Origin of the sequence: Flavobacterium fluviale, assembly GCF_003312915.1 — a bacterium.
GTDB lineage: Bacteria > Bacteroidota > Bacteroidia > Flavobacteriales > Flavobacteriaceae > Flavobacterium > Flavobacterium fluviale.
On sequence record NZ_CP030261.1, the window covers coordinates 2,998,915 to 3,229,600 of the forward strand.

The 230,686-nt window shown below is 34.7% G+C and carries 188 protein-coding genes and 1 pseudogene (1 of these 189 cut by a window edge); 85 read left to right on the forward strand and 104 right to left on the reverse strand.

Annotated features, from left to right (window positions below; translation table 11 throughout):
- The 3 genes from HYN86_RS13225 to HYN86_RS13235 form a co-directional block, all read left to right on the forward strand.
- Positions 1–32, forward strand: the end of a protein-coding gene (locus HYN86_RS13225; protein WP_113678454.1) for a TolC family protein. The gene continues 1,216 nt to the left of window position 1, outside the view; 32 of the gene's 1,248 nt are visible here — the last part of the coding sequence; its start codon lies beyond the left edge, outside the window; its stop codon occupies positions 30–32.
- 1 nt (position 33) lies between these two features.
- Positions 34–1,299, forward strand: a complete 1,266-nt coding sequence (locus HYN86_RS13230; protein ID WP_113678455.1) for an efflux RND transporter periplasmic adaptor subunit — start codon at positions 34–36, stop codon at positions 1,297–1,299.
- A gap of 285 nt (positions 1,300–1,584) precedes the next feature.
- Positions 1,585–3,585, forward strand: coding sequence for a heavy metal translocating P-type ATPase (locus tag HYN86_RS13235; protein ID WP_113678456.1), 2,001 nt, complete (start codon positions 1,585–1,587; stop codon positions 3,583–3,585).
- Positions 3,586–3,641: 56 nt separating this feature from the next.
- Here HYN86_RS13235 and HYN86_RS13240 read toward each other — a convergent pair whose 3' ends face one another.
- The 3 genes from HYN86_RS13240 to HYN86_RS13250 all read right to left on the reverse strand — a co-directional run bounded on the left by HYN86_RS13240 (position 3,642) and on the right by HYN86_RS13250 (position 6,470).
- Positions 3,642–4,040 (reverse strand): tautomerase family protein, encoded by a 399-nt coding sequence (locus HYN86_RS13240; RefSeq protein ID WP_113678457.1) that lies wholly within the window; start codon positions 4,038–4,040, stop codon positions 3,642–3,644.
- 113 nt (positions 4,041–4,153) lie between these two features.
- Positions 4,154–5,650: a DUF1254 domain-containing protein gene (locus HYN86_RS13245; RefSeq protein ID WP_113678458.1), complete on the reverse strand. Its 1,497-nt coding sequence runs from the start codon at positions 5,648–5,650 to the stop codon at positions 4,154–4,156.
- 166 nt (positions 5,651–5,816) lie between these two features.
- Positions 5,817–6,470, reverse strand: a complete 654-nt coding sequence (locus tag HYN86_RS13250; RefSeq protein ID WP_113679940.1) for a VOC family protein — start codon at positions 6,468–6,470, stop codon at positions 5,817–5,819.
- A gap of 246 nt (positions 6,471–6,716) precedes the next feature.
- On the opposite strand from HYN86_RS13250, the gene HYN86_RS13255 reads away from it, so the two are divergent.
- From HYN86_RS13255 to HYN86_RS13265, 3 genes are all read left to right on the forward strand, one after another.
- Positions 6,717–7,178, forward strand: a complete 462-nt coding sequence (locus HYN86_RS13255; protein WP_113678459.1) for a hypothetical protein — start codon at positions 6,717–6,719, stop codon at positions 7,176–7,178.
- A gap of 13 nt (positions 7,179–7,191) precedes the next feature.
- The gene (locus HYN86_RS13260; RefSeq protein ID WP_162789373.1) at positions 7,192–7,401 is read left to right on the forward strand and encodes a hypothetical protein; all 210 of its coding nucleotides are present in this window, start codon (positions 7,192–7,194) and stop codon (positions 7,399–7,401) included.
- 186 nt (positions 7,402–7,587) lie between these two features.
- On the forward strand, positions 7,588–8,109 hold the full coding sequence (locus tag HYN86_RS13265; RefSeq protein ID WP_113678461.1) for a hypothetical protein: 522 nt from the start codon (positions 7,588–7,590) through the stop codon (positions 8,107–8,109).
- A 71-nt stretch (positions 8,110–8,180) separates the two neighbouring features.
- On the opposite strand, the gene HYN86_RS13270 is transcribed toward HYN86_RS13265, so the two are convergent.
- From HYN86_RS13270 to HYN86_RS13335, 13 genes are all read right to left on the reverse strand, one after another.
- A complete protein-coding gene (locus HYN86_RS13270; protein WP_230406364.1) occupies positions 8,181–9,323 on the reverse strand; it encodes a cytochrome-c peroxidase in 1,143 nt (380 codons plus the stop codon).
- A 221-nt stretch (positions 9,324–9,544) separates the two neighbouring features.
- Positions 9,545–11,008, reverse strand: a complete 1,464-nt coding sequence (locus tag HYN86_RS13275) for a hypothetical protein (protein ID WP_113678462.1) — start codon at positions 11,006–11,008, stop codon at positions 9,545–9,547.
- Positions 10,995–12,455: a RagB/SusD family nutrient uptake outer membrane protein gene (locus tag HYN86_RS13280; RefSeq protein ID WP_230406365.1), complete on the reverse strand. Its 1,461-nt coding sequence runs from the start codon at positions 12,453–12,455 to the stop codon at positions 10,995–10,997. Before HYN86_RS13280 ends, HYN86_RS13275 begins: the two co-directional genes overlap by 14 nt.
- A gap of 4 nt (positions 12,456–12,459) precedes the next feature.
- Positions 12,460–15,816 carry a SusC/RagA family TonB-linked outer membrane protein gene (locus HYN86_RS13285; protein ID WP_113678464.1) on the reverse strand — a complete coding sequence of 1,119 codons (3,357 nt, stop codon included), beginning with the start codon at positions 15,814–15,816 and terminating at the stop codon, positions 12,460–12,462.
- 6 nt (positions 15,817–15,822) lie between these two features.
- Complete coding sequence (locus tag HYN86_RS13290; protein WP_113678465.1) at positions 15,823–16,932, reverse strand: FecR family protein; 1,110 nt, start codon at positions 16,930–16,932, stop codon at positions 15,823–15,825.
- Between the two features lie 67 nt (positions 16,933–16,999).
- Positions 17,000–17,599 carry an RNA polymerase sigma-70 factor gene (locus tag HYN86_RS13295; RefSeq protein ID WP_113678466.1) on the reverse strand — a complete coding sequence of 200 codons (600 nt, stop codon included), beginning with the start codon at positions 17,597–17,599 and terminating at the stop codon, positions 17,000–17,002.
- Positions 17,600–18,154: 555 nt separating this feature from the next.
- The gene (locus HYN86_RS13305; RefSeq protein ID WP_113678468.1) at positions 18,155–18,763 is read right to left on the reverse strand and encodes a hypothetical protein; all 609 of its coding nucleotides are present in this window, start codon (positions 18,761–18,763) and stop codon (positions 18,155–18,157) included.
- A gap of 235 nt (positions 18,764–18,998) precedes the next feature.
- A complete protein-coding gene (locus HYN86_RS13310; protein ID WP_113678469.1) occupies positions 18,999–20,345 on the reverse strand; it encodes a DUF3526 domain-containing protein in 1,347 nt (448 codons plus the stop codon).
- A 1-nt stretch (position 20,346) separates the two neighbouring features.
- Positions 20,347–21,798 (reverse strand): ABC transporter permease, encoded by a 1,452-nt coding sequence (locus HYN86_RS13315; RefSeq protein ID WP_113678470.1) that lies wholly within the window; start codon positions 21,796–21,798, stop codon positions 20,347–20,349.
- 5 nt (positions 21,799–21,803) lie between these two features.
- On the reverse strand, positions 21,804–24,164 hold the full coding sequence (locus HYN86_RS13320; protein WP_113678471.1) for a TonB-dependent siderophore receptor: 2,361 nt from the start codon (positions 24,162–24,164) through the stop codon (positions 21,804–21,806).
- Positions 24,130–24,825, reverse strand: a complete 696-nt coding sequence (locus tag HYN86_RS13325) for an ABC transporter ATP-binding protein (protein ID WP_113678472.1) — start codon at positions 24,823–24,825, stop codon at positions 24,130–24,132. The genes HYN86_RS13320 and HYN86_RS13325 overlap by 35 nt, the downstream gene beginning before the upstream one ends.
- 222 nt (positions 24,826–25,047) lie before the next feature.
- Positions 25,048–25,398, reverse strand: coding sequence for a hypothetical protein (locus tag HYN86_RS13330; protein ID WP_113678473.1), 351 nt, complete (start codon positions 25,396–25,398; stop codon positions 25,048–25,050).
- Positions 25,399–25,548: 150 nt separating this feature from the next.
- A complete protein-coding gene (locus HYN86_RS13335; RefSeq protein WP_113678474.1) occupies positions 25,549–25,983 on the reverse strand; it encodes a DUF1810 domain-containing protein in 435 nt (144 codons plus the stop codon).
- Positions 25,984–26,345: 362 nt separating this feature from the next.
- Here HYN86_RS13335 and HYN86_RS13340 point away from each other — a divergent pair, with 362 nt between their 5' ends.
- Positions 26,346–27,095, forward strand: a complete 750-nt coding sequence (locus HYN86_RS13340; RefSeq protein WP_113678475.1) for a 4-hydroxy-tetrahydrodipicolinate reductase — start codon at positions 26,346–26,348, stop codon at positions 27,093–27,095.
- Between the two features lie 56 nt (positions 27,096–27,151).
- Here HYN86_RS13340 and HYN86_RS13345 read toward each other — a convergent pair whose 3' ends face one another.
- Both HYN86_RS13345 and HYN86_RS13350 read right to left on the reverse strand, forming a co-directional pair.
- The gene (locus tag HYN86_RS13345) at positions 27,152–30,076 is read right to left on the reverse strand and encodes a PQQ-dependent sugar dehydrogenase (RefSeq protein ID WP_113678476.1); all 2,925 of its coding nucleotides are present in this window, start codon (positions 30,074–30,076) and stop codon (positions 27,152–27,154) included.
- A 180-nt stretch (positions 30,077–30,256) separates the two neighbouring features.
- Positions 30,257–31,534, reverse strand: a complete 1,278-nt coding sequence (locus HYN86_RS13350) for an acetyl-CoA C-acetyltransferase (RefSeq protein WP_113678477.1) — start codon at positions 31,532–31,534, stop codon at positions 30,257–30,259.
- Positions 31,535–31,772: 238 nt separating this feature from the next.
- On the opposite strand from HYN86_RS13350, the gene HYN86_RS13355 reads away from it, so the two are divergent.
- Positions 31,773–34,175, forward strand: coding sequence for a TonB-dependent receptor (locus HYN86_RS13355; protein WP_113679942.1), 2,403 nt, complete (start codon positions 31,773–31,775; stop codon positions 34,173–34,175).
- 246 nt (positions 34,176–34,421) lie between these two features.
- Here HYN86_RS13355 and HYN86_RS13360 read toward each other — a convergent pair whose 3' ends face one another.
- The 4 genes from HYN86_RS13360 to HYN86_RS13375 form a co-directional block, all read right to left on the reverse strand.
- The gene (locus HYN86_RS13360) at positions 34,422–35,444 is read right to left on the reverse strand and encodes an LLM class flavin-dependent oxidoreductase (RefSeq protein WP_113678478.1); all 1,023 of its coding nucleotides are present in this window, start codon (positions 35,442–35,444) and stop codon (positions 34,422–34,424) included.
- A gap of 157 nt (positions 35,445–35,601) precedes the next feature.
- Positions 35,602–36,009, reverse strand: coding sequence for a DUF1634 domain-containing protein (locus tag HYN86_RS13365; RefSeq protein ID WP_113678479.1), 408 nt, complete (start codon positions 36,007–36,009; stop codon positions 35,602–35,604).
- Entirely contained in the window at positions 35,996–36,832 is an 837-nt protein-coding gene (locus HYN86_RS13370) for a sulfite exporter TauE/SafE family protein (protein WP_113678480.1), read from the reverse strand. Before HYN86_RS13370 ends, HYN86_RS13365 begins: the two co-directional genes overlap by 14 nt.
- A gap of 111 nt (positions 36,833–36,943) precedes the next feature.
- Complete coding sequence (locus HYN86_RS13375) at positions 36,944–37,936, reverse strand: helix-turn-helix domain-containing protein (protein WP_113678481.1); 993 nt, start codon at positions 37,934–37,936, stop codon at positions 36,944–36,946.
- A gap of 114 nt (positions 37,937–38,050) precedes the next feature.
- Between HYN86_RS13375 and HYN86_RS13380 the strand changes: the two genes are divergently transcribed.
- Positions 38,051–40,426, forward strand: coding sequence for a TonB-dependent receptor plug domain-containing protein (locus HYN86_RS13380; protein ID WP_230406366.1), 2,376 nt, complete (start codon positions 38,051–38,053; stop codon positions 40,424–40,426).
- A 24-nt stretch (positions 40,427–40,450) separates the two neighbouring features.
- Positions 40,451–41,716 carry a hypothetical protein gene (locus HYN86_RS13385; RefSeq protein WP_113678483.1) on the forward strand — a complete coding sequence of 422 codons (1,266 nt, stop codon included), beginning with the start codon at positions 40,451–40,453 and terminating at the stop codon, positions 41,714–41,716.
- A 345-nt stretch (positions 41,717–42,061) separates the two neighbouring features.
- Here HYN86_RS13385 and HYN86_RS13390 read toward each other — a convergent pair whose 3' ends face one another.
- Both HYN86_RS13390 and HYN86_RS13395 read right to left on the reverse strand, forming a co-directional pair.
- Positions 42,062–42,496 (reverse strand): DoxX family protein, encoded by a 435-nt coding sequence (locus tag HYN86_RS13390; RefSeq protein WP_113678484.1) that lies wholly within the window; start codon positions 42,494–42,496, stop codon positions 42,062–42,064.
- Between the two features lie 156 nt (positions 42,497–42,652).
- A complete protein-coding gene (locus tag HYN86_RS13395) occupies positions 42,653–43,207 on the reverse strand; it encodes a GNAT family N-acetyltransferase (RefSeq protein ID WP_113679943.1) in 555 nt (184 codons plus the stop codon).
- Between the two features lie 239 nt (positions 43,208–43,446).
- Between HYN86_RS13395 and HYN86_RS13400 the strand changes: the two genes are divergently transcribed.
- From HYN86_RS13400 to HYN86_RS13425, 6 genes are all read left to right on the forward strand, one after another.
- On the forward strand, positions 43,447–44,460 hold the full coding sequence (locus HYN86_RS13400; RefSeq protein ID WP_113678485.1) for a zinc-binding alcohol dehydrogenase family protein: 1,014 nt from the start codon (positions 43,447–43,449) through the stop codon (positions 44,458–44,460).
- A gap of 138 nt (positions 44,461–44,598) precedes the next feature.
- Positions 44,599–44,985: a DoxX family protein gene (locus tag HYN86_RS13405; protein ID WP_113678486.1), complete on the forward strand. Its 387-nt coding sequence runs from the start codon at positions 44,599–44,601 to the stop codon at positions 44,983–44,985.
- A gap of 369 nt (positions 44,986–45,354) precedes the next feature.
- Entirely contained in the window at positions 45,355–46,092 is a 738-nt protein-coding gene (locus HYN86_RS13410; protein WP_113678487.1) for a CPBP family glutamic-type intramembrane protease, read from the forward strand.
- A gap of 35 nt (positions 46,093–46,127) precedes the next feature.
- Positions 46,128–47,294: a sensor histidine kinase gene (locus tag HYN86_RS13415; RefSeq protein WP_113678488.1), complete on the forward strand. Its 1,167-nt coding sequence runs from the start codon at positions 46,128–46,130 to the stop codon at positions 47,292–47,294.
- Positions 47,294–48,001 (forward strand): LytR/AlgR family response regulator transcription factor, encoded by a 708-nt coding sequence (locus tag HYN86_RS13420; protein WP_113678489.1) that lies wholly within the window; start codon positions 47,294–47,296, stop codon positions 47,999–48,001. Before HYN86_RS13415 ends, HYN86_RS13420 begins: the two co-directional genes overlap by 1 nt.
- 721 nt (positions 48,002–48,722) lie before the next feature.
- A complete protein-coding gene (locus HYN86_RS13425) occupies positions 48,723–49,136 on the forward strand; it encodes a 3-hydroxyacyl-ACP dehydratase FabZ family protein (protein WP_113679944.1) in 414 nt (137 codons plus the stop codon).
- A gap of 196 nt (positions 49,137–49,332) precedes the next feature.
- Here the strand turns inward: HYN86_RS13425 and HYN86_RS13430 are convergent, their stop codons facing one another.
- Positions 49,333–50,559 (reverse strand): FAD-dependent oxidoreductase, encoded by a 1,227-nt coding sequence (locus HYN86_RS13430; protein ID WP_113678490.1) that lies wholly within the window; start codon positions 50,557–50,559, stop codon positions 49,333–49,335.
- A gap of 31 nt (positions 50,560–50,590) precedes the next feature.
- Positions 50,591–51,349 (reverse strand): helix-turn-helix domain-containing protein, encoded by a 759-nt coding sequence (locus HYN86_RS13435; protein ID WP_113678491.1) that lies wholly within the window; start codon positions 51,347–51,349, stop codon positions 50,591–50,593.
- A 338-nt stretch (positions 51,350–51,687) separates the two neighbouring features.
- Between HYN86_RS13435 and HYN86_RS21070 the strand changes: the two genes are divergently transcribed.
- Entirely contained in the window at positions 51,688–52,236 is a 549-nt protein-coding gene (locus tag HYN86_RS21070) for a hypothetical protein (RefSeq protein WP_205334600.1), read from the forward strand.
- A 185-nt stretch (positions 52,237–52,421) separates the two neighbouring features.
- Here the strand turns inward: HYN86_RS21070 and HYN86_RS13445 are convergent.
- From HYN86_RS13445 to HYN86_RS13455, 3 genes and pseudogenes are all read right to left on the reverse strand, one after another.
- A pseudogene (locus HYN86_RS13445) lies at positions 52,422–52,883 on the reverse strand (transposase); the annotation flags it as partial.
- Positions 52,884–53,003: 120 nt separating this feature from the next.
- Positions 53,004–53,381: a hypothetical protein gene (locus HYN86_RS13450; protein WP_113678493.1), complete on the reverse strand. Its 378-nt coding sequence runs from the start codon at positions 53,379–53,381 to the stop codon at positions 53,004–53,006.
- A gap of 272 nt (positions 53,382–53,653) precedes the next feature.
- Positions 53,654–54,286, reverse strand: a complete 633-nt coding sequence (locus HYN86_RS13455; protein ID WP_113678494.1) for an NAD(P)H-dependent oxidoreductase — start codon at positions 54,284–54,286, stop codon at positions 53,654–53,656.
- A 108-nt stretch (positions 54,287–54,394) separates the two neighbouring features.
- Here HYN86_RS13455 and HYN86_RS13460 point away from each other — a divergent pair, with 108 nt between their 5' ends.
- Positions 54,395–54,751, forward strand: a complete 357-nt coding sequence (locus HYN86_RS13460; RefSeq protein WP_205334601.1) for a winged helix-turn-helix transcriptional regulator — start codon at positions 54,395–54,397, stop codon at positions 54,749–54,751.
- 2 nt (positions 54,752–54,753) lie between these two features.
- Here the strand turns inward: HYN86_RS13460 and HYN86_RS13465 are convergent, their stop codons facing one another.
- The 3 genes from HYN86_RS13465 to HYN86_RS13475 form a co-directional block, all read right to left on the reverse strand.
- The gene (locus tag HYN86_RS13465; protein WP_113678495.1) at positions 54,754–55,227 is read right to left on the reverse strand and encodes a MarR family winged helix-turn-helix transcriptional regulator; all 474 of its coding nucleotides are present in this window, start codon (positions 55,225–55,227) and stop codon (positions 54,754–54,756) included.
- A complete protein-coding gene (locus HYN86_RS13470) occupies positions 55,227–55,715 on the reverse strand; it encodes a GNAT family N-acetyltransferase (RefSeq protein ID WP_113678496.1) in 489 nt (162 codons plus the stop codon). Before HYN86_RS13470 ends, HYN86_RS13465 begins: the two co-directional genes overlap by 1 nt.
- Positions 55,716–55,840: 125 nt before the next feature.
- A complete protein-coding gene (locus HYN86_RS13475; RefSeq protein WP_113678497.1) occupies positions 55,841–56,434 on the reverse strand; it encodes a hypothetical protein in 594 nt (197 codons plus the stop codon).
- Positions 56,435–56,660: 226 nt separating this feature from the next.
- Between HYN86_RS13475 and HYN86_RS13480 the strand changes: the two genes are divergently transcribed.
- Complete coding sequence (locus HYN86_RS13480; protein ID WP_113679946.1) at positions 56,661–57,731, forward strand: NAD(P)H-dependent flavin oxidoreductase; 1,071 nt, start codon at positions 56,661–56,663, stop codon at positions 57,729–57,731.
- Between the two features lie 92 nt (positions 57,732–57,823).
- Positions 57,824–58,732, forward strand: coding sequence for a DUF4440 domain-containing protein (locus HYN86_RS13485; RefSeq protein WP_113678498.1), 909 nt, complete (start codon positions 57,824–57,826; stop codon positions 58,730–58,732).
- Positions 58,733–58,776: 44 nt separating this feature from the next.
- On the opposite strand, the gene HYN86_RS13490 is transcribed toward HYN86_RS13485, so the two are convergent.
- The 3 genes from HYN86_RS13490 to HYN86_RS13500 form a co-directional block, all read right to left on the reverse strand.
- A complete protein-coding gene (locus tag HYN86_RS13490; RefSeq protein ID WP_113678499.1) occupies positions 58,777–59,196 on the reverse strand; it encodes an arsenate reductase ArsC in 420 nt (139 codons plus the stop codon).
- Between the two features lie 130 nt (positions 59,197–59,326).
- Complete coding sequence (locus tag HYN86_RS13495) at positions 59,327–59,797, reverse strand: DUF6428 family protein (protein ID WP_113678500.1); 471 nt, start codon at positions 59,795–59,797, stop codon at positions 59,327–59,329.
- 58 nt (positions 59,798–59,855) lie between these two features.
- Positions 59,856–60,182, reverse strand: coding sequence for an ArsR/SmtB family transcription factor (locus HYN86_RS13500; protein WP_113678501.1), 327 nt, complete (start codon positions 60,180–60,182; stop codon positions 59,856–59,858).
- 133 nt (positions 60,183–60,315) lie between these two features.
- Between HYN86_RS13500 and HYN86_RS13505 the strand changes: the two genes are divergently transcribed.
- Both HYN86_RS13505 and HYN86_RS13510 read left to right on the forward strand, forming a co-directional pair.
- Positions 60,316–61,617 carry an alginate export family protein gene (locus HYN86_RS13505; protein WP_162789375.1) on the forward strand — a complete coding sequence of 434 codons (1,302 nt, stop codon included), beginning with the start codon at positions 60,316–60,318 and terminating at the stop codon, positions 61,615–61,617.
- A 153-nt stretch (positions 61,618–61,770) separates the two neighbouring features.
- Complete coding sequence (locus HYN86_RS13510) at positions 61,771–62,409, forward strand: NAD(P)H-binding protein (RefSeq protein WP_113678503.1); 639 nt, start codon at positions 61,771–61,773, stop codon at positions 62,407–62,409.
- Between the two features lie 62 nt (positions 62,410–62,471).
- Here HYN86_RS13510 and HYN86_RS13515 read toward each other — a convergent pair whose 3' ends face one another.
- Positions 62,472–64,754, reverse strand: a complete 2,283-nt coding sequence (locus HYN86_RS13515) for a cation:proton antiporter domain-containing protein (protein ID WP_113678504.1) — start codon at positions 64,752–64,754, stop codon at positions 62,472–62,474.
- Positions 64,755–65,020: 266 nt separating this feature from the next.
- On the opposite strand from HYN86_RS13515, the gene HYN86_RS13520 reads away from it, so the two are divergent.
- From HYN86_RS13520 to HYN86_RS13540, 5 genes are all read left to right on the forward strand, one after another.
- A complete protein-coding gene (locus HYN86_RS13520) occupies positions 65,021–67,006 on the forward strand; it encodes a GAF domain-containing hybrid sensor histidine kinase/response regulator (protein WP_113678505.1) in 1,986 nt (661 codons plus the stop codon).
- Between the two features lie 76 nt (positions 67,007–67,082).
- The gene (locus HYN86_RS13525) at positions 67,083–67,448 is read left to right on the forward strand and encodes a response regulator transcription factor (RefSeq protein ID WP_113678506.1); all 366 of its coding nucleotides are present in this window, start codon (positions 67,083–67,085) and stop codon (positions 67,446–67,448) included.
- Positions 67,448–68,662 (forward strand): YaiO family outer membrane beta-barrel protein, encoded by a 1,215-nt coding sequence (locus tag HYN86_RS13530; protein ID WP_113678507.1) that lies wholly within the window; start codon positions 67,448–67,450, stop codon positions 68,660–68,662. Before HYN86_RS13525 ends, HYN86_RS13530 begins: the two co-directional genes overlap by 1 nt.
- Before the next feature lies 1 nt (position 68,663).
- Positions 68,664–69,485 (forward strand): hypothetical protein, encoded by an 822-nt coding sequence (locus tag HYN86_RS13535; RefSeq protein WP_113678508.1) that lies wholly within the window; start codon positions 68,664–68,666, stop codon positions 69,483–69,485.
- An 11-nt stretch (positions 69,486–69,496) separates the two neighbouring features.
- Positions 69,497–70,927: a glycosyltransferase family 2 protein gene (locus tag HYN86_RS13540; RefSeq protein ID WP_113678509.1), complete on the forward strand. Its 1,431-nt coding sequence runs from the start codon at positions 69,497–69,499 to the stop codon at positions 70,925–70,927.
- Between the two features lie 180 nt (positions 70,928–71,107).
- On the opposite strand, the gene HYN86_RS13545 is transcribed toward HYN86_RS13540, so the two are convergent.
- Genes HYN86_RS13545 through HYN86_RS13555 form a run of 3 tightly spaced genes read right to left on the reverse strand, consistent with a single transcriptional unit; the run spans position 71,108 to position 76,683 of the window.
- Positions 71,108–73,531, reverse strand: coding sequence for an ABC transporter permease (locus tag HYN86_RS13545; RefSeq protein WP_113678510.1), 2,424 nt, complete (start codon positions 73,529–73,531; stop codon positions 71,108–71,110).
- A gap of 1 nt (position 73,532) precedes the next feature.
- Positions 73,533–75,968 (reverse strand): ABC transporter permease, encoded by a 2,436-nt coding sequence (locus HYN86_RS13550; RefSeq protein WP_113678511.1) that lies wholly within the window; start codon positions 75,966–75,968, stop codon positions 73,533–73,535.
- A 4-nt stretch (positions 75,969–75,972) separates the two neighbouring features.
- On the reverse strand, positions 75,973–76,683 hold the full coding sequence (locus tag HYN86_RS13555) for an ABC transporter ATP-binding protein (RefSeq protein WP_113678512.1): 711 nt from the start codon (positions 76,681–76,683) through the stop codon (positions 75,973–75,975).
- 285 nt (positions 76,684–76,968) lie between these two features.
- Here HYN86_RS13555 and HYN86_RS13560 point away from each other — a divergent pair, with 285 nt between their 5' ends.
- The 4 genes from HYN86_RS13560 (at position 76,969) to HYN86_RS13575 (ending at position 82,648) form a co-directional block, all read left to right on the forward strand.
- Complete coding sequence (locus HYN86_RS13560) at positions 76,969–78,318, forward strand: sigma-54-dependent transcriptional regulator (protein ID WP_113678513.1); 1,350 nt, start codon at positions 76,969–76,971, stop codon at positions 78,316–78,318.
- A gap of 1 nt (position 78,319) precedes the next feature.
- Positions 78,320–79,654, forward strand: coding sequence for a sensor histidine kinase (locus tag HYN86_RS13565; protein WP_113678514.1), 1,335 nt, complete (start codon positions 78,320–78,322; stop codon positions 79,652–79,654).
- A 117-nt stretch (positions 79,655–79,771) separates the two neighbouring features.
- The gene (locus tag HYN86_RS13570; protein WP_113678515.1) at positions 79,772–80,365 is read left to right on the forward strand and encodes a biliverdin-producing heme oxygenase; all 594 of its coding nucleotides are present in this window, start codon (positions 79,772–79,774) and stop codon (positions 80,363–80,365) included.
- A 6-nt stretch (positions 80,366–80,371) separates the two neighbouring features.
- On the forward strand, positions 80,372–82,648 hold the full coding sequence (locus HYN86_RS13575; protein WP_113678516.1) for an ATP-binding protein: 2,277 nt from the start codon (positions 80,372–80,374) through the stop codon (positions 82,646–82,648).
- A gap of 140 nt (positions 82,649–82,788) precedes the next feature.
- Here the strand turns inward: HYN86_RS13575 and HYN86_RS13580 are convergent, their stop codons facing one another.
- Both HYN86_RS13580 and HYN86_RS13585 read right to left on the reverse strand, forming a co-directional pair.
- Positions 82,789–83,676, reverse strand: coding sequence for a DMT family transporter (locus HYN86_RS13580; protein WP_113678517.1), 888 nt, complete (start codon positions 83,674–83,676; stop codon positions 82,789–82,791).
- 27 nt (positions 83,677–83,703) lie between these two features.
- Complete coding sequence (locus HYN86_RS13585; RefSeq protein WP_113678518.1) at positions 83,704–84,228, reverse strand: GNAT family N-acetyltransferase; 525 nt, start codon at positions 84,226–84,228, stop codon at positions 83,704–83,706.
- 65 nt (positions 84,229–84,293) lie between these two features.
- On the opposite strand from HYN86_RS13585, the gene HYN86_RS13590 reads away from it, so the two are divergent.
- On the forward strand, positions 84,294–85,157 hold the full coding sequence (locus HYN86_RS13590; RefSeq protein WP_057118293.1) for a LysR family transcriptional regulator: 864 nt from the start codon (positions 84,294–84,296) through the stop codon (positions 85,155–85,157).
- A gap of 4 nt (positions 85,158–85,161) precedes the next feature.
- Here HYN86_RS13590 and HYN86_RS13595 read toward each other — a convergent pair whose 3' ends face one another.
- The 7 genes from HYN86_RS13595 to HYN86_RS13625 form a co-directional block, all read right to left on the reverse strand.
- Entirely contained in the window at positions 85,162–85,608 is a 447-nt protein-coding gene (locus HYN86_RS13595) for a GNAT family N-acetyltransferase (RefSeq protein WP_113678519.1), read from the reverse strand.
- A 382-nt stretch (positions 85,609–85,990) separates the two neighbouring features.
- Complete coding sequence (locus HYN86_RS13600; RefSeq protein ID WP_113678520.1) at positions 85,991–86,317, reverse strand: DMT family transporter; 327 nt, start codon at positions 86,315–86,317, stop codon at positions 85,991–85,993.
- A 73-nt stretch (positions 86,318–86,390) separates the two neighbouring features.
- Positions 86,391–86,951, reverse strand: a complete 561-nt coding sequence (locus HYN86_RS13605) for a Crp/Fnr family transcriptional regulator (protein WP_113678521.1) — start codon at positions 86,949–86,951, stop codon at positions 86,391–86,393.
- Between the two features lie 152 nt (positions 86,952–87,103).
- A complete protein-coding gene (locus tag HYN86_RS13610; RefSeq protein ID WP_113678522.1) occupies positions 87,104–88,600 on the reverse strand; it encodes a TolC family protein in 1,497 nt (498 codons plus the stop codon).
- Between the two features lie 174 nt (positions 88,601–88,774).
- Positions 88,775–91,897: an efflux RND transporter permease subunit gene (locus HYN86_RS13615; protein ID WP_113678523.1), complete on the reverse strand. Its 3,123-nt coding sequence runs from the start codon at positions 91,895–91,897 to the stop codon at positions 88,775–88,777.
- A 50-nt stretch (positions 91,898–91,947) separates the two neighbouring features.
- A complete protein-coding gene (locus HYN86_RS13620) occupies positions 91,948–93,039 on the reverse strand; it encodes an efflux RND transporter periplasmic adaptor subunit (protein ID WP_057118288.1) in 1,092 nt (363 codons plus the stop codon).
- Between the two features lie 232 nt (positions 93,040–93,271).
- Positions 93,272–93,631 carry a hypothetical protein gene (locus tag HYN86_RS13625; protein WP_113678524.1) on the reverse strand — a complete coding sequence of 120 codons (360 nt, stop codon included), beginning with the start codon at positions 93,629–93,631 and terminating at the stop codon, positions 93,272–93,274.
- 231 nt (positions 93,632–93,862) lie between these two features.
- Between HYN86_RS13625 and HYN86_RS13630 the strand changes: the two genes are divergently transcribed.
- Complete coding sequence (locus HYN86_RS13630) at positions 93,863–94,225, forward strand: nuclear transport factor 2 family protein (RefSeq protein WP_113678525.1); 363 nt, start codon at positions 93,863–93,865, stop codon at positions 94,223–94,225.
- 474 nt (positions 94,226–94,699) lie between these two features.
- Here HYN86_RS13630 and pgl read toward each other — a convergent pair whose 3' ends face one another.
- The 10 genes from pgl to kaiC all read right to left on the reverse strand — a co-directional run bounded on the left by pgl (position 94,700) and on the right by kaiC (position 104,521).
- Positions 94,700–95,416, reverse strand: a complete 717-nt coding sequence (pgl, locus tag HYN86_RS13640) for a 6-phosphogluconolactonase (RefSeq protein WP_113678527.1) — start codon at positions 95,414–95,416, stop codon at positions 94,700–94,702.
- The gene (zwf, locus tag HYN86_RS13645) at positions 95,400–96,938 is read right to left on the reverse strand and encodes a glucose-6-phosphate dehydrogenase (RefSeq protein WP_113678528.1); all 1,539 of its coding nucleotides are present in this window, start codon (positions 96,936–96,938) and stop codon (positions 95,400–95,402) included. The genes pgl and zwf overlap by 17 nt, the downstream gene beginning before the upstream one ends.
- A gap of 27 nt (positions 96,939–96,965) precedes the next feature.
- Positions 96,966–98,375, reverse strand: a complete 1,410-nt coding sequence (gndA, locus tag HYN86_RS13650; protein WP_113678529.1) for an NADP-dependent phosphogluconate dehydrogenase — start codon at positions 98,373–98,375, stop codon at positions 96,966–96,968.
- 482 nt (positions 98,376–98,857) lie between these two features.
- Positions 98,858–99,931, reverse strand: a complete 1,074-nt coding sequence (locus HYN86_RS13655) for a calcium:proton antiporter (protein ID WP_113678530.1) — start codon at positions 99,929–99,931, stop codon at positions 98,858–98,860.
- A 198-nt stretch (positions 99,932–100,129) separates the two neighbouring features.
- Positions 100,130–100,465, reverse strand: a complete 336-nt coding sequence (locus tag HYN86_RS13660; RefSeq protein ID WP_113679947.1) for a winged helix-turn-helix transcriptional regulator — start codon at positions 100,463–100,465, stop codon at positions 100,130–100,132.
- A 117-nt stretch (positions 100,466–100,582) separates the two neighbouring features.
- On the reverse strand, positions 100,583–100,987 hold the full coding sequence (locus tag HYN86_RS13665) for a response regulator (protein WP_113678531.1): 405 nt from the start codon (positions 100,985–100,987) through the stop codon (positions 100,583–100,585).
- 2 nt (positions 100,988–100,989) lie between these two features.
- Complete coding sequence (locus tag HYN86_RS13670; RefSeq protein ID WP_113678532.1) at positions 100,990–102,246, reverse strand: sensor histidine kinase; 1,257 nt, start codon at positions 102,244–102,246, stop codon at positions 100,990–100,992.
- 1 nt (position 102,247) lies between these two features.
- Positions 102,248–102,547, reverse strand: coding sequence for a circadian clock KaiB family protein (locus HYN86_RS13675; protein WP_113678533.1), 300 nt, complete (start codon positions 102,545–102,547; stop codon positions 102,248–102,250).
- Positions 102,548–102,549: 2 nt separating this feature from the next.
- Positions 102,550–102,843 carry a circadian clock KaiB family protein gene (locus HYN86_RS13680; protein ID WP_113678534.1) on the reverse strand — a complete coding sequence of 98 codons (294 nt, stop codon included), beginning with the start codon at positions 102,841–102,843 and terminating at the stop codon, positions 102,550–102,552.
- Position 102,844: 1 nt separating this feature from the next.
- Complete coding sequence (gene kaiC, locus HYN86_RS13685; protein ID WP_113678535.1) at positions 102,845–104,521, reverse strand: circadian clock protein KaiC; 1,677 nt, start codon at positions 104,519–104,521, stop codon at positions 102,845–102,847.
- Positions 104,522–104,848: 327 nt separating this feature from the next.
- Here kaiC and HYN86_RS13690 point away from each other — a divergent pair, with 327 nt between their 5' ends.
- On the forward strand, positions 104,849–105,592 hold the full coding sequence (locus HYN86_RS13690; protein ID WP_113678536.1) for an SDR family oxidoreductase: 744 nt from the start codon (positions 104,849–104,851) through the stop codon (positions 105,590–105,592).
- 454 nt (positions 105,593–106,046) lie between these two features.
- On the opposite strand, the gene HYN86_RS13695 is transcribed toward HYN86_RS13690, so the two are convergent.
- Positions 106,047–106,931, reverse strand: coding sequence for a hypothetical protein (locus HYN86_RS13695; protein ID WP_113678537.1), 885 nt, complete (start codon positions 106,929–106,931; stop codon positions 106,047–106,049).
- Positions 106,918–109,584: a peptidoglycan-binding domain-containing protein gene (locus HYN86_RS13700; RefSeq protein WP_113678538.1), complete on the reverse strand. Its 2,667-nt coding sequence runs from the start codon at positions 109,582–109,584 to the stop codon at positions 106,918–106,920. Before HYN86_RS13700 ends, HYN86_RS13695 begins: the two co-directional genes overlap by 14 nt.
- 311 nt (positions 109,585–109,895) lie before the next feature.
- Between HYN86_RS13700 and HYN86_RS13705 the strand changes: the two genes are divergently transcribed.
- Genes HYN86_RS13705 through HYN86_RS13720 form a run of 4 tightly spaced genes read left to right on the forward strand, consistent with a single transcriptional unit; the run spans position 109,896 to position 113,716 of the window.
- Positions 109,896–110,729 carry a universal stress protein gene (locus HYN86_RS13705; protein ID WP_113678539.1) on the forward strand — a complete coding sequence of 278 codons (834 nt, stop codon included), beginning with the start codon at positions 109,896–109,898 and terminating at the stop codon, positions 110,727–110,729.
- Positions 110,730–110,763: 34 nt separating this feature from the next.
- Entirely contained in the window at positions 110,764–111,810 is a 1,047-nt protein-coding gene (locus HYN86_RS13710; RefSeq protein WP_113678540.1) for a beta-ketoacyl-ACP synthase III, read from the forward strand.
- Between the two features lie 39 nt (positions 111,811–111,849).
- Positions 111,850–112,944, forward strand: coding sequence for a sensor histidine kinase (locus HYN86_RS13715; protein ID WP_113678541.1), 1,095 nt, complete (start codon positions 111,850–111,852; stop codon positions 112,942–112,944).
- 16 nt (positions 112,945–112,960) lie between these two features.
- Positions 112,961–113,716 (forward strand): LytR/AlgR family response regulator transcription factor, encoded by a 756-nt coding sequence (locus HYN86_RS13720; protein WP_113678542.1) that lies wholly within the window; start codon positions 112,961–112,963, stop codon positions 113,714–113,716.
- A 79-nt stretch (positions 113,717–113,795) separates the two neighbouring features.
- Here the strand turns inward: HYN86_RS13720 and HYN86_RS13725 are convergent, their stop codons facing one another.
- Positions 113,796–114,299 (reverse strand): hypothetical protein, encoded by a 504-nt coding sequence (locus tag HYN86_RS13725; protein WP_113678543.1) that lies wholly within the window; start codon positions 114,297–114,299, stop codon positions 113,796–113,798.
- Between the two features lie 108 nt (positions 114,300–114,407).
- Positions 114,408–115,265 carry a helix-turn-helix domain-containing protein gene (locus tag HYN86_RS13730; protein ID WP_113678544.1) on the reverse strand — a complete coding sequence of 286 codons (858 nt, stop codon included), beginning with the start codon at positions 115,263–115,265 and terminating at the stop codon, positions 114,408–114,410.
- A gap of 471 nt (positions 115,266–115,736) precedes the next feature.
- On the opposite strand from HYN86_RS13730, the gene HYN86_RS13735 reads away from it, so the two are divergent.
- Together HYN86_RS13735 and HYN86_RS13740 are read left to right on the forward strand one after the other, a co-directional pair.
- Positions 115,737–118,733: a PAS domain-containing sensor histidine kinase gene (locus HYN86_RS13735; RefSeq protein ID WP_230406367.1), complete on the forward strand. Its 2,997-nt coding sequence runs from the start codon at positions 115,737–115,739 to the stop codon at positions 118,731–118,733.
- 2 nt (positions 118,734–118,735) lie between these two features.
- On the forward strand, positions 118,736–119,209 hold the full coding sequence (locus HYN86_RS13740; RefSeq protein WP_113678546.1) for a response regulator: 474 nt from the start codon (positions 118,736–118,738) through the stop codon (positions 119,207–119,209).
- A 55-nt stretch (positions 119,210–119,264) separates the two neighbouring features.
- On the opposite strand, the gene HYN86_RS13745 is transcribed toward HYN86_RS13740, so the two are convergent.
- Entirely contained in the window at positions 119,265–119,450 is a 186-nt protein-coding gene (locus HYN86_RS13745) for a hypothetical protein (RefSeq protein ID WP_113678547.1), read from the reverse strand.
- A 209-nt stretch (positions 119,451–119,659) separates the two neighbouring features.
- Between HYN86_RS13745 and HYN86_RS13750 the strand changes: the two genes are divergently transcribed.
- The 6 genes from HYN86_RS13750 (at position 119,660) to HYN86_RS13775 (ending at position 125,633) form a co-directional block, all read left to right on the forward strand.
- Entirely contained in the window at positions 119,660–120,028 is a 369-nt protein-coding gene (locus HYN86_RS13750) for a hypothetical protein (RefSeq protein WP_113678548.1), read from the forward strand.
- Between the two features lie 317 nt (positions 120,029–120,345).
- Positions 120,346–121,269, forward strand: a complete 924-nt coding sequence (locus tag HYN86_RS13755; RefSeq protein ID WP_113678549.1) for a hypothetical protein — start codon at positions 120,346–120,348, stop codon at positions 121,267–121,269.
- A 5-nt stretch (positions 121,270–121,274) separates the two neighbouring features.
- On the forward strand, positions 121,275–123,254 hold the full coding sequence (locus HYN86_RS13760) for a TonB-dependent receptor plug domain-containing protein (protein ID WP_113678550.1): 1,980 nt from the start codon (positions 121,275–121,277) through the stop codon (positions 123,252–123,254).
- A gap of 4 nt (positions 123,255–123,258) precedes the next feature.
- Positions 123,259–123,642 carry a hypothetical protein gene (locus HYN86_RS13765; RefSeq protein ID WP_113678551.1) on the forward strand — a complete coding sequence of 128 codons (384 nt, stop codon included), beginning with the start codon at positions 123,259–123,261 and terminating at the stop codon, positions 123,640–123,642.
- Between the two features lie 36 nt (positions 123,643–123,678).
- Positions 123,679–124,554 carry an MbnP family protein gene (locus HYN86_RS13770; protein WP_113678552.1) on the forward strand — a complete coding sequence of 292 codons (876 nt, stop codon included), beginning with the start codon at positions 123,679–123,681 and terminating at the stop codon, positions 124,552–124,554.
- Positions 124,555–124,616: 62 nt separating this feature from the next.
- Positions 124,617–125,633: a cytochrome-c peroxidase gene (locus HYN86_RS13775; protein ID WP_113678553.1), complete on the forward strand. Its 1,017-nt coding sequence runs from the start codon at positions 124,617–124,619 to the stop codon at positions 125,631–125,633.
- 98 nt (positions 125,634–125,731) lie between these two features.
- Here HYN86_RS13775 and HYN86_RS13780 read toward each other — a convergent pair whose 3' ends face one another.
- A complete protein-coding gene (locus HYN86_RS13780) occupies positions 125,732–128,347 on the reverse strand; it encodes a glycoside hydrolase family 3 C-terminal domain-containing protein (protein ID WP_113678554.1) in 2,616 nt (871 codons plus the stop codon).
- A 206-nt stretch (positions 128,348–128,553) separates the two neighbouring features.
- Here HYN86_RS13780 and HYN86_RS13785 point away from each other — a divergent pair, with 206 nt between their 5' ends.
- Both HYN86_RS13785 and HYN86_RS13790 read left to right on the forward strand, forming a co-directional pair.
- Complete coding sequence (locus tag HYN86_RS13785) at positions 128,554–128,916, forward strand: BlaI/MecI/CopY family transcriptional regulator (protein WP_113678555.1); 363 nt, start codon at positions 128,554–128,556, stop codon at positions 128,914–128,916.
- Positions 128,913–130,937: a M56 family metallopeptidase gene (locus HYN86_RS13790; RefSeq protein WP_113678556.1), complete on the forward strand. Its 2,025-nt coding sequence runs from the start codon at positions 128,913–128,915 to the stop codon at positions 130,935–130,937. Before HYN86_RS13785 ends, HYN86_RS13790 begins: the two co-directional genes overlap by 4 nt.
- An 81-nt stretch (positions 130,938–131,018) precedes the next feature.
- Here HYN86_RS13790 and HYN86_RS13795 read toward each other — a convergent pair whose 3' ends face one another.
- Entirely contained in the window at positions 131,019–132,488 is a 1,470-nt protein-coding gene (locus HYN86_RS13795; protein ID WP_205334602.1) for an FAD-dependent oxidoreductase, read from the reverse strand.
- A gap of 247 nt (positions 132,489–132,735) precedes the next feature.
- On the opposite strand from HYN86_RS13795, the gene HYN86_RS13800 reads away from it, so the two are divergent.
- The 3 genes from HYN86_RS13800 to HYN86_RS13810 all read left to right on the forward strand — a co-directional run bounded on the left by HYN86_RS13800 (position 132,736) and on the right by HYN86_RS13810 (position 134,377).
- On the forward strand, positions 132,736–132,939 hold the full coding sequence (locus tag HYN86_RS13800; RefSeq protein WP_113678558.1) for a hypothetical protein: 204 nt from the start codon (positions 132,736–132,738) through the stop codon (positions 132,937–132,939).
- Positions 132,940–133,129: 190 nt separating this feature from the next.
- Complete coding sequence (locus HYN86_RS13805; protein ID WP_113678559.1) at positions 133,130–133,807, forward strand: hypothetical protein; 678 nt, start codon at positions 133,130–133,132, stop codon at positions 133,805–133,807.
- 126 nt (positions 133,808–133,933) lie between these two features.
- Positions 133,934–134,377 carry a hypothetical protein gene (locus HYN86_RS13810; RefSeq protein ID WP_113678560.1) on the forward strand — a complete coding sequence of 148 codons (444 nt, stop codon included), beginning with the start codon at positions 133,934–133,936 and terminating at the stop codon, positions 134,375–134,377.
- A 90-nt stretch (positions 134,378–134,467) separates the two neighbouring features.
- Here HYN86_RS13810 and HYN86_RS13815 read toward each other — a convergent pair whose 3' ends face one another.
- The gene (locus tag HYN86_RS13815; protein ID WP_113678561.1) at positions 134,468–135,691 is read right to left on the reverse strand and encodes a DUF763 domain-containing protein; all 1,224 of its coding nucleotides are present in this window, start codon (positions 135,689–135,691) and stop codon (positions 134,468–134,470) included.
- Between the two features lie 543 nt (positions 135,692–136,234).
- On the opposite strand from HYN86_RS13815, the gene HYN86_RS13820 reads away from it, so the two are divergent.
- The 21 genes from HYN86_RS13820 to HYN86_RS20995 all read left to right on the forward strand — a co-directional run bounded on the left by HYN86_RS13820 (position 136,235) and on the right by HYN86_RS20995 (position 170,227).
- Positions 136,235–139,411 carry a SusC/RagA family TonB-linked outer membrane protein gene (locus HYN86_RS13820; protein ID WP_113678562.1) on the forward strand — a complete coding sequence of 1,059 codons (3,177 nt, stop codon included), beginning with the start codon at positions 136,235–136,237 and terminating at the stop codon, positions 139,409–139,411.
- A gap of 12 nt (positions 139,412–139,423) precedes the next feature.
- On the forward strand, positions 139,424–140,848 hold the full coding sequence (locus HYN86_RS13825) for a SusD/RagB family nutrient-binding outer membrane lipoprotein (RefSeq protein ID WP_113678563.1): 1,425 nt from the start codon (positions 139,424–139,426) through the stop codon (positions 140,846–140,848).
- A 283-nt stretch (positions 140,849–141,131) separates the two neighbouring features.
- Entirely contained in the window at positions 141,132–142,091 is a 960-nt protein-coding gene (locus HYN86_RS13830) for a YheT family hydrolase (protein WP_113678564.1), read from the forward strand.
- Between the two features lie 403 nt (positions 142,092–142,494).
- A complete protein-coding gene (locus tag HYN86_RS13835) occupies positions 142,495–144,660 on the forward strand; it encodes a TIM-barrel domain-containing protein (RefSeq protein WP_113678565.1) in 2,166 nt (721 codons plus the stop codon).
- Positions 144,661–144,666: 6 nt separating this feature from the next.
- The gene (locus HYN86_RS13840; protein WP_113678566.1) at positions 144,667–147,024 is read left to right on the forward strand and encodes a GH92 family glycosyl hydrolase; all 2,358 of its coding nucleotides are present in this window, start codon (positions 144,667–144,669) and stop codon (positions 147,022–147,024) included.
- Between the two features lie 12 nt (positions 147,025–147,036).
- Positions 147,037–148,020, forward strand: a complete 984-nt coding sequence (locus tag HYN86_RS13845; protein WP_113678567.1) for a glycoside hydrolase family 43 protein — start codon at positions 147,037–147,039, stop codon at positions 148,018–148,020.
- Between the two features lie 637 nt (positions 148,021–148,657).
- Positions 148,658–149,599, forward strand: coding sequence for an ROK family protein (locus tag HYN86_RS13850; protein WP_113678568.1), 942 nt, complete (start codon positions 148,658–148,660; stop codon positions 149,597–149,599).
- A gap of 60 nt (positions 149,600–149,659) precedes the next feature.
- The gene (locus HYN86_RS13855) at positions 149,660–150,691 is read left to right on the forward strand and encodes a LacI family DNA-binding transcriptional regulator (protein ID WP_113678569.1); all 1,032 of its coding nucleotides are present in this window, start codon (positions 149,660–149,662) and stop codon (positions 150,689–150,691) included.
- Positions 150,692–151,341: 650 nt separating this feature from the next.
- Positions 151,342–154,425 (forward strand): SusC/RagA family TonB-linked outer membrane protein, encoded by a 3,084-nt coding sequence (locus tag HYN86_RS13860; protein WP_205334603.1) that lies wholly within the window; start codon positions 151,342–151,344, stop codon positions 154,423–154,425.
- Positions 154,426–154,437: 12 nt separating this feature from the next.
- On the forward strand, positions 154,438–156,063 hold the full coding sequence (locus HYN86_RS13865; RefSeq protein WP_113678571.1) for a RagB/SusD family nutrient uptake outer membrane protein: 1,626 nt from the start codon (positions 154,438–154,440) through the stop codon (positions 156,061–156,063).
- A gap of 26 nt (positions 156,064–156,089) precedes the next feature.
- Positions 156,090–157,214, forward strand: a complete 1,125-nt coding sequence (locus tag HYN86_RS13870; protein ID WP_113678572.1) for a SusE domain-containing protein — start codon at positions 156,090–156,092, stop codon at positions 157,212–157,214.
- Between the two features lie 62 nt (positions 157,215–157,276).
- Positions 157,277–158,455 (forward strand): glycoside hydrolase family 76 protein, encoded by a 1,179-nt coding sequence (locus HYN86_RS13875; protein WP_113678573.1) that lies wholly within the window; start codon positions 157,277–157,279, stop codon positions 158,453–158,455.
- Between the two features lie 101 nt (positions 158,456–158,556).
- The gene (locus HYN86_RS13880) at positions 158,557–160,365 is read left to right on the forward strand and encodes a glycoside hydrolase family 2 protein (RefSeq protein ID WP_113678574.1); all 1,809 of its coding nucleotides are present in this window, start codon (positions 158,557–158,559) and stop codon (positions 160,363–160,365) included.
- A gap of 7 nt (positions 160,366–160,372) precedes the next feature.
- On the forward strand, positions 160,373–162,664 hold the full coding sequence (locus HYN86_RS13885; protein ID WP_205334649.1) for a GH92 family glycosyl hydrolase: 2,292 nt from the start codon (positions 160,373–160,375) through the stop codon (positions 162,662–162,664).
- A gap of 39 nt (positions 162,665–162,703) precedes the next feature.
- On the forward strand, positions 162,704–164,134 hold the full coding sequence (locus HYN86_RS13890; RefSeq protein WP_113678575.1) for a glycoside hydrolase family 125 protein: 1,431 nt from the start codon (positions 162,704–162,706) through the stop codon (positions 164,132–164,134).
- Positions 164,135–164,163: 29 nt separating this feature from the next.
- Entirely contained in the window at positions 164,164–166,341 is a 2,178-nt protein-coding gene (locus HYN86_RS13895) for a GH92 family glycosyl hydrolase (RefSeq protein WP_113678576.1), read from the forward strand.
- A gap of 114 nt (positions 166,342–166,455) precedes the next feature.
- Positions 166,456–167,790 carry a sugar porter family MFS transporter gene (locus HYN86_RS13900; RefSeq protein WP_113678577.1) on the forward strand — a complete coding sequence of 445 codons (1,335 nt, stop codon included), beginning with the start codon at positions 166,456–166,458 and terminating at the stop codon, positions 167,788–167,790.
- 29 nt (positions 167,791–167,819) lie between these two features.
- On the forward strand, positions 167,820–168,494 hold the full coding sequence (locus tag HYN86_RS13905) for a 3-keto-disaccharide hydrolase (RefSeq protein WP_113678578.1): 675 nt from the start codon (positions 167,820–167,822) through the stop codon (positions 168,492–168,494).
- Positions 168,495–168,684: 190 nt separating this feature from the next.
- Positions 168,685–169,383, forward strand: a complete 699-nt coding sequence (locus tag HYN86_RS13910; RefSeq protein WP_113678579.1) for a DUF1826 domain-containing protein — start codon at positions 168,685–168,687, stop codon at positions 169,381–169,383.
- A 223-nt stretch (positions 169,384–169,606) separates the two neighbouring features.
- A complete protein-coding gene (locus HYN86_RS13915) occupies positions 169,607–170,065 on the forward strand; it encodes a hypothetical protein (protein ID WP_113678580.1) in 459 nt (152 codons plus the stop codon).
- Between the two features lie 12 nt (positions 170,066–170,077).
- Entirely contained in the window at positions 170,078–170,227 is a 150-nt protein-coding gene (locus HYN86_RS20995; RefSeq protein WP_162789377.1) for a TlpA family protein disulfide reductase, read from the forward strand.
- Between the two features lie 99 nt (positions 170,228–170,326).
- On the opposite strand, the gene HYN86_RS13920 is transcribed toward HYN86_RS20995, so the two are convergent.
- Positions 170,327–170,518 carry a cold-shock protein gene (locus tag HYN86_RS13920; RefSeq protein WP_113678581.1) on the reverse strand — a complete coding sequence of 64 codons (192 nt, stop codon included), beginning with the start codon at positions 170,516–170,518 and terminating at the stop codon, positions 170,327–170,329.
- Between the two features lie 458 nt (positions 170,519–170,976).
- Between HYN86_RS13920 and HYN86_RS13925 the strand changes: the two genes are divergently transcribed.
- Entirely contained in the window at positions 170,977–171,762 is a 786-nt protein-coding gene (locus tag HYN86_RS13925; protein ID WP_113678582.1) for a polysaccharide lyase, read from the forward strand.
- 107 nt (positions 171,763–171,869) lie between these two features.
- Here HYN86_RS13925 and HYN86_RS13930 read toward each other — a convergent pair whose 3' ends face one another.
- From HYN86_RS13930 to HYN86_RS14040, 24 genes are all read right to left on the reverse strand, one after another.
- Positions 171,870–172,661: a glucose 1-dehydrogenase gene (locus tag HYN86_RS13930; protein ID WP_113678583.1), complete on the reverse strand. Its 792-nt coding sequence runs from the start codon at positions 172,659–172,661 to the stop codon at positions 171,870–171,872.
- A 52-nt stretch (positions 172,662–172,713) separates the two neighbouring features.
- A complete protein-coding gene (locus tag HYN86_RS13935) occupies positions 172,714–173,295 on the reverse strand; it encodes a TetR/AcrR family transcriptional regulator (RefSeq protein ID WP_113678584.1) in 582 nt (193 codons plus the stop codon).
- A gap of 153 nt (positions 173,296–173,448) precedes the next feature.
- On the reverse strand, positions 173,449–174,753 hold the full coding sequence (locus tag HYN86_RS13940; protein ID WP_113678585.1) for an ATP-binding protein: 1,305 nt from the start codon (positions 174,751–174,753) through the stop codon (positions 173,449–173,451).
- Between the two features lie 39 nt (positions 174,754–174,792).
- Entirely contained in the window at positions 174,793–178,689 is a 3,897-nt protein-coding gene (locus HYN86_RS13945; protein WP_230406368.1) for an eCIS core domain-containing protein, read from the reverse strand.
- A gap of 30 nt (positions 178,690–178,719) precedes the next feature.
- Positions 178,720–179,898: an eCIS core domain-containing protein gene (locus HYN86_RS13950; RefSeq protein WP_230406369.1), complete on the reverse strand. Its 1,179-nt coding sequence runs from the start codon at positions 179,896–179,898 to the stop codon at positions 178,720–178,722.
- 37 nt (positions 179,899–179,935) lie between these two features.
- Complete coding sequence (locus HYN86_RS13955) at positions 179,936–180,799, reverse strand: DUF6734 family protein (protein WP_113678586.1); 864 nt, start codon at positions 180,797–180,799, stop codon at positions 179,936–179,938.
- Between the two features lie 224 nt (positions 180,800–181,023).
- Positions 181,024–181,851 (reverse strand): DUF6734 family protein, encoded by an 828-nt coding sequence (locus HYN86_RS13960; RefSeq protein WP_113678587.1) that lies wholly within the window; start codon positions 181,849–181,851, stop codon positions 181,024–181,026.
- The gene (locus tag HYN86_RS13965; RefSeq protein WP_113679949.1) at positions 181,848–182,426 is read right to left on the reverse strand and encodes a hypothetical protein; all 579 of its coding nucleotides are present in this window, start codon (positions 182,424–182,426) and stop codon (positions 181,848–181,850) included. The genes HYN86_RS13960 and HYN86_RS13965 overlap by 4 nt, the downstream gene beginning before the upstream one ends.
- Positions 182,427–182,437: 11 nt before the next feature.
- Positions 182,438–184,024, reverse strand: coding sequence for a contractile injection system tape measure protein (locus HYN86_RS13970; RefSeq protein ID WP_230406370.1), 1,587 nt, complete (start codon positions 184,022–184,024; stop codon positions 182,438–182,440).
- Between the two features lie 10 nt (positions 184,025–184,034).
- Positions 184,035–187,466 (reverse strand): hypothetical protein, encoded by a 3,432-nt coding sequence (locus HYN86_RS13975; RefSeq protein ID WP_113678589.1) that lies wholly within the window; start codon positions 187,464–187,466, stop codon positions 184,035–184,037.
- 11 nt (positions 187,467–187,477) lie between these two features.
- On the reverse strand, positions 187,478–190,183 hold the full coding sequence (locus HYN86_RS13980; RefSeq protein ID WP_113678590.1) for a hypothetical protein: 2,706 nt from the start codon (positions 190,181–190,183) through the stop codon (positions 187,478–187,480).
- A complete protein-coding gene (locus HYN86_RS13985; RefSeq protein ID WP_113678591.1) occupies positions 190,159–193,554 on the reverse strand; it encodes a baseplate J/gp47 family protein in 3,396 nt (1,131 codons plus the stop codon). The genes HYN86_RS13980 and HYN86_RS13985 overlap by 25 nt, the downstream gene beginning before the upstream one ends.
- A gap of 10 nt (positions 193,555–193,564) precedes the next feature.
- Positions 193,565–193,975 carry a GPW/gp25 family protein gene (locus HYN86_RS13990; RefSeq protein WP_113678592.1) on the reverse strand — a complete coding sequence of 137 codons (411 nt, stop codon included), beginning with the start codon at positions 193,973–193,975 and terminating at the stop codon, positions 193,565–193,567.
- A 2-nt stretch (positions 193,976–193,977) separates the two neighbouring features.
- Positions 193,978–194,268: a PAAR domain-containing protein gene (locus HYN86_RS13995; protein ID WP_113679950.1), complete on the reverse strand. Its 291-nt coding sequence runs from the start codon at positions 194,266–194,268 to the stop codon at positions 193,978–193,980.
- Between the two features lie 207 nt (positions 194,269–194,475).
- Positions 194,476–196,221 (reverse strand): type VI secretion system tip protein VgrG, encoded by a 1,746-nt coding sequence (vgrG, locus tag HYN86_RS14000; protein WP_113678593.1) that lies wholly within the window; start codon positions 196,219–196,221, stop codon positions 194,476–194,478.
- Positions 196,222–196,914: a CIS tube protein gene (locus HYN86_RS14005; protein WP_113678594.1), complete on the reverse strand. Its 693-nt coding sequence runs from the start codon at positions 196,912–196,914 to the stop codon at positions 196,222–196,224.
- Between the two features lies 1 nt (position 196,915).
- The gene (locus HYN86_RS21075; RefSeq protein ID WP_205334604.1) at positions 196,916–197,074 is read right to left on the reverse strand and encodes a DUF5908 family protein; all 159 of its coding nucleotides are present in this window, start codon (positions 197,072–197,074) and stop codon (positions 196,916–196,918) included.
- A gap of 7 nt (positions 197,075–197,081) precedes the next feature.
- Positions 197,082–197,528 carry a phage tail protein gene (locus HYN86_RS14010; protein WP_113678595.1) on the reverse strand — a complete coding sequence of 149 codons (447 nt, stop codon included), beginning with the start codon at positions 197,526–197,528 and terminating at the stop codon, positions 197,082–197,084.
- A gap of 2 nt (positions 197,529–197,530) precedes the next feature.
- Positions 197,531–197,959: a phage tail protein gene (locus tag HYN86_RS14015; RefSeq protein WP_113678596.1), complete on the reverse strand. Its 429-nt coding sequence runs from the start codon at positions 197,957–197,959 to the stop codon at positions 197,531–197,533.
- Positions 197,960–197,986: 27 nt separating this feature from the next.
- Positions 197,987–200,086, reverse strand: coding sequence for a phage tail sheath family protein (locus HYN86_RS14020; protein WP_113678597.1), 2,100 nt, complete (start codon positions 200,084–200,086; stop codon positions 197,987–197,989).
- A gap of 21 nt (positions 200,087–200,107) precedes the next feature.
- Complete coding sequence (locus HYN86_RS14025; protein ID WP_113678598.1) at positions 200,108–200,950, reverse strand: hypothetical protein; 843 nt, start codon at positions 200,948–200,950, stop codon at positions 200,108–200,110.
- A complete protein-coding gene (locus HYN86_RS14030; RefSeq protein ID WP_113678599.1) occupies positions 200,947–201,546 on the reverse strand; it encodes a DUF4255 domain-containing protein in 600 nt (199 codons plus the stop codon). Before HYN86_RS14030 ends, HYN86_RS14025 begins: the two co-directional genes overlap by 4 nt.
- Before the next feature lie 298 nt (positions 201,547–201,844).
- On the reverse strand, positions 201,845–202,357 hold the full coding sequence (locus HYN86_RS14035) for a DUF421 domain-containing protein (RefSeq protein WP_113678600.1): 513 nt from the start codon (positions 202,355–202,357) through the stop codon (positions 201,845–201,847).
- A gap of 178 nt (positions 202,358–202,535) precedes the next feature.
- Complete coding sequence (locus tag HYN86_RS14040; protein ID WP_113678601.1) at positions 202,536–202,994, reverse strand: hypothetical protein; 459 nt, start codon at positions 202,992–202,994, stop codon at positions 202,536–202,538.
- A 390-nt stretch (positions 202,995–203,384) separates the two neighbouring features.
- Here HYN86_RS14040 and HYN86_RS14045 point away from each other — a divergent pair, with 390 nt between their 5' ends.
- A complete protein-coding gene (locus HYN86_RS14045; RefSeq protein ID WP_113678602.1) occupies positions 203,385–203,765 on the forward strand; it encodes a response regulator in 381 nt (126 codons plus the stop codon).
- 114 nt (positions 203,766–203,879) lie between these two features.
- Here HYN86_RS14045 and HYN86_RS14050 read toward each other — a convergent pair whose 3' ends face one another.
- From HYN86_RS14050 to HYN86_RS14070, 5 genes are all read right to left on the reverse strand, one after another.
- Positions 203,880–204,395, reverse strand: a complete 516-nt coding sequence (locus HYN86_RS14050) for a hypothetical protein (protein ID WP_113678603.1) — start codon at positions 204,393–204,395, stop codon at positions 203,880–203,882.
- 105 nt (positions 204,396–204,500) lie between these two features.
- Entirely contained in the window at positions 204,501–205,205 is a 705-nt protein-coding gene (locus tag HYN86_RS14055; RefSeq protein ID WP_113679951.1) for an SDR family oxidoreductase, read from the reverse strand.
- Positions 205,206–205,536: 331 nt separating this feature from the next.
- Positions 205,537–206,409, reverse strand: coding sequence for a helix-turn-helix domain-containing protein (locus HYN86_RS14060; RefSeq protein WP_113678604.1), 873 nt, complete (start codon positions 206,407–206,409; stop codon positions 205,537–205,539).
- A 106-nt stretch (positions 206,410–206,515) separates the two neighbouring features.
- Positions 206,516–207,424 carry an alpha/beta fold hydrolase gene (locus HYN86_RS14065; RefSeq protein ID WP_113678605.1) on the reverse strand — a complete coding sequence of 303 codons (909 nt, stop codon included), beginning with the start codon at positions 207,422–207,424 and terminating at the stop codon, positions 206,516–206,518.
- A gap of 357 nt (positions 207,425–207,781) precedes the next feature.
- A complete protein-coding gene (locus HYN86_RS14070; protein WP_113678606.1) occupies positions 207,782–208,996 on the reverse strand; it encodes a condensation domain-containing protein in 1,215 nt (404 codons plus the stop codon).
- Positions 208,997–209,429: 433 nt separating this feature from the next.
- On the opposite strand from HYN86_RS14070, the gene HYN86_RS14075 reads away from it, so the two are divergent.
- Positions 209,430–210,569, forward strand: a complete 1,140-nt coding sequence (locus tag HYN86_RS14075) for a Gfo/Idh/MocA family protein (RefSeq protein WP_113678607.1) — start codon at positions 209,430–209,432, stop codon at positions 210,567–210,569.
- 680 nt (positions 210,570–211,249) lie between these two features.
- Positions 211,250–215,278: a PAS domain S-box protein gene (locus HYN86_RS14085; protein WP_113678609.1), complete on the forward strand. Its 4,029-nt coding sequence runs from the start codon at positions 211,250–211,252 to the stop codon at positions 215,276–215,278.
- 415 nt (positions 215,279–215,693) lie between these two features.
- On the opposite strand, the gene HYN86_RS14090 is transcribed toward HYN86_RS14085, so the two are convergent.
- Entirely contained in the window at positions 215,694–215,969 is a 276-nt protein-coding gene (locus HYN86_RS14090; RefSeq protein ID WP_113678610.1) for a hypothetical protein, read from the reverse strand.
- Positions 215,970–216,189: 220 nt separating this feature from the next.
- On the opposite strand from HYN86_RS14090, the gene HYN86_RS14095 reads away from it, so the two are divergent.
- Positions 216,190–216,771 carry a Crp/Fnr family transcriptional regulator gene (locus HYN86_RS14095; protein WP_113678611.1) on the forward strand — a complete coding sequence of 194 codons (582 nt, stop codon included), beginning with the start codon at positions 216,190–216,192 and terminating at the stop codon, positions 216,769–216,771.
- Positions 216,772–216,859: 88 nt separating this feature from the next.
- Positions 216,860–217,960: an SDR family oxidoreductase gene (locus HYN86_RS14100; protein ID WP_113678612.1), complete on the forward strand. Its 1,101-nt coding sequence runs from the start codon at positions 216,860–216,862 to the stop codon at positions 217,958–217,960.
- Positions 217,961–218,221: 261 nt separating this feature from the next.
- Here HYN86_RS14100 and HYN86_RS14105 read toward each other — a convergent pair whose 3' ends face one another.
- Entirely contained in the window at positions 218,222–218,770 is a 549-nt protein-coding gene (locus HYN86_RS14105; RefSeq protein WP_113678613.1) for a TetR/AcrR family transcriptional regulator, read from the reverse strand.
- Positions 218,771–218,986: 216 nt separating this feature from the next.
- On the opposite strand from HYN86_RS14105, the gene HYN86_RS14110 reads away from it, so the two are divergent.
- The gene (locus tag HYN86_RS14110) at positions 218,987–220,045 is read left to right on the forward strand and encodes an NAD-dependent epimerase/dehydratase family protein (RefSeq protein ID WP_113678614.1); all 1,059 of its coding nucleotides are present in this window, start codon (positions 218,987–218,989) and stop codon (positions 220,043–220,045) included.
- A 19-nt stretch (positions 220,046–220,064) separates the two neighbouring features.
- On the forward strand, positions 220,065–220,490 hold the full coding sequence (locus tag HYN86_RS14115; RefSeq protein ID WP_113678615.1) for a DUF2141 domain-containing protein: 426 nt from the start codon (positions 220,065–220,067) through the stop codon (positions 220,488–220,490).
- A 223-nt stretch (positions 220,491–220,713) separates the two neighbouring features.
- Here the strand turns inward: HYN86_RS14115 and HYN86_RS14120 are convergent, their stop codons facing one another.
- Entirely contained in the window at positions 220,714–221,343 is a 630-nt protein-coding gene (locus tag HYN86_RS14120) for a nitroreductase family protein (protein ID WP_113678616.1), read from the reverse strand.
- A gap of 267 nt (positions 221,344–221,610) precedes the next feature.
- Here HYN86_RS14120 and HYN86_RS14125 point away from each other — a divergent pair, with 267 nt between their 5' ends.
- The 4 genes from HYN86_RS14125 to HYN86_RS14140 all read left to right on the forward strand — a co-directional run bounded on the left by HYN86_RS14125 (position 221,611) and on the right by HYN86_RS14140 (position 225,452).
- Entirely contained in the window at positions 221,611–222,663 is a 1,053-nt protein-coding gene (locus tag HYN86_RS14125; protein WP_113678617.1) for a DUF1852 domain-containing protein, read from the forward strand.
- Positions 222,664–222,693: 30 nt separating this feature from the next.
- Positions 222,694–223,725, forward strand: coding sequence for a methionine synthase (locus HYN86_RS14130; protein WP_113678618.1), 1,032 nt, complete (start codon positions 222,694–222,696; stop codon positions 223,723–223,725).
- 56 nt (positions 223,726–223,781) lie between these two features.
- On the forward strand, positions 223,782–224,774 hold the full coding sequence (locus HYN86_RS14135) for a bile acid:sodium symporter family protein (protein WP_113678619.1): 993 nt from the start codon (positions 223,782–223,784) through the stop codon (positions 224,772–224,774).
- Positions 224,775–224,999: 225 nt separating this feature from the next.
- Positions 225,000–225,452: an Lrp/AsnC family transcriptional regulator gene (locus tag HYN86_RS14140; protein WP_083694586.1), complete on the forward strand. Its 453-nt coding sequence runs from the start codon at positions 225,000–225,002 to the stop codon at positions 225,450–225,452.
- 369 nt (positions 225,453–225,821) lie between these two features.
- Here HYN86_RS14140 and HYN86_RS14145 read toward each other — a convergent pair whose 3' ends face one another.
- From HYN86_RS14145 to HYN86_RS14165, 5 genes are all read right to left on the reverse strand, one after another.
- The gene (locus HYN86_RS14145) at positions 225,822–226,418 is read right to left on the reverse strand and encodes a DUF4468 domain-containing protein (protein WP_113678620.1); all 597 of its coding nucleotides are present in this window, start codon (positions 226,416–226,418) and stop codon (positions 225,822–225,824) included.
- Between the two features lie 120 nt (positions 226,419–226,538).
- Entirely contained in the window at positions 226,539–227,138 is a 600-nt protein-coding gene (locus tag HYN86_RS14150) for a hypothetical protein (RefSeq protein WP_113678621.1), read from the reverse strand.
- Between the two features lie 218 nt (positions 227,139–227,356).
- Positions 227,357–227,581: a hypothetical protein gene (locus HYN86_RS14155; protein WP_162789379.1), complete on the reverse strand. Its 225-nt coding sequence runs from the start codon at positions 227,579–227,581 to the stop codon at positions 227,357–227,359.
- A 382-nt stretch (positions 227,582–227,963) separates the two neighbouring features.
- Positions 227,964–228,443 carry a hypothetical protein gene (locus HYN86_RS14160; RefSeq protein WP_113678623.1) on the reverse strand — a complete coding sequence of 160 codons (480 nt, stop codon included), beginning with the start codon at positions 228,441–228,443 and terminating at the stop codon, positions 227,964–227,966.
- 305 nt (positions 228,444–228,748) lie between these two features.
- Positions 228,749–229,114 (reverse strand): MerR family transcriptional regulator, encoded by a 366-nt coding sequence (locus HYN86_RS14165; RefSeq protein WP_113678624.1) that lies wholly within the window; start codon positions 229,112–229,114, stop codon positions 228,749–228,751.
- Between the two features lie 110 nt (positions 229,115–229,224).
- On the opposite strand from HYN86_RS14165, the gene HYN86_RS14170 reads away from it, so the two are divergent.
- Positions 229,225–230,100, forward strand: coding sequence for an alpha/beta fold hydrolase (locus HYN86_RS14170; protein WP_113678625.1), 876 nt, complete (start codon positions 229,225–229,227; stop codon positions 230,098–230,100).
- The last annotated feature ends 586 nt before the right edge of the window (positions 230,101–230,686 follow it).

The window sequence follows — 230,686 nt, forward strand, 5'->3', positions numbered from 1 at the left end:
AACTCCAATTTCCAACCATCAAAAACAATTAAAATGAAAATAAATTTAAAAACATGTTTAACCGCAAAGAGCGCTAAGATTTCGCAAGGAGCGCAATGTTTAATTTCCTTGCGTACTTTGCGCTTTGCCTTTGCGTGCTTTGCGTTTACCTTAGCCGCATGTAACGAAAAAAAGACAGAGGAAGTACAGGAAGAAGAAAAATCACCAACGGAAGTCGCTTTAACCGAATCTCAATATAAAACTGTTGGTATTGAAACAGGATTTGTAGAAAACAGAAACCTGAATAAAATTATCAAAGCCAATGGCTACACGACAGTTCCGCCGCAAAATTCCGCTGAAGTTTCAACCTTAATTGGCGGAACGGTAAAAGACATTTATGTTTTGGAAGGAACATTTGTCAATAAAGGAAAAGTTTTGGCAACCATTCAGAATTTGGAAGTAATTGAGATGCAGGAAAATTATCATTCCGCTTCCGCTAATGTCGAATATCTAGAGTTAGAATATAACCGCCAGAAAACCTTGAGTGATGAAAACGTAAATCCGAGAAAGGTATTTCAGGAAGTAAAAGCAAAATTAGCAGCCGAAAGAGCGCGTGCGCAGGCAGCAAAAAACAAATTAGAAGCTTTGCATGTTTCCACAAAAGGAAGTTCGTCTTTAGTTCCAATTGTAGCTCCGATAAATGGTTACGTTGGGAAAATCAATATTGCGAAAGGCGCTTTTGCCAATACTGGAGTTTCGCTTTTTGAAGTGGTTGACAACAGCCAGATGCATTTGGATTTGAATGTTTACGAGAAAGATTTGGGTTCTATTTCGGTTGGGCAGGTAATCGATTTTGTATTGACGAATCAGTCTAACAAATCCATTAAAGGAAAGATTTTCGGAATCAATAAATCTTTTTCTAACGAAAGTAAAACCGTTGCCGTTCACGCCAAAATCGATCCTGCCGATGCCAAAGGATTAATTCCTGGAATGTATGTTTCGGCTAATATCAATATTACAAATGCGACCGTTCCAGCTTTGCCAAAAGATGCTGTCGTTCGTAATGCAGATAAATATTTTGTTTTTATTCAAGAAGAAGCTGATTCCGAAGAAAAGCATAATCATACCGAAGGTGAAAAAGAAGAATCACACGAAAAAGAAATTCATTTTAAAGCAGTTGAAGTTATTCCAGGAACAACAGATTTAGGTTTTACAGAAGTGAAATTTGTAGACAAAATCGCGTCTGATGTTAAAATCGTTACCAAAGGTGCTTTTTATCTGCTGTCAGCAATGAAAGGGGGAGGCGAGCATGAGCATTGATTCTTTTAAGATTCTGAGGTGCTAAGGTTTTAAGGTTTTTTTGATGGTGAAAAGTTGCGCGCAAAGTCGCAGAGTCGCCAAGTTTTCTTTTAAATGCTAAAGTTTGACTAAATCCATTCAACTTAGAATTTAACTAACCTCCAGCTAAAGCCGGAGGCAATTCAAAATAAAAAACTTAGTGGCTCAGCGCCTTTGTGGCAACAAACAAAATGCTTAAATTTAGAACATTATTAAAACAAAGTTTCTCGATATCAAAACGTGAAACTTTAAACGTGAAACTTCAAAATGATACATCAAGATAAAGAAATAAAAATCACAAAAAATAAAGCCAAATCTTCCTGCTGCTGTTCGCATGATGAACCCGTGCACTCAGATAATGACGGACACAGTCACGACGGTCATGACCATGAACATAATGTAGAAGGCAGTTGGTTTAAATTGTTTCTGCCGGCTATAATTTCTTTTGTTTTATTATTAATCGGAATCACTTTTGATAATTACTTTCCGCAAAGCTGGTTTACAGGAGATGTGAGAACTATTTGGTATGCAATAGCTTATCTTCCGGTTGGACTTCCAGTTTTAAGAGAAGCTTATGAAAGCATTGTAAAAGGTGACGTTTTCTCAGAATTTTTCCTAATGTGTATTGCTACAATTGGTGCATTTGCCATTGGAGAATATCCAGAAGGTGTTGCCGTTATGCTATTTTATACCATTGGAGAAACTTTTCAGGGAATGGCGGTTAACAGAGCAAAATCGAGTATTAAAAGTCTGCTTGACCAGCGTCCAGATGAAGTTCACGTTTTAGAAAATAATGAGGCAGTAAAAGTTAAGGCAAAAGACGTTCAGATTGGCGCTGTTATTCAGCTTAAAGCAGGAGAAAAACTAGGATTAGACGGCGAATTATTATCAGATTCGGCTTCGTTCAATACAGCAGCTTTAACAGGAGAAAGCAAACCCGACACTAAAAAGAAAGGCGAAACCGTTCTGGCAGGAATGATAAACGGAAACACCATTGCAGAAGTAAAAGTAACAACTGCTTATAACGACAGCAAATTGTCTAAAATTCTTGAATTGGTGCAGAATGCTGCAACAAAGAAAGCTCCTGCAGAATTATTTATTAGAAAGTTTGCTAAAATCTATACTCCCATTGTGGTATATCTGGCAATCGCGATTTGTCTGCTTCCCATGCTTTTTGTAGATAATTATGTTTTTAGCGATTGGCTGTACAGAGCTTTGGTCTTTTTGGTAATTTCTTGTCCATGTGCGTTAGTAATCAGCATTCCACTAGGTTATTTTGGTGGAATCGGTGCGGCCAGTAAAAACGGAATTCTCTTTAAAGGCAGTAATTTTCTAGACAGTATTTCGACGATTCAGAATGTTGTTGTTGATAAAACAGGTACGATGACCGAAGGAGTTTTTAAAGTTCAGGAAGTCCTTATAAAACCAGAATTTGATAAAGAAGAAATCCTGAAATTGGTCAATGCTTTAGAAAGCCGAAGCACACATCCTGTGGCAACAGCAATTCATAATCATGTAGGGCAGATTGATGCTGCAGTTGAATTGAAAGATATTGAAGAGGTCTCGGGACATGGATTAAAAGGTTCATACAACGGAAAAGAGCTATATGTTGGGAATTTTAAACTTCTGGATAAGTTTTCAATAGCTTATGATATTGACCCCACTTCAATAGTATATACTACCATTGCAATTGCTTATGACGGAAAATTTGCAGGTTATTTAACAATTGCCGACGAAATAAAAGCCGATGCCCAAGAAACGGTTACAAAACTAAAATCTTTAGGCGTAAAACTAACTATGCTGAGCGGCGACAAAACAAATGTTGTTCAGTTTGTAGCTGATAAACTCGGAATTGTAAAAGCTTTTGGAGATTTGCTTCCAGAAGATAAAGTCAATAAAGTAAACGAAATTAAAGCCAAAAATGAAACGGTAGCTTTTGTCGGCGACGGTGTAAACGATGCACCCGTAATCGCTTTAAGCACAGTCGGAATTGCGATGGGAGGTTTGGGAAGTGACGCCGCAATTGAAACCGCAGACATTGTCATTCAGGACGATAAACCGAGTAAAATTGCAATGGCTATAAACATCGGCAAACAAACCAAAAAGATTGTCTGGCAGAATATCACTTTGGCTTTCGTAGTAAAAGCTTTTGTTTTAATTCTCGGTGCAGGCGGACTTGCTACAATGTGGGAAGCTGTTTTTGCTGATGTTGGAGTTGCGCTGTTAGCGATTCTAAATGCGGTTAGAATTCAGAAGATGAAGTTTTAATTTGTCGCAAAAAATAAAAGCCCAATTTATTGAATTGGGCTTTAGTATTTTTATTTTCACTTTCTTAAATGCTTGGGTTCCTGAATTTCGCCATTGCCAAAAGACCAATTTTCAAGTCCATTGTTTTCTAATAAAACAATGATCACATTATTGATTGTTATTTCTGTTGAAGCCGCAATTCTGGTTGCAATTTGACCGTACAACTTCTTTTTTTGTTCCAATGTTCTTCCTTGGCCTGCTGTAATTTGAACGTAAACAATATCTGCAGAATGCGAAATTCCCAGATAACTTTCAGGATATTTTATTTGGTGAGGTTCTAATTCTTCAATAACATGAAAATAATCATCCTGCGGAATATGAAATTCGGCAATTAAAGATTCATGAATGGATTGTGAAATAGTATTTTTTGTTTCTAATGAAAGTTTTTTCGGCAGATTGATTCGAACAAATGGCATTTTATGTTTTTTATATGTTACCACTACAAAGATAGAAGCTCTTTCTCAATATTAAGTAAGAGTGCAAAAAGAAACCCCGAAATTAGTTCGGGGTTTCTTTGTAAATAATTAGACTATTTCACTTCTTCAAAATCTCCAGGCTTCCAGCTTCCGTTAAAAGCAGGAGCTTCGGGACCGTAAATTCTAAAATAGGTGAACCAGCCTTTATCAGGAAGCGTCTGAATCCAGACATTTTCTTTTCCTGTTGGTGCTTTTGGACCAAAATACAATTCAACAGAAGAACCTTGTTTGTCTTTCAGTTCAAACATAGAACGCAAAGCAGCCTTATTTTGATTGGTCAAGATTTCACTTCGTGTTGCATTATCATAAATCGTAACCGACCAAAATAGTTTGGCGGGAACAGGCAGCGGAACGGTTAATTTGTATGTTTTGCTTCCGTCCAAATATTTTCCATTATTATCTTTCATTCCAAGCCAATACAATGAACCCGCTCCAGGAGCACGATTAAACATAGCCGGAGATTCTACCTGCGCTTGATAAAACCATTTTTCGCGCGCGTAGAGATCGGTATAATTTTCAGTATCAAAAGTACCATTGGCGTAGCGTAAAACTGCCCATTCCCATTGACGGTCTTTCCATACGATGCGGTCTGGTCTTCGGTCAGCAAAAGATTGTACACGCATTATGGCATTTCCTTTTTGAGCCGCTTTTTCTAATATGGCTTTCATTCGGGCATCTGGATTAAAAAGTTTTCCTTTTTCTATTCCCAGTTCAGCCAATTCTCCATACATAATGCGATACGCAGGATTAGCGGGTTCTTTTTGAATCAAATCATTCAGTTTTTCCCAGTATTTAATGTTGTTTTCCCACGAAAGTGGAGTGAAATCAGCGCCTTTTTTATTCAAGCTGACCCATGTCGGCTCTTTCCAGTCTGCTGGTTTATTGAGCGGATAGACTTTTACAGATTTCATTAAGGCTTCGGCAGTTTCTGCTTTTCCATCAAGTGGAAGTGCTCTTAACATTAATATTAATCGATTAGTTGTAGGTTTTCCAACAAAATATCCTGCAGGAATTTTGCCCGTATATCCAGGCGGTACAATAATATGTTTGCCGCCTTTTCCTTTGTCTGGACCAGGAAGGCCAATATCCATAATGTACAATTGATTTAAATCATTTGCCACAGACATTAACGGTCCAGGCGGAACATCAACAACCATTGGACCGTATTCTGAAAGGTCGAAAACAAGTCCTGCATATTTGGTGTCGGAGTTTGGCGTAAAAACGAGCTGGTTTGGCGTTCCGTCTAATATGGCAAACGTTTTATTGGGAACAACTCCATTATTTAAGTTTCCTTCCCAAGTGCCTACAAATGATACCGATGGATAAAAGAATCTGTACGTTTGAATGGCTCGGTTTAAATCCGCTTCATCGTAGGCATTTTTAATAGTAGAATCTGTTGGGTAACCTCCAACAAATTCAAATTCGGAATCAGATTTAGAGTTCGATTCTGAATTTGAATCTGAAGTTGTTGGATTTTCTATTTTCTTTTGAGTACAAGAAGCAAGTAAAAAGCAGACTAAAAGAGACGAAAGATAAATTTTGGCTTTCATGATTTTAAGTATTTGATTTGTAGTTGTATGTGTAATCAAAATTAGAGGTTCTATAAGAATATTTTTATAGAATTGAGATTAAAAATGGTTGCATATTACAATATGCAACATAAAAAAAGCCAAATCATGAAGGATTTGGCTTTGATTTTAAGTATTGCAACATTGTTTAATCAAATTGTAATGCAATTGACATTCCCTTATTTTCTAGTTTAATTTCTGTTTTATTGCTTTCAGATGGAGTTTGTGTTGGGTACCAGTTTCGATTTGGTTTAACCATAATCAATAAACCTTCGTCATCGCCAATTGCGGCAAAAAGTTCGCTGTTAGTATTTTTAGAAAAGAATTCCAGTCCGTGTTTTGCTGCTAATTGTTTTCCCAATTCTAACGGATTTTCATTTACAATTCCAATTTCGCTGATATTTAAAATTGCTTTAGAACTGAATTTTTCTGTTTGTGAGTTATCAAGATCATGTCTGGCTATGAATTCCAGTAAATTTCCGTTATTATCGTAAAAATACGATGCGTTGGCATTCCAGTTTTCAAAATTGGCAACAACGTTTTGATCTTCAATACTAATTAAATTTATTTTGTTTCTGCACCATTGTATTACTTCTTCCAGTTTGTTTTCAGGAATATTAAAAGCAAAATGATAAATTGATTTAAAATCTGCATTTTCAACAAATTCTAAAATGGAATTCCCAGCTTGAATGGAAATTGAGTTTGTCTTTTTTTCTATGATTGGAAGTTCTAAAACATCTTGATAAAATATTGCTGTCTGCTGAATATTATTGCTCTGAATTTGGATGTGTTCTAATTTCATATTGGTATTTTTTATTGAAGAAAAAAAAGCTTCCTCTGTTTCAAACAAATTTAAAGAATCGCTTGTGTTTTGTGGTTGGAGTGCTATTTTATACTTTGATGAAAGGATAAGAAATTAGTATTGAATGTATTTAAAAGGATATGATTTTATTTTTAATAATGTGTCTTATCGTGATAGATTTATGACTTATATGAGATATTTTAATTATTTGATTAAAATACATTTGTGTTGAATTTATCACAACAGATGACAAGTCAAATAGACATATACGAAACTAAATTTGGGCAATTAATTTTAAGTCATGGACCTGAGAATGATTTTGTTTGGTCAGGACAAATAAATGAATTCCCAATTTATATTTTTACCAAAGACAGAAACTTATCCAATAATACAATTGAATTTGTAGAAACAATAGTTTCTGATATTGAAGGATACATAGAAACGTCTATTTTATTCATGAAACAGACCATAATTAGAGAAAGAGAAAAATATAATATCAAAGAAAATGAGTATCTCATAATTTTGGATAAGAACTATTGTCCAGTAGATCAGCCAGAGTTTATCTTTTATGAGAATTCTTCTGAATGGTCAATTCGATTTGCAGAAGGGATATTTAGTATTTGTGATCCATTCGGAATTGCAGTTACCTTTAAATTTAAAACGCCTTTAGGTGTTGATAATCTTGAGGATAGTGAATATATCGATTAAAAAAAAATTAAATATGCAAATTAACTTTATAAAAAGTGGATACGGTACTTATGGAGGATCACTTACTGAGCCTTTTAGATACTTTGGAAGAATAATTTCAGATAGATTTAAAGAACAAGGAATAGAATTTCCTTTTAAAGAGATTGAAATTATATTAGCTCTTTTTTCAAACAAACCAAAAGGAAAAGATAAAGAAATTTATAATGATTGGTTTAATAAATAACCAAGATATTATAGAGGTAAAAATAGACTTACTATAACTTTACCTGTATTTGAAACTGAAAAAAGTTTAGAAGATATTTTTGAATTAATTTATCGTGGTTTTGAAATTATTTTTGCCAAGAAAAAGAAAGATGATCTTTATGATACTGAAAAGGTAAAACAAATATTATCCCTTTTAAAAACAGAATTGCAAAATACTGATCTTGTAAAATTAAGTGAACAATATGAATCACTTTTATATCAGGAAGAATTAAAACGAAGAATTGATGAAAGACAAGAAAGAGAAAATCGTACAATTGAAAATAAAAAATTAATACGTGATTTAAGATTTTATTATCATTTCACGAATATTGGTTACCGATATTTTACGCCTTATGACAATAATTTTTGTGATAAGATTTTAAATAAACTTCGTGATCGAAAATTCAAGCTTCCAGATTATACTCACTTATATATTAGGGTTTCGGATTCTTTTGAAAATGCTTTGTATCATACAACGAGATCAGAAAACTGGTTTGTTTGCGGTATTGCCGTTTTAAAAGATTATATGGATTATCCAAAGAAAAATGAAGCAGAAAAGAAAAAGATAGTTTTTGATTTGATAAGAGAAGGTTTGAATGATATTGCTAAAATTGATAATTTAGATATGCAAACTTTAAATCAGGTTTTGGATGAAGTTGAAAGTGAGATTAATGATGTGCCTAAATAAAAAAGCCCATTTCCAAAAGAAAACGGGCTGATTAGATTTGCAGATTTGGGGCAATTTACAAACTAACTAAATTATTTCGGCATTTCAGGAACCATAATTCTTCTCGTTGGCGTGCTTAAAGTTTCGATAAAAGCCAAAAGATTGCTTATTTCTTCTTTACTTAAATTCAGTTTTTTAAGTGCAGGATCTACTTTTGGAATTAGTGAATCTCTTGGAGTTCCCAGATATTTTTTCTGAACAGGAGATGGGTTTCCTAAATTGTATAATTCCACTACATCTAAAAGAGTTGGAAAATGTCCGTGATGCATCCACGGTTTTGTGTTTACAACTTCACGAAGGGTTGGCGTTCTGAATTTGCCAATATCTTTTACATCTTTGGTGACATTGTAACGCCCGAAATCTTCGTTTTTTGTTCCGAATAAAGTCTGACCGTCGTTATGAAACTGATTGTCGCTGAAATAAGGCGTATTATGGCAGTTGATGCATTGCGCTTTGGTTCTAAATAAATGCATTCCTTTAACCTGAGAATCGGTAAAAGCCTCTGATTTTCCGCTCACAAAATGATCAAATTTACTTTTCGGACTATTGATTGATCTTTCTAAAGTCGCAATCGCATATTGAATTCGCTCTAAAGTCACTTTTTTATCTCCAAAGGCAGCCGTAAATAAAGAATTATAACCTTTAATCTTCGCAATTTTATCAACGGCGATCGTCAGTTTTTCATTCATTTCCAAAGGATCCGAAACAGGAAACTGAGCCTGATCTTCTAAACTGGAAGCACGTCCGTCCCAAAATAGAGAAGTGGCATATGCGGAGTTTAAAATCGTCATCGAATTACGTTTTCCCGTTTGGCGATCATGCCCGAAAGAACGTGTCAAATTGTCCGTCCAGCCCAATTCTGGATTATGACAGGAAGCGCAGGCAATTTGTCCACTTCGAGATAATCTCGGATCAAAAAACAAGATCTTTCCCAAACTTTCTTTTTCCTTAGAATACGTATTATAAGCGGGATAAGGAACCGCAGGAAGTACTCCAATATCCTGAAATTTAGCTTTATCGACGCTTTCGTGCAATTCCGCAGCCGGCCATTTGGAAGCATCACCGCTGGAATAGATTTTTCGTAATTCCTGGACATCTATATAATCGGGTTCTTCAACGCTTTTATAAGCTGACAAACCCAGCAGGAATAGGAGAGGGAAGATTAGTTTTTTCAATTTTTTTTTATGTTTTGTTTTTTTGTTTTTTTTGTTTGAGGTTTCAGGTTTCACGTCTCAGTCTCAGTCTCAGTCTCAGTCTCAGTCTCAGTCTCAGTCTCAGTCTCAGTCTCAGTCTCAGTCTCAGTATTTCGTTAGGCTCCAAGCTTTGTCAAAGTTTTAAACTTTGACAAAGCTTCCTCATCGGAACTGAAAACTGAAAACTGAGACTGAGTACTATTCTAAAGCGTAACCTCTTTAGGACATGGAATGCTTAAAGGGCTTGGCTTCGTATAGACTCTGTTGTTGTACATTCTGTATTGTGTAGAAACTGTTCCTCCAAAAAGTTTATCGTTTGTTAGTTTTAATTCGAATGAAATTTCATATAAACCGTTGCTGATTTCTTTGTAAGTTCCATCTCCGGAAATAGCTATAACATGTGTATTTGTGGCACTGGATCCGATAGTAATATCCTGCGGAATTACTAGAACTGTTCCTTCTGTTTTGCTGTTTCCATTTGCAGGGAAAAATTCTAAAGCTGAGGTAATATTAAATCCAGGGGAAACGGCAGCCGAATTACTTTCATTTGAAAACCATCTTTTTAAACCAAAAGAATTAACTGTATTAGTCCCAGTTGAAACATTAAATCCAATTTTGAAAGCGTCGTGGTAAACATCGTCATTTGGATTTGTTGTTCCTTTGTCGCTGTACAAAATAGCATTTTCGTTGTCTTTTGTTACAATAACCGGAAAAGTTAAAGCGTTAAAAGTCTGCCATGTACAATTACCATTATTATTGAACCAATGCTCGCCGTAAGTCAGATAAAATGCATTTGCAGGATCTGTAAATTTTGATGCGGGATAGGCCTGAACATCTCTTGGCGATTTTATAGGTTTTACAATGGTTAAGTTGATGTTTCCTGTTGCAGTATAGTTTGGAATATTTACAAGTGTTAGTTTGGACTCGTATCGAACATCATCATTTTGAAGATCTTCTAAAAGAGTTAAATGATAGGTTACAGAAGTTCTGTTGTCGCCATAATCATCATGGGTTAAGGAATATTCGAATCCGTTTTGGAATTTAAAAATAGAGGCATTTTCAATTTCTTCTGGGAAAAAACCATTCGGATAATTTACTTTAAAATCGATTTTTTCGCCTACTTCACCTTTTATATTGTATTGCGTTACCGGAAAAGTGTAATTGGTTGCAATAGTTCCTAAATCAATATTAAAAGTATTGTTTGGATATTCTGTATTCAAGCTTCCAATATGAATATCAGGATCAGAAACTGTTTCTAATTTTAATGTAATATTCTGGCTTTGAGTCCATCTTTTATCAAACGATACAGAAATAGTATCTGTTAATTTACTGCCTTGAAAAGAAAGCTGATTTACAGGATTTACGCTAAAACTGTCGCTTGCCCCGTTTGTTTCAGCACTAAAATTTGCCGTAACAGTTCCTTTCAATTCGCGCGCTGTTAAGGCGACAGGAACTTTTAAGGTCTTTACAGATTTGTTTTCATAAGTAGCCTGCGGAACTAAATTTCCGCTTACGGTTGGGTATTCAAGAGGCGTGTTGTCACTTTTAACTAAAAAATTAAATCTTAAAAAAGGATCAATGTCTGAACCTAATTTGTAATCATCTTTAGAACATGAAATATATAATAGTGCTGTAAATAATATACTGAATATCTTAATACGAGTCATTTTGCTGCAAGTTTGGGTTAAGATTAGTGTTGAATGTTGGTATTGGCAGTACGTATTTTAAAGACGGATAAGTAAGACTGCAAACCGTAGCAATACAGCCATCATTTCTAGAAACATCTTTGTGCATTCTGGCAATATCAAAGAATAGGAAACCTTCAAAGCATAATTCTTTTCTTCGTTCTAAAAAGATATTTTCTTTAAGATTGTTTGTATTAGTCAATAGAGATGCATTGGCGCGGGCACGAATGATGTTAATATCTGCCATTGCCAAATCGGCTCTGTTGGTTTCTAGCGCTGCTTCGGCACGAATTAAATACATTTCGCTAAGTCTAGAGGCCACATAACCCGCATTATTCTGGAATTTTTTGGTAAAATTGTAACTCAGGTAGGTCTGAACTCCGCTTACAATTGTATAAAGTGATTTTGTTAAGAACAGTTGTTTTCTTAAATCTGTGCTTTCGTAAAGATCAACTAAATCATTTGAAGCAGTATATTTTTCAAAGTTTGTATCTGAAGTATAGCCATAAGTCTGAGTCATTGAGGAAGAAACGTTTCCTTCGGTATCTTTTGGAATAGAAAATTCCAACAAAATTTCCGACACCGGAAGATTTGGTTTTTCCCATTCTGCAATTAAAGTTTCTTTGCTGGTTAACACCACGCCAGAATTGGTAATTACATCATTTGCCATTTCGTAAGCATTAGCCCAATCTCCTTTTTGAAGATAAACTCTCGCCAATAATGCTTTTGTGTTTTTTTTGTTAAAGAAAGAATAAGCAGGACCAGAAAGGAGTGAAGAGTCTGAATAACTATCGATAGCCGTCTTTAAATCATCAATTATTAAACGATACGTTTCGGCAGCCGTTTTTCTTTCAGGATACTGTATGCCCGATTTAATAGATTCGGTGCTGTAAATTATCCCTAAATGTGATGCATCTGGAGTATATTTATAATCTTGGCTGTAAACAAGAGATAAAAGAAAATGCGCATACGCCCTTATTGCCAAAGCTTCTGCTTTTATTTGGTTTTTCTCTGCCTCAGTGGCGTCGGTTAGGGCAGGAGTAAATTCTAAAATTAAATTGGCCTGATTGATTATATCATAACTGCTATCATAAAATGATTTGAAATTACTGGTTAGCGCTACATCTTCAAAAGAATAAACTTGCTGCAGATTTATTGCTGGAGAAATTTGACCTCTAAGACCTCCCGTTGCAGCTGGTGCAAATTTTATATTACCGCCCTGTAAATCAGCATAAGCAGCATAACGATCTGGTCTTACATTAGCTTCTATTTCAGTATAAAGTCCTGTAAGTGCCTGTAAAACGCCTGTTTTGTTCTGCAAAAGTTCGTCTATAGAAGTTTGTGTTCCAGGTTCTTGTTCTAAAAAGTCACTACAGCTTTGTAATGAAAACATTAGAAAAAATATAGATACGTATTTTGAATATTTCATTTTCTTAAAATTTAGCATTTACTCCAAGCGAAATTGTTCTTGCCTGCGGATAGATATAACTGTACTCTCGAACTCCGTTCATTCCTTTCGGACTTTTTTCTTTGTACCAATACGCCACATTTGTAGCATCGGCAAAAACAGAAAGAGCGTCCAGAAAAGTATTTTTTAACGGCACATTATAACTTAAATTAATATTACTGATTCTGATGTAAGTTGCATCATAAACATACTTGCTTAAGTTGTTGAGAATTGGCGAAATTGTTACTGCTGATTGAGAAACGTTGTCGCCTGGATTTCTCCAATAATCGTATGCATTTACAGAAAGATTTCGGTTTGTTGTTACATTATATTGATCTATAAGTACGCTTGAGGCCAATAAGTCACCACCAATTTGATAATCTCCCCTAACAGATAAAGTAAGGTTGTTGTAGAAAGTAAAAGTGTTGTAAAAACCTCCGTAAGCATCTGCTTGTTTATCTCCAATTGGTTCCCAATCGGCAATAGTATGGAGTTCGTTATAGGTTTTTGCATCATAAATTTGACCATTTTTTTGAACAAGATCTCTTCCTGTTGCAGGATCTACACCAACCCAGTTGATTCCCCATAATGTTGTTGTGCTGTAGCCTATTTTTTGTGCCAATGCAATATTAGCTTCAGAATAATCACTTCCTAGACCTTTTAAGTCAGTTACTTTGCTGTCTATTGTAGAAATATTAAATGCTGTAGTCCATTTAAAAGCATCACTTTTTATCCATTTAATTCTTGTAGTAAGCTCAAAACCTTTATTGTACATACTTGCAGCATTTAATTGTACTGAACTATAACCATTTTCTGTCGGGATATCTCGTGCAGTAATTAAATTGCTTTTGTTATCATAATAATATTCTAACGTCAATTCGATTTTTTTGAAAATATTAAAATCAAATCCTGCATTGAATTTTGTGTTTTTTTCCCAGCTTAACCTTCCATTTGGGGCAGCACCTGTAGTTGCTCCAATCGAACCATTATATTCGTTTTGGCTGATATTGTACAAACCTTTTGATCGGTAAGACCCAATTTTAGAATTTCCGGTTGTACCGTAACTCGCTTTTAATTTCAAGAAATCAATCCAAGAATTAGAGTTTAAAAAGTTTTCATTGCTAATAATCCAACCAGCACCTAAACCTCCATTATGAGCCACATCGGTATCATCTCCAAAAACAGAACTCTGATCGCGGCGGTAATTTGCCAACAAAAAATAGCGTTTTTTGTAGTTGTAATTTACTTGCGAGAATAAAGAAACTCTCGAATTGTAACTGATTTCATTTTTGTAGGTTTGACCATCTTTAGACTCATCTTGAGGTGTGTTTGGATTGTCATCTCTTATAGCATCTGTCACAGCATTAATACGCTCTGGCTCTAAAAAACCTACACCAGATTTGTAATTGAAATCGGTTTTATCTTCAGCCAATTCAAAACCAACAACACCATCAATTTCATTGTTTTCATTCAGTTGTTTATTGAACAAAGCTTGTCCTTGCCAGTTCCATTTGGTCGAATTTCTTTCATTGATGAGACGACGCCCCCAAGCTGCATGCGTAGTTCCGTCCAAAATAAAAGTTCCGTTAAACTGACCGCTTTCATTTGCTGCAGAAAAATAGCGATCTTGTTCTTTATCGGTATAATCCATACCAAAAAGAGTAGAAAATCGAATGTTTTTATTGAGTTTATACGATAAATTGATACTTCCTAAAAGACCAAAAGTCTGTGCTTCATTTTTGTTTTGTTCAATTGCCGCCAACGGATTTCCTCTCGTAGCACCACTTAAACCTAAATTGGCATACGATCCGTCTGCGTTATAAACGGGAAGAGTAGGAAGGTAGGCAAAACTGTAAAAAATGTTAGGCGCATCTTTTTGAACAAAACTCGGATTCAGCATTAAATTGATATCCCATTTGCCAGAACTGTAGCCTAGATTAATTCCCGCATTTAATTGCTTACTTTCATTTCCAACCTGAGGTTCGTCTATTTTGGTGTAACTAACGTTGGTTCGGTACGAAAATTTAGAAGTAGACCCCGAAACATTAAAATTATATTTGTTATAAATGCCAGATCTGTTTAAAATGTTAAACCAATCTGTATTTACTCCATTATAAGCAACAGGAACATAACCAGTTGTGGTGTTTTTCATGAACTCATTTCGAAGTTCTGTGTATTGTTCTCCATTTAAATATTTAATTTGATTAATGGCAGAAGAAACTCCTAACTGATTTGAAAATCCAAATTGCGTTTTACCCTTTTTACCTTTTTTAGTTGTAATTAAAATTACCCCATTTGCTCCGTCGGCGCCATAAATACCTACAGCTGCGGCATCTTTTAAAACCGAAATGGTTTCAATATTTTCTGGAGCAATTTTCATTAGAGGATTAGCAATGTTTTCAGAAAAATCGCCGCCTCCGTTAAACAAGCTGCTGTCAATTGCATATTCTTCGCTCATTACAACACCATCAATAATAATAAGCGGTTGCGACGAAGTTCCGGTAATTGCACCGCTTAAAGAAGATAATGTGCCTTGTCCACGAATATTAATTTTTACAGGACCACCTATACCAGAAGTATTTTCTACCATAACTCCGGCAATTTGTCCCGTGATCATTTTATCAAAACTCTCAGAAGCTTGCTCAACGGCAATATCTTTGGCTTGTAAAGTCGAAATACTTCCAACAATTTCTTCTTTTAGCTTTGTAGTTCCGTAAGATGAAGTGATAACAACAGGATTTAATTCGTCTGTGGTTTCCTGCAGATAGAAAACAAAATCTTTATTATTTCCGGCTTGTCGTGACTGAGATTCCATTCCTAAAAATCCAACTTCAAGAATAAGATTTGGAATGTTATTTCCTTTTAACTGATAAACAAATTTTCCGTTAAAGTCGGTAATGGCGCCCATTCCAGTTCCTTTTATACGAATAGCTGCGCCTGGAAGCGGTTGTTTGTCTTTGGCATTATAAACCGTTCCGCTGATGAATCTTTCGGTTTCCTGTGCTGCGCCAGAATCATTTGTTGAACTTGCGCTGGTCAGTAAGACCTGCTTTTTCTGAATATAAAAAAAGATATTTTTTCCGTCAAATAACTTAGTCAAAGTGGTTTCCAATGACGCATTATCAACATTGATATCGGCTAATTGTTCTGCATCAATTTTTCGGGCATTGTAAATAATCCTATAATCAGTCTGCTGTTCAATCGATTTGATAATTAAGCTTATAGGTTTGTTTTTTACATGTAATGTAATGTTTTTATTTTGAGAAAAAGCTGAGAAACAGGATAATAGAAAGCCTAAGAAAAATAGAATTTTTCTTGAATTGGGATGTATCGTAAAAGTCATGTTTGTTTAGTTATGGAAAATTGGTGTAATAGTAATTGTGTTTTGTTTAATGGAATAATTAAAAGGCGTATCACGTTTTAGAAGTTCTAAAATATTGGCGACACTTGACTCACTAATTTTTATTGAACCTGTAAAACTCTGTCTGGCCAAAACAGTATTTTCGTTGATAATTTCAACGTCATAAGTACGTTCAATAATTTTTGCAATAGTAGAAAATGGGGTATTTTGAAATACAAGTTCGCCTTGAGTCCAAGCTTCATAAACAGCTGTATCAACTGTTTGTGTTACGATTTTTTTTGACTCATTCTGCCAGACTGCCATTTGGGACGGTTTAAGCAAAACGGCGTTTAAAGGATTGTCTTTTTCAGACATTTGGATACTTCCTTCAACCAAAACACTACTCACAGTTTTGTCTTCGGGATATGCAGTCACAGTAAATTTTGTTCCGAGAACTTCAATATCTATTTTATCAGAATGCACTATAAAGGGATGCTGTTTATCTTTGGCAACTTCAAAAAAGGCTTCACCAGTTAAATAAACATTCCTTTTTCCGTTTATTCCAAATTGCTCTGGATAGCGTAAAGTAGTTCCAGAATTTAAACTTACAAAGGTACCATCTGAAAGTGTAAGCTTAAATCTTTTTCCATACGGAACTGTCAGTGTATGATAGGAAACTTCTTTATCGACAACTTTTCCGAAATAAACAATTCGGTCTGAAAATTTTCGGGCGATCAATTCACCTTTATCATTGACCAAAGCATTCTCATTTTTATGCGTAAAATATTCAAAACTTCCATCGCTTAATTCCAGAACAATTTCTTTAGAATCTGTTGTTCTTTCATTAAAATAAAAAGCAAGTCTTGTTAAACCCAATAATACCACAAGAACGGCCGCGTATCTAAAATACTTTCTTGTGTTATTTTTTGGTTTCAATGCAATTACTGGAGAAGTATCACGTGAAATAGTTCCAGTAACTGCTGTTAAAGCCCAAGTCTTTTTTAAAGTTATAAAATGCTTTTTGTTTTCTTCTGAGGCATCAATCCAATCAAAAAGTTGTTGAACTTCTTGTTCTGAAGCTTCATTAGATAAGTATTTATAAATTAGTTCCGATGCCATAAATGCGTTTTTAAACTTCTCGCCATAGTTAGTACACTTCAGAAATAAAATACCCTACCTTTTATTCTTAATTATTATAAATAAGGATAAAGATTAGAAACAGATAGTCCGATAATTTGGTCTTTAAAATCTTCAAAGCCTTTGTCATATGGGCTTCTACAGCTTTTAAAGTTACTTCCATTTCTTCGGCTATTTCTGCATTTTTTTTATTCTCAAAGCGTTTTTTAATAAAAACTTCGCGGGTTTTGGGCGGTAATTCGTTAATTGATTCCTGAATAATACGCTCCAATTCTGTTAATTCTAATGTGTCGAACTGAATTGAATTTAAAACCTCAATATCCAATTCTCGTTCTTTGTGGTTAAGCAGGTCATTCTTAAATTTGTCCTTCACTTTATTGTGGCGGATTAAATTCAGACATTTTGATTTGGCATAAGTAAATAAGAAAGCTTGAATCCCGTTAATAGATTCTACGTTTTCTCTATTTTGCCATAAGTGTAGTAAGGCTTCTTGAGCAAGATTTTCAGCTTCGTCCTGATCATAAATAAACTGAACGCTGAAAGATTGGATTCGCCTAGAATATTTATCGTAAAAAAACTTAAATGCAGTTTCGTCTCCTTCTTTAAAGGATTTGAAGAGATTTAATTCGAAACTGGTATTGTGGTTCATTAAACGAAATTTACTTTGGAAAAGCAATATTAAGTAAATTTTAAAAACTACTCAGATTTGCTCAGAAAGCGGCAAATATAAAAGTTTATTTATATTAATTCTAAATAAAATAAAATTATTGATTGTTTGCAGAAATTTTATTCAGAATAGGTTTAGAAACATGAATCAGCTTGTGATTTTTTAATGCAAAGTTTTTTATTTGCTTTTTTTTACCGCAAAGGCTTTTTTGTACGCTATTTTTTTAACGCAAAGCACGCAGAGTTTTTTTGATGTGCGAAACTTTTTAAGACACAGAGTTCGCAAAGCTTTGTGTAAAAACTCTTCGAACGTATATTTTAGCCACAGATTAAAAGGATTAAAAAGATTAAAAGGATTAAAATTTCTGAATCTGTTTAATCTGTGAAATCTGTGGCTACATATTTAGACTCCAATTATTAGCAAAGCTTTGCGTAAAACTTTGCAAACTCTGTGTAGAACTCAGAGTTCTCTTTGGTTAAAAACGTTTATATTGAAACAAAAGCTAAAAAAAAACTTCGCAAACTTTGCGGTTAATCCCTAATTAAGAATCAAATCAATATTTTTAGATAAATTTGAGACCAATTCCGGCTTATCGGTGTTTCTTAAAAGCCACGGAACGAGTTTTCCCCTGTTTATGATTTCTTCTTTAGAATAAACCAAACTAAAATATTCCGGTGAGTTTGGAGCTGCTTTTACATCTTCGAAATAGTAACGTGACTTTTTTAGAGATGGATATTTCCCTAGTAAATAATCGTTTACAGTGTAAGAAGCACCTTCCTTGTATAAATCTGACGAAAGGATAGGAGTGATTGTAATTTTTTGAATGTTATTTTTTAAATCTCTGTAAGCTTGTTTTGTAGTAGAAAAATTAGATTGTTTTAATTGATCTTTTTCAGATAATTGTCTAATAACAGAAAGCCTGACAAAATCCCCATTTATTTCAATTACTTTAAAAATAAAATAATTCGTCTGCATACTCTGACTTCCGTTTGAACCTCTTTCTCTGCTGAAAATAAAACTGCCTAATTGCAATTTGTGTTCAAGTGTATTAATCGCTTTTTTCCACTTGTATGGATTGTAAACCAATTGTTTAAAGGCGTAAAGAATGATAATAATTAAAAGGCTTACTAAAAGTATTTTTTTCATTGAATGGAAATTTTATTAAAAATACTAAAACGGGAATGTTTTAACGCAAAGAACGCAAAGGTTTTTTGATCTGGGAAACTTTTTAAAACACAGAGTTCGCAAAGCTTTGTGTAAAAACTTTGCAAACTCTGTGTAAGCCTTTGTGTTCTCTGTGGTTAAACGTTTTACCTATCCAAAGCTAAAAACTTAGCGTCCCGAGGCTTCGGGATTGCGTAAACCTTTGCGTGCTTTGCGGTTAAATAGCGTTTCTATTTAAATTCCTCCATCCAAAACCAATCAAAACTAAATTGAAAAGCAGTAATGGTAAAAACGCTTTTGCAAAACTTATTTGTGTTGGGTCATTGAACGTTTCTACTTTAAACTTATCCCATTTTTCAGCATTTACGGGAGCTTCTGAGAATATTTTTGGGTAAAAATACAATCTCATTTTTTCATGAAAATGCTTCGTTTCTTTCAAAAATAAAAGCTGATTTCCTAAATCGGCGTGGGCGATTTCGTTTAGCTGCAACTGCGTATGAAGCGTGGGTATAAATTGTGCAATTCTCTGACTGGCAAGGTTTCGCTGCTGTAATTTGGTTTCCAATTCGCGGGATTCAGCTGCCGACTCATCGTCGCCCATTTGCTGCATCGCGTAATACCAAAGCCAGCTGAATTCTTTTTCTGGTAAAACATAACTTTTAAACTGCGGGTAATGTTTGTAAAATTTCTCCACAGTCTCATTTTTATCCATGTCCCATTTTTCGTGATACGCATTTCGCTGTTTCAAAGTCAGTTCTAAAGCTTCTGGAACTTTGTATTGATTAACGATGTAAGCATTAATTCCGGCAGGAACAATGATTATTAAAAACAACCAGACTGTCAATAATAAAACAGCATTAAAATTAGAATGTTTTTGAAGTGAAACAATAAAAAAGCATACCGAAAACCAAAACAAAATATACAGAATCCCTAGTCCGTAAAAGAGGATAAAAGTCTGATCCAGTGGAATATTCAAGAATAAAACAGCTGTCAAAAGTAAAATAGTAAATAATGCAATTAAACTCAAAATTCTAACGTAAAATAACTGTAGAATGTAAATGAAGGTATTCTGACTTTGCGTTGCTACAATTTTCCAAGTACCGCTTTCTTTTTCTTCTGAAATAAGATTGTACGAAAAGGAAATAATTAAAAGCGGAAAAAGATAAATCAGCACAAAACTGAAATCGATATTTCCTGCCAGAAGATTATTCGGGTTATTGAGTTCTGAATCGTATTTCTGACCTTCCAATCCGCGAATCGTAACACTTTGAATTGAAGGATTAACATCACGTTGTCCGATTGCTAAACTGTTTATAGGCAGTGTTTTATTGACTAAGGAAAATTTGATGTAATACAATAAAAGTCCGATTTCATCTTTGTGAAATGCGGCATTTCTGGCGATATGTTCTTTCTGGTAAACAGCAGCTTGTTCAATATTACTCTGCTGTTTGTCTTGAAATTGTTTTCCAATTAAAAGACTTATAAAACCAATGCACAACAAGAAAAGCAGCCCAATTTTGGTTCCTTTTGACCGAATGAAATTTTTATATAATAATGCTAACATATTAAATGGCTTTAAGTTTTTTGGATGCAATTCGAACTAAAATGAAAAGCAGTGAAATCCAGAGAATAATTGAAATAATCGAGATAATTTCGTTTTTAAGAACCGTTCCGATTTTTTTAGGTTCGTAGTGAAATTCTTCTACATCGGCCCAATGTTCTTTACCAATCGTAAGCGGCTTATCATTTGGTCCAGGTTTTTTATTGCTGATGTATTTAATCTGCAATCCATTCATTTTCTGCGCCATTGCATAACGATAATCTTCGGCTTGTTTTTGAAAATCTACATACGATTCGTAATCGGTATTGGATAAACCCATCGATAAGTTTTTCATCGCGATATACGGATTCAAAAAGGAAACTGTCTTTGAAAAGCTATTCTGCTTTTTGTAAATTTTTAAAAGCTCGGCTAAATGCTCATTGTAAATTCTGGAACTAATTTTTTCTCCTTCGGTCATAATATAACCAGAGTAATTAAAGGGAAGTTTTTGCACAGAATCGACTTTGTAAGCGCGAAGCAGTGAATCTTTTATGGCTTTATAATGCGGATCATTCGGATTATGGCTGTCTCCCTGCTTCAGAATATCTTTTTCGATATCGCTGTTAAATTGGATCTTAGAAGGCGCTTCGTAAATATATGCCCCAATTGCCTGCGTTGTCCTTGGCAGAATAATGGTAAAAAGAAGCCAAATTCCAATAAGTGTTATCAAAGCTTTTTTAGATGTTTTGCTTGCTGCCGAAATTAAAACCGCAATAACACAGAAGAATAGGAGATAAGCCAAATGAAAAAGAACAAATAAAAGCATTTTTACGGTCTCGTCTGTCGTAACGGCGAAGTCTTGTAGAAAAAGCCAGATCAAAACCAAAACAATAATAGTTGGAACAAAAAGCATCATAATTACACTTGCAATTCCTAACGTTTTTCCAATAAGTAGCTGTTTCCAACTGATTCCCTGTGTTAAAAGGATTTTTAAAGTTCCGTTTTCACGTTCGTATGCAACAGCATTAAATCCGAGGAAAAAAATAAGCAGCGGTAACAAAACCTGCAGCACCATTGCAATACTGATTTCGCCAAAACGAAGCATACTGTTCGAAAATCCAGCTTCAGAGAAATTGGCTGTATTTTGTTTGTGGGCTTCCAAGAAAATTGCATTTCCAAAAAAAGGTTCCATTCCAAATTCGAAAACGCTTAAAGGTGTACTTTTTCTAAAAGCAAAGTTTCCATAATGCGCCATTCTATGCGGATTCTTATCTGGATTTTTCAACCAGTCTTCTCGAGATTCATGCTGATATTTTTCGCTGGTTTCGTTTTGACTCTTATAATTGTCCCAGCCCGTGAATGCGGCATATAAGAGCAAAATTCCAATAAAAATGGTAATAATATAAACTGCCTGATTTTTAAAAATCGAGTTTTTAAAATGTCTGGCTATAAGGAGTTCTGTGTGAAGTAATTTCATATAAATTAAAATTTATAAGTTACGGTTAGGCTTACGTTTCTAGGACTTCCCGGAAACAAACGCAGGTAATTCTGCGCGCCCAGCCAATAGGTTTTATTCAAAAGATTGCCTGCGTTTACAGCAATCTGCATATTACTATTATTAGGTTTGTAATAAAGAGCAGCATCAAAAATGGTGAAATCTGGAAGAGTAAAATCTCTTGTAAACCAAGGCACTTTACTGCTTTGATACTGCATTCCAAAACCAATTCCGAAATCATCCAGAGCAGAGTCAGAAGCAAAATTATAGCGTGTCCAAAGATTGGCGCTGTTTTTTGGCGTATTCTGCTTTCGCTGTCCAATTAATGAGGCATTAGCATCATTTGTAATTTCGGCATCAATGTAACTGTATGATGCATTAATCTGCCAGTCTGGAGTAATATATCCAGCCAAATCACATTCAAAACCACGGCTTCTTTCAGAACCTCTCGTTATCAATAAATCTGGGTTTACAGGATCATTGGCGTTCATTAAAATATTGCGCTGATTAATTTCGTAAACAGCAGCATTAAAACTTACGCTATTATTGAAGAAAACAGCTTTTAGTCCAAACTCTTTTAAATCACTTTCCAAAGGTTTAAAGAGACTTCCGGCAGGTAAACTTCCTGTCTGAGGCATTAAGCTAGTTGTGTTAGATTGAGGCTGATAACCTTCCAAATAAGTGGTGTACAGATTGATAGCATTATTGATAGCGTACGTAACTCCAATTCTAGGCAGTAATGCAGATTTTTTAACTGTTATCTCGTTGCTGGTTTCATAATTGGTAATATCTTCGAACCATTCGTTTCTTAGTCCCAATAAAAAAGTAAATTTTTCCCATTGAATCTGATCTTGAATATAAATTGCGTTTGTTGTTGTAAGTGCAGACGGAAGCGCTGTACGAACATTCAAAACATAATCCTGCGTATTTCTTAAAGCATAAGAAGGATTGTTTAAATCAAAGAAATTGACGTTTGGTTTGGGTAAAACAACACCGTTTACAGTTACAGTTTGATAATTTGATGCATTTGCAGGAACAAAAGAACTCGCTACAGTTCCATCATTTAATAAATAACCTCTCGCAGCATTTTGCCCGCCGCCCATGTTCTTATTCCAGCTGCTTAAGTCATAACCTGTTAATAGCTTATGATTGAGTTTGCCTGTTTTAAAATCAAAATTAAAATAGGCGGTAAGATTATCAATATCCCAATATTGCTGGCGCTGCACAAACTGCATCATGGCAAGACTCGTAACAGGCTGATTGTTCATATCTACGGCAAAACCATTAGTGGTGCGGTGTTCCTGCAGGTTTTCTGTCCAGGTTTGTTTCATATACGAAGCATTGAAACCAACTTTTGATGTGAATTTATGAGCAAAATTGGTCATCAAAATCATTTCTTTCGATTTGAAAAAATCTCCTGAAGCGCCTAAATTGAGACTTATTGGCGTTTTATTTAAATCAGTTTTACCTGCAACAGCTCCAAAAATTGGCTGTCCACGGTCTAGAACTCCAGTCATATCGCTTAAAATCAGCTCCGTATTGACTGCTGTTTTTTCATTCGGAATATAACTGAAAGATGGAGAAATCAAAAAGGACTTATTATTTACTAAATCCCGAAATGATTTGGCTTCCTGATACGCTCCATTTACACGATACAATAGTGTTTTAGATTCGTTTAACGGACCTGTAAAATCAAGGGTTCCGCGTAAAGTGCTAAAACTGCCGACAGTTAAACTTACTTCCTTTCGGTCTACCGCCAAAGGTTTTTTGGTCACCATATTGATACTTCCGCCGGGATCAACAGAAGAAAACGAAGCACTCGACGGACCTTTGATGACTTCAACTCTTTCGATATTACTCGTTAGAGGCTGTAAAAAATAGTATTGTCTGGTCCGCATTCCGTTTATAATCTGTCCTTCTTCATTTTGACTAATACCGCGAATCGTATATTGATTGTAATAACTGGCAGGAATTACACCGCTTGCCATTTTCACTACATCAGCAAGATAAATTGCTCCTTTATCTGCAATTAATTCTTTGGTAATAGTCGAAATAGACTGCGGAATATCTTTATTTAATGCAGCAGTTTTGGTTGCCGAAAAAGAGTAATCACTGTTGTATTTTCGCGTTGATCGCCCAATAATTTCAACCGTTTGTAATTCATTTCTTTTGGTTTCCAGTTCCAAAGAATCCTTAGTGATACTGTCTCTTACTTTGCCGCTATTTTGTGCGTTTATAATAGAAAAAGTACTTACTATAAATAGTAAAGAAATTATATATTTCATTTTTGTATGAATAGAAATCAATGTTTCCTTAAACGGTTTGTAAATACAAATCTTCCAATTCATTTGCAGAAATTTTAGAAGCTTCAATTACAGTAACTAAATTTCCCTGCTTCATAATTCCAATGTGCGAAGCCACTTCACGCGCCCTGAAAATATCATGGGTTGCCATTAAAATTGCCGTTCCATCTGCAGAAAGTTCTTTCAAAATTTGAGAAAATTCATTAGAAGCTTTCGGGTCTAAACCACTTGTAGGTTCATCCAGCAAAAGAACTTTAGCTTTTTTAGCTATTGCGATGGCAATTCCAACTTTTTGACGCATACCTTTAGAGTAACCGCCGAGATTTTGTTCGTGCGCTTTGGTCTGAAGTCCAGCTTTGTTTAAAAAATATTCCAGTTCGCCTTTTGAATATTTAAAACCTGCCAGCGAGGAGAAAAATTTAAGGTTTTCTAGACCCGTTAAATTCGGATAAAGCATTACAGTTTCTGGAATATATGCTACAAATTCTTTAGTAGTTTTCGCGTTTAGGATTACGGGAGTATCATTTATAGTTAAAGTTCCCTCTGTAGGTTCAATAAAGCCTAGGAATAAATTGATTGTTGTTGTTTTTCCAGCACCATTCTGCCCTAAAAGAGCAAAAATTTCACCTTCTTTAATAGTTAAATTTAAAGCGTTTAAAGCAGTGTAATCACCATATTTTTTGGTAAGATTTTCAGCTGTAAGCATAATATATTGATTTGGATTAATGTTTTGATGAATAGATTCCTGAACTCAATCATAGGAGCCCCGAATGCTTTTTAATAGAAATGATGAACGTTTACATCGGTTTATTCGCGAAAGCGCAGGTAGAAATGAATGTGTAAATTTCATCCATTGCCAGGTTTAAGACAAACAGACTTTTTCCTTCATAAAAAAATGAAACTGTCGAGATAAAAATAAACTAGTAAACTATGATAGAGCAGGAGGTGCCCTTAAAGCAAATAAACTGCCTTTGAAGAATGTCGAAACAGATTTGGTATAAATAAATACCGGCTTTGTTTCTATTTGTATTTTTTGAAAGAATAGAATTTCAGATGTATTTGGAATAAATGTACTGAAGGAAAAATGACAAACATGGCATTTTGGGTCATCGGCATGTGCATGCGTAATTTCTTTTTGATTGGCACTTGTATGGTGTACACAAGGCTTTTCTGAAAGTTGCTTAAAAAGATGCTCGTAAGAGTGCACAGTCTGAAACAGCATTGCGCACAATACTGCAAAAGATGCTAAGAAATTTACAATTACAATTCTCTTTTTCATTCAGTGGTGTTTCTGTGCAAATTAACTATCTAATACTGAAATAGATAATTGCAACAGGGTTGCAAATATAGTTATCTTATTTTTTATATGCTGCAAATGCAATTACTTTTTTATAATAAATGAGTTATAAATCCTTTAAATACAACCAATTCACAGGTTATTGTATAAGAGCTGTAAGGTGTGAAAATCAGATGATCCGTCGAAATATTTATGCAGCACTTCTTGAAAAATAGGCTCATAATTCTGGACGCTGGCAAATAATGTCATGCAGGACTGCAGTTTTTCAACATCATTATTTCCAAATATATTACTAACCGCTTCTTCTTCTTTTTTGATTAATTCTGAGGTAATCTCAACTAAATGTTTTCCTAAAATAGGATGTTCTAAAAAAGCAATTGCTTCATCGGCGTTTTTAATTTCATAAAATTTGGAGGTATCGCTGGACCCCATTCCTTTAATCTGCGGAAAGATGAACCACATCCATGGCGATTCTTTTTTACCATTTTTAATTTCGTCTAAAGCTGTCAAATACAATTTATTCTGAGCATCTAGAAAACGAAGCAATTCATTGTTGTTGTAGGCCATTACTTACTGATATTTATTGGGGGTATCAGGCGATAAATCTACTGAAAATAAGTTTACTTCAATATTACCAAATTCTTTTTTTTCTGGTGTTTTTTAGCTTTAAATTCCATGTTTAGAATGTAAAAAAATAGACTCAAATTATTATAACGCAGAATTTAATTAGTAAATAAAAACGTATTAATAAGTTGGTTTTTGTTATAAAAATCAGTTTTAACTAAAATTTCTGTTATGATTTTCCTATTTTTACTTTTATGGCAGTTTTAAAACTGTCTAAAATGAATTAAAATTTGACTTGATATTTACCACTTTATAATATCATTTTTTCTAACGGGCACTTTTCGCTCACTTAAAAACAAATGCTTATGAAAATAGGATTAATCGGATTCGGAAAAACTGGAAAATCAGTAGCTTCAATATTATTAGACAATAAAAAATTCTGCTTAGAATGGGTTTTAAGACAAAGTACAGTGTTGGAACACAGATCGGTACCAGAATTTTTTGGAGTACAATCAGACGAACCCGGCTTAATCTATTCTAGTTCTAAAACTTCTATTGAAGAATTACTGGAAAACCATCCCGTAGATGTGATTATTGATTTTTCATCACATCAGGGAATCTATACTTATGGTGAAGCTGCAGCAAAAAAGAACATCAAAATAATTTCGGCAATTTCGCATTACAAAGACAAGGAATTACAGTTTCTAAAAAAGTTAGGGCAGAAAACAACTGTTTTTTGGTCGCCAAATATTACTCTAGGTGTTAACTATTTATTGTTTGCTGCTAAATTTTTGAAGAAAATCGCGCCGTGGGTTGATATTGAAGTAAATGAAGAACATTTTAAAGCAAAAGAAGGAACTTCTGGAACAGCCATAAAAATTGCAGAAGCGCTGGATGTTGACAAAGAAAATATTAATTCAGTTAGAGCTGGAGGTATTGTTGGAAAACACGAAGTTATATTTGGTTTTCCTTTTCAAACCGTTCGTATCATCCACGAATCTATTTCTAGGGAAGCTTTCGGAAACGGAGTAATTTTCGTTGCAGAAAACATCAAAGAAAAAGAAAATGGATTGTATAATTTTGAAGATATATTAACGCCGTACTTCGCTGTTTAAATACAAAAAAGACTCGCTGAAAATCAATTTAGCGAGTCTTTTTTTATGATATTGTACTATAACTTACTTAGTGGTATTGCTTTACTGCTTGCATTTGTTTTTAAGAAATAAATTCCAGAGGCAAGTTCAGAAATTGAAATTAGATTTCCTGAACCTTGTTTAATTTTACTTCCTCCGGTAGAATATAAAGTCCATTCCAGTTCTTTTGACAAATGAAATATTCCTTTTGAAGGATTTGGATAAACCATAATTTTGTTAGATTCTCCATTCGGATTTTCAACACCTAAATTACAGTTTTCAACCATAAAAGAAACATTTTTAGTGTTACTTCCGTTTGTATTGGTTACCGTTAATGAAATATCTCGTGTTCCTTCCGTAGAAAAAATTACCGAGTGCGGACCAATTCCTGCGGCGGTTGCGGGTTGTGCGCCAGTACCAAAATTCCACGAATAAGTATCAACAGTTCCGATAGAAACAGAGGTAAAGGTAACAGCATTATTCAAGCATCCCATTTGCGGTGTAAATTCAAAATCTGCAATAGGACTTGTTGTGCTTCCTGATAGTACAAATTCCATCTTATTTACATTTGTATCATTTTCGTCAAAATATAAAGTAATTACATGCGTGCCTTGTGTTAATACTATATTTGGAATTGTCACAGTCTGCCAGTTTTGAAAACCTCCTGTATTTGGAATATTAATAACTCCGGTCGCATTTACGCCATCTACTTCAAGATGTAGTTTTCGGGTATTATAAGGTGTAGCAACTCTAAGATTTATGGTATAGTTTCCTGTTGTATTCACTTTTGCGGTGTATTTGAGCCATTCATCTTTGGCTACATATGCAAGATTAAATCCGCCTTCATTACAAACCTCAGTTCCAACTCCATCGCCTGGTCTGTACGCAGTATCGCCGCCGCCATTTTTATCTAAAAAAGCTCCCGGGCCAATGTCATAATTTTCAGCTTCTATAATCCCTGGGATTTGAGCAATAATTCCTTGATAAGGTGCGTTTTGCAATGTTGTAGGAGTGTAAATTGCGGTATAAGTAATCGTTCCAGATGCGGGTGCTTTAAAAGTCTGGTTAGCAGTTCCGCCTTGGCTCCAATGATCAAAATCATAACGAATATTACCAGCATACTGAGGCGTTGGTGCATTTAAAGTTTGTAAAGCAGCATTGGCAACGACCTGTTTTGTTGAAGGCGCTGTAACTGGTTTTTGATTGAATTCTAAATTAAGAGGAACTGGCGAACTTGCAGCGGTTACATCAACCAAATTTGGTTTAATGTCAACAAAACTCGTTCCTGTTAACCCGTTGCTGTCGGTTACTTTTACAGTAAAACGATACCAAACATTTGGCGTTTTTTCACCCTGATTCGAAGCTGTAAAGTTCCCTGATTTTACACCTTGCGGACTTGCCCCTGGATGCGAGTGGCCGGCTCCAGGAACATCTTCATGAAAAAGATCAATACTCCACGCGAAGGCACTTGCGGGTAGTGTTCCATCCTCGATATCAGTGGCTGCGGCTTCAAAAGGCACAATATCATCAGCATTCCATTTTAATGCAGGTAACGGAGAAACAATAGTAACAGTTGGTGCGTTGCTAAAAGGTGTCACAGTTAATGTGGCAGGATTGCTGGTTACATTTCCAGCTGTATTTGAAACAATCACTCGGTAAGCACCAGCACTTACATTGGTTACATTTGGTATAGTAAAACTGGCACCTGTTGCACCATTGATATTTATGTTATTGAACTGCCATTGATAAGTTAGACCAGTACCGCTCGCAGAAACGGTAAAAGTGACAGGATTAGTCTGCATTATAGATTGAGAAACTGGATGATTGACAATTGTTGGTGCTGCAGTTTCAATATAATCGAGTTTGATTAAAGAACCGTTGTTTCCGTAAGCGCAATAATAGATATAACCATCATTTCCAAGCATCATTCCGAGAGCATATTGCTGCGCCTGCGGAACGGTAAAGAAAGTTGTAGAAACAGGATCAGCAATATTAGGATCAAAAGATCGAATTTCGGTTCTCACGTAATCTTTAATGATAAATTTTCCTTGAAGATTAGGATAACGAGAAATTGCTGGATTATAAAGAAGACCATTTGTTAATGCATTTCCAATACTCCCTGTAGCATAAGTAAATATCGGATTGGTAAATAAATTGGTTTCCGTTTGTTTTCCATCGCCTCCCTGCGGATGTCCCCAAGCATAATTGCGAATGGCAGGATTGCTGATTTCATTTACTTCTTCCCAAGATGTTCCCACATCCAGCACATATAACTTATTCGCAGCTTCATTTGGAACCAGTCTCCAAGGGTTTCTAAAACCGTAAACCCAGATGCTTTGTCTTTGCACGGAGCCGCTTCCATAATAAGGATTTCCTGGAGCAGGCTGTCCATCTTCTGTTAAACGAAGAATTTTCCCCTTATAGGTATCTAAATCTTGGGAGTTGGTGTTGAGCTGACTATCACCGACAGTAACATAAAGATATCCGTTGAAGAATTTTAAATCTCCTCCGTTATGAAATCCGCCGCCAATAGGTTCCAAAAGCAGAATTTCCTGTCTGCTGACTACCTGATTGGCGTTATCGATTTTAACTCTCTCAATTCGGTGACGTACTACGGTTCCATCATTAATAGCGTAAAAAACATAGATAAAACCATTTGCGGCGAAGTTTGGATGCAGGGTTAAACCAAGTAATCCCTGCTCACTGTCTGTTATGGTTGCAACTGTAAAAACGGTTGAAACGATATTGTTTTGAAACACTTTTACAATACCGCCTCTTTCTGCAATAAAAATTCTTCCATCAGGCGATTGTTCCAGTGCTAGTCCTTCTCTAATGACAGCTGTAGGAGCTAGGTTTTGGGTAATATACTGTGAGTAGGATTTCGATGAAATCAATAAAACAAATAGCAGCAGGAAGTGACTAAATAAAGGATTGAAAATGTTAAAAGGTAGAGTTTTTCTCATAATTATTCAGAATTTTTTAATGATTTGGGTGATCAAATTTAATCTTTTTCTGTATAATTATTTAGTTTCTAACGATTTCTTTTAGATTATTTAATCCCTAAAATTTACCATTTTCCTAAAGTCTATATTCCCTCAGATTTAGCAGATTTTTATAAAAATGAATGAATTCTAATTCATATATTATTTCTCAATTATCATAGTAACTCCCTGTCCGCCGGCTGCACAAATAGAGATAAAACCTTTTCCTGAACCTTTTTCGTTAAGTAATTTTGCCATTACGCCAATGATTCTGCCGCCCGTTGCGGCAAACGGGTGCGCCGCGGCAAGACTGCTTCCTTTTACGTTTAATTTATTTCGATCGATAGCTCCTAAAGCTTTTTTTAAACCAATTGATTCGCTGAGCTCTGGACTTTCCCAAATTTTTAAGGTGGCTAAAACCTGTGCGGCAAAAGCTTCGTGAATTTCATAATAATCAAAGTCCTGAAGATTTAATCCAGCTTTTTCGAGCATTCTAGAAGCAGCAAATAGGGGAGCTAACAAAAGATTCTGCTGATTTTTAACGTACTCAATTGCAGCAATTTCTGCAAAAGAAATGTACGCTAAAATAGGAAGTCCCTGCTCTTTTGCCCATTCTTCACTTGCAAGTAGAATACAAGAAGCTCCGTCTGTTAAAGGCGTAGAATTACCCGCTGTCAAAGTACCGTTTACTTTATCGAAGGCTGGATTTAGTTTGGCTAATTTTTCAATTGTACTGTCTTTTCTTAAATTGTTGTCTTTTTCCAATCCATTAAAAGGCGTAATCATATCATCAAAAAAGCCTTCATCATATGCTTTTGCCATATTCAAATGACTTTTTAAAGCAAATTGATCTTGATCTTCTCGAGATATTTTATAATGTTTGGCAGTAATTTCGGTATGTCCGCCCATTGAAAGTCCTGTCTGCGATTCTTCATTTTTAGGAACCAACGGACTCAAATCTTTGGGACGAAGTTTTAGAAATAATTTGATTTTTTCGCCTAATGATTTCGCTTTTCTAGCATCTAATAATATTTTTCTAAGCTTCTCACTTACAGCAATCGGCATATCACTGATAGAATCGACACCGCCGGCAATTCCAGATTCAATTTGTCCTAGGGCAATTTTATTGGCGATATAAATGGCACTTTCAATTCCAGTATCACAGGCCTGCTGTAGATCGCACGCAGGAGTTGCAGGATCAAGACTAGTCTGCATCACACATTCGCGGATCAAATTGTTATCGTAAGTATGTTTAATAACGGCTCCACCGGCAACTTCTCCTAGTAATTTTCCTTTCAGCTCGTATTTATCAATAAGACCATTTAATGCTGCGGTCATCATTTCTTTATTGCCAACATTAGAATACGCTGTATTGGCTCTTGCAAAAGGTATTCTGTTATAACCTACAATGGCTACTTTTCTTATTGTATCTGGCTTCATGTCAATATTTTATTAAGTGAATTTTTTTTGAATTTGCAATTATAAAGATAAAAAGAGAATCTGGTATAATACTTAACCTAGGTTAATTTATCAGGAAATAACTTAAAGAAAGCTTTTGAATCGAATTTTCGTGCTGATTGTCTGTAAATTGTTAGATTTATTTAGAATGAATAAAAATAATTTGGAAAACCGAATATTTGAAATTACTTTTGCCCAGCAATTTAAAATCAAAACCAAAATGAAAATAATATTTAATAAGGGAGTTTACGTTTTTGCGCTTCTATTATGTTCTATAACAATGATGGGACAGGAGTTCGGGAAAGTGGCTGGTAAAGTTTCTTTGAGTGGTAATACGGCTGCCGAAAATATAGCTGTAACTTTAAAAGGAACTAAATATTCTGACGTTACGACTGTCTCAGGACAATATGAAATTACGAGAGTAAAACCAGGAAATTATACTATTGTAGTTAGTGCACTAGGTATTGATCCCGTTGAAGCCAATATAGTAGTAACAGCAAAACAAACGACGACTAAAAACTTTTCGTTAAACGAAAGTCAAGAAGATCTTCAGGAAGTAGTAATTACTAAAAATAAATACAAGCAGGATAAACCATCTATGTCTCTGCGTTTGCAGACACCAGTTTTAGAGATTCCGCAAAACATACAAATTGTAAGTGCTCAAACCTTAAAAGATCAGCAGATTACAAGTATGAGTGATGGAGTAATCCGTAACGTGAGTGGTGCTGTACGTTTGGAGCATTGGGGAGATTTGTATACGAATATTACCATGAGAGGTTCGCAAATTCAGGCATTTAGAAACGGATTTAATGTAGTTTCATCTTTTTGGGGTCCGTTAACAGAAGATATGAGTTTTGTAGATCATATCGAATTTGTAAAAGGACCGGCTGGATTTATGCTTTCGAGCGGGGATCCAAGCGGACTTTATAATGTCGTGACTAAAAAACCAACAGGAGTTACAAAAGGTGAAGTTAGTGCGATCGTAGGGAGCTATGATTTCTACCGAGTAAGTGTAGACCTTGACGGAAAATTAGATAAAAAAGGAAAATTATTATACCGTTTTAACGGAGCTGCGCAAAAGAAAGGTTCATTCCGTCCATTTGAACATAATGACCGCTATGTAATTGCACCAGTAATTTCATATCAATTTGATGACAAAACAAAATTGACATTTGAGTACAACTTTCAATATGCAAATATGACAGAAGTTGGTTCTTATTATGTATTTGGACCAAAAGCGGGAGGATATGCCACTATGCCGCGTGATTTCACAATGACAGCACCAGGTTTACCTGATACCAATATTCAGGATCACAGTGGTTATTTACAATTTGAACATAAATTCGATGACAACTGGAAATTAACAGCTCAGACTTCTTATTTCAAATATCTACAGCAAGGATATAGTTCTTGGCCGTCTGCTGTAGGACCTGTAACAACACCAAATGGAGATATTGCAAACGGTGAAATTATTAGAAATGTGGGTATCTGGGATGCAGATAGTAATATGTTTTTAGGACAGATTTTCGTAAATGGTAAATTTAATACTGGAGCAGTAAGCCATAAAATTTTAGGAGGAATAGATTTAGGAGATAAAGATTATGCTGCAGATTGGGGACAATCTCATGATCTTGACACGGCTGATAACCCTTTTAATATTTATAACCCAAATTATGGAACTCCATCAAACGGGTTTCCTCAATTTGATCACGATACGCCGCTTAGTCAAAGAGCAGGGGGACTTTATGGTACAGAATATGCTGCGGCTTATGTTCAGGATGAACTTGGTTTCTTTCGTAACAGATTAAGATTAACCCTTGCAGCGAGGTATACATGGATTAGACAGACTAACAGTTATGAGGTTGATCCAACAGAGGACAGCCATATAACACCGCGTGCAGGTTTAAGTTATTCTATTACTGATGACTTCGCAGTTTACGGATTATATGATCAAGCTTTTATACCTCAATCAGGATTAGTTAGAGATGGTGAATTAAAACCATTAACGGGTAACAACGTCGAATTTGGTATCAAAAAAGATTGGTTCGATGGTTCATGGAATACGACCTTATCTGTATACAATATTTTGAAAAAAAATGAATTAACTAGCGATCCATTAAGTAATCCGCAAAAACCAACTAAAATTGTGTTAGGCGAAAAAAGAGCGCAAGGTTTTGAATTTGATTTAAGAGGAAAAATATTTGATGGTCTTAACTTGATTGCAAATTATGCCTTTACAGAATCTATTGTAACGGAATCTAATGTGCGCGGAATTAATGTAGGTGCGGTAGTTCCTGGATATTCAAAACATACTGCAAATGCATGGTTAAATTATACCGTTCAATCTGGTAAAGTAAAAGGACTAGGAGCTTCTATTGGAGGAACTTTCCTTGACGGACGCCAGACTGACACTTGGGGAGAAGGTCTTGAGAAACTACCGACTTATTTTAAACTAGACGGAGGTTTATCTTATGAAATTGGAAAAGTAAAAGTTACAGCAAACGTATTTAATATTTTAGATAAATACTTATACAGTGGTTCTTACTATGAGTGGCTGCAGGCATACTACTGGCAGGCTGAGGCAGGAAGAAACTTTAGAGTTGGCGTTACTTACAAATTCTAAATAGATTTGTTTTTTTAGGCTCAAAGGAATAGAGGTGCAAAGGTTCAAAGGTTTAATACCAGAGTTTGAATTTTTGAATTGTCTCCAGTTTTAACTGGTAAAAATTAAGATTGAAAAAGGCTTTAGCAAAACTATTATTTTGCTAAAGCCTTTTTGTTTTAATTGATAAAATTTTAAAGATTCTCTCATTTTCAGAAATCGAAGAAAGGAAATCCTTTTAATCTCTGAAATCTGTGGCATAAAAAACTATCCCTTTCTAATCAAAGGAATCAGTTTTGTTCCAATTAACTCTATGGCATTCATTAATTGTATGTGTGTTAATCCAGCGTTGTCCATTTGAAATGTAAATCGATCGACGTCGCCAAGTGCTTCACTGTGACGCAGGATTTTCTCTGCAGCTCTTTCAGGGCTTCCGACAATTAAAACACCTAAGTCATCAATTAATCCGTCAAATTTATCTTTTGTAACTGGCGGCCAGCCGCGTTCTCTTCCTAATTTTGTCCATAACTCCGCATAACCTGGATAATAATCAGCAATGGCATTTTCTGTTGTTTTACCAACGTATCCTGGAGAATGTATTCCTACTTTTAATTCTTCTGGTTTATATCCTGCAGTTTTTCCAGCCTGACGGTATAAATCAATTAAAGGCTTAAAACGATGAGTTTGTCCGCCAATAATGGCAACCATTAACGGAAGTCCAAGCGAACCTGCTCTGATAAAAGATTCAGGTGTTCCGCCAACTCCAAGCCAAATCGGTAATTTTTCTTGTATAGCTCGTGGATATACAGGAAGATTATGGATCGCTGGGCGAAATTTTCCTTCCCATGTCACAAATTCATTGTCACGAATATGCAAAAGTAAATCTAATTTTTCGCTGAAAAGGGCATTATAGTCATTTAGATTATAGCCGAAAAGGGGATAAGCTTCAATAGAAGAGCCACGCCCTACAACAATTTCTGCCCTTCCTTTTGAAACCAGATCCAAAGTCGCAAAACTCTGATACACACGTACAGGATCGGCCGCACTCAAAACCGAAACAGCACTCGCTAAACGTATATTTTTTGTTCTGCCCGCCGCCGCACTTAATATTACAGCTGTTGCAGAATCTAAAAACTCTTTTTTATGATGTTCGCCAATTCCGAAAACATCAAGGCCAACCTGATCTGCAAATTCAATTCTTTGCAGCAATTGCTCCATCGCATCAACACTGCTCAAAGTGTTGTTATCTCCATACATTGCCGAAGCAAAACTGTCTATTCCTATTTCCATATATTTTTGATTTTCTTTAGGCAGTAAGCTATAAGCTTTAGACTTTGCTAAAAAGCTTATAGTCTACAGCTATATTAATGATTGTAAAAGGTAAGCATAAAGTTTTAAAGCATTTTAGGAAAGCCTACAGCCTATAGCTTAAAGCCTACTGCGAATATTAATGTGAGAATCCGAATGAAATACTGATAATGATGATCGTAATTACAATTAATGTTATTCCTACATACAAATAATCTTTCTCCAATAAAAACGAAAACAGTGATAGTAAAACCCGCAGTACTGGAGTTAAAAAGAGTAAAACAATACCCGTAAATATTAATGATTCTCCGTTTCCTTGAACTGCACCGTTGTAAACATCTGCGATTACTTCAAATATATTGCGGTCATTTTCCTTAAAAACAGAATAATCTTCTATTTGGCTTCCGTTGTGCATTAAATACACAATTCCTCCCATAAAAGCTACCGCTAACGAAATCCAAACCCCATAACGAAGTAAGTTTCCTATGATTGACTGAAAGTCTTTTTCTCCAAATTTTTCTTCTTGTACCATCTTAGATTTTTCCATTTAGTCCGTTATAAATCATATTTACTGCCAAAACGAAAATCAGACAAGCAAAAAAGATTCTCAATTTTTTCGGATTGGTGCGAACTAATATTTTAGCACCTGCCATAGCTCCAAACAAAACTCCAATTACAACCGGCATACAAATTCCAGGTTCAATATATCCTTTTTGAATATAAATGACAGAACTCGCCATTGCTGTCACACCCATCATAAAGTTACTCGTTGTGGTCGAAACCTTAAACGGAACTCTCATAATATTGTCCATTGCAATTACTTTAAAGGCGCCAGAACCAATTCCGAGTAAACCAGACATCATTCCTGCAATTCCCATCATGCTGAAACCGCCTAGAACATTTTTGGTTCCATAATGAATAATTTCGCCGTCATGAGAAGGGTAAGTTCCTTCTAATTTTAATTTTTTAGCCAGCGGACTGGATTCTAAAACGATGTGTTCTTCTTTTTTTCGAAGAGAATTAACAGCCGAAAAAATCAAGGTTAAACCGAATAAAACGGCTATAAAAGAAGTAGGAGCGACAGTAGAAAGCAATGCGCCGCAAACAGCACCAATTGTGGTTGCGATTTCGAGAAAAATTCCCATTCGCATATTGGTAATTCCTTCTTTTACATAAGCTGCAGCAGAACCTGAAGAGGTCGCAATAACAGAGACCAAAGCGGCTCCAATTGCATAATGAATGTCGACTCCGAGAATAATAGTAAGAAGCGGAATGATTATAATGCCGCCTCCCAAGCCTGATAATGAACCGATAAAGCCTGCTAAAAAGGCACCTAGAATCATTATAAGCGTAAAGGTAAGTATTGTCATTAAGATATGTTTTTGTATCTGCTAATTTACGAATACAAATTTGTTCGAAACAGCATTATGACCTTAAATATACCTTAAAAATGCTTTGAGGTAAAATTCCCTCATTTGATCTTAAATCTTCAATCTCAATTTAGTAGGCGGATAGCCGAAAATCCTTTTAAAAGCAATGCTAAAGTTTGATACATTTTGATAACCAGAGAGATGACTTATTTCCTGAATAGAAAGTGATGTATCTGATAAATAATGTCTGGCATTGTTCATTCTGATTTCCTGCAGATAGCCAAAAACAGTATCGCCAAAAACGGTTTTAAAACCTTCTTTTAATTTGGTTTGGTTGACGCCGACTTTTCGGGCTAATTCAACAATAGTGTAAGGATTATCAATATTTTCGCGTATTAACTGCGCTGCATATTTTATTTTCTCCACATCATTTCCCGTTAGATTAATTGCCTCTTTTTCGGAGTCTAAATTGTGATGGCTTAAGGCAATAAGTTCATAAATTTTAGATTCCATGTAGATTTTTCTGGTCAAACCTTTGTAAAAACAATTTTTTATATCCTGCATTACGCCAAATATTTTAGCACTTATTTTAATTTCATTTTTGGCTAAAGCGGCACTGCTGTTTTTTTGGATATTATTGAGGAAATTATCCATTATTTTCGATTCCCCTTCATATTTAGTAAGCACATTTAAAGGAAGATGAATGTCAAAAGTATTATAAATAATATCTTTTTTGAAGTCAATTTTGGCGTGATTATCTTCTGCAGAAAGGAAAGTAATATTGCCGGACATTGGTGCTGCAAAATCTTTGGAAGATCCAGGGTTGATATATCCAATTTTTTGGTCAGAAAGATTAAAATGCATTTCTAAAAGCGAAGAATCTCCATGTCCCGAAATTGCAACATCATCGTGTAATTGATAATTTCCCTGAAGAATCGATAACTCCTCTGTGATCGTATGTTCATGAAATAAAATATCTCCTTTTGGCGTGACAAATTTTATATCTTTTCCGTCTTCTGAAAGTCTTTTAGGCTCTTTTATTCCTGGCTTTTTATCCGTTTCCAGAAAATCAGCAAAGTCATTTGAATCAATTTTAAATGCCATTTTTATACTTCTATATTCATAATTAAAACTTCCACTTTCATAAGTACAAAGATTACTAATCAAATACTTTTGCACTTGCAAATATAATTTATAATCAGTTTAAATAAAAACAGCTTGGCAATTAAATTAAACCTTATGTTTATGTTCTTGGTTGGTCTTTTCTCAGCAAATGCCTGTCCGGTCTATATTCATATTGAAGATCACTTAGGTAATCCTTTATCTGGAATAACCGTTTTGGTTGATAACAAACCAGTGGGAATCAGTAATAAAGCGGGTGTTTTAGAACTTTCGCTGGCAGACGGCACTTATAATATTGAAGTAAAAAACAATCAAAGTAAATCAGCGCAGACTATTTCTGTTGTATGCGGTGAAACAAATCACTTCAAATTTACTTTAAATGCTTCCGACAGCAATTTGGCAAATTTAAATGAAGTTTTAGTACAAAACAAAAGCGTAAAAAAACAAATTGAAGAATCTCCTTTTTCAGTTCAGGTTATCGATTTTAAAAAACAATACGAAAAAGCGGGCGATGTAGGCGATTATTTAAACAGAGCTTCGGGAGTAAAATTAAGAACTGATGGAAATATAGGGTCTCAAGTACAGATTAATTTGGGTGGCCTTCAAGGGAAAGCGGTTCGTATTTTTAAGGACGGGATCCCTATAGAATTATTTGGCCACGGTTTCAGCCTTGGAACAATTCCAGTAAATATGCTGGATCGAGTTGAAATTTACAAAGGTGTAATGCCGGTTTATCTGGCTTCTGATGCATTGGGCGGAGGTGTGAATCTGGTTACAAGAACTTCCAATAAAAACTTTGCCGAAGTATCTTATGAAATTGCTTCTTTCAATACACATAGAGCCACAGCTAATTTTTATCTGCAGAATAAAAATAATTTCTACGGAGGTTTTAACGGCTCTTTTAATTATTCCGATAATGATTATAAAGTAAATGTTCCAATTCAAAATGCAACTAATGAGGAGTTTAGAGATGTTAAACGTTTTCATGACATGACTAGATCCAATTACGGGGAAGCTTTTGTTGGATTAAAAGATAAATCTTGGGCAGATGATCTCCGCTTGACATTGATTTATTCTGATTTCTATAAACAAATTCAGAATGATGCTGGAATGGTGAGTGTTTACGGACAGGCGTTTTCCAAAGAACAGAATTATACGGGTATGATTAATTACCGTAAAAAGTTTTTTGATGATAAACTAAAAGTTTCTTTTTTAACCAATTACAGCCATTTTAATACCAAATTTATTGATACAACTACAGTTCGTTACAATTGGTTAGGAGAAATTATTGCCGAAAACATGCAGCCTGGCGAAATTAGATCAGGAAATAACCAGAGGATGAAGTACAATTTTGTTTCATCAAGATTGAATATGGAATACCAGCTTTCTGATCGTAACTTTTTAGAATTTAGTGAATTGTATTATTCGCAGAGAAGAAAAGGAAGTGATCCTCTTGGAGCAGTTTCCATAATTGACGGCATTGATGTGTTGACCGTTCCTGCAACTTACAGAAAAGACAATATGGCTTTGGCATGGCGTTCTCTATGGCTCGAAAGTAAATTGGAAAGTATTGTAGCAGCAAAGTATTATCATTATAATACAGAAGGTTACACTACAGATAATTATGGTTTTGCATGGACATCCTCAAAGGACGACAGCCAGTTTGGTTATCTGGGAGGTTTGAAGTGGGAAAATAACAATTATCTACTTAAACTTTCTTATGAATATGCTACACGTCTTCCTGACGAATTTGAAATTTTTGGAGATGCCAGACTGGTAAAAGAAAATTTAGATCTTGATCCTGAAAAAAGCCACAACTTAAATTTAAACGGACAGTACACTATTGCTAAAGAAAAGAGCAGTTTAACCTTTTCGGGAAATTTGTTCTACAGAAAGGTAAAGGACATTATTTTCCTGCAGCTCGATATTCCGTTTAACAGATACATCAATTATGAGAATTCTGAAATAAAGGGTTTTGAGTTTGAAACCAATTATACGCACAGAAAATGGCTGAATACAGGATTTAATATTACATATCAGGATATTCGCAGAAAAGAATCAGAATCTCGAAATAAATACCTCGATGATTCAAGAGCGCCTAATATTCCGTTTTTGTTTGGAAATTTTTGGGCAAGTACATATTTCGGAAATGTGTTTGAAAAAGGAGACAGCTTAAATTTTACATGGAATGCCAATTACACACACCGATTCTTTTTGGTTGCTATTCCAAAAAATCAGGAACCTCCCTTATTTGGATCTGTAAAAGATTTTCAGACTTCACTAATTATTCCGCAAGACGGAAGATTAGGACAGTTTTCTAATGATCTCGGTGTTTATTATCATTTAGCAGATCAAAAAACAACCGTTTCTGTAGAGTGCAGGAATATTGGAGATGTAAAACTGTATGATAATTTTAATGTGCAGAGGCCGGGACGATCGTTCCATCTTAAACTAGTTTATAATTTTTTTTAATAAAACCAATAAATCAGATCAACTATGAAAAGAAGCAATTCACTTCGTTCAGTACTGGCAGGAATCGCCGCTAGTATGCTTTTATTTGCTTGCAGCAGCAACGATGATAATAACAATACCGATAACGGTAGTACAGACGATACTTTACCAAAAAACGAAACTTGGATTATATACAATGGCGCTGCTAACTGGAGTGGTGGGATTTACGCATTAAAAGATAACAAATCAAGAGAAATTAATCTTTCTGGATTACCGTTTTTACAAGTAACATCTTCTTTAGGAGGAAGATCATTAGATAAAACTCTTTTTAAAGTAAATGATGTTTCTAATGCAAAACAAGGAATTAATAAAATGGGTCTTGATGCTTCTGGTAAGGTTGTAGATCAAGGGTTTTTACCATCTCTTTCAAATGCTTACGAAACTAACTTTTTAGTTGCAGGTCCAACAGAAGGTTACTACTGGGATAAAGTAAGAGGAGGCTTAAAATTACAGACATTCAATCCTTCTACAATGGAAAGAACAGGAGAAATTGATTTTTCTTCACTTTCAGAAGGACAGCCATTAGAATCTATAGGACAGTTAATTATTGCAAAAAGAGATAATAAATTATACTTAGATTTATTATTAGGAAACAAAGCCGCAGGAAACTGGCAGGTAACTCCAGTAGTTAAAGAGGTTGCTATCGCGGTATATGATTTAACTACAAACAAAATCGAAAATGTAACTAAAATGGGTAATACAACAAATTTAGGTGTATTTATTGACCACGTTTTATGGAGCTTAGATGAAGTTACAGGAGATTTATATTTTGCGTCTGTAGGAGATATGAAAACGCAGCCAAGTGACTATTCTTCAAAAATTCTTAGAATTAAAAAAGGAGAAATTAATTTTGATTCGACGTTTGCAATTGATATGAAAGCATATCAGTTCCCTGCAGAATTTAATAGACTTTTTGCTCACAACGGTAAAATCTACACTACAATTCCATCTAGAGCAGTTTCTTACTACGGTGGCGGACAGCATGGAGTTAGATACAGAGACGATGTTTGGTTTTGGAATGAAATTGATGCCGTTACTAAAAAAGCGACTCGCTTAAATATGCCGCCAGATAATTTTTACACAACTCAAAATCCATTTTTCCACAACGGAGAAATCTATTTCTTATCTAACAGCACTACAGATGGTTTCTCTGGAGTGAATCAATATAACCCAGTTACAAAGGTGGTTAAAGAAACTTTCAGATTGAAAGAAAGCGGAAGAATCCAAGGATTTAATATTATCAAAGACTAATTTGAGTTTTCCCTTCGATATTTAGCCCTAAATACTATTTTTTTTTACGGAAGCATTTTTTTTAAAATTGCTTCCGTTTTTTTATAATCACAGGTAGCAAATCACCTTAAGGAATTCAAGAATTAAGAATTAAAAATTAAGAATTAAAAATTAAGAATTAAAAATTAAGAATCAACAATCAACAATTAACCACCAACAATTAACCACCAACAATTAACCATTAACCATTAACAATCAACCATTAACCATTAACCATTAACCATTAACCATTAACCATTAACCATTAACCATTAACCATTAACCATTAGCAATCAACCATCAACCATAAACCATCAACAATCAACTCTAAATTCTATTATCAACTGCGTAAGATGTTTTACCAATATTAGCCAGCAGTAAAGCGGCAGCAGCGCTTGTCCAGACCGAATAATCGAAAGGAGCTTTAACCGAAACCGAAACAGCCATAGCAAAACCGAAGAAAAATAATAAAAAGGCAGTTCCTAAAGCTGCGATTCGGGTTTTAAAACCAAAAATCAATAAGAGACTTAATATAACTTCAAGGAAAGTGGCAGCAATGCCTAAAATTTCTGCTGTTGCTTTGTTCGCATACGGATTTAAGGTCTGGGTGTAAATAACGAAGTTGTCCCAATTTCCCCAAGCTACTGCGTTGGAGCCAGGTGCTCCCCAGATTCCAAATCGATCAGCTACGGCTGAAAGCATTGTTATTGCTAAAACTATTCTTAAAATTAAACCTGCTTCTAATAGGGTTATGTTTTTCATTCTGTTACTAATTTATTTCAATATCAATTCAACGAATTTCTTTTTTAAAGGTTAAAGAAAAATCGCCTGGTTATTTTTTAATAACGGTATAATCATCGTCAAATTGTTTAAAATAATCGTTAAAGTGCATAAAAAAAGGATAGAGGTTACTCTATCCTAACTTATTTGAAGATGCTCAAGTTTCTTTCCAACTAAAGTTTTTTGTCCCACAACCTTAAAACCAAGTTTTAAATAAAGGCTCTTCGCCTGCGGATTATCTTCATCAACCAATAAACCTAATATTTCTTTATTAGTGTCAACATATTCTTCTATTAGAAATTGAAGTATTTTAGAACCAATTCCTTTTCCCTGATGCTTCGGATTAACACCCAACGCATCAATATAGAATTCTCCTGCCTGAGTTTCAAGCTCTGGATCAAATTCAGGATTATGATGTTTCCTTACGAATTCAATTATCGGATTTCGTAATGTTTCTATGTCTGCTCCTTTATAAACATCTGCCACGCCAATAATTTCGTTATTTTCTGTCGCGACATAACAATTTTGATAAGAATATTGATTTTCCTCTTTCTCAATAAAGTACTGCAGAAAATCTTTCGCAGCAGCGTAATCATTTTTTTTTATAAATTTATAAATGATATCTTCCATTGCTAATAATAATATAGGAGCAATGTAATGTGCATCTGATTTTTCGGCTTTTCTGATATTCATTGTAGTATTATTTAAAACAAATTTACTTATAAATATTTCGTCACGCATCATCAAAAAGATCTCAGCAGATTAGGATAGGTTTTATTTAAAATAAAACTCCAAAATCTCTGTGAAAGAAAAATAGGTAGATTAAATTAAATTGCTGAAATTATACCGTTTTACGCTTAAAATATACCATTTATACATTTTTTACTCCTCTTATCTTTGTACTATAATTTTAATTAAAAATTAGAAAAAACATGAAAGCAATAGGATTTAAAACCTCATTACCCATAGAGAACCAAGAAAGTTTTATCGAATTTGAAACTTCAAAACCAATACCGGGCGAACGCGATTTGCTGGTAAAAATTGATGCGATTTCAGTAAATCCAGTTGATTTTAAAATTCGCCAAAGCGGTGCAAAAGACACAGTTTTAGAAACACCAAAAATAATTGGCTGGGATGCGGCAGGAATTGTACAGGCAGTTGGAGAAAAAGTAACTTTGTTTGAAGTCGGAGATCTAGTGTATTATGCTGGAGATATTACCAAACCGGGAAGCAATGCCGAATATCAGATTATTGATGAAAGAATTGTGGGAAGAAAACCAACTTCGTTAAATAGTCAGGAAGCTGCAACTATTCCGTTAACCGCCTTGACAGCGTGGGAAATATTGTTTGACAGAATTAGAATCAGTGCTGAAAAAGACAAAGGAAAATCCATTTTGATTATTGGCGGCGCAGGCGGAGTAGGTTCGATTGCAATTCAGTTAGCAAAGAAAATAGCTGGTTTAACTGTTATTGCAACAGCATCGCGTCCTGAAACAATTGATTGGTGTAAAAAACAAGGAGCAGATTATGTTGTAGATCATAAAGATTTAGTATCCTCTGTCCGCGAAGCTGGTTTTGAAAATGTAGATTTTATTTTAGATTTTGTAGATACCAATGGTTACTGGGATATAATGGTTGAACTGATTAAACCTCAAGGACATATCGCTTCGATTACAGGAAGCAGCGATCCTGTTGTTTTAAACAAATTGAAAAGTAAAAGCGCCTCTTTTTCTTGGGAATTTATGTATACACGCTCCATGTATCAAACAGAAGATATGATTGAGCAGCATCATATTCTAAACAAAATAGCTGATTTATTAGATGAAGGCGTGCTGAAAACAACTCTAAATGTAACCTTAAAAGGATTTACAGCAGAAAATCTAAAAAAGGCTCACGAACTTTTAGAATCGGGTAAAATGATAGGAAAAATTGCCATCAAGTTTTAAAAATAACGACTGTGAACATTTAGAATATTTATCTAGAATTATTTTAAATAACAACTTTGAAACCTAACAAAATTTTGTATTTTAGTCGCTCTTACAAGTGAAAACGTAAGTAACTTAAAACCCAAAACTAAAATTATTATGATTTCAAAAAACACAGACTTAGGATTATTACTATTGCGTATAAGCGTTGGCGGACTAATGCTTTTTCATGGCGTTGCCAAACTTATTCATGGTATTTCGTTCTTAGTTGAAAACATGGGAGCATTTGGATACGCTGTTTACATTGGTGAAGTTTTAGCTCCAATAGCTATTTTAATAGGCTTCAGAACCAGAATTGCGGCTGTTTTACTAGCTATAACTTGTGTTGTAGCAATTGCAACGGCTCATGCCCAAGATATTTTCTCAATCAGCGAACACGGAGGTTATGCCAACGAATTATTGATGCTGTATCTTTTAGGTTCTGTTGCATTGTTTTTTACTGGCGCTGGTAAATACGCAGTTTCTAAAACAAATAATTGGGACTAAACTCAAGCAAAATATATAATTGAAAAGCTCTAAACTAAAGTTTGGGGCTTTTTTTTATTAAAAAAATTAAAAATTAAAAATTAAAAATTAAAAAATTATGATCAAGAAGCAAGAATCGTAATCACCATCAACCATCAACCATCGACCATCGACCATCAACCATTAACCATTAACTATCAACCATCAACCATCAACCATCAACCATTAACCATTAACCATTAACCATTAACCATTAACCATCAACAATTAACTCTTATCGGCTAAAATTATGTTTTCACGGAGAAATGCAGCAGTTCTACCGATCTCACTTTTAATTTATATACTCCAGATATACTTTTGATCAAAATTAAAACCTAAAAAATCAAAATTATGTCACCATTATCACCGTTTCTCTGGATCTTATTAATTTCTCCTTTTGTTGTTATTGCACATTTCAAAACAGAAAAAACAAACTTTAAATACTTAGCGCTTTTTGTTGTTTATTTTATTAGCGATATGTTGCTGCAGCATTACGGAAAAGAGCTGTTGCCATTAGATTTTCTGGGATTAAAATTCAATTGGTCAGGAAAAATATTGAGTTTAGTTTTATCCCTAATTATACTATTTTTAGTTTCAAAAGAAGAAAGAACCCAAATCGGATTTACTGCTCAAACCAATCCAAAAAGCGCTTTAAAATTTGGTTTATTAGTATTTATTGGTTTTACCTTATTTGATATTGTTTTTAAAATGATATTGTTTCCAAAAGGAGGAGCATTCGATTTAGAAACCTTTATTTTTCAAGCCTCAATGCCGGGTTTGACAGAAGAAATTGCTCTTAGAGGAATCTCACTATGGCTTTTAAATAAGGCTTTTGCTCCAAAATGGAATTACCGCGGTGTAGAATTGGGCTGGTCATTTGTGATCATTACTATCTTATTTGGAGTGTCGCACGGTGCAATTTTAGATCAGGATTTTCACTTAAAGTTTGACATCATTACGATTGTATATCTTACTTTAATATCATCATTTAGCTTAGGTGTTTTAAGGGTTTTCTCAGGAAATTTAATCTTCTCCATTCTCGGTCACAACACAATTAATTTAATCAATGCAGTCATTAGAATTTTATAAAAAGTTATATTTGAAACTGCTTTACAATTATATAAATGCCAAATACCACTTCTAATTCAGGATATTTTTTAGACAAAGTTGCTTCTGTAAATTTCGATCAGTTTTTTACTAAAAGAAATAGAGTTTTAATGCACATTTTCATGTGGTTAGGATTTTCTGTTTTGTTGTTTTTGAGTTATGTAATTGGATATCATTTGGTTTATTTTGATGCAGTTTTGCTCACTATCCGTATGGCAGCAGTTAATATCATTGTCTTTTATATGTTATTTTATCTGCTGCTTCCTAAGATTTTTTCAGGAAACAAAACCAGAATTGTAATTCTTTTGTTGATGCTTTTCCCAATTTCGATTTTTGTCTGGATGGCGTCTACATACTTTTTCTCTTTGTTTTACTACGCTCTAGGCCTTGAAATTACTTTTGGAGAACTAAAAGGAGTAATAAAAATGAGTGCCGACCAGACTTTTTTAGAGGCAGTTTCCTTAAAAAGAATGCTTTCGCAGACGATAATTATTATCTCACTTCTTTCGCCTTTTTGTTTTGCTAAGATTTTGGTCGAAATTACAAGACTTTACAATAATAAATTTCAAATACAGAAAGAAAAAACGGCTTTGGAAATTCAGAATATTCAAATTGAAAAAGACTTTTTGAAAGCACAGCTTAACCCGCATTTTTTGTTTAATACCTTGAATAATTTGTACGGACTTACAGTGAGAAAAGACGATCTGGCTCCAGAATTAATTCTCAATCTGTCTGATATTATGAGTTATACCTTGTATGAATCGAATACAGAAATTGTCCGTCTGGAAAAGGAATTAGATTTTATAAAGAATTACATCGCCTTAGAAAAAATGCGCTATGCCGATGATGCCAAAATTGAAATTACAATTGAAGGAGAAAGACAAACCGCAGGTCTTTTTATAGCACCGCTGCTGACTTTTACTTTCATAGAAAATGCATTTAAATACGGATTAAAAAACGCTGGAAATGCATTTGTAAAACTGGATATTAAAATAGAAAACAATACTTTTTGGTTTTCTTTAGAAAATGACTTTGATCCAAATCGAACTAACGAATTTGGAGGAATAGGAGTGGAGAATGCTCTTAAACGCCTAGAATTAGTTTATCCAAACCAGTATAAATTAGAAATTAAAAACCAAGATTCCACTTTTAAAGTCGATCTAAAAATAGTTTTAAGAAAGTAATGGAAAAGCTAAAATGCATTGTCATAGATGACGAGCCTATTGCAAGAGACATAATAGAATCTTTTATCAGCGAAATTCCATATTTGGAATTAAAAGCTTCGTTTGGAGAATCTGCAAAAGCTTTGATGTATCTGCAGGAAAATACGATTGATATTATTTTTAGTGATATCGAAATGCCCAAAATTACTGGTTTAGAATTAGTAGATTCACTTACAAATCCGCCCGTAATTATATTTATAACCGCACATCGCAATTTTGCTTTGGACGGATTTGAAACTGGTGCAGCAGATTACTTGGTTAAACCCGTTCGTTTTGATCGATTTTTAAAAGCTGTAAATCGCGCAAAAGAATACATTTCGTTAAAGAAAACAGCATCTGTGCATCAAATAAATTCCGATCGCATTTTTATTAAATCGGAAGGAAAATTGATTAAAATTCTCCTCAATGAAATTCTGTATGTAGAAGCGCAGGGCGACTATTTAAAATTTGTTATTAATGGCGCTTCGTACACTTCTCTAGGGACTCTAAAAGCATTGGAAGAAGTTTTGAAACTTCCAATGTTCTTTCGCGTACAGCGTTCTTTTATTTTAAATCTCGAAGCGGTTAGAAGTCTTAATGGAAATATAGTAGAGTTAATCGATGGTAAAACAATTTCGACTGCAGTAAATAAAAAGGACGAACTATATCAATTATTGGGAATTAAATGATACTTAATTTAAAAGAACAAACTAGATTTAATTTAGTACCAGCTCAATAAAAAGCTTAGTTGAGTATGATAATTCAATACTTTATGTAAGTTGTTTAAATTATTGATTTTTAAATTATTGAAATTTATTTTTATTAGATTAAAGCTTTTTTAATGAAGGTGTAAAGTGATCTAAAACGCATAACCTTCACTATTTAAAATGTGTTTGGAATGCCTGACAAAATGCGCAAAAAAGATCTTTTAGTTGTTTTAAGCTGTTTTTGACGGAGTTTTAGTTTTTTTGAATAGTTTTTTGATGAAGTTAGGACTAAATAATCATTTAGAATTCTCGAATTCCTTATCCATACACCTGAATGTTTTTTACTGCTTTTTTAGCTAGAAATTAAAAATAAAATTTGTAGTAAAAAACTGCATTTTTTAACTGATTTGCATTATAGGTTTTATCTATTGTTTGTTTTTAATGTTTTATTTATTAAGTATTTATACGCATTTAATTAATTAAAAAGTTTAGTACCATATTTGAATGAACTTTAGAGTATTCTTTACCTCTTTTTACGAAAATATTCGTCATCTTAGATCTGATTTATAATAAAATTTGATGTAGATATTGATGTTTTTTTTTAAGTTTAGTCGACGATTTTGATTTCCATCTAACAGAGATATAATTTAAAAAATTGGCTAATTCGGTTCAGATTCGTAAATTGTTGAAAATTACAAGAATCATGAATAAAAAAATTGAAGATTTAATTCCGCACAGAGCCCCATTTTTATTTGTTGACGAAATTATATCTTACACCACCGATACAATTATCGGTTTAAATACTTTTACACAGGAAGACAGCTGGCTTCAAGGAAGTTCTCCAGATTTTAATTATGTTCCAGGAACAATTTTGATAGAAGCAATGGCGCAATGCGGCGGTGCTGGTGTAAAACTTTTAGGTATTGCAGACGGCGTTTTCGGTTTAGTAAGCATGGATAAAATTGAATTTTTTGCAGGTGTTGAATTTGATAAACTGGTTAAATTTGTAGTTAAGAATATCCGCTTAAGCGAAAAAATCATAAAACAGTCTGGAGAAGCTTTTTCAGATGATAAGTTAATTTTGAAAGGAGAATGGATGTGTGTTAAACTTCAATAATTAATTGGATAATTAAAAGTCTTGCCAAATTTATAGTAAAGTTCCCAATCTCCTTTGCTCAAAGTACCACTAAGAATTGCTCTTAATTTTATTTTTTTTTTTGTCTTTTTGTAAACTAAATCAGTTATTTTTTGGTCCAAATCAAAAGTCATAAAACGTGCAAAAGAGAGTGCGAATAGAAAATTACAAACTTTCATTAAACTTTAGATTTCGGAGTAATTATAATTGTTTGGTTTGTTCTTTCGAAGATGGAAACTAAATGCTGCAAAGCATTTTTCGAGTGTATTTGTTCTCCATTGTTCAGAGTATCATTCAAAGCTTTAGCGGCACGATCCAGCATTCGTTTTTCAAAATTTAAAATTGCAGTTTTAATTTCTGTAACATGATCATTAGTTAAAAAATCTGCCAGTTCAACGGCGTCAAGCATCGCTAGATTTGCCCCTTTACCAGCAAAAGGAGGCATACGATGTGCAGCATCTCCAATCATTGTTAAGCTGGCTTGAGTCTCCCAGGTTTGATTTACAGGGAAGTAATATTGCGGACGCGGTATAAAATACAGTTCATTGCTCTTAAAAAGTTCATGCCATTTCGGACTCCATTCTTTATAAACTTCTTTAAACCATTCAAAAATCTTTTGATTGTCTTTAAAATTTAAATCGCTTTCCGTAATCCAATTTTCGGGTAATTTGCTGCTTAATAAAAACATAAGCGAGCCATCTCCTTTAGTTCCGTACATTATTGTTTGTTCATTGCCAAGAGCCAGAACTTTTCCGCCTTTAGAAAATTCAAAGAGGTTTGAGGCGTTTCCTTTTCCATTATAAATAGTTCCTTCAATCATTGTAATTCCAGAATAAATAGGTTTTTCTGAAGAAAGATAAGGGCGGATTTTAGAGTTTGCACCATCTGCGGCGATTACTAAATCGGCGTAAATGGTTTTTCCGTTTTTGAAATGCATTCTCCAGCCTTCGTTTTCTTTTTCCATTGCAATAAATTGACTGTCCCAGCTGATTGTTTCTGGCTGAAGTGAGTTCAATAATATGCTGCGAAGAACCGAACGATCTATTTCTGGCCGCGGTTTTGAAATGTCCTGCAGTGAATTTTTCTCATCTGACATTAATGCGGAAGCAGTTTCTTTAATCTGATGTTCATCAAAATGAAGATTGAAATCTTTATCTAGAATTCGAGCTTTACTAGCGTTTGGACGAATGTTGGCGTAAAATTCATTCAATAAATCAGCTCGTTTCATTGCTTCTAAACCCGAATCTTCATGTAGATCTAGTGGTGAGCCTTGTACTCGAACTTCTGCATTAAGATCTCTTTCGTAAACGTTTATATTGATGTTTTTCATTTGTAAAAGTCGGGCAAGAATTAAACCGCCCATTCCGCCGCCAACAATGGCGACTTTTTTATTTTGTAACAGCATAGTTTGATTTTTAAAAATCTATGCAGCAAAATTATTTTGAAGAAAGAGCCGATAATAGTATAAATCGGTCATTTTTGTTTTGAAAGAGCTCTTTAGGAAGTGAACCTGAAATTTTTTTGATCTCTTTAATAAAATGTGTTTGGTCCGAAAAGTTTTCTTCTGGAAAGAGTTTTCCTTTTGCGATATGTTCCAAGGAAGCACGGAAACGAAGAATAGAACAGAATTCTTTCAATGAAATTCCGAAATACGAATTAAAATAACGGTTAATCTGACGGCTGCTCCAGCCGGATTTTTCAGACATTTCTCTTACCGTCATAGAGCCATTTGTTTGATAGGCAAGTTTGAAGAGTTTTTGTTTTCGAGTTTCTAGTTCTTTCAGCAAAAGTGATTCAATTTTTAGTGAAGCTTTTTTGCAAAACAATTCAAAATCTTCTAAATCCCTTTTGTTAAAATCCCAAAAATCCAGCTCTAAATTTTTAGCGCTATTTACAATTCCTGCTATAGATTCCTGCAAAACATATTCAACTGCAGGAAGTTTAAAACTGATCACAAACGTAAGACTGTTGGCAGGAATTCTGCCTTTTTCATATTGTTTGGTTCCTAATCCAAGAAGCGTAATTCTAAAAGGTTCTTCAGAAGATTGAAATAAAGACAAATCAATACGGCCGTCCGGCAGACCAATTGTTTCTAGAGTTTCATTAGATGTATTACGAATACACCAAAAGCTATCCACAAAATCCGAAATATTTTGTTTAGGCTGACTTGATATGTATTCTAAATTGTCGTGCATTTATAAAAAGAAGAATTATGAAGAAGCTTTTTAGTATTGAAAGGCGAAATTATACAAATTGTTTTTTATTTCTCTAAAATTAAACACGCTTTTAATAGCTTATAAAAGCTTGTTTGCCTTCCAAGATTGTTATATGAAAAACTTAACATTGGGTAAGATGTTGATTTTTAAATGATTGTATTGAGTTTTTGTTGTGTATGAAAAACTTAACATTGGCGAATGTCTTTTTCAGTCTATCTTTGGTTATTATTTTTTAATGTTAATTTAACAGTTTGATAACATTGAAAAATAGTATAATTCAAAATTAATTAAATTAAAATTTAAAAATTAAGATAATAATGACGAAAAATGTACTTACGAATGAACTTGATCAAGAGGTAGATGCTAATCCAGTTATCTCTAATGATGAAAACGAGCAAAATTCAAACCTAAATTTAGAAGATAATTCAGCTGAAGTAGCAGCTGATTCAGAGCCAAGACCTAAAACTAAAAGATCTTCTAAAAAAGCTCAACAACCTGCGGGAGTAATTGAAGAGGAGAAAATCGAAGAAGAGGCAGCAGAAAACGCTGTGTCAGAAACTGATGAAGATTCTGTTGAAGAAAGTGAAGATAAATCTAAAACCAAAAAGAAGAATAAAAAGATGAAAGAAAAAGAGAAAAAACAATTAGCTGAGAAAAAAGAAAAACTGAAAAAGAAAAAAGCAGCAACTGCTAAAAGAAAAGAAAAAGCGAAAGACAAAAAGAAAGAAAAAGCTAAAAAAGCAAAACTTAAAGCAAAAGCTAAAAAGAAAGATAAAGCGAAAAAAGCAAAAGATAAAGCAAAAGCAAAAAAGATAGCTAAGAAAAAAGCCAAAAGATCTAAAGCAAAAAAGAATAAGAAAAAATAAGGAGTTAATGGTTAATTGTTAATGGTTGATTGTTAATTGTTAATGGTTGATGGTTGATGGTTGATAGTTGATTGTTTATGGTTGATTGTTAATGATGAAATTGACATTGACATTGAAATTGACATTGACATTGACATTTGACATTATAATCTACATCTGCATTTAAAAACAAAAAGCGCCTAATCTGAGGCGCTTTTTGTTTTTTTCTTCTCTATAGTCATTTTGTCTATTTTTTGGAGGAATTCTGGATCGAATTCAGAGTAGGCTCTTAGTCGGTACTTTTCGTCTCTGATTTTCATTACCAGACGAATTTTCTGCACCATCAGCCATATGGGTTCGTATCTTTTGTGTCCTAACAAATATTGAATTTTAAGAATAGAAATTTTCCGGTGTGTCAGCGTCATTAATTCAATGCAGATCATCCAGTATCTGATCGGTAAATTGGAATTTTCCATCACCGTTCCAGAGCGAAGACTAATGCGGTTGCCGCACTTTCGGCATTGAAATTTAAGATCATTTCTTCTAAAAGAATGAACGTCATGACTGCATTTTCTGCACGTCAGTCCGTTTTCTAGACGCTTATTTTTAAGCTCCTCGATACAAGTAGCTTCATCTGGGTATTTTTCAAAATAGGCGCGGAGCTCCATATTGTCAGCTTCTTTTTTTTTGTCTAAATATATTAACTTTTATACAAGTTCGAAGCTCTGAGGTAAAAAAAAAGGAACATTCAGAGTGAATATTCCTTTCGGGGCAAAAAATTACAGGTACTACAGTTTTGTCGCGATCTCTTTCTTGTACTTATTTAAAATAGATTTCGTCATTCCTAAATTGGCTTTAGTAGAATCTACTGCTAGATAAATAAAATACTGCTGATTGTCAGATACGTCGATAATGTGCATTTGAGAACTTAGCGTAATCATAATGTTATCAACAACCTGGCCTTGTAGATTTAAAGCCTTAATTGCATTCATTTTTGCTTTAACCACTTCTAGATTATAAGCCGATGCTAATTCTGGATCAAAATCTGCAACAACAGATTGAGAATAATATGACATACCACTTGCGATTTCAGCTACCGAAACTGCGATAAAACCTGGGACGTTTTTTTTTAGGTCTTCACCAAATTGGGTTAAAAAATCTGACATAATGTAGAATTTTAATGTGTTGTAATTAAGATTGAATTGTTTTGGATTGCACAAAATTAATTATAACATATTATTTAATTATCCGCTTTTTGTACCTATTTTTTGTTTGATATGTAAAATAATAATGCTTCGGCAGAAGAGGTTTTTAAGGATTTCTAGAATTGAATTTTATTTCGTCTAGAAATGAAATACTTAAAATAAAAAATTGCTTCTAAAAAAGCATTATCTGCAATTTCAGAAGCAATTTTAACAAAAAGAAAAAAATATTCTTTTTATTTGATTTCTGTGATAAATTCGTCTTTAGGTGTTCTTACTTTTTTCAAGTTTACCAGCCAGTCGTTAGATTCATCTCTGTAGCCAAGAGGTAAAACTAAAACGCTTTTAAGACCTTGTTCGCTTAAACCTAAAAGTTTGTCTACTTCGGCAGGAATAAAACCTTCCATTGGCGTTGCATCTACTTGTTGTTCTGCAGCAGCTGCAATCGCTACACCAAAAGAAATATAAGCTTGTTTCGCAGCATGGTTTGCATGCCATTCTTGTCCAAGAGGTTCGTACATTCCCCAAAGTCTTGCTTTGTATTCATCCATTGCGTCTGCAGGAATTCCTCTTTCTGCAATAGTTTTGTCAAATACAACAGTTATTTTTTCTAAGCTGTAACCATCCCAAGCTGCCCAGATTAATACGTGAGAAGCATCGGTAATTTGGCTTTGGTCAAAACTAACGGCTCTAAGTTTTTCTTTTAACTCTTGATTTGTAACTACAAAAACCTTGTAAGGTTGTAATCCAGATGAAGAAGGAGCTAATTGTGCTGCTTCAAGAATATAGTCTACTTTTTCTTGCGGAACCGCTTGTCCGTTCATTTTTTTAGTAGCATAACGCCACTTTAGTGCATCTATTAAGGCCATTTTTTTTCAGTTGATTAAAATTTCATTCAAATGTAAAAACTTTAAGTGTATTTTTGTCATCTGATTACCAAAAGTAACTGTAACATCGAGGTAACTTACTAACAAATTATGATAAAAGAGCCAGAACACGATAGAAAAGCATGCAATAAAAATATTATGGCGGTTCACGATGCCATGGATATTTTGAATGGAAGATGGAAAATTTCTATAATAGCTTCATTATGTTTTAGCACCTTAAGATTTACCGATTTATTACGGGAAGTCGAAGGAATTTCGGGAAAAATGCTGAGCAGGGAATTAAAAAATCTGGAAGAAAACCAATTGGTGACCCGAACGGTATTAAAAACCCAGCCCATAACTGTCGAATATGAACTCACAGAATACGGTCATACTTTAAAAGAAGTAATAGATTCGCTGGCAAAATGGGGTTTCAAACACAGAAAAAAGATTACAGGTAAAGAATAATATCAGCTTTTGAGTTCAGATATTCTTTGAAAAAATCCTTGATTGGCTAATTTTTGTTCGGCTTCTTCGATGGCTTTCAAAAGATTGTTTTGGTTATCTGCAATTTCATTTAAAGTCTTTTTCATAATACTCCATACCGGCTGCATTTTTAAAACCAATTCTTTTCCTTTTGCAGTAAGAAAGATTAATCTTTTTCGTTCGTCCAATTTATCTTTTTTGGAACTGATTATTTTTTGCTTTTCTAATTCCTTAAGCAGACTTATTGTTGACGGATGGCTGTAACCAATTTCAGTGGCAATTTCTACAACGCTGAGCATTTCTTTTACATGAAGCGTATAAATAACAGGAAACCATTTAGGTTCAAAATCAATATCGAAAGATTTATAAACCAAGGCTCCGTCTTTACGTAATTGTTCGCTTAAACGCTGTAGTCGTGTTGATAGGGCCAATATGCCAATTTCGTCAATTATATTCATTACTTCGAGTTTAGCTGCAAATGGCAGAATACATTATCAGGTTTCATTAACGGAAAATCAACTGGCAGTTTTTCTTTTGAAATCGTAACAAAATTGTTCTTTTCGTAAAAGCGCAAAGCTGCCTGCAAGATAGAAACAGTTCCTAAATATAAGTTTTTAATCCCATTTTCTTCGCTGTACGCAATTAATTGCTCTAATAAATGCTGTGCAATTGCAAATTCTTTTCCTCTGAATTCTTTTTTGACAAACATTTTTCTAATCGCACCCGCTTCGGAATTGAATTTTACCAAAGCAATAGTTCCAACCAATTTTCCATCGATAAAAGCACCTAAAAAAGTTCCTCCAGGTTTAAAGTAAAAATTCTCAATCTCTAATAAATCCGGCTGATCTTCTATTGTAATGGGAACGTTGAATTCTTTTTGCTGAATGTTTAAAATCAAATCAACGATTTCTTTTTCGTATTCATTTTGTATTGGCTGAATGTGCATTGTACTTCAAAATTTAATATAGGTACAAAACTACGTAGTTAACTACATATATACAAATAAAAAACTGCTGAAGTCAGCAGTTTTAAGTGTTTTTTATGATTTTGAATTGTATTCGAATGAAGATTTTATTCTTTAACTAAAACAATTACAGCTTTATAACCTGTTCCAACATTCCATTCGCTGGCAGAAATAACTGCGCCTTTGTCGTCTATAACTTTAAATTCGGCAGTATTTGGAGATGCAAATCCTTCATTTAAAGCTTCAATATCAATTTTGTTGATTCCTTTAACCAAATTTATTTTTACGCTTTTAAACTCGCCATCTAAAGAAACTTCAGGCTCAATAACTTTATCGTTTAAATATACTTTTACTTTATCGCCATCTACAAAAGCAGCATCTCTGTACATAACTGTAGAAGTAACCGCATTGGTGTTGAAGTTTCCTAAAAACTGATTTCTTCTATAAAAAATCCCTTCAACATTAGATTCTTGTTTGTAAAGGTTGGTGTCTTTGAATAATTCGTCTGGATTAACCTGTAGTGGTGCAGGTTTTTCTACAACTGCCGGCGGATTTTCTTTTGGAGAAACTTCTTTAGGCGGAATAACTTCTTTTACGGCAGGATCTTTTGCCGGAATCGATTTGAATTTATTGTTTAATTCCTGAGCATAAATCTGCGTTGAAAAAGCAGTAATAGCAGTTATCAAAAATATTTTTTTCATACTTGTAAATATTAATCTCGGGGTATAATTGTTAAAAAATGACCGATATAGGTCTTTCTATATAAACATTTTATGATACGAATTATTGTATTATCAGGAATTAATTGTCGAAAATTTAACTTCCATATCAATGAGGATTTACTGTTTTATCTCTGAATCTGACTTATCTTTATGTGCTTAAATGAGAACCTTTTTAAGATTCGCTTTCATACAAAAATCAAATATTATGGAATGGAAAAATAATTTAACCAACTTATTTAGAATTGATTATCCAATTATACAAGCGCCGATGCTGGGTGTTACAACTCCAGAAATGACTGCCGAAGCTTCTAATGCGGGAGCTTTGGGATCGCTGGCGCTTGGAGATCTTCCGGCAGAGAAATGTATCGAATTGATAAAAGCCACAAAAAAATTAACGAACAAGCCTTTCGCAGTAAATATTTTTCTAAATAAAATTGATGCTGTTACGCCAAAACTCCAGACTGATTACGATAAGACAAAAGCATTTTTAAAAAACTTCACTCAAAAATCTGGAATTGAAGCTGACTTTCCGCTTTTAAGCGAAATTAAATTAACTGATTATCATGATCAAATTGAAGTGATTCTGAAAGAAAACTGCCGTATTGTAAGTTTCACTTTTGGCAATTTAGATACAGCAAGCATTTCTAAATTAAAAGAAAATAATGTGCTTTTAATAGGAACTTGTACATCTGTTGAGGAGGCTGTTGTATTAGAAGACAGCGGTATTGATATTATTTGTGTACAGGGAATTGAAGCTGGCGGACATCGGGGAAGTTTTCTAGAAGAAACGATTCCGCAGATAGGAGGGTTGTCGCTGTTGTCTCAAGTAACAGAAACTGTAAAAACGCCCATTATTTATGCGGGCGGCATTTACAATGCGAAAACCTTAATGGCGGCACAATTGCTCGGTGCAAATGGTTTTCAAATAGGAAGTTTGTTTTTAGGTTCTGCCGAAAGTGCTTTACAGGATTTTGAAAAACAACGGCTTAGAAATTTAAAAGAAAATGAAATTGTATTAACTAAAAGTTTTTCGGGCCGATATGCACGAGGAATTAGAAATGCTTTTATGGAAGAAGTTGAGAATACAGAATTCGTTCTGCCGTATCCTTACCAAAATAAATTGACCGCCGAATTGAGAAAGGCTTCTAAACTTGCAAAGAATCCAGATTTTGTGAGTATTTGGGCGGGTCAGTCGATTACTGATTATCCCGAAATTTCAACAGGAATTCTTATCAAGAATTTAATCCAAGAAACAGAAAAGTTTAATGCAAAATAGAAGTAAGCTAGTCGCGTTCTATATTTTTGATTTATTTTAAAACATTGAATATTAATGTTTTATATTTGTTTGTCAATTAAAAAGAACTGGATATGATCAAATTTAGTTTTACCTTTTTTCTTTTTGCATTGGGAGTTATTGCACAAGAAAACAAAATAGATCCGAATATTCGCAAGCAGATAGAAGATTACAATTCTTATTTTGCGACAGCTTTTAATGATGGAAACAATAATGCTTTATTAAAAGCTTACACGGAACAAACAATTTTTATGCCAGAGCACAGCAGGCAGAGAATAGGAAAAAAAAGTATTGCTGATTTTTATAAACAATGGCTGGATCAGGCAAAAATTACTTCGTATCAAAGGACTATTCTTGAATTACAAGATTTTGGCAACTACTTTTTAGAAATTGGAAATTTTACAGAAAATCTGAAGAAGCGAAACATAGAACCATACACGTATTCAGGAAAATATATGGTTTTGTGGAAAAAAGTTTCCAACAATAAACCAATGACAATTGCTGCAGAAATATGGGGTTCAAATAGTTATTTAGAGGACAAGTTTATTCCCGAAATAGATGATGTAGTAGTTCCTCCCACAAAAGAGTTCGTTACCTCAGATAAATTAGATTTAGAAGTGATAGAAAGAAACAATTCCATAAAAAGATTAGTACAAAACAGGTTAGGAGGAGAGCATGCCAAAATGTTTCTGCCTGATGCCATGTACTTAACCTATTACACTCCTATTTTATCTGGCGAAAAAGAAATTACGGCTTATTTTACAGAGCACGAAAAACCAGGAACTTTAAGTATCGATAAAATTTCGATTCAAACTTCTGGAATTATCAAAACTCAAAAAGCAATTGTAGAATTTGGCTACTACAGTGTCGATTGGAGCGATGGAGATAAGAGCGGTAATGTAAAAGGAAAAAGTATAAACGTTTGGAAAAAAAATAGTAACGGAGATTTAATGCTTTTTCGCCAAATGGTGAATCATGATTAAAATTAAAACCATTCCCGTTAAAGAATGGTTTTATTAAATAAGTTTTAGACTAAATTTTCGGCAGCAAAATTTCTGCAATACTCTTTTATTAACTGTCTTACGTTTCTAAACTCTTCTTCGACTTCGGTATCCGTGCCAGCTGCTTTGGCAGGATCGGGGAAATTATAATGAAATTTTTGCGCTTTTGTTGGAAAAAATGGGCAGCGTTCTTTTGCGTTATCACAAACCGTTATCACAAAATCAAAATCAATATTGGTATATTCATTTATATTATTTGAAGTGTGGTTTGAAATATCAATTCCATCTTCGTTCATTATAAAAACTGCCTTCGGGTTTACTCCGTGTGTCTCTACGCCGGCGCTGTAAACTACGGCTTTATTTTCTGCAAAATGTCTCATGTAGCCCTCTGCAATCTGGCTCCTGCAACTATTTCCTGTACAAAGTATTAGTATTTTCTTTTCCATGTTTAAACGAATAACCAAATGATATTGATGATACAAAATTTGGGTTCAAAGCCAAAAATAATTTGCAGCACAACAACGGAAGTGGTAATAATAATAGGTTTTTTATATTTAATAATTAGTGCTTTCATTATTAGCAGCATCCAGAATTTGGTGTACAGCAAGAACTGTTATCTACTGATTCCCTTAGAGTTAGTTTTTGCTTTTCAGCTGGGATGCCACAAGCGTCCTGCGCTAAACAAGCTGTTGTTTTATTTTTAAGGACAAAGTTTTTTCCATTAAAATCTAAATCATATTTGCCAATAGTTTCGCTTTGATATTCTACTTCAATTTCAAGGTCTTGAATACCAAGTTTATCTTCAGAAAGAGTTATAATATGCAACAATTTATTTGGTTTTAGACGATGTTCAAAATCATTTGCATTCCAAAGTTGGAAGTTTACCACTTCTTCGTTTCTAATAACTCCGCCGCAGTCTATGAAGTTCTTTTTGATTATTCCCACTTCTGTTACGTGGAAATGTTCAGGAACGAAAGTCCCATTCTCTAATTGAAATTCAACATTTTCTAATGTTGGTAAAATTTGTTTTACTTCTGATAATTTCATGATATCTTATTTTATTGGTTTAATGCAATATTGCGATATACTTTGTCAAAAAAAATGCCTAGCAGCATTTAGATTTTGAAAGATTTTGAGTAATGTTTAAAAAATAAGTATTTAAGATTTCAATTGCTTTTTCATCAATACAGTAACAAATAGAATTTCCTGAAATATTTCCTTTAATAATGCCTGCATTTTTAAGTTCTTTCAAGTGCTGTGAAACTGTTGGCTGTGCAAGCGGTAATTCATTCACTATATCGCCGCAAATACATTCATTCACTTTTAATAAATACTCTATAATGGCAATTCTAGCAGGATGTCCAAGCGCTTTAGCAATTGTAGCAATCTGATTTTGTGCATCTGTAAAATGTTCTGTTTTAGTTGCTCCCATTTTTATGTAATTGTATATTGCAATATTACGATAATAATCATTTACAATATAATTTTTAAAGTTAAATTTCTACGAGTGAAATCATATACAATAATTACATTTGTAGATCAATTCTATAGTATAATTTCAAATAGTGCCAAAAAATACCTTTGCATCTTTTTTCATTTTCTGTTTTTTTACCACGATTGGTAATCACGTCAGCGCGCAGGAAATTGATACTATAGCCAAGCAGTTTGTAGTGAATATAGAACTTCGTCCGAGAGCAGAATACACTTCCAATTACATACTGCCGCCCAACGATTCTATCGATCCTTATTTTTATATTACACAGCGAAATAGGATTTCAATGCAGTATTCCCAAGAAAAATGGTTTTTAAAATCTGACATTCAGGAAATTCATCTCTGGGATAATGAAAATTCTAATTCTAAAGTCGGAAGTGTTAATTTTTATCAATTGTTTTTAGAAACTAAATTTAGAAATATAAATTTTCGTTTAGGAAGGCAGAGTATTTTATTGGATAATGGCAGATTATTTTCTGATGCTCCGTGGGCACAGCAGGGAAGATCGCATGAAGGAATTAGAATCATGAAATATTCCAAGTATTTTATGAACGATTTTTTCTTTTTGTTTACACGAAATTACAATACTAGTTTTGAGGCTGCTTATTCGCCTGTGGCATCCAATAAGTACAAGTACATGATGGTGTATAATTTTAGTTATAGCCCACATCAAAACTTATCTTTCAATTCGAGCAGTACGGTTGATTTTTTAGAAAAAACAAATGCAGAAACTTTGTACGCCCGAGCAACAACAGGAGGAAGAATTGAATATAAAAAGAATCATTGGTACTATACTTTAAACAGCTACCTGCAATTTGGACAAAATCAGAAAGGGCAGCATGTGCTTGCCTGCTATTTTCAGCCGGAGGTTAAGCTGTCACTGCAAAAATCAACTTGGCGTTTAGGTGCAGAAATTATTAGCGGCAGCAGTTCTAAATTAAGCATTGATAACACTTCAGATTTTGACGTTTTGTATGGTGTTACTTGGAAATTTAATGGAAATATGAATGTTTTTACCCGTTTTCCAGCGGATGTCGGGGGAAAAGGTTTGGTAAATCCTTATCTATTTGCTTCTTTTCCTTTAAACACAAAGTTATCGCTTCGTAACGATTTCCATCTTTTTTATACTCAATACCCATTAGTCGATAGTTCGAATCAGGATATGTCGAGATTTCTAGGATTTGAAAATGATTTTTCAGTAAAATATATTCCCTTAAAAGAGCTGGAAATCAACGCTGCATTCTCCTTTTATAAATCAACAGATTCAATGAAAAACCTCCCAAAAGTGCAGGATGAAAACAAATTATCCTTTTGGAGTTACTTGATGGTTTCTTACTCTTTTAATGCTGTTAATTGGAGAAAGTCAAGAAAATAAAAGCATAACATAAAATGATTTTCAAAGACTTGAAATATTCTTAAAATTCAAATCAGTAAATTAAACTCCTCTTTTATAACCTCTTTACTAACTTAGTAAAGGTGTTTTTTCGATTAAAAAGATGATTATATTTACTTATAAAACAATTTAAATATGAAAGCACTGGTAATTGGAGCAACAGGAGCAACAGGAAAAGAACTCGTAGATAAGCTTTTAGAAGATAATGAGTATACTTTGGTTTCAGTTTTTGTGAGACGTTCCTTTGGGAAATCACATCCAAAACTTAGGGAACATGTAGTTGATTTTTCAGATGTTAATTCATTTCAGGATTTGATTACGGGAGATGTGCTGTTTTCCTGTCTAGGAACTACCTTAAAAGATGCAGGTTCAAAAGACAATCAGTGGAAAATTGATTACGATATTCCTGCGGCATTTGCGGCGGCGGCTCAAAAAAACGGAGTCGGGACTTTTGTATTGGTTTCTTCTTATGGAGCTTCTGCGAAAAGCAGTGTTTTTTATTCTAAAATGAAAGGAAAACTGGAAGATTTTATAAAAGAGCTTCATTTTCCTCACTATATAATTTTCAGGCCTGGACCATTAATTCGCCCACATACAGACCGCATAGGAGAAAAAGTTTCCATTAAAGTGATTAAATTTTTTAATAGTATCGGTCTTTTTAAAAATATGACACCAATTTCTACTGCATTTTTAGCAGAAAAACTGGCTAAAGCTCCCAAAGTAATTTCGTCTCAAACAACTACGCTTGAGCTTAAACAAATACTTAAGCTTTAAATAAAAAAAAAGAGCGTCTTTTAAAAAACGCTCTTTTTACTCTAAACTCAAAAAACAAACTCTTATTTTTTATCTTCAGAAATGATTAAAGTTGATGGAATATTTGTTAGCCACCAACTTTTGGTATCCATTAAATATTTCCATCCATCAATAGAAATCAGCATAAGATCGTTCTGTTCCAGAAAATCTTTTTCTACCGGCTGTTCTTTTCTTAATGTAAGCTGATTTGGTGCAGCCTGTTCCATTAATCTAATTTTTTCTTTGGTATCTAAATCTTCCATAATTTTACCTTCAACATCCAAAATTATAATGCGGGCTTCAAGGTTTTGGATAAACTTTTGAACATAATTCTGAATCAAATCCCAATCTTTTAAACTAAAAAGAGGAATGAAAATGGTATTTATCTGAGATAAATCCTTATCAATTAAGATTCCAACGGGAATTTGAGATTTGGCAATAATTTGTCTTGTCCCATCATCAAAAGGAGCCGATTCTAATATATTTTCTTTCCCGGTTACAGTGTTTATAATTTTTTCAGGATTAATGATTCGGGTTGTAAATCCAAGTACACGTCCCAGTAAACTTCCTTGATAAATAGATTCTCCAATTCCAACCAGCAGTAAATCATGTTTGCTTTTGTTGGCAACATTTACAATTTCGCTGTCAATGTCAGAAGAAGCTTTGAACATTGTAGTAATATTTCTATTTAAAGCGGTAGACTCATCTATAACATCTTTAAATTTTTCTGTTTCGTAAACGTCTGTATTATAATGGTGTAGTTCTTCTGTTGGAAGAAAATGCATAGCGGTAATTTCAGAACTATCTGCTCTTTTGCTCGTTAAACCGTCGGCAACTTTTAGTAAAGCTCTTCCAGATTCTGGTCTGTCAAACGACAATAGAATTCGATATTTATTCTTTAAAGCAGTATCTTCTTCTGTTTCGTTTTTCCCGGACTTAAACAGCCAGTTGATTAAATCTAAAGTTGGTCCCGTCATAAAAGTTGTTGCAAGAGCCATAATCACCATCATCGAAAACAATTCTGGACTCAAAACTCCTAAATCGTAACCAATATTTAATGCAACTAATTCTGTTAAACCTCTGGTATTCATTAATGCACCAATAGACAAACTATCTTTCCAGTTTTGTCCCACGAATTTTGCCGCAAGTGTACTGCTTACAAATTTACCAACCACGGCAACAACAAAAATTAATCCTGCGATTTTCCATAAATAAGGCTCATTCAATAAACCTATTTGAGTTCTTAAACCTGTAAAAACAAAGAATAATGGTAATAAAAGAACAAGAGCAACGTCCTCTACTTTTTCAATAAATAGGTTTCTAAATCGAATATTTTCAGGCATGATAGCGCCCGCAATAAAAGCTCCAAATAAAGCATGAATTCCGATAACTTCAGTTAGATAAGAAGATACAACAAGAGTTAGGAAGAATATAGCAACAATAGGTTTACTTAATTTTTCGCTTGCTGCGTATAGATCACCAATTCTTTTTAAGAAAGGACGAACCACCTTTATCATTAAGAAAACATAACCTAATGCTAAAAGTACAGTATAAATGGCGCTTCCAAAAGATCCTGCTTTTACAATGGCAATTACAACCGCCAAAATACACCACGCAGTAATGTCATCTGCCGCCGCGCAGGTAATTACAATGGTTCCGAGTTTTGTCTTATGAATACCGCGTTCCTGCACAATTCTGGCAAGCACCGGAAAAGCAGTAATACTCATAGCGATTCCGGCAAACAAACCAAAAGATGTAAATTGTACATCTGCAGGGGCAAATTCATCATATATAAAATAGGCAAGTCCCATTCCTAATACAAACGGAATAATAATACTCGCATGACTAATTACAACAGCATCGTGAGCTTTATTTCGTAGAATTTTCATGTCGATTTCCATTCCCACGATGTACATGAAAAGGATTAAACCAATCTGACTCAAGAATTGAAGATTTCCAAGTGATTCTGCTGGAAACAATACGGCTGAAAATTCAGGAAGATACATTCCTATTAATGACGGCCCCATTACAATTCCAGCAATCATTTCTCCAATAACGGCAGGCTGTTTTATTTTGATACATATCCATCCAAAAATACGGGCAACAAAAATAATTGTTACGATCTGCGCTAACAAAAGTGCTAAAGGATGGTGTAAGTTTTTAATAAGAGAATCTAGAAATTCGCCCCATTGACTTTTATCTGAAGTTGGAATTTTAAGATTTCGGCCTGTTTCAAGTTTTACTCCCATTAAAATTATCCAATACATCAAAACGGAGAATCCTCCAATTACTCCAATGTAAAAAATACTGTTTCTAAAATTTTTCATTTTGCTTTAATTTACACTCTTATAAAGATGTCTTTTTAGTAGAAAAATGGATCATAAAAAGACATTTTACAGAGATTAGTTTATAAAATCTGCGCAATTTTATAACAAAATCAGCTAGTGCCCAATAGCATCACTTCAATTTTGTAATGACCTTGAAAAAATTTGTAATGAAACAAAAAATTATGTTAAGACGACTAAAACTAAAGGCAAAATATGAAGCCGTAGTTTAAATTGAGTTATCTTTGTGGACTTTATCTACTAATACCATGAATAACGATTTCCCCATTCCCGATAACGAATTACAACGTTTAGCCGCATTAAAACGTTACAATATATTAGATACACTTCCAGATCATGCTTTTGACGATGCAACCAAACTCGTTTCTTATATCTGTGGTGTGCCTATTGCTCATATTTCTTTTATAGATGAGAACAGACAATGGTTTAAGTCTGAAATTGGCATTGGAGTATCAGAAGTACCGCGTGATATCTCTTTTTGCCGTTATACCATTATGGAATCGAAAATGGTAGAAATTAACGATACACATTTAAACGATAAATTTAAAAATGACCCCAATGTTACTGGCGGATTTAATGTTAGGTTTTACGCAGGAGTACCGCTTACAACCCCTGACGGATATAATATTGGAACCTTGTGCGCTATAGATCATGTTACTAAACAACTTAATGAAAGTCAGCGAAATGCACTTTCAATAGTTGCCAAACACGTCATTGCACAGTTAGAACTTGGTACAAAGAATGCCCAATTAGACGCTCAGAAAAAAATTGCAGAAAAAGCAGTATTGGCTAGAGATAGTTTTGTGGCCAATATGAGCCATGAAATTAGAACACCTCTAAATGCTATTATTGGTTTTACCGACCTTTTAGCTCAGACAGAACTGGACGAAGTGCAGCGTGATTACATAGAAAGTGTGCAGATAGCAGGAGAAAATCTGCTGTTGATTGTAAATGATATTCTGGATCTTTCTAAAATTGAATCGGGGAATTTAGCAATCGATTCTGAACCCTTTAATTTGAAGAAAACACTTAAACATGCTTACGATTTATTAAAAGTAAAAACGCAGAAAGAAGTAGAGTTTAATTTGTTTTTAGATGCTGAAATGCCTGATATTGTTGTTGGTGACCAAGGAAGACTAAACCAGATATTGGTTAATCTTATAGGAAACTCACTTAAATTTACCAATGAAGGTGAAGTAACGGTTTCTGTAAAAAAAGTTGAAGAAACGGAAGATAATTATAAAATGAAGTTTTCTGTAAAAGATACTGGTATTGGTATACATAAAGATAAACTTACCACTATTTTCGAGCGTTTTACCCAGGCAGAAGAAAGTACTACGCGAACTTACGGCGGTACTGGTCTGGGACTTAATATCGTGAAACAGTTAATCGAATTGCAAAATGGTGAAATCAGCGTAAAAAGCGAGCCAAACCGTGGTTCTGAATTTATCTTTTTACTTACTTATAAAAAAGCCGAGAATAAAGAAACTGCTCCTAAACCAATATCTAAAAATGATCTTGGACATCTAAAAATATTGCTTTGTGAAGACAATATTTTAAACCAAAAGCTTGCAAAAAGCGTAATTAATAATTTCGGATTTGATCTGGATATTGCGCATAACGGTGAAGAAGGAATAGAACTTTTGTCTCAAAACAAATATGATTTGGTTCTAATGGATCTGCAGATGCCGGTAAAAGACGGTTATCAGACTACAGATTATATTCGAAATGAAATGAATTCGTCAGTTCCTATAATAGCCATGACAGCACATTCTTTAGTTGGAGAGCAGGAGCGCTGTTACAAAGTAGGAATGAATGCTTATGTACCAAAACCTTTTAAACAGTCGGTTCTTTTAAAAGCAATAAAAACGGTAATGAATCCAAACAACGAAGTCATACACAAAAGAGTTGTAAATCTTTCTTTTCTGGACGAAATGGCTTGCGGCGATCCTGATTTCAGGCGCGATATGATTGGTCTTTTTATAGAAAAAATTCCTGCTCAAACGGCGCAGTTAGAAGAAGCATTCCATAATGACGATCACGATACCGTAAAAAAACTGGCTCATAATATGAAATCCAGTCTGGATATTTTTATGCTTGAAGATCTTAGTAATTGCGCTGCTGTAATTGAAGAAGAAGCTTCGGCAGGAGAATTTACCAGCGAAACTTTAGATAAAGTCAATATTTTACACTGCGGTATTATCGAAGTCGTAAAAATTCTAAAAGAGCTATGATAAAAGAGAAATAAGCTATAGCTTTACAATAATGATGTTTTAATAGAAGTTTGCCCCAAGAAAAAATATAAAAAAAATGAGAATTATTTTAGCAGAAGATAATGATATCCTACGCAAATCATTATCTTTTTTCTTAGAATCTAAAGGATTTAGTGTTGATCAGTTTTCGGATGGAGAAGAAGCATTACATGCGATAGAAACCAATAACTATGATCTAATATTGACAGATATAAACATGCCGGGCAAAAGCGGTATGGAAATCACGCAATATGTCAGACAGCATATTAATTCTGATACTCCCATAATTATACTGACATCCTCTGGCGTAGAACAAACAGAACTTGATTCTTTTGACATTGGTGCAAATGAATTTATTGCTAAACCTGTTAGTCCAGCCGTATTGTTGGTAAGGATTAATAAATTACTAAATAAACGTTTCTAATGAAGTTTATATATCATTCAATTTTACTGCTCTTTATTTCTTCCATTGCATTTGGACAGGAATTATCTATTGATGAAACGCTGGCCAATGTAAAACGAGAAGTTGAAAAAGAAAACTTCGATAAAGCTTTGTCTTTAATTGAACCTCTGCGTGCCAAATTTCCTGAAAACGAAGATATTCAAGTATACGCCGGACGAATCTACAGCTGGAAAAAAGATTATAAAACGGCAGCCAAAATTTTGTCTCCAATGGCAGATCGCGCCAATCCAAATCCAGAAGCTCTTCAAGCAATTATCAATATTTATTTTTGGTCTGAGGATTATGAAAGATGTATTATTTATTGTGATAAATATCTTTTAAGTGATCCAAAATCTATTGATGTTTTAAGAATAAAGGCAACTTGCTTGGAAAAACTGAATCGTGACCAAGAAGCATTAGAATTGATAGAAAAAGCATCCTTTATCGATAATAGCACACAAGCTTTCAGCGGCATACGCACACTTATAGGACGCAAAGCAAAAAATACGGTTTCTGCTTCTTATTTGAATATTTCCACTTCAGAACCTGGACAGTCGCCATTTCATTATGGATATGTAGAATATTCACATAAATTCAGCAAATCCGCCATTGTTGGGCGTGCTAATGTCGGACATATTAATGACGATACGCAGATGTTATTCGAAGCCGATTATTATCAAACCTTTTCAAACAAAAGTTATTTGTATGCAAATGGAGGTATTTCAACTGGCGAAACCATATTTCCCGTTGCAAAAGCTGGATTAGAATATTATTTTGCGCCTCACAAAAAATTCGATTACTCTTTTGGAGCGCGATTTATGCATTTTGAAACAGACGATATTACTTTGCTTACAGGTCAATTAGCTTATACTGCAGAAGTTTACACGGTAGCTTATAGACCATATTATGACACGTCAAACGAATTATTCTCTCACGTTTTAAGTCTGCAAAAAGTAAATGAGGAAAAAGAGCGCCTGATAAGGCTGGAACTGCAGTACGGAAATGTTCCTTACTTATATCTTTATAACAATTTCACACAGCCTTTAAAAGCTTATAGAGCAGGAATTCAGTATCAGCATCGTTTTGGAGAGTCTTTTTTTGTGCGCCCGATTTTCTTATATGAAAGAGAAGAATATGTTCCGGGAGAATATAGAAATAGATTTAATGTGCAGCTAATTGTAACAAAACGTTTTTAAAATGACAGATATCTGGGAATTATATAAAAACGGAAGCTGGGAGGTGCCTTTTTTAACCTTTTGCATCTACATTTTTGTATGTGCATCATTTGTTTTGTACCTGCTTATTGTGGCAAGCCGAAATACAAAAATAAAAAGAGAAAGGCTTAGAATTGAGTATGATAAAGAAATTAATCAGCTGATGACATCGGTGATTTTTGAGGATATTTCATTTTCAGACATTAAACAAAATAAAAACTTTTTGGTTCTTTTAGATACTTCATTTTTTAGAGAAGTCCTTACAGAATCCATTATAAATCTTCATAAAAATTATGAAGGCGTTTATGCGCAAAAGCTCGAACAGTTTTATAAAGATTCTAACTTGATAAAAGGCTCTTTTAAAAAACTTAAAAGTCTGAAATGGGAAGTAAAATGCAAAGGAATAACAGAACTTGCAGAGTTTAATATCACAAGTGCATTTGATACTATTATAACCTACTCAAAAGCAAGGAATAAGACTTTAAAAATTACGGCCATAAATGCTTGTATCAAGCTTGCAGGAACAAATAGTATTGTATATCTGGTAGAACATTCTGACCCAATAGACGAATGGACGCAGCTAAATATTATCGATGCTTTTAAAAGACACGATATAGGCGACACAGAAGGGGTTGAACTTCTTCTGGAATCAAAAAACACAACTGTTATTGCGCTTGGATTAAAACTGATAAAAGAACTGAAGCTGACACAGAAAATTCCTTTTGTGGCACAGCTGGAAGCTAAAGCGCCAAACCTGAACATAAAATACGAAGCCCAAAGTATTTTGCAGACATTAACGGTATAAAATTATAGAAAATGACTTTTTTTAATACAGATATAACATGGTTTTTAGACGGATATATACTCCTGATACTCGGTTATGCGATACTGATTATGTCTTCGTATCTTATTTTAGCGTATCTGTCTACAAAAGAACTTAGAAGTTATCTCAAAAAAAATAGTTTTGTAGATTATAGTGTGCTTCTTACCAGTGAATTTGCACCAAAACTTTCTTTAATCGCACCTGCGTATAATGAAGGTTTAACTATTGAAGAAAACGTAAAATCGCTTTTGTCTCTTAATTATAATAATTATCAAGCAATTGTGGTGAATGATGGGAGCAAGGATAATTCAATGGAAATCCTTATTAAGACTTATGATCTTGTTTTGACAGAAGTTGAAATTCATTCTAAAATAGAAACTAAAAAGATAAAGGGCATTTATAAATCAAGAAATGGTGCCTATAAAAAATTAATTGTAGTAGATAAGGAAAATGGTGGTAAAGCCGACGCTTTAAATGTCGGACTTAATATTGCGGAATATCCTTATGTTGTTTGTATTGACGTAGATTGTATTCTAGATAAAGATTCACTTTTAAAACTGGCAAAACCATTTTTAGAATCACAAGGAAAACGTATTATTGCTACGGGCGGTGTTGTTAGAATTGCCAATCAATGTGTTATTAAAAACGGACGATTGGTTGAGGTTAATATTCCAGATCGTATGCTGCCAAGAATTCAGGTTTTAGAATATCTAAGAGCTTTTCTGTTGGGTAGAATGGCGTGGGGAAGATTGGACGGTTTACTGCTGATCAGCGGCGCTTTTGGAGCATTTGATAAAGAAGTAGCAATTTTAGCAGGAGGTTACAGCACAAAAACCGTTGGGGAAGATATGGAACTCATTGTAAGAATGCGCCGCTATATGCTGGAAAACAAGCTTCCTTATGCGGTGAGCTATATCCCAGATCCGCTTTGCTGGACAGAAGCTCCAGAAGATTTTAATATTTTCAAGAAACAGCGCAGCCGCTGGATGAGAGGAACTATAGAAACTCTGGGTATTCATAAAAGGATGTTTCTCAATCCTAAATACAAATTATTAGGAATGTTGAGCGTACCGTATTGGACTTTGTTTGAGTTTTTAGCTCCGGCAATTGAATTTATTGGTCTTATAATCACTCTGTTCTTTATAATATTTGGTCTGTTAAACTGGCATTTTTTCTTTTTGCTTTTGTTATTTGTGTATTCGTTTGCCGTTTTCTTCTCGGTTATCGCTTTGTTCAGCGAAGAACGAACGTATCATAAATATCCAAAACAAATTGATTTCTTTAAACTTCTTATGGCAGCTTTCATTGAACCGTTGTATTTTCATCCGCTTACTGTTTACGCAGCATTAGTGGGTTATAAAGAAAAAATTATGGGAACGAAAGGCTGGGGAGAAATGACTAGAAAAGGGTTTACGAAGAAATAATTGTTGATGGTTAATGGTTAATGGTTAATGGTTAATGGTTAATGGTTTGCTGTTAATTGTTTGTTGTTGATGGTCGATTGTTAATTTTTGATTTTTAATTTTTAATTATTACTACTAAATTATATAAATGAAAAAAAGCTGTGTAAAACACAGCTTTTTTGTTTGTCATCTTAATTAGATTTATTCGTATTTTAAATATTTTAAGACATCCCCTTTTGTGGCTTGATAAGCTCGGGAAAGAACTACGGAGAGCGTTAATACTAATAAAACTGTAAAACCAATTATAAATGGAGAAATTGAAATAGAAATTCTATAGGCGAAATTTTCTAGCCATTTGTTTAATAGGTAATAGACAGGGAATAAAGCAATAAAAAATCCTACTATGCTAAAAAGAATATATTGTTTGCAAAGCTCTTTTAGTAAAATCATGGTTTCGGCACCAAGTGTTTTTCGAATAGCAATTTCTTTCATTCGTCTTTCGATTGAGTACGAAGCCAAAGCAAATAATCCGATTAGAGCAATAACAACAACTATTATATTTAGTAGAGAAAAAAGATTCTTTTGTTTCACATAAGCACTATAAGACCTTTTATATTCTTTATCTACAAAATCATATTCAAAAGGATAATCAGAATCGATTTTCTTTGTCCATACATTTTCTATAGAGGCAATAGTCTGCTGCATAGTTTTAGGATCGGCCGTTACATAGATGTTATTCACAAGGCTGTTAAACCACGGAATACTTTTAAAATGAAATATTGATAGTGGAGGAATAGCTTCACCAGGATTTCCTATATCAAAATCTTTTACAACTCCTACGATAATTACTTCTTTTCCGTCCCAGTTTATTTTTTTTCCTATCGGATCTTTTTCATTCAATAATTTTAAAGCAGTTTCGTTAATCAGCATCGAATTAATAGTATCCTGAGAATATTCGGGCTGTAAATAGCGGCCTTTGACTAGTTTTATTTTCATCATTTCAAGAAGTCCAAAGTCTACAGGAACATTATTTCCGTCGATATTGATATCTTTATGATGATATGAAATTACAGACTTTGCTCCGTTTCCCATAACAAATCCACCGCCTGCAACTTGTTTAACACCTTTTATGTGAAGCAGCTGATTTTTGATACTAGTATATTTTTTAAATCGCATCTCATCTGTAATTTTTTCTCCATATATATTTCGATATGAAATATTGAGAACTTGATTTCCATTGAAACCTAATTCTTTTGAATTCATGTAATCAATCTGCTCATTTACGATATAAGACCCAACAATAAAGAAAGCAGCTACGGCAAATTGAAAGATCAACATTCCGTTTCGAAGCCATACTCCATTTTTACTTCTCATAAAATTCCCCCTTAAAACCTTTAAAACCTCAAAATTAGAGACATAAACAGCAGGCAGTATTCCTGCTGCCAGCACAATTATTATAAAAATAACAGCTAACTGCAAATAGAATTGTCCACCTTTTAATACAAGAGTTTTTTCTAAAAAAACATTATAATAGGGAATTGAAATTTCAACAATTACAAGAGATATTAAAATAGAAAACAGTAAAATTATTGTCGTTTCAAAAATAAATTGCTGCACAATATTCGCTTTAGAAGCACCAATAACTTTTCGCACACCAATTTCTTTAGCTCTTTTTATAGCGTTTGCTGTAGCAGAATTAACATAATTAACAATAGACAATATCAGTATCAAAATGGATAATCCAACAAAAATCAATAGAAGCTGGTAATTTCCGTTAACTTCTACAAGACCGCCGGTTTTTGTATGCAGACGAATAGAAGACAAAGGTTCGAGATGAGGTTTTACTTCTCCAAATTTTTTAATGAACTCTTCTGGAGTCAATCCTTGAAATTTGGCTCGTGGCGCCGTCATGTTATCGTAATAAATCTTAGACAAACTCTTTGTAACCAATACTGCATCAGCGGGATTTTTTAGTTTTAATAAAAGAACAAATTGAAAATTTCCCCATTGCTGAATAGTGTTTTTTATTTTGGAATCCATAAAGTTAACTACGCAGGAGGGATTTACAATCGATTTTTTATCCAGTTTGTAAACACCCCTAACAATCATAATCTGATCTTTTAAAACTATTTTTTTTCCAAGTGCGGTTTCATTTCCAAATAGCTGTGCAGCCAAATTTTCAGACAAACAAATACTATTGCTGTCTGCTAAACCTGTTTTGGCATTCCCTTCTATAAATTGATACGGGAAAAAGTCAAAAAAGCTTTTTTGTGCCACAAGAACTTTGTCTGACTGTACTTTTTTACCATTAAAATGAATGATTTCGTCATCGTAATTTCCGTTTACATAACAATAAGAATCTACTTCAGGGCTTACATTTTTAATAGCAGAACCAATTGGCGCCGAACTGGATGCCCAAAATGTTTTTGGATCCATTTGATTAGCGACTAAAAAGACATTTTCCTTATTAGGATTCCAGTCATCATAAGAATGTTCATCATTCCAATAAAGAATCGCAAAAATCAAACCTGCAATTCCTATGGATAATCCCAAAACATTCAAAATCGAAAACAACTTATTGTTTTTGATATGGTATATAAATATTCGTATATAATTTTGAATCATGTTATTCGTATTTTAGATATTTTAAAACATCGACTTTTGTGGCTTGATAAGTGCGTGACAATACCACAATTAGGGTTAAGGATAATAAAACTATGAAACCAATTAGGAACGGATAAACAGAAATCTCTATTCTAAACACAAAATCTTCAAGCCATTTGTTTAGCAGATAGTAAACAGGAAACAAGGAAATTAAAAAGCCTGTAAGGCATAGAATGATATACTGTTTAGAAAGTTCTTTTAGTAAAACAGGGGTTTCGGCACCGAGAGTTTTTCTAATGGCGATTTCTTTCATTCGGCCTTGAATAGAATAAGAAGCCAAGGCAAAAAGTCCAAAAAGGGCAATGAGAATTACGATGACATTCAATAATGAAAAGAGATTTTTCTGATTCACGTATTCTTTATAATTTCTGGCGTAAGCTTTATCAACAAAATCATAATGAAAAGGATAATCTGAATCGATGTTTTTCTGCCAAAATTTTTCAAGGACAGCAATTGTATTTTGTATATCGTTTGGTTTAACTTTTACAAAAATATGGTTGACATTCAAATTCATCCAATCGACGGTTTTGAGATGAAAAAATACCATGGGCGGAATGTTTGCTTTTGGTCCCCAGAGATTAAAATCTTTTACAACTCCAACAATTTTAAGTTTTTGCTGATTCCATTGCACAATTTTACCAATCGGGTTTTTCTCATTCATTAATTTCAATGCTGTTTCGTTTAGCATCACAGTATCAATACTATCCGAAGCAATTTGATTACTAAAATAGCGTCCTTCTTTTAATTTAATCTTGAGCATTTCCAGCATACCATAATCAACTCCCATATTTTGACCCTGAATAACTCTATCATTATAGTTAAAAGTGGATGAGGTGCTGCCTCCTGTTGCGAATGAAAAAGCACCTGTACTTACTTGCGAAACGCCCTTAATTTTTGAAATTTCGTGCTTTAGAGTTTCATATCTTTTATATAATCTTTCGTCGGCCTTAGGATCATTATTATCAAAATAAGGCTTTTTATATCTTATTTCTAAAACCTGATCGCCTTTAAAGCCTAAATCTCTTTCATTTAAAAACTGCACTTGCTCGTAAACAATATATGATCCTATTATAAAGAAGAAGGCAATAGAGAATTGCAACACTAATATTCCATTTCGAAGCCATATGCCGCTTTTACTTCTGCTAAAGTTTCCTTTGAGTACTTTTAAGCTTTCGAAATTCGAAATATAAACCGCAGGAAAAATTCCGGCAATAATAACCGTAATAATAAAGATGACTATTAACTCATAAAAAAAATATTGGCTTGTAATGCTCAGATTTTTTTCTAGAAAATTATTGTAAAAAGGCAGTGATAATTCAACTATAACTAAAGACAAAAGAATTGCGAAGGCGGTTGTAATAGTTGTTTCGAAAAGAAATTGTAAAACAATATTCCCGTTTGTTGCACCAACGATTTTTCGAACTCCAACTTCTTTGGCTCTTTTTATGGCATTTGCAGTGGCTAAATTAATGTAATTGAATAAAGACAAAATTAAAATTAGAAAAGAAAGTGCCATCATAATCAATAAAAACTGATAATTTCCCTTGCCTTCAGCGTAACCGTCTGTAATTGAATGCAATCTGGCATCTTTTAATGGTTCGAGAAATATTTTCATTTTCTCAACACCATTTTTTTTCTGCCATTCTTTAATTGTCAAGCCTTCTTGTTTGGCCCATTTTACAGTTCGATTTTGGTAAAGTAAATTTTCCATTTTAGCCTTCACTTTCTCAGCGTCTGCAGTATTTTGTAATTTCAGTAATAGTCCATAACTAAAATTTCCCCAATTGTCTTTTTCAGTATGCAAACGTTCCTCTATAAGATTTGTAACAGCATCTGGGGCCGTAGAAGATTTTCCAGGAATGGTATATACGCCCGTAATAATTAGTTTTTTATCGTAAAAAGTAATTGTTTTATCAAGTACATCGACGTTTCCAAATAAGCGTAAAGCTGTATTTTTGGAGATAACGATACAAGTTTCATCTCTTAATGCTGTTTTCGAGTTTCCTTTTATAAAATTAAAAGGAAACATTTCAAAAAAGGTTTTTTGAGCGTCGGTTACTTTGCAAATTTCTTTTTTATTTCCAGCTTGAAGTATTTTATCTCCGTACCAGGTATCTAGATAGCAATAACTTTCAATTTCCTTAAAATCGGTTTTAAAATAATCTTCAAATGAAGAGACATTGGTTGACCAAAAATTATCTGCACTAACCTGACTTATAGATTGAAAAACGACTTCCTTATTAGGATTCCAGTCATTGTAGCTTTGTTCGTCATTCCAATACAAAATCGAAAAGATTAAACCAGCAATGCCAATACTCAAGCCCAAAATGTTTAAAGCGGTAAAGAACTTGTTGTTTTTGAGATGGAAAATAAATGTATTAATCCAATTTTTAAGCATCGTTTTAGTTTTTAGAAGTTACCAAAACATCCACATTTCTATGATTTAATTTTTCAGAAAGAATCATTCCGTCCTTCATTAAAATTGTCCTCTGCGAAAAAGAAGCATCATAATCAGAGTGCGTTACCATTAAGATTGTTGCACCGTTGGCATGTAAATCTGTCAATAATTCCATTACCTCATTACCGTTTTTGCTGTCCAGATTTCCTGTCGGCTCATCGGCCAGAATAATTTTTGGATTATTGATTAAAGCTCTAGCCACGGCAACACGCTGTTGTTGCCCGCCCGAAAGCTGTTGTGGAAAATGCTTTAGACGATGTGAAATTCCTAGTTTGTCTGCAATAGCATTTACTTTTTTCTTTCTCTCGGCAGAAGGAACATTATTATAAATCAGCGGTAATTCTATATTATCATAAACCGATAATTCGTCAATTAGATTGAAATTCTGAAAGATGAATCCGATGTTTTCTTTTCTGGCTTGCGACTTTGCTTTTTCTTTTAAGCCGATCATTTCCTGATCTAATAATTTATAACTTCCGTCAGAAGCGCTGTCCAAAAGTCCGATGATGTTCAGTAATGTGGATTTTCCGCTTCCAGAAGGTCCCATAATCGAAACAAAATCGCCTTGGTTGATTGTTAATGAAATTTCGCTTAATGCTCTGGTTTCTAATTCTTCTGTTCTAAATACTTTTGAAAGCTTTGTAATACTAATCATAATTGGTGTTTTTGATTTTTGATTGATTTTCTATTTAAAATTTAATGCTTTCAAAAGTGAAAGAAACAAGTTTGAAAATTAAGACAATTTACATTGTAATTTGTACCTAATTATTTTGTTATTTTAACTTTCGAAAGGCTTTAATAATTAATGATTTACCAGTTTTAATGTGATTTTCGTGCCAATAATTTAAACGTTGTAACTGCTTTGTTTTTAATGTTTTATTTATTGAAAAAAATCTAAACTGTCCACAAATGGACACCTTTCGTCCAAAACCGAACAACAATGAAAAAGACAAACGCATCTATTTTAATCATAGACGATCAGGAAGACATACTTTTTGCGTCGAAAGTTTACCTGAAAAAGTATTTTGAAAACATTTATACACTCAATAATCCAAAAAATATTGTCGAATTACTGGCAAAAAATACCATAGATGTTGTTTTATTGGACATGAATTACAGGATAGGTTTTGAAGATGGGAGAGAAGGTTTGTACTTATTAAAAGAAATAAAGACACTTTCGCCCAAAACAGTCGTCATTTTAATGACTGCGTTTGGAAAAGTAGAAACTGCTGTTGAAGGTTTAAAGTCGGGTGCTTTTGATTATATTTTAAAGCCTTGGGAAAACAAAAAACTCTTAGAATCGGTTAAACAAGCCGTAGATAAATCTCGTAAAGAACAACGAAAAGTTAAAGATATTGAGATTAAAAACGACTTTTTTATAGGCAGTTCTGAGATTATTAAAAAGGCTTATTCGCTGGCAGATAAAGTGGCAAAAACCGATGCCAATGTTTTGATTTTGGGTGAAAACGGAACGGGGAAATTTGTTCTGGCGCATCATATTTATTCGCAGTCTGACAGAAAAAACCAGCCTTTTATTGCGGTTGATTTAGGTTCTTTAAATTCTAACATTTTCGAAAGCGAATTATTTGGTTACGCAAAAGGCGCTTTTACAGATGCCAAAACAGATACACCCGGACGTTTTGAAATGGCGCAGAACGGAACTATTTTTCTAGATGAAATAGGAAATGTACCGCTTCATTTACAATCTAAATTACTACAGGTTATTCAAACCAAAACCGTAACCAGATTAGGCGAAACAAAAGCAAGACCTTTAAACGTTAGAATTATTACAGCAACCAATTTGAATTTAAAATTGGAAGTGGCGGATAAAAACTTCCGTGAAGACTTGTATTATCGCATAAATACGATGGAAATTATACTGCCCCCATTGCGCGAAAGAAACGAAGATAAAATCCCGCTTGCCGAATATCTTTTGGATAAAATGATTGAAAAATACGGAAGGGATGAAATTTCTTTTGATAAAAAAGTTTTAGAACAAATTGAAAAACATGCTTGGAACGGAAACATCCGCGAAATGGAAAATAAAATCGAGCGTGCTGTTATTCTTTGCGAAAACAACATCATTACAATTTCGGATCTGGATTTAGATTTTATAACGCCTTATGAAGATCACTCAGATGATATCCAGCTTTCTTCTATTGAAAAAGCAACTGTCGAAAAGGCGCTTCTTAAAAACAATAATAACATTAGTAAAACTGCCGAGGAATTGGGACTTTCAAGAGGTGCTTTATACCGACGTTTAGAAAAATATAATATCAATATCAGCTAATATGTTTAAGATTTTACAAACCTATAAACTCCTTTTTCTGCGGTTAATTTTGATTGTGGCAGGAATAGAATTTTCGATTTATTTCTTTAAAATTGGTTTGCTTTTTACTGGTATTTTCGGGCTTTGCATGGTTTTTCTGCTGGTGCGCGAAATGTATTTTTATGTTCGAAATTTTGTCATGATCTACGATAAAACAATTGCTTCAATACTTCAGGACGATTTTACTTCAGATTTTTCTAAACATAAATTTAATAGAAGCTATAATGATTTGTTCCAATTGTATGAAAAACTGAAAAACAAGCAGAACGAACAGATTTCTAAAGATATTATTTACCGTTCAATCTTAAATAATATCGAAACTGGCGTGGTCATTTTGCAGAGACAGGAAAAAGACTGGAACATTTTTTTAATGAATGATTACTTTTCAAATCATTTTAATGTGCCAAAAGTTTCAAAATGGAAATATTTAAAAAATCAGCTTCCTGCCTTATGTGAAATTATTGAAGAGGATGATTTCAACGAAATAAAAACGGCAATCGAAATCAGCATAAACGAACAGCACAAGCAGACATTTGTATTGCAGGCGTCGCGTACAGAGATTTTTGAGCAGGATTATTTTATTATTTTATTAGATTCGATTCAGAATGTTGTCGAGAAAAAAGAAAAAGACGCCTGGATTAATTTAATGAAAGTGATTTCGCATGAACTTCTCAATTCAATCACGCCAATTCGTTCCATCTGCCAGAATCTTCAGGATTTAGTAGAGCAGGATTCGCTTTCAACAGAAGATTTAGACGATATAAAAACCAGTGTAGAAACAATGCTCAGACGAAGCGATCATTTGCAGAAGTTTGTTGAAGGTTATCGCAAATTGGCGATGCTCCCTTCTCCAAAAAAAGAAAAAATCGAATTGCAGGATTTGATCGCTACCTGCCTTAAAATTATGAATCCATTATTCCGAAAAGAGAACATTGAAGTTAAAAATACAATTTCGCTCAAATACGAAATAAATGTCGACCCGCAGCAAACAGAACAAGTTTTGATTAATTTGATGACCAACTCAATTAATGCATTAGAAAACAGCAGTCTAAAGCAAATTACAATTTCGGCAGAAGCCAAAGAAAATAGGGTTTTTATAAAAATTGCAGACAACGGTAAAGGAATCGAAAAGGAAATTGAAGACAAAATATTTCTGCCATTTTTTACCACTCGAAACGAAGGTGCGGGTATAGGTTTAACATTATCTAAAAATATTATAGAAGCCCATGGAGGTTATATTCTCTACAAAAATGAGAAGGAAAAAACTGTTTTTGAAATTTGTTTGATCGAAGAATAATTACAAATAATACTTTGATTTTATAAACCTGTATTTTTAAAATTATTACTAATGTTTTTTTTCTAAATTTGTAGAAAGAGTCGACATAGATTCCTCCCAATAAGTAATAGTAAAATAATGAATACAAATTCAACTACAGTAGCCTCAAGTTTTCTGAATGATTTGAAAACACAGACTGCCGATTCACATAAAAAATTAGAAGAACTTCCTGTTTCCATGTCCATTATGTCTCCAGATATGAAAATTGAGGAATACGCTAAATATCTAAATTTAATGCATGACGTTCATGCTGATACTGAAGAAACTGTTTTTCCATTATTTTCTGGACTATTAGATGATTTGGAACAGAGAAGAAAAAAACAGCTTATTGAAGCTGATCTTTCTTATTTAAACTGTGATGTGACTAGTTTTGAGAAAGTTTTTAAAACTGAAAATATTTCTATTCCTTTTGCTCTTGGAATTTTATACGTGGTTGAAGGTTCTACACTTGGCGGCAGATTTATTTTGAAAAATGTTTCAAAAGTGCCGCAACTTTCTGGAGATAAAGGCGTTTCTTATTTTAATGGTTACGGAGATAAAACAGGAAGTTTTTGGAAATCTTTCCTAAACTTTCTATCAGAATACGAACAACAGAATAATTGTGGAGATGCTATAATAGAGGGAGCTGTATTTGCTTTTGATAGTATTTATAATCACTTTGAGAGCAGATAAAAAAGAATGAAGATTAAAGATATAGTTAATCGGGATATTGTTAATTTAACCAATTGTGAGCATGAACCTATACATATACCTGGGCAGATTCAGCCTCATGGTTTTTTAATTGGTATTAATGCCGAGTGGAAAATAGATTTTTGTTCAGAAAACATTTCGTCCTATTTTAAACTGCTTCATAGTCAGGTTTTAGGAAAATATTTTAAAGAGATTTTTGGATCTATAGCTGAGGAAGAAATTTCAGCATATATCAAAGGTGATGAAGTTCAGGATGCTTTTCCTTTAGAGATCAAATTGCTGGGAAGGCTTTTTCAAATAAATATTCATAAAAGCAATGAAATTTATGTTCTAGAAGCTGAGTTGTTATTTGCTGACAAAGAAGGACTTGCAGATGTTTACAAGCAAACGATTCAGTTTGTTAGTCAGATGAATAAAACCAAATCACTCAAAGATTTGTGTGCCCTTGTGGCTCATGGAACCCGCGAAATTACGGGTTACGATCGTGTAATGATTTATCGTTTTGATGAGCAGTATAATGGCGAAGTGTATGCCGAAGACTGCCGTGAAGACTTAGAACCATTTCTAGGATTGCACTACCCGCATACTGATATTCCCGCACAGGCAAGAGAATTATACATTAAAAATCAGCTGAGATTAATTGTTGACATCAATTATAAGCCTGTTCCAATTTTTACTGTTGACGATAAAGAAAATAAAAATCTAGATTTAAGTCTTTCTATATTACGAAGCACGTCACCAATTCACGTAGAATATTTAAAAAATATTGGTGTTGGCGCAACGCTTACAATCTCACTTATTCATCACGGTAGATTGTGGGGATTAATTGCATGCCATCATTACTCAGAAAAAAATATATCTCCCGAAATTAGACTTGCAGCCAAATTGCAGGGCCAGTTCATTACTTCGCAAATAGATATTAGACAATCTAATGATGAGAATGTGAATGCTCAAAAAACAATTGAAGCATTAGAACAAATGACCGGTCTAGAACTGCCTATTTTGCAGCATTCATTAGATATTATAATAAATGCTCCTCAGCTTTTAAATATTTGCAATGCATCTGGAGTTTCTATTTTGTATCGAGGAAAAATTTATAAAAACGGATTAACACCTTCTGATGAAGAGATTACATCGTTAACAGAAATTATCGAGAATAAAATAAACAACGATATTTTTGTAACGAATAAAATCATTGAGGATTTTCCAGAAATAGCAGAAAATTCTAATTTCGCTGGTATTATTTATCATTCTCTAGGAGTTAATTCTAATATAATTTGGTACAGACCAGAAACTATTTTAGAGGTTAATTGGGGCGGAGATCCAGAGAAAAGTATTATTTATGACAGTAACGGACTTCATCCTAGAAATTCGTTCGAAATTTGGAAACAAATTATTAAAAACCAAAGTACTCATTGGGCTAAATATGAAATTAACAGCGCTGCCCAGTATGCACACAACTTACATAATCAGTTAATTTTGATTATGTTGAGCGAAGAAGAGGAAAAATACCGCAACCAAAGCGAAATATTAAAGGAAACCAATTCGGAACTCGAAAACATCAACTGGATCAGTACACATGATCTGCAGGAACCTTTACGTAAAATTCAGCTGATCACCTCAAAAATGTTATCTGAACTAGACGTTATTTCAACAGAATCTATTTCAAATTCTTTACAGCGCGTTTCAAAATCTGCTAATAGAATGAGCGGTTTATTAGAAGATATTCTAAAATATACCCGAATAAAAAATACGAGAGAAACTTTACAGGAAGTAGATCTGAATGAAATTTTAGAATCTACAATTAAAGAAATGTCTGAAGCGCTCTCCGAAAGCAATGCCGAAATTGAGTCTGAAAAGCTTCCAGAAGTTCATGCTATTGGATTTTTAATGAGGCAGTTATTCATTAATATCTTTCAGAATTCATTAAAATATGCTTCTGTTGATAGAAAGCCTAAAATAAAAATTACAGCTTCTCAAGAACCTGTACTCATACATGATAAGTATAAAGTATACTGTCATTGGGTCCGTTTTTCTGATAACGGAATTGGTTTTGAGCAAAAATATGCCGAATCTATTTTTAAGGTTTTTACAAGACTTCATACTCAGGAACATTATACTGGCTCTGGTGTTGGTCTGGCGTTATGTAAAAAAATTATGCAGGCCGTTGGAGGTGATATTCATGCAGAAGGAAAACCTGGTGTGGGAACTGATATAGTTATTTATTTTCCATGTGACCCAGAAGATACTTTGCTGCCTATATAGTGGATAAAAAAAAACTCTTATTTAGAAATTAAAATAAGAGTTTTTTTTGGGGAAAGTTTTTTTCTCGCAGATCTCGCAGTTACGCAGATCAAATGAGACAAAATCTGCCTAATCTGCGAGAACCATTTTAAGTTTAGATTCTAGTTTTTCTTAGCCAAAAAATTGATTTTAGAACTTTTAAAATTTACTTCGGAAATAATTGTTGCGGCAAAAATGAGAGTTCCTCCCAAAAGCAGACGCCAAGAAAGATTTTCTCCCAAAATAAAAAAAGCGCCAATTGCTCCAAAAACAGGTTCAAACAAATAAATTACAGCTACACGTTCTGCAGATAAATATCGCTGAGAAATATTCGAAACGGTATACATATAAGCAGTAGAAAAAAGCGCACAATAAACAACACCAAGCCAAAACGTATCGTTTTTTGGAAACCAAACCGCTTGAGAATCTGTTATTGCGAGACAAAAAGTAAACAGCGCGCAAAATGCAAACATGGGAACAATCGAATACAGCAGATTCTTTAAAACCGAATGTTTTTCGACAGTAATTAAATAAACGGCAAAAGCAAAAGCACCTGCAATAGTAAATAGATCTCCAATATTTATTGTGAATTTATCTTGTATGGCTATAATAAATAAACCAGTTAAAGCAGTTAAGGCTGCAATCCATATTTTTAAGGATGCATTGGTTTTATAGACCGCCAGTTTCATTAATGGAATAATGATAACGGTTAATCCAGCGATAAAAGAACATTGCGAAGCATCGCTGTATTTAAGTCCAACTGTTTGAAGCTGAATTCCTAAAAACATTGGAAAAGCTAAAATTGCCCCTGTTTTAACCGCTTCTAAATTTGTTTTTCTAACATATTTCCAAAAAATAATAGTTAAAACTATAACGGCCAAAAGGAAACGATAAAACAAAAAAGTGTTTGGAGAATAATCTCCAATTGCCATTTTAGTGACAGAATAGGAGATACCCCAAAAGCCAGTGCCGATGATTAGTAAAATCAGTAAAAGTTGTTTTCTTTCCATTTTGTTGAGCAATTATTGCTTTTTACTTTAGTGTATTAAATCTTTCTTCATCAATAAATCAGTTTGTTCGTCGTCGCCCAATCTGAAAATATGGGTATCAAACTGAATAAAACCATTTTTAGTATAAAAGCTAACCGCTCTATGATTATTTTCCCAAACGCCAAGCCAAATGTATACAGCTTTTAGTTCTGCAGCAGTTTGTAAAGCCTGTGCATAAAGTGCCTGCGCAATTTTTTTACCATGAAATTCTTTTGCGACGTAAATGCGTTCTATTTCAAGAGCGTTGCGATCTTGTTTTTCGGTTTGTGCATCGCCGGTATTTAATTTTAAGTACCCAATTATTTTGTTGTCAAGTTCGGCTAAGTAAAAGTGGGAATCTGCATTGTTAAGTTCAGCAGTTAATTTTTCGTCGGCGAAACTTTCTTCCAAATATTTAATCATATTTTCTTCGTTGTTTACCTCTGCGAAAGTTTCTGAAAAAGTTTGTCTTCCAATTAATTGAAGAGCTTCTAAATCTTTAACAGCTGCTTTTTTTATTTCTAGTGTGCTCATTATTTTTTATTCTTTAATGCATTAAAACCTATTTTTTGTTTTTAATAAATGCGTAAATTGCATCAATGGATTTACAGCAAATTAAATATTTTCTAGCTTTATCACGCGAACTTCATTTTTGGAATACCGCCGGAAAAATGAATATTACCCAATCGGCATTGAGCCGACAGATTCAGTCCCTCGAAAATCAGCTTGGCGTTCAGTTGTTTGAACGTAACAAACGAAATGTCAAACTCACTGCAGCCGGCCAGTTTTTAAAAGAAAAATGGGAAGTCGAAATGAGTAAACTCGAATTCATTCATCAGTCGGCACGCCAGATTCAGTTAGGGGAGAGCGGTACTATTACTATTTCGCATCCCGATTCTATTTCGGCTTCGCTTATGCCTGATATTTTGTCCCGTATTTCGAATGCTTTTCCAAAATTAAAAATCAAATTGGTTCAGGTTTTGTATGAAAATCAGCAGGAATATCTGCAAAATTATAAAATCGATTTGGCTATTACCAGAGATATTAATAATTCGCGGGATATTCGATCAGAAAAAATCCATACTGATAATTTGGCGATTGTAGTTCCTGAAAACCATCCGTATCAAACTGTCGAAGATCTTACCAAAGAAACACTTGCTTCTCAAAAGTTCATACTGCCAACTAACGATGAAGGCAGCAGTTACAGCGATTTAATACAACGATTATTCAATTCTTTTGAAAATGCGCCAGAAGTATATCTTCATTCCGAATTCGGTTCTGCAATTATTGCCTTGGTTCGAAAAGGACTCGGAATTGCAATTCTTCCAGATTCTTATCTTTTCCATGAAATCTCGGGTATTCGATTTATAAAACTTCCTTTAGAGACTGATTTGTATATCAATTGGAGAACCGAAGATCATAATCCTGTATTAGCCAATGTTTTAAAGCTGATTCTGCCGTAATTTATTAAATTCGGAGCATCTCGATATGCGGAATTCCGTCTTCATCATAAACTTCGCCTTGCTCAACAAATCCAACTGATTGGTAAAATTTCGACAAATGATATTGAGCGCTGATTCGAATTGGTCCTTCGCCAAATTTTTCCTGACAGCCTGCAATTGAAGCTTCCATTATTTTTACTCCTAAACCCGATCCGCGATGTGTTTTGTCAATCACAACTCGTCCAATTGCTATTTCATCATATGATAAACCTGCAGGAAGTAAACGTGTACAGCCAGCTAATTGGTCATTGACACAGTATAAAAGATGAAAACTCTTTTGGTCTTTATTGTCTAAGTCTAAATAAGGACAGTTTTGTTCGACAACAAAAACTTCACTCCGTAAACGTAACATTTGATATAGTTCCTGATTGGTGAGTTCCTCAAATGATTTAATGGTATGGCTAAACTTCATGTGTTTTGTAATGCTTTTTTTGACAAAGATAAAAGGAAGACTAATGATGTAAAATGCTATTTTTTTATCATGTGATGTTGAAAACGCATTAGTTTTTTAAATTCCAAAATTTTAAATTCCAAATTCCAAGCTGAAAACACAAAACTAAAGTGGAAACTTTGGGCTGTATTTTAAAGCTTTACGAACAGTTTGTCATTCCGAGGAACGAGGAATCACACTAGAAACTCCACACAAAATGCCTACAATCTTTGTCGAATCCCACGTGTGATTCCTCGTTCCTCGAAATGACAAGATTGGGGTAATTCCTATGTGTTTAAAACAAAAAAACTTTGTCAAAGTTCGAAACTTTGACAAAGTTGTATCTAATTCGTATAATATTTTTTTAGTGAGAAACCGCTTTTAAACCAACAATAGAACCTACTAAAGTTGCCAAAAAGAATAATCTCCAGAAAGCTGCAGGTTCTTTAAAAACAAAAATACCAACGAGGACAGTTCCAACTGCGCCAATTCCTGTCCATACCGCGTACGCAGTTCCCAGCGGAAGTGTTTCTGTTGCTTTCATCAGCAAAAGCATGCTCAAGGTTAAGGAAATAAAAAATCCAATATACCAATAGTACATTTCTGTTCCTGTAGTTTCTTTTGCCTTTCCCAGACAAGCTGCAAAAGCTACTTCAAATAAGCCTGCAATGATTAAAATAATCCAGTTCATATCGTTAAAATTTTGTGGTGCAAAGTTCCTTTATGAAGTTCAGAAAAAATTTAACAAATGATAAAAAATAAATTTATTTTAATTCCGCTCTTATTCGGCTTAAACTGACTTGCGTAATGCCCAGATAAGAAGCAATATGTCCTAATTGTACTCTTTGAAGCAGTTCCGGATGATCTTTCATGAGTTCGAGATAACGTTCTGATGCATTTTTGAATTGTCTGGAAATCAAACGTTCTTCCGTTTTTATTAATTCTTTTTCAGCAAATTTTCGTCCCCAGTTCGCAATATGAACATCTTCGTTAAAGAGTTTTCTAAGGTTTTCCGTCTTTAATTCGTACAATTCGCAGTCCTCCAGAAGTTCGATCGTTTCATATCCAGGCTGTTCTTCGACATAACTTTTCATCGAAATCACGGTTTCGCCTTCTTTTCCAAACCAAAAAGTAACTTCATTATCCCTTTCAATAAATGCTCTGACCAATCCTTTTTTTATAAAATAAATATTTGATTCTATTTTATTGGCTCTCAGTAAAATATAACCTTTAGGAAAAGCCATTTTTCGGACATTATTTTCTAAAGCCAGTTTAGAATGCTCGGGAAGTTTGTAAATATGATCAAGAATATGGGCAATATCCATTGTTGCTTTTTTAGTAATTTAGAATAAAGATAATAGTTGTAACAACGAACAGAAAATTTCATTCAAAAAAAATCCCATCTGCCGAACAAATGGGATATAAAACTGTATTCTTGATGAGCTAAAAAAAGAACAGTTTTTGACCAATATATAAACTAATTAATTCCTCCGCCTAAAGCTTTGTACAATAGTACTTGAGAATTGGCATTTCGTAACTGAATATCAACAAAATCAAGTTCTGCCTGCAGTTTGTTTTTCTGCGCATTAATAATTTCGAGATAATTGGCATAACCGCTCAAATACAAATCGTTAGAAACGTTTACAGCAATTTCAAGATGATCGATTTCTTTCAATTTGTATTTCAAAACATCTTCAAAAGCTTCATTTCTATGCAATAAAGCGCTTAATTCGTTGAAAGCAGTTGTGATTGTATTTTGATATTGAAGAAACGAAATTTCCTGTCTTCGGTTAGAAACATAAAATTCCTGTTTAATTTGTCCTTTATTGAAAACAGGAGCTGTTAAACCGCCTAATATCTGCCAGGCAAAAGATCCAGCATCAAAAAAAGTATTGAAAGAAAACGAATTGAAACCTGCATAGCCGCCTAAATTTAAGGTTGGGAAAAAGGCAGCTCTTGCGGATTTTGCATCGGCGTTGCTGGCTAATAATTCGAAATATGCTTCTGCAACATCTGGTCTTTTATGAATGATAGAATCTACACTTATTTTTTGGTTTAAAACTTCTAAATGTCCCGATAAAAAGTCACTGCTTCTATCGATTTTTCCGCCGTATTCACCCAAAAGCGTCAACAAAGCTTTTTCGGTTTGGTCGATGCTTAATTTCAGTTCAGATGCCTGGGCATGGATGTTATTATTTTGCGCATTAAACTGCTGTACAGCCAATTCCGTAGCTTTTCCAACCGATCTTTGAGCAGAAACAATATCAAGTGCTCTTTCTTGGGTTGTGAGGTTTTTATCGTAAATCGCAGCTTGTTTGTCTAAAGCAATAAGTTTGAAATACAAATCGGCGGCGTCGCTTAAAAGGCGGGTCTGCAATAGTCGCATTCCTGCCTGAGAAGCAAAATATCTTTGCTTTGCTGCTTTCTTACGGTTGCTCAGTTTTCCCCAAATATCAGCTTCCCAAGAAACTTTTCCACCTAGAAAAAGGTTAGGAGTGAGGTCTTCATTAATTCTTTGTTTGTCGCTGATATTTTGTGAAAAATTGGTATCAAAATTACCAACTCCATCCATTGTATATTTTCCATAACGCGTTCCAGAAGCATCTGCAACTAAGTCTAAAGAAGGGAGAAGTGCTAATTTTGCCACTTTTAAATGCGAATTGGCAATTAAAATCCTTTCCTGCATAATTAAATAATCCGGATTTTGAGCGATAGCTTTCTTTAGTAACTGCTCTAATTTTGGATCTTTAAAAAAGGTTTCTGTTTTTAATGGAATAAAAGTCGAAGCATTATTTATACTGTCTTTTCTCTTCGCGTCAAAATTCTCAGGAAGTTTTGCAGCAGTCAATTTATCGCTCACTTTTGGCGCAGAACAAGCCGTTAAAAGTAAAACCCCAGTTATTATAAACGCACTTCTGGTTGTCCTTAAAAACTGCGTATTAGCATTTTTATATTGATTTAATATCTCTTTCATTGTTTAATTTATTTGTTTAATCTGCAGCGTAATTGATTCAACACATAGAAACATAGTTTTTTTAGAAAAGGGATTGAAAGAAACCAGTTTCTAACACATTGCTATGTGACTTAAAAAAAAGTGAAACGCTTTTCTACTATTTCTAAATTCTATGTATCTATGTTTAAAAAAAAATTATGCTTTAGATTTATTCATTGCTTTTTCAAGTTTGGCAAACAAAATGTAAAGTCCTGGAATAATTACCAGACCAAACACAGTTCCAATTAACATACCGCCTGCAGCCGCAGTTCCGATGGAACGGTTACCTACAGCCCCCGCACCAGAAGCAATACACAGCGGAATCAATCCTGAAATAAAAGCAAAAGAAGTCATCAAAATTGGTCTGAAACGAAGTCTAGCACCTTCAATCGCGGCTTCTGTAATATCTCTTCCTATTTTGTTTTGTGCCATTGCAAATTCTACAATTAGAATCGCATTTTTGGCGAGCAGACCAATCAGCATCACGAGTGCTACCTGCGCGTAAATGTTATTGTCTAATCCAACCATCAAAAGGGCAAGATAAGAACCAAAAACTCCCACAGGAAGACTTAATAATACAGGGAACGGAAGTAATAAACTTTCGTATTGTGCGGCCAATAATAAGTATACAAATAGTATACAAAGCGCAAAAATGTAGATGGTTTGGTTTCCTGATAAAATTTCTTCACGCGTCATACCAGACCATTCCAGTTCAAAACGGCTAGGGAGTTTTTCTGCAGCGATTTTTTCTACGGCAGCAATTGCTTCTCCAGAACTGTAGCCTTCTGCAGGTTCTCCGTTAATCATAGCCGACATGTACATATTATATCTTGTAAGTACTTCTGGACCGTAAACTCTTTCTAATTTGATAAAAGTGGAGAACGGCACCATTTCGCCGGCATCATTTTTTAGGTACATATCCAAAATACTTTCAGGATTTTTTCTAAACTGTGGACTTGCCTGTACCATCACTTTATACATTTGAGAAAAACGGATAAAATTGGTCGCATAAAAAGAACCTAACATCGTCTGCAAGGTTGCCATTGCATTGTCTACTGAAATTCCTTTTTTCGCCGCAAGATCGTAATCAATATGAATTAAATACTGCGGAAAAGTGGCGTCAAAACTGGTAAAAGAGTTTTGTATTTCTGGCGAAGCATTTAATTCTTTAATAAAGTTTTTCGTCACTTCATCCGTATTCGTAATGCTTCCGCCGGATTTATCCAATAGTCGAAGTTCGAAACCACTGGTATTACCAAAACCAGGAACGGTTGGCGGTGCAAATATTTCAATTTGTGCATCAGAAATGCCTTTTGTTTTTTCGCTGAGAAGCGCAATAAATTCATTTACAGAAATATCACGATCGCTCCAGTCTTTTAGGTTGATCATTCCCATTCCGTACGAAGCTCCAGCAATTTCAGTCACGATGCTGTATCCTGCAAGCGTAGTTACGTTGTCGACGCCTTGAATTCCTTTGGCCGCTTTAGTTACTTCATCCAATACTTTTTCGGTACGTTCGACAGTTGCACCCTGCGGTGTGGTAACACTTACGTAAACCATTCCCTGATCTTCAGACGGAATAAATCCTGACGGTAAAAATTTACTTGTTCCCCAAGTAAAAAGACAGAAAAGAACCAGTAAACCAACGGTAACCGAAGTTCTGTCGGCAAACTTTACTAATACTTTAATATATTTTGAAGTTACATTATCAAACCAATTGTTGAATCTATGGAAAAAACGATCTAATAATGATTTTTTTTCTTTATTCGGATCATGCGCTTTTAGCATAATCGCACAAAGAGCAGGAGTAAGGGTAAGGGCGTTAATTCCAGAAATGACAATACTAATCGCCATTGTCAAAGAGAACTGCCTGTAGAAAACCCCAACTGGACCGCTCAAAAATGCAACGGGAATAAATACAGCAGCCATAACAATTGTAATTGCAATTACGGCACCTGTAATTTCTTTCATGGCACTTATAGTGGCTTCAAGCGGTGCCATATGTTCTTCGGAAATTTTGACGTGAACGGCCTCGACGACGACAATAGCGTTATCAACTACAATTCCGATGGAAAGTACCAAAGCAAAAAGAGTCAGTAAGTTGATCGAGAATCCCATCATCGACATAAAGGTAAACGAACCAATAAGCGCGACAGGTACTGCCAATACTGGAATTAAAGTAGATCTCCAATCTTGCAGGAAAATGAAAACTACAAAGGCTACTAAAAGAAAGGCTTCAATCAAAGTTCTTAAAACTTCATGAATAGAAGCATCTAGAAAACGGGAAACGTCGTACGCAATATTAAATTCCATTCCCGGAGGAAAGGAAGTTCCTTTTAATTCGGTCATTTTTTCTTTTACGCTCGCAATAACTTCAGAAGCGTTAGAACCCGGACGTTGTTTCAACATAATGGATGCTGATGGTCTTCCGTCGGTTTTAGAAACCATTCCGTAACTCATCGAACCAAATTCTATTACAGAAATATCTTTTAATCTTAATATCGTTCCATCAGAGTTGGCTCTTAAAGGGATTTCTTCATATTGTTTTGGCTCAAAAAATTTCCCGCCATATTTGATTACATATTGTAACTGATTATCAAGCTGTCCAGATCCTTCACCCACTTTACCTGGTGCAGCAGAAATGTTTTGTTTTTGAAGTGAGCTGATTACTTCATTTGCCGAAATATTATAAGAAAGCATCTTTTGCGGATCCAGCCAGACACGCATAGAATATTCTTTTTGCCCCATAATTTCGGCACGTCCTACACCATCAATACGTTTTAATTCCTGCAGGATATTAATATCTGTAAAGTTGAAGATAAACTGCTCATCCTGAGTTTTGTCTGTACTCGTAATGTTCAAGTACATCAGCATACTGTTCACCTCTTTTTCGGTCGTAACACCCGCGCGAATTACCTCTTCGGGAAGTTCGTCCAATATAGTTGTTACACGGTTCTGCACATTTACAGCCGCTAAATCGGGATCGGTTCCAACTTCGAAGAAAACCTGGATTAAGGTTAAACCGTCATTGGAAGTTACGGTCGACATATACGTCATTCCCGGTACACCATTTATAGCTCTCTCGAGCGGAAGGGCGACGGCGTTGGCAGAAACCTCTGCATTTGCTCCTGTATATTTGGCTGTTACGGTTACAGAAGGCGGTACAATATCTGGGAATTGGGTAATGGGAAGCTGGAACAAAGCCAGTAAACCCAAAAGAACTATCATAACCGAGATGATTAATGACAATATTTTTCTTTTGATAAATAACTCTATCATTATATTTTTTTTAGATCAATAATTAAATAACTGTTTTACAAGCCGATAACCTACATTTGTTTGATGTTGATTTTATCGCCGTCTCTTAATGATTGCGTACCTTCCTGTACAATCAGGTCGTCATTTTTTAGACCATCATTTAGGATATAAACATCATCAAGAGTACTTCCAATTGTAACATTGGTCATTTTAACTACTCCATCTTTTTTTACTAGAAATACGTATTGTTTGTCCTGAATTGAAAAAACAGCTTTCTGCGGAATTAAAATTGCATTGGTTTTTGGTTCTGAAATAATCAGTTTACCAGAAGTTCCGTGTTTGATAAATCCCTGCGGATTGTGAAATTTGGCTTTATATTGAATAGAACCCGTTTGTCTGTCGATTTCTCCGTCGGCAGTTCTTAGTTCTCCTTTTTGATCGTAAACCATTCCGTTTGGCAAGACAAGTTTTATATCTCCTTGTGTATTAAGAGTTTTGTCTTCCATCATTTGGAAATATGTATTTTCAGGAATTGAAAAATAAGCGTAAACGTCATCCAGCTGAGAAACGGTAGTCAATAATGAACCATTTTCTACTAAACTTCCTTCTTTAAACGGAATTCTATCTACAGTTCCGTCAAACGGCGCACGGATTGTCGTAAAACTAATCTGCTGGTTGATTGCTTTTCTTTCTGCGGCAGCGTGGGCTAATTTCGCAGAAGCCGCTTCATGTTTTGCTTTTGATAATTCTAATTCTTTGTCGGCAATTACTTTTTTATTGAAAAGAGTTTGTGCTTGTTCTAATTCTACCGTTGCGATTCTTAAATCGGCTTTTGCGCTTTTGAAAACAGCTTCGGCTTTCAGCAGCTGAATTTGAAGTTCGACATCGCTTATTTTAAATAAGATTTGTCCTTTTTTAACTTTTTGTCCTTCGCTTACATAAACTTTGTCTAGTAAACCAGGAATTCTAACGTGGATTTCTACATTGTTTTTAGCATGTACATCGGCAACAAATTTGCTCGAAACTATGGTGTCTTTTAATGTGACTTTGTATACAGGAAGTGTTTTAATGTTTTCGGAATTCTTTTTTGCTTTATCACCGCACGAGACTAAAACGAACAATGATAAAGTGAATAAAAGGAATGGATTTTTATAAATATTCATGATTAGGTTTTAAAAATTAAATAAAAATATACGCTCCCCAATGCAAGAAAAGGGAGTTTGAAATCTATGTAAATATTGAAATTAGAGATGTTTTCGGATTACTTCCTTTTTGGATAGAAGCACCGTTCTTAGAAAAAATGCTTTTATAACAATGATATTTCATACGCCATACAGGCACATGAAAAATCGTTTCAGAAAAATCTAAAATATAAAAACAACCAAATTTGGAGTCCTAGAATAACTGATATAAATGAAGATAAGTATGCCTTTGAACTTGGTATATTGAAACTATACCATATATTAAGCTCTTTTTGTAAAGCTTGAAGTTTATAAGATTACTAAAATAAGGAGCTTTGATTGTACTTTGTTCTAAAGTAGTTGCTCTGGATTTTATTTTCTTTTTGAGTTTATAATGAACTTCTAAATTTTTAGAAGAAGAATAATCTGAAGAATTAAAGAGTGTATCATCTGCGGTAACACTGTCAAGAGTAATGCAGCTGCTAAAATGTACAGGCTGTTGATACGTTTCGGTGCCTCTAAAGAAAGAAAGCAGCGAAAGTAAAACGATATATATGAACTTAATAGGTTTCATTTACAGCACAGCAGGATTATATTTGTTACTTAAAAACAAGGCTTATAGTTGTTGAAAGTGCGCCAAATATAGCAATTTGAAAAGTAAGGATTCTTAAAATTTTTCTAAAAACCATAAGAATTAAAAATTTGATAATAATTGAAGTTGATTTTTAGGGTTTTAAATTTTCGTCGGTATTTATTTTAATAAGTTAGAATTGCTATATTAGTTGACCACTTTAAAACGTATAAAATGTCAAATCAATTCCAAGACGTAATCAGAAAAGCGTATCATGCTTTTAACGAAAGAAATATCGACAACTGCCTATCGACAATGCAGGAAGATGTAAAATGGTCAAAAGCATGGGAAGGCGGTTATATAATTGGACACGAAGAAATTAGGCAATATTGGACAAGACAATGGGCAGAAATTAATCCGAAAGTAGATCCGGTTGGTTTTGTTGAAAGGGAAAATGACAGTTTAGAAGTTTTAGTACAGCAAAATGTAAAAGACCTGCAGGGTAATTTGATTTTTGATGGTCTAGTTAAGCATGTTTATACTTTTGAAGATGGCTTGATTAAGACAATGGATATAGAGTTGGTTCAAGAAGATTAGTTATAAATGCGTTTAATGGGGCAAATAATTTTAATACTCCTAGCAATGATAGTCATTGGTGCTTCAATATATATCATTAGATATAAAGACAAAGGCAAGCCAGAGGCGGGAATTAAAAGAGATAATAATTCGGAATATTTTCGAGATTATATTAATTTGAAGTTGTATTGGACCTCTCTGGGTTTTATTTTTTTGGGTGTTACACTTTTAATTGTAATATTGATAGGGAGCTAGTATTTAGCTAATTTTCTTATTAGAAATCGTAAGATTTAAAATAGGTTCGAATACTAAAGAAAATCTATTATTAAGAATGATTTTTGTCAAAAGAGTATTAAAAGAGGTTTTGAAATTAGATTATGCCACAGTTTTCGATCAGTAATCTGTCTGGATCTGCAAAATCTGCGTGAAAAAAATCATTGAAAAAAGGTTTACACTTTTCAGCATAAACCTTATAAATATTGAAGAAACAATTTCTTAATTCGTTCCAGCAGCAATCTTATCCACCAAAAACAATAACTCACCAGAAACAGGCTTAATCAATTGCATTGGATATAAAGTCGGATTAAATTCTCCAGTCGTAACTTCTTTTAAGGCGTGTGTTTTCTTCTCTCCAAAAGCCACTACAATGATTTTTGCAGCTTTGTTGATTAACGGAGCAGTTAGCGTAATACGATGCATTTTTTGAGGCGCTAAATAATAAGCGTCAACCCATTTGGTTTGTTCTTCTAAAACTGCTTCACCTGGAAAAAGAGAGGCAGTGTGTCCGTCATCTCCCATACCTAATAAAATTAGGTCAAATTTTCCTTCCTCGCCTAAAACCTTTCTGATAGTCTGCTCATATGTTGCAGCATATTCTTCTGGTGTAACGCCGTCTTTGTACATTTCAAAGATGTTTTCCTGCGGAATAGGAACGTGGCTCAATAACGTTGAATAAGACATTTTTGCATTACTCAAATCATCATTAAGCGGAACCCATCTTTCATCACCCCAAAAAATATAAACTTTACTCCAGTCTATTTTGTCTTTGTAAGCGTCAGAAGCTAATAATTTGTAGATTCCTGCAGGAGAAGAACCTCCTGTAAGAACGGCTGTAAACTTGCCTTTTGAAGCAATGGCTTTTTCTGCAGCATCTGCAAAAAGATCAGCTGCAGTAGTATTAATTTCTTCTGTTGTATTATATATCTGTATCATTTAAAACTTCTTCTTCTTTTTTAACGTTTTGTGTGTTCGGAATCCATTTGTGCCCTTGACGTGCCAGTAGTTCGTCAGCTTCTTCTGGTCCCCAGCTTCCTGCTTTGTAATTTGGGAAATTGGTTGGAGCAGTTGTTTTCCATACTTGCTGGATTGTATCAATAGCATCCCAAGCTTCTTCTACCTGATCCCAACGCATAAATAGGGTAGGATCTCCCGCTAAAGCATCGGCCAATAAGGTTTCATAAGCTTCTGGTGACATTGTAGAGCAGGCGAAATAATCAAAAACCATTTCGGCAGGTCTTAAAGCCAGAGATAAACCTGGTTTTTTGGTCATAAACTGCAATTTAATATCCATTGCAGGCTGAATATTGATAATCAGTCGGTTTGGTGTCATGCCTTCTTTTCCATAAGAAAATGAAGAATGCGGTACTGGTTTGAACTGAATAATAATAGAAGATTGTTTTTCTTCCATTCTTTTTCCAGAACGCAAATAAAACGGAATTCCCTGCCATCTCCAGTTGTCCAGATAAATTTTCATTGCCACGTAAGTTTCTGTATTAGAATCTGGTGCAATTCCTTTATCCTGACGATATCCCGGAACTGGTTTTCCGTTGATAGCTCCAGCATCGTACTGACCTCTAACAATATAATGGTCAACTTCTTCTGGTTTAATACGACGAATTGACTTTAATACATCTGCTTTACGATTACGAATATCATCTGCAGCTAATGATGCAGGAGCTTCCATTGCCGTCATACATAAAATTTGAAGCAAGTGATTCTGAATCATATCTTTCAAAGCTCCAACTCCTTCGTAAAATCCGCCTCGTTCTTCAACACCGACTTCTTCTGCTACGGTAATCTGGACAAAATCAATAAAATTACGGCTCCATAAAGGTTCGAACATTGAATTTCCAAAACGGAAAGCCAAGATATTCTGCACGGTTTCTTTCCCTAAATAATGGTCGATTCTATAAATCTGCTCTTCTTTGAAAGTCTGCGAAAGCATTTCATTCAATTCAATTGCAGAAGCTTTATCGTAACCAAAAGGTTTTTCTATAATAATACGATCCTGCTTTGAATTTGCTGCAAGTCCGATTTTTTTGATATTACTAGAAATTGTAGAGATAAAAGAAGGTGTAATCGACAAATAGAACAAACGATTGGCACGTTCGCCAAAAGCAATGTCAAAATTGTTGATTTTCTCGTTTAATCCTATATACGATTCTTCTTTGTCAATATCAAGACTGTGATAAGTAATGTGCGAAAGAAATTTTTCCGTTTCTGGATCAGAAATTCCTTTTTTTCTTGAAAAAGCATTTAGGTTTTCTAAGACATAACTGCGAAAATCTTCATTGGATTTTTCTGCTCTTCCAAGGGCAATAATCTGAAACTTCTCAGACAAACGACCGTCAAGATACAGATTTTGAAAAGCGGGAAAGAGCTTTCTCTTTGCCAAGTCTCCAGTTCCTCCAAAAATAACAATGATTGTTGGATTTTTTAGTTTATTTTTAGTCATTGTGTGTAGTTGTGTTGCTTTAATTTCTTATTCAGACCATTGTGTGTGAAATACACCTTCTTTGTCGATACGCTCGTACGTGTGAGCTCCAAAGAAATCACGCTGTGCCTGAATTAAGTTTGTTGGAAGATTTGCAGATCTGTAAGCATCAAAATAAGCCAATGAATTCATAAGTCCAGCCACAGGCAATCCTTTTTGAACAGCAAACTGAATAACAGCTCTCATTCCGGCTTGGTTATCATTTAATTTAGAAGCAATTCCTGAATCTAAAAGTAAGTTTGGTAAAGCTGCTTTTGCAACATACGCTTTTCTAAAGTCTTCTAAAATATTAGCACGAATAATACAGCCACCTCGCCATATTTTGGCAACAGTTTCTAAGTTTAACCCGTAGTTATATTCTTTAGAAGCGGTATGAAGCTGTGCCAAACCTTGCGCATAAGTTACCACAATAGAAAGGTATAAAGCCGATTTTAAAGCTTCAATTGCTTCGCTTGTACTTACATCAGATGCTTCGCCATTCCAAACTAATTTTTCAGAAGCTTCAATTCTTTCCGGTTTTGTTTTAGACATATCGCGCATAAAAACCGCCGCATCGATAGTCGGAACTGGGACTTGTAAATCCATTGCATTTTGCGAAGTCCATTTTCCTGTTCCTTTCGATTTAGCCCAATCTGAAATTTTGTTGATCAAAAGACTTCCATCTTCATCTTCTTGTTTTAAGATACTTGCTGTAATTTCGATCAAATACGATTTAAGATCATGAGTCTGGTTCCATTCTTCAAAAGTTTTTTGAATAGTGGTATCATCCAAATTATAACCTCTTTTCATCAGGTCATAAATCTCAGAGATCAACTGCATGATTCCGTACTCAATTCCGTTGTGAACCATTTTTACATAGTTTCCAGCAGAACCATTTCCAAGATATTCTACGCAAGGTTCACCATCCACTTTTGCAGCAATTGCTTCAAAGATAGGGCGAAGTCTTTCATAAGCTTTTTGATCTCCTCCAGGCATCATAGCAGGACCGAATCTCGCGCCTTTTTCTCCGCCTGAAATTCCCATTCCGAAGAAGTGAATACCTTTTTCAGATAATTCTAAAAATCTTCTGTCTGTATCGGTAAAATAAGTGTTTCCACCATCAATTATAATATCTCCTTTATCTAAGTGCGGCAGTAAGCTTGCAATGGCGCTGTCTACTGGTTTTCCAGCTGGAACCAATAGCATAATCGCTCTTGGCTGCTGAATAAGTTCTACAAAATGTTTAACATCTGTCGTAGCTTCAATAGTATGGTCGGCATCGGCTTCTTGTTGAAGAGAATTGACTTTTTCGGTATCTAAGTCTAAACCTGCAGCCGCAAAGTTGTGGCTGGCAATATTTAAAAGTAAGTTACGGCCCATTACGCCAAGACCTACAATTCCAAAATCAAATTTGTTCATAGTTTTCAATTAACTAAATTATTAGAAGGATGTTTTTCGCATAAAAAGTACGAGAAAGTATGGTAATTCTTTTTCATTCAATGTTTTGCAGAAAAACAAAGTTTGTTTTAATCTTACATTTCAAAATGTAGTGCGCTAAGTTAGAGAAAAATGCTGAAAAATAAGGAGTAAAATAGTTCAGTTTTAGTCTTTATTGTGATACTTTTTATGTGTGAAAATTACGCTTATTTTGATTTTGAAAAAGTATTTAAAATTTATTTTTATGTTTGGTATAAGTTTTTAAACACATAGGTACATAGTTTTTGGAAACCTTTAAAAGGCGTTTCACTTATTTAAACAAACATAGAATTACAACACGTCAACTTTGTCAAAGTTCAAAACTTTGACAAAGTTGACGTGTTGTATGCATAAAGTTAAGAAACGAGTTTATTTTTATAAACTTTTGAAATCAAAAAAACTATGTTTATATGTGTTTAAGTATTTTACGGATAAATCATAAGAAACATAAACGCAAACAAATTCACTAAAAGCACAACTCCATAAACAATATTTGATTTTCCTTTGCTTAAAGACAGCATTACCGTAAAAACCGATAAAGCTAAAAGTACAATAGATTTAATATCAAGTCCTAAAACAATTGGCATGTTCATGGCGATGCAAACTGCTGCGACACTCGGAATCGTTAATCCGATACTTGCGAGCGCAGAACCTAATGCCAGATTTAAACTCGTCTGAAGTCTGTTTTTTCTCGCTGCGATTATGGCTGCGATTGCTTCGGGTAACAAAATAATTATCGCAATGATAACTCCAACTAAAGATTTCGGAAGGCTGTAACCAATAATGATAGTTTCGATAGTAGGAGATAGGGTTTTTGCTAATAAAACGACGATTCCTAAACTAACCAAAAGAAAAACCATGCTCGTGTAAAATGTTTTATTATTGATTTCAATTGGGTGCGTTTTAGATTCATCGTCACCTCCGTTCGTTAGGAAATACTGTCGATAGCCTTTGGTTTGTGCGAACAAAAAAGAGCCGTAAATAACCAGACATGCAATAGACGCAAAAATAAGCTGTGGTGTGGAGTAGTACGAACCGTGAACGCTTTCTGTAAAAGTGGGAAATACTAACGTAAAGACAATTATAGAAATCAGAGAAACTAGACCAATAGTTACAGACGAAGTGGAAAAATTCTGCTCGTAATGTTTGATGCTTCCGATAAGAAGGCAAAGACCGATTATCCCATTTAGAATAAGCATTGTCGCGGCATAAACCGTATCTCTTGCCAAAGAAGCAGCTTCTGAACCTTCGGAAAGCATTAATGATATAATTATAGAAACTTCGATAACAGTAATGGAAATAGCGAGAATTATTGTTCCGTAAGGTTCTCCAACACGCTCTGCAATAATTTCAGAGTGATGTACGGCCGACATTACGCTTAGAATAAGAAGTATACTGGCAGCAATCTGAAAAATACTGCTGTTGTCTACGAGCCCGCTAAAAAAAAGAGCCCATGAAAGAAGGGGTATTATGATGGTCCATTGTAATAATTGTTTCATCGTTTTGGTAGTTTTTTTAAGATTTCTAGCAATATTCGCCGATAGGGCCAACAGAACCGGCTTTATTCTTTTATGTAAGATAGGGCTTTTACGTCTAAAATTATACAAAAAACTACATTTTTAAGCTCTTTTTAAGTTTAATAATGTGTTATCTGATTGAAAAAAGATCACTTTAAAGTCATAACAACTAAAGTCTTTTTATGATTTTCTGATGATTTCTTGTCGATGCGATTTTCCCCATTTGATCATTTCTTCGATAACTGGACCAAATGATTTGCAATAGGGAGTTGATTCGTATTTGACCTGAATTTCAGCATCGCGGTCTTCGGTTCTTTTAATCAGCATGTTGAGTTCCATTTCTTTGAGTTCTCTCGAAAGCATGCGTGTAGTAATGCCCGGAATACTGCGCTCGATTTCTCTAAAACGATTATTTCCGTTGCAGATGGAATTGATAATGGGCAGTCTCCATTTCCCGCCCAAAACATGTAATGTGTCCTGAAGTGCCTGCACTTCTTCTTTCTGATTTCTTTCCATACTAATTTCCATTAAATTAAGATATCTAATTGGTTACAAAGTTATACCAATTACGGTTTGTATCTGCAAACGATCCTAAAATAATGGTAAAAAGAAAGATTTAATTTGAATTGAAAACTAAGCTTCAATAATGCTCAAGATGGTTTTCGGAATTTCAGCGAAAGCTTCAAAAGAGTAGGGTTTAATCAAATAAGCTTTTACGCCCATATGATCACATTTTTCTTTGTATGAAGGATTTATGCTTGTCGAATACACAAAACACGGAATGTTTTTTAATTCATTAGTGTTGAGAATTTCCTGCAAAGCCTCAATTCCGTCAATAAGAGGCATATTAATATCGGTAAGAATAACGTCGGGATTTTCGTTTTCAGTATTTTTTAAATAATTCAGCAGTTCTTCGCCATTAGCGACAAGGCTTACTTTGCTGAAATTTGGGTTTTTTGTAAAAGTTTCCGTGATAACATCAGCATCATCAATGTCATCTTCGGCAATTATGATATGTAAATTATTTTTTTGTGGCATTTTTATAAAATGGGGAAGAAAAGATTAAATGTTGTTCCTTCGTTTAATGTACTTTCGACAGTAATATTTCCAGAGTGGTTTTCCATAATCTTTTTACAGATGGCAAGACCGATACCGTTTCCTGAATATTCATTTCGGGCATGCAGACGCTGAAAAATGATAAAAATTTTCAGCAGGTGGCTTTCTTCCATTCCAATGCCGTTATCTTTTATCTGAACTTTTACAAATTTACTACTTTGATTTGGTATTTCAGTATTTAAATTTTCGTCCTCATAAATTTCGATAACAGGAGGGGTATTCGTTTTACTATATTTAATGGCATTTGCGATCAGATTGGAGAAAAGCTGTCTCATTTGAACTCTTGAAGCTTTAATTACAGGTAATTTTCCAATTTTAATACTGGCATTTTTATCAGAAATTATAATTTCAAAATCCTCAATTACTTCAGAAATTATGGTTTCCAATTTAATTTCTGTACGTTCTTCCTGCGCAGTATGGGAGGAATACGAAACTAAATCGTCTACCAGCGAATTTAATCTCAGGGCAGACAGCTTCATTACGTTTATCGCTTTCGTATCTGCTTCCTTAAAATAACTTCCGTCAATTCTGCCCGTATTCATCACAATTTTGCGAAGAGGTTCTTTCAGGTCATGGGAAATTACGTGAATAAATTCCTCGAGATTACGATTTGTTTTATTCAATTCGTGTATTTTTTCTTCGAGCTCTTTTTGGTGCCGAATTAAAGCTTCTTCATGTTTCTTCTTTTCGGTTAAATCGGTAATCACGATTCCAATAGCTTCTACGGCGGGCTCAAGATCTGTTAGAGCAATATAAGCTGGGAAAGTTTTATCGGTACTATCCGATTTTAAAAGAATCTCATGGGTTGTAATTCCATATCGGAGTGCTTCAATTAACTGCGAAAACTGTCCTGGATTATCAAAATATTCACTTAGATAATTGCCAATTATGCTTTCTGACGGCATTCCGACCAATTTAGAAAAATACTCATTACAGTAGAGTATAAGTCCGTTTCTTGAAATACTCAGCGCACCTTGGCCAAATTTTTCAATAAGAAGACGATAGGTGTAATCTGCAGTTTCGAGAGAATAAAGTTCAGGAACTCCATTGCTGCTTACTACCAGCGCATCGACATCTCCCTGTTTTATAGCATTAATAATGCTTGTTGACTCATAAAGTTCTTCCTTTAGCGACTCAATTTCTGCTAATAATGCATTTATATTTTTTTTGTTGTCTTCCAAATTATTCGCTTATATTAAGTATATATAATACTTTTTCTTTATCTGATAAATCCCCTAAAATAATTCTTTTAGGTTCCGGGTGTGTTTTTATCAATGTAGGAATAGCTACAATTTGATGTATCACGGCTTGCTCTTTATCGCGGCTGATATCTATTATTTCTAATTCATAATTATCTTTGAGATAAGTATCGCATATTTTGCGCAAATTTTCTATTGCATGTCCTGATTTAACAGACATACCTGAAACAAAAAGTATGAATTTATGTTTGGTTGTACTAGTGCCATCAGATGAATCTTCCATGATTAAGCAGTTATAGGTTTGATATTAAGTCCTACAAGCACTCTTTCCTCATTAGAAAGATCTCCAATAATTTTGCGTATCGGCTCAGGAAACTTTCTCACCAAAGTAGGTACAGCCAAAATTTGGTCGCCTTCTGCCAATTGCGGATTCTTCAGCAAATCGATAATCTCGATGCTGTACTTTCCTTTAAGATATTCTTCGGCGTACTTTTTTATATTTTCAAGTGCCTTAATCGATTTTGGCGTTTGCCCTGCTATATAAAGCAGTAATTGCCATTCGGCTACTTCTTTTTTCATTTTATTTGTTTTTTTTAGAAGATAATTTAGCCTGCAATTCTTCTGTTGCTTTCAGAATGCTTAATTCTTCTTCTGCCGATTCAAATTCGTTTCTTAAAGCTTCAATATTAGCTTCCAGGACTTTGCGTTTACGTTCAATTTCCCTGTCTTTTCTGCTAATTTCGTTTTGAAGTTTAATATCTGAAATAGTTTTCTTAAACTGATGTGACTGTCTCGCAGCACCTGTCAGGATTCCCTGTGGACCTAATTCAACATCCAATAATTCTATTCCGTTACTGGTTATAACAAATTCCCTAACCTGATTAGAATGCCCCATTCCTCTGGCCTTGATAATGAAAATACCACGGTTTCTTTCTCCTACACCTTCCATATCACGAACCGTAATCCAAGTATCTACCAAAGACGAAACAGATTCTTCAGCCAGATCAGGTCTGAAATTATCCGTCTGTTTGTTTAAAGACGTAAATAAAGCCGTTATATTATTTGCTTTAAGCATATCAATAAGCCTTACGAGCATTGATCTCACTTCCTGTTCACTGCCGACGGTGATTAAATTACTGATCGGATCAATAATAATAGTCGTTGGCTGAAAATCTTTGATCAATTTTCGAAGCGTAAGCAAATGCAATTCAAGACCATTTAATGATGGACGTGAAGAATGAATTTGCAAAATACCCTTCTTGATATGTTTTTCCAGATCAATCCCAATTGATTTCATATTACGAACCAATTGTTGCGGCGATTCCTCGAACGCAAAGTAAATGGTTTTTTCGTTCTTTTGGCACTGTTCATTGGCAAAATAACAGCCAACTGTAGTTTTCGCCGTTCCAGCTGTTCCAGATACTAGTATGTTGCTGCCGCGATAGAATCCGCCTCCATTAAACATTTGGTCTAATCCAGGAACGCCTGTCGGAATAACGTCTGATGATACTTCATTGTCCAATTTCAAAGATGTAATAGGAAGAACCGAAATTCCATCCTCGTCAATTAAAAACGGGTATTCGTTTGTTCCATGCGTTGAACCTCTGTATTTTACAATTCGAAGTCTTCTGGTCGAAACCTGCTCAATTACACGATGATCGAGAACAATTACGCAGTCAGAAACATATTCTTCCAAACCTTGGCGGGTTAAAGTTGCCTCGCCGCGTTCTCCCGTAATAATTGCTGTTACGCCTTTGGTTTTCAGCCAATGGAATAATCTACGCAATTCAGCCCTAAGAATCGCCTGATTGTCTAGACCTGCAAATAAAGATTCGATTGTATCCAAGACAACACGGGTTGCTTTTATAGAATCGATGGCATGACCCAAACGAATAAAAAGTCCGTCCAGATCGTATTCGCCTGCTTCTTCAATTTCCGATCTTTCGACACGGACATGATCTACTACAAGTTTCTTATCTTTTTTAAGCTGTTCTAGGTCAAAGCCAAGTGATTTAACGTTTAAAGTAAGGTCATCCGAAGGTTCTTCAAAAGACATGAAGACTCCAGGTTCATTGTAATCTGTAATACCTTTAATAAGGAATTGCATAGACAACAATGTTTTTCCGCATCCGGCACCACCGCAGATTAAAGTTGGACGTCCTTTAGGAAAGCCGCCATCTGTAATCTCGTCTAGTCCGTCAACTCCAGTAGGAGTTTTTGGAAATGTAAAACTATGTGATTTTGTTTTTTCTTGCACGATAATATAATTCTGTGTTATCTCAAATATACGTTTTCCTGCAAGATTTTCAATTAATTCTTGTTAAGTTTTAACAGCTGTTTAATGAAGTTTTAGAAAGAAATTAAGATTAATGAATGAATTATCTAAATAAATCGGATTTTTTTAACCTAAAATCCGCAATATAGTTAGCAGATATTTAACACTAATTCTTCCCTTTTGAATAAAATTGATTTTCCGCCGATGTTTTATTGTTAAAATCCATATCTGGTATACTCCATGATACTGGTTACAAAGTTATACCAATTTGAATTTACCTTTGCTTTATAAATTTTAAAGTATTTACATATGAACAATTTAGAGAATAAAGTTGTAATAATAACAGGAGGAAACAGCGGAATAGGTTATGCCACAGCCAAACAATTAAAAGAGCAGGGCGCACACGTAATTATTACAGGAAGAAGAAAAGAAGCGATAGAAAAAGCAGCCGCAGAATTAGACGTTACGGCCATTACAGCGGATCAATCGAATATTTCGGATATCGAAAATCTGGTCACTCAAGTAAAATCCAATTTTGGTTCGGTTGACATTTTGTTTATCAATGCCGGAATTGCAGGTTTAGGAACAATTGAACAAACTACAGAAGAACTATTTGATAGTATTATGAATGTCAATCTTAAAGGAGCTTTTTTTACTTTAAGCAAATTTATCCCGATTCTAAAAGATGGTGCTTCTGTAATATTTCTTTCTTCGAACACCGCTAGTATGGCTGGACCGGGATCTTCTGTTTATTCGGCGAGTAAAACTGCTTTGAATTCGGTAATGAAATCGGCGGCATTAGAATTAGCGCCAAGAAAAATCAGAGTAAATTCAGTAAGCCCAGGACCTACCGAAACCGAAGTCATGAAAAAAGTAGGCCTAGATGAAGCAACCATAAAAGGTATTATGGATGTCGTAGTTGAAAAAGTCCCGCTCAAACAAATGGGAAGGGCAGAAGATGTCGCTAAAATGGTTGCTTATTTGAGTAGTGAAGCAGCGGTTTTTGTTACTGGGGCAGATTTTATTATGGATGGTGGGATGAGTTTGGGGTGAATTATTTAGTTTTTAATGAATGGGAAAGAGCTTGCGGATTGCAGGCTTTTTTATTAGTAAAATAAAGCAAACCCCACACCAACACCAGAAAAAACAACCCTCCGCTCAAAATGTACGCTTATACATTTGAAACCCCGGTCGTGCGGATTTGCAATCCATGCCCATAACGTAGATCAAATAAATCTAAAATGACAACTCCCAATCCGTTTCTAAACCTGCTTAGTTTCTGGCTGAACTAAAATAATAATCTTCTGGAAGTATCAAATATGTTATCTGGTATACGCCTGATCTGTTGTGATCGTTTTATACTTTGTTGACATTATTTTTCTTTCTATAACTTTTATTATGGCTTATTGTAGTGCGCACGGATTGCAAATCCGCACGATCGGGTTCAAAATTCGCTCTACCGTTTTTAACAATTCTTGAAAGTGTCTGTCTTATATTATTTTTAGACTTATTGTTTTAAAATATTTCCGTTATTGTTAATAACATAGTTTTGTAATATAGAAGAATTTGAAGTTTGAGTTTTAACAACTAAATTATAATCTCTATCGATTGAAAAAGAAGTTGTTTCTTTGTTTTCTTCATCATCAGGTTCGTACCATTCTCCCTCTACATACAGATTACCAACAACCTTATTGCTTTTTATTGTAAGTAAATAATATCTATAATCAAAATCTCCACAGTCTTGAGGTACTAAAATAATATTAACCTCTTCTTTATTTGGTAATGAAATATACCTAAGTTTATCAGAATTACAATTATATTTTTCAATCCCATTTATAGAAGTACAATCTAGCAGGTTATATTTTAAAGCTTTCGTATTTATAGATATATAAGGCAATTTCATTTTACTTTCTTCAAAACAAATTTTGGAAGATTTTATTTCTAAATTTTTATCTTTAATTAAATCAATGCTAAATTTTTTAAAAGATTCTTGTGCATCCGTTAAGAGATTTTCTAAAATATTTTCATTTTTTCCTTCTAATTGTATTTTTGTAATATTATTTAATTTATCATATTTAAAATTATAAACTTCATAATATGTATCTGATAATTTTTCATCCAAGTACATATTTACTTTAAACTTAACTTTTATTGTAGAAGCTTCTGGGGAGATATCTTCTGCTGTATATGTCATCGCACATCCTGAACCACAATTTATAACGAAAGAGTTATTTGTTTCTTTTGTTGATTTATTTTTAGTAAGCGAAATTTCTGACTCATTAATTTTAGACGTATCTTTTAAATTATTAGAATCATCTTTCGAAATATTTTTGTTACATCCTATAGCAAATGCAAATAAAATACTGAATGTTAAAATTTTATCTATTTTCATTTTTTGAATTTATTAAGGTAGTTTTAATTTGTTCAGGAGTTATGTGTGCTTTATTTAATCCATCTCCTGCATAATACGATTCTCCACCTTCAGCATATCTGATAGTTTTTGTAATTTTATTATCATTTTTGACTAGTTTGTCGCTTATACGTTTACCTTTTTGCACTCCAATACTTGCCCATTCCATAGCAGATGCATACATTGCATCTTCTACACTACCATCATTCTCTAGATATGCAATAATATTTGGTCTTTTTACTGTAATTAAATATTCATCAAATATTTTATCTTGCATTTCATCATCTAATTTTTGATCTATATCAAGTGTTAATTTGTCAACTGCATCATTTAATGTATTTGGTATTAATTGATAACGTCCTACTGCAAATAAATCCCTATCTTTTTGTTTTTTCTGAACCTCTTCAATTGTCAGCTCAACAACTTTTACATTATTAATTAATTGATATCCTCCTTTTGTTTTATTACAAATATTATAATTATCTGACGATTCTTTCATTGCTATCAAATTTCCAAATTCACTATGAGCCCATTTATATTTTTTACTCTTAAAAGTATTTTTTTCATTCATTATAACAGAATATTCTGCTAAACAGTTACAAGTTTTAACAAAACCTAATTCTGTTGCTAAAGCCACTATACTTTTTCCATTTAAATCATTGACATTTTTAACAAAAAGATCATCCGACAAGTAAACTGAATCAAACTCTCTTACATCATAGTGAACCCATGTTACCGCACCGATGGCGCTAGATTCCAAATTAAAAATATTTCTTGTTTTCCAATCCCATTTTGCATCTAAATATTTATTAAAGATATCTTTTCTAATAATTTCCATATCAGTGGTCTTTTTCGTTCTGCCATTTTTATTATTAAAGTGTAAATCTAAAGCTTTACCCATGTGATTAGTGGTTGCTTTTTTTAAGTATTCTGGATGAAATCTACATCTGTATCCTGAATTAATTTTATTAAAACTATATCGACCGTCTTTTGTTAAATAAAACTTTACACTTCTAAGGGAAGAAAGTAATGATCGGTGAATTCCAGGATATTCATATTTATGAAAAGCTTCGATATTTTTGTCCGAGTATTTACCTTTATTACTTGCGTCTCCAAAACCTGTGCATTTTCCGCACTTGCACTTTGCTTCTGTAAAATCAATCGGAAATTTATTTTGAAAATCATCAATAGCTCTTAACACATTACCACAAACTTTACCAGTTTCTGAAACCTTCATATAATCTCGCTGAAACTGCTTAATCATCTTCTCCGTACGATCTGTAAATTCATTAGTAGGCACATTTCCTCCAAATCCAGCTAATCGAATATTTATTTCTCTGATTAATTCGCTTTTATCTCCTTTTTTTATGCAATATTTTTCACCGCAATTTTTTCCATTATTTTTAGCCCCCTCACAAATTTTCGCAACTTTATTAGTTTGTTCTACAGGATCCGGTTTAAAAACTTTTGCATCTACATCTACTACTTCACTCTTTGTATGATCTTTGGTTTGAAGTATTTCAACATCGGCAAACAATTCCTGTTCTGCTCCTTCTCCCCAATAACCTCCACCTTTACTTCTTGGAATTTGATTAAGAGGAACAACTACAGAATATATATTTGATTTAATAATAAATTTTTCATCAAATAATAAATCATCAGAAATCCCATCTTCATCATACAACTTAAGACGTATTTCTTTATCTATCAAACCATTAGAGTCTATCCAAACTTTGATTTGTTTATCTTTAAAAACTCCACTTATTGCATGTCCTGCTGTATCTGTAAAATGAACATTGGTAATTTCTGCTTTAGTTTTTGAAGTAGAAGAAGAACCAGAAGGTAGAGTCTTAGTTTTTGACTGTACTGGCTCCGTCGAGGAAGTTTTAGGTTTAGCCGGCGCTGACTTTTGTATCGAAACTTTACTTTTATAAGTTGCTACAGGCGCATCAAGATCATTTATGTTTACATTATTACTTGCAATTTTATCTTTATTAAAATCTGTCGTAACATAGTATTCATGAATAGCCCCCTCATCTTTACTCTTATTTGTAATTTTGGCAAAACTTGGTCTTAGCAAAAATTCAACATCCGCTTTACCATTTTTAACAATTCCTGAAAGTGTCTGTATTATATTTTTTTCATTTGCTTTATTGTGTCCCGCACCAATAGCGTCATCTTCCCATAGCGTTACAAATATTTTCTGCTTTTCCATGTGGAGACAGTGAACCCTTGCTTTAAGAGTCTGTCCGTAGGAAAGCGTTTTCACTGGTTTTTGTCCATTTTTATCAAGCAGTTCAATACTTTCAATTTTTGGTTTTTCGGCTGGGTGAGGTGTAATACTGAGGCGGGTTACATCATCACCTCGGCGTGCCAAAATACGGATTCCATCTCTGGTTAAACTTTTTTGTAAAAATGTGTAAGAAACTTTTTTTCCTGTTTTATCATTTTCTTTTGTCTTACGCCATCTTCCGTGTTCAAGTACATAAACTTCCCATTTTATAGGCTGTTCAAAACTGTTATTAAAGATCGTCTGTTGCGAAGAAAAAATATCTTGCTGGAAACTATTTATTGTATAAAATTCTTCTTTGCCTACTAGAGGATTCGAATTTCCAATTATTTTAAAATCTGACATTATATTCTTTAAATGTAAATAAAAACTTATAAAAAACGAATATATGAAATTTTTAAAAATGAAATAAAAAACTTATAAAAAAACTAACGGTTTACTATGTTTTATAAAGAAAAAAACAAAAAACCACCCAAACCAACACCGCAAAACAAACCCTTCAACCCCAATAATATACGCTTCTAACATTTGAAACCCATATTTTCAGAAACGAAAATTTACGGTTGGGTACTAAAAAATGATTCTTCGGTGAGTAAAAAAAATAGTGAAGCGTTTAATTGGGCAATTTTGTATAACAAATACTTTAATCCAATTTTATGATTCCACCACTTACTATAATAGCTGCGACTAACTTTTCTGCTATAGCAAACAACGCAGTTAACTACGCCGCAGGACTTGCAAAAGTTACTGGGGCAAAATTAGTTTTATTTAATTCGTTTTCCTTGAGCGTTCACAGCGCTAACTCTCACATAACTGCAGACGCCATGCAGAAACAAATTGAAAAAGCAGCTTCGAGACTTGAAAATTTAGGGAAAGAACTTGCTGACCTTTTTAAAATCGAGGTAAATTCCATCTGTAATTTCTCTTTTTTAGAAGACGAACTTCCGTCTATAATTTCTCAAACTGATGCCAGTTTAGTAGTAATGGGAATGGCAGAACGCTCTTTTGAACAGGAATTACTGGGAAATACAACAACAACAGTCATTAAGAATTTGAATATTCCGGTTTTAGCAGTTCCAGAAAAAGCCCGCTTCGAAAATGTACAAAAGGTACTTTATGCGTGCGATGCACTAGGTTTTTCGGCTATTAAAAAATTCAGCTGGATGAAAAGAGTAATCGGAAATCTTGGCGCTGAAATTGAATTTTTCAGTGTCGATGAGAAATTAGATGCACTTAAAGAAGAACAGAATAAAATTTTATTAAACTCAACAATCGAAAAAGAGTTTGAAGAAGTGAAATATCTCTATAAAACAGTACGCTCAAATGCTGTGATTAATGAGATAAAGAAAGAAATTAAAAGTTACGAAGCTGATATTTTAGTTATGGTACCCCAAAAATATGGTTTTTGGGATTCTCTGGTTCATAAAAGTAAAACCAGAATAATGGCAGCAGGATTAGACATCCCATTATTATCGTTTCCGAATTATTAGTGTTATTTTTGTACCCGTTAAAAATTCCAAACAAATGAATGCAGTTATAACAGCTATAGGTGGTTTTGTACCATCATCAATCCTAACCAATAAAAAAATTTCAGAAACCGTTGATACATCCGAAGAATGGATCGAAAAACGTACTGGAATAAAAGAACGTAGAATTGCAGATTGTAATACGGCAACCTCAGACCTTGCCAGTGCTGCAATTGAAAACCTTTTCGAAAATTATAATGTAGACCGTCTGGAGGTTGAAGCTTTGCTTGTAGCAACGGCAACTCCTGATCATATTCTGGCACCAACTGCTAGTATTGTGTGCGAAAAAAGCGGTCTGGCAAATGCTTTCGGATTTGACATGAATGCGGCCTGCAGCGGTTTTTTATATGCGCTGGAAATGGGAGCAAATATGATCGAAAGCGGACGTTATTCTAAAATAATTGTCGTTGGAGCAGATAAAATGAGCTCGATCGTTGATTATGAAGACAGAAATACGTGTATTCTTTTTGGTGATGGAGCAGGAGCAGTTTTATTAGAAAAAACAGAATCGGATAACGGATTAATGAAAACTATTTTGAAGACTGACGGAAGCGGAACCTCTTCATTGTTAGTCCCTTCAGGAGGATCAAGAAATCCAACTTCTATGCAGAGCCTTTTGCACAGAACTAATTATTTGAAGCAGGAAGGTGCTTTTGTATTTAAGAAAGCTGTTGCTTCTATGAGTCAGGTTTCACAAGATGCTTTGGCTAAAAATGAATTACACGCAGCACAAATTGATTGGGTAATTCCGCATCAAGCGAACTTAAGAATTATAAACGCAGTAAGCGAAAGCCTGAATATCGATTCTGAAAAGGTAAAAGTCAATATTGATCGTTACGGAAACACAACATCGGCAACTGTTCCGTTGTGTTTATGGGACTTTAAAGAAGACTTTAAACTAGGTCAGAATTTATTGATTACTACTTTTGGCGCGGGATTTTCGTGGGGAGCAACTTGTTTAAAATGGGGTGTTATGCGCGAAAAGAAAGCAGTTGAAACGATCAAAACTGATACTGTAAATGAGAATGTTTTAGTGGCGCACTAAAGCCATTTAGAGCATTTCTGTTTGAAAAGTTATTATTTAATGGGAAGACAAAAACAAAATAAAAAATCAGGAAAGAATTTTTTCTATAAATACTACAGAATTATAGTAATTCCAGCTGTTTTTTTAGTGTATTTGTCTTCCTATTACTTTTTAAATCCATACAGAAATTTTGAAGATCAAGGTCTGCTAAATTTAGATCAGACTTTTGATATCTTCGTTATTCTGCTGTATTGTACCATACTTACGGAGCTTACGCTTTTTGTAGGCAGAAGATTAAATTATTACATACGCTGGGACCAAAATCCGGCTTTTAGGGCGATCGCGCAGTTTATATGCTTAATCGCCGGGAATATTCTTTTAAACTATTTTTTCTTCTGTTTATGGGATTATCTCTATCCGCGAATAGATTTTGAAGAAAACGAATTGGTAATTATTTGGCAGTCTAAAATTATGGCCGCTATTATTTCCCTATTTATAAGCGCCATTCATACCGGAACATTTTTGCTGAACAGATGGCGTTTGAATTCTGAAGAAACAGCCGAATTAAAAATCAAAGCATCAGAATTGCAGGAAGCGGTTACGAGATCTGAATTAGAATCTTTAAAACTGCAGTTAGATCCGCATTTTATTTTCAATAATTTCAGTACGCTGACAGAATTAATTTATGAAAATCAAGACGAAGCGGCTTCTTTTTTGGAAAATATCACAAGAGTGTATCGTTACATGATTTCTAATTTGAATAAAGATACCATTAGTGTACAAGAAGAAATAGCATTTTTAAACGCTTATTTTTATCTTTTAAAGAAAAGGCTTGGCGAAAAAATCGATTTAAAAATTCAGGTAGACCAGTCTTGTATGGGACTTCATTTACCGCCTTTGACTTTACAGTTACTGGTTGAAAATGCTGTAAAACACAATATGGCGACTTTATCTTGTCCGCTTAAAATTTTGGTCTATTCGGATCTGAAAAATATTATTGTTCAAAATAACTTACAGCGAACTGCTGGAAAAAGTCTGGCTTCTACCAAAATTGGGAATAAAAACATAGAATTTCGGTACAAAATATTATTTGACCAAATGCCGGATTTTTGCGAATCTAACGGAAATTATTATGCGCGTCTGCCATTAATTTAGAAGAAGGAATACGAATATGAAGATTTTAATTGTAGAAGATGAAAGTATAAACGCCAGCCGCTTAAAAAGACTGCTCGAAGAACTGGAACCCAATTGTGAAATTCTAGGGATTATCGATACAGTTGTTGATACGGTGGCGTGGCTCAGCTCAAATCCTGCTCCAGATATTATCACAATGGATATTCGATTGGCAGACGGACTTAGCTTTTCTATTTTTGAAGAAATCAACATAACTTGTCCAGTCATTTTTACAACTGCTTATGATGAATATGCCATTCGCGCTTTTAAAGTCAACAGCATCGATTATTTGATGAAACCAATTGAGAAAAGCGAACTGGAATATGCCTTAACCCAATTCAAATCTTTAGCCCGAAAAGAAATTGGTGTTCCAAATATTGCCGGAATCATAAAAGAGCTGATTCACAAACCCAAATACAGATTGCGCTTTTTGGTTACTTATCGCGACGGCTATAAAAGCGTAGATGTTTCGGATATTGATTTTGTGTATTCTGAGTTTAAAACGAGTAATTTGTTTTTAAAATCGGGTGTAGTGATTGCTATTCCGCAGACCATGGAAGAATTGGAACATGAATTAGATCCAAATATCTTTTTTAGGGCTAACAGAAAGGTTTTTATTCGTGCCGAAAGTATTTATTCTATTGCAAATTATTTCAATTCAAAACTTAAAATTCAACTGAAATTAGATCCTGAACGCGAAGTAATTATCAGCAGGGAAAAAACACCTTTTTTTAAGCAGTGGATGGATCGATGAGTTTTTTTTTTAAGGTTCAAAGGGGCAGAGGGGCAGAGGTTCAAAGGCTTTTTGAAAGTCTTTAATTTGGATGTCTTAATTATATATTTTTTTTAAAATAGATTTGTTTGGAATTGGTTTCATTTGGGATGGTTTCCTCAAAATCAAATTTTTCGTAGCCGTTCGATTCTAAAGTTTCTTTTAGAATACTATCAAATTCAAATAGTTTGATCCAGATTAAATCGTTTTTTCTTTGTTTGGCAATCACTTCTGCGCGATCGATGAGTACTAGAATTTCCTCTGCACTAGAATAAATTATGTATTCCACACAAATTGGTTTTTCTGCTTCGATATTTTCATTAAAAATCCCTGAGGAATTTAATTGTATGAAAGACGATGGATTTTCATTTTCATAAACCATCAAAACTTCAATATTAAAATCATTTTGAACTTTAAAAAGTTCTGAAATGGAAAGGTTTTTAGCAGCGTATTTTTCGCCTTCTTCAGATGATGTAAATAAATCGGCATAAAATTTTTGAGCCTGGCTTTCCATCCAAGAGGCCGTTTCCATTATTATAACTACAAATTGCGCTTTTTTTGTCATGATTTCTTTTATTTATAAATCTGAATTATTATTCAGCAAAAGTGCTGTAATTTTTTTTATAAATAAAGGTCTAAAAGTCTGAAATGTTGGTCAGAAAGTCGGTTGTGTTTAATTGTTTATTCGGTACTCTAATGGAGAAATTCCAGTTTGAGTTTTAAAAAATTTTCCAAAAACAGATTGATTGGAAAAGTTCAAAGTATCGCTTATCTGGTTGATCGTTAATGATTTGTTGTGAAGTAAAACTTTAGCTTCTAAAATTACCATAGTATCAATCCATTCGCGTGTGGTTTTGCCGCTGTTGTTTTTAATAACTTCAGAAAGGTATTTTCGGGTCACATTCAAATGATCTGCATAATATGCCGGCGATCGATGTTTTATAAAATCTTTCTCTACAATCTCTTTAAACTTTTCGAACAAAGGATTTTGGATTTCTTTATTTGAAAAAGCATTTTTTATGGCGTCCAGCTCAAAAATTAAAATGTACAAATAACTTCTCAAAATAGAAGATTGATGAAAATGTTCTATGCTGATGATTTCTTCAATTAAATTGAAAAGTTTTTCGAATTTTGGTTTTGTCTTTTTCTCCAAAGAAAATACGTGCATATCGCTGTTTTCGAAAAAATCAAATTGAGAAAGAAAAAAGATATTACTCTGGCTTTTGAGAAAAAACTCAGGTTTAAAAAAGATAATATCCATCAAAATCTCTTCGCTGTTTTTGGTAAAACTTCTAATGACATTAGGGCCAATCGCAAGTATTGCAGGAGCTTCAATAACGATTTTATCCAACCGCGTCTGCATTATAATACTTCCTTTTTTTAGAAATTCAATTGCGTAACTTTCTGCACGATAAGGAACTTCTATATAAGGATGATCTTGAATCTGAACATAGAAATAGTCTTTTGTATTGATTTCATCTGTAAACAAACTTTTGTGATGTTCGAGTGAATAAGTGCTGATTTTGCTCATTTTATAAAGCCTTTCTGGATTTTACTTTGTATTCAAATATACTTAATTAAGCATATTTATTCTTTTCAAAAAAGAATCTATTTTCGTTTCTAAAAACAATCATAGTATTTTAATTTATACAGATAAAACCAAGTATATTAAAAAATTGTTCGAAGAATATCTTAATAGTATAGAAGTATTTTATTTAGTAAATTATGTGTATAAAACAGGTCTTTTTTATTATATTTGGTTAAGAAACTTTTACAACAGCATTTTAGGGTTATCACTTTCAGTGAATTGTCTTAGTTACTTCTTAATTTTATTCCCAGCCAAATAATGCAAAATAACCGATTAACAGCAGTAAAGCTAAAAATGACAATTAAAAAAACTTACAAACTAAAAGTCTAGACGTTACGCATTAAAATGGAGTTAATCAATAATTTAGGGCTCTTTCAAACCGTTTTTAACTCTGTGCCGAATGGTATTGTAGTTATGAAGCCCATATATAATGACAAAGGGAAAGTAGAAGATTTTTTAGTTTTACTGCTCAATACTTACATGCTCGACTGGATTGACAATGTCAGTTATCAGGGAAGAAAATACAGTGAGGTTTTTCCTAATCTAAAGGAAACTAATATTCTGGAACAATTTATTATAACTGCCGAAACAGGGGTAACCGCTAACTTTGAGCAATGGTATGAAGGAATTGCAAGTAAACACTGGTTCCGATTTACTGCTGTAAAGCAAGACGAACTTTTAGTAGTTACAAAAGAAGATATCACAGAAAAAAAACAAGCAGAAAATGCTTTAAATAATGCACTTGTAGTTGCAGAAAAACAAAAGAGACTTTACGATTCTGTTATAAATACAACTCCCGATCTGGTTTATGTATTCGATTTGGATTATAAATTTACGTATGCCAACAAAGCTTTATTGACCATGTGGGGTAAGTCTGCTGATGATTCAATCGGCCGTGGCTTGCGCGAGAATGGTTATGAAGAATGGCATGCTTTGATGCATGAAAGAGAAATTGATTTTGTAGCAGCTGAGAAAAAATCCATTCGAGGGACAGTTTCTTTTCCGCATGCAGAATTAGGGAAGCGTGTATACGACTATATATTTGCACCTGTTTTTAATGAAAAAGGAGAAGTTGAGGCCATTGCTGGAACAACTCGAGATATTACAGAAATAAAGCTGGCAGAAGAAAAACTACAGCAAAGTGAAAGTCGTTTCCGTAACATGATTGAACAGTCACCTATAGCAATGCTGCTTTCAAGAGGCGAAGACGTTATTATTGAAACGATCAATCAGCCGATGCTTAAGTTTATGAACAAAAGCAGTGCAGACGAAGCTCTTGGAAAAAGAATGATTGATGCCCTGCCAGAACTTTCAGGACAGCCTGCGCTTCAAGTTGTTATTGATGTACAAAAAACAGGTATTCCGTTTAGAGGAGATGAACAGCCTGTAGACTTGGTAATTGATGGAAAACTGCAGCGTCGTTATTTTAATTTTTCTTACGACTGCATAAAAGATACAGATGATAATTCATCAGTTTTGCATGTCGCAGTGGATGTAACAGATCGCGTTTTAGCTAGAAAAAAACTGGAAGTCAGCGAAAGCAGATTAAAATCTATGATTAATCAGACTCCGGCTGCAACCTTAGTTTTAAAAGGAGATAACCTTGTTATAGAACAGATTAATAAACATATGCTTCAATTAATTGGCCGCGGTGACGAAATTATCGGGATGCCATTAATAGATGTTCTTCCAGAATTGGAAGGACAGTACGTGTGGGAGCAGGTACAAAATGTTTATTATAAAGGAATAGCGTTTGACCAAGCTGAAGTACTTGTTCCTCATAATAGAACAGGAACTATGGTAGATTACTACTATAATCTGGCATATCGTCCTTTAATCGAAGAAGGAAAAATAACTGGAATGATTCAAGTTGCAGTAGATGTTACGCAGCAGGTAGTTGCCAGACAAAAAATGCAAGAGAGTGAGAGCCGTTTTCGTGCTTTGGTAAATGCATCTTCAGATGTTGTGTACCGCATAGATGCCGATTGGAAAGTAATGAGAAGTATACATGGAATAGGTTCATTTTCAGATAGTGAAGAAACTGTAGTCCATTGGTTAGATAAATTTTTTCATCAAAATGACCGCGAAAAGGTAATCAGTCTTATTGCAAAATCTATAGCAGACAAAAATATATTTGAATTAGAACATAAAACGACGCATAAAGACGGCACTGTCGGCTGGACGTTTTCGAGATTAGTGCCTATATTAGATGCTCAAAATAATATCATTGAGTGGTTTGGTGCAGCGAGCGATATTACTTCGCAAAAGCAAATGCAGCAGGTTATTAAAGACAGCGAAGAGAAATTTAGACAGCTCGCAGATCTGGTTCCTCAAATTATCTGGACCGGAAAGCCAGATGGTTATGTAGATTATTACAACAGACGCTGGTACGAATATACAGGTGTTGATGATGATAAATATGGTGATACAAGCTGGTTTCCTAAAATGCATCCCGATGACGGACCGCTTGTTTTAGAAAAATGGTACGAATGTGTTAAAACAGGTGTTTCATATCAGTTGGAATTCCGTTTAAGAAATGGAAAAACTGGAGAATATCGCTGGTTTTTAAGTAAAGCTGTACCCATAAGAGATAAAAGTGGAGCTATAACCAAGTGGTTTGGAACCTGTACAGATATTCATGAACAAAAAGCAATTAGAGAAGAATTAGAAATTTTAGTAGCAGAGCGAACCAAAGAACTGCAGCGTTCCAATGACGACTTACAACAATTTGCCCACGTTGCATCGCACGATTTAAAGGAGCCGGTCAGAAAAATAAAAACTTTTGTTGGTCGCCTTGAAGATCACCTGCAGGGAAAATTAGACGATTCTACCTCAAGGTACATTGACAGAATTCACGTAGCAGCAGATCGTATGTTTAATATGATTGACGGCGTACTTTCATACTCTAAAATTAATTCAGATTCACAGAATACTACTTTAGTAGATTTAAATGAAATTATAAAAAGTATAGAAATCGATCTGGAAGTTTCATTGCAGAAGACCGGCGGAAAAATTTACAGCCAAAATCTTCCAGCATTAGAAGGGGCTTCGGTACTACTTTATCAGTTATTTTACAATCTGATCAATAATTCTATTAAATTTGCAAAGGAAGGTACAACTCCAGAAATAACAATTACGTCAGAAAAAAGTATTTATAAAGGAAAAAATGCCGCTGTAATTACTTTAAAAGATAAAGGAATTGGATTTGATAACGATCAGGCCGGACAAATTTTTGAAACATTTACACGCTTGAATTCTAAAGATCGTTATGAAGGAACAGGATTAGGATTGTCACTTTGTAAAAAAATTGCTGAGCGCCATGGTGGAACCATTGCCGCTTTTGGAATTCCAGACAAAGAAGCTGTATTTATTATAACGCTGCCATTGGAGCAGCATGTAAATGATATTTAATTATGGAAAAAAAGACAATATTGCTGGCAGATGATGATATGGACGACACAGAAATGTTTTGTGAAGCATTAGCTGATGTTGACGAAAGCATAATTTGTTATACGGCAATAAATGGGAATGAAGCTATCAAAAAACTAAATGAGTTGAAAGAAGATCTTCCAGATATTATTTTTTTGGATTTGAATATGCCAATAATGAACGGATGGGATTGTCTCAAGTATTTGAAACAACATGAACGTTATAAAGATATTCCTGTGATTATGATTTCAACATCATCACACAAAAATGATTTGGACACAGCAACAAGCTTAGGGGCTATCTGCTATTTTGTTAAACCAAATAATTTTAACGATTTAAAACATGTGCTGAGATCTATTACATCCAATATTCAGAAAGGTTTAAAAGAAGTAATAGCAAGTCTTCATGCGGAAGGTTTCCGACATCTTTTTAGTTGTGAGGAAAGTAATCTAAAATAAAAAAGTAATCTAAAATAATTTCTAGATTACTTTTCCACAAGCAGGAATATGTAGATTACATAATCTGCTGTATATTTTCATTTGAATCCCGGTCAGATACAGGAGTTTCAATTTTGTCGTCCCAGTGACCCCAGTCTCCCTTGTATGAGCGTAAAAATATCAATTCATCATTTTCTCCCATGCACAAAAATGTGCTGCAAGTTGACTGCTCTTTTTTTATAGTGTTTTTTGAAGTTTCCATGACTTTGAGGGTGTTAAGTTAAGTAATGTCAAAATTAAACAGTCTCTCTCACAATTTGTTATATAATAATTTTAAATTGTTGTCAAATTATCATCTTGCGGTTTAAATTTACAATAAGATAAATTTGTCTTTTAGTGATATAAAAAAGTCAGCTTTCGTTAAAATAAATACAAAATTGTACGTACTTTTGCTCAAAAAGCAGCAAGCAGTTGAAAAGATTAATCATCATAGCACTTTCTATATTAATTTTATCTCCATCATTTGGCAGCTTGTTTGTATATGCTTCATTCAAAATCAATCAGAAAGAAATAGCCCAAACCATTTGTGTACAGCGTAAATTAGCTTTTAATAGTTGTAACGGACGATGCGAACTTCAAAAAAGCATCAAAAAATATTCTGATAACGAAAAGAAAATGCAGGACAGCCTAAAAGATAAATTAGAGCTTGTTTATGTACAAAGCACTGCCGAAGTCAGCTTTGAAAACATTCCTGTAACGGAATCAAAAAAGAATACATCTACTTTATTTGAAAAGAAACCAATCTCGGCTTCTAATCTTACTTTTCACCCTCCGGTCTAGTTTTATACAGATCGATATTTCCGTTTATTTTGTTTAAATTATATCATTATTTATGTTTAATGATATACAAGAATGTATGATATATTTCATTTTGAAATGAATTTATTATAACAGATAAATTTCTCCTATCGAGCAATTTGTTTGACAGGTTTCTTGCAGCAGCAATAATTGATCTTACTTCAATAATTGAAAAATATATTTATATGTTCTATTTCAATTAAAAAAATCAAATTTTACGGCACTTTCGCTTTTTTGGATTTGCAAAAATCTCACTGCATTGTGCTGTATTTTACACAGTTTTTCTAACATTAATATCAATGAAATCTTTTAAAATTTTAGTTCTTGCACTATTAGGTGTACTAACTTCCTGCACAATTGACAAAACAGATTACGAAGCAGAAATGGGCTCTCAAGTTCCAGAAAATTATGAGTTTAAAGAAGCGGTTTCGTTTACCAGCGGTACTTTTAAAATAAGTATTGAAGCGCTAAATGGAACATTTTATAAGGGTTATAATGAGCTTCATTTAAAAATCACAAATACGCAGACGAACCAAAATGTAAGCACATCTGAAGTTACTTTTTTACCAATTAAAAGCAGCACCGATGGAGGCAGAACTTCATGTCCGCATGAGTATAAGCTACAATACGATAACGTAAATAAATATTTCGCCGGATATTCTGTTTTTACAAGCGAAAGTGAGACAGCAGACAGCTGGAAATTATATGTGAGTTTTACTGCTGACAACCAGAAATATGAATTAAGTAAAGATATTTCGGTGGCAAAGCAAAGCAATAAAAACCTGAATATGACAACGTTTACAGGGAAAGACGATGAACAATATGTAATTGCATTGGTCGCTCCTCAAAAACCTACTGTTTCTGAAAACAAATTAGTAGCAGGCATTTATAAATATAATAAACCAGTTAATGCAGCTGGAACTTTTCCAGATCCTTCACAATTTTCGTATTCAGAAGTGAGTGGTTATACTTTAAAATTAGATCCCAGAATGCCAGAGCCTTCAATGGGAAATCATTCTTCGCCCAATAATCAGGATTTGACACAGCAAAATGACGGTTTGTATCACGGAGTCGTCAATTATACGATGACAGGAAACTGGACTTTAAATTTGATAATGATGAATCAAAATGGGTTAATCCTAAAAGGAACTGTGGTTCCAACAGATTTTACGCCTGGAGTTGAAGGTGTAAAAAGTGAACTTTATATTGATACATTATTCTAAAAGACATGAAATATCTAATAATGTTACTTTTTTTGGGATTGTATGTAAATGCTCAAAATACACATGTTCATCACGACAGCATTAAAAGCTTAGAAGAAGTAAAAGTAAAAAGCGCAGCAAAAAAGAAAATCGAAACCGAAATGAAAATGGCAGTTTCAGTTGATGAATTTTTATCATCATCGGAAAATATCAGTTTTATAAAAAGAGGTGCTTATGCATGGGAACCGCTGCTGAATAATATGAGTTCCGAACGTTCTACAGTGACCATTGACGGAATGCACGTTTTTGGAGCCTGTACCGATAAAATGGACCCGATTACTTCTTATGTAGAAAGTAATAATCTTTCTACGATTGATATAAAGTCAGGTCAGGAAGGCGGTCTTCATGGTGCAACTGTTGCGGGAAGCATAGATTTAAAAAGAAAAAGCACGCCATTTGGTCTTGCCAAAAAATGGAATGGAACATACCAAAGCGGATTTGAATTTAATAATAAGCAATTTTTCAATTTAGGAAATGTGGCATATTCGGGCGAAAAATTCGTAGCCGAGGGAAGTGTTTCTTATCGAAAAGCTGCTGATTATTATGATGGAAACAATAATGAAGTCAAACATTCCCAATATAAAAAATTCAACACTTCATTAGGTTTTGCCTATAAAACAAGTGATTTATCGGCAGTAAGACTGGATGCAATTTTTGATATGGCAAAAGATGTGGGATATCCCGCTCTTCCAATGGATTTATCACTTTCGCGTGCGCTTATTACATCAGCATCTTATAAACAATTATTTGAGGACGGATTAATAAAAGTAGTCGATACAAAAATCTATTTCAACGCGATTGAGCATTATATGGATGATACGACTCGTCCTGAAAATTTAGTGCATATGGACATGCCAGGCTGGAGCACTACTTATGGTTTGGTTTCTAAAGCAAACGCAAAAAAAGATAATTATTCGTCTGAAATACAGTTGAATGCTTACGATAATCTATCGATTGCAGAAATGAGAATGTATCCGCAGGATCGAAGCGAAAGAACCATGTTTGCGTACAGCTGGCCGTGGGTAACGACGCGCTATGCGGGACTTTCGATGAATAATTCTTGGGATATATCGGAGAAAAGCCAGGTAAATCTTGGAGGTTCTTTGGGCGTAAATTACAACTACTCCAAATATGTAGAGTTCAACTGGATTTTTCATCCTGGAGCGCCTCAGGAAAAAACGAGATTCCTGCCAAGCTTACATGCAGGTTATAACCTTAATATTGATCAATTTAATTTTTCTGTTGGAACCGGTTACGGACATCGAGCACCTTCTGTTTCTGAGGGTTACGGTTACTATATCTACAATAGTTTTGATCGTTACGATTATATCGGAAATCCTAATTTGAAAAATGAAATTTCGTACGAAGGAAATGCAAGTGCAGGTTTTAAAAACGAAAGATTAAGCATTCAGGGAAAAATAAATTACTTCTACATTGAGAATTACATCATTGGAAGGATTTTAAGTATGGGAAGTCCTATGAATTATCAATCGGTTGGGGTAAAGGGTTATACTTCATTAGATTACGCAACACTGTTAAATATGTCTATGAATGCCAGTTATGATATTTTAGAGCATTTACATTGGAAGGGAACACTGACTTATGCACGCGGAATGGATGATAAAGGAGGAAATCTGCCTTTTATTCGTCCGTTGAGTTATCAGACTTCGCTTCATTTTATGCATCAAAATTTCGGAATTCAAACTTCTGTAAATGGAGATTTTGAGCAGATTAATTACAGTCCAGAATATGGAGAAGATTTGACATCTGCTTACACCATCTGGAATATTTCTGCCGATTATACTTTTAAAATCAATAAAGTAAAAACCGTTTTGCAGGTTGGAGCAGAGAATATTTTAAATGAATATTACAGCACTTATGCCGACTGGGGAAATATCCCGAGAATGGGACGTAATATTTTCACTTCTTTAAAATTCAATTTCTAACAAAATGAAAAAAGTTTTTAGTTTCACAATGACAATGCTGTTTCTGCTGGTTTCTTTCCAGCAGGCATTGATTATTGTACACTTTAAACTCAATCAGAATATAATAGAAAAAGAGTTTTGTGTCAATAAAACTAAGCCAGAACTGCAGTGTCATGGTAAATGTCATTTAAAGAAAGAACTAGAAAAATCAGATAACACCGATTTGGAACTTACCAGCATCGGCAAGAAAATCGACATTTATTTAACTTCTAATTTTGAATTTGAAATTCCAATTGTAAAAAATATAAAAGTTGCTAAAGCAGTAATTTATAGAGAATTTGAACTGATAGAACCATATCTGGAAATTTTTGTACCGCCGCCTATTTTAGAATTGATTACCTCGGTTTAATTAATAAATAGAATTACAAAAATTAAAATAAAAGAAATGCAAAATTTTAAAAAATACTTATTACTATCAATTGCCTCTTTGGCATTCGTATCGTGTTCTAGCGATGAAGACAATGCTGTTGCGAATAATGTAACATTGGAATTCAATAATACTTTCAAAAACACAACTATTGTATTAGGAAATGCAGCTTCAACATCTGCGACGATAAATACTTCTGCAGCAGGGCAGGTACATCATTTTTCAGAATTAAAATATGTAATCAGCAATATCCGTCTTGTAAAAGATAATGGAGATGAAGTTCCATACAATGTAAACGATTTGGATAAAGGAGCGACAGTTATCGACCAGTCAAAAACGGCTTCATTAAGTTATGTTTTGAGTAATGTTCCTGCCGCATCTTACAAGCAGATTAAGTTTGGTTTAGGTATTAAACCAGAACAAAATACTTTAGATCAGGTGAGATTTCCAAATTTTTATGCAGCAGCCGGCGCTAACGATACAGCAATGATGTGGGAATGGGGAAGCGGCTACCGTTTTACAAAAGTAGAAGGATTTTATGATACTGATAATAAAACAATGTCTATTCATACAGGAAGTACAGTAGCAGGTACAAACGGAGTTCCATCAAGTTACACGCAGGGTGTAAACGCTTACAGAGATATTGCTTTAAACCTGACAGCAAACGCAGTTGTGGGAAGTAAAGGTCCTAAAATTAAAATTCAAGCTGATTTTGATAAAATGTTAAGCGGAAAAACAAATACAATCACGCTGTCGACAGGAACAGGGAATGGAGATAACGCAACTCCAAACGTTCACACTGCTGCTCAAATGGTGAAATTTGTTGATAATTTCGGAGGAAATGGTTTAAGCGATATTACAGGAATGTTTTCTGTTACAGCTGTAGAAAACTAAAATCATATTTTCAGAACCGTCTAAATTTAAAGAAGAGACGGTTCTGTTTTAAATTATTTGAAATGAAAAAAATAGCTGGTTTCCTATTGCTTTTATTGCTGTTTACATCTTGTAACAGCGATGATTCTGATATGATTTCTATTGATAATCCCGAAATTTCATTGAATATTCCTGCTGGATTTCCAGAGTTAAATGCATTTGTAAGTCAAAACAAGCCGACTAAGTATGGCGTGGAATTGGGTGAAATGCTTTTTTCTGAAAAGAGATTAAGTGCGGATAATACCATTTCATGTGCAAGCTGTCATATTCAGGCAAATGCTTTTGCAGACCAGCATGCGCAAGCGGTTGGAATTGAAGGAAGAATCGGGCTTCGTAACACGCCATCCATTCAAAATTTGGCTTTTATGAAATTTTACAATTGGGATGGAAGTAAGCTCCAATTGGAAGATCAGCCGTTGGTTCCTATTATAACTCACGAAGAAATGGATTCGTCTATTTTGGAAGTTATTGGTAAAATCAAAGATGATGCGGTCTACAAGGATTTATTCAGAAAAACATTTGGCGATGAGAATATTACACCAGAAAGAATCTTTAAAAGTATTGCGCAGTTTGAGTATACATTAATTTCAGCCAATAGTAAATACGATAAAGTAAAACGAAACGTAGCTTCCTTTACAGAAAGTGAATTGCAGGGTTATCAAACTTTTCAACAGAAATGCGCAAGCTGTCATAGTTCAGAATTATTTACAGACCAGACCTTTAGAAATATCGGTTTTCCCATAAATACCAATTCTAATGAAGCTGGTCGTGCAAGAGTTACCGGTATTCCAAGCGATTTAATGAGTTTTCGTGTACCGACATTACGAAATATTGAGCATACGGCTCCTTATGGAAGTTTCGGGCAGTTTTCAACTTTAAAATCGGTTTTAGATTATTTTGATACTGGTGTTTTAGACTCGGAAAATCTCGATCCGATTTTTAAAAATAATGGTAAAAGAATCCCTCTGACAGAAGAAGAAAAAACGAATCTTATCGCATTTATGAAAACATTGAGCGATACAGATTTTGTAAAAAACTAGATCGCTTAGGATTTATAAAAAGAAACAAAATAGAAAAAGCTAAACGTATGCAGTTTAGCTTTTTTTATAGGTACTAGCTAAAATAGTGTCTTAAAAAGTTACTTTTCAAGTATTATGTTTTTTGTGGTAACATTAAATCGTGCATTTTGCATATCACTAGAGTTATAAGGCTGTTTTCCTCCAATTGAAATTGTAAACCATCCGGGCTCTATTATACGCTGACTTTTTTTATTAATCATTGATAATTGTCTAGGCGTTATGGTAAAACTAACAGTTTTTGTTTCACCTTTTTTTAGATCAATTCGCTCAAATCCTTCTAATTGCCAAATGGGGCGTGGAGTAGAGGCTTTTTCATCTTTTAAATATAATTCAACAACTTCTTCTCCGTCACGATCGCCAATATTTGTGACATCTACTTTAACGACAAAATCATTTTTTGCATCAATATTTTGCGGAACATCTATATTGCTGTATTTGAATTTTGTATAGCTCAAACCAAATCCAAAAGGGTACAGAGGTTTTTTCTGAAAGTATCTATACGTACGGCCTTTCATATCATAATTATTAAAATCTGGAAGCTGCTCTACAGATTTATAATACGTAACAGGCAGTCTTCCTGCGGGATTATAGTCTCCAAAAAGCACATCGGCAATTGCGTTACCGCCTTGCTGTCCAGGATATCCAGCAGTTAGAATTGCGGGAACATTATCGTTTGCCCAATTTACTGCCAGCGCACTTCCATTAATTAAAACTAAAATTACAGGCTTTCCAGTGGCGTTTATTACTTTCATTAATTCTTCTTGATTGGCAGGTAAGTTTAAGCTCGTACGATCTCCGCCATCAAAACCATCAGCTTCCACTTTCATTTCTTCGCCTTCCAAACGCTCATTTAATCCTAAAACTAAAATTACAGCATCTGCTTGATTTGCAGTTTGAACTGCTTCTGCCAGTAAATCGCCTTGCGGTTCTGACCATAAAAGATGTGCTGTCGCATTGCCGTAATAGTTTTTGTACTTTGCGGTAATTTTATATTTTTTTCCAGCTGTTAATTCAATTTTTTGGGGACGAATTCTAGGATGATGTTCATTTTTTCCACCCGATGTTTCTCCAGTTTCTACTTCAATGGTCATAAAAGGTTTTGACCATTCCGAAATATTATAAGTCCCAGTTTTTGGTGCGATGATATAGCCAGTCCATTTAACACTATAGTTTCCCATTTTTAAGCGTGGATCAGGCGTGTCAATGTCCCAGTCAAAATCTATTTTGTCATCAATACGTGAGAAAAGTGGTTTTCCCTGCCACTCTGTATTGTCGAAATATTCTGCAGTTAAACCTTGTGTTCCATTTTCATTTTGAAGATAAATAGAAGGAATAACAGTCATTTCGGGAACACCTTTGGCAAGATCTGTTCCTTTCGCATATAATATTGCTGCATTTGGTTCAAGTTTATTCTTAATACCTTTTAAGACAGTAATAGGATTGCTCGGAACACCATTATAATTTCCCCATAGTGATTGCACGTCATTGGCATTTGGTCCAATTACAGCTACTGTTTTAATATTTTTTGAAAGAGGAAGTGTTTGATTTTGATTTTTTAAAAGCACAATGCTTTTTTGGGAAGCTTTGCGTGCCAGCCAATCATGTGCCGCGTTATTATTTACAGAAAAAGGAATTTGCGCATAAGGTACAATTTCGTCAGGATCGAACATTCCTAGCTTAAAACGAGCTGTAAACAAACGTTTTAGCGTAATGTCAATATCATTTTCCGTAAGTAGTTTACGATCGAATGCCTCTTTTAATGATTTAAAACTGCTGCCGCATTCTAAATCTAGGCCTACTTTTACTGCTAATGCAGAAGCTTCGGCTTCATCTTTCGTTATTTTGTGATATTTCCAAATATCTGTAACCGCACCACAGTCTGAAACTATATAGCCGTTAAATCGCCAGTCTTTCCTCAAAATACTAAACAAGAATGGACTGGCACTGCAGGATTCCCCTCTAAAGCGATTGTATGCTCCCATTATAGAGTAAACATGTCCATCTTTTACCAAAGCTCGAAAAGCAGGAAGATAAGTTTCGTACAAATCAATATCGCTGGTTGCGGCATTAAAAGTATGTCGAGACGGTTCTGGTCCAGAATGAACGGCATAATGTTTTGCTGTCGCCACAACTTTAAGATATTTGGGATCATTTCCCTGAAGACCTTTCACGTAATTAAGTCCGAGCTGGCCGGTTAGAAAAGGGTCTTCACCGTAGGTTTCATGACCACGTCCCCAGCGCGGATCGCGAAAAATATTAATATTTGGAGACCAAAACGTTAATCCCTGATAAATACCATGCTGTCCTCGTCTCAAATATTCGTGATGTTTGGCACGTGCTTCGTCAGAAATGGCATTTGCAACCTCAAATACTAATTGACGATCCCAAGAAGAAGCGATAGAAATAGATTGCGGAAAAACAGTTGCATATCCTGCGCGGGCAACCCCATGTAAAGATTCGTTCCACCAATTGTATTCGGGTATGCCAAGTCGTGCGATTGCTGGTGCGGAATCCATTAACTGGCTTATTTTTTCGTCTAAAGTCATTATGGAAACTAGGTCGTCTACACGCTGTTCAATTGTTAGGTCTGGGTTATTGAATTGATAGTTGTTTTGCGCAGAAGTTTTTATTGCTCCTGCATATAGTACAAACGCAATTAGAATTATTTTTTTCATTCAGGTTTTGGTTGATAGTTGTTATGCTAAAAATAAACAAAAAAATCAGATGTTGTTTTAATGATTGATAATTAGGCGTGTACTTGTTCTTTTAATGGGATTATTTACTGCCTTTTAAAAGTAATTACTAAGTCATTAGTTAAAAAACTAACAAATTAGTTTGTCTACTAATTAATTAGTAGTATCTTGCATCAAAATATTTAACCATGATAAAATTAGCGAAGAGAGAAGAACAGATCATGCAGGTTTTTTGGGATTTAGAAAAAGCTTTTATTAGAGATATAATTCCGTTGCTGCCAGATCCAAAACCACATTACAACAGTGTTGCAACAATTGTAAAGATCCTTGCTGAGAAAGGATTTTTGAATTATGAAACTGCTGGGAATATGCATTGCTTTTTTCCTGTTATCAGTAAGGAAGAATATCAGCAATTTGCTTTGAAGGATATTGTAAGTCAGTATTTTGATAACTCTTACCCAAGAATGCTAGCCTTTTTTGCCAAAGAACAAAAGCTTTCAGAAAAGGAATTGGACGAAATTGTCAGCATAATCAAAAAAGAAAAGATATGATACCGTACATTCTATACACAGCCCTTATTCTTTCAGCCTGTTTTATATTTTATAAACTGCTGCTGCAAAAAGAAACTTTTTTTCATTTAAATAGGTATATACTGCTGACTTGTATGGTATTGGCTTTTGTTCTGCCTTTGGTTCCAATACCGCATCAATTGTCCTTTAGAAAAGCGCCGATAGAAAATACTCCTACTATAACAACAACTTCTGCTGTCAATCCTGCAGGTACATCTGTCGTGACTGAAAAAATGCAACAGCCCATTTTTACAGAAGAAACTCAACAAGTAATCAATGTTGAATTCTTACTGCAGTGTCTGGTTTATTTATATTGGTTTGGTGTAGTGGTTTTTGGGTTTAATTTTTTAATGCAGGCTGTTATACTGCTGTTAAGAGCCAATTCTAAATCAGTAATCCAAGATGGTAAATTTCGCATTGTCGAAGTAACAGGTGACAAAGCACCGTGTTCTTTTGCCAATAATATTTTCATTAATCCCGAAAAGTATGAATGGGAAATTTACAATCAAATTTTAGATCATGAAAAAATTCATATTGAGCAGAAACACACTATCGATCTGCTGCTGGCAGAAATAGTTCTAATCTTTCAATGGTTTAACCCCTTTGCTTGGCAATGGCGAAAAGCATTAGAAACCAATCTTGAATTTTTAACCGATGATCAAATGCTGCGACAAGATAACGTCGAGAGAGAAAGTTATCAATTTAGCCTGCTAAAAGTTGCCGCGCCGCAATTTCCTTTGAGTCTTACAACTAATTATAATCAATCATTATTAAAAAAACGAATCATCATGATGAACTCAAAAAAATCAAATGTGCACACCACTTGGAAATATTTTTTCCTAGTGCCTTTAATGGTGCTTTTTGCCTGCCTTTTTAATCAACCGGCAGCGCAGAGTCAAAACCTAACTTCCCTTGGGGAAGCTAAACAGGACAAAGTTGTTCAAAACGGAATGCAGACAGATGGAAATTGGTTTGCCGTTATTAAAGGTAATTCAATAGAAATTACTTTTAAAGGCGATGAAAATGACAATTCTTCAACTAATTTTCAGCTAAATGAAATTAATAATCTTCCGAGAGATAAGCAGGGCGAATTTACTATAGCACGCGAAGCTGGAACAATGCATTTTACAGGAAAATTTGAAGGAGACCGAGGAATGGGAACCTATAAATTTGCGCCAAATAAAGAATACCGCACATCAATGAGCAAAGAGGGAGTTGATCTTAAGAAAGACGAAGATTTTCTGGTTTTCTTTATGATTAATGTAAAACTATCTTATGTTCAAATGCTTAAGAAAAATGGATTCAAGGATTTGGATAAAGATCAAGTTATTCCTCTAGCAGCTTTAGATGTTAGCGAAGCTTATATTACTTCGATTAAAAAATCAATTCCAGACATTGATTTGGATAATTTGGTTCCATTTAAATCATTAGGAATAGATAAAACTTTTATTGAAGAAATACGTAATTCAGGTTATAAAGATGTTAGTGCAGAAAATATTATTGCATTAAAAGCACAAGGTATTGATGCAAAATACATCACTGATTTCCGTACTACTGCTAAAAAAAGCAATAAAAATAAAGTTGACGACGGCAGCAATGAAAACGAAAGCGACGATGATGATATTATTACGTTTAAGTCATTAAATATAGATCAGGCGTTTGTTGATTCTTTCAAAAAGTTAGGATACAACAATCTTTCAAGCAGTGATTTAATTAGCATGAAATCGCTAAATGTTACTCCAGAATACATTAAGAGTTTTCAAAATGCAGGTTACAAAAATATTCCTGCTGATAATTTAATTGCTTTGAAATCGCAAGATGTAACACCTGAACTAATGAAAGAGTATAAAAGTCTTGGTTTTGAAGATTTAGACTTAGAAGAAGTTGTTGGAGCAAAAGCAACAGGAACGACTCCATCTTTTATTAAATCGATGCGAGCTAAAGGACATGATTTTAAAAGCATAGATCGCTATATAGCATTAAAAGCTCTTGCTAATAATTAAAATCAACTAAAAAATCAATCAAGTTGTAAGACAAAAAGCCCAAACCGAATAGGAATGGGCTTTTAGCTTTTACTAATCTTGTTATTTTTTTGATTCTTTACTTTTTAAACAGCGTCCTCTTGGTTCGTCGCCTTCATGAAGTACAATTTCAGAGTGGAGGAACTGTGCGGCATCTGCGGAATCTTTTACTTTTACGGCACTGCGTTCTAACATTTCGTTTTCAAACTCATTTAATACGCTTTCGCGAATGCCGCTTTTTCTCCATTGCGATAATGGTTTGCATTTTTTTGAAATAACGCGGGCCAGTGTAAGCGCATCGAGTAGAGCTTGATTGGCACCTTGTCCCTTAAAAGGACTCATTGGATGAGCAGCGTCTCCAATTAAGGTTGCTGGACCAGCATTATGCAGTAATTCTGATCGAAGTAAATCTCTATCATATACAGGATATCCAGAAATCTTACCCTCAGGAGTAGCGCTTAAAATCTGTGGAATAGGATCGTGCCATTGTGTTCTTCGGCATGCTTCTTCTTTTAGTGCTTTTGGTCCTTGAGCGCTTAATTTTTTTGCTTCTGCTTCTGACATCGGAAAGCTGAGCTGCCACATTATGGAGTCGGTAGTATAAGGCATCATGTAGATTCTTTCGTTGCCATTAGCCGTTTGAAATACCGTCGCAGCATCTAACAAAGTACTATTATGATCTTCCAGATTTTTTAGAGGACAAATTCCAAGTATTACAATACAGTCTAGATAACGCAGCGGACTAATAGTATCGCCTATCAATAGTTTACGTACAGAACTTCGAATACCATCAGCCCCAACAACAAGATCGGCATTAAAGCTTTTGGTTTCTCCATTTACGTGAAAATTTAGATTGATGCTTTGATCTCCACCTTGTTTAAAATCAATTAATTGATGTCCCCATTTTACAGTATCATCTCCGCCAAGCTGTTCTAACATTGCTAACCGAAGCGACTGTCGTGCAATATGCATATTGGTGCGTTTGGCAGTTGTTTTTGTTCCAGATTCCAGCCATTTTCTAATTCCCCATTCTCCAATAACTTTTCCGTCTGTGGTATGAACGATGTGCCTGGTAGAAATTACCTTTTCTTCCAATGAAAAAATTCCCAGTCCTTCAATCGCTTTGCTTGCTTGCTGTAGTGTAAGTCCGTATCCTTGAGAGCGAGCCGAAAAATTAACATCACGCTCAAAAAGTGTAAATGGAATACCGCGGTGAAGGCATGCCAAAGCTAAAGCTGCGCCTCCAATTCCTGCACCAATAATTGCAACATGAGGATAATTTTCTGTATCCGCCGTTGGATGACTTGACGAAGGAATCAATCCAGATCCGTTACAGTTCAAACATGTGTAAAGATGGGCTTTAGGCCGAATTGGAGCTATTCCTTCACCATTTGATTTTTCGAAATCCTCCAGTTCCGTTTGATATTGAAGTCGTATTTTCTTGCTCAGTCTGCGGCTTTTTTTACCACGGCCCTGACATTCTTCACAAATAGTCCAGCTGGTTTTTTCTATTTCATTCTTTTTTACTCTCACTCTTTTATAACTGAATCTAATTGGAATTAATGTCTTTTATAAATCGTTTTAAAAAACAATTCTAAAGCAGCAAATTTAAGGCAAAAGATTACGGGCACAAAATTACTCTAAATATTAAAAAACAAATGAGACTTGCTTTTAAAATACTATCCGCTATGGAAGTGGTATTTTATAACTTTTAAAAATGATTATATAAGCTTAAATGCTGGTATTGAAGTAATTTAGTGAAAATTAAAACTTAGAAATTATGAAAGCAAATAATCAAAATCAGAACATCACTAAAAATAGTGATTCTGCTAATAGAACTGATAGAAATGATATGAGAAAACATCAATATAAAGATCATGATGAAGTTTTAACAAATGATGAAAATTATGATGTTGACACTCATAAGTTTAAAGGTGAAGAACCCGATTTTGACGATAAGTTGAATAATGAAGAAAAAAAATAAATTATAAAAAGTCTCAAATTATGTTTGAGACTTTTTAATTTTGGCTGTTTTCCTAATTGGATTTTCTTTTGCATTTTGTGGATAAAAATTTACAAGAAGAAAACAAATATGCGCCGATTTTTATAGATTTGTAAAATATGTCCATTCCCAAAAGTGATGAATTGGGAAACAATTATAAAATTTAAAAACAATGAAATCTGTTACTTCGATATTTTTATTTTTACTGTTTTCTTACTCTAATTCTTACTCTCAATTAAGTTCAGATAAAATATTCGAAAGCTTTAAACAAGGTGAGCGCACCAATTGTTCGTCAATCGCTTTTATTAAAGCAGCACTTAATGTTTATGGACTAGACAATCTTTTTGTAACTGAAAAAATAAACGATAGTCTTCAAAAAATAACACTAAAAAATAATGCCTCATTTAATCTGAAAAATGAGGAAATAAATACAGCTAAAATTTCTGCTGGATTTGTATACATCAAAGACAATTGCGACAGCGAAAAAATTACAGATTATGCCATACTGACTTATGCAGTTATGGCAAAATACAAACAGATTGTAGATAAAGAATCCACTTTTGAAAAAGCTTTAGAAGATTTAGAAGACGGAACTGTCTATACACCCACAATTTATAAATACCTAGGTTTTTCGGTAGGCAGACAGATTCAGAAATTAAAAAGAGAGTCTGGAAGCGAATATTGTGGTGTTGTGGCATGGTCAAAAGCACACGCAGTGTTTGTGTGTGAGGACTTTATGGATTATTACGGTAATAAAAAAAGTATTTACATCAAATATCCAGGCCGTTTTAGGATAATAAAGCCGGCAGAAGAGATGGCAAATATTCCTAAAATTGTTCAGTCTTATTAATAAACTGAACTACAGGTTAGTACAGCGTTAATTGTTAATATTTTCAAAAAAAAAGAAAATAATAAACTTGTATTTTAACTTAATTTATATATTTTTGTTTTTAATCAACAACCCAATTACATAAAAATGAAAAGCAACATTATTTTACTAAGTTTCCTTTTATGCTTGACGACTGGTGCTATATCAGCACAGGCAAAAAATGCTCCAAAGAGTATTATTAGTACAACAGCTATTATCCGTAAATACCACGATCAAAAAGAATTGAGCGGTATGCAAAAAGGAGAACTTTTAGAATTGTACATCGAGCGTATTAAAGTTTTAGTAAAAACTCTTCCTTACATTGCTTTGGTTACTAAACCAGGAGTTACTATGGCGGATTTAGGTATTCCAGACGATAGTGATCACAAAAAGATATTAGATAATCAAGCAATAGGTACTACAACTTTCTTAGATACTACAGTAGAGTTTCAAAGAAAAATGATGCCTTACTCTGATAAAGGAAATCTTATCGCGGCTATCTTATTTTACGAAAGCACGTTAAAATCTTTACACGAATTCAACGATTTGTAATATTTATTATTGCAAACGAAATCATAAGCCTCTAAAATCATTTGATTTTGGAGGTTTTTTTTATGCCGTAAAGTTTTCAGTTTTTAAATCTTAAAATAATTCAAGCTGATTATTATTAGGATTTGAAGGTTTTTTTCTTGGAGGTTTTGCGTCTCCAAAAATGGTTTTTCCTCCATATAAATGAGATTGCTCTCTTTCTCTTTGAATCAATGCATCAAAATTAGAATTAGGAGTAAAGTTCTCTTCCGCTTTTCTAGATATTTCAGATAACTTTTGAATCGCAGCAATTTTATCCGAATTACCAATTTTAGCACGATTGATTGCTCTTTGTAAAGTATCAATTGTCTCGTCATATATTTTGACCGGAACTGGAAATGGATGTCCGTCTTTTCCTCCGTGTGCAAATGAAAAGCGGGCTGGATCTTCAAATCGGGTAGGAGTGCCGTAAATTACCTCGCTTACCAAAGCTAGAGATTGCAGTGCTCTTGGTCCCATTCCTTTTAAAAGCAGCAACTCTTCAAAATCTTCGGGTTTATTTTCATGCGTTGTCCAGAGCATTGCGCCAAGTCTTTTCATGTTTACATCTTCCATTCTAACATCATGGTGCGCCGGCATCGAGAGATACTGCATTTCTTTCATGATTTTTGCTGGAGATTCTTTGCATAATTCTAAAATTCCATCTCTTGATTTTGACGCCGCCTGAGCGGTAAGATTTAAGATGTTGCCTTGATTTTCGCCATAAATAAAAGTATGAGGCTCTTCTACAAAAGATTTTAAATCTTGAGAATGCCAGTGATATCTTCTGGCAGTTTTAGAATTAGGATTCATTCCCTGCTGGATAACAGCCCATTGCCCTTTGTTATCGACGATAAAACTGTGCTGATATAATTGGAATCCATCCTGAATAGCCGTATTGTCTACTTTAGCGGTAAGTCTGCTGCAATTGGCAAGATTATTACCATCAAGACCTGTTTTTTCACCTACAAATAAAAGTTCTTGGGGCGTAAGCATAGAATGCTTTCCCTTACCGCCGCAAATGTATATACCTAGTTCTTTTGAGTGTGGATTTACTGATTTTTTGAGTGCTCCCAATACAGATGTTGTGATTCCTGAAGAGTGCCAGTCCATTCCCATTACTGCACCAAAACTTTGAAACCAAAATGGATTACTTAATTTACTTATAACTTCGGAAGTGGAAAATTCTAATGCAATAGTTTCGACAATCGCTAGACCAAGCTTAGACATTCTTTCGGAAAGCCATAATGGAACTTGTCCATAATGTAGTGGGAGATCAGCTGTACCAGAACGCTTCATTTGATAGTATTTCTACAAAAATAGTCAAAAAAAATGCTTCTTTTCAGGTCTAAAGAATAAAACAAACTTAAAATCTCTTAATAAAAATCTAATTCCCGTTAATCACTATTAAAAAAAATCTTACAGAATATCTGGAATGTCTTGATTTAATAACTCCTTTATTTTTAGTGTATTAAAACTACTAAAACGTTTTTGTTAACATTTTTTTTGCAAAAATATAGATTAAAATTTTGGAACTAAAATATTTAATATACTTTTGTTCTATCAAATTAGTCGAGTTTAAAGATGTATTGTAGGTATTGACTTTAAGATAATTTTCTCTGTTAAATCATATCTCTTAAAGTACTTAAGAATTGAAATATTGTATAGGCCATAAATAATAATCAAAAAAAAAAGAAATGAAAAAACGAATGTGCTGCTGATGAAAATATTTCTGTTATAGCAGAAATTACAAAGCTTAAATAAATTGTACATCTCTATAAGGAATGTGAAAGTAGAGTAATCATATTTTCAACCGCCTTATTTATTAACTAAAAGAAAATAATGAAAAAAAAATTAAATAGATATATCTGGTTGTGTGTTTTTTTGATTTCCGTAGGAGTTAAAGCTCAAGAAACCAAACCCTTAATTCAGTCTAAACTTGAAGGAACAGTAGTCGATGCTGTTACGAAGGAGCCTGTTATTGGTGCTTCTATTAATATAAAAGGAACTACACACGGAGTTCAAACAGATTTTGATGGTAAATTTTACTTTCAAACGGGGCAAAAATTCCCTTATACTTTAATAGTTAGTTATTTAGGTTATAAAAAAGCAGAAGTTGTAGTCGATAAAAATGCTGTAGTTATTGAACTTACTGAAGAACAAAATCAATTATCAGAAGTTGTAGTAACTGCACTTGGTATCTCAAAAGAAAAGAAATCTTTAGGATATACAACGCAAGCTCTTAAGAATAAAGATATTGCCGAGACAAAAGAAACCAACTTTTTGAATAGTCTTAGCGGAAAATTAGCAGGAGTTCGTATTACCAACTCTCAAGGGGATATGGGATCTTCACGTATTATTATTCGTGGGGAAACTTCTATTGCAGGAAATAACCAGCCGTTGTTTGTAGTAGATGGAGTTCCTGTAGATAACTCTCAGTTAGGAAGTGTTGGAGGAGCGACTCGTGACTTTAAAAATGCAATTGCAGATTTGAATCCGAATGATATTGAAACCTTAACAGTATTGAAAGGACCGAATGCTGCAGCTCTTTACGGATCACGTGCGGCGCATGGTGTTGTTTTGATCACCACTAAATCTGGAAAAAGTCAAAAAGGATTGGGAATTACTTTAAATTCTGGAATAACGATTTCTCAAGTGGCGACACTGCCAAGCTTTCAAAATACATTCGGACAAGGATCTAACGGAAGATTTAGTTTTGTAGATGGTAAAGGAGGCGGTGTAAATGATGGTGTTGACGAAAGCTGGGGACCAAGAATGGACGGACGTCTTATTCCGCAATTTTTCTCCAACGGCGAGGCAGTTCCTTTTGTTGCACATCCTAATAATGTAAAAGACTTTTTTAATACTGGTGTTACGTACGATAATAGTATTTCTGTTGCCAGATCTGACGAAAAATCAGATTTTCGTTTAGGGGTAAATAACCAAAAACAATTGGGAACGGTTCCTAATAGTGAAGTAAACAAAACAAACTTTACAATCAATACGAATTACCAAATCTCCAAAAACATAAAAGTTGGGGTAACGGGTAACTATATTACGACTAATGCTCCAGCCTTACCTGGTGGTCCATCTGGAAACCGTGCTGCTGGTGTAATGCTTCAGTTCCTTTGGTTTGGCCGTCAGGTAGATATCAATGAGCTGCAAAGCAATAGAGATGTTAACTGGAACAACAGCTACTACAGTAATCCGTATTGGAATGCTTATTACAATACTACCAGCCAGCAGCGTAATCGTATAATTGGTGACGTCCATTTGGATGCAAAATTGGCTGAAGGACTTAACTTTAAATTCCGTACAGGAGTTGACTACTATAACGATCGTAGAAAGTACACGATTAAATATGGTACTAATGGAACGCCTTTTGGATCTTATGCTGAAGATGCTTACACTGTAAATGAGCAAAATACAGAAGGGATTTTTACTTATACTAAAAATCTAAATGATGATTTTAGTTTAGATGCTCTTGCTGGATTCAATATTCGTAACCACAGTGATGCAAACAATTATCAAAAAGCACCGCGTTTGGCTGTACCTGATTTGTATACGCTAACAAATTCTAGAGATCCATTGACTTCTTCTAATTATTTGTCAAGATTAAGAGTTTATAGTGCTTATGCTTCTGCACAATTAGGCTATAAAAACTTTGCTTATTTAAACCTTACAGCTCGTAATGACTGGTCATCTACATTGCCAAGTTCAAATCGTTCTTATTTCTATCCTTCTATTAATGGAAGTTTGATTTTATCTGAAGCTTTGAAACTCAAAAGCAATACGCTGGATTTCTTAAAATTACGCGGTGGTTGGTCTGAAGTAGGTAATGATGCAGATCCTTATCAATTGGCAACAGTTTATAATTTCCAAACAGCGTTTGATGGAAATCCAATTCAAACCTCATCACAAAGGAAATTAAATGAGAACTTGAAACCAGAAACAACACGCTCAACCGAAGTAGGTTTAGAAGCTTCTTTCTGGAAAAACAGACTGCATTTTGACGTTGCTTATTATAATACAAATAGTTTCGATCAGATTTTGGAGATTAAAACAACAGCATCAAGTGGTTACAACTCACAGTTAATCAATGCAGGTAAAATAAACAATAACGGTATAGAAATTCAATTGGATGGAAGCCCTGTTCAAACGGAAAACTTCAAATGGAATATCGGTGCCAATTATTCTAGAAATAGAAGTAAAGTAGAAATCTTGGACTATGCAAAACAAATTCAAAACTATACAATAGGTTCATCTGGAGGTGTTGAAGTATTAGCTTCTGTAGGACAGGCTTATGGAGCGCTTTATGGAACTGCTTACCTGCGTGATGCCAGCGGAAATATCGTAGTAGGAGCAAATGGTTTACCAAAAGCTGATCCGACCAAGAAAGTTTTAGGACATTACACGCCAGATTATTTAGCAGGTGTTACAAATACATTGACTTATAAAAACCTTGAATTATCATTCCTTATTGATGCAAGTGTAGGAGGAGAAATTTTCTCTGGAACAAATAGAACGGGTACTTATACAGGAGTATTGGCTAATACGCTTCCAGGACGTGGTGCTGAAAATGGAGGATTAAGCTACTATTTAAATGGTACTACAAAAACTTTAGTAACAGGAACTCCGCCGGCAGGGACAACGGTTTATGATGACGGAATGATCTTTAACGGAGTATATGATAATGGAACTCCAAATACTCAAGTTATTAGTGCTCAGGAATATTACAAAGCTTCATACAACATTAGCGAAGCTTATATCTACAGCTCAACTTTTGTAAAAATGAGAGAAATTAAACTGGCTTATAATTTTACAAAATCATTTGCTAAAAAACTGGGATTAGAGGGAGCAAGTATTACAGCAGTTGGTCGTAACTTATTCTTTATTTACAAAGATGCACCAAATATTGATCCTGAAACAGCTTTCAATACTGGAAATGCTCAAGGTTTGGAGAGTTTATCTTTGCCAACAACGAGAAACTTCAGTCTTAATGTTAATCTTAAATTTTAAAAACACGAAATCATGTTAAAAAAACTATCATATATAACTCTATTTGCATTGACATTGACCTCGTGCAGTGATACATTGGATGATATTAATAAAAATCCAAATGCAACTGAAACACCATTAGCACCTTATCTGCTAACAGGAACTTTAAAACAAGGAGCCGACTTATACTGGGGTTCAACCAATAACTTTGATTCATCTTTACTATTTGTGCAGCATTGGGCTAAAATCCAATATACTGAGCCAGACAGATATGATGTTTCGAATACTTCATTCACTTCTTTATGGAATACAGGTTACGCAACCTTGATTACAGATTTGAATACGATTATTAATTTTCCAGATGCTCAGGCAAATTCAAATTATAAAGGAATTGCATTAACGCTGCGTTCATGGACATTTTTATTGCTGACAGATGCTTACGGAAGTATTCCTTACAAAGAAGCAGGTCAAAAAGTAACGCCGGCATATGATACTCAAAAAGATGTCTATACAGGTCTTTTGGCAGATTTGAAACAAGCTCAGACTTTATTAAATGCATCAAGCGGTACTGTAACTGGTGATTTGGTTTATAAAGGTGATATCGCTAAATGGAAAAAACTGGTAAATTCACTTCGTCTTCGTATAGCGCTGCGAATTTCTGACAGAGAACCAGATTTAGCTAAACAGGCTGCTATAGAAGCAACAGCCGACGCAGCAGGAGTTTTAAGCAGTAATAATGATACATTTAAGTTTACTTATATTAGTTCGCCTCAGCAAAATCCAGCTTCAGCTTGGTTTGAAACACGTGATGATTACCGTATTTCTAAAACAATGGTTGATCAGTTAACTGTATTATCAGATCCGCGTTTACCAGTTTATGCACAGCTTCCATCAGATGCGAGTGTTGGTAAATACGTTGGAGGTGCTAATGGTTTATCTAACAGTGATGCTAATAGTCAAGGTTTTGCAAAAACATCAAAACCAGGAACTTATTTCCTAACTTCAACATCGCCAGCTGTTATTGCTTCTTATTCTGAAACATTATTTAATCTTGCAGAAGCAGCAGCCCGCGGTTATATTGCAGGTGATTCAGAGCAGTTATATAAAAATGCAATTACAGCATCATTCAATCAATTTGGTATTACCGATGCGGCGGTTATTACGAATTACCTAAATCAGGCATCAGTAAAATACGATGCATCAAATTATGCTAAATCAATTGGTACGCAGAAATGGATTGCCTTTTTCGGACAAGGTCTTGATGCCTTTACAGAGTGGAGAAGGCTCGATTACCCTGTCTTAACTGCTGGCCCTGCTACGGTTTTAGATGGCAAAATTCCGTCTCGTTTCTTTTACCCAGGAACAGAGCAGTCTTTAAACGGAAATAGTTACCAAGCGGCAATTGCTGTTCAAGGAAAAGATTTACTTACAACAAAACTTTGGTTTGATGTAAAGTAATCAGAAACTCGAAATTATATAATAAATGCCCTGTACCAGCTTATTGGTACAGGGTTTTTTATTTAAAACTGTCCGAAAAATAATTTTACAAATGAAAACTGATTCTAGCAGACAAGCATTAAACTGGTCGATAAAAAAATATTTTTAAAGTTTTAGAAGCTAGTTAATAATTATTGACCGATTAAATTTTAGAATCTTAAAAAATGAAATAAAAAAAGACAGTTTTTGATTACATATGAATGGATTGCTTAAATTTGTATAAAGCACCAAAAACTTTCTTATCATGCCAGTAATTGAACAATCAGAATATAATTTCCCTTCGATTATGCATAGGAACAAGCATATTTCTACCATTTATGCTGCTTTGTTTAAAAAGTTTGAAGTTCCAGGATATACGAGAGAAAAACATGAGTTGAACGACGGGGATTTTATCAATATTGATTTTATTATTAATGACCCCAAAAAAGCGGTAATTTTATGTCATGGCTTAGAAGGCGATTCGCGCAGGACTTACAACAATAGCTGCGCAGCTTACTTTCAGCAGCAAGATTTTTCAGTTTTTGCTTGGAATAATCGTACTTGCGGCGGCGAAATGAACCGGCTTCCAAGACTTTATCATCATGGTGCAGTTGATGATCTGGACGAGGTAGTTCAATTTGTTCTCAGAAAAGGATTCGAAGAAGTCTATTTGATTGGATACTCAATGGGCGGTGTGCAGCTTTTAAATTATTTTGGATGGACAAAAATAGATGAACGCGTAAAGGCAGGAGTTTCTATCTCAGTTCCTACACATATTGCAACAAGCGCAGCTGTACTTAAACAAGGTTTTAACAGGGTTTATCTAAAAAATTTTACAATTGATATTAAAAGAAAATTGAAACACAAAGCAGCGCAGTTTCCTGATTTCATTAATAGTGATCAAATAGATAGAATTACCTCTTTTGATGAAGTAGATCACTATTTTACGGCACCGCTTCATGGCTATGCCAGTCGCGAGGAATACTATGAGCAGGTTTCTCCCGAATTTTCTCTTCAAAATATCACTACTCCAGTTTTAATTATTAATTCTCTCGACGACCCTTTTTTAGGCGAGAGATGTTATCCGAGGGCTATAGCGCAGGATAGTGCCTATGTCTATCTCGAAACTCCAAGGTATGGAGGTCATTGTGCTTTTCCACTTAAAAATTCAACGTATTCCTATGCAGAGAAAAGAGCTTACGAGTTTTTTAAGTCCTATAAATAATCTGTAGAGGAGATCTTAGTTATACAAACTTTGATGTTTACTTTTTATTTTCTCATTGTAGAGAATTCTGATTGCGATATGAAAAAACTTTTTTGAAAATTGCTGCTGTAAAGCGATGGAGAAAATAGGATTTTATATCATGCAAATTTTAATTTAAGTGAAAGATGTGGTGAAAAAAATCACTAAAAATGCAGTAATTGACTTAGTGCAAAAATAAATATTCTGCTATAGGAAGGTCAGAAATGGCGGGAGTTCTTCTAAATATTCCTTCAATTTAAGAACACTTTTAAAGTAAAAAACACAAAATAAATCAACATTTTGATAAATATACTAAAACGTTTTAGTAGTTTTGTTATTGTTGATTTATAATAGTTTACTAACATTTCAATTACTAACTAACCACATGAATTTTAAAACCACCTTAATTTCCGTTCTCTTTATTACGCTTTCTATACCTATCAATGCACAAGAAGTTCCATTACAAAAAACTTCGCTTGTGGGGAATCGAATTGTTGAATTTATTCCAAAAGGGTTTGATAAAAGCAAAACACCTTCCTTGATACTTGCTTCAGAACCAAAATCAAAAGGCAAAGTACCATTAGATTGGACTTTAATTCCTGAATTTAGATTTCAAAATAATAAGGCAGGTGCCGTTTTAAATCTTCAGGGAAATATAAGTCTGTATGGAGGAGGGGAAGTTACAGGACCGCTTTTACGCAACGGACAATCGATAAAATTATGGAATACCGATACAGGTGCTTATAGTGTTGAAGGCGGAAAAAGATTGTATCAAACGCATCCTTGGGTTATGGGGGTTCGACCAGACGGCTCTGCTTTCGGAATTATATTTGACAGTACTTGGAAAGCAGAATTAATTACAAATTCAGATCAGATTATTTACAACTCTGAAGGTGCTTTATTTAGAGTTTACCTTATTGATAGAGAGTCTCCGCAGGAAGTTATAAAAGGACTTTCAGAATTAACAGGAACAATCAAACTGCCTCCACGCTGGGCTTTGGGCTACCATCAATGCCGATTTTCTTATGATAGTGAAAAACGTGTTATGGAAATTGCCGATACTTTTAGAGAAAAGAAAATTCCATGTGACGTCATTTGGATGGATATAGATTACATGCAGGGTTATCGAGTTTTTACTTTTGACAGCATTAGATTCTCCAATCCTAAAAGATTAAATGACAATTTACATAAAAAGGGTTTTCGTGCTGTATACATGATTGATCCTGGAGTAAAAGTCGATAAAGATTATGATGTCTACCAATCAGGCTCGCAGAATGGTGTCTGGGTAATGAAAAATAATGGAGAAGAGTATCACGGAAAAGTATGGCCGGGAGATTGTGTTTTTCCTGATTTTACAGATCCTAAAACTCGAAATTGGTGGGGCGGACTTTATAAAGATTTTTTAAATACTGGAATTGATGGGGTTTGGAACGACATGAACGAACCTGCTGTAAACGATAATGATTTTCCAGAAGACAAACGCCTCGGAACAATGCCTTACGATACACCGCACAAAGGCGGAGGAAACCTGCCTCAAGGCCCGCATTTACTGTATCACAATGCATATGGACGTTTAATGGTTGAAGCATCTTATAATGGAATTTTAAAAACAAATCCAGACAAAAGGCCTTTTCTTCTTACACGGTCAAATTTATTAGGAGGACAGCGTTACGCAGCGACTTGGACAGGTGATAATTATGCAGGCTGGGATCATTTAAAACTTTCTGTACCAATGTCTCTTACTTTAGGGCTATCAGGTCAGCCTTTTAATGGACCGGATATTGGAGGTTTCTTAGGAAATACAGATGGCGATTTATGGGCAAACTGGTTGAGTTTTGGTGCTTTTATGCCTTTCGCACGCGGACATGCCTGCGCAGGAACAAATGATAAAGAACCTTGGGCTTATGGTGCAGCAATCGAAAAAACTTCTCGTATTGCTCTAGAACGTCGTTATCGTTTACTGCCGTATTTGTACACGCTTTTTTATGAATCTTCTAAAACTGGACTACCTGTAATGGCTCCTGTATTTTTTGCGGATAGTAAAAATTCAAGTTTAAGAGATGAAGAACAAGCGTTTTTGTTAGGAGAAAATCTTTTGGTTGTTCCTTCATTTGCAAAAAAGCCTAAACTTCCTTCTGGCATTTGGGAAGAATTAAATCTTATTGAGGGGGAACAAAACGATAAATATCAGGCAAAACTGAAAATAAAAGGCGGATCCATTATTCCTGCTGGTAAAGTAATACAAAACGCAGGAGAGAATTCTTTTGACCCGTTAAGTCTTTATGTTTGTCTTAATGAAAAAAATACTGCAAAAGGAGAATTATATCTGGACGCGGGAGACGGATTTGGATTTGAAAAAGGAGATTACGCTTTAGTCACTTTTGCCGCTGAAAGAAAAAATGATACAGTTTTAGTAAAAGTAGCTAAAACAGAAGGAAAAAGAAACAGCAGCGCCGAAATTCAAAAAATAAATGTCAATTTGTTATTGAATGGTAAAATATATATTGGTTCTGGAACTCTTAAAAAAGGAATTACAGTTACTTTAAAATAATTGATCATGAAAAATATCTTAGTAAAATGCTGTTTTACAGCTGTTATCTCTTTAATGAGTAACGCAGTTTTGAGCCAGCAGTCAAATAAAAAGTTGTCTGATTATGTAAGTCCAAATATTGGAACGGCACACAGCCGCTGGTTTTTTTATACACCCGCAGCAATGCCATTTGGGCTTGCAAAACTAGGGCCATCAACAAATGCGCATTTAGGAAACGAACAAGGCTGGGAAGCCACTGGCTATGATGATAGAGATACTTCTATTGAAGGTTTTGCTTGTCTGCATGAATTTCAAGTAGGAGGCATTGTCTTAGCGCCTTCAGTAGGTAAAGTACAGACCATTCCTGGAAAACTTGAAAATCCCGATGAAGGATATAGATCTAGATTTGATCGAAAAGACGAAAACGCCACATCTGGATATTATTCGGTACTGCTCAAAGATTATAATATTAAGGCAGAGCTTACTGCGACAAAAAGAGTTGGTTTTCAACGTTATACTTTTCCTAAATCCTCTCAATCCAATATTATTTTTGATATTGGCAACAGACAAGGTGAGAGCGGAGCAGTTAAAGAATCAAAAGTTCAAATTACGAACGACGGTAGAATAGAAGGTTACGTAATCACAATACCAGAATATGTAAAAAAATATCAGGCAGGTGCCGAAGTGGCAATGTATTTTTCAGCCGTTTTAGATAAAAAGCCAGCCGCTTTTGGAGTATTCAATAAAAAAGAAACCAAAGCAGGCGATAAAGAAACCACTGGAGAAGGTTCTGGAATTTATTTAACGTTCGATACGAAAGAAAATGAAATGATTACGGTTAAAATTGGGTTGTCGTATACTTCTATTGCAAATGCCAGATTGAATCTGGATACAGAAGCAAAAAAGTTAAATTTTGATAGTGCAAGGAAACAAAGCCTGAACGTTTGGAACGATTATCTTGGCAGAATAACGGTTGAAGGAAAAAATGAAAATGATAAAATTAAATTCTATACAGGTTTATACCACGCTTTATTAGGCCGCGGATTAGGAAGCGATGTAAACGGCGCTTATCCTATGAATAATGGAAAAGCAGGTCAAATTCCGTTAGATTCAAAAGGCCAGCCTAAACACAACTATTATAATACAGATGCCATTTGGGGCGGTTTCTGGAATCTAACACAGCTTTGGGCATTGGCTTATCCAGAATATTATGCAGACTGGGTTCAAGGTCAATTACTGGTTTATAAAGATGCAGGATGGCTTGGAGATGGTATTGCAAACAGCAAATATGTATCTGGTGTTGGAACAAACTTTACTGGACTTGCCATTGCATCGGCATATAATGCAGGGATTCGAAATTTTGATATTGAAAAAGGTTACGAAGCGGCTTTAAAAAATGAATTGGAATGGAAAGACAGAATTGAGGGAGCAGGAAAAATGGACGTGAAGCAATTTGTAAACTTAGGCTATTCCCCTTTTTTAGATAATATGGAATATAAAACAAATACAGAAGGTTCTGGATTTTCTGCATCTCATACTCTGGAGTATTCCTATAGTGCGTATGCCGTAGCGCAATTTGCAAAAGCATTAGGAAAAACTAAAGATTACGAAAAACTCATCAATCTGGCAGACGGATGGAAATTGCTTTATGATAAAGAAACAGGTTTTATAAGACCCAAATACGCTGATGGAAAATTTATAAAAGATTTTAATCCATCAGAACCATGGCGAGGATTTCAAGAGGGAAATGCCTGGCAGTATACGTTTTATGTTCCTCATAATGTAACAGAATTAGTGGCGACTTTAGGAAAAGATACTTTTAATGACCGATTGAATGATATTTTTACGAAATCTCAAAAAAATGTTTTTGGAGGAGGAACAAAAATAGATGCTTTTGCAGGATTATCTGGATTTTATAACCATGGAAATCAGCCTAATTTACATATTTCATGGCTTTTTAATTTTTCGGGAAAACCGTATCTTACACAAAAATGGGTTCATGCAATTTGTGACGAATTTTATGGAACCGAAGGAATACATGGCTATGGCTACGGTCAGGACGAAGATCAAGGTCAATTAGGCGCTTGGTATGTAATGTCATCTATTGGATTGTTTGATGTTAAGGGGCTGACAGATATTAATCCCTCATTCCAGATAGGAAGTCCATTATTTGATAAAATTACCATTAAGCAATCTGACAAAGACAAAAATAAAGTCTTCGTGATTGATGTGAAAAACAATTCTAAAACCAATGTATATCTTCAAGAAGTAAAACTGAACGATGATAATTTAAAACAGCTTTCAATCGAACTAGCCGCCATTAGAAAGGGAGGTATTTTAAATATGAAAGTAGATGCCAAACCCGCAAATACATGGTCTAATTAAATTGATTATTTGATGAAAAATATTGTATGTTTTCTTACTGTTATTTTGTGTTCAAAAGTAATTGCTCAGTCAGCAGATTTGAATAAGACAAAAAATAACAATCCGATATTTAAAGGATGGTACGCAGATCCCGAGGCTATTATTTTTGATAAAACGTATTGGGTTTATCCGACTTTTTCGGCTCCATACGAGAAGCAGGTTTTTTTTGATGCTTTTTCATCAAAAGATCTAACGAATTGGACAAAGCATCCAAGAATTTTAGACACCGCAGCCGTAAAATGGGCAAAGAAAGCAATTTGGGCACCTTCAATTATTAAACATAAAAATAAATATTTTCTCTTTTTTGGAGCAAATGATATTCAAAGTGATAACGAAGCAGGAGGAATTGGCGTTGCTGTTGCCTCAAAGCCCGAAGGTCCATACAAAGATTACTTAGGAAAACCATTAGTTGACAAATTTTATAATGGCGCGCAGCCTATCGATCAATTTGTCTTTCGAGATAAAGACGGACAGTGTTATTTAATTTACGGAGGCTGGCAGCATTGTAACATAGCAAAGTTAAAACCCGATTTTACTGGTTTTATTCCGTTTGAGGATAAAAGCGTTTTCAAAGAGATTACTCCAGAAAATTATGTTGAAGGGCCTTTTATGTTTATAAAAAATAATAAATATTACTTCATGTGGTCTGAAGGTGGCTGGACAGGTCCAGATTATTGTGTGGCGTATGCAATTGCAGATTCTCCAATAGGTCCCTTTAAAAGAATTGGAAAAATTTTAGAGCAAGATCCTAAAATTGCTGTAGGAGCAGGGCATCATTCCGTTATAAAAATACCCAATTCTGAGAAATATTACATCGTTTACCACAGAAGACCGCTTACTGAAACCCATGCAAATTCGAGAGAAACTTGTATGGAAGAAATGCATTTTGATGAAAATGGTTTTATAAAACCTATAACAATTACTAACGAAGGTGTAAAAGCCCAAGTAATTAAATAGCAGTAAAAGATATAGCCGTAGAATGTAAAAATGTTTTATGCGTTTTTTAAAGAAGCAGCTTTAGAATTTTTACGATAAAACCATTTTTAAAAATTTCATTTTTATTGGAAAAAAAATACACTTTATTTGGTATACTAAATCGTTTTAGTATATTTGTTAATCTTAATTTTGTTTTTGAATAAATCTTATGAAATTAAATACATTATTATTAATTAAAAATAATAATAACTAATTAGTTCATAGTATTCAAATTTAATTAAGATAAAAAGGAATATTTGGTAAATGATAAATTTTGATCGAATCAAGATTTATGTCCAGCATGAAACTAAAATATCCTTTATTATTTTATACTGCTTTTTTCAAGTAAAACTTATTGACAAAATTGATCAAAAACAGTATAAAGGATGAAATTCTAAATTTCCCATTTTAAAATTTAAATCTTTGGTTGTTTTTATAAATACTTAAAAGCAAGGTAAAGAATAGTATTGTTTTTTGATAATAAAGTATCAAATGCTAGAAAACTTTCTTTTTAGGTTTGAATTCTAGTTCTTAATCTCTAAAAATGTCTCATTTCAAATGAGTTAAAGTAAAAGGATAAACAAACATTAATTATAAATATAATTAAAATAAAAAATAAATGGCAATAACAATAGGTGTAGATATTGGTGGAAGTCACATAAGCAGCGCAGCAGTTAATACGAATGACTTTGTAATAATTTCCGAAACATACTTTAGCGGAGCTATTGATAATAAGGCTTCTAAGGAAGTGATCATAAAAAAATGGGCAGAGATTATTAATAAAACGATTAAGGCAGTTCAGGAAAAATCAGAATATGCAGAAACAGATAAAATTGGAATCGCTTTTTCTATGCCGGGGCCTTTCCAGTATGAATCTGGAATTGCCATGTTTGAAGGAAACGATAAATATGAATCCTTATACAATGTTTCCGTTTCCGAGGAACTTTCAAAATATTTAAATGTTGCAAATATCACTTTTAGATTTTTAAATGATGCCAGCTGCTTTGGAGTGGGAGGCTCACTTTTAGAAAATGCTGCCTCTTCTTCTAAAATAATTGCAATTACACTAGGAACAGGTTTTGGTGCGGCTTTTTTAGATAATAAATTGCCAATTACGCAAGGAAATAATGTACCTCATAATGGCTGCCTGTGGGATAAACCATTTAAAGATAATATTGCGGATAGTTATTTTTCAACCAGATGGTTTTTAAATGAATACGAAAAAAGTACAGGCGAAAAATTGACAGATGGTGTTAAAGAAATTGCCGCAATAGAAAACTTTTCGACCGCTAAAATTTTCGATGAATTTGCTGAAAACTTAAGCGGCTTTTTATCCCCTTTTATTATTGATTTCGAGGCAGATCTGCTTATTATAGGTGGTAATATAGCAAAATCACATCGCTTGTTTTTGTCGAAACTTCAAGAAAATTTTAAAAGCAAAAATATAAATACAACTATTTCTATTGTTGAAAATACAGAACAGATAAGTATTTTAGGTTCAAGTTATTTGTATGATGAAATTTTCTGGGAGCAAATTAAGACTGAGCTTCCGTATTTTTAAATACGTAATACTTTGCTATATTTGAACAAAAGTGAGGATTTTAAATAAATTTAATCTAAAATGAAGAAAAAACCTGTTTCCATTAGAAATATTGCCGATGAATTGAAGATTTCGGTAACAACTGTATCTTTTGTATTAAACGGAAAAGCAAAAGAAAAACATATTTCTCCGGAACTTACAAAAAAGGTTTTAGATTATGCGAAGCTCATTAACTACAGACCAAATCAGATTGCACAAAGTCTTAGAACGGGAAAATCAAAGCTGTTAGTTTTTATGGTTGAAGATATTTCTAATAGTTTCTTTTCTCAGCTTGCCCGTATTTTTGAAGATATAGCTTATGAAAAAGGGTATAAAGTTATTTTCTGCAGTAATGAAAATGATGATGAAAAAGCCAATGAACTGATAACTTTATTTAATTTTCGTCAAGTTGACGGATTTATAATTGTTCCGTCTCCTGGAATTAGAGATACTATCGAAAATTTAATAAATGATAATATACCCGTTATCTTATTAGATAGATTTTACGAAGGACTTGATTGTAATAGTGTAGTGATTGACAATGAGCAAGCTTCCTTTGACGCTACGCAGCATTTGATCGATAATAAGTTTAAAAATATCTGTTTTATTAGTACCGCATCAGATCAAAGCCAGATGTACGGGCGTCTGCATGGTTACGAGAAAGCAGTAGAAAAAAATGGTTTAAAGCCGTATGTTCTTCAGATCCCTTTTGAGCAGATTATAAAAGGAAAAGGAAAAGAATACATTAAAAAGTTTTTCGAACAAAATAAAGATCTAGATGCTGTTTTCTTTTCTACCAATTATCTAGCTCAGAGTGGTTTAGAAGTTTTAAAAGAAACAAATCAAAACTTGATTAAAGATTTAGGACTTATTGCCTTTGATGACAACGATATGTTTAAAATTTATGATCCTACTATTACATCTGTCGCTCAGCCTTTAGTAGAAATTAGTTCTAAATTGATGGAAGTAATGCTGCCGCTTTTAAAGAAAAAAGATGTTTCTGAAACGCATCAGAAAATTGTTTTAAAAACAGAATTAATTATTCGCGAATCTTCATTAGCAAAACAAAAATAAAATATACATTTAATATTTTCGAACTAACCTGATTATCATTTTTGCGATTGATTTCAGGTTATTTTTTTGTCTTTTTTATAGTTTAAAAAGTTCTATTATTCCTCCAACTTGCCTTTCCATTTTGCCTTTTTTGTGTTAACATTTCTTTTTTGATTTGGATAATTATTTCAACATATTTTTTCGTCTTTCATCGGGTTATTTTGGTTTCTTGTCTTTTGAAAGATGTTATTCGTCTTTTTTAGGAGTGAAATTCAGCTAAATCCCGCTAACTTTCATTTTAACTCTAATTTAGTACTTTGATTTAATAATTGTTTTACAACGTTTTCGTTTGTATTTTTTAAATAATTATTGTCATTATCGCATATATTCAAGAATATCTTTAAAAATTAACAGTAAAATTATATTTAGTAAAAAATATTTTTTTTTACTAAAACGTTTTAGTATGTTTGCTAAGAGTTAATAAGTTATTACAGTGTGTGTTAGTTTTTTTAGCGATTAAGAATTCCGGAACCATTTAATCAAACAAAAAAATTACTGCTGTTTTACTGCTTAATCAGGTTGATCTCCAAACCTGTTTTTTGTCTTTTATTATTAATTCAATTATTGCTAACTAACCAAAATATTTCATGATGAAACATTCGAATTGCAGAATGAAAAGGATGCTCTATGCGCATTTTTTTCTCACAATTGCTTTGCTTTTCTGCGGGTATAACCACATAACCGCGCAGAATCAAAAAACTCAAGTTTCCGGGGTTATAACTTCTCTTTCAGACAACCTCTCCCTTCCAGGTGCAACTGTTATGGATGTAAGTGATCCTAGGAATGCGGTAAACGCAGATTTTGACGGGCGTTACACCATTTCATTACAAAATGGCAGTACAACTTTAAGATTTACAATGATTGGATACAAACCAGTCGACATAAAAGTGAACAATAAAAGTGTTATTAATGTGGCTATGGATCTTGATGTATCAGCTTTAGATGAAGTGGTAGTGGTAGGTTATGGTACACAGAAAAGAAAGAAAGTAGTTGGAGCTATCGATCAGGTTAATAACGAGGCTTTTAACGGCAGACCAAACGTGAATACAACGCTGGCATTGCAGGGAAAAGCGCCAAGTTTAACAATCCAGCAGACTAATTCTGAACCTGGTGCAGGATTGAACTTGAATATTAGAGGTATCAGTACATTGGGAAATAATAGTCCGTTAATTGTTATTGACGGAATTGTGGGCGGAGATATTAATGCGCTAAATCCAGCCGATATAGAAAGTGTGTCTGTTTTAAAAGATGCGGGAAGTGCTGCAATTTACGGATCTAGAGCTAGTAATGGAGTTGTTCTTATTACTACAAGAAAAGGTAGTAAAGGAAGCCCTATGACGATTCAATACAGCAGTCTTGCAGGTTTCAATACACCTAAATTCTTTACAAGTCCCGTGCATGGTTACGAAAATGCGATGTTGAGAAACGAAGCAGCTTATAATTCTGGTGAATCAACCGCAGTCTTCTCTGCAGCAGAAATTGCTGCATTAAAAGCAAAAGGAGATACAGAATGGTTTGCAGAAGAGATCGTTAAACCAGCATTACAATTAAATCAGAATCTTTCGATTTCTGGAGGGAACGAAAATTCAACTTACCTAGTTTCTCTCGGTTACTTGGATCAGGAAAGTAATTTTGTTGGACCAAAAAAGGGAATGGAACGCTATAATTTCAGAATTAATCTTACTAACGAATATGGCAAATTTAAACTGACTTCTACATTAGCTTATTCCAAACAAAAAATTACTGATCATTCGTCAAGCACGAGCACCTTAATGGTAGATGCATTCAGGGTTCCCTTGTATTATACTCAAAAAGATGAAGATGGAAATTTCCTTACAAATGATGTCTTACAGCAATTTAACTCGCTGGGTATTTTAGAAAAAGGAGGTTTTCGAAAATACGATAACGATGATGTTTTTGGAGCCTTTAATGCGGAATACAAATTGACAAGTGATTTGAAAGTGAAAGGTGTATTTGGAGGACGCCTATGGTCAGGAAATATGTACGCTAGAACTATGCAGGTTAATTTCTTACCGCAGGGTATTTATGGTGCAGATCGGGACACTAACGAAGAAAATCAGAAAAGTCTTGATTTGAATACACAGTTCATGTTAGAATACGCAAAAACTTTTGGCAATCATAATGTTAGTGCTTTAGTTGGTTATTCTAACGAAAATCGTTCAGAGAGAAGATCGGCTTTGTATACAAAATTTAATGACCCAGATTTAGGAACACCAACCAGCGAAACAGTAATTGGAAAAAATTCCTTTACTTCGAACGGAACAGATCCCAATGGTAATCCGGCTTCTTCAAAAAGCAGTTTAAATTCTCTTTTTGGCCGTGCTGGTTACGATTATAAAGATAAATATTTTGCCGAATTCAGTTTTAGATATGATGGTTCGTCTAAATTCAGAGATGAAGTCCGCTGGGGATTCTTTCCATCAGTAACTGTTGGATACGGACTTACAAAGGAGGATTTTATGGAAAGCTACAGAGATAATGTAGGAAACATTAAACTAAGATCTTCTTATGGAATTTTAGGAAATCAAAATGTTGGAAATTATCAATACCAAACGACATATTTCACTTTCCAAAATGCATACGGATTTAATAATGGTGGAGTAAGCGGAACGGGCTATAACTTCGCTAACCCTGATATTCAATGGGAAAAAGCAGCAACATTTAACGTAGGTCTGGATGCTGATTTCTTTAAAGGAGCGCTAAGTTTTTCATTTGATTTCTTCGATAAAGTGACTTCGGATATTTTAGTTCCGCCTCAAGTACCTGGAGTTTACGGTACAGATCTTCCAGATTTTAACTCTGGTAAAGTCGGAAATAGAGGATGGGAAATAAGTGCAACTTACCGTCATAAAGGTAAAGCTGTAAACCAAAGTTTGACTGTAAATTTTGGAGATTCAAAAAACAAAGTACTTGAATTTGGCGGACAAGAAAGACTAACAGGCGTAGAAGAACTGCAAGTAATACTTCGTGAGGGACTTCCTTTTAATTCGTATGTTGGCTTAAAAAGAGACGGTTATTTTCAAAGTGTTGAAGAAATTCAAGGAGCAGCAGTTCCAGAAGGAATCACAGTTCAGCCGGGAGATAATAGATATGTAGACTTAAACAAAGACGGGAAGATTGATGACAATGATAAATTCGTCTTCGGAAATCCATTTCCTAGATACACATTTGGTGCTACATACAACGTTGATTATAAAAATTTCGATTTAAGTGTTTTCATTCAAGGAGTTGGAAAGAGAACAATGATGATAAGAGGCGAACAAGTTGAACCTTTTCACTACAATTATGGTATGACCATGTACACGCATCAATTGGATTACTGGTCACCTCAAAATCCAGATGCCAGATATCCTCGTCTTGCCAATAACGGTACACAATCGAACACCAATAACTTTAGAAGAGGCTCTGATATGTATTTGTACGATGGAGCTTACGCAAGACTTAAAAATGTGCAGATAGGTTACTCATTATCAGATGATGTTGCTAAAAATTTAGGGATGAGTAAATTCAGAGTTTACGTTTCAGGACAAAATCTGCTGACATTGTCTAAAGTTAAATTTGTTGATCCAGAACTTTCTGAGTTCAATAACAGTATGTCAACTTCAGGAGCAAACAGCGGCAGGGCTTACCCTACGCAGGTATATTACGGAATGGGTGTTGATGTTAGCTTTTAAAAAAGAAATAAAATGAAAAATATACTTAAAAAAATAAAATTCTTACCAGCAGCAGCACTTTTGTTAGTTGCGGGTTGTGAAGATCTTGACCTTGTACCTGAAAACCAATTTACAGATACAACCTATTGGACAAGCGTAGATAAAGCACAGACTTTTCTAAATACAGCATATTCACAAATGCAGAAAAGCCAGTATTTCTTTTATAATGAAGCACTTTCAGATAATGCGTATAACGGCAGAGGAGACAATGCAGGAGCAGCATCAATAGGTGCCGGGTTATACGATCCTTCATTAGCAAGAATTAAAGAAGAATGGAAAGATAGATACGCAGGTATTAAAACTTGTAATCTTATATTAGAAAATATAGATCGTGTACCTAATGCAGATGCAGCTGTTATTGACAGAATGAAAGCTGAAACACGTTTTTTGAGAGCTTTTCAGCATTTTCAATTGACAACTTGGTTTGGAGATATTCCGCTGATAAAGAAAGATCCATCTCTGGAAGAAGCGACATCTATAACGAGAACATCTCATACAGAAGTAATTCAATTTATCTTAAGTGAGCTTGATGCTATAATTCCTGTTTTACCAAAAAACACGCAATTAGCAGCCGCTGATAGAGGAAAAATCACTGCTGGTGCTGCCGCCGCTTTAAAAGCCAGAGTTCTTTTGTATGAAGGAGATTGGGCAGGAGTTGTACAGGTGACGGAACAATTTATGGCTATGAATTACGGTCAATACAGTCTTTTTTCATCTTACGAAGGATTGTTTCTTCCACAAAATGAATACAATAGCGAAGATATTTTAAGCTTACAATATGTTCCTCAATTTAGAATGTGGGGTGAGTTTTTTGATATGGCACCACTTTCTGCAGGGGCAAGGTTAAATGCTTTGGCTCCGACTCAGGAATTGGTAGACAGTTATTTAATGCTGAACGGAAAGAAAATCAATGAAGCTGGTTCCGGTTATAATGAAGACAATCCATACGTTAACAGAGATCCAAGATTAACAGGAACAGTAGTTTACGATCAATATGTATGGAAAGAGGCTGATGGTTCATCTCATGTAATTTACATCAAACCAGGTTCTTCACCAGGAAATGCTACAGACGAATTTGTACAGGGATCTTCTGCAACACCTACAGGCTATTACACACGTAAGTACTATGATCCACAGCATTTAACATCTTTAAATTCAGGTTTAAACTTAATGTTATTCCGCTATGCAGATATATTGTTAATGTACGCTGAAGCTAAAAATGAGCTGAACCAAATGAACAGTTCAGTTTGGGATCAGACCATAAAAGCTTTAAGAACACGTGCAGGTTTTACAGATGGAGCAGCTTTAGGATTTAACAGTGCTCTGGGACAAGCGGGACTTAGAGAAGTAATTAGAAATGAACGTCGTACAGAATTTGGAATGGAAGGTTTAAGAATCTTCGATATCAGAAGATGGAAAATAGCTGAAAATGTTTTAAACGGTTACGCACATGGAGCAAAGTTCGGAGTGTCATCTATAGACAACGGATATTTAAGAGTAAACTTAAGAGCTTTTGATCCAGCTAAACATTATTTGTGGCCGATACCAAGAGATGAGCGTTTGATTAACACTAATTTATCTCAAAATCCAAACTGGTAAAACTAACTAACCTAATAAATAAAATCATGAAAAATATATATTCAATATTATTGCTAGTATGCGCAGTTTTCTTCGTGGGCTGTGACAACGATGACACAATGAATCATACTAATGTGAGTGCTGTAAATGCACTGTATTCACCTGCAGACAACAAATTTTTTGACCTTGGAGCCCAGAGTTCTGCCATTTTTGAATGGGAAGGAGCAAAAGCAGAAGATAATGGAGTAGTGCTTTATGATGTTGTTTTTGACAAAGAAAGCGGCGATTTTTCTAAACCAATCTACACAATCCCGTCTGATGGTAACGGATTCCAAAAAACCTTGAATATTTCTTTTACAGAATTAAACAAAATCGCTGCTTTAGCAGGAATTGAATCAGAATCTATCGGAAAATTAAAATGGACAGTTTATTCTTCAAAAGGAGTAAATGTTCAAAAATCTACAGTTTCAGGAATTTTTGAAGTACAAAGGCCCGGCGGATTCCCAACTCCTGACCAATTATTTATTACAGGAACAGGTTCTGAAAATGGAGAATCTGCTGCAGATGCACAGGCATTTAAAAAAGTGGGAGCAACTACATTCGAAATTTATACTAAGTTAAAAGCGGGAACATACAAATTCATTTCAAGGAAAAATGGTACTCCAGAAGTTTTCTACATCAATGATGCTAAATTGAAACAAGACGGAGCGACAACTTACGAAGGAGAAAGTAAAGTATACAAAATTAAAATAGATTTTAGCGACGGTTCGACAACAATGACAGAAATCAAAAAAATCGAATTATGGTTTCCGCCGCTTAGCCAATATTTATTTGAGTACACATATGCAGGCGGAGGAGTCTGGAAAGCAGCCAATAAAGCAATCAGTTTTAAACAAGAATCATGGGGTAGAGATGAGCGTTACAAATTTAAATTTACTGTAGTGAATGGTGCTACCACAACAGAAGAATGGTATGGCAGCATTAATGGAGACAACAGCAGACCTGATGGGGCAAATGTTGCTGCTTCATATTGGTACATGGTTCCGGTAACAAGCGATTTCTGGAATAACTGTTTCAAATTTGCTTCGGCAGTTGACAACAAAAATGTAAATGCAGAAATTAATTTTAGTGCATCGGCACCAGCTTACACACATAGTTTTACAGTTTTATAAAATAACCCTTAGCGTCTCTTAAAAAGAGATTTTTGAGAGACGTTTTTTTAAATGAATATATTATGAAAAAATTATTTTCAATGCGCGGTATAATGATGCTCAGCGTAATAGGATTGGGGTTATTTGCCATTTCTTGTGATGATGAAGCAATTCCCCTTCGCGACCCAAATAGTACAGACGGACAGGAATTTAAATACACTTGGGCACAAACTGCCGATTCTCTGCAAAATTCAACTTACAATAATTATCTCGGTTCGAATGGCACATTTATAGAAAACAATACAGGAAAAAGTACTTTTAATTACTGGCCGAACGCCCATGTTTTGGATGTTCTTGTTGATGGTTTTTTAAGAACTGGAAATGAAAATTACAAAACAAGAATGAAGGCTTTGGTACAAGGTATAAAAGTTAAAAATGGAAATACTTACAATAATGTTTTTAATGATGATATGCTGTGGCTTGCCAATTCTTGCCTGCGTGCTTATGATGCAACAAAAGATCAAGAATATAAAGATGTGGCAGATTATTTATGGGGAAGAATAAAATTAAGCTGGAGTGATGTTTTTGGCGGTGGAATCACGTGGAAACAAGATACGCCAAGACAGAAAAACGCAGTATCAAACGGACCAGCAGTAATTCTTGCCATGAGATTGTACGAAATTGATAAAAAGGCCGATGATTTAGACTGGGCTAAGAAAATCTACGCCTGGCAGAAAAGTAATTTGGTTGATCCTGTTTCTGGAGCAGTCTGGGATAATATTTCAGAAGTAAACGGCGTCGTTACAACCAACAAAGACTGGGTATTTACTTATAATATGGGAACTTGGATTGGAGCTGGTTTAAGATTGTACAAAGCAACAAATGAGCAGATTTATCTTGATGATGCAGTAAAATCGGGAAGGACAGTTTTAACGAGTCCAAAGTTACTTTCTGAGGGACTTTTGAGAGACGAAGGACAAGGAGACGGCGGATTGTTTAAAGGTATTTTAATACGCTATTTTACAGAACTTACAGAGCATCCCACAATCAATTCCACAGATAAAGAAAAATTTGCCGCTTTCTTAAAATATAATGCACAGACATTTTATAAAAAAGGAATTTTAAGACCAGCAATGCTTTCTGGAAGCAATTGGAAGACAGCACCAGCACCTGGAGCAAACACAGATCTTACAACCCAGTTAAGCGGGTTAATGTTGATAGAAGCAGCAGCCAAGCTGGATAAAGATGGTTATTTTAATTAATAAGTTTAAGTAGTTTTTGTTAGTAATGTTTGTAATACCTGAAGGTTTTAGAGCAGCCTTCAGGTTTTATATTATTCTATTCAACCTCAAGCAATATCATAATGAAAAATAAAATCGCCATACTACTTTTTCTCTTTATTGTAATAAACTGCACAGCGCAGTGGAAACCTCAAGGAGACAAAATAAAAACAAAATGGGCCGAACAAGTAGATCCTAAAAATACGCTGCCAGAGTATCCAAGACCAATAATGGAGAGAAACCAATGGCAAAACCTTAATGGTTTATGGAATTACGCAATACAGCCAGCGGGACAAACTGCACCAAAAGGATACGATGGAAAAATATTGGTTCCCTTTGCTGTAGAATCAAGCCTTTCGGGTGTAATGAAAACGGTTGGCTCAGAAAAAGAACTTTGGTACGAGACGAATTTTACAGTGGATAATTCGTGGAAAAATAAAGAAATTATACTGCATTTTGGTGCTGTAGACTGGAAAACAGAAGTCTACATAAACGATATAAAAATCGGTACGCACACTGGAGGATATGTCCCTTTTAGTTTTAATATCACACCGTATTTAAAAGGCAAATCTCAGAAATTAGTTGTAAAAGTCTGGGATCCGACAAATGATGGAACCCAGCCGAGAGGTAAACAAGTTAAAAATCCAGAAAGTATCTGGTATACGCCTGTAACAGGAATCTGGCAGACGGTTTGGCTGGAACCTGTGAGTAAAAAACATTTTTCAAGTCTAAAAACTACACTAGATATTGACCGCGGAACTATAAACATAAAAGCGGACGCTGAAGGTGCTGTTTCAGGTGATATTGTTGAAGTTACGGTTTTCGACGGCACCACTGCAATTACATCAGCAAAAGCTGCGGCAGGCGAATCGCTGGATATTGGATTGAATAATCCGAAATTATGGTCGCCAGATTCACCATTTTTGTATGATGTAAAGGTAAAATTAATTAGCGGCGGAAAAGTTACAGATGAAGTAAAAAGCTATTTTGCGATGCGCAAGATTTCTTCTAAAAGAGATGAAAACGGGATTGTCAGGATTCAGTTAAATAATAAAGATTGCTTTCAATTTGGTCCATTAGATCAAGGCTGGTGGCCGGACGGATTATATACAGCGCCGACAGATGAAGCTTTAAAATATGATATTGTTCGTACAAAAGAATTAGGTTTTAATATGATCCGAAAGCATGTCAAAGTCGAACCAGCGAGATGGTATACGCACTGCGATAAAATGGGAATTATGGTTTGGCAGGATATGCCAAGCGGCGATGAAGGTCCGATTTGGCAGATGCACAAATACTTTGACGGTACAGAATTGAAAAGAACTTCTCAATCTGAGGAAACTTACAAAAAGGAATGGAGAGAAATTATGGATCATCTGTATTCTTATCCGAGTATTGTAGTTTGGGTTCCGTTCAACGAAGCTTGGGGACAATTCAAAACCATAGAAATTACAGAATGGACTAAACATCACGATCCAAGTCGTTTGGTGAATTCTTCTAGTGGAGGAAATCATTTTCAAACGGGAGATATGCTCGATATTCATCATTATCCAGGACCAGAATTAAAGTTGTATGATGCTCGCAGAATTACGGTTTTAGGAGAATATGGCGGAATTGGTTTACCTATTGCCGGACATCTTTGGCAGGCCGATAAAAATTGGGGTTACACGCAATTCAAAAATACAGACGAAACGACCGCAAAATACAAAGAATATGCTGATAAATTAATAGCTCAGGCTAAAGTCGGTTTTTCTGCGGCGGTTTATACACAGACAACCGATGTTGAGGGAGAAGTAAATGGTTTTATGACATACGATCGAAAAGTAGATAAAATGAATTTTTCTGAAGTGAATACAATCAATAAAGCCGTAATTAATTCGCTTAATAATTAAAGTTGTGATAAAAATTAAAAACTCTATCGTCTTTGCGCTTTTTACTTTCTCTTTTGTAAGTGCTCAAAATATGCAGGTCATAACACCTCAACAGCCTATTGATTGGGTTAATCCGTTGATTGGCACAGATTCAGATTACGGAATTTCAAATGGGAATACTTATCCTGCTATTGCCATGCCGTGGGGAATGAATTTCTGGACGCCTCAAACAGGAAATATGGGCGACGGCTGGGCGTATACCTACAAATCTAACCGCATAAAAGGTTTCAAGCAGACACATCAGCCTTCACCTTGGATGAATGATTATGGGCAGTTTTCGATTATGCCGGTTACAGGAGAACTAAAATTTAAAGAAGAAGAGAGGCAAAGCTGGTTTTCTCATAAAGCTGAAACAGTTACGCCGTATTATTACAGCGTTTATCTTGCAGATCATAATGTTACTACCGAAATTACACCTACAGAAAGAGCGGCAAGATTTAGATTTACTTTTCCGGAAACAGATAAAGCTTATATTGTAATTGATGCTTTTGATAAGGGTTCATACGTGAAAATCATTCCGTCTGAACGAAAAATTATTGGATACACAACTAAAAACAGCGGCGGCGTTCCAGAAAATTTTAAAAACTATTTCGTAATCATTTTTGATAAAGATTTTCAGCTAAATTCTACTTTTAATGGAGATGTTTTAGTAAATGCTTTAGAAATGAAAGCGGATCATGCCGGAGCTGTAATTGGATTTAAAACCAAAGCAGGTGAAAAAGTAAATGCTCAAGTGGCATCATCTTTTATAAGTTACGATCAAGCCGAATTAAATTTAAAAGAAATCGAAGGCAATAATTTTGATCAGCTTAAAGAAAAAGGAAAAACCATTTGGAACAAAGAATTAGGAAGAATAAAAGTCGATGGCGGAACACCAGATCAAATGGGAACTTTTTATTCTTGTTTATACAGATCATTACTTTTTCCAAGAAAATTTTATGAGTTCGATCAAAACAAAAAAGTTGTGCATTACAGTCCGTACAACGGAAAAGTTTTACCAGGTTATATGTTTGCCGATACAGGTTTTTGGGACACTTTTAGAGCCTTGTATCCTTTTCTTAATTTAATGTATCCAGAGTTGAATACACAAATGCAGGAAGGTTTGTCCAATGCATTCGACGAAAGCGGCTGGCTCCCAGAATGGTCAAGTCCGGGATTGCGTGATATTATGGTAGGAAATAATTCGGCTTCGATAGTATCTGAAGCGTATTTAAAAAGCGGAAAAGTAAGGAATTATGATATAGAAAATTTATACAAAGCGCTGATTCATGGTGCAAATAATGCAGGGCCGTTAAAAGCAGTTGGCCGGGCGGGAGCAGCTTCGTATAATACTTTGGGATATGTTCCAAATGATGAAATCAATGAAAGTGCTGCAAGAACACTGGAATATGCATATGATGATTTTGCGATTTATCAATTAGCAAAAGCGCTGCATAAACCGCAGTCGGAAATTGATTTGTATAAAAAGAGAAGTTTCAACTATAAGAACCTTTTCGATCCTAAATACAATTTAATGCGTCCTAAAAACAAAGATGGAAAATTTATGGAGCCGTTTGATCCTTTTCAATGGTTTAATGGATTTACAGAAGGGAACAGCTGGCATTATTCATGGTCCGTTTTTCACGATGTTCAAGGTTTGGTTGATTTAATGGGCGGAAAGCAAGTTTTTGTTTCTCAGTTAGATAAAGTTTTTTCTTCACCGCCCATTTTTGCCTCAAAGAATTTTACCGGCGGCGTAATTCATGAAATGAGAGAAATGCAGATTGCCAATATGGGACAATATGCGCACGGAAATCAGCCAATTCAGCATATGATTTATTTGTATAATTATGCTGGAGAACCCTGGAAAGCGCAATATTGGGTACGTGAAACGATGAACAGAATGTATCATGCAGCGCCAGACGGTTATTGCGGCGACGAAGATAACGGACAAACTTCTGCTTGGTATGTTTTCTCTTCGCTAGGATTTTACCCTGTAACTCCTGCTTCTGATCAATATGTCATTGGAGCACCATTATTTAAAAAAGTGACAATTGAATTGGAAAAAGGCAAAAACATAACAATTAATGCCCCGCAAAACGGCGATCAGAATCGATATATTAGAGGAATGAAAATAAATGGAAAAGCCTATACAAAAAACTGGCTGAGCCATTCTGATTTAATGAAAGGTGCGGTTTTAGATTTTGATATGTCCTCGACACCAAATAACAATCGAGGAATTAATAAAGAAGATTTTCCATATTCTCTATCCAATGAATAATCGAAGGTTCTGCCTTCACAATGTTAAAAATATATAGTTATGCAAAGAAGAAAGTTTATCCAGAACACAGTTTTATTTAGCAGTTTGGCCCTTATTGATCCTTTGGAAATAATTGCGGGTACAAAAGCGGTTAAAGATTTTCCAGTTGTTAGGACTGCCAAAAACAAAAGAAATTTTGAAAGTGAGTTTATTGAAAAAACAATTGCTGAATTTCAAAAAAATGTAAAAGATAAAGAGTTAGGATGGTTATTTAACAACTGTTTTCCAAACACACTTGATACAACTGTAACCTATTCACAAAAAAACGGACGTCCAGATACGTATGTGATTACAGGTGATATTGATGCAATGTGGTTAAGAGACAGTTCTGCGCAGGTATGGCCGTATATGGCATTTGCAGGAAAAGATGAAAAGCTTAAAAACCTGATTGCTGGAGTTATCAACAGACAGACAGAATATATCCTTAAAGATCCGTATGCAAACGCATTTTACAATGATCCGAATAAAAAAGGAGAGTGGACAACAGATCATACTGATATGAAACCAGGCGTTCACGAAAGAAAATATGAAATCGATTCACTTTGCTACCCAATTAGACTGGCTTACAATTACTGGAAAAACACCAAAGACGTTTCTCCATTTGATGAAAATTGGGTAAAAGCCATCAAAACCACTTTAAAAGTTTTTAAAGACCAGCAGCAGAAAGACGGTAAAAATCCGTACACTTTTCAGCGAACAACACAATTTGCAACAGATACAAGACCATTAAAAGGTTACGGATATCCTGTAAAACCAGTAGGATTAGTTTGTTCTGCTTTTAGGCCAAGCGACGATGCCACGGTTTTTTCATTTCTAATTCCATCGAACTTTTTTATTGTGGCAAGTATGAATCAGGCGGCAGAAATGTTAGAAGCGATTCAAAAAGACAGCGGAACTGCAAAAGAGTTGAGGGCTTTAGCAGATGAAGTTTCAAAAGCAATTAAAGAACATGCCGTCGTAAAACATCCTAAATATGGAGATATTTATGCCTTTGAAGTAGACGGCTTTGGAGGTCATTTATTGATGGACGATTCCAATGTGCCAAGTTTATTAAGTCTGCCCTATTTAGATGCGATAGATGTTAAAGATCCAATTTACCAAAATACCAGAAAATTTGTCCTTTCAGCAGACAATCCATTTTTCTTTAAAGGAAAAGTTGCCGAAGGAATCGGCGGTCCGCACGTAGGCATGGATATGATTTGGCCAATGTCACTTGTTATGAGAGCTTATACTACCTCTGATGCAAATGAAATAAAAGACTGCATAAGAATGCTTAAAGCCTCTCACGGCGATACTGGTTTTATGCACGAATCATTCCATAAAGATGATGCTAAGAATTTCACCAGATCTTGGTTTGCCTGGACGAACACATTGTTTGGAGAGCTTTTGTGGGATACTTACAAAACCAATCCCAAATTGCTTGAGTTATAAATTGTAACCGATTTTAATTTTTTAAAATTATGAAATTAAGAAACAAAATAATACTCGCCACGCTTACAGTGTCTTTCGCGAGCCTGAATACTATTGCTCAAAAATCAGGCGGTGGCCTTTCAAAAGGAAAATACACAGCGCTCGTAAATCCGTTTATTGGAACAGCTCCCTTACTGGACACCAAAATAATTGGATATACACCTCCTGCAGACATGCGTGTCTGGGCAGGTTTAGTTTTTCCAGGTTCATCTGTACCTAATGCCATGGTACAGCTGAGTCCGATGACAAAATACAGATCTGGAGCAGGTTATGAGTACGAAGATACCGAGATTTTAGGTTTCACGCATACCAATAAAGGACATTGGAATTTGTGTCATATTCCTTTACTTCCCGTTTCAGATGGAGCTTCATTTCCATATAAATCGTCCTTCAGCCACGATCAGGAAAAGGCAAGTCCCGCATATTACGAAGTATATTTAAAAAATTATGATGTTCAGGTAAAATTAACTTCTACTTTGCGCTGTGGTATTCATGAATATACTTTCAAAAATAACAAAGGAAGAAAAGTGCTTTTTGATCTTGGAAAAGCAAACAATAATGTAGATGATTGGAACATTAAACAAGAAGGAACAAATGAGGTAAGCGGTTTTCAAAGAACAGGCGGTGAAAAAATATATTTTTATGCAGCTTTCAGCAGTCCAATTGAAAAATTAGATATAAAAGATATTGCAAAAAGCGGTGGCTATACTTTGGTAAATATAAAAGATGGAGATTCTAAACCTGTAACCGTTAAAATTGCCCTGTCATTCGTAAGTGTTGAAAATGCGGCTGCAAACTTAAAAGCAGAAGTTGGAGATAAAACACTGGCGAAAGTTTTTGAAGAAGGAAGTACAGAATGGGAAAAACTCCTTTCTAAAATTCAGGTAAAAGGCGGAACTGACGAACAAAATGTAATGTTTTACAGCATGTTATACAGGTCGTTTTTATGGCCGGCATTACGAAGCGATGTAAACGGTCAATTTATAGACGAAGCAGGAAAAGTTCAAAAAGAAAATTATCATTACTATACACTTCCTTCATTATGGGATGATTACAGAAATAAATTAGTTTTATTGAGTATTTTTTCTCCAGATGTTACAAGCGACGTTATCAGTTCTATTATTAACGAAGGAGAAATTAAAGGATTTATTCCAACATTTTTCCACGGAGATCACGCTGCCTCTTTTATTGCAGGATCTTATATGAGGGGAATTAGAAATTACGATGTTAAAAAAGCATATGAATTATTACTAAACAATGCATATAAAGAAGGCGGGACAAGACCTCACATTGCCGAATATATTGCTAAAGGTTACGTGCCGGAACAAGATATTAAAAATCCTGTAGTAGAGACAAAAGCCAATGCAGGCGTGACAAAAACGCTGGAATATGCCTACGACGATCACGCGCTTGCGCTGCTGGCTAAAGAATTAAATGATACGGAACATTACAACGATTTGGTAAAACGCTCTAAAAATTACGCTAATGTTTTTGACAAGGAATCGACTTTTATGAGAGGAAGACTGGCCAGCGGAAAATGGATCACGCCTTTTAATCCTGAATTTCCTTATTACGAATACATGTATAGAGAGGCAAATGCTTGGCAGCTCTCATTTTTTGTACCGCATGATATGCCTGGATTAGTAAAACTTTACGGAGGCGATAAACCTTTTGAAGCCAAACTGGACGAGTTTTTTACAAAGCCTTGGAATCCAAATTACATTGCGTGGAATATTTCTGGTTTTATTGGGCAGTACTGCCATGGAAATCAGCCGGATCATGAAGCGCCGTTTTCGTATTATTTTGTAAACAAACCTGAAAAATCGCAAAAAATAATAGATGAAATACTGGATACAATGTACGGCATTGGACCAGAAAAATTAGCAATGAGCGGCATGGACGATGCAGGAGAAATGTCTTCTTGGTATGTTTTTGGAGCCTTAGGATTATATTCTTTATCACCAGCAGATCCTGAATATATTGTAACGGTTCCCATTTTTAAAGAAGTTTCATGGACAACGCCGCAAGGTAAAAAAGTAATCCTAAAAAATCCTAACGGTAAAAGAAACTTGGAAGCTATTAAAGTAAATGGAGCAAAAATTAATAGTTACTTTATTTCGCACGATTTATTTAAAAATGGCGGTGAAATACAATTGCAAACAAAATAATAGAACTTATAGAATAACGTCCCACTTTTCTGGGACGTTATTCATATAAAACAATTTTAAACGGCAGGAAAATGCTGGACCGCTTTTATTGAAAAAATTTAAAACGAACTTATTATGAATAAGATACTTTCATGGGCAATTACGGCTGCTTTGGCAGGCTTTTTATTTGGTTTTGATACCGTCGTTATTTCTGGAGCCGATACAAAACTTCAAGAATTATGGCATACTTCAGACGCTTTTCATGGTGCCGTTGTAATGGCTATGGCGTTATGGGGAACAGTTGCGGGAGCTGTTTTTGGAGGTATACCAACGAATAAATTAGGAAGAAAAAAAACGCTGATTTGGATTGGTATTCTATTTCTATTATCTGCAGTTGGTTCGGCATTGGCAGATGATCCTTGGACTTTTGCTTTTTTTCGTTTTCTCGGCGGATTAGGAATTGGCGCTTCGACGATTGCCGCGCCTGCCTATGTTTCTGAAATTTCTCCTCCAAAAGATCGCGGAAGATTAGTTTCCTTATATCAGTTTAATATTGTTTTTGGTATTTTAATGGCGTTTCTCTCCAACTATTTATTGAGAGATGCAGGCGAAAATGCTTGGCGCTGGATGATTGGTATAATGGCTTTTCCAGCATTTTTTTATACCATTATTGTTTTTACAATTCCAGAAAGTCCCAGGTGGCTGGTTTCTCAATCTAAAATTTCAGAAGCAGAATTGGTTTTAAAAAAAATAGATGCTAATGCTAAAATTGAAGATTTAATGCAGGAAATGCATTTTTTGAGAAATGATAATGAAGACGAAAAGAAAGAAACCATATTTTCAAAAAAATACCGATTTCCTTTAATACTCGCTTTTTTAATTGCTTTATTCAATCAGTTTTCTGGAATAAATGCCTTTTTGTATTATGCGCCAAGAATTTTTGCTGAAGCAGGTTTAGAAAAAAATGCAGCATTAATGAGCAGTGTCGGAATTGGAATAACCAATTTGATATTTACACTTATCGGTGTTTTTTTAATTGATGTTCTAGGAAGAAAAGTTTTGATGTATCTCGGTTCAGTGGGCTATATTATTTCTTTAGGTTTAGTCTCTATTGCTTTTTTCTTAAAATGGCAGGGCATACAGGTACCGCTTTTCTTATTTTTATTTATTGCCTCACATGCCATTGGACAGGGAGCGGTAATTTGGGTTTTTATTTCAGAAATTTTCCCAAATCATTTAAGAGCCGGCGGTCAGGCATTTGGTTCTTCTACACATTGGGTTTTAGCGGCAATTATTCCATCAATGATTCCGTTTTTATTTTCAACAATAGGAGCAGGAACTGTTTTTTTAATATTTGCCATAATGATGGTTTTTCAATTACTTTTTGTGATCTTTATGATGCCAGAAACAAAAGGAAAATCATTAGAGGAACTTCAGGAAACAGTTTTTAATACTTCGCATAGAAATTAAGTTGAGTCATAATCTAAATAGTTAAACAAATGAAAAAAGTAATAATTGCAGCATTAATTTTGTCTTTTGGACAGATTCATGCACAAAAAGGATTTAAACCTTTATTTGATGGAAAAACTACAAAAGGATGGCATTCTTATGGCAAAACTTCTGCAGGTGCTGGATGGAAAGTAGAAAACGGCATTTTACATTTTGACCCCGAAGCAGCTAAAAATGGAGAAGGAGGGGACTTAGTAACCGATGCTGAATTTCAGGATTTTCATTTAAAATTAGATTGGAAAGCGGCGCCAAAAAGTAACAGTGGTATCATTTTTTATATCAACGAAGATGCCCAAAAATATCCCAACACGTACAGTACAGGTTTAGAAATGCAGGTTTTGGATAATGATGGTCATCCAGACGGAAAAATTACCAAACATCGTGCGGGTGATTTATATGATTTAATTCAAAGCAAATCAGAACCTGTAAAAAAAGTTGGGGAATGGAATACCGCTGAAGTTATTAGTAAAAAAGGAAAATTAACGCTTATTTTAAATGGTGTCATTGTAGTTGAAACGCTGCTTTGGGACGACAATTTCAAAAAACTGATAGCGGGAAGCAAATTTGCAGACTGGCCGGGCTTTGGAACATTCAAAAAAGGAAAAATAGCGTTACAAGACCATGGAGATAATGTTTGGTATCGTAATATTGTAATTAAGGAATAGGCTGGCATCTTTCTTCAATTTGTATTATTACTGTTAAATAGTAAGACGCTTTGACTTTAGTTTAAATTGCGTTTAACTGTTTATGGAATGAAGCAGCGTGAAATATTTTTGTATCAAAAAAAGACATACAACTGACTCCTATTGCATAATTTTGCAATGATTAACTTCACCATTCATTTTAATTTATTCTATGAGCAAAATATTTTCTGACAGCAGTCAAATAGGAGTTGTATCTAATTTCTCTGAGCTTGTACATACCGATTTTAAGGGAGAACTCAATGCACTTTGCTGGTACAGAAATTTGGAGGGAGATTTTAGCGAAATTGTGTCTCAATTACGTTTAAAAGAAAATATAACAGAAGTTTATCCTGAAGATTTAATCGCACTTCAACTATCAGAAAAGGGAAATATAGCAAGAGAAATAGTTTTAAACGATTTACAATTATTAACAGATTATGGAGCGTCTCCGTCTCTTAATTTACTGAAATGTTATGATCGTGATGATGAATTTGATTTCATATCTACCGATGTGTATTCGTTTCATGTTGATCGTTCGCCTATTGCAACAGATACTTTTTTATGTACGTATCACGGAGCGGCAAGTGATATTATTTCTAATTCGCAGGCAGTCCAAAAAATTCTCATCCCAGAAATTCGAACCAAGTTAGAACAGCTTTATGATGGACCATCGGAAGATTTTGAAAACTTTTTAAAAGAAAATTATTTTGATTTGCATTATCAGGCTAATTCAGATGCAGAACCAATAAATTTAGGTTTAGGACATTTGTGGAGATTGGCTGTCGATCATCCGAAACAAAAAGTACTGCCTTGTATTCATAGAGCACCAAGAGAAAATGAAGGTGAATATCGTTTGTTATTGATTTGCTGAGGAAAATAATAACGGCTTCAATAATCCTAAACTGAAATTATATTCCATTTTGTTTGAATTATCTGAATGATTATTCTTTAAAGGTGTTGATTTTCATAATTTTATTTCAGAATTAAAATCAATAAAACCAGAAGATATAAATTATTCTAAAAAGTGGACTAGCAGTAATTTGCTGATTCTAAATACTTTTGTTATGTAATAATCATAACAATTTAATTTCGTCATGTCAAAATTTCATCTCAATATTGAAGAATTAGTTCAGGGAAAATTCGAACTGAAGAAGGTAAATATAGCTTTCGTTTTTCAGGTAAATTGTCCAGGATGTTTTATTTATGGTATTCCGATGATGAATAATCTCTACAGATTATTTGGTAATAAAGTCGGTTTTATTGGAGTTGCGACTGCTTTTGAAGACTTTGAATTTAATAACGAATCAAACTTAAAACTGTTGTTGGACAATGGCACATTGGTTGGAGAAACGAAAAAATATTATGAAACGACTTATGGGCATTCTAACTATTTGCATATTCCAAATTTTCCAGCTGCTTTTGATAGAATGATATCTTCTAACGAATTTATAAATGAAAATAAGATTGAATTAATCTGCAATTCTATTCCTAATTTTTCCAATTTTTCTAAAATAGAAAAAGAGATTTTAATTAAAAAGATAGAATCACATTAATCGCAGATACCATTGATAGCAGAAACTTTTACACTCAATCAGTTACAAGGCACGCCATCATTTATTATTTTCGACGATGACTTTACTATTCTAGGACACCATTTTGGACATATCAATGAGGAAGTCTTAAAAACGAAATTGGAACAGCTCATCACTTTATAATAAGATTTTAACTTACGCAATCTTATTTATTTTTAATTGTACTAACAAAAAAAAGCATCTGCTTGAGACAGATGCTTTATAAACTAGTTCTATAGTATGTTATGCTACGATTACGTTTACTGCGTTTGGACCTCTACGGCCTTCTTCGATGTCGTATCGAACCGAGTCATTTTCACGAATATTCTCTGAAAGACCTGAAACATGAACAAAAACTTCGTTTCCGCCATTGTTAGGTGTTATAAATCCGAAACCTTTTTCTTCATTGAAGAATTTTACTGTACCTTCTTGCATATTAAATATTTAATTTGTTCAAATGTAGCGTATTAAATATTGGAAAGTGCTCATAAAATTTTTAATTATGCTTTAATTAACTTTTACCTTGCACTTGTGAATTATAAGTATCAAAAAATATCGGTTCACATGATCTTCTGTAAAATACCTGCAAAAATAAAGTGACTGGATTTTTTTGTATCTAAATACGTACTTTATTACTCTCGAAATAAACTTCAATTACCAACCTTTACAGTATCTATTACAACACGTTTAGCGAATAGATGCTTTTTGCACTGAGCTATAAAAATTCAAACAAATTTTCGAGCTCAGCACCACGTTAATAATCGTATCAAAATAAAAACCTTGTTTTTGTTTACGTAACCATTGATATGTATTTAAGATTTAGAAAATCTTCTATTTAGTTTCAAATGTTGTAGTTAAGATTAACCATTTACTAACTATTAATTTTTTAAAAAATGAAAAAAGCCTTAAAGTTTTCAAGTTTGCTATTTATAGCATTAGTTTTTAATTCCTGTGAAAAGGAGCAGGATTTGAATGAGCTGCAAAGTGTTCAGAATCAAGAATTGCAGAGCATTGAAAAAGATAATGTTACGGACATTAATGCCGCAGCAGGTAATGTTACTGCAAAGGGTACTGCTGGATCGAGAACAATCACATTGCAGACCAATACATTATCTTGTCCTGGTGGTTTGTGTACCTCTTACGGTGTTTGGTCAACAGGAGTTTACACAGTTTGGTTCCAAATGAGATTTAACTCGGGATTTTATTGGAGCAGAGGAGGTAAATGCGGCTATGGAATACTAATTGGTGACCAAAATACTGGCGGTGATCCAGGATGGGATGGGAATGGAGGAAGTGCCAGATTTATGTGGTATTGCCCAAGCGGATCAAATACTGCGAAAGGAAGCGGCGCTTATTTACAGCCTTATGTCTATTACAAAGATCAGCCAGGCCAGTTTGGAAATGATTTTGGAAAGAAGTATTACATACAAGAAGGAGTGACCTATAATTGTCAAATTTCAGTTAAGTTAAATACCGGATCAAATACTAACGGATACGTCAAATTTTATGTTAATGGTACCGAGATACTGAATCAGACCATTCGCTGGGTTACTAACGATTCGAAGCGAAATGTTAATGCTGTAAGTCTGCACACTTTCCGTGGAGGCAGTCAAAATTACTGGACAGCTCCTGTAACAAGTTCTATTTACTATCCTAGCGCATCTTGGGATGCCCAATAGAATTTATACGCAATAAAACAATATCATTGAAAAGATCGTAATACCATTATAAAAAAAACGGATCACAGTTTAAACTATGATCCGTTTTTAAAATTAAGTCTATTAATTTATGAATTACCATACAGGTTTGATTCCCCTCCGTCAATTGCAATTGTCTGACCGTTTACATACTGACACTCATCACTAAGAAGGAAGGCTACAAGGTTCCCCACATCTTCCGGTTTACCTAATCTTCTTGTAGGGTTTCTTTGTGCGTATGTTGTTTCAGCAGCTTTTGGGTCTTCTGGATTTACCTGTTTAAAAGCTTCTGCAACCATCGGTGTCAAAATAGCTCCTGGCGCGATTGCATTGGTAAATATTCCATCTTTACCATATTCAATGGCAGCATTTTTAGTCATACCAGAAACAGCATGCTTACTAGCTACATACGGCATCTGATTAACAACACCTCTTATTCCGCCTACAGAAGCTACGTTTACAATTTTCCCTCCGCCATGTTTCTGCATTACCGGAATAACGTATTTTAAACCGTAATACACACCCATAAGGTTAATGTCAATTACTTTTTTAAATACATTAATGTCATAGTCAACTAATGGTGCCTGTTTTCCTTCGATACCTGCATTATTGTAGAATCCATCAATACGTCCAAATTCTTCAACTGTTTTATCTACATAATTTTTTACTGCCTGTTCATCTGAAACGTCAGCGACAATAGTTATGATTTTTGCCTCTGGTGCTGCTGCCAGGATTTCTGTTTTTGCTTTTTCGAGTGCTTCGGCGTTGTAATCTACTATAGATAGGTTGGCTCCTTTTACTGTTACGGCTTTACTTGCTGCAAGTCCCAGCCCCATAGCAGCACCCGTAATTATAATTGTTTTGTCTTTAAAAATGCTCATGATATATAATATTAAAATTTATTAATTGAAAATTGTTTATTTATAATTCAAATTATTTGTGAATGCCTTTCCATATCAGGTCAAAACAATCATCTACCAGTTTTTGGCTTAATGGAAATAACTTTTGGATAATTCCAGTAGAGCAGGAGCGTACTGCACCATCAAAAAAGCTGATAAGAATAATTGCATCCAGCTCTTTTATGATTCCTTCCTGCTGTCCTTTTTCCAAAAGATCATACAGAGGTTTATTTTGTTTTTCATACTCTGTAAGCTGTTTAGAGAAATTCAGCTGTATGTATCCAGATTGTTGATACTGATCAATAAATATAGTTTCGTCGTAATTATTTAATCTGTAATTCAACATGTTGATGTAAATCTTCTTAAGCGATTCTTTAATAGGTGCACTGCTATCAAAATCGCGATACATTTCTTGCGTCATTTTATCTTCCACCGCTGCGTAGGCCATCTGTACCACCTCTTCTTTATTTTTAAAATAAATATAAAGCGTACCAGCCGCAACTGCAGCTATCTTGCTTATACCCGCAATCGTAACGCTTGCTAATCCCTGTTTACCTGTAAGAACGTAAACAGCTTTTAAAATTTTCTCTCTTTTATCTGGATCTAAAGGTCTCATACAGTAAAGTTAAATGAATTTATATTCATTTAAAAACGCATATGAAAATTATAACTTTTTTTTAAGGGAGCTTGTTATAATATGTTAATGAAATGAGAGACGTATTAAAGACTTTTTAAAGTTGTGATGTCTTTAGAATTTAATGCTATTGAATTACATCATTTTTCCTTCTTTTGCATATTCTTTTTTAATTCCCTGAAGCAGATGATTTAAGTTGATGCTTTCATTTTTATCTTCCAAAGTTCGTAGACAGGCATATTGAATAATATTGACAATATTAGCGCCGGTAATATCATATTTTTTCGAAAGTTCATTTAGATTTACATCTTCTGCAATCTTAATTCCTTTTGGGAGGTTATTTTGCCAAAGTTGTAAACGTTCGCCGTAAGAAGGTACTTCAAACTCAATTATAGATTGAAATCTTCTCGTAAAAGCACTATCAATATTGGTTTTAAAATTAGAAGCCAAAATCACTAATCCCGGATGATTTTCTATGCGCTGTAATAAATAAGAAACTTCCTGATTGGCATATTTATCGTGTGCGTCCCTAACATTTGTTCTTTTCCCGAAAACAGCATCAGCTTCATCAAAAAATAGAATCCAGTCTTTATCCATCGCTTTGTCAAAAAGAGAAGAGAGGTTTTTTTCAGTTTCACCAATGTATTTTGAAATCACCATAGACAAATCGATTCTATAAACGTCTCTTTTGGTGTATTTGCCTAAAAGTGAAGCCGTAAGTGTTTTTCCGGTTCCCGGTGTTCCGTAAAACATTACTCTAAAACCAGGTTTAATTTTGGCTTTCATATTCCATTCATGAAGTAAAATATCATTGAATTTAAGCCAGGTTTCTATTTCTTTTATCTGGTTTAAAGTAGAAGTATTAAGAACCAAGTCGTCCCATTCTAATTGTGTTTCTATTAATTGTGCGGGGAAAATACTGCTGAGCTGCGGTTTTAGGATTTTTCCGGTGATGAATTTTTCGATGTATTCCTCTTCCAAAATTAACAAACCACTTAGTTTAGGTTCACCATTCGGAACAGATTCTATTTTCACAATTCCCTTTTTGTATAGAAAAGATTGATTGTGTAAAAAGTTGTAGAATGAGATTCGGTTTTCCAGATCATTTCCGCCAATTAAAAACTGAGCCGTTTCTCCCGTTGGTAAAATACCTCGATGATTCTTTGTTTTTATCCCGCCAAACTCAGGTAGTTCACCGCCATTTGGTAAATATTCTGCAATAATCGAACTCAAAAAATCGGGTTTAATATGTGGAACAAGAGCTAATCCTAAAATAAGGATATCAATTGCAGCTAAATTATTTTCGATAATAAATTCGTCAATAAAACCATTTGAATCAAGTTGATTTAAAACAGGTTTTTCCATCGGATTTTCAACCTGAAAAAGACGATCAAGCTGAAATACGAATTGGTTTTTTAAGTATGTGAATAGGTTTTCCATTGCTAAATTTTTAATTTTGAAATCAATTAATGTTGATATTTAAGATTCATCTGGTCCTTTGAAATTTTTGCCAACATCATTTTGAAAACCATTTTCATCACCTCCTTTACTAGAATTATATTGTCTTGAAACAATTTCATGGCTTGATAAAATAGGATCTGCGTACCAATTTTTTCTTTCGACCTGGTCTAAATTATTTCCTGTAGAATTCCAATGTGTGGAAACTGCTGGATTATGATCTATTGAACCCGAACTATTAGGTATTGATGGCATCTGTACATCATTAACCACACTGATAAATAATGGGTCTGAGCCAAAAAATCTTTTTTCCTCATCAATTGGAGCTTCACTTAAAAATCTGCTGGAGTTATTTGGATCTCGTCGGCGGTTTTTTTTACTATTTAAAGAATTGCTTGTAGCACTTGAGCCTGGATAAAACATATTTCTTATATTATATTGGGGAAGAATTTTTCCATCAATGCCCACATATTTCGAAAAATGTTTTATTTCTTCTAAAGATTTTATATGAAACGCAGTACCTACAGCCTGTAAAAATTGACCAATATCTCGTAATTTCTGATTAATACTCTCCTCAGTTACATCTGGTAGTAAATTTTGTTTAGCAGGAATTATATCCTCCTGTAGACTATTGACTTTTGCATATATAATATTTAATTCACCTTTTAACCTTGTGCTTTCGCTGTCATTCCTTGAGTTCAAAGTTTGTTCTGCAGCAATTAAAGCCGTTTTTAGTGCGCTTCCAAAATCTGAAGCCATCATAATTTGGGTATTACTGCCTTCCCCTAAAACATAAACTCTATGAGATTCTCCATTCATAGAAAAAGGAATATTTAAATTTTCATTTTGTATTTCATTATTTTCGTTAGTAACATTTTGTTCCGGTTGGCTTCTTCCCATAACCCTGTCTAACAATGCCGTTCCTGTATCTACAGCTTTGTTTACCAGCCATGTAAGCGCTTCGTCGACCAATTGCTGTACAGAGATAATCATTTCGCCGATTCTTGCGCCAATTCCGGTTAAACCAACCTGATTCGCTAAGAAACCTATTACGACCGGCATGGCTTGTCCCATTGTTCTTTCGAGATAATTTGCAGCTGTGGCAACATTTCCTCGGGCCAAATCGGCTACACCATTAACAAAGGAATTGACCACTTCGAGCATTTCACGCAGGTATTTGATAAAACTTTGTATTGCGTTAAAGAAAGCCATAGCACCGTTTATCACGGCCATGATTCCCGTTGGGTCCAACATGCTTAAAAGTCTAGCGGTTATTCTATTCACAATACGTTCCATGACAAAGTTTTTCACGGCATCGAGAACGGTATTCCACAAATTGCTAAGCTGTTCTTGTATTTTATCCCAAATAGCAGCCATACCGCGTTCCTGAACATCTTTTATAAATGTCCAAATACCTTCGAGCGTATTAATCATGCTGCGGATTCTGGCCACTCTTGCCGGCCCAATACGCGGATGCGCGGCTAGTTTTTCCCAGATTTTTTCCATCGAGATATTGAGCACTTCCATAACCCAGGTAATAACCCCTTTTAAAGAGAAATCAGTAAGCACCGGAATATTAGCATCTTTCAACTCGCTCATCAGCCAGCCGGTAACACCGTTTATCAAATGGGTTACGATATTGTCAAAGAACTGTATGAATCCTTGCTTAAGCGCTCTGAGTATATTTTTTAAGAAACCAATTGGATCTTTCTTGATATCGTCAATCGCTTCTAACGCTCTTGTTATGATATTTCCGATAAGGTCAAATGGGAAATTCATAATCTCTAAAATCGCCATAATTACAATTCGTACAATCTCTGCCACAAACGCAATCAATCGTCCTATAGGTTCGCCAAATTTTTCGATAATTCGGGTAAAAGCATCCAGCGGATTAATGAGATCGTTAATCGTAAACGAATTCCATAGATCTGTAAAAAGCTGGATAATTGCTTCCGGAGTCATGTTTAAGGTTGCTACTGCAGCTTCAATTTCGCCTGTAATTCTGGCTACTGCACCAGATTCTACCATTTGCGCGTATTGTTCTTCGCCGCCGTCCATGAGGCTCATAAAACCTCTGATAAGATTCGGCACAGATCGTTCGACCGTTTCATTTGTAAAAGGATCACGTCCTATAATTACTTTAATTAACGAATAACCTCGCACCGTTGCAGCCTGAGCAGACAAATAACCTAATAAAGAATCTTTTACCAATTCTAAAACTTTTAAAGCCACACCCGAAGCAAAATCCCAAACTCTTTGCAGGAAAGCGCCTGCATTCGATGCCAAAGCGCTAAGATTAGCATCAATGTCAGCAAGATTAGAAGGCTGAATAGCATCCCAGGCAGTAGTAATAAGACCGCGGAGTTCACCTAATAACGAATTGAAAGTTCCAACCTGAGTGTCAAGCCAGTCGGCTGTTTTTTGGAGCGTGCCTTTTTCGCGCATTTGCTCCAGTTCTGTCTGTTTGTCTATCAGTATTAAGAAATCTTCTAATATTTCGACTGTTGTGGCACTAACTTGTTTATCACGTAATGGATCGTATTTGATTATTTTTTTGAGGAGTGAATATGCTTTGTTTTCTGCCAGTAAAGGTTCTGCAACTTCAATCAGTGCTTCTTTAATCCAGGTTATAATTTGATCAACAAGCGAAGCTGCGAAACTTGTTACCCGACTTACTAAGGCATTAAATTTAGTTCTGACAACATCTATAAAAGTTGAAAATGAAGATTCGTCCCAGGCATCTTGAACGAGTTGGAGTAATGCATCCATACTGAGACCGACTTCACTCAAGCGATTGCTGACCCAGTCAAAAACACGATCTATAATGCCATATTCTTGTAATTTATCAAATATTGCTGTACCAAAAGGAACAAGACCCATAAATCCTTCAATCAGATTGACGGCATTTCTTTGGACATTTACATCATTCAAAGGATCGTAACCCGCTACTACGGTAAGCAGTGTATAGCCGGGAATATGTCTGACGTTGTCTTTTATATAATCAGGAACCGCAATAGACAATAAGGATCCCTGAATCATTTCGGGAGCAGGGGAGATGACTTCAGTTTTTTTTCTAATGGCAGCGCCCTGCTGTACTGTATGCGTTAATTCGTGGGCGAGTAAATGTTTACCGCTCTGAGAATTTGGATTGTATTTTCCTTCGTTAAAATAAATATTGTTTCCCGTAGCAAAAGCCTGAGCTCCCAATTGCTTATTCATTTGAACTGCGTTGGAATCATTATGAATACGGACATTGCTGAAATCGGCTCCGATACCAGATTCCATTTCGGTTTTGACCTTTCCGGATAGAGGAGAACCGCCGCCTTTACTGCTGTTTAAATTAGACTCTAAATTAGAAGTATCAGCGGGGTTGGCATCGCTGGCGGCACTTTTTTGTATTTGTTTTTCGTCGTCTTTGGCTTGTTTTTCTTCTTCTTTTTTCTGCTGTAGATTTTCTTCTTCCCCTTTATTTTGAATTAAAGGTTTGATGGAGGAGATGTTTCTTGAGGCAGTTTCTGTTTTTTGGACTTCTTTCTTCTGAATTAACGTTTTTGATGCAGCAAAATCTGGATTTATTTCTCGTTTTTCGGTTATTCTGGAATCGAGTTTATTTTGAATTAATTCTTCTTTTAGCTGTACAATTGGCGTTATGGTTTGGTCGCCAGTTTTTAGTTGTATTTCTTTATTTTGCTCTTCCTGTTTTTGAAGATTTCCTGCCAGTTTTTTTTGTACTACCGGCGATGGAGAAAAGAAGGTGTCTGCGTTTGTTGTCTGTTTATTGGCCACTACCTGATCTGCGACTTTATCGGCTTCGACCTCAAATTTATCGTTGGATTTTCCTATATTCAATTTTGCCTGTACACCAAAAAAAGATTCCTTCCCCTTGTCATGATGTGACGCGGAGTGTGAAGAATTCAAATTTGTTTTTTTGGTTAAGACTGGCATATTTTACTGACTTACACTGTAATTTGATTTTAAAGCCGAACTTGATCTGGAATAAATTCTGATAAAGTATTTATCTCCGGGAGTAACACTTGCAATATTAAATTCTAAGGTTGAAGGAATATTACCCGGTGATAATCTTTTTGAACCAATATTGGTGTCATCTAAAAAACCGCATTTGATGACCTGAGCGCTAAAGTCTTCTTTGATCCAGGAGCCAACAGGTTCCATATAATCTACATCAATAACGATTTTTAAAGAGTCACTTTTAGAAGGGACAAAAGTTTCGGTGTAACACGTATTTTGATAATTGTGGCAGGAGCCGGATAAATTTAAACGCTTTGTTGAGCCGCAGTCGGGATCTGACAGTTTTTGAACATTACTTGCTGTCTTACTACCCGTTTGCTGTATCGTATGCGTGAGTTCATGCGCAAGCAAATGTTTTCCTTCTTTAGAGTCAGGATTGTATTTTCCTTTGTTGAAATAGACATCGTTACCGTGTGTAAACGCTTGTGCACCCAGCTGTTCGCTCATTTGAACCGCTTTACTGTCGGTATGGATGTTTACGTTGCTAAAATCAGCACCAAAACCAGCTTCCATTTCTTGTTTTGTGGTTGCATCCATTCCGTTACCGTCGCCTTTAGAGCTGTTAAGGTCACTTTCAACCCCTTCATTTACCGAGTTGGACTCATTTAATTTTGCCTGAACTGGTTTTTCTTCTTCCTTATCTTCTTTTTTCTGAACTTGTTTGTCTTCGCTTTCGCAATCGGCACATTTTTTTTGGACTTTCTTGTCTTCTTCTTTATCGGATTTTTTTTGGACTTTTTTTTCTTCCTCTTTTTCAGCTTTTTTCTGTACCTTTTTTTCTTTTTCTTTATCAGATTTCTTTTGTACTTTTTTGTCTTCCTCTTTATCTCTTTTTGGAAGAGATTTTTCTTGTGCCAGATCTTGTTTTTGAACCTTCGAAATGGTTTCAGAAAGGGGTTTCTGCTGTACAGTTTCTTCGCTTTTTGATTGCAGAAGTCCGCCCGTTTTCGGTTTGTTTACCACTTTATCGGCAACATTATCGGCTTCTTTTTCATACTTGTCGCCAACGGTTCCTGTAGTTAGTTTTTTTTGAACTTTAGGTCCAAAAAAAGGTGAAGGGGAGCGGTTTGCTGCTTTTTTATGTTCAAATTCTCTCATGACGTATTATTTTTTACCATTTGAATTAATAATTTGTTTAATAAACAAACTGCGGACTATTTGCCTTAACACCTTCTTGCTCTAATGTGTTTTTTATCTGTTTGTACCAAAACGGAAAGATCCTGGAGAGCCGAAGTTCAATCTCATCAACAACATATTTTTCATATTTTTTCATTCCAAAAAAATGAGAATACCCAATAGAATCGGCATGTTTTCCTTGTTCTGTTATGTTTTCTCCTTTTAGCAGAATTGTGGGATTATTGTTTTTATAATTCAACAACGATGCCAGCGTATATTGTTCTATTAGAATGCAGGTTTCATAACCTTCTTGTTTTAATACCGTAAAGCTTTTTTGGTTTTCTATGTATATTTTCTCCAAATCATAATAGCTTTTTATAAATTCATCACGGAGCTTGAGATCGTTAAAACCAAATATGCCGCAATTGTAGGAATAGCCTAAATTAGAATGCCAGTAGGGCAGGTTATGAGTATATTTCGTAAATAATTCTACTTGTTTCTTGTAATGGACTTCATAAGTATCTTCCCTGCGTTCTACGATTACATCATCAAAACTAAAATCTATTTTTTTCTTAATAAATATGTCGGTGTCTATGTGGACAAAGGGCTCTGTTTGTACTTCCATAGCATTAATTTTAGATTTCATCCAAAGTTCGATTCGGTTGTCATTTTGCACTTTGGTAACAGCACAAGGAAGCATATACAGGAACTTAAAGCCTATTTCATCCACATAGAGCTCAATTTCATCATACCATAAATGACTGTATAATATGCTTAGAGCGGTCATGTAGATCGTTTCCTTTAGTTTGTCTCCCATATTCCATCTATTATTCATTATAGGAAGTACATCCAAACTGTAAATTATCTTGTGTTTCTGATTCATTTATAGCTATTTATAGTTTTAATGCGTTGGCTTCAATTGCTTGAAAATTTCATTTAACACATAGAAACATAGATTTAATTTTAAAAAAGTGTGCAAAAAGAAACTTGTTTCTAACACATAATAGCATACTATGTGTATTTAGAATAAGTGAAATGCCTTTTTTCGTTTACATAACTATGTTTCTATGTGTTACAAGATAAGTACCCCCAATTAGTCGTTTTATTCTAAACTATGCCTTCTTTCTCTAAGGCAGTCTTTACTTCTTTATACCAATACGGGAACAGTTTAAAAAGCCTGTTTTCTATTTCTTCAACAATGTCAATCCTGTATTTTTTTTGGCCTGCGATATGTGTGTAACCTATTCGGTCTGCGAGCTGACTGTTTTCGAACAAGTTTTTTTTCCAAAGCAGTAATGTTGGTTTAATATTATGGTGATGTAATAATGCTGCGAGATTGTACTGTTCTAAAACAATGCAAGGTTCTATTCTGGCAATTTTGGGATTGTTATTTTTTATAAAAATTTCCTCTAGCGTATAATAAACTTTTAAAAACTGATCCCGAAGTTCCAAGTCTCTAAAACCCAATACGCCGCAGTTAAAAGCATATCCCAAATCGGGTTTCCAATAGTCTAAATCCTTAGTATATTGATTAAAAAAATCTAAGCGATATTGGTACATGCTATACAATTCGTAATCATTTTGTTCAACGATTACTTTATCAAAATCAAAATTTATTTTTTTCTTTATAAAGACATCATTATCAAGATGTATAAAGGGTTTAGTTTGTTTTTCCATTACATCAATTTTCGATTTCATCCAAATGACAGTGTCTTCATTGCTGCTGATTTTTGTAACCCGGCACGGAAGCATATACAGAAACTTATACGCTGTTTCATCGGCATAAAGTTCAATATCCTCATACCATAAATGGCTGTAGAGTATGCTTAGTGCGGTTGAATAAATGGTTTCTTTAAATTTATTTCCTTCATTCCATCGATTATTACTAATAGGAAATACATCTAAGCTGTAAATTATTCTAGGCTCTTCCCTCATAAAATATTTTTTTTAATGGTATGAATTAATTTTTTTTCTTCCAGAAAAGTTATGTTGTTGTACAGAGAAGCTTTTCGGCTGTGTTTGTACAATCGTCTCCATTGATAATCAGTACCTTTTGCTTCTGAAGTATTGAGATGTATTTCATTATTATGATTTTTTTGACTGTCTTCAAATGAGGTATGCCAGACCATTTTACCCAGCAAAGGCGACTGGATATGAGTTACATTAGTAAAATCTCTTGGAAAACTGTCTATATTGATGGACTTGTCGCCAACTCTGAAAATATTTACTAATGCTTCTCCGCTTTTGGTTTTATAAAATTTAGAGTTATATCTTTTTGTAGCCAGTTTGCTGGTCATGGGCTGTAAATCTATTTCGTTTTCAAAAATTAGATCTATATCATTGATGGTAATATCATAATACTCACGAAGATTAATATAGTCTGCAATACCGCCGCAAAAGACTACTTTAGACATGTTTACATTATTAAATAAAAATTCTAAAGCCATTTGCTGAAAGCTGCGAATATTTTTTTTATCGTATTCTAAAAAAGAGGTGTTTTCAACATTCATAATTTCCATTTTTACCAGTTCACATAAAGGATTCGTTTTTTCCAAGCCAATTTTATGATGCTCAGATTCCAGTTTAATTTGTCTAATAAAATATCTTGTGTTTTTCGCTCTATAATTATTGTGGGAGTATCGTCTCCCTTGATACTCAGTTTTCCGGGGCGCTGTAAAAATTCGTTTTGCAGCAATTCTGCCGATGCTGTTTTCATTACCTCCCAATTGCTCACCACTGCTTGCAGCATTGCGACAGCTTCTTTTTTCATTTCTTCAGAGAGAACAATGTTTCGTTCAATAGGCTGGGCTAAAGGAATATTGCATAAGAATTTTTCAAAACCCATAGCGTTCTCATAATCCTGTTCTTTTCCTGTGGCAATGTAATGCAAAAGGTGCGCGGCCGTTTCGGGATGCGTTATGGTGTTGTCTTTATTCAACAGTTTGCAATTTTCAAAAAGCGATTTCAAAAACGGATGAATCAAAACCAAACCTGCATTGTCGAGATACAATTCGCTGTTATCTGGATCTAGTATTTCTTCTTCTTTTTCAAATGACAAATCTTTTTTATCGATTACTTCTTCGTTATTCGGAGTTTTTTCTTTTGAGTTATTTGGAGAGACAGAAGTCTCTTTGTCATTTGACAAAATCAAATCTGGGCTGGTTGTTGGTTCTTCTTTATTTTCCTGAATTTTCTCATTTTCTTTTTCTTTTAAAATTGGCTCTATTTTTTTTTCGATATTCAAAACAAAAGTTTCAAGATCTGCCAGTACTTCCAGTTCGTTTTTATTTTCTATCTGATTTTTAATTTCCTTTAGAAAAAGTTCCTTGTGTTTTAAAAAGTTGTTCTTTGTATGAAATTCAAATGCATTGCAGATTAATCTGAAAAGTTTTTGTTTTACAATGACATTGCTTGTATCTAAAAGACTTAAAACAACTATTTCCCATGTTAAAAATCTTTGATTCGGAATCATTAGATTTTTTGCAATACGAGTCTCTATTTGTTTTTTTATGGCTTCAATGCTTTTTATTTTGGAATTGTTGTCGGTGTTGTTTTTTTTAAAAAGTATTCCTTTTTTAATAATGGATACAATTTGGCTGTCCGTAAATTGTTTGATAAACCGTGTTCTCGCAATTGTTTTTTGGACTGTATTTTTCCATTTAGAAGAAAAAGTTTCATCATTTAGAATTTCGCTAAATATATTATCCTCAACTATTTTAAACTCACTATTTAAAGTTATCCACCAAGTATCAGTACCCGTATCGAGGAAATGAAAAAAGCGTTCTATTTCTTTTTCTTGTGGTTTGATGAGTTTAAAACCCTCACTATTTTTTGCTTCCTTTTCAAAAACTTCTTCAACTTGTTTTGAAATGTTTTTTAGAATTTGCTCTTTAAAATCTTCAAAATCCAAATTTTGATTGAGGACAATATCAATGTTGAGTTTTTCTAATTGTATGCTTTGTGAGGGATTTTTAGAATCCAATTCATTAAAATAATTTTCTAAAAGCGAAAATATTTCCTTTTGCAAAAACGCATCAATATTGTCCTTGAGATAATATCCTTTTTCTTTAGAATTGGTATTTATCTCAAGGAAAACTGTATTGATCATATGTTTACTATTACTTACCACCAGCTGTCAGGTATTCGATCTGCATATTTAGGCTGGTTATTATAAAACCGCTTTTTGCAAATACTTTTAACATAGCAGACAAAAACTCTTTCAGCGCTCCGCTTTTATCAGTATTAAATCCTATTTCAACGAAACCTTTAAATAAATCAGTATAAAGAACTGCTGCTGCTGTAATTTGTTCTTCAGAAGCTTTAAGGTTTTTTGCATCCTGGCATCTCAAAATAGTATAAAATAAGGAAGTGCTTAACGCTACCAGCGTTTCAACCGAAGTAATCTCATTTGAATTTTGCAGTTTTACCGTAGAATTAACAGCTGCGACTATCGTCTTGAAATAGTCCTGATTGAATAATTCAGGTAATTTAGCATTTAAACTACCGCTGATGTAACTTTCAAGGTTGCTTTCAATTTCTACAAATTTGTTTTGAGTTTCAGTAATGAATTTAGTAGTATCCTTATTGAATTTATTAGAAACACCAATTTCTTTAAGATAGGAAATGCTTGAAAGTGAATTTCGTACAAATAATATAGCATTGTTTAGACAGGTATTTTCTTCAACTGGTTTTCTAATCTCAATTGAATTTGGACCGTCGGTTACGGAGCCGCATTTGCCTTCTGCAGTTAACGAAACGGAAATAGAAGATTCATTAAATAAAGAAATTGGTCTTGTAATTGGATCTTTTTTGTCTGTAATCACTAATTCCTCATTTATTTTCCAAGTATAAGCCACAGCGTTTGCGGAGTTGTTGTTTAGCGTCAACATTCCATTCGCATCTATATCATAAGAAAAACTGGCAGTAGGCAGATCTAAGAGGGTAATAGAAAGATTGGATGGTTTGCCGTCTATCAAAATAGTTACACTTGCAGCACCCGAAGTTATACTAGCCGGAATAAACTGAAATTTTCCTCCTTTTAATGCTTTAACTCCTTCTCCCGATAAAATTGCATCTTTTGTGGCAGGCTCAATGGTAAGTGGATACGACGTTTTATCATTTTTACAAAAGGAAATGATATTCATCAATCTGTTATCTATCAGTACTTTTGGATCTTCAATTTCAAAACTTACTTGATGGGTGATTTGAAAACTGCAGTTGCCATTATCAGCATTGAGCGTAACCTCAAAAGTGAATTTTTTCTGACTTTCGCTATTGTACTGGTAGAGGTGTTTTATCTCTGTTTTTTCGTCTGTAACAAGATCGGTTTTGTCGCCAAAATTCCACGTAAATTTAGTACCGGTAAGGTTTTCTCCGCTTACGGTAAAAGTAACTTCGGTTTCGGTGGTTCCGAATGGTTTTAAGGGAACTGCAGTAAAATCGAATATTGGTTTTTCAAAAATGGTTATCTCGCATTTAGTCTCAAAATTATTAACGGTAAAGGTTATGGGCTGGCCTATCAGCTCTCTGCTCACTAAATTGGGATCAAAAACAAGTACTCCAAATTCATTTACTTTAATCCCTCCGTTTTGATCAGGTCTCACATTGGCTTTTATAAAACCTCCCGCCGGAGATACTTTAAAAGGCAGAGGAGGGGTTTTACTGTCAAAACAAATTTTAGCAACAGGCAGACTAAGACTGATATTGTTTTCGTCGCAACATAAATAAGGCAGCGAAAAATCGGCCACAATGGGGTTTAAAATAGGGATGCCTTCAGCAAACTTTTCAAAATCACCAGTTAAAGAAGGTCTGCGGCTGTTGTAATAATAGTAATACGGAATTTTTTCTTCCAGATAGATCATTATAAATGTGCCTCCGGGAGCTACGCCCGCTTTATGCTCGTAACCGTGGTTTTTGTTGAGGTAATATTGGGTGAAATTCTGGATGGTTGTATCGAGTTCATTAGCATTTACTGCCAGAATCATGATATTGAACCCAAGTCCGTTTTCTAACCTGATTTGCTGAATTGCTTTAAGTGCTTCTTTGTAATTGCGTCCCTGATGTCCTTCGATTCTATAAAAATCACTGTCCAGATGAATCTCGAGCGGTTTTTTAGTATTTAGTAAATCATCATGATAACTAATATTGTTTTTTTGCAGTCCTAAAATGGTTTTATCAAAATCCCAGGCATGAATAAGCGAATCGTTTACAGTATTGTAAAATGGAATGGCTTTTTTGCCCAATTTACCCATTTGTAAAGAAGGTGTAATTTTTATAAAATCATATAACGGATTGTAGTTTTCTAATAATTGCAGACTTCGCAGAATAAGACTGTATAGTCTTTGCTTGGCCGTATTTTCGCCGTAACATAGTTTGATTTCATCTGCTGCTGCGTCTTTTTCTTCTGAATCTTCATCTGCAAGACAATCGTTACAAGAGCCGAAGTTTTCTCCTGCAAGCAAAGGCGATTTGTAAAAAGCATGACGGAATTCAAAACAAGGCTCGTTTTTTATTAGTTCGCCCAGCATTAAATGCTTTGGAAATGCATTAATATCGGGATCGCAATAAGTATCATCAATGCTGATTAACAGTGCTTTGGTTTCGTTGTAGGTATCAACCAGATCGTTAAGCAGATCGTATAAATATTGAAAATCGGGAGGAAGTACTGGGTCTCCTTCAAAATTAAACAACTCGGTTATATTTTTTTGAATAGCATCTAAAGCGAGCGGCATGTTCAGGCCCGTCAATAGGATATTGTAGCCGTCCTGTAAATTCTGAACTACATTGTTTTTGAAAATTCCCTTGGTGAAATTTTGTTTTATGGTTTCAAGATGCGCAAAATCATCTGGTTTTAGTACAATTCGGTTTGATTTTACGTCGGGTAATTTATGATAAAGATTAGTATAATTGATTTGGCCAATTAAGCTGTCATGATTCATTATTTGTGCGGCAACGGCTTTGCTGACAATTAAAACTCTAAAATTGCCCACAATTTCCAATCCCTGATTGTCGCACGAAAGACTAACACAAAGGTCAGATTCTTTTTCATAAGACTCCAGATACAAAAGAATTACGGCATCGTTAAACTCAAATCCTGTATTGGCGGAAAATTGAGTTAAAGCAAAATTGGGATCTTTTTCTTTTTTTTGCTGTTCTTCTGTTAAGAGTTCATAAAGAGGCAATTGCTGGTTTGCCCCACCATAAAAAAATGGTTTATAAGCCGCTTTTGTATTATCATAAATTTTGCAGTGCGTATAGGTTTTGGAGTCAAAATCGATTTTTTTGTTTCCCAATGCATCTGCCTGATATAATTTAAAAAGATCACCATCAGTAGTTATACCCGTTCCCTGCGTTATGGATATGGTATTTTGAACCGCATCATAAGCAGGATACAAGCCGCAAACTATACCAACGCCACTCAGGTAAATGCGGGAGAGGCGGTCCTGGTCGTCAAAAAAATCTACAACCTCATTAAGGTTTCCTTCTGTAAGTACCTGATTCTTTGTAAATCGTCGGTATTGTGTTGTTATTGTTGAAAGTTTAGCTGACATTGGAATAGTTTTTATAATGATCCTAAATTCGTTTTTCCTAGTATAATTTTATCTGACAATCGCTCGTTTTCATCACTGCAGTCAAACAGTCGTCCTGTTGGGTAAACATTGTCGAGAACGGTTAACGCTTTAATAAAACTGATTAATTGAGGTTCCGGCTGTTCCTGATTTAAATCCGTTTTGGCAAACAAATAGTCTTTGTATGCTTTTTCAAATTGAATAAGCTGGTTTTCTGCGGGGTCTTTTACATCTTTTTCCCGGTATCCAATCCAGCATATTTTTGCCAGAACGTGAGCGGGCAGTTTTTCTTTAATTATTTTTTCGATGTAATTTCTAAAATCGGTATTGGCAAATCGCAGTGTATATCCAGGCAGGACTACGCTTACACGATAGGAGTAGGGATCTATGGGTTCGCAACTATCGCATTCATCTGCGCAGATAGGCATGAAGGTATCCGGATTTACTGTGGTCAGATTTACGTCGGGGCGAAGCATCATGTGCTCGATCAAAAACATTCCTTCTTCGGTAAAATCTTCTTTCATAAAACGTATCAATTCCAGAATCGATTTTTCTAAATCCGTCAGACTATAGTATTCAAATCTGCGGGCAATAATACGGTTGGGGTTTTTCTTGTCTTTAATTGCCGGATTTATTATGTCATACGAATATTTTCCGGTATCTGACTGCTGAATTAAAATATTGTCGATAATGGATAAATCCTGTATTGTGCCGTTTTTAAAAGCTTCTTTTATTTTATATTCCCGAGTCTGAATAATCTGCAATACGGCAAAATAAAGTTCCTTATTAGCGGCCGAAGTATCAAAGTATTCTGCTGTGGAAGAAAGTACAATCTCATCGTTCTGATCTACAATACGCCATCTATAAACCGATTGATTGTCTGTGTCAATGAAATTGTACATTTGGACAAACGAATTAGAAAGATTCCTGCGGCTGTAATCTTTAATACCTATTAGTCTCGAAATCCTTTTTTCGGCTCCTGAAACATTAGTGGTATTCCATAAATTGGAAATAGGCTGTTTGTAATAATCAAAAGCATTGCCTCGCTCTTTGCTGACTACTTTATAATCTTTTAAAAAGTTTTCTTTGTCACGCAGTACGACCTGATCTGTAGTGCTGCCGTAAATGGTTTTGTTGACAAAAACGTATTCCGAAAAATTTTCGGCAAAACGAGACAAAAGGTGGTCTAGAATTTTATTTCTTCGTTCAATATTATTGTCCTGCTGGTCAAAAAGCAGTGCCGTAATAGTTTCGTCGTTGTAATTTTCATAGCCGTTTACAATGTCATCAGCACCTTCAATGTCATTAACGACTTGAGTAAAAAGCGTTCTTGTTAAGTTGCCGCTGACAGAAAGCAACTCGCTTACCTGACCCAATTGTTTAAAATAACTTCCCAATATCTGATCAAAGAATAAAAGATAGCCTTTTAATTGTTTTGCTTTAGATTTACGTTCGATAGAGGCTCTTGAAGGAAGTCCGACTTCGCCAATACCATAGGTTTCAGGAAAATCATTTTGTATGGTGGTATAAAAATCGGTGTTCAGATATTCGCCATTTGGTATTTCTAATTCTTTATTCTGGCTGGCATTGGTTGTCGCTTTGTCTTTTTCGGCTTTTATGGCATCTAAATAAATTTTTACCTGCGCCTGATTGATATTCAAAGGCAATAATCCTTTGTTGTAATTGAAAACACTTTTAGCACAAACAACAGGTTTTTGGTAAGGTGCAAGGCAGATAAGCCATTTGTTTTCGAGATCGTCACCGCCGCAATTTCCCAAAGAAATATCTTTAATCAGCAGTACGTCCGGCACCGACATGATGATTCTCATAATATCTGAAAGACGTACTTCATTTCTTAAATCGGCTATAAGCAGTTCTTTAGTATCAATAAAACCGTTCTCTAAACTAGGACCATCAAAAATTTCCAAAGTTGAATATCCTTTGTCCATCATTTGTTTTAAAGAATAAAAATTGACCGTTGTCGATAAATAACTTTCGAGAGCATCAATGACATTGGCATGAACTAGTTCTTCATCGGCTTCGGTAGCGACTTCAATATCGGCACATATTTTTATAGGATAGTCTGTCACTTTTTTGATATCCACAAGATCTTCGCAAAGGTTTCTGTTGGCGTGATACTGCTTTCTTATTTTTTCTTTTACGATCTCTATTTCTGAGGGTTTTGAGCTTTCAAAATCTACATAAAGATCATACAAGCCGTTGAGCTCAAAAGACTTTCTTAAATTTGGAGTGGCTGCTAAATCTTCAAAATCCTTACTATCATAAGAAAGTTTATCTTTTTTGCAGTCGACATAAACTGTTTTTTCATGTTTTGCAAGCCAGCAGTTTCTCACTCCTTTTATGTCTATAAATAGTTTTCGGTAATCATTTTGCGTGACCGGACTGGACGACAATACTTCTGAGGCTTTAAAAAATTGTTTTGGAATGCCTTTATTACTGTCATTTGATTCTAATATATTTTCTATAGGCAGATTGAGTCTCATGCCAAGATCTGAAATGGCGTAGCAGAGCATCTCGAGCATTGTGATACCCGGATCATGCTCGTTAAAATCAGTCCAAAGTTTACTGCCGAAAGACTCTATGTATTCGATTCCTTTTTTTCTCAAATAAAAGAAATCCAAATCGTCCTCAGTCGCTGCTTTTTTAGGAATGGTTATATGTTGGGTTCGTATCGACATTTTTCAGGTTCTTCTGGGGTTATTGTTGTGCATGTTATTATGTTGGTATTGATAATGTGGTTTTTAACAGACACTAAAATGTTTTTTGGACTTGACGGTGAGAGTGTGGTTAAAAAGTCTAAAAGCGGTATATTGGCCTTGTTGTTTTCGGTATCGTCCAGTATTTTAGGGTTTTCTTTATCTGTTTTTTTATCGATATAAATTGCCATTTCAAGCGTCGATAAAAAGTCTACATAATGTAAATTTTCGATATATTCTATAACGATACTGCGCTGCAGTTCGACTCCAAATATGATTTGCTTAGAGGTGTCAAATGCCCAGGGGGATAAAAATTTTATAAGATCTTCGTTGAGCTTTTTCTTGTAAAGGTTCTCATCGTATTGGGGATAAAACTTCACATCCAGTTTGATTATAACTTTTTCATAATCAGGATTAATTACTTTTGCATGCACCTGCATTGAATTTTTAGAATTAATAAAACGCTCTATGCTGTTCAACACTGCGGTGCTTACTCTCGGCTCATAGATATCAAATACATTTTTGTCTACGATGTCTGGAATTACGACCAGCGTTACCTTTCCCGGCGTTAAAAAAGAGGTATTGGTGCCCGAAATAAAAGTATGGTTAAGGCATTTTACTCTAAAAATATTTGGAAATTCCTGTAAAATAAGATGCTCGTAATCCCAAAGTGTTATCGCCCTGTTTTTGTGTCGCAGGCGTTCACTGACACGCAGATAATAGGAGGGATCTGACTCCAAGGGTTTTCCTGAAAATGAATTAAAAGGCTGTTCGATACTTTTAATCTGCGGCACTCTGGTAATTAATTTCGATATTGTTTTGGCGGGCAAGGTGCTGTCTAAATGCGATAAATTGTTGTTGTTATCAAAAAACTGCGCGGTAACAACCTGAGTTTTTACATCGATAACTTTGCAGACCGCATCATATTCTTTGTGCATTTTTGCTTTTACCCAAATGGTATTGGCTGGAAAAAGTGTATTGTCATTGGCTGCCTGCTTTGGAATATTAAATTTAACAATACCGGATTTTAAAAAGTTATCGATACCATTTGCCAAAATATCTTTTCCCAGATTTTTCCAATAATTATCGCATAAGATGTACCATTCTACTTTTTGTTTTCCTGTAAAAGTGGGAACTGCGGTATTTTCGCTTCCTTCTAATATTTGAAATAATAATGAAATCTGCTGTGATATTTCGGCATCCTGAAGACCGATATAAAATTCGCCTCCATTGCAATAATCCGGAACCAGATAATTTGTAATAGGCGTGCCGGGATCTAATATTTCTTTATTGAGGGCTTGTTGTTTCAAATAAGAATGCTCTTCGCGCTGCCCAAAAGGAGCTTCATGAAACAATTTTATTCGGTTAGAATCATAGGCAGAAACCTTAAAATCAATGTTTTCCTCCGCAGCATAATTCAGGCTGATGCTTTCTACAACGGGTGTATAAGGCTCATTCGGAATTGGTGTTGCGGGGTCTGCTGCCACATTCATTATCGCCAAAGTATATATTTTGGGAAATAACGAATGCAAAAACGATTGATTTAAGGTCAATCGGATCGGGCCGCTTTTGCCAATCTCATAATCGCTCCCTTTTAAATTGATAGTAGATTCAAATAATTGATCTTCTGCAGAATAATCAAATAAATTGACGTCTGTTTTTTGCTCCTGCCAAACTTCTTTATCTAAAACAGCTGCTGTTGCTTTAAAATAGTTGGCTGTAACAATTGGATCTCCAGTGTTTACTGTTGTTGAAGTGTTAGTTGCTGCAACAGCTTTTATTTCTGGATCACTTTTTTTTGCAGCTCCATCTTCAGGCTGGTTGACATTCAGTTTAGCAGCATTGTTTGCATTGATGAACATGGCATCAATAAAAATCCTTTTACTTATTGTTTCTATAAAACTCTTTTTGTAGGCAGCATAATGCGTTTCGAATGAAATTGGAGTATTTTTCCACTTTATGTTAATGTCGGCTTCGGTCCATTTTTTTGAGAATATTTCAGGATAATTGATGACAAACGAACTGTTTTTTTCGGGTTGTGTTGTAAAAGGGAAAAAGGGTTTTGCTGCGTTCAGCAGACCAGTATCACTTTCTAATAACAGCGATTTAACATCATTCACTTCCATTTTTACAGTAATGCTGTTTACTGTTTTTGTTACTAAACTTCTAAAAAGACTGTGTCCATTTTTATCTGACGTATCGATTAAAAACCGAATAATAGGAAGTTCTGTCGAGAAAAATTCGCCTAAAACTTTCTGGTCATAACCAACAACTGCCGGATCATCTTTCGGAATCTGAAAAACCAATCTTAATTGGTTTCCATCAATACTAGAAGATTGAAATCCATTCTTAAAACCAACGTTTTTGCTAAGTCCAAAATTTTCAATCCATCCTTTTTTACCGCTGTATAAAATTTTGATGTGGTTTAAAAGTTCATCTGTTGTAAAAGGAATATTTGAAAAATTAAAAACCTGATCAAAAGTAATGGTGATGTCAATATTTCTATCACCTTCTTTAAGATTAAACAATTCTGAGGCAATTGCAAAACCTAATTTGGCATCGTCCAGTTCCGGATATTTCTCTTTATCAGATGTATATCCAAAAGGAAACCAATATGGAGCGTCTTCTTTTAGCGGTTCGCCTTTTCCGTCAAGGGAATTTGCTATTTCACTGCATTTTATTTTACCTCGATCAACGTCATTGTACACATTTTTCAGATACGCTATGCTGGTTTTATTGGCAATAAATTCTTCGGTGGTTTTGTATATTAATTTTTTGCCGTCGGGATCTTTTCCGGCATCAAGTTCTGTGTTTACGGCAATTTTCTCTTCGGCGATTTTTTTCGCCAGTTCAAAAATAATATTCACTTTGTCTGCTTTTGCGGGCAGTTTTTCGATTTGCAGAATGTCTTTATAGAAAAAATCTAAATGTTTTTTGGTTATAAGATTGAGTTTGTTTTGAGATAATTCTAATAATTTCAGAAAACACACAAACAAGGTCAGGTGAGGAGTAAGGTCTTGGTTTATATGAGCATTCGATAATGTTTTGGTGATGTTTTCTTTTAAAGCAGCGTATTCTTTATCCGTTCTTTTCGGAATACCATACGGAAGATCTTCTTTTGAAAATCCGAAATAGCTGAAAAATTCCTGCCAGTTTCCTTCAGGGTTTTTATCGTTATTAGTATCAAAAAAGTTAACTTCTCTGGCAAAATTATAAGCAAATAACAGCCAGTCTTCAATAGTAAAATCATGAAGTTTTAAGTTGCCCGGCTCTAGTGCGTCACTAAAGCGTTCTTCCTGATTGACTCCATTTCTTTTAAAAATAACATTGTCTATGTGGCTGTTGGTACTCATAGTTTAAACTTTAAATATTAGTGCCTTCTCCTTTGTAAAAGGGATAAACAAGATTGCTTCTTGAGTTTGTACTTCTTATTCTGTAGTCGATTATGACCAATAATTCCCCTTCTAAATCATCACCTTGTGTGATGTCAATTTTTTCGACATCAATTCGGGGTTCGTAATATAAAATCGCCGTTTTTATGAGTTCTGAAACATAGGTTTTGAGTGTTCTGTCTAATGTTTCAAAAAGCAGTTCATCCATATTGCAACCGTATCTGGGCAGCATAATGCGTTCGCCTATTTTGGTAGAAAGCATGATCTCCAGGCTGCTTTTAATATCTGCTTCGTCAGTTGTCATGACGACCCCTTTATTGTTTCTTTTAAACTCGGGCGGAAAACTCCATCCGGTTCCTAAAAAAGCTTCTTTATTTTCCATGATTAACCTATTAAAACGGTTGGACATCCTATTACAATCGTACCGCCATGCGCAGTAGAATCTCCCATTCTTGCGGCTGGTTTTCCGCCAATCAGTACTGTACTGGAGCCGGCTATAATGCTGTCTGGCGGACCTGTACAAACGATCATGTCTCCCAGGCAGGCTGCAGGCTGGCCGCCTATTAATACTGTTGGTGTACCCGGCGGCAATATTGGTCCGCCTACATGGGGGACAGTGGCGGTTACCATCGGGCAAACATGCATATCGTTGATTCTTGCGGCTGGAGCTCCCATAATTATTGTTTTAATTTTATTAGGTGTATTTAATTTTAACACATAGAAACATAGTTTTGCAGCCTTTAAAAAAGGCGTTTCACTAATTTAGATGCACATAGTTATCTATATGTGGAAACTGGTTTCTTTTACTTTCTTTTTTCGACATAAAAAACTATGTTTCTATGTGTTAAAAATATTTTTTTAATTGAAAGCAATTGAAATAACTTAATTTATCTGTACAATACTGCCTTTTAAAATAGCTGTTGCCGCCGATGACATTTCTACGCCGGCACTGCCTTCGGCTTTAAATTGGGCCGTTGCTTTTAGGTTTACATTGGTGCCTTCAATTTTGACATCGCCTGCTGCTTTTATCGAAATATCGCCCGCACTTTCCATCTTTATTCCTGCGCTGTCAATGGTAATCACGTTAGAATTTTCGTCTTCAATAACTATAGATCCTTTGTCTTCGTCCAGTGTTATTTTTTTGCCTGCCGGAGTTTCAATGGCTATCGATTTTTTCTCATCATCAAAGAGCACTTTCATTTCGCTTCTTGTAAAAATCCCTTTTTGATGGTTATCGTCAGCTGCTTTTAGAGGGGCAGGTTTTGCACTGCTGTGAAGCATTCCGAGTACAATTGCATCATTAGGATCTTCGTTGATGAAGCCAATAATTACTTCGTCTTCAATTTCTGGTCTGAAAAAAGTACCTCTGTTGTCACCTGCATCCAAGGCAGCTACTCGGCACCAAATGCCCTGTTCTTCGTTATTGATAATCGGTATTTTTACCAAAATGCGGTCTTCGCCGTCGGGATCGTCCTGCAGCTGGGTGACAATACCAATATGCAGTCCTTTTATGGATGGAATTATTCCTGAAGCCGATGGCGTATTGATATTATAAGTTTCAGAAAACCATTCAGGATTCAATCCAAACTGCGCGTTTACAGTCCAATTGCCGTTTGCAATTTCATGGAAAACGCCCGTAATATAGGCTTTGCCGTTAAAACGATCTCCTACGCCTTCAAGTGTAATAATCGTGTTGGGTTTTACTGCGGGAATGCCTTGAAATTTTACTCTTCCGCGAACTTTTGAAAGCTGCTGAAATAATAATTTTGCATCGGCCCAATCCTGTAATTCGGTATCGGTAACATTACCGCCGTGACGCAGTTCTAAATTTTCGAGCTTTACGACATCAGATAAATTCGAAGGAGCTAAATTTCCATTGAGACTGACGCTCGGATCTTTGGCTTCCATTTCTAATAATTCCTGATTGGAGGCATTCCAGCTATAGGATGAAACTTTAGCAAACTGATTTCGGGCATCCATTTCGGCATCAAAATCGAGCATACTGGAACCAAAAGCCACTGTTTCAACTGGTGAGAAAGCCAAATCAGGTTTTTTTATCGAAATTTTTCCGTTTTCAACAAAACATAATTTTCCATTAGCCTGCGCACGCGAGACTATAAAATCCCAGTCAGAAGTGTTGTACTGCACTAACTCTTTGTGACTATAATTGCTGCTTTCTACCTCTTTTTGCAAACCGTACGTACCTATAATTTCTTCAAAAACATCACTGTCTTTGACATCATAAAAATATTTGCTTTTTCTGCCGATAGTCAGTTTTACAGCTTCGTCTTTGCATTCTACAATTAACAGCGATGAATTGTCTTTTATTTTTATGGAATGTTTTACAACAATTCCTTTGTAAATGGTTTCTTCGTCACTGTGATAACCTGCTTTTATTTCTATTTTTTTTCCTGGAATAAGCAGATCTTCATTACTTAATTTAAAATCTTGCGCAGCGGCATCACCATCAGTCAAAATAATCTGCGCCATAGGTATTCTGTTCACCTCATTATGAACCACAATGCTCATTACTTGGTAAATACCAGAGAGTTCATTTCCTTCAATGAGTAATTTGTGCGTAACTAAATCTGCACTTTTACTGGTTTGTATGACGCCGCTATTGTTCATCTATTGTTGTTTTTGCAGAGGTGGGAAAAATATTTTCTGGCCGATTTGTAATTTTCTGAAATTAATTAGCTTGTTCACTCTCGCTACTTCGAGATAATATTTGGAGTCGCCATAGATTCTAAAAGACATTAACGGAAGCGTATCGCCCGCTTTTACAATTCGGGTATGCGTTAAATCTGGAGATTGATTGTTTTGCTGTTTTGCCCGTAACTCATCTTCAACAACTCCTTTAAATTTTCCTTTTGCAATGGCTCTAATGGGCGTTCCATCAGGTCTGAAAAGTTTATATTCAATCGTCATGTCCGTAAGAGAACCTTTAAACAACAGACTTCCCCAGGCAATTTTTAAATAATTGGGCTTATGTTCAGTTCCGTTATAGTCTAAAATTACTTTTCTAAAATGCTCAATATCTTCAATAACACCATTTTTGGTAGTTTCTTTGCCGGCAATAACGCCTGTTCGGTCAAATACAAAATCTAATTCTAATTCTTCTGGAGCAATTGCTGCAAATCTTGGCGCCGGACTGCTCGTTCCGGGAGCCTGCGTTGTGTCTTGCGCTATTTTGTAATGAAAAGTATATTTTTCGGGATTCATCAAAGTAATGAACTCTTTAATATCCGAAATTGGATTGTTGAATTGAGGATCGCTGTAAGCAATAATCTTCAGTTTCTTTAATTCTCCAGTTGTGGTCATATCAGCGTTCTTTTTTTCGTTCAATAATTTTCATTACCTGCTCGACACAATCAGCTACGGTATCTTTTTCAGTATTAGAAGAAGAAGCTGGTTTTGTACCCGAATTTGAGTTTTCGCTCACATTTATTTTAATGTGAAGCTCTTTGATTTCAATTGGCATGGCAGCATTATTTTTGATGAAGTGTGAAATAATTATAAGCGAGTTCAAAGCTCTCGACGACAATTTTGCTTTCTAAAGCACTTAAATCCTCAACTGCCCATTTTACGGGATAGGCATGTATGACTTTCCAGTGCATTAAAGGTTTATGGTTCTGATCTAAGAGTTTAACCGTTAAATCTACGGGCTTAAAATCGAAATTTTCTAAGGCTTTTCGGCACCAGTCAATTACTTCAGAATCAATAAGAATCCCTCTTTTTAAAACCAAATTTGGATATTTGGTTTTTACCGGAAGTTTGTGTTTAAACCTATTTTCTCCACCCTCGACAATTTCTTCGGTTTCAAGATCTACAGAAAGTCCTGATACCGATTGAAATTGATGGTCTTGTTCTTTTGTGCCCAGCTTATCAAATTCAACGAGAAAATGAAAACCTACGGGTGGATAATAATTAGCCATAACTAGTCATTTTGAATAGATAAACCTTCGTGGACCAACTCCATTGACTCGATGGCAACTTCGTTTCCATCAGCTTTTAAATCAGTTGACTGCACTTTTGCAGGCCATGCGTTTTTTACTTTCCAGGTAATTACTGGTTCGTGTTCCTCATTCAGCAATTTGATGGTAATATCCCTTCTTTCGATGGTGTTTAATTTTACGGTATTCCACCAGTTGTAATATTCATTATCACTTTTAAAAGTGCCTCTTTTAAGGGTAATGTTAGAGAACTTCTGCATGCCCGGCATTTTGATTTTGCTGTATTCGGGACTTGCGCCCTGACGGTACTCAATAACTTCAGTTTCTACATCTAATCCGGAAACTTCTGTAAAACCTATTTTTGTTCCACCCCAGTCAACTGAGAAATGAAACTTTGGTAACGGATAACTCATGATTTATATTTTTTAATGATGATTTAATTAAGATTCCTGCATTTTGTGAGAAAAACGAAGTATGATAAACTCAGCCGGACGAACTACTGCCATTCCGATTTCGATTATCATTTTACCGTCTAAAATATCTACAGCCGACATCGTTTGTCCCAGACCAATTCTAACATAAAACGCTTGTTCTGGTTTGGCTCCTGCCAAGGCTCCTGCTCTCCATTGGAGAATTAAGAAATTTTCTATCATGGCTCGTACTCGTATCCACGTATTGGCATCGTTGGCTTCAAAAACAAACTGTTCGGTTGCTTTTTTAATAGATTCTTCGGCCATATTAAAAAAGCGGCGAACGGGTACATAACGCCATTCACTATCGTTACCGGCTAAGGTTCTTGACCCCCAAACCAAGGTTCCTTTGCCGGTAAATGTTCTGATAGCGTTGATAGATTTACCTGCAACAGTGTCAACATTTAAGTTGTCCTGAATGGTATTTGTTATTTTAACCGTTGGTTTTATTACGTAGTTCAAGCTAACATTTGCTGGAGCTTTCCAAACGCCTCTGTCTCTGTCAACTCTGGCATACACTCCCGCAATAGCAGCACTTGGAGGAAGTGTTATGGGCAGGTTGTAAATTTCGGTTAGTATCTTATTAAAAGTCGCATTATCGATAGTTTCTAAGGTGTTTAATTTTCTTCCGTTTAATGCTCCATTATTGACATCTTTTCCGCTCACAGATTTGATAGTATTTAAAAGTGACAGCAAATTGGCTTGAATGCCAGAAAAATTATTGGTAACTAGCGTAATTCCAGTTTGAGTATTCAAATTTGTATAGTCTACAAGTTTTCTTAATTCTTTATCAAAACTTACGGCATCTGTTGATATAATTTTCAACAGTTTTGTTGTAGCGTTTTCATCCTGTATTTTCTTCTTTAAAGCTTTTAAGTTTTTATAAACCGAGTCAATTTTATCTGTACCGATAAAGTTTGAATTAAAGGCGGTTAAAGCATTTGAAATACCGGTTGCAATATTCATATCCTCATCGGATATGGTGCTGATTGCGGCATTTGCTTCGTCGTTGAGCGAATTTTTCAAAAGAGATAAATTTTCTAAAGAAGCAAGCAAGATATTCAGTTTATCCAGAAAAGCTGTTTTTTTGGCTGGATCACTAACAAATGTGCCTCCTAAATCAAAACCAGTTGCATCGTTACTGTACATTTGTAAAAGCAGATCGCTCATTTGACCGGAAATATTTCCTGGAGCAGTGGTAACATCAATTAAATTAGCAACGGTTGCATCAATCCCAGTTGTTGCATTTTCGATACCTGCCAGACCTGTGGCAATTTGATCATAGGCTTTTGCGGTATAGGAATAATGTTTTAGGATGATTTTATTGCTGTCAAAAGCATAATCCAATATGGTTTCGAGGTGCGGATAATAAACAGCACCGTATTTAATAGTGTCTTTTTCAGAACTAATTTTAGCTCTTAAATCATCTATATTAGAATCTGTTGGGCTTGATTCATCATAACTTAAAGTATCGATTAAAGTAAATTTGTCCTGAAGATTTTGGCATTGCATTAGGGCATTATTATATAATCCGTAGAAATCAGTGCTATTTATTCCGCTTACTTTTGTTGCATCGGGAAATAGAATTAGTGTTGGTTCATCTACCTTTTCTAATTCTAATAATCCGTCATTCAAGGCATCAATATTGTTGATTGCTGTAATCTGAGAGTCATCTTCATCTAAATCATCTCCATAACGGCCAACCGAAATAATGTAGCAGGGACCACCGCCATTAGCAAAAAACAACTGCATGGAATAATACATCAAAAAAGGCTGTTTTACAGTTGGTTGATCGACTACAATAGATCTGGTGTCTCCATTTTCAGTCGCAACATCATTAATGGTAACACTAATTGTTGTCTCTGGTTTTGCAAAGCCAAAAAAGCGTTCGTATTCTAAAAGAGAAGTTATCCTTGTGGGTTGTAATTTCAAATCTCCGTTAATCTTGTTCGTGGCTTTTTCGGTATAGCCAATAAAAGCTGGAATCGCTGTTTCTACCTGGGCAACAGAAGGGGGAAACTTTACGATTTCCTCAACATATACTCCAGGCGTTTTGTAAGTTGTTGCCATAATTGATTTGTTTTTTAATTATTAAATAAATATTTCCGAATAGTAATCACTATTGATTTTTGTTATGGATTTTACAGATGGATTGGGGTATTGGCTTTCAGGAGGCTGGGAAGGCGTAAAATCGGTGAGGGGATCAATTTCAACAAAACCGGAGCGGGTTAGGGGTTTGGCAGCATTGGTTTTAATTTCGGTTCCTGCTTTACGGTTGATGTATTTCCAAAGTGTTTTCCGATTATCAAAATGAATTTTAAAATTGGGACTTATTAGTTTGCCCAAATTGGTTACAATGTTGCCTGAAGTGTTGTCGCCCTTAATTGTTAGCGAAATAAGCCCAAAAACATTTTGTTGTTCTGACGGCTGCAGTGCTGCAATTAAATGGGCAGAGGTTTCTTCAGATACTAAGTACGCATTTGAAATTAGCTTGCTGTCATTTATTTTTGGAAGATATTCAAATGAAACCGGTTCAGTTAATGGTTTAACATTACTGAAGAGATAAAGCTGAGTACGAGCAAAATCAAGATTAGTATAATTTTCAAATTGATAGTCATTTAGTTTAATTAAAAATTTCAAGTTCAAATCTTTTGGGATTTTTATAAATGGGTCTGATTCATCTGTTTCTTTTACTTTAATGTAGATTCTAAAACCTGTTTTGATTTTTTTGAATAGCATTTTGTAGTTTTTGAGAACAGTATTAGTTTCTAACGCAGGCGTTATTGACGCAAATGCATCTGTATTAAATTGTTGCAGCATTTTTTCTTTTTTAGTAGCAGACATGCCTGTATAAGTTTCTTCTCCGTTATTTAGAAAATAATTATGAAGAAGCGTTACCTCAAACAGCAATCCATATTTAGCGGCAAAACTCATGATTGTTCTTTTCTTTTGGTTATTCCGGTAAACTCGCCAATAACTTGTCCTTCTGCCTGCACTATATTGCGTTCTATTTGTATCATGCTCACTTTATATAAAGCACATGGAAGCTGTTTTCCGCCCAGTGTTCCCCAGATATAATTGAGTTCTTCAAAAGTAGGAGTGTAGAGTTCGACCGAAAATCTAAAGTTGTCTACATTGCTCATGGCGCTGCTGTTTCTGTTATAAGTAGTATTGGCTTGGGTAAAAAGTTTTTTTCCCTGAAAAAATTCAATAATTTTTGAAATATCTTTAAGAGAATTGATGTACTTATCTCTATTAGCGCTAAAAAGGATATACAGATTTAAATTGATGACACTGTTTTTGTAAATTGTTTTAGTATTTTCGACAGTATGATTTGGGAAGTTTTTTAAAGCAGCTTCTTCGTCTATATTGATTAAGGTAAGTGCCACGCCGTCTTTTAAAAAATCGCCTTCGTGACTTTGAGACTCTAATAAAGCAATATTTTCTGGAACAACAGATTTTTCTAACCCAATTTCCACGAGATAGTTATTTACTTGTTCTGCAATTATTTGTATTACTTCAAAAATCATCTTTGATAAAATTTATATAAATACTAAATGAAATTTTTGGGGAAGGAATAAGATTCAGGGCGCAGATTGTGATTAGAAAAGGGGCTTCTGACTGTAATTAATTGATGAGCGAAACAAGGCTGATAAGATTTGACTAAAGTAGAAAAATGTACAGGTACCAAAAAAGGGGAAAATTCCCCTTTTTTAATTTATTTAATATGCTGTTTTTTAGTAAGTTGTATATAGTATTTGTTTCTCTGAAATTAAGAAGATCATAAACAAAAAAACGCTAGATTTAGACAGTATTTTGAGTCATACTTTATATCTGAATATCATCTAATGAACTCTTTCCTGTACCATCGGATTTTTTAACCACGGTGATCTGTCCGTTAAGTTCCATAACAATTGCTTTTACCTCATCGATCTGATCAATTCCTGACTCCCTGATTGTAGAGTATAGTTCGTCTTTGGTTACAGCTTCTTTGGTCATGGCTTTTTCTATAAATTTTCCATCATAAAATAAAAGAATCGGAACGGCATTTAAGACCTTTTCCATTTTCTTTGACATGCGGGCAGTCCAGGCAAATATGTACTGCAAACCGATAATAAGGATGAGAACTATGGCTCCTTCAATCAGAGGTACCATTGCCAGCATCATATCCGACAAGGTAGATCCCAGAGCAACGGTGACAACGAAGTCAAAAGCGTTAAGTTTTGCTAAAGTGCGTTTTCCCGAAATTCTGAGAAAAAAAAATAAAGTAATAAAGGCGATGATTGTGGCGAGTACTACATGTCCAATACTTTTCCAATCTTTAAAAAAAACTTCGTCCATTTTAATTTGCTAAGGAGTTGATATTCAAATATAAAGATGTTGTAATGGATGCTATTATATAATTTTTGAAATATCTTATATGAGGGAGACGATATTATACAAAAAAATGCTGCACCAATTTTTTGGGTACAGCATTTGTTAGTTTTTAAGCTAATGAACTTTTACGATTCAGTGAACATTATAGGTTATTCTTTTTCCATTGAGGAGGATTGATTTCATTTGTGTCAATTTCATCATTTTTGATTTCATCGTTGCTGAGCTCGCCAATTTCGAATTCTTTCTCATGAATAGGAGTCCTTTCCACTTCGTGAATATCAAATTTTTCATCTTCAATTTCTTGACGATCTGGAGTATGTACTTCTGATCCTTCAATGCCAAGATTTTCATACTGGTCGTTTTCTTTCAGATCCTTTTCAATATCCTGCTCGGTTATATCCTTTGATTTCGCGTCTGATTCTTTATCGAGATTTTCTGAATCATAGCGGTTATTTTCAATACGCGTGTCCGTATCATTTGCATTTTTACTGCTTTTTCCTGTTTCCCCGTTTTCTGGCTGGCTATTCTTAGAACTGTTGTCAGTATTCTGACCGTTAGTTAGGTCTTTAGTATTCTCGGAGGTATTATTCTTGTTTTTCATGACTGTAAGTTTAAATTTGTACTTTATTATTTTTAAGACTGCTGTTTTTTGAGGTATGATGTTTCAAGCAGAATTTCTTGATCCTGTTCTTGTAACATCCTTAAATTGCATCTTGTACGTTTTATAAAATTAAATAATAGCTGTATGATTTATTTACAGAATACCAGCTGGAGCTTTACATTATTACAAGGAGTAAGAGAAAGACAATAAAAGCAGGCGGGGCAAGTTGATTGATTCTGTGTCAGAAGAATAACACAATGAACTTGGTTTTTTTTTGTTTTTTTATTAAAAATGACTTTTTTGAGTGTTCTTTAGATTTTAATTAAAAATAATATTATATTTAAACTACTACTAAACTGCTGTAAAGACAGCTGTATTAAATTAAATTTTATGTTGCGAAAAGATATATTTCTTGTGGATGATGATGAAGATGATATTACAAATTTTATGGATGCCATCCAATCTTTGAACAAAGATGTGAGCTGCCGAACCTCAAGCAATCCTATTAAAGCACTTGCAGAACTTAATTCTACTGAAAAGCTCCCTGATTTGATACTGCTGGACTATAATATGCCTTTTATAAACGGACTGGAATTTATACGCCGTCTGCGCAGCTATGACAAGCTGGCTGATATTGAAGTGGTAATGTTTTCAACGCCAGATGAGCAAATAATGATTCCTTGGCTTTTAAAAAACAATACGATCGTAAAATACATTTCAAAGCCTGATACATTCGAAGATCTTAAAGCTGTACTGGATGAAATACTATAGTTGCTGTGTTTTAAAGAAATAGATTTTAAAAGTTTCGACGTTAAGAATATAAATCGGTCAAAAGTTCAATTTACTGCAATCAGTTCTACATTGAGTGAAAATTGAAAAAAAATATCAGAAACCATTTGCAACCTCAAAGCTTTTAGCAGCAGTATGCAGAAGAGCTTCTTTTTTGTGCACCTTATTGTAAAGCATCTTTTTTTGTCGTGCCAGCGCTATAAGTTTATTGCTGGCATCTTCCAATTGATTCTCCTTCAGTGTTCGAAGAAGAGCCTGCTGTTCTATTTCTTTTTTATCAAATACATGAAGCTCTTCAAGGGACTGATAGTATTCAAGTGCAGCAGTTTTAATTGATTCTCCTTCTGAGATATTGTTAGTAGAAATTTTTTTGATGTCAGCAATAAGCTTGTCAAACTCTTCGCGTTGTTGCTCTACAGCTGCTAAAGCACCTTTATAATCCTCTTTTACCAGACATTTTAGTTTTTTTTCACCTGGACCTTCTTTCCCAAGTACAATCTCAAAGGCTCTGCGTTCGAACTGGTCGAGCGACTCCTTAAAAGCTAAAGCTTTTGATGATTTGCAGCTTACTGCTATAATTAGAATTGTTGTCAGCAAAATACCAAACTTCATATTATTATATTTTATGATATTAATTGAATAGAAAATAAACTCTGTTTAGTAAATCCTTACCCACAATACATATTCCTACTGAACAGTAAATATGTTTCTTTTTATTTATTTTGTTTTGGTAGGACGGACTTCTATTTTACTTGGCAGTACATTTGAGTTCATTTTTAAAAGATCGACCACCATTTGCCCGATGTCTGAAGGCTGTATTTTCCAATTATCGGCTTCGCTTGGCGTATGGCCGTTAAAGTTTGAAGAAACCGAACCTGGCATAATGGTCGTACATTTTACATCATAATCGCGAAGGTCAAGCATAGCAGCTTGTGTAAAACCCACCAAACCAAATTTCGAGGCATTATAGGCAGCGCCGTTAGCAAAGAAATTTGCCCCAGCCAAAGATGCTATAGAGATGTAGTAGCCTTTGTTTGCTTTGAGCTGTGCTGCAGATGCTTTGAGAGTATGGAAAGCTCCTGTAAGATTGGTTTCAATCATGGTGTTCCAGTCTTCAAGTGACATGTCGTCTATGGATCCAAATTTACCCACTCCTGCATTGGCAATGACAACATCGAGCTTTCCGAATTGCGATACAATCTGCTCAATAGCTCTTTGTTCGTCATTAAAGTTTCTGACATCGGACTGCAGTACAATTAGATTTTCACTGTTTAAAATTTGCTTTGCGTTTTCAAGCGCTTTTTTATCCCTCCCAGAAACTGCTACTTTTACTCCGTTTTCTAATAAGGCCTGCGCAATTCCCAAACCAATGCCTTTTGCCCCGCCGGTGATGTAGGCTGTTTTGTTTTCTATGTCCTGCATTTTATTATAATTTAAAGTTGTTTTACTGCTGTTATTGTGTCTAATGCGATTACATTTCCACATTTTAAAAAACAGCTGTTTTATAAAAATACGATAAATTTTCGGGAATGCATTTTTTTGCTAGTGGTTTATTTTGGGTAAGTATTCACGTAGTTTTTATAATTATTACTATTCTTTGTTAGTACGATTTTATCAAGTAAAGTATAATTGTGAGAAATAATTCGAATCCCATCATTAATGCTCGGATACCTAATTTGCTGTACACTTCTACTTATGTAATTAAAAATAGGCATAGAAAGGCGTGCACAAAATATTTAGTTATTTTAATTTTTTAAATACTTTCTCCTACAGCCTGAGCACTTAGGTATTTGTTCTTAAAACCAAATGGAGTTTCATTGGTTTTTATGAAAAAAAGACGGCTAAAATAAGCTGGGTCTTCATAACCAAGCTCATATGCGATTTCTTTGGCGCTTTTGGCAGTGTGAACTAAAAGTCTTTTCGCTTCCAATATAATGCGGTTTTTGATAATTTCGTTGGGCTGCGGCAGGTTCATCCTCTTGAATTTATGGGTGAGGGTTTTGGGGGCCATTGCTAATATATCGGCATAGTCTGCAACACTATGTTTTTGTTTGTAATTTGCTTCGACTAATTGAGTGAAACGCCTGAAACATTCTAGATCATTGTGCTGCTGCGATAATATACCATCAAGATGCTGCAATTTCCATAGCCGGGTTGCTTTTATAAAAATTTGTTTCAAATAGGTACGGAGCATTTCTTCCTGTGAGGAATCTTTCAAAATAAACTCATCCTGCATCTGAACAAATAAATAATCAATAAATGCTGACTCTTTCTCTGGTACAGTTGTCATAGGCATATTATTAATATTATTAAACAGCAGTCCATCACACGCTACTTCTTCATCATGAATCTGAATGCAGTAGAAATCACTGTTGTAAAATATAAAGAAACCTGTTTGATCACCAATTTCCTCAATGCTCAATACTTGATTTGGACTTATAAAAAAGAGAGAACTGCCCGAAGTATTATACACCTGAAAATCTACTTTGATCTTACAGTCTGCAGCTAGATATAACACTTTTATATATTCTTTGTAAACTTCAGAATTGATCATTTCGAGGCCTTCATTATCTACTTTCAGCATTCCTATTTTTTTCAGGCTTACGTCAAAAATGTGTTCTTTCATTATCGATTCTATTAAAACCGGTCTTTATAAAGACCGGCAATGTTACTGAATATTAGCTGCTAATCTTTGCTTTGTTACAAACAAATTTAATAAACTTTATGCATAATTATTTTTTTGCAAACTTTTCAAGCTCTGTATTAAATTTTTCCATTTCTTCAATAAAAAGTGCGTGTCCGCTGTTCTCAAACTTTACAATGTAGGAGTTTTTTAGACCTTTGTGCAATTGCTCTGCGAAGACAAAATCACATAGTTTATCTTTAGTTCCATGAAATATTGCTACAGACACATTGATTTTAGATAAGGCAGGACGTAAATCAAGATCACGTAATGCTATTATAGACTGGGTTGTTGCGTAAGGAGATGCATCAGAATTGATACTCGCCAGCCATTGAGCCATACCTGCAGATATTGCATTTTCAGATGCCGCAAACGCTTTACCAAAATCTTCAATCAATTGCTGTCTGTTTGTTCTTGTTGTCTGTATTAATCCAGCAGCTGCTTCATCAGATGCGCCATAAGGATAACCTTCACGCTGTTTCCACGAAGGTGCTGCAGCAGCAAAAAGTGCCAGTTTGCTCACATGTGCTCCATTATATTTTGCCATATAATGTATTACAACTGCACCGCCCATAGAAAAACCGCCAAGTACGGCATTGTTTATTTTAAGTTTTTCTAATACTACCTTGATGTCATCTGAGAAAACGTCAAAATCATATTTCCCGTAAGGTCTGTCAGATTTTCCAAATCCTCTCATTGATATTCCAATCACCCTAAAACCTTTTTCAACGAAATATTGATATTGATATTCATACATTGCATCATTTAAAGGCCATCCGTGTATTAATACAATAGGTTGTCCTTCTCCAAGGTCTGTTACATGAAGTTTTACATTTGGTTCAACTTCAATAAATTCTAATCTTCCGGCAGACGCTGCGGCTCTTTTTGATTGAGCAGATAGTGGGTTGCTGAAAGTAAAGATACATAAAAGGCTTAATGTTGAAATAAGTGTTTTCATTTTGTTTATTTTTAATTAGTTATTATTTGTTTCGAATTATTTACAGTACAAAGATGCGGAAAACAGTAAGGCGTGAAAATGGATATTTGGAAGAGTGCATTGTACATTTTTCCCTATATCAAAAAAACTCTCATTATTACACAAAAAACAACTTTTGTTGATTTATAACTTATTGTAAATTAATGAAGTAAAATTCTAGTATATAACCATTATATGCAAGTACGGAGTTACGAATCATATAGGGAAACAGAAGCACTTATGTACAAAATAGTTTCTAAAAAGAAATAACACCATACAATACTTATGCATCGTATAGTGTTATTTTAAAATTAAATTATATTAGAATTGTCTGAAATATTATATACAGGCTTCTGCCAATAAAGTCTGCATTTCTGCTAATAAACCTGTAATAGGCGTGTCGCTTGTATTGGTGAGGCAAAGATGACCGTTGGTGCTTACAGCCCCAATAGTCTGTTCCATACCTTTTCCAGAACGAACCATCGGACCATAGATAGATTTGAGTTTGAGTTTTCCAAAATCCGTATTGTATTTCACCTTTACCAGATTAGTAACCATAATTTGGTGATTGAATGCTTCTTTTAATATATCGACCATTTTTTGAATATCTGCACTGTTGAAAGTCAGAGATCTAAAAAAGCCAAGATAGTTCTCTATATGTTCTTTGGTTTCGGTTCCGTTGAGACCTGATTTTGCGAATCTGGCTATATCCCAGAATGATAGTTTTTCTTCAGGTTCAAAATAAACGGGATGAGTCGTTATATTCAATCCGCAGTTGTCATCTAGTTGAAGCGCTTTTCTGCTGCAGATAGGGGAGATTAATTCAATTTTTTTATCATTCCACTCTTTACGAAGTTTTCTTCCTGCAATAACGACCGCAGCACAAATTGCACCATGCACCGTTGTTTGTTCCAGTCTGGCTCGCTCTAGAATTTGAGATGTTTGTCTGCTTGAGAATTTAATACTTTCAACTTTAGGATAAACCGCATCAAGTTTTTTAAATTCATATGCCGAATTTTCATGATCTCTCATAGGATTATCCTCAGAAAGTCCCAAAGTTTCATCGTTCGATTTCTGCGGTGCTAATTCTCGCGGAATTTTGCCAGTAACAGCTTCCAATAAATCCCTGAATAAGTACATAAGAGAAGATCCATCAGCCAATGTATGATTGGCAGCCAGAATCAGAACAGTTTCTTTTGGCTTTTGCAGTACAATTACTCTAAAAAGCGGTCCTTCTTGAGTATTAAATCGTGTTGCTAATTCCTTTTCGACCACTTCTTCCCATTTAAAATCATCATCGATTTCTATAACTTTCAAGGGAATAACCAATGAGTCAACATGTTCAATATAAGGTCTTTTAAACTCATCTATCCCAATTCTTGCTGTAAGGTTAGGATGTCGCTTTTGGACCAGATTAACTGCCTTTCTCCATTCATCTGCAGATTCTCTGCCTTCTACTTCTGCCGCTAGAGCAAAGTCTTTAGAATCAATCTGATCCAATAGCCAGAACGTTTTTTCAAATGCACCCAATGTGCGGTTTTGATGTTTTGTCATTTTTAATAATTTTTAATTTTTACTAATTTTTAGAGGATGATTCTACGCTGCAGCGATTCATAATAGTTTATATGAAAGTTTTCATTCTCTGCAGCAAAATTCAGTAAAGATCAATTCTGTAAAAATGGATATAGTGCGGTTATTATGGCAGATTTTTCCCCCTTAATTGATTCCGTAGATGGAATAAGATAAAATAGGCATTAGTAAAAAGCAGTAGATGAAATATTTCCGCTACAGTTTAATAGCTTCTTTAAAAGCGGCATAATTAAATCACTTCATGATGGCAGCGACAGTTAATGATATAAAAAAGATAAAGAATCGTGTAATGAAAAAAACTGTATTTTCTTTAATATTGTTAATTGATGCCTCATTGAGATAATATATTTAACTCATTGTTTCATTAAAATAACTGAAAAACAATAATTTGGCTAATATGAAAAAATATAAAGTAGGTATTATAGGTTATGGTGGATTTGGAAAATTTCTGCATCACTGGTGGTCAAAATTGGAAAACATAGAAATCACAGCTATATCCGATTCTGGTGGACATCATGCACATGACCTTCATAGCGTGAAGGTCTATCATGATTGGCAGGAACTGCTAGAAGATACAGAGATAGAAATTGTAAGTATCGTTACTCCTCCTGGACTGCATAGCGAAATGGCTTGTGCAGCTATGAGAGCTGGGAAACATGTTCTTTTGGAAAAACCAGTGGCAATTACAGAAGATGAGGCGCAGGAAATCCTGCAGACCCAGCAGCAAACGGGAAGGGTCATTACTGTGGATCATATGATTCGTTACAATCCAATAATTCAATCCTTTATACAAATAGGAAAGAACGGTTCTTTGGGCAGACTTCGCCATGCAGTGGTAAATAATTATGCCCAGGATGAAACACTGGCTGTGGATCATTGGTTTTGGAACAAAGAAATGTCCGGAGGTATTTTTATCGAGCACGGTGTTCATTTTTTTGATATCATAAATGCCTTAAGCGGCCAGCATTTTAGCAAAGTTTTTGGCACTTCACATAATCGTAATGAGTTTCAAAAAGACAGGGTTGCAGCGATGGTGCTGTATGACGACGGACTTATTGCTAATTACTACCATGCTTTTTCAGGTCCAGGCCACTTTGAACAAACTACAATAAGTCTAGTTTTTGATCTTGCGCGGATAGAAATTGAAGGCTGGATGCCAATGAAAGGAACCGTAAAGGCACTTGTCAATTCAAAAAACAAAGAACAGCTAGATAATATTCCAGGCTGGATCCCTCAAGAAACGCTGTCAATAACACAATTAAGTGATGTCTCCAGACCAGAGGGCTGGGGAAGTGATCCAGGATCTACAGCTGAAAAAAAGCAATTGACCTACTTTGGGGGAATAGGTTATGAGGTTAATGAAATGATTTCAGGGACTTTTGAAATTCACCAGACTAAGGGAGAAGTATATGGCAGATGCGTGCAGTTAATTCTATTAGACATCATTGCTAAAATAGAAAATCCAAGCCACCAGCTTACTATCACCCTTGAGAATGCCATTGAGGCATTGACAACTGCAATTTTGGCTTCAGAGTAGTTATACACAGGGAAACAGCAGATTTGTATTTGCTATGATAAATGTCATTTTGTAGTCAAAAGTTATGCTTTAGAAGATTTTTCACCGCATAAAAGAATATATCCGAAAAATAGCGTTTAGCTGTAAGCCTTCGGATGAAATCCGTAGAATAATTTAATTTTTACCGCTTTCAGCATTCGTCGTCAAGAATAAAATATTTCACTAGCTTTAATTCCAATTAAGATTTTAAAGGAATGATTTTTAAATCAGTAAATAATTTAAATTATGAAAAGGCAACTAATTTCAAAAGTTATAGTACTCCTGTTTCTCATTCAATTTTTATGTTCATGTAAAAATAATATAAGTGGAGGAGTGGGCAGTGATGGAAAACCTCTAGATTCCATAGTGACAAACCTAGACAATGATACCATAACAAAAAAGAATTCAAAGTCAGTAAAAGAATAGTTCTAGAAAAGCTGAAAAAAAACATCGTTTAGTAAATCTCGTAAACCTCTGTTGAAAGGCAACATTAATGATTTATCGAACTGGGATTCTAAATGATAAAACATTCTTTTTTCAGAAAAAGCTTATTGTTTTAAAAAGCCTGCAGTATTTTGATGCTGCAGGCTTATTATTTTACTATTAGGTTTGTAAAAAATTAAAAATACTTATCTTTCCGCTCAAATAATAAAACTTTCGAAGTGGGGTTAAACAACATAGAATCTGAATTTCTATTTTTAAAGAATGGAGGAGAAGCAGGTGCCCTTATAAGGGAAATAAAATGGGAAGATAATCCATTAGGAAATATAGATCTATGGCCTGAGAGCCTGCGCACAGCACTGGGAATTATGCTGCGTTCCAATGTCCCAATGTTTCTGGTATGGGGAAGCGAAAAATTATTTTTTTATAATGACTCATTCCACCCCTTCACAAAAAATCATGAAACGGCAGGTAAAGCAATAACGGAAGCCTTGGGGCCCGAGTGGCATACGGCTATTGAAGCAGTTAAAGCTATACTTGATGAGGATTCGGGTATAGTAGAATCCAATATTGCTGTTAAGGTGAAAAGGAATAATGTTATGCAGCAAGTATATCTTACCGCTTCCTATAGTCCTATTTTTACTCAAAACCATACTGAAAAAGGAGTTCTGGTTACCTGTATTGAAAATTCAGCAGTTATTCCAGATGTAGTAGCCCCAGGATCACTAAGATCGCAGCTCAACAGCCTACTTATGCAGGCCAATGCTGGGATTGCTCAGGCGGATATCAGCGGCCGTGTTATTGAGGTGAATGATCATTACTGTCAAATGCTAGGCTATAGCCGCGAAGAAATACTGAAGATGAATGTGGGACAGCTTACGCATCCTGATGATTTTCAGCGTAATAAAATACTATTGCAGGAATGTATTTTACATGGAAAAGATTTTACAATTACCAAACGTTATGTATGCAAAGATGGATCACACATCTGGGTAAATAATAGTATTTCTATTGTAGCGGATGCCGAGGGGAAAAAATATATAACAGCCATTGCCATCGATATCACTTCGGAAAAAGAAAAAGAAGAACAGCTGGCCGCTAGTGAATTACGTTTTGAAACACTGATTAAAAAAGCTCCCGTAGGAACGGCATTATTAAAAGGCAGCGAATTGTATATCGAGCTGGCTAATGATGTAATGCTAGAGTATTGGAGCAAAGACAAAGAGATCATAGGGGAGAAATTAACCGATGTATTTAAAGAGTCTTACAATGAAGAGTTTTACAAAACAATCACAAAAGCCTATAAAACCGGAGAAGAATATAAAATTAACGGATACGAAATACAGACAGGAAAATCGGATTCTAAACAATATCTGGATTACTCACTTACACCATTAGTGGATCAAACAGGCAAGGTGTATGCTGTTTTAGTGATGTCTTCGGATGTTACAGCGGCAATAAAAGCCCAACAGGATATCACTGCAAAGCAGAATGAGCTGGCCGCTATATTTGAACAGTCACCCGTGGCTATTGCTACTATTAGTACAGAGAAGGATTTGGTGTTTCAAAGTGCCAATACGTTTTATGGCGAACTGGTAGGCAGGAAGGCAGAATCTATTATTGGAAAACCGCTCTTAGAGGCGCTTCCTGAATTAAAGGGACAAGGTTTTGATGATCTGCTTAGGGAAGTGATACGTTCTGGTGATGCTTTTATTGCCAAAGAGGTTGAAGTCGAACTGAAGCGGGACGGACAGCTGACCACAATTTATGTGGATCTTACTTATCAAATTCACCGAAATGCATCGGGAGAAGCGAATAGTGTTTTAGTTGTAGCTGTAGACGTCACACAACAGGTACTGAACCGTCGTGAAGTTGAGGAAAGTGAGGCTAGATTACAGAACTTAATAGCCGCCGCTCCTGCGGGAATAGGTTTGTTTGTGGGGCGTGATCTTATAATAGAATATCCGAACCAGACTTTTATCGATATTGTAGGGAAGGGTCCTGGAATTAAAGGACTGCCTTTAAGGGAAGCAATGCCGGAACTCATCACCGAAGGTCAGGCATACCTAAAGATACTCGATGATATTTTTACAACAGGAGTTCCTTTTATCTCACCGGCATCCCTGGTTAAAATAGTACAGAACGGGGTACTAAACAATAATTATTATAATATTTCTTATACGCCGCTGCGTAATAAGTCAGGAGAGGTTTATGCGATTTTAGATATTGCTATCGACGTTACCCCGCAGGTATTAGCACAGCAGGCAATGGAAGAAAGTGAAGCTCATCTGCAATTATTGAAAGACACCGTTCCTGCAATGATTTTTTATCTTGATCAGCACCAGCGTTATCAAAGTTATAACAGTGTTTTTATGGACTGGTTCTCGATAGGGGCACAGGAAGCTATTGGTAAGACAGTCCAGGAATTTATTGGCGATTTCGCTTATGAAAAAACACGCGCCCATCTAGAACTTGCCTATAGCGGAAAGCAGCAGAAATATGAAATGTTTGCACCGTCAAGAATGGGCGAGAAAAGATGGCTGAGCATTGTTTATACACCTCATAAAAATAATGAAGGAACCGTAATTGGTATGATTGTACATGCGATGGATATTACACAGAGCAAGGTAACGGAAATGGCACTTAGGGAGAGCGAATCCCGACTCCGATCCGTATTGGCTGCGGCACCTGTTTCCATTAGTGTATTTGCAGGTGATGATCTTATAATTGAAAATGCCAATGAGCCCTTTATAAAAAATGTAAGCAAGGATACTGCTATAGAGGGAAAGCCGCTTAGTAATGTTCTAACAGAGGAAAGCTCACAAAAATATATCAAAGCCGTTCAGGAAGTATATCAGTCGGGAATTAGTTTTACGGCGAATGGAACGTCAGGAATACACACTAAGGAAACAGAACCTCATTATCATAATATTACGCTTACGCCCTTATTGGACAATAGCGGGAAAGTGTATGCAGTGCTTCATGTAAGTTCGGATGTGACTGCCGAAATAAACGCCATGAAAAAAATAGAACAGGCCGAAGCCGCACTTCGATCTGCTGTTGAAGTAGCGCAGCTGGGTACTTGGTCAATGGATGCATCTACAGGCATAGCCACGATTTCAAATCGTCATGCTGTGATGTTTGGTCTCACTGATACCATTCTGCCATCTGAAAAGGTAAGGGCTTTGATAAAAAAATCTGATTATCAAAGAGTAACGGAAGCGTTTTTTGCAGCTCTTCAACCTAATTCGAAAGGGACATATGAAGCTGAATACAGGATAATTCATGGAATTACGGGACAGGAAAAGGTTATTCATGCCGTGGGGCAGACTTATTTTGATTTGGATGGAAAACCTGTAATGATCAGCGGTACAGCCCAAGATATTACGATTCATAGGGAATTACAGCTGGAATTGGAAAGTGAGGTGCAGCTCAGAACAAAAGAACTGGCGGATGTTCTTCAAGATCTTAAAGCATCAAATTTAGACCTGGAGCAATCTAATTACGCTTTAAAACATTCCAATGAAGAACTAGCACAGTTTGCCTATGTGGCCAGCCATGATCTTCAGGAACCGCTGCGTAAAATTCAAATTTTTGCAGGAATGCTTCAGGAAGAAAAATCCAGCAGAGATCCCAAATTAATACTGCAGAAAATTACTTCAGCGGCCGCGCGTATGAGTCAGCTTATTTCAGACCTGCTTAGTTTCTCACGTCTTATTGAGCCTGAGAAAACGTTACAGCCGGTGGACTTATCTGTAGTTTTAAAAAGTGTTTGTGATGATTTTGAATTGGTTACTGCTGAGAAAAATGCTGGGATAATAATTGAAAATCTTCCAGTAGTACAGGCCGTCGGTCTGCAGATGAACCAGCTGTTTTATAATCTGATGAGTAATGCTCTGAAATTTACCAATCCAGAGAGAGCCCCGCGCATAAAAGTAAGTTCCGTTCAGGTATCTCATCTCTATGCGGCCCAGTTCACAGATTCCCCATTGATAGAAGGCAACTATCATCATATTTCTTTTAGTGATAACGGAATTGGATTTCAGGATGATTACAGTAACAAGATTTTTGAAATTTTTAAAAGACTCCATGGACAGACTATTTTTCCAGGAAGCGGAATTGGTCTTGCTTTATGCAGAAGAATTGTCTTAAACCATCAGGGAGTTTTGTACGCAGAATCTGATTATGGAAACGGCAGTACTTTTCATATTTTTCTGCCTGAGCTTGAAGCAGGAAAACAACCTGTTTAAGTACAGATTTAAATAATTTTTAGCTATAGGCTATCACATTTTAATTATAGTAAATTGGATGTTGATTATATAATTGTTTTTATTACTGCTGTTATAATTTTGCTGCAGTTAGTTAATAAAAAAATGGAATATAATGAAAACGCGTAAAACAAAAGAGAGAAGTGAAATAGATCAAGCACAGGAATCCATTAAAATGAAAGGTATAATTATCAATACGATGGTTTTTTCTATAGTATCTTTTATAGCCATTCTCCTGATCGTTAAAATTGCTTAATCTTTTTTTAGAATAGGTCAAACTCATGTGAGTTCTTAATGATAAAAAAAACAGCACTAATTAAATAATTAGTGCTGTTTTTTTTATACTTTTTTGAGGAAAGAATAGCAGTCTTGATTGCGAGAAAGAATAAACAATCTCTTATTGAGTATCTGCGACAAATTCAGATTCTGAAATGCTTTCCGCCGCGGATTTTAAAACATCTTGATATTTAGCTAAGCCTATTCCTATTATAGGAATTGATAATTTTCCAATTACAGAGCCTGCCTGAGTGTGTCCTGTTTTATTAAGATATGAAGATAAAAGCAAAGCTCCCACTGCACCGCAGAGGATCAGCTCTCCTGGAATATCACTAAGTTTATTTTCGATTAGTGTTTTGATATCTTCAAGATTATCTGAATTGAATATGTTTTCCATAATATGTTTTAATACAGTGATTTATAATTAATTAGTTTAGACATTAAAATTAGATTTTAGACCGAATAAAAGTTTATAGGATTTATAAAACAGCTTTATATAATTAACACTTCGGTATTCAAATACAATTTGTAAAAAAGAACGACAGGCACAGCGTAATTACACTTCTCTAAATTATAATACCTTTGTGTGATTACGTTTTAAAAGAAATTATAAGGATATGTACGCTATATTTTTCAAACATCTAGAGAAAAAGATTCATCTATCAGAATCAGAAAAGGAGCTGATAAAGTCTTTCTTTGTGCCTAAAAAGCTGAAGAAAAAACAATTTTTGGTAGTTGAAGGTTATAACTGTACCTATATGGCATTTGTTTCTAAAGGGCTTTTAAAAGCTTATAATGTTGATGAGAAAGGCACTGAACATATCAACCAGTTTGCTCCCGAGGGATGGTGGACTTCAGACATGAATAGTTTTTTCAGCGGTGAAGCTTCTTTTTACAGTATAGATGCCATGGAGGATTCTGATCTTCTTTTAATTACCAGTAAAGATTTTGAAAACCTGACACTGCAGGTTCCAATTATGGATCGTTATTTCAGGCTGCTTTTTCAAAACAGTTTGATTACAAAAGAGCGAAGATTAATAAGTTCAAATACTCATACTGCAGAAGAGAAGTACCAGCATATTTTAAAAAATAACCCTGATTTAATTAAACGTGTTCCTCAGAATCTACTTGCCTCGTACCTTGGTCTCTCTGCGGAAACCCTCAGCCGTCTTAAAAAGAATGCCAGTAGAAAGGAATAAATAATTGATCTAGATCAATTCATTTTCTTGCTTTATGTCATCTTTATCAATCAAGGCTTAGGTTTAATTTTGTAGAAAATAAAAGTATATGAATTCTCAACAATCAATTAAATCGAATACAGCCGGCACCATTGCTTTAGTTGTAGGAGCCACTGGAATTACAGGAAGCAATCTGGCTTTAAAACTTTTAGAAAACAAATGGACTGTTTTTGGACTATCCCGCAGTCAAAAAGATGATATTGATGGTCTGATTCCCATTGCAGCCGACTTATTGGACGAAAACTCATTAGCCGCAGCATTAAAAGATATTTCTCCGACTCATGTTTTTTTTACTACATGGATGCGAAATGATACAGAAGAAGAAAATATCAGGATTAACAGCGCCATGATTCGAAATCTGCTTCATGTTTTGTCCTTTAAAAAATGTGTTAAGCATGTTTCTTTGGTTACGGGTTTGAAGCATTATTTAGGTCCTTTCGATGCCTATGCTAAGGCTGGAACACTGCCAGAGACACCGCTTCGGGAAGAAATGACGCGATTAGATGTGCCTAATTTTTATTATGCTCAGGAAGATGAGGTTTACAAAGCGGCGTCAAGAGATGGATTTACATGGAATGTGCACCGACCGCATACTGTAATCGGTAAGGCTGTCGGAAATGCCATGAATATGGGAACCACATTAGCTGTTTATGCCAGTATCTGTAAAATAGAAGGGCTGCCTTTCATTTGGCCTGGATCAGAAGCACAGTGGAATGGACTCTCAGATGTCACGGATGTTGAAATTCTGGCAGAGCAAATCCTGTGGGCTGCCACAACGCCTGAAGCTCAAAATGAAGCTTTTAATATTACCAATGGAGATGTTTTTAGATGGAAGTGGCTCTGGCCTAAAATAGCTCAGTGGTTTGAAATTGATTTTGAAGGTTATACAGGTACAGTTAAGCCGCTTGAAGTATTATTAAGCCGTAAACAGCCTATTTGGAACGAAATTGCTAAGGATAATAAACTTGTTGAAAATGATTTGAGTAGGTTAGCATCGGCATGGCATACCGATCTTGATCTTGGAAGACCCTTAGAGGTAATGACTGATATGTCCAAGAGCAGAAAACTAGGATTCACTGTTTATAAGAGTACAAAAGACTCCTTTTTTGAGCTTTTCAATTTATTAAGAAACGATAAGATAATACCTTAGCTGAGGGCAATATTTGGTTAGATGAGTATAGATAATCCATAAAAAAATCCCATTTCGTATGAAATGGGATTTTAATTTTGTGACCGTCGACGGAACAATTTTCTATAAGTTTTACCAAGGATTATATTTTTAAATTAATGAATGTAAAAGATAGCAGATCAACTTTTGTGGCAAAACACTAATTTCAGCTTATTGGTTAAAATAAGATTAACCAATTCGTTTTTAAAATCGATGATAGTTGTTTACTTTGTTATAAAATGACTATAATTTATTGAGCTTATTTACCAGATAACTTATCATTTGTGCAATACTTTCAGCAGGAATAGAGAAATCATTTTCGATCCAATTTTTGATGACAGCAATACTTCCTTTTTCGCCAAATTGGTAAGCCATTTCAGCAAAAGGCTTTACTTCGTCGGTAAGTTCTATTTGATTTTCAACTGGAAAATTATTCCGAACACTTCTCAGGATTCGCGACAGAATGCCGCTTCCATCCGCTTTGGTAAATACAATTTTACTCATCTGCTTATCGCTTTCCAGTAACTGACAGCTGAGCAGTATCACATCATCCATATTGGTACTTTTACGCAAAACTGCTGAGAGTTTTTCAAAAACATCATCTTCTATTTCAAGTAGTATATCCAGTGGAATATTATAATGTCGATAAAATGTATTGCGGTTGACATCGGCTGTTTTACACAATTCGGTTATGGTAATTTCGCTCAATTCTCTCTCGTTGAGTAAACTAAATAATGCCTCACGCAATATTTTTTTAGTATACTGAACCCTTCTGTCTTTTCTTAAATCCATCATAAATTATTTTATATACGCTACAAAAGCAGTAGTCTTTGTTCGCTAATGAACAGCAGCATCCTTTTTTGAAACAGCAAATACATTCTTCTTTAATAGTTTTACTTAGTAATAAAAAAGAACACAAAGTTAAATATTGAACATATTGTATAACAAATATAGTTTTTTAATCAAATTTAAGCGGATTGAAAAAAGACTAATATTAAATTTAAAAAAATGGAAAATAAGATATCACGAAAAAAAATACTTCTGACTGGTGCCTCTGGAACTGTAGGATTTGAAACCTTGCAGCATCTGGTTCAGCATACAGATTATGAAATAACGGTTTTTGATTTAAAAACTCAAAATTCGGTAAAAAAACTGGCTCCCTTTCGATCTCGTGTAGAGATTGTATATGGCGACATCAGCAATAGAGAAGAATTGCTAAAAGTTACCCAAAATAAAGATGCAACGATCCATTTGGCAGCGGTTATTCCACCTCTTGCAGATATTGATCCAAAGATGGCTTACAATGTCAATGTGAGAGGGACCGAAAATCTTATTTACGCTCTAGAGCAGAATTCACCGGATTGTTATTTGATTTTTAGTTCCAGTATTTCAGTTTATGGTGACAGGATGAAGAATCCCGAGATCAGTATCAATGATATTTTGCAGCCCAGTCCCGGTGATCAGTATGGCGAAACAAAGGTGTTGTGTGAGTCGTTGATTGCGAAATCCAAATTATCATGGAGTATTTTTCGTCTCGCTGCAATTATGGGGAACCATAAGATATCCAAATTGATGTTTCACATGCCGCTGGATACGCCAATGGAAATCTGTACGCCAAAAGATACGGGCAGAGCTTTTGCGAAAGCAATTGAAAACCAAAAAAAACTAGAGAAGCAAATATTCAACTTAGGAGGGGGAGAGGATTGTGTTATTACTTATGGATCTTTCCTGGACAAAATGTTTGCTGAATTTGGCTTAGGCGAAGCTGATTTTCCACAAAAGGCGTTTGCAGAGAAAAATTTTCACTGCGGGATTTTAAAAGATGGTGAAGATTTAGATACTATTCTAGGTTTTCGACAGCAAAATTTGAACGATTATTTCGAGATGGTCCGCCAGAAAATTCATCCTCTCCAAAAAGGAATCACTTTCATTTTTAAAAGTATGATAAAAAAATGGCTGCTCTCACAATCAGAACCCTATCAGGCGTTTAAAAAAGGGAATGTAAAAAAAATGAATCACTTTTTTAATCCCTTAGAGAAAGAGGAGCTGGAAAACGTTCTATTGTAAATCCTAAAAAAATGTAATTATGAAAATTAAAATGATAACCTTGATAGTACTTGTAACAGTTAATTCAGCACTTTTTGCACAACATAATTTCAGCGTTGAAGTATCGGGCGTAGAACCTGGCAAAGGATCTGTTTTTTTTGGATTGTACGATAAAGAGAAAGGCTTTCTTGATAATGAGTCACAGATTGCCACCGCAAAAGTAAAAGCTGCAGAAAATAAAGTGGTCTACACGTTCAAAAACCTGCCGGATGGCGAGTATGCTATTGCTGTTTATCAAGACCTGAATAATAACGGAAAATGTGATAGAAATATGATTGGTTATCCTACAGAAGGATTTGGATTTTCTAAAAACTATAAACCCAAACTCTCAGCACCTGATTTTGATGATGTAAAAATTGCAGTTAATCAGTATGCTAAAACCAGTATTGCATTGATTGTTAAATAGGAAAGCGTTAGCCCTCCCCATAATAATAAGTTTTTAGATATAAAAAAGGCGCCAATTAAAGAAAATTGCCGCCTTTTGGCTTTGTGACCTCGACGGGACAAATTTCAACATTTTTTATGGAAGATCTGAAGAAATTGTCGTACTATATGTAATATTATGGAGTATCAAGTTTAGAATGTTGAACGTATACTTTTATCGCAATAATTAATATATCTAAATAACATTAATAAACTTTAGTTATCATTTCATCTATAGGCAGACGAACTTTTTTCGTAGCTGCCATATAGTCCTTCTCCGAATCCCGATATCCTAGAGCGAGGATAACTGTAGAATGCAGCCCTTTTTCTTTCAAACCCAAAACGGCATCGATAGTGGCAGCATTAAATCCCTCGATAGGAGTGGCGTCCACTTTCAATTCTGCCGCAGCAATAAGTGCAGTTCCTAAGGCAATATAAGCCTGTTTGGCCGCCCAAAAGGCTTTTTGTTCTGCGTTAATAGCGCTGAAATAGGAATGCAATCCATTTCTAAATCCTGATAAGGCACCAGCATCAAGACCCCTTTGTTTTTCTGTCATTGTCATATAATCGTCAATGTAAGTCGTGGTCATGTCACTGAATGCCGCAAAAACCAACAAATGAGAGCAAGAGCTAATTTGTCCATTATACGAATCGGCACCTAATTTCTTTTGGATTTCTGGATTGCTTACAACAAAAACACGGTAAGCTTGCAGACCGCAAGAAGATGCTGAAAGATTTATAGCCTCTAAGATCTGATCGACCTTTTCTTCTGTTACTTTAATGTTACTGTAAGCTTTTGTGGCGTAGCGCCATTTTAAATTTTCTATCAAATTCATTGCTATGTCTATCTTAAGTTTTGGCAAATATAAATGATATTGTTTTCTTTTTCGAGTTTTTGAAGTGCTCTGAGAAACTCCAAGTCAATCATCTTAGGTGACTAAAGAATATTTATCTGTTTTATTTCATTATTATATTTGTTTTAAGATTAATATTCTTTAAAAATATATGTTAAAAGAATAATTAACTGAATTTATATTTAAATAAAAATATTTAATCTTTTATATTCAAATTTGCAGGGTAAAAAAACTAAACATTATCATCAAATGAAAGCGAATATACAAGAAGATAGAGGAATAAACGAAAAGCAAAATATTGAAAACACCCAGAATTCAATCAAAAGTGATTTTGCTTTCAAACTAGAGAGCACTTGTTTAGATGAAAACTATCACCCCTCAAGTCAAACGCGTTTGACAACCAATTTTGCCAACTTGGCCAGAGGAGCTAGTCGCCAGCAAAATTTACGTAATGCCTTAAATATGATAAACAATCGATTCAATGCATTGGCTCATCTGGATAATCCAAAAGGAGATCGTTACCTTGTAGAACTTGAAATCATTACAGTAACTATGAATATTGATGATAAGAAAGGTATTAACAATCTACCGATGATTGAAGTTTTAAAAACAAATATTATTGACGGTAAGACTGGCCAGCAAATCGAAGGAATTGCCGGAAATAATTATTCCTCTTATGTTCGGGATTATGATTTCAGTATTTTATTGATCGAGCACAATAAAAATAAATCTACTTTTTCTATTCCTGAAAATTTTGGTGATCTGCACGGAAAACTTTATAAGTGCTTTGTCAATTCAGCCACTTATAAAGAGCATTTTAAGATGTCACCTATTATTTGTCTCAGTGTATCGAGCAACAAAACTTATACTCGCACTGAGTATCAGCACCCGGTTCTGGGTTTTGAGTATCTGCAGGATCAGTATTCTATCACGGATGAATATTTCTCTAAAATGGGCTTAAAAGTTCGTTTTTTCATGCCTGCTAATAGTGTGGCACCAATGGCTTTTTATCATTCCGGAGATCTGCTTGCTGATTATACTGATCTTGGATTAATCAGCTCAATCAGCACGATGGAGACGTTTCAGAAGATTTATCGCCCTGAAATTTACAATGCAAATTCAGTGGCTGGGAAAATCTATCAGCCTAGTCTTAAACACGAAGATTATTCACTGACCCGCGTGGTTTATGACCGCGAAGAGCGCGGCCGACTGGCTGTTGAACAGGGTAAATATGCCGAAGAGCATTTCATTAAACCTTACAAAAGTCTCCTGGAACAATGGTCTGCTAATTTTACCCTTTAATTGATTACAACGAATTAACATTATACTATTATGAAGAAATTATTATTACCTACCTCTATTGTTGGAAGTTTACCTAAACCTGCCTGGCTTGCGCCACCCGAAAAACTTTGGTCGCCATGGAAATTAGAAGGCGATCAGCTGCTGGAAGGGAAACAAGATGCTTTACGTATTTCTCTGCAGGAACAGCAATTGGCAGATCTAGATATCATTTGTGACGGCGAGCAGACACGCCAGCATTTTGTAACGACTTTTATCGAGCATTTAAGCGGTGTAGATTTTGAAAATCGTAAAACAGTAAAAATCCGCAACCGTTATGACGCGAGTGTTCCAGTGGTTGTAGGTGAGGTGGCACGTCAAAAAGCAGTTTTTGTTGAAGATGCTAAATTCTTACGTAAACAGACTAATAAGCCGATAAAATGGGCATTGCCAGGCCCGCTGACAATGGTAGATACCTTGTACGACGACCATTATAAAAGCAGGGAAAAATTGGCGTGGGAATTTGCGATAGCACTTAATGAAGAAGCAAGAGAACTTCAAGACGCAGGGGTAGATATTATCCAGTTTGATGAACCTGCATTTAATGTGTTCTTTGATGAAGTAAACGATTGGGGAATGGCAGCATTAGAAAGAGCTATTGAAGGTTTACACTGTCAAACTGCAGTTCATATTTGTTATGGTTATGGAATACAGGCAAATACTGATTGGAAAAAGACATTAGGTTCTGAGTGGCGACAATATGAAGAAATTTTTCCGAAAATTCAAAAATCTAAAATTGATATTGTGTCTTTAGAATGTCACAACTCGAATGTGCCTTTAAATTTAATGGAACTTGTTCGCGGTAAAAAAGTAATGGTAGGTGCTATTGATGTGGCAGCCAACACTATCGAAACACCAGAAGAAGTAGCGACTACCCTGCGTAAAGCTCTTGAGTTTGTAGATGCCGAAAATCTTTACCCTTCTACAAACTGCGGTATGGCCCCGCTATCTCGAAACGTAGCTAGAGGCAAGTTAAGTGCTTTAAGCGCAGGAGCAGAAATTATACGCAAAGAACTTGGGATTTAGTTTCAATAGATATTTTTGTAATCTTGACTCTACGGAGGAAAAATATTTAAAACACATTGAAGAAATTATTAGAAGTATTAAAAAAAGCAGGTTTCGACGGTTTCCTGTTAATGATAGCCGCCATGATTCTGATGGCTTATTTTTTGCCAAAGCCAGGCATGGTCAAAGAACCTGTTTCGCTGGAGGAGATTGCCAATGCTGGCGTTTCCTTAATTTTCTTGTTTTATGGCATGCGACTGAGTGTTGAGAAACTAAAAGCCGGACTTTCTAACTGGAAAATGCATATTATCGTCCAGTTGACAACCTTTTTATTTTTTCCGCTGATTGTTTTGGCATTTCGCCCGTTGTTTGTTAATAACGGCTATGAGCTGCTTTGGCTGGGTGTATTTTTTCTGGCAGCTTTACCGTCAACAGTATCCTCTTCAGTGGTCATGGTTTCCATCGCCAAGGGGAACATTCCCGCAGCTATTTTCAATGCGAGTATTTCCAGTTTGATCGGAGTAGTGGTTACACCGCTCTGGGTTGGGCTGTTTATAGCTTCTGCAACAGGTGATTTTGATGTTACTCAAATCGTCATAAAGTTGATTTTGCAAGTCTTGCTGCCTGTCATCATCGGCATAAGCCTCAATTCGCGTTTCGGCGCCATTGCCGAAAAATATAAGAAACAGCTCAAATATTTCGATCAGGCAGTTATTCTAACCATTATTTACACGTCGTTTTGCAAGTCATTTTCCGAACATCTTTTTGAAGGTTTCACAGCCCTTGAACTTGCTGGACTCGCTACAGGGATGATGGCGTTGTTTTTCGCCGTATTCTTTTGTGTCGGACTATTCAGCCGCCTGCTTGGTTTTTCAGATGAAGACCGTATTACTGTCTTATTCTGCGGATCTAAAAAATCATTGGTACACGGCACCGTTATGTCAAAAGTACTATTTCAGCACAGTACTATCACCGGCATCGTATTGCTGCCACTCATGCTTTATCATGCCTTACAATTGATTGCAGCTAGTATCATTGCTCAGAGTATGGCTCGAAGAAAAGAAGTATAATTTTATTGATGACTTAGCCCTTTATCTTTTTTTGGATAAAGGGTATCAAGGATAATACTCCCTGCTATAAAATAATGTGTTTTAGATTTTTATACTGTGAAGGTAAATTCTGCAGTATATAATGTTTTTGACTAGTATAAAATAAGATTTTTGTATTGATTTTGGTTATATTTGAAGAATTTTATTCTGATTTAAAATAAATTAACTTCTTTAAAGTAATATTCTATGGAGCAGATAGATGACATTGATCTTCAGTTATTAAATATACTTCACGATAATTCTAAATACACTGTAAAAGAGCTTGCTAAAATGGTAAATCTTTCTGCATCGCCTGTTTTTGAGCGAATTAAAAGATTAGAAAATAGTGGATATATTAAAAAGTATATTGCCCTGCTTGATGCAGAAAAATTGAATAGAGGTTTCATTGTTTTTTGCAATATCAAACTTAAACAGCACGATCGTAATATCGGGAATCAGTTTGTTAGCGATATTATGAAAATAGAAGAAGTTGTGGAATGTTATAATATCTCAGGTGATTATGATTTTTTAATGAAAGTTTCTGCTAAAGACATGAAGCATTATCAAGATTTTGTGTTTAATAAATTGGGATCAGTTGAAAGTATAGGGAGTACCCAAAGTACCTTTGTTATGTCGGAGATAAAAAATATGTATGGATAGTTCTGCAATGGCTTATTTATTTGAAATTTGCTGCAACATTTGCAATGTTTTTTTAGAGACTCACAATTTCTATAGATTATTCCAAAAAATAGATTTTCCTGTTATCGTTGAACTTGGGGCATATCGCTAAAGGGCGTCTTTAGATAAGCTGTTAATTCCAAAGGAAAGAATACATCACACTTAATTTATGAAATTATTTCCTATTTTAAAGAAAACAAAAATCTTGATAGGATTTCCGAAAAATAAAAAGCCTGAGAAGATAAATTCGCAGGCTTTCTTTTTTTTCAGCAGCTTGATCGTGAAGTATTTGATTTTTCCTCAATAGTTATAAGAAGTTTTGTTCTATTTCCATATTTGCTGTCAGCCTTATTACCAGTTGTTTATGTTTTTTGACTTTTCGATAATCTGCTTTAAAAGTGCATTAAAATGATTGTTTAAGCCGCTGGCTGCATCTTCTAATAGCAGTTTGCCATCTTTGTCATAAATAGCTACTCTATCATTCTTGCCTTTTATAAGTTGCAGGGTTGTCCAGCCACTGCTGCTCCAGCCGCTGGTGGGCTTGTATGTCCCTTCATACCATCGTCTGCATTCAAAATCGGGACTGTTGATGCGGATCCTGCCGTCTTTAAAAAGAAAAGTCAGCGTATAGGACAGGTCATATTTATAATTCCCTTTACCAATACCTCCGGAGCTGTGTCTTACCTTAAGCGCATTTTCTTCATATGCTGTCAGGCTGATGCTTTCGCCTTCTACCACGCTGAGTCCTTTCTCGGGATTGCGGTAAATCGTATTGAGAGCATTAAGAACATTTTTGTACAAATCTTTCTGCTTTATATTAGGTACATCTACAACGGTAAATTCCTTACTGTCCAGTGAGACAAATCCATGTGGAGTTAGATTAAAATACTGGGCGGAGCCTAACTGTGTGAAAAGCAGCAGCAGGACGATATTGTATATTTTTTTCATAGGGTTAAAATCTTATAAAATTTCAAGAACTTTTTTAATCGCATCCGCAGGACAGCTAGCTGCCTTATGTTTTCGAAATGAATTAGCCAGTGCAGCATTGAGTTATGGTCTGGCTGTAATTCAGGGATTAACAATGTCTTCATACGGAAGATTGAATCTGCCTTGGGTGATTTCGAGGACTTTCCCCGTATCCATATTACGGACTTTTCCCGAAAAGGTTCCTTTTATGCCGCTTTTGCTGATCGACTCGATTTTCACCGTAAAGATATCATCTGCAGTCCGTGTGCTGTATAGAATAGTTCCTTCGGCTGTCTGCACTGCATAACGTGCCACCATTTCCGGCTCTTGCGGGGTAGAGTAGGTGCCTGGGGTAATATCGACTCCTATTTTCCAGATTTCAAAATCTAGTGATGGAGGTGCCAGCTCCCCGGCTTTTGAGGGGAAAGGCTTTTCAAATCCTCCAACGTTGATCATCTCAAAACGGCTGTCGTTGCCGCCACCCTGAAAATTTACCATATAAAAACTGACATCACGGCCATCCAGGGCAGCTTTGAAATAGTAGTCTGATTCGCTGGTGTCTGATCCGCTGTCACTGCTGCAAGCAGAGAAAAGCAGAACTGTAAGGGATGTATACAATAGCTGTCCGAGACGATGTAGTATTTTATGTCTTAAAGGAATCTCTTTTATAACGATTTTACGATTGGCGCTGGAAGTTATCATAATTTATTTTTTTGATTTCTAACAAAGTTAACATCATGGGATAAGGTAGACAATACCTGATTTCATTGATTTTAGAAGGTATTTCTTTCTTTCTTTCTTTCTTTCTTTCTTTCTTTCTTTCTTTCTTTCTTTTCCTAGTTTCAGCAAAGTGGTTATTGATTTAAAAAGCCTGCAGTATTTACATATTGCAGGCTTATAATCTTATTATTGGGTGTTAATCAGTTTGACTTTTTTAAAGTATATAGTCCGCCTGCCAAAAGAGCTGCTGCCGCTCCAATATAAAGAAAACCCTGCATTTGTCCCGATTCGTTTGAAGCGTCAATTTTAAGACCTAAAAAGTTAATCTCTTTAGTGCTGTCTGCCACTCGGTTTAAGCCCACATAGCCTGCAGCCACACCGATCACTATAAGCACAATGCCTACTATTTTTGCTGTATTCATCATTTTTCATTTTTAATGTTTCTTAAATATAAGAAAAATAATTTTGGTCTGGAAATAGAACAGATAAATACAGCTGAAAGGCAGGTAGTTCTGACTGCTGTCTGAGGTTGATAATTTCAGTTTACAATCAGACCTGTCGAGGGTAATTGGCTGGATGATAAGATGTAGTAAATTCGAAACTGTTTTTTTTGCCTTAATTTGCTGAATTTTTTATTTCTAGAAACACTTTTCAACACGATTTTTGTCGCAAAACTTAGACTACTATAATCTGTTTAATAATCCCCTAGTTTTTGTGGCAGGATTGAAGGCTGTCCTAATTGTTCAAAAATCATTTAAAAATTTGAATTGTGGACTTTTACCAGCTGGGATCTTAAAAAAAGAAAATTTACTTTATTAATTTCTTGTATGCATCAATGGTATTATTTCCTCTTTCCCAAATCTGTGTGCCATTCAGCCATACTTTGCTTTTTAAAACCGATTTATTTGTTCTGCTGTAAACCACTTCTAATGTGTCTGTATCGGTATTATTCCATTGAATGTAAGTTACAGGTTTTTCAGAGGTATGGGTATCATTTAAATTTATACCGATCCTATATTCATGCTCATGTTTAAAAACTCTGAAATTTCTAGGACTGCTGAGATTTTGGTTGTAAACTTCTTTTTTTTCCCCATCAACATGATAAAACAATTTTATCTTAGATATTTCGATACTTTGAGGGTTCGCCGGATCTAATAGATCTTCATTACTAGAATTGAATACCGAGAATTCAATGGCGGTATCTAAATTAAAAGCTGATTCTGGAGTTTCAGAATTATCACAAGATACCAAAGTTAGGAAGCTTATAAAAAACAGCAAATTTTTCATGTGATTAACGAATTATGTTATAAATCATTTTTTTATTGTTAGTATAGGATGCATTGTCGGGATAAAATTACGGAAATAGAGATGATTAATGAAGCTGCTAAGTACAATTTTCTCTTGTGGTGTTTGAGGATTATAATTAAATCTCTATCCAGCCAAGTTGTATTTTTGCCAGATCACTTCTTTTGGAGGATACTCACCTTTTTGTACGCATGAAACAAAACACAGCATGCTGCGGTCCTTTAGACGAATAAAAAAAATGTCAGAGATGAGAATTGATATATGACGACAGCGCATAGCGAAAATATCTAATCAACATCGTTTTCAATATTTAATTTACAAAGTGCGATTTGCTTTTTGACTGCTTTTAATTCTTTCATTTTTTCTTCTATTTGTAATAATTTTTTATTGAGAACTTCAATTTTTGCAGACTTACTAATTTGTTTTTTATACCAGGCATCAACAATCTCTTTTATTTCTGACAAAGTGAAACCTACTGCTTTGGCCATTTGTACAAATCTTAGTTTTTCGATAGTTTCAGTATCATAATAAACATAATTATTGGTAGTAACTTCATTTTTAGTTTGACCTTTGATCAGTCCACTTTTTTCGTAAAAACGAATTGTTCCAATTGGTATGCCTGTTTCTTTGGAAAGTTGATTTATCAATTTCATTATGTAGGTGTTTTGAATTAAATATAAACTGTACAGTATGCTTCATACTTGTGGGTTACAAAATTAGTGTTTATTTTTGCAATTAAGAAATCATAACAAATAAAAAAAGGATGAAATATACGGACGCAGAACTAATTAAATCACTACCAAACTTTGTAAATAATTATGACGAAGTGAATGGTACTAAATTACATTACGTTAAAGGTGGTCAAGGAGAACCATTAATTTTAATTCCTGGTTATCCGGAAACTTGGTGGGCATACCATAAAGTAATGCCAATCCTTGCAGAAAAATATTGTGTTATTGTAATAGAAATGAGAGGGATGGGTAGTTCGGGTAAACCGGCTGACGGTTACGAAAAAAATAATATGGCAAAAGACATATTCGAGCTTATAAATAAGATGGGATATGAAAAGGTGCACATTGGCGGGCATGATATCGGCGCTCATGTGGCTTTTAGTTTTGCGGCAAATTTTCCAGAATCGACCTCTAAACTAATTATGTTAGATACACCGCATCCAGACCAAACAATGTACCAATTGCCAATGTTGCCTGTTCTAGGAGCAAATTACTTGTATCCTTGGTGGTTAGCATTTAATCAAGTAAAGGAACTTCCTGAAGATCTGCTTGAAGGACGAATGAATATTGTGATTGACTGGCTATTTAAAAATTTACTGGTGGAAAAAAGCAGCGTTAGTAATTTCGATAAGGAAGTTTACGAATTTGCCTATAACAAAAAGGACGCAATTCGATCGTCAAATGCTTGGTATCAAGCTTTTCCTCAAGACATTGAAGACAGTAAAACATACAAAAAACTAAATATGCCAGTACTTGGGATTGGTGGGAGCGGTTATGGTATGTTAGAAATGTCATTATCAAACGCTGCAATTGACTTACAACTGAAAAAAATAGAAGAATGTGGACATTTTATCCTTGCCGAAAAACCAAATGAAACTGCAAAGTTTATAGTTGAATTTTTGGAATAATTAACACGCAATAATTACAGAGAACTAGACAGCCACTATTATCGGTAGATTTAATTAATAGCAACATGATAAACGATTTCTAAATGACATTATAAAATCATAATTTTTGTTCTATTTTAGGTTCTCTAATCCTTTAAGTTATCGAATATAAATTGATGGATTTCCTGCTTCGTACAAATAGCCATTCTTATGAATTTGTTGGCTTTGTCTTATATTTATTCAAAAAAAGAAATTAAAAAACAAAAATGACCAAAAGTTATCGAATTTAATGGTATAAACGAAAAAAAGGCGCCAATTGTCTTCAATTGGCGCCTTTTGGCTGTTTGTGACCTCTAGTTTACAATTTACAAATCATTTTATGAATGATTTAAAGAAATTAGCTTATTTTTCTATTGATTTGTAAGATTATTATTTTGGTTCTTTGATTAGAAGCGGTTTGTATGTATTGTAGGGGTTTAATGTTAAAAATGCTAAAGAATGTGATTTCACTAATTTGTTATTGGATCAATTTCAAGTATTAAATCCGAATGTTACCTCAATGCCTAAATGAACATTTAATTTAGTTATTTACAAAATTAAATATTAG

Coding starts and splice junctions, on each gene's coding strand:
- HYN86_RS13230 (WP_113678455.1), top strand. CDS start 34: ATGAAAATAAATTTAAAAACATGTTTAACCGCAAAGAGCGCTAAGATT.
- HYN86_RS13235 (WP_113678456.1), top strand. CDS start 1,585: ATGATACATCAAGATAAAGAAATAAAAATCACAAAAAATAAAGCCAAA.
- HYN86_RS13240 (WP_113678457.1), bottom strand. CDS start 4,040: ATGCCATTTGTTCGAATCAATCTGCCGAAAAAACTTTCATTAGAAACA.
- HYN86_RS13245 (WP_113678458.1), bottom strand. CDS start 5,650: ATGAAAGCCAAAATTTATCTTTCGTCTCTTTTAGTCTGCTTTTTACTT.
- HYN86_RS13250 (WP_113679940.1), bottom strand. CDS start 6,470: ATGAAATTAGAACACATCCAAATTCAGAGCAATAATATTCAGCAGACA.
- HYN86_RS13255 (WP_113678459.1), top strand. CDS start 6,717: ATGACAAGTCAAATAGACATATACGAAACTAAATTTGGGCAATTAATT.
- HYN86_RS13260 (WP_162789373.1), top strand. CDS start 7,192: ATGCAAATTAACTTTATAAAAAGTGGATACGGTACTTATGGAGGATCA.
- HYN86_RS13275 (WP_113678462.1), bottom strand. CDS start 11,008: ATGACTCGTATTAAGATATTCAGTATATTATTTACAGCACTATTATAT.
- HYN86_RS13280 (WP_230406365.1), bottom strand. CDS start 12,455: ATGAAATATTCAAAATACGTATCTATATTTTTTCTAATGTTTTCATTA.
- HYN86_RS13285 (WP_113678464.1), bottom strand. CDS start 15,816: ATGACTTTTACGATACATCCCAATTCAAGAAAAATTCTATTTTTCTTA.
- HYN86_RS13290 (WP_113678465.1), bottom strand. CDS start 16,932: ATGGCATCGGAACTAATTTATAAATACTTATCTAATGAAGCTTCAGAA.
- HYN86_RS13295 (WP_113678466.1), bottom strand. CDS start 17,599: ATGAACCACAATACCAGTTTCGAATTAAATCTCTTCAAATCCTTTAAA.
- HYN86_RS13305 (WP_113678468.1), bottom strand. CDS start 18,763: ATGAAAAAAATACTTTTAGTAAGCCTTTTAATTATTATCATTCTTTAC.
- HYN86_RS13310 (WP_113678469.1), bottom strand. CDS start 20,345: ATGTTAGCATTATTATATAAAAATTTCATTCGGTCAAAAGGAACCAAA.
- HYN86_RS13315 (WP_113678470.1), bottom strand. CDS start 21,798: ATGAAATTACTTCACACAGAACTCCTTATAGCCAGACATTTTAAAAAC.
- HYN86_RS13320 (WP_113678471.1), bottom strand. CDS start 24,164: ATGAATTGGAAGATTTGTATTTACAAACCGTTTAAGGAAACATTGATT.
- HYN86_RS13325 (WP_113678472.1), bottom strand. CDS start 24,825: ATGCTTACAGCTGAAAATCTTACCAAAAAATATGGTGATTACACTGCT.
- HYN86_RS13330 (WP_113678473.1), bottom strand. CDS start 25,398: ATGAAAAAGAGAATTGTAATTGTAAATTTCTTAGCATCTTTTGCAGTA.
- HYN86_RS13335 (WP_113678474.1), bottom strand. CDS start 25,983: ATGGCCTACAACAACAATGAATTGCTTCGTTTTCTAGATGCTCAGAAT.
- HYN86_RS13340 (WP_113678475.1), top strand. CDS start 26,346: ATGAAAATAGGATTAATCGGATTCGGAAAAACTGGAAAATCAGTAGCT.
- HYN86_RS13345 (WP_113678476.1), bottom strand. CDS start 30,076: ATGAGAAAAACTCTACCTTTTAACATTTTCAATCCTTTATTTAGTCAC.
- HYN86_RS13350 (WP_113678477.1), bottom strand. CDS start 31,534: ATGAAGCCAGATACAATAAGAAAAGTAGCCATTGTAGGTTATAACAGA.
- HYN86_RS13355 (WP_113679942.1), top strand. CDS start 31,773: ATGAAAATAATATTTAATAAGGGAGTTTACGTTTTTGCGCTTCTATTA.
- HYN86_RS13360 (WP_113678478.1), bottom strand. CDS start 35,444: ATGGAAATAGGAATAGACAGTTTTGCTTCGGCAATGTATGGAGATAAC.
- HYN86_RS13365 (WP_113678479.1), bottom strand. CDS start 36,009: ATGGAAAAATCTAAGATGGTACAAGAAGAAAAATTTGGAGAAAAAGAC.
- HYN86_RS13370 (WP_113678480.1), bottom strand. CDS start 36,832: ATGACAATACTTACCTTTACGCTTATAATGATTCTAGGTGCCTTTTTA.
- HYN86_RS13375 (WP_113678481.1), bottom strand. CDS start 37,936: ATGGCATTTAAAATTGATTCAAATGACTTTGCTGATTTTCTGGAAACG.
- HYN86_RS13385 (WP_113678483.1), top strand. CDS start 40,451: ATGAAAAGAAGCAATTCACTTCGTTCAGTACTGGCAGGAATCGCCGCT.
- HYN86_RS13390 (WP_113678484.1), bottom strand. CDS start 42,496: ATGAAAAACATAACCCTATTAGAAGCAGGTTTAATTTTAAGAATAGTT.
- HYN86_RS13395 (WP_113679943.1), bottom strand. CDS start 43,207: ATGAATATCAGAAAAGCCGAAAAATCAGATGCACATTACATTGCTCCT.
- HYN86_RS13400 (WP_113678485.1), top strand. CDS start 43,447: ATGAAAGCAATAGGATTTAAAACCTCATTACCCATAGAGAACCAAGAA.
- HYN86_RS13405 (WP_113678486.1), top strand. CDS start 44,599: ATGATTTCAAAAAACACAGACTTAGGATTATTACTATTGCGTATAAGC.
- HYN86_RS13410 (WP_113678487.1), top strand. CDS start 45,355: ATGTCACCATTATCACCGTTTCTCTGGATCTTATTAATTTCTCCTTTT.
- HYN86_RS13415 (WP_113678488.1), top strand. CDS start 46,128: ATGCCAAATACCACTTCTAATTCAGGATATTTTTTAGACAAAGTTGCT.
- HYN86_RS13420 (WP_113678489.1), top strand. CDS start 47,294: ATGGAAAAGCTAAAATGCATTGTCATAGATGACGAGCCTATTGCAAGA.
- HYN86_RS13425 (WP_113679944.1), top strand. CDS start 48,723: ATGAATAAAAAAATTGAAGATTTAATTCCGCACAGAGCCCCATTTTTA.
- HYN86_RS13430 (WP_113678490.1), bottom strand. CDS start 50,559: ATGCTGTTACAAAATAAAAAAGTCGCCATTGTTGGCGGCGGAATGGGC.
- HYN86_RS13435 (WP_113678491.1), bottom strand. CDS start 51,349: ATGCACGACAATTTAGAATACATATCAAGTCAGCCTAAACAAAATATT.
- HYN86_RS21070 (WP_205334600.1), top strand. CDS start 51,688: ATGACGAAAAATGTACTTACGAATGAACTTGATCAAGAGGTAGATGCT.
- HYN86_RS13450 (WP_113678493.1), bottom strand. CDS start 53,381: ATGTCAGATTTTTTAACCCAATTTGGTGAAGACCTAAAAAAAAACGTC.
- HYN86_RS13455 (WP_113678494.1), bottom strand. CDS start 54,286: ATGGCCTTAATAGATGCACTAAAGTGGCGTTATGCTACTAAAAAAATG.
- HYN86_RS13460 (WP_205334601.1), top strand. CDS start 54,395: ATGATAAAAGAGCCAGAACACGATAGAAAAGCATGCAATAAAAATATT.
- HYN86_RS13465 (WP_113678495.1), bottom strand. CDS start 55,227: ATGAATATAATTGACGAAATTGGCATATTGGCCCTATCAACACGACTA.
- HYN86_RS13470 (WP_113678496.1), bottom strand. CDS start 55,715: ATGCACATTCAGCCAATACAAAATGAATACGAAAAAGAAATCGTTGAT.
- HYN86_RS13475 (WP_113678497.1), bottom strand. CDS start 56,434: ATGAAAAAAATATTTTTGATAACTGCTATTACTGCTTTTTCAACGCAG.
- HYN86_RS13480 (WP_113679946.1), top strand. CDS start 56,661: ATGGAATGGAAAAATAATTTAACCAACTTATTTAGAATTGATTATCCA.
- HYN86_RS13485 (WP_113678498.1), top strand. CDS start 57,824: ATGATCAAATTTAGTTTTACCTTTTTTCTTTTTGCATTGGGAGTTATT.
- HYN86_RS13490 (WP_113678499.1), bottom strand. CDS start 59,196: ATGGAAAAGAAAATACTAATACTTTGTACAGGAAATAGTTGCAGGAGC.
- HYN86_RS13495 (WP_113678500.1), bottom strand. CDS start 59,797: ATGAAATTATCAGAAGTAAAACAAATTTTACCAACATTAGAAAATGTT.
- HYN86_RS13500 (WP_113678501.1), bottom strand. CDS start 60,182: ATGGGAGCAACTAAAACAGAACATTTTACAGATGCACAAAATCAGATT.
- HYN86_RS13510 (WP_113678503.1), top strand. CDS start 61,771: ATGAAAGCACTGGTAATTGGAGCAACAGGAGCAACAGGAAAAGAACTC.
- HYN86_RS13515 (WP_113678504.1), bottom strand. CDS start 64,754: ATGAAAAATTTTAGAAACAGTATTTTTTACATTGGAGTAATTGGAGGA.
- HYN86_RS13520 (WP_113678505.1), top strand. CDS start 65,021: ATGAATAACGATTTCCCCATTCCCGATAACGAATTACAACGTTTAGCC.
- HYN86_RS13525 (WP_113678506.1), top strand. CDS start 67,083: ATGAGAATTATTTTAGCAGAAGATAATGATATCCTACGCAAATCATTA.
- HYN86_RS13530 (WP_113678507.1), top strand. CDS start 67,448: ATGAAGTTTATATATCATTCAATTTTACTGCTCTTTATTTCTTCCATT.
- HYN86_RS13535 (WP_113678508.1), top strand. CDS start 68,664: ATGACAGATATCTGGGAATTATATAAAAACGGAAGCTGGGAGGTGCCT.
- HYN86_RS13540 (WP_113678509.1), top strand. CDS start 69,497: ATGACTTTTTTTAATACAGATATAACATGGTTTTTAGACGGATATATA.
- HYN86_RS13545 (WP_113678510.1), bottom strand. CDS start 73,531: ATGATTCAAAATTATATACGAATATTTATATACCATATCAAAAACAAT.
- HYN86_RS13550 (WP_113678511.1), bottom strand. CDS start 75,968: ATGCTTAAAAATTGGATTAATACATTTATTTTCCATCTCAAAAACAAC.
- HYN86_RS13555 (WP_113678512.1), bottom strand. CDS start 76,683: ATGATTAGTATTACAAAGCTTTCAAAAGTATTTAGAACAGAAGAATTA.
- HYN86_RS13560 (WP_113678513.1), top strand. CDS start 76,969: ATGAAAAAGACAAACGCATCTATTTTAATCATAGACGATCAGGAAGAC.
- HYN86_RS13565 (WP_113678514.1), top strand. CDS start 78,320: ATGTTTAAGATTTTACAAACCTATAAACTCCTTTTTCTGCGGTTAATT.
- HYN86_RS13570 (WP_113678515.1), top strand. CDS start 79,772: ATGAATACAAATTCAACTACAGTAGCCTCAAGTTTTCTGAATGATTTG.
- HYN86_RS13575 (WP_113678516.1), top strand. CDS start 80,372: ATGAAGATTAAAGATATAGTTAATCGGGATATTGTTAATTTAACCAAT.
- HYN86_RS13580 (WP_113678517.1), bottom strand. CDS start 83,676: ATGGAAAGAAAACAACTTTTACTGATTTTACTAATCATCGGCACTGGC.
- HYN86_RS13585 (WP_113678518.1), bottom strand. CDS start 84,228: ATGAGCACACTAGAAATAAAAAAAGCAGCTGTTAAAGATTTAGAAGCT.
- HYN86_RS13590 (WP_057118293.1), top strand. CDS start 84,294: ATGGATTTACAGCAAATTAAATATTTTCTAGCTTTATCACGCGAACTT.
- HYN86_RS13595 (WP_113678519.1), bottom strand. CDS start 85,608: ATGAAGTTTAGCCATACCATTAAATCATTTGAGGAACTCACCAATCAG.
- HYN86_RS13600 (WP_113678520.1), bottom strand. CDS start 86,317: ATGAACTGGATTATTTTAATCATTGCAGGCTTATTTGAAGTAGCTTTT.
- HYN86_RS13605 (WP_113678521.1), bottom strand. CDS start 86,951: ATGGATATTGCCCATATTCTTGATCATATTTACAAACTTCCCGAGCAT.
- HYN86_RS13610 (WP_113678522.1), bottom strand. CDS start 88,600: ATGAAAGAGATATTAAATCAATATAAAAATGCTAATACGCAGTTTTTA.
- HYN86_RS13615 (WP_113678523.1), bottom strand. CDS start 91,897: ATGATAGAGTTATTTATCAAAAGAAAAATATTGTCATTAATCATCTCG.
- HYN86_RS13620 (WP_057118288.1), bottom strand. CDS start 93,039: ATGAATATTTATAAAAATCCATTCCTTTTATTCACTTTATCATTGTTC.
- HYN86_RS13625 (WP_113678524.1), bottom strand. CDS start 93,631: ATGAAACCTATTAAGTTCATATATATCGTTTTACTTTCGCTGCTTTCT.
- HYN86_RS13630 (WP_113678525.1), top strand. CDS start 93,863: ATGTCAAATCAATTCCAAGACGTAATCAGAAAAGCGTATCATGCTTTT.
- pgl (WP_113678527.1), bottom strand. CDS start 95,416: ATGATACAGATATATAATACAACAGAAGAAATTAATACTACTGCAGCT.
- zwf (WP_113678528.1), bottom strand. CDS start 96,938: ATGACTAAAAATAAACTAAAAAATCCAACAATCATTGTTATTTTTGGA.
- gndA (WP_113678529.1), bottom strand. CDS start 98,375: ATGAACAAATTTGATTTTGGAATTGTAGGTCTTGGCGTAATGGGCCGT.
- HYN86_RS13655 (WP_113678530.1), bottom strand. CDS start 99,931: ATGAAACAATTATTACAATGGACCATCATAATACCCCTTCTTTCATGG.
- HYN86_RS13660 (WP_113679947.1), bottom strand. CDS start 100,465: ATGGAAAGAAATCAGAAAGAAGAAGTGCAGGCACTTCAGGACACATTA.
- HYN86_RS13665 (WP_113678531.1), bottom strand. CDS start 100,987: ATGCCACAAAAAAATAATTTACATATCATAATTGCCGAAGATGACATT.
- HYN86_RS13675 (WP_113678533.1), bottom strand. CDS start 102,547: ATGGAAGATTCATCTGATGGCACTAGTACAACCAAACATAAATTCATA.
- HYN86_RS13680 (WP_113678534.1), bottom strand. CDS start 102,843: ATGAAAAAAGAAGTAGCCGAATGGCAATTACTGCTTTATATAGCAGGG.
- HYN86_RS13690 (WP_113678536.1), top strand. CDS start 104,849: ATGAACAATTTAGAGAATAAAGTTGTAATAATAACAGGAGGAAACAGC.
- HYN86_RS13695 (WP_113678537.1), bottom strand. CDS start 106,931: ATGAAAATAGATAAAATTTTAACATTCAGTATTTTATTTGCATTTGCT.
- HYN86_RS13700 (WP_113678538.1), bottom strand. CDS start 109,584: ATGTCAGATTTTAAAATAATTGGAAATTCGAATCCTCTAGTAGGCAAA.
- HYN86_RS13705 (WP_113678539.1), top strand. CDS start 109,896: ATGATTCCACCACTTACTATAATAGCTGCGACTAACTTTTCTGCTATA.
- HYN86_RS13710 (WP_113678540.1), top strand. CDS start 110,764: ATGAATGCAGTTATAACAGCTATAGGTGGTTTTGTACCATCATCAATC.
- HYN86_RS13715 (WP_113678541.1), top strand. CDS start 111,850: ATGGGAAGACAAAAACAAAATAAAAAATCAGGAAAGAATTTTTTCTAT.
- HYN86_RS13720 (WP_113678542.1), top strand. CDS start 112,961: ATGAAGATTTTAATTGTAGAAGATGAAAGTATAAACGCCAGCCGCTTA.
- HYN86_RS13725 (WP_113678543.1), bottom strand. CDS start 114,299: ATGACAAAAAAAGCGCAATTTGTAGTTATAATAATGGAAACGGCCTCT.
- HYN86_RS13730 (WP_113678544.1), bottom strand. CDS start 115,265: ATGAGCAAAATCAGCACTTATTCACTCGAACATCACAAAAGTTTGTTT.
- HYN86_RS13735 (WP_230406367.1), top strand. CDS start 115,737: ATGAAGCCCATATATAATGACAAAGGGAAAGTAGAAGATTTTTTAGTT.
- HYN86_RS13740 (WP_113678546.1), top strand. CDS start 118,736: ATGGAAAAAAAGACAATATTGCTGGCAGATGATGATATGGACGACACA.
- HYN86_RS13745 (WP_113678547.1), bottom strand. CDS start 119,450: ATGGAAACTTCAAAAAACACTATAAAAAAAGAGCAGTCAACTTGCAGC.
- HYN86_RS13755 (WP_113678549.1), top strand. CDS start 120,346: ATGAAATCTTTTAAAATTTTAGTTCTTGCACTATTAGGTGTACTAACT.
- HYN86_RS13760 (WP_113678550.1), top strand. CDS start 121,275: ATGAAATATCTAATAATGTTACTTTTTTTGGGATTGTATGTAAATGCT.
- HYN86_RS13765 (WP_113678551.1), top strand. CDS start 123,259: ATGAAAAAAGTTTTTAGTTTCACAATGACAATGCTGTTTCTGCTGGTT.
- HYN86_RS13770 (WP_113678552.1), top strand. CDS start 123,679: ATGCAAAATTTTAAAAAATACTTATTACTATCAATTGCCTCTTTGGCA.
- HYN86_RS13775 (WP_113678553.1), top strand. CDS start 124,617: ATGAAAAAAATAGCTGGTTTCCTATTGCTTTTATTGCTGTTTACATCT.
- HYN86_RS13780 (WP_113678554.1), bottom strand. CDS start 128,347: ATGAAAAAAATAATTCTAATTGCGTTTGTACTATATGCAGGAGCAATA.
- HYN86_RS13785 (WP_113678555.1), top strand. CDS start 128,554: ATGATAAAATTAGCGAAGAGAGAAGAACAGATCATGCAGGTTTTTTGG.
- HYN86_RS13790 (WP_113678556.1), top strand. CDS start 128,913: ATGATACCGTACATTCTATACACAGCCCTTATTCTTTCAGCCTGTTTT.
- HYN86_RS13800 (WP_113678558.1), top strand. CDS start 132,736: ATGAAAGCAAATAATCAAAATCAGAACATCACTAAAAATAGTGATTCT.
- HYN86_RS13805 (WP_113678559.1), top strand. CDS start 133,130: ATGAAATCTGTTACTTCGATATTTTTATTTTTACTGTTTTCTTACTCT.
- HYN86_RS13810 (WP_113678560.1), top strand. CDS start 133,934: ATGAAAAGCAACATTATTTTACTAAGTTTCCTTTTATGCTTGACGACT.
- HYN86_RS13815 (WP_113678561.1), bottom strand. CDS start 135,691: ATGAAGCGTTCTGGTACAGCTGATCTCCCACTACATTATGGACAAGTT.
- HYN86_RS13820 (WP_113678562.1), top strand. CDS start 136,235: ATGAAAAAAAAATTAAATAGATATATCTGGTTGTGTGTTTTTTTGATT.
- HYN86_RS13825 (WP_113678563.1), top strand. CDS start 139,424: ATGTTAAAAAAACTATCATATATAACTCTATTTGCATTGACATTGACC.
- HYN86_RS13830 (WP_113678564.1), top strand. CDS start 141,132: ATGCCAGTAATTGAACAATCAGAATATAATTTCCCTTCGATTATGCAT.
- HYN86_RS13835 (WP_113678565.1), top strand. CDS start 142,495: ATGAATTTTAAAACCACCTTAATTTCCGTTCTCTTTATTACGCTTTCT.
- HYN86_RS13840 (WP_113678566.1), top strand. CDS start 144,667: ATGAAAAATATCTTAGTAAAATGCTGTTTTACAGCTGTTATCTCTTTA.
- HYN86_RS13845 (WP_113678567.1), top strand. CDS start 147,037: ATGAAAAATATTGTATGTTTTCTTACTGTTATTTTGTGTTCAAAAGTA.
- HYN86_RS13850 (WP_113678568.1), top strand. CDS start 148,658: ATGGCAATAACAATAGGTGTAGATATTGGTGGAAGTCACATAAGCAGC.
- HYN86_RS13855 (WP_113678569.1), top strand. CDS start 149,660: ATGAAGAAAAAACCTGTTTCCATTAGAAATATTGCCGATGAATTGAAG.
- HYN86_RS13860 (WP_205334603.1), top strand. CDS start 151,342: ATGAAAAGGATGCTCTATGCGCATTTTTTTCTCACAATTGCTTTGCTT.
- HYN86_RS13865 (WP_113678571.1), top strand. CDS start 154,438: ATGAAAAATATACTTAAAAAAATAAAATTCTTACCAGCAGCAGCACTT.
- HYN86_RS13870 (WP_113678572.1), top strand. CDS start 156,090: ATGAAAAATATATATTCAATATTATTGCTAGTATGCGCAGTTTTCTTC.
- HYN86_RS13875 (WP_113678573.1), top strand. CDS start 157,277: ATGAAAAAATTATTTTCAATGCGCGGTATAATGATGCTCAGCGTAATA.
- HYN86_RS13880 (WP_113678574.1), top strand. CDS start 158,557: ATGAAAAATAAAATCGCCATACTACTTTTTCTCTTTATTGTAATAAAC.
- HYN86_RS13890 (WP_113678575.1), top strand. CDS start 162,704: ATGCAAAGAAGAAAGTTTATCCAGAACACAGTTTTATTTAGCAGTTTG.
- HYN86_RS13895 (WP_113678576.1), top strand. CDS start 164,164: ATGAAATTAAGAAACAAAATAATACTCGCCACGCTTACAGTGTCTTTC.
- HYN86_RS13900 (WP_113678577.1), top strand. CDS start 166,456: ATGAATAAGATACTTTCATGGGCAATTACGGCTGCTTTGGCAGGCTTT.
- HYN86_RS13905 (WP_113678578.1), top strand. CDS start 167,820: ATGAAAAAAGTAATAATTGCAGCATTAATTTTGTCTTTTGGACAGATT.
- HYN86_RS13910 (WP_113678579.1), top strand. CDS start 168,685: ATGAGCAAAATATTTTCTGACAGCAGTCAAATAGGAGTTGTATCTAAT.
- HYN86_RS13915 (WP_113678580.1), top strand. CDS start 169,607: ATGTCAAAATTTCATCTCAATATTGAAGAATTAGTTCAGGGAAAATTC.
- HYN86_RS13920 (WP_113678581.1), bottom strand. CDS start 170,518: ATGCAAGAAGGTACAGTAAAATTCTTCAATGAAGAAAAAGGTTTCGGA.
- HYN86_RS13925 (WP_113678582.1), top strand. CDS start 170,977: ATGAAAAAAGCCTTAAAGTTTTCAAGTTTGCTATTTATAGCATTAGTT.
- HYN86_RS13930 (WP_113678583.1), bottom strand. CDS start 172,661: ATGAGCATTTTTAAAGACAAAACAATTATAATTACGGGTGCTGCTATG.
- HYN86_RS13935 (WP_113678584.1), bottom strand. CDS start 173,295: ATGAGACCTTTAGATCCAGATAAAAGAGAGAAAATTTTAAAAGCTGTT.
- HYN86_RS13940 (WP_113678585.1), bottom strand. CDS start 174,753: ATGGAAAACCTATTCACATACTTAAAAAACCAATTCGTATTTCAGCTT.
- HYN86_RS13950 (WP_230406369.1), bottom strand. CDS start 179,898: ATGAGAGAATTTGAACATAAAAAAGCAGCAAACCGCTCCCCTTCACCT.
- HYN86_RS13955 (WP_113678586.1), bottom strand. CDS start 180,799: ATGAATCAGAAACACAAGATAATTTACAGTTTGGATGTACTTCCTATA.
- HYN86_RS13960 (WP_113678587.1), bottom strand. CDS start 181,851: ATGAGGGAAGAGCCTAGAATAATTTACAGCTTAGATGTATTTCCTATT.
- HYN86_RS13965 (WP_113679949.1), bottom strand. CDS start 182,426: ATGAATGTTGAAAACACCTCTTTTTTAGAATACGATAAAAAAAATATT.
- HYN86_RS13970 (WP_230406370.1), bottom strand. CDS start 184,024: ATGATCAATACAGTTTTCCTTGAGATAAATACCAATTCTAAAGAAAAA.
- HYN86_RS13975 (WP_113678589.1), bottom strand. CDS start 187,466: ATGTCAGCTAAACTTTCAACAATAACAACACAATACCGACGATTTACA.
- HYN86_RS13980 (WP_113678590.1), bottom strand. CDS start 190,183: ATGTCGATACGAACCCAACATATAACCATTCCTAAAAAAGCAGCGACT.
- HYN86_RS13985 (WP_113678591.1), bottom strand. CDS start 193,554: ATGAGTACCAACAGCCACATAGACAATGTTATTTTTAAAAGAAATGGA.
- HYN86_RS13990 (WP_113678592.1), bottom strand. CDS start 193,975: ATGGAAAATAAAGAAGCTTTTTTAGGAACCGGATGGAGTTTTCCGCCC.
- HYN86_RS13995 (WP_113679950.1), bottom strand. CDS start 194,268: ATGGGAGCTCCAGCCGCAAGAATCAACGATATGCATGTTTGCCCGATG.
- vgrG (WP_113678593.1), bottom strand. CDS start 196,221: ATGAACAATAGCGGCGTCATACAAACCAGTAAAAGTGCAGATTTAGTT.
- HYN86_RS14005 (WP_113678594.1), bottom strand. CDS start 196,914: ATGACCACAACTGGAGAATTAAAGAAACTGAAGATTATTGCTTACAGC.
- HYN86_RS21075 (WP_205334604.1), bottom strand. CDS start 197,074: ATGCCAATTGAAATCAAAGAGCTTCACATTAAAATAAATGTGAGCGAA.
- HYN86_RS14010 (WP_113678595.1), bottom strand. CDS start 197,528: ATGGCTAATTATTATCCACCCGTAGGTTTTCATTTTCTCGTTGAATTT.
- HYN86_RS14015 (WP_113678596.1), bottom strand. CDS start 197,959: ATGAGTTATCCGTTACCAAAGTTTCATTTCTCAGTTGACTGGGGTGGA.
- HYN86_RS14020 (WP_113678597.1), bottom strand. CDS start 200,086: ATGGCAACAACTTACAAAACGCCTGGAGTATATGTTGAGGAAATCGTA.
- HYN86_RS14025 (WP_113678598.1), bottom strand. CDS start 200,950: ATGAGTTTTGCCGCTAAATATGGATTGCTGTTTGAGGTAACGCTTCTT.
- HYN86_RS14030 (WP_113678599.1), bottom strand. CDS start 201,546: ATGATTTTTGAAGTAATACAAATAATTGCAGAACAAGTAAATAACTAT.
- HYN86_RS14035 (WP_113678600.1), bottom strand. CDS start 202,357: ATGGACGAAGTTTTTTTTAAAGATTGGAAAAGTATTGGACATGTAGTA.
- HYN86_RS14040 (WP_113678601.1), bottom strand. CDS start 202,994: ATGAAAAACAAGAATAATACCTCCGAGAATACTAAAGACCTAACTAAC.
- HYN86_RS14045 (WP_113678602.1), top strand. CDS start 203,385: ATGTTGCGAAAAGATATATTTCTTGTGGATGATGATGAAGATGATATT.
- HYN86_RS14050 (WP_113678603.1), bottom strand. CDS start 204,395: ATGAAGTTTGGTATTTTGCTGACAACAATTCTAATTATAGCAGTAAGC.
- HYN86_RS14055 (WP_113679951.1), bottom strand. CDS start 205,205: ATGCAGGACATAGAAAACAAAACAGCCTACATCACCGGCGGGGCAAAA.
- HYN86_RS14060 (WP_113678604.1), bottom strand. CDS start 206,409: ATGAAAGAACACATTTTTGACGTAAGCCTGAAAAAAATAGGAATGCTG.
- HYN86_RS14065 (WP_113678605.1), bottom strand. CDS start 207,424: ATGAAAACACTTATTTCAACATTAAGCCTTTTATGTATCTTTACTTTC.
- HYN86_RS14070 (WP_113678606.1), bottom strand. CDS start 208,996: ATGACAAAACATCAAAACCGCACATTGGGTGCATTTGAAAAAACGTTC.
- HYN86_RS14075 (WP_113678607.1), top strand. CDS start 209,430: ATGAAAAAATATAAAGTAGGTATTATAGGTTATGGTGGATTTGGAAAA.
- HYN86_RS14090 (WP_113678610.1), bottom strand. CDS start 215,969: ATGGAAAACATATTCAATTCAGATAATCTTGAAGATATCAAAACACTA.
- HYN86_RS14095 (WP_113678611.1), top strand. CDS start 216,190: ATGTACGCTATATTTTTCAAACATCTAGAGAAAAAGATTCATCTATCA.
- HYN86_RS14100 (WP_113678612.1), top strand. CDS start 216,860: ATGAATTCTCAACAATCAATTAAATCGAATACAGCCGGCACCATTGCT.
- HYN86_RS14105 (WP_113678613.1), bottom strand. CDS start 218,770: ATGGATTTAAGAAAAGACAGAAGGGTTCAGTATACTAAAAAAATATTG.
- HYN86_RS14110 (WP_113678614.1), top strand. CDS start 218,987: ATGGAAAATAAGATATCACGAAAAAAAATACTTCTGACTGGTGCCTCT.
- HYN86_RS14115 (WP_113678615.1), top strand. CDS start 220,065: ATGAAAATTAAAATGATAACCTTGATAGTACTTGTAACAGTTAATTCA.
- HYN86_RS14120 (WP_113678616.1), bottom strand. CDS start 221,343: ATGAATTTGATAGAAAATTTAAAATGGCGCTACGCCACAAAAGCTTAC.
- HYN86_RS14125 (WP_113678617.1), top strand. CDS start 221,611: ATGAAAGCGAATATACAAGAAGATAGAGGAATAAACGAAAAGCAAAAT.
- HYN86_RS14130 (WP_113678618.1), top strand. CDS start 222,694: ATGAAGAAATTATTATTACCTACCTCTATTGTTGGAAGTTTACCTAAA.
- HYN86_RS14140 (WP_083694586.1), top strand. CDS start 225,000: ATGGAGCAGATAGATGACATTGATCTTCAGTTATTAAATATACTTCAC.
- HYN86_RS14145 (WP_113678620.1), bottom strand. CDS start 226,418: ATGAAAAAAATATACAATATCGTCCTGCTGCTGCTTTTCACACAGTTA.
- HYN86_RS14150 (WP_113678621.1), bottom strand. CDS start 227,138: ATGATAACTTCCAGCGCCAATCGTAAAATCGTTATAAAAGAGATTCCT.
- HYN86_RS14155 (WP_162789379.1), bottom strand. CDS start 227,581: ATGATGAATACAGCAAAAATAGTAGGCATTGTGCTTATAGTGATCGGT.
- HYN86_RS14160 (WP_113678623.1), bottom strand. CDS start 228,443: ATGAAAAATTTGCTGTTTTTTATAAGCTTCCTAACTTTGGTATCTTGT.
- HYN86_RS14165 (WP_113678624.1), bottom strand. CDS start 229,114: ATGAAATTGATAAATCAACTTTCCAAAGAAACAGGCATACCAATTGGA.
- HYN86_RS14170 (WP_113678625.1), top strand. CDS start 229,225: ATGAAATATACGGACGCAGAACTAATTAAATCACTACCAAACTTTGTA.